Origin of the sequence: Pseudomonas cremoricolorata, assembly GCF_000759535.1 — a bacterium.
Taxonomy (GTDB): Bacteria; Pseudomonadota; Gammaproteobacteria; order Pseudomonadales; family Pseudomonadaceae; genus Aquipseudomonas; species Aquipseudomonas cremoricolorata_A.
In genome coordinates this window covers 4,401,338-4,632,023 of sequence record NZ_CP009455.1, presented here as the reverse complement: position 1 = coordinate 4,632,023, position 230,686 = coordinate 4,401,338, and the positions used below count along the sequence as shown (strand labels likewise).

Sequence of the window (230,686 nt, the reverse complement as noted above, 5' to 3'; positions counted from 1 at the left end):
TCCGGCTCGTCTGTCAGATCGAGGTCGCAGGGCAGCTCGAAATCTTCTTCGCTGGCCAGTTGACGGGCAATGTGCGCCTTCAGTGCGACCAGTGTGGCCTCGACCTCGGTGTGCTGGGCTTCGCTGGCGTAGTGCGGCTCTTCGGCGAACAGCGCGTCGATCCATTCGCGCTCGGGCACGTCTTCGGCGCTGATCGACAGCGCAGTCAGGTAGCCATGGGCGGCGACATAGTCCAGTGCTTCTTCGTGCAGCTCATCGGCATCGAGGAAGGCTTGCAGGCGGGTGAGTTGCTCGGCGAAGGACATTGGAAAGGCTACCTTGGGGGAATAAACGATGACCGAATTCTAGCACCATGCGCGCCGTTGCAGGCAAAGCAACACGTCTGTCACCGGCTGCCCTGCCCGGAGGGGTGCTGAGGTATAATCCGCCGTTTTTCATGCCTGCCGGCTGAATGTCGGCGCCAGGCAAAAGCCGCTTACGCATTCGCAGGTGTGCGCGGCGAGTTTATCGTTCAGCCTGTGGGCCGGACGGTACAGCGATCTATTGGAGTGGCAAATGCTCGAACAGGCTCAGCGCGTCCTCAAGGACGTCTTCGGTTACGACAGCTTCCGAGGTCGCCAGGCCGCGATCATCGAGTGCGTGGCCAATGGCGGCGATGCCCTGGTGTTGATGCCCACAGGCGGCGGCAAGTCGCTGTGCTTCCAGGTACCGGGCCTGCTGCGTCCGGGGCTGACGGTCGTGGTCTCGCCGCTGATCGCCTTGATGGATGACCAGGTCGCGACCCTCGACGAGCTGGGTGTGCCCGCCGCTGCGCTCAACTCCACCCTCAGCACCGAGCAGCAGCGCGAGCTGGCCGGGCGATTGCGCCGTGGTGAGCTGAAGATGCTCTACCTGGCCCCCGAGCGACTGGTGCAGCCGCGCATGCTGGATTTTCTGCGTGGACTCGACGTTTCCCTGTTCGCCATCGATGAGGCGCATTGCGTGTCGCAGTGGGGGCATGATTTCCGCCCCGAGTACCTGCAACTGGGCCAGCTCGCCGAACTGTTCCCGCACACGCCGCGCATCGCCCTGACCGCCACGGCCGACATGCGTACCCGCGAAGAGATCGTCCAGCGCCTGCACCTGCAAGGTGCCGAGCGCTTTCTCTCGAGCTTCGACCGGCCCAACATTTTCTATCGCATCGTGCCCAAGGAGTCGCCGCGCAAGCAGCTCATGGCGTTTCTCGGCGAGCGCCGCGGCAACGCCGGCATCGTCTATTGCCTGTCGCGCAAGAAGGTCGATGAAACCGCTGCCTACCTGTGCGAACAGGGCTTTCCGGCGCTGCCATACCATGCCGGCCTGCCCGCCGAGACCCGCGCCGCCAACCAGAAGCGCTTTCTCAACGAAGAAGGGCTGATCATGGTCGCCACCATTGCCTTCGGCATGGGCATCGACAAGCCCAACGTGCGCTTCGTCGCCCATCTCGACCTGCCCAAGTCGCTCGAAGCCTATTACCAGGAGACGGGCCGTGCCGGGCGTGATGGCCTGCCCGCCGACGCCTGGATGGCCTACGGCCTGCAGGACATGGTGATGCTCAAGCAGATGCTGCAGAACTCCGAGGGCGATGAGCGCCACAAGCGCGTCGAACAACACAAGCTCGATGCCATGCTGGCGCTGTGCGAAGAAACCCGTTGTCGGCGTCAGGCGCTGTTGGCCTATTTCGATGAAATCCTCGAGCAGCCCTGCGGCCATTGCGACAACTGCGTCGACAACGTGCAGACCTGGGACGCCACGGAGCCTGCGCGCCAGGCGCTGTCGGCGGTGTACCGCACCGGCCAGCGCTACGGCGTGGGTCACCTGATCGATGTGCTGCTGGGCAAGGACAACGAAAAAGTACGCAATTTCGGCCACGAGCGCCTGGCGGTGTTCGGTGTCGGCAAAGGCACCGATGAAGCCCAGTGGCGCTCGTTGTTCCGCCAGTTGGTGGCGCGCGGCCTGGTGGACATCGATCTGGAAGGCTATGGCGGCCTGCGTCTGTCCGACACTTGCCGACCCTTGCTGCGTGGCGAGGTGACCCTGCAACTGCGCCGCGACCTCAAGCCGCAGACGGTTGCCAAGACCTCCGGCGGTAGCCCGGCGAGCCAGCTGGTACGGGCCGATGAGCGCGAGCTGTGGGAGGCCTTGCGGGTGTTGCGGCGCAAGCTGGCTGAAGAGCACAGCGTGCCGCCGTATGTCATCTTCCCCGACTCCACGCTACTGGAAATGCTCCGCAGCCAGCCCACCAGCCTCAGCGAGATGGGCCAGGTCAGCGGTGTCGGTGCACGCAAACTCGAACGTTATGGCCAGGCCTTCCTGGAAGTGCTCAATGCCGGCGAGGCCAGCGCTGCCCCACAACCGGTAGCCGACCTGCGCCATGAGCTGATCAGTCTGGCCCGTGCCGGCATGACCCCGGCACAGATCGCCGGTCAATTGAACTGCAGCGAAAAAAATGTCTACAGCCTGCTTGCCGAAGCCCTGGGCCGCCAGGAGCTGAGCCTTGAGCAGGCGCTCGATCTACCGGAAGATCTGCTGATGGAAATCCAGGATGCCTTCCTCGATGGCGAAGGCGAACTACCACCGGTGACCACCATCGCGCCGTTGTTCGCCTCGCGGGTTCCGGAAGGGGTGCTGTATTGCGTGCGCGCTGCGTTGGCAGCCGAGTTCGAACTGTGAAACCTGGTACCTGCGGGCGATCAGCGCCCGCTATCGCCCGGGCGCGCTTGCCTGGCGGCGCTCGCCATGGTCTTCTTCCTGACAAAACGTTCTATGGATCTTCTTGCTTATGCCTTTGACCGACAACCAACATCGCTTCGGCATGCAACTGGCGCAGATGTCCCGCGGCTGGCGTGCCGAGCTGGATCGACGTCTGGCAGGGCTCAACCTGTCCCAGGCACGCTGGTTGGTACTGCTGCACCTGGCCCGCTTCGAGGCGCCCCCCACCCAGCGTGAGCTGGCGCAGAGCGTGGGCGTCGAAGGCCCGACCCTGGCGCGGCTGCTCGACAGCCTCGAAGCCCAGGGGTTGGTCAGTCGGCAGGCAGTGATGGAAGATCGACGAGCCAAGAAGATTCTGCTCTGCCCACCGGCCAAGCCACTGATCGAACAGATCGAAACCATCGCCAATGCGCTGCGTGCCGAGCTGTTCGAAGGCGTCGATGAGGCCGAGCTGGAAGTGTCCATGCGCGTTCATGCGAAGATTCTCGGCAACCTTGAACGTCCTTGAACACAGTGCTGCGTACACCATCTGAGCCTGGCCGAAGGGAGCGGTCAATGACCTCGAACAAACCGGAAATCGTCATCACCTACTGCACCCAGTGCCAATGGCTGCTACGCGCCGCCTGGCTGGCCCAGGAACTGCTCAGTACCTTCGGCGACTCGCTGGGCAAGGTCTCGCTGGAGCCGGGCACCGGCGGGGTGTTCGTGATTTGCTGTGACGGCGTGCAGCTGTGGGAGCGCAAGACCGACGGCGGTTTTCCGGAAGCCAAGGTGCTCAAGCAGCGGGTGCGTGATGTGATCGAGCCAGAGCGCGATCTGGGCCATAACGATCGCTGAGCGCTTGTGCCAGCGTCACCGACCGCTGGCAATCGGGTGGTCACAACGCTGTCACGGCTGAGTCATATCAACCTGCCAGTCTCCTGCAAAATCGCCGGAGCCTGTCATGACCCACGCCCAGTTCTGCCGCCCCTCGAACAAACAGCGGGTACGCACGTTGTGGATCTCCGACGTGCACCTGGGCACGCGTGACTGTCAGGCCGAACACCTGTCGCGCTTTCTCAAGGCCTATCATGCCGACCGCATCTACCTGGTCGGCGACATCATCGATGGCTGGAAGCTGCGCAGTGGCATCTACTGGCCGCAGGCGCACACCAACGTCATCCGCCGCTTGCTGACCATGAGCAAGCGTGGCACCGAGGTGATCTACGTCACCGGCAACCATGACGAGTTCCTGCGGCGTTATTCCAAGCTGATGCTCGGCAACATCCACTTGGTGGACGAGGCCGAGCATCTCACCGCCGACGGCCGGCGCCTGCTGGTGGTGCACGGCGACCAGTTCGATGTCATCACCCGCTGCCACCGTTGGCTGGCGTTTCTCGGCGACCGCGCCTACGAGATCAGCCTGGTGCTCAACCGCTGGCTCAACCATTGGCGGGCCCGCTATGGCTACGGCTATTGGTCGCTATCGGCGTATCTCAAGCACAAGGTCAAAGGGGCGGTGAACTTCATCAGCGACTTCGAGCAGGCCATCGCCCACGAATGCACCCGCCGCGGCTTCCAGGGTGTGGTCTGCGGGCATATCCACCATGCCGAAATCCGTCAGGTGGGGGAGGTGGAGTACCTCAACTGCGGCGACTGGGTGGAGTCGTGCACGGCCTTGATCGAGCACTGGGACGGGCAGATCGAGCTGTACCGGCTGGCCGACGCGCAGGAGGCGGCGCGTTCGGCACAGGCCCAGGCCAGTGTCAGCCCATCATGAGTTCACGTCGCCGCACGTGCTGCCCTGGCGCGTCCGACAGCCAGCCACCATACCCCCAGCGCCAGGGCGCCTAACAGCAGGCCGGCGAAGACGATGGCTTCCCAGCCGCGCCACTGGAACAGCTGTGAGCCCAGCCAGGAGCCTGCGGCGCCGCCGATGAAGTAGCAGGTGATATAACCGGCATTGAGCCGGGTGCGAGCCTCGGGGCGCAAGGCCAGCACGGCATTCTGGTTGCCGACGTGCACCAGTTGCACGGCCAGGTCGAGCAGCAGCACGCCGACGATCAGCGCAATCAGTGAGGCGTGGGCAAAGCCCAGTGGAATCCACGACAGCAACAGCACCACCAGGCCGACGGTGGTGCCAAGCCCGCCCTTGCCGCGGTCAGCCAGACGCCCGGCCCAGGTGGCCGACAGCGCCCCGGCGGCGCCTGCTAGGCCGAACAGGCCGATCACCGCGTCGGAGTACTGATAGGGCTCGCGGGCCAGAAGGAAGGCCAGCGGAGTCCAGAACAAAGCGAACATGCAGAATGCCAGCATGCCCAGCAGCGAGCGCAGACGCAGTACCGGTTCTTCGATGAACAGCCGGAACACCGAGCCGATCAGCGCCGGATAGCTCAGGCCGGCGTGGCTGTGATGACGGGGCAGGCAACGCAGCAAGGTCACCGCGATGATCGTCATCAACACGGCAGCGATGACGTAAATGGTGCGCCAGCCACCCAGTTCGGCGGCAAGGCCTGCTGCGGTGCGCGCCAGCAGAATGCCCAGCAATAACCCGCTCATCAGCGTGCCGACTGTGCGCCCGCGCTGCGCCGGGTCGCTCAAGGCTGCTGCCATTGGCACCAGAATCTGCGCCACCACCGAGAACAGTCCGGTCAGTGCGGTGCCGACGATCAGCCACGTGACGCTGGGCGCGCAGGCGCTGACCACCAGGCCCAGGGTGGCGATGGCGATCATGCTGACCACCAGCCGGCGCTGTTCGAGCAGGTCTCCTAGAGGCGCCAGCAGCAGCAACCCAGCGCCATAACTCAATTGCGCGGTAATGACGATGGTGCCGGCACTGGCCGTGCTCAGGCCGAACTGTTCGGCGATGCTGTGCAGCAGGGGCTGGGCGTAATAATTGCTCGCCACAGAAAGGCCGACGGCGATGGCCATCAGCAGAATCAGTGCGCGGCTGAGTGGAGTAGGGTGCATGGCGGGACTCTTGGCAGAGAAAAGGAAAATTGCACAGGATCAGGTGCGGGTCGGCGCATTCATTCGATGCTGATGATTGTCAGCGCCTGCCCGGCGACCGCGACTTCGTCGTCGACCTTCTTGCCCAGCAGTTGCTGGCCCAAAGGGGAGCGCGGGGTAATCACCGTGACCAACTGGCCGCCCTCGATGATGTTCAGTCCTGCCGCGTGGGGGCCGAGAAACAGCGTGCGCTGCTGACCTTGCGGGTCTTCCAGCACCAGCAGATTGCTCATTCGAATGCCGAAAGCAGGGTCGTAGTCACGCAACTGCAGTTGCTGGTAGGTGAGCAGCGACTGACGTATCTCTGCGGTCCGCCGCGCTTGGCCAGTGGCCAAGTACGACGCTTCCAGGCCCAAGGTGTCGTACTTGTTCTCGGCGATATTCTCTTCGGCGGTCGCCGTTTCGTAGGCGCTCTGCGCGGCGCGGCGCAGGGTTTCTGCGTCGTCGGCGAGGGTGTCGATGATGCGGGCCAGCAAGGTGGACTTGTACATGGTCAGTGACAGAATTCTCTTACGAGGGCCTGGCTCTTTTCAGTGGCGGCCGTGCGCTGCTGTTCCAGCCAGAACTGGCATTTCGGATCGTTGAGTTTACCCGCGCCAGGCGCCGACGGCTGATTGGGGGCGGCAGGCGGGGCCTGCAGGCGTTGCTGGTAGCGTTCGAACATCGCTTGTTGAGCGTCAGCCGGGGCTGCGGGCGCCGCCTGAGTGCTGACAGCTGCAGGGACTGTCGCGACGGCTAGCAGCGGCTGCGGCCAAAGCCAAGCGAGCAAGCCCAATGAGCAGGCCAAGGCGAGACCCCCCAGCCAGATACCCAGGGCCACGCACAGGGTCAGTCGGGCAGGGCTCAAAGGTGCAGTCGAGATGCGTTCGTGTGCCATGCTGGCCTCCTGCCTGACGGGAAAGTGACCGGCATTGTCGCACGCAGTGGCAGGAAATTTCAGCGTTGCGCTATCGCCACCCAGGCTTTGCCCGCAAAATCAGCGCTTTTTCATCAGGAGTCGCCGTGAAACCCACCTGGGACATCTTCTGCACCGTGGTCGACAACTACGGGGACATTGGTGTGACATGGCGCCTGGCCCGGCAACTGGCTGCCGAGCATGGGTTGGCGGTGCGGCTGTGGGTAGACGATCTGTCGGCATTCGCCCGTTTGTGTCCACAGGCCGATGTTCAGGCCGAGAGCCAGACAGTGCAGGGTGTGCAGGTGCGCCGCTGGGCCTCGCCCTGGCCGCCGCACGCTCCCGGCAGCGTGGTGATCGGCGCGTTTGGCTGCGCCTTGCCGGCACCCTTGGTCGAAGCCTTGGCCCAGCAGCCGCAGCCAGTGTTGTGGCTGAACCTGGAGTACCTCAGCGCCGAAGCGTGGGTCGACGGTTGCCACGGCCTGGCCTCGCCGCAGCCGAACGGGCTGCGCCGCTGGTTCTTTTTTCCAGGTTTCACCGCTGGCACCGGTGGCCTGCTGCGGGAAACCGACCTGCTGGCGCGGCGCAGCGCATTTCGGGCCGACCCGCTGAGGCGTCAGGCGTTTCTCGCCGAACTGGGTGTGCAGGTTCAGCCCAATGCCCGGCTGCTATCCCTGTTCGCCTACGAGAACACCCAGCTTGGCGCCTGGCTGCAGGCCATCGCCGAAGGTGAGCAGGCCTGGCAGGTGCTGGTGCCCGAGGGGCGCATCGTTGCAGATCTGTGCGCCTGGTTCGGCGACACGCAGCTGGTTGCCGGTGATGTTCGCCAACGCGGCGCACTCACTGTGCAGGTGTTGCCGTTCGTCAGCCAGCAAGACTACGACCGGCTGCTGTGGAGCTGTGATTTCAACGCCGTGCGCGGTGAGGATTCGTTCGTGCGCGGGCAGTGGGCGGCGGTACCGTTGCTGTGGCACATCTACGTGCAGGATGAAAACGCACACTGGGACAAGCTTGAGGCGTTTCTGGATCTCTACTGCCAGGGCCTGCCGATGGACGCTGAGGCGGCGTTGCGGGAGCTGTGGCGGGCCTGGAACATGGATCGCGACATGGCCTCGGCATGGATCGGGCTGCAACGCCACTGGGCTGAACTGCAGGCGCATGCGACGCAATGGTGCGCGCGGCAGGCAGCACGACCCGACCTTGCCACGGCGCTGGTGCAGTTTTACCGAAATTGGATATGATACGCGGCCTCGATTTTTACAAATCCCCCCAGATTCGGAAATTGCGTAATGAAAACTGGTAAAGAACTGAAACCCGGCACCGTCCTGCGGATCGACAACGACCCGTGGCTGGTTCAGAAAGCTGAGTTCACCAAGTCGGGTCGCAACAGCGCGATCATGAAGACCAAGCTGAAAAACCTGCTGACCGGTTACAAGACTGAGACCGTCTACGGTGCCGACGACAAGCTGGACGACGTGATCCTTGATCGCAAGGAAGCCACTCTGTCGTTCATCAGCGGTGACTCCTACACCTTCATGGACACCACCGACTACACCATGTACGAGCTGAACGCCGAGGACATCGAAGCTGTTCTGCCGTACATCGAAGAAGGCATGACCGACGTTTGCGAAGCCGTGTTCTTCGAAGAGCGTCTGGTATCGGTAGAGCTGCCGACCACCATCAGCCGTAAAGTCGTCTACACCGAGAACGCCGCACGTGGCGATACCTCGGGCAAGGTCATGAAGCCGGCCAAGCTGCAGAACGGTACCGAGATCTCGGTTGCCGACTTCATCGAGATCGACGAAATGATCGACATCGACACCCGTGATGGCAGCTTCAAGGGCCGCTCCAAGAAGTAGTCCTTCTTGCGACCCTCAAAGCCCGGTTCGGGTCTAGTGTCGTTCAATCGAGCGTGAGATCACGTTGATCGGGACTGCTTCGCAGTCCTTCGCGGCGAAAGCCGCTCCTACAGGTTTTGCCTATCGTGTAGGGGCGGTTTCAGCCGCGAAGGCCCGCCTGGTGGCCCTGATTCCATGAATGAACAACACCAGGCTCAGGCCGGGTTTTTTTGTGTCCGCCATTTATAGATTTTTCTGCAGGCTGGCACGAATCTCCACCAGCTCCGCCTGCAATGCCCGCAGCCGCTCCGCCGTGCGACCACTGGCCTCAGTGATCGACTGCGGCATGTGCTGGGCTTTGTCGCGCAACGTTTTGCCACGGCTGGTCAACTCCACGATCACCACCCGCTCATCGTCGCGGCTGCGTGTGCGCTTGAGCAGCCCTTCGCTTTCCAGGCGCTTGAGCAGTGGCGTCAGTGAGCCGGGATCGGTCAGCAGGCGATGGCTGATTTCGCCAACGGTGAGCTCGTCCTGCTCCCACAGCACCAGCATGGCCAGGTACTGCGGGTAGGTCAGCCCGAGCTTCTGCAACAGTGGCTTGTAGACCTTGGTCATCATCAATGAGGTCGAGTGCAGGGCGAAGCACACCTGGTTATCCAGCAGCAACTCATCTCGGGGGGCTTTGATATCGGCGTTCATGCAGGTCCTTGAAATCGAGATGTCGGAAATACCCAGCAGGCTCGAGGCGGCTGGTGGCCATCGCAGCTCGTTACGCAGGGCCAGATACACGCCGGCACCGCTCTAGAACGGCTCTAGCAATTTCGAGCAGCGAAGGTGCGCGAGAGTTCGTTTCAAATTCATGTCGACCGTGCCTGCGACCTGCGCCGTGAAGGACTCGCGTGATTGTTCTACCGCAGCCGAGTCGCCATGCCGCTAATCGCTTCGCTGATCCAAGCGGCGGATATCCACGTTTTGCACGCCAGTATTTGTTGCCAAACGTTTCCCCAGCACGTCGTGCTGTTAGCATGCGCGCTTATCCGAAGAAGCAGGTCGTGTGATGTTCGAGTGGTTGATGTACGTGATATTGGGCGCGGGACTGGGAACCGTGGGTGGCTTGTTCGGTATTGGCGGTGGCTTGATCGCCATTCCGGCGCTGGGGGTGTTGTTCGGGCTCGATCAGCAGATGGCCCAAGGCACGGCGCTGGTCATGGTGGTGCCGAACGTGCTGTTGGCTCTGTGGCGCTACCACCAGCGCAACCGCATCGAGCTGCGCCACGCCCTGCCGCTGGCCGTGTGCAGCTTCGTTTTCGCCTGGCTCGGCTCGATCTGGGCGGTGGGTCTGGACGCCCAGTCCATGCGCCTGGGCTTCATCGGTTTTCTGCTGGTACTGGCGGTGTGGAATGTCGCGCGCCTGTTCATGCGCAGCGCTACCCCGAGCCCGCAACTGCGTTATGGCTGGCCCTGGCTGGCGGCGCTGGGCAGTTTTTCCGGCGCCATGGGCGGTCTGCTCGGTGTCGGCGGAGCGGTGGTTGCCACGCCCATCCTCACCAGCGTGTTCGGTACCACCCAAGTGGTGGCCCAGGGCCTGTCGCTGTCGCTGGCGGCGCCCAGCACCTTCGTGACCTTGGTCACCTATGCGGTGCATGGCAACGTGATCTGGTCGGTGGCCATTCCCATGGCGATCGGCGGGCTGTTGAGCATCAGTTGGGGGGTGAAGCTGGCCCACGCGATGCCGGAAAAACTGCTGCGCGGGCTGTTCTGCGGCTTTCTGCTGGTGTGCGCGGTGATGCTGGCGCTCGAGGTTTGAGGCCGCTGCCTCGCGGGCAGCGGCGGGTACGCTCGGCTAGCGGCGCACATCCTTGAGGGTCTGGGCGATGAGGAAGGCCAGCTCCAGCGACTGATCGGCATTGAGTCGCGGGTCGCAATGGGTGTGGTAGCGATCTGACAGACCATCCTCGGTAATCGGCCGTGCGCCACCGATGCATTCGGTGACGTTCTGTCCGGTCATCTCGATATGGATGCCGCCCGCGTAGCTGCCTTCGGCCTGGTGCACCTGGAAGAACTGCTTCACTTCGTCGAGGATCTGCGCGAAATCGCGGGTCTTGTAGCCGCTGCTGGCCTTGATGGTGTTGCCGTGCATCGGGTCGGAACTCCACAGCACCTTGCGCCCCTCCTGCTCGACGCTGCGGATCAGCCGCGGCAGGTGTTCACCGACCTTGCCTGCGCCCATGCGCACGATCAGGTTGAGCCGTCCTGGGTCGTTGCTCGGGTTGAGCGTATCGATCAGGCAGATCAGCTCGTCGGTTTGCATGCTGGGACCTACCTTGACCCCGATAGGGTTATGCACGCCGCGCAGAAACTCCACGTGGGCGCCATCGAGTTGGCGGGTGCGGTCGCCGATCCACAGCATGTGCGCCGAACAATCGTAGTGATCACCGGTGAGGCTGTCCTGGCGCACGAAGGCCTGCTCGTAGTTGAGCAAGAGCGCTTCATGGGCGGTGAAGAAACTGGTTTCGCGCAGTTGCGGGGCGCTGTCCAGGCCACAGGCGCGCATGAACGCCAGGGTCTCATCGATGCGATCGGCCAGCTGGTGATACTTGTTGGCTAGCGCCGAGTTGGCGATGAAGTCGAGGTTCCACTTGTGCACCTGGTGCAGGTCGGCAAAGCCGCCCTGGGCGAACGCACGCAGCAAGTTGAGGCTGGCGGTGGACTGATGGTAGGCCTGCAACAGGCGCTCAGGATCGGGCACCCGACTGACGGGGTCGAAGCCGATGCCGTTGACGATATCGCCGCGGTAGGCGGGCAGGGTGACCTGGCCCAGGGTTTCGTCGTTGCTCGAGCGCGGCTTGGCGAACTGCCCGGCCATGCGCCCGACCTTGACCACCGGGCAGCCAGCGGCGAAGGTCATGACGATGGCCATCTGCAGCAGCACCTTGAAGGTGTCGCGAATCTTCGCGGCGCTGAACTCGGCGAAGCTTTCGGCGCAATCGCCGCCCTGCAGCAGGAATGCGCGGCCCTCGGTGACCTCGGCGAACTGCCTGCGCAGCTCGCGCGCTTCGCCTGCGAATACCAGGGGCGGGTAGCTCGCCAAGCTCTGCTCGACCCGTGCCAGATGGGCGGCGTCAGGGTAGATCGGTTGCTGCTGGATCGGCAAGGCGCGCCAGCTGTCGGGGCTCCAGGGTTGGCTCATGTACAGGCTCGGTCGGGTGGCTGAAGGTCAGGCTGCCATCCTATCAGCTGCCTGCGCGCTTGTTGCACTGCCGGCATTGGCGGACAATGCCGGCTTTTGCCGGGGCGAACAGGAGCGAGCATGACCACCGAGCGTGAGGAACGGCTGCTGGCCCGGGTCGAAGACGCCTTTGGCGTCATCAGCGTGTACGAAGTCGATGACTACCGCTTTCTCGAATTCGGCGATGCTATCGAGCAGAGCTGCACCTTCACCGCCGACCCCGCCTGGCTGGAGTACGACTACACCCGCGCCATGCTGGTCGGCGCCTTGTGCCATACGCAGCCGGAAACTGCGCTGTTTCTGGGGCTTGGCGCCGGCACCCTGACCCAGGCTTGCCTGAAGTTCCTGCCGCTGGAGGACGTCGAGGTCATCGAGCTGCGCCCTGATGTGCCGCGCCTGGCCATGGAGTACCTGGGGTTGGACGATGATCCGCGTCTCTACGTGCGCATTGGCGATGCCATGCAGTTGTTGCCCAGCGCCGAGAAGACCGACCTGCTGTTCGTCGACCTGTATACCGATCACGGCCCAGGTGTCGCGCACCTGGCCTGGCGGTTTCTGGAGGACTGCCAGAAGCAGCTCAACCCTGATGGCTGGCTGGTCATCAATCAGTGGGCGGGGGATGACGGCAAGCCGCTGGGGGCAGCGCTGCTGCGAGGCCTGTACCACCGGCACTACTGGGAGCTGCCGGTCAATGAGGGCAACGTCATCGTGCTGGTGCCGGCCGATCTGCAGCAGACCCTCGATCTTGACGCGTTGCAGGCTCGCGCTGAAGCCCTGGCGCCGCGGTTGGGCTACAGCCTGCAAGGGCTGGTACGGGCGATTCGCCCAGCCTCCTGAACGGCGAAAGGCACCTGTGCGGGGAAACGATTCAGCCCGGTCGCCTGCTGGACTTTGCTGGTGAAAATTTTCCTCACGTCATTGCACCAATTCGTATATAGTACGCGCCGGTCTTTTAGCGGACCGCAAAATCAGGCGGTGCAAATCCTCCGAGTCCAGCTTCGGCTGTACGTCCGCTAGGCGGACCCTCTCACACGTTCCTTTTTCAATCGTCTTCGCAAATCCCCGCCGCCAAAGCTGCCTGGGTGACCTTCTGGTCTTTCAAGGCAATGTGCAGCTTTGGAGCATGGGTCTTTGCGGATGCACTCTAGAGGCAGACCCATGACCCAGGAAACCGGCGGATTCGCCGCTCTCGATCTCAATCCGAATATCGTTGCTGCCGTAGTCGCTACCGGCTACGAAGAGCCTTCGGCCATTCAGCAACAATCGATCCCGATCATCCTCGCCGGTCACGACATGATCGGCCAGGCGCAGACTGGCACCGGCAAGACCGCTGCCTTCGCCCTGCCGGTGCTCAACGGCATTGATGTGAGCAAGCGCGAACCGCAAGCCCTGATCCTTGCGCCAACCCGTGAGTTGGCGCTGCAAGTAGCCACGGCCTTCGAAACCTACGCCAAGCAGATGCCAGGCGTGAACGTGGTGGCCGTGTATGGTGGCGCCCCGATGGGCCCACAGCTCAAAGCCATCCGCAATGGCGCACAGATCGTCGTCGCCACTCCGGGCCGTCTGTGCGACCACCTGCGCCGCGACGAAAAAGTCCTGTCCACGGTCAAGTACCTGGTGCTGGACGAAGCCGACGAGATGCTCAAGCTCGGCTTCATGGATGACCTGGAAGTCATCTTCGACGCCATTCCCGAAACCCGTCAGACCGTGCTGTTCTCGGCCACCCTGCCGTCGTCGATCCGTTCGATCGCCGAGCGTCACCTGCGTGACCCCAAGCACGTCAAGATCCAGAGCAAGACCCAGACCGTCACCGCCATCGATCAGGCTCACCTGATGGTCCACGCCGACCAGAAGATCCCGGCCGTGCTGCGTCTGCTGGAAGTCGAAGAGTTCGATGCGCTGATCGCCTTCGTGCGTACCAAGCAAGCCACCCTGGACCTGGCCGCCGCCCTGGAAGCCAAAGGCTACAAGGCCGCTGCGCTGAACGGCGACATCGCCCAGAACCAGCGTGAGCGCGTCATCGAGTCGCTCAAGGATGGCCGCCTGGACATCGTCGTCGCCACCGACGTCGCGGCCCGTGGTCTGGACGTGCCACGTATCACCCACGTGTTCAACGTCGACATGCCGTACGACCCTGAGTCCTACGTGCACCGTATCGGTCGTACTGGCCGTGCCGGTCGCGATGGTCGTGCACTGTTGCTGGTAACGCCGCGCGAGCGTCGCATGCTGCAACTGATCGAGCGTGTCACCGGGCAGAAGGTTGCCGAAGCCCGCTTGCCAGGCCCTCAGGCCGTTCTCGATGCACGCATCAAGAAGCTCACCGCCAGCCTGGCGCCGCTGGTTGCCGAGTCGGAGGCCAGCCATGGCGAACTGCTCGACCGCCTGACCGCCGACCTCGGCTGCTCGCCACGTGCCTTGGCCTCGGCCCTGTTGCGCAAGGCCACCAACGGTCAGGCGCTGAACCTGGTGTCGGTTGAGCGTGAGCAACCACTGGTGCCCAACGGTGCTCCGCGTGAGCGTACCGAACGCAGCGGCGAACGCGGCGGTGAGCGTGAGCGTCGTGCACCGATGCCGCTGGGCGAAGGTCGTGTACGTTGCCGGACCGCGCTGGGCGCGCGTGACGGTATCGCGGCCAAGAACCTGCTGGGGGCGATCCTCAACGAGGGCGGCCTGGCCCGTGACGCCATCGGCCGCATCCAGGTGCGCGACAGCTTCAGCCTGGTCGAGCTGCCGGAGGAAGGCCTGGAGCGTCTGCTGACCAAGCTCAAGGACACCCGTGTCGCTGGCAAGCAGCTCAAACTGCGCCGTTATCGCGAAGATTGATCCTGGCGCGCTGAAGAAAATCCCCGGCTGATGTCGGGGATTTTTTTTGCCTGGCGTTTACCACTGCGCTCAGCCAAAACGGTAGATGTCCATGCCCAGCGCGCCGAGAGTGAAGCCGTGGTGCACCTGGGCAAACTCGCCGCCCGCCGCCAGGGCGAAGAACAACGGCAGCAGGTGCTCGTCGCTGGGGTGGTTGCGCACGGCGTAGGGCGCGTGCTGACGGTAGTCGAGCAGGGCCTGCTGATCGCCTTGCTGCAAGCGCTCTACCACCCAGTCGCGAAAGGCTTTGGCCCACGGCTCGATGACCTCGGGCCCGGCCTGCCAATTCAACTCGCCGAGGTTGTGGGTGATGCTGCCCGAGCCAATCAGCAGTACGCCCTCTGCGCGCAGTTCGGCGAGTGCCGCGCCGATGCGCAACTGCTGGGCCGGGCCCAGGTGGCTTGGCAGCGACAGCTGGATCAGCGGGATGTCGGCCTGCGGGTACATCAGTGACAGCGGCACCCAGGCGCCGTGGTCGAAAGGCCGACGCTCATCGAGTTCGGCGGGCAAACCGGCCTGGCACAGGCGCACGGCGATCTGTTGCGCCAGAGCGGGATTGCCGGGCGCGGGGTACTCGACCCGATACAATGCCGGCCCAAATCCGGAAAAGTCGTGCCAGGTGCGCGGCTGGACGCCGCTGGTGAGCAAGAGGTCGCGGCTTTCCCAGTGAGCAGACACCAGCACGATGGCGCGTGGGCGTGGCAATGCCTCTGCCAGCGTAGCCAGCGCGGGTCCGCTCGCACCGGGTTGCAAGGCAAGCATGGGTGAGCCATGGGAGATGAACAGGCTGGGCAGCATGACGGCGGCTCCTGGAGTTAACATGATGGGCATGTTCGATCACGTACCGATCGGAATCCAATATAAGTTTTGCGCCTCAATCATCGAAAAAACTGGAGGAATCATGGAGCCTGCATTCTGGCACCAGCGTTGGGCAGCGCAGCAGATCGGCTTCCACCAGCCGCAGGTGAACGGCTACCTGCAACGCCATTGGCCGAGCCTTGGGCTACAGGCCGGGGCGCGCGTGCTGGTGCCACTGTGTGGCAAGAGTCTCGACCTGCTCTGGCTGCTGCGGCAGGGGTATCGCGTGCTGGGCATCGAGCTGTCGCGCGAGGCCGTGGCGGCGCTGTTCAGCGAGCATGGGCTGACCCCGCAGATCACCCGGGAGGGTGAGTTCGAGGTCTGGCACGACGGCGCCCTGCAGGTATGGTGTGGCGATTTCTTCGCCCTGACCGCTTCGCAGGTGCAGGACTGCTCGGCGCTGTATGACCGTGCCGCACTCATCGCCCTGCCGCGGGCCATGCGTGAGCGTTACCTGGCTCAACTGAGCGAGCTGCTGCCGTCGCCGTGCCAGGGCCTGTTGGTCACTTTGGAATACGATCAGGCGTTGATCGACGGGCCGCCCTTCAGCGTTGGCGCAGAAGAAGTGCAGCGTGGGCTGAAGGATTGGCAGGTCAGCGAAGTCGAGCGCTGCGACATCCGCCAGGACAGCCCGCGTTTCGTTGCGGCGGGGGTCAGCAGCCTGCGCGAGCGGGTGTATCGGCTGAGCCGGTAAGGGGGCTTGAACGCAACAGGGCGACCGAAGTCGCCCTGTTGTGTGTCTGCTGCTCGATCAACCGCGGCGGCGCAGGGCGTCGATACGGTCTTCCAGCGGCGGGTGGCTCATCAGCAGGCCGGCCAGGCCGTCTTTCAGGCCGCCGTTGATGGCGAACGCCTTGAGGGTGTCGGGCATGTGCACCGGCATGCCTTGCTCCGAGCGCAAGCGCTGCAGGGCATTGATCATGGCGCCGGTGCCGGCCAGGTGCGCGCCGGCTTCGTCGGCGCGGTACTCGCGGCGACGCGAGAACCACATGACGATCATGCTGGCGAGAATGCCCAACACCAGTTCGGCGACGATGGTCGCCACGTAATAGGCGATGCCGCGGCCTTCTTCGTTCTTGAAGATCACCCGATCGACGAAGTTGCCGATGATGCGGGCGAAGAACATCACGAAGGTGTTCACCACGCCCTGGACCAGCGCCAGGGTAACCATGTCGCCGTTGGCGACGTGGCCGATCTCGTGGGCCAGCACCGCCTTGACTTCATCGGGCGAGAAACGCTCGAGCAGGCCTTGGGAGACGGCCACCAGGGCGTCGTTGCGGTTCCAGCCGGTGGCGAAGGCGTTGGCTTCATAGGCCGGGAAGATACCGACCTCGGGCATTTTGATACCGGCTTCGCGGGCCAGTTCTTCGACGGTCTGCAACAGCCACTGCTCGTGACGAGTGCGTGGCTGGGTGATGATCTGGGTGCCGGTGCTCATCTTCGCCATCCACTTGGATATGAACAGCGATACGAGGGAGCCGGCAAACCCGAACACAGCGCAGAAAATCAGCAGGCTGCCCAGGTCGAGATCGACCCCATTGGCGGCCATGAACCCGTTGAAGCCGAACAGGCTAAGGGTAATGCTTGCAACCAGCACCACCGCGAGGTTGGTGGCTACAAACAGCAAGATGCGCATCATGGTTGTGACGATCTCCTGACGGATGAAAGAGTGGCGTTCTGCGGGGGTATATAAGGGGGAGGGCGGCGGGATTCAACCGACGGACTATTTCAAACTGTGTAGGCGGAGTATGCCAGAGGAAATCATCCGGCTCGTGGGATAGAGCGTTGCAGGATGTAAGAAGTGTTACCGAGTGTCGTAGGTGCATGGAGCCGGCGTTCCCACGAGCAGATCAACTGCCGTGGGAACGCACCTGCCAGCAGACTTACTGCGAATACCCGCGCAGGAAATTGCCGATGCGGCCGATCGCCTGTTCCAGATCGTCCACCCGCGGCAGGGTCACCACGCGGAAGTGATCCGGCCATGGCCAGTTGAAGGCGGTGCCTTGCACGATCAGCAGCTTTTCCGACAGCAGCAGGTCGAGGGCGAAGCGCTCGTCGTTGTAAATCGGGCAGACCTTAGGGTCGATGCGCGGGAAGGCGTACAGCGCGCCCATCGGTTTCACGCAGCTGACCCCGGGGATGTCGTTGAGCAGCTCATAGGCGCGATTGCGCTGTTCGAGCAGGCGGCCCGGGGGCAGGATCAGGTCGTTGATGCTCTGGTAGCCGCCCAGCGCCGTCTGGATCGCGTGCTGCGCCGGCACGTTGGCGCACAGGCGCATGTTGGCGAGCATGTCGATGCCTTCGATGTAGCTCTGCGCGTTGTGCTTGGGACCGGAAATGATCAGCCAGCCGGAACGGAACCCGGCGATGCGGTACGACTTCGACAGGCCGTTGAAGGTCAGGCACAGCAGGTCGGGGGCTAGCGCTGCGGTGCTGATGTGCACGGCTTCGTCGTAGAGGATCTTGTCGTAGATCTCGTCGGAGAACACCACCAGGTTGTACTGCCGGGCCAGCTCCAGCATGCCCAGCAACAGCTCACGGGAATACACAGCGCCCGTAGGGTTGTTGGGGTTGATGATCACCAGCGCCTTGGTGTCGGGGGTGATCTTGGCCTTGATGTCGTCCAGGTCAGGGAACCAATCGGCCTGCTCGTCGCACAAATAGTGCACGGGTTTGCCGCCAGCCAGGCTGACTGCCGCGGTCCACAGCGGGTAGTCGGGGGCCGGAATCAGCACCTCATCGCCATTGTTGAGCAGTGCCTGCATGGACATGACGATCAGCTCGGACACGCCGTTGCCCAGGTAGATGTCCTCGATGCCGACACCGTCGATCTGCTTCTGCTGGCAGTACTGCATGACGGCCTTGCGTGCGCTGAACAGGCCTTTGGAGTCGCTGTAGCCCTGGGCGGTGGGCAGGTTGCGGATGACATCCTGAAGGATTTCGTCCGGCGCCTCGAAGCCAAACGGCGCCGGGTTGCCGATGTTCAGCTTGAGGATGCGATGACCTTCCTCTTCCAGGCGCTTGGCGTGCTTGAGCACTGGGCCGCGAATGTCGTAGCAGACATTGGCGAGCTTGTTCGATTTGCTGAACTGCATGATGTGATCCCGGTTGAGAAGTCGCTGCGCGCCACGCTCGAGGATTGGAGAAGGACGGGGCGCATGCCAGACTGGCTGGCAAGATAAGCCCACTAATATACGTGTCACCGGCGCCAGAAAGAAAGCCGGCGCACGGTGAAATTCGCCTGCCGAGGTTACCTATGGAAAAGTTTGAAAAATCCCTGGAACAGTGGCGTGAGATGCTCGATCCGGCGCAGTACCAGGTGTGTCGACTCAAGGGCACCGAACGGCCCTTCACCGGCAAGTACAACGGTGAAACCCGCCCCGGTGTCTATCGCTGCATCTGCTGCGACCTGCCGCTGTTCGACGCTGCCACCAAGTTCGACGCCGGCTGTGGCTGGCCGAGCTTCAGCGCGCCGATCGATGACGCAGCGATGATCGAAATCCGCGACACCTCCCACGGCATGATCCGTACCGAGGTCACCTGCGCCCGCTGCGATGCGCACTTGGGGCATGTCTTCCCGGATGGCCCGGCGCCCACCGGATTGCGCTACTGCATCAACTCGGTGTGCCTGAACTTCGAGCCTGCGCAGGCCCGCCATGACTGACCCGCTGCTGGAGATTTCTTGCCTGACCCTGGGCGGCGAGCACAAGCGCCTGGCGGATTTTGCCGGCAAGGCGTTGCTGGTGGTGAACACCGCGAGCCAGTGCGGCTTTACCCCGCAGTACAAGGGCCTGGAGCAACTGTGGCAGCAGTACCGTGGCCAAGGTCTGGTGGTGCTTGGCTTCCCGTGCAATCAGTTCGGCAAGCAGGAGCCGGGCGATACGCTTGAAATCGCGCAGTTCTGCGAGCGCAATTTCGGCGTCAGTTTCCCGCTGTTTCGCAAAGTCGAGGTCAACGGTGAGCTGACCCACGCGTTGTTCCGCGAGCTGAAAAAACGCGCGCCGGGCCTGCTGGGCAGCGAGCGCATCAAGTGGAACTTCACCAAGTTCCTGGTCGATCCGCAGAGCGGTCAGATCACCCGCTACGCCCCGGCGACCAAGCCGCAGGCACTGCAAGCGGACATCGAAAGGTTGCTCAATCGCTGATTGGCAACCAGCGTTCCAGTAGCGCCAGCAACTGCTCGCGGCGAAACGGCTTGGCCAGGTAATCGTCCATGCCTGCGGCGCGGCAGCGCTCGCGCTCTTCGGGCATGGCGTTGGCGGTCAGGGCAATGATCGGCAAGCCAGGCCAGTTGCCGCGCTGACGGATGGTTCGCGCCGCCTGGTAGCCATCCATCACTGGCATGTTGCAGTCCATCAGCACCAGGTCGAAGGCCTCTCGTTGCAACAGCTCCAGTGCTTCCAGGCCATTGGCGGCCACTTCCACGGGGTAGCCGAGCTTGCTCAACATACCGCGTGCCACCAGTTGGTTGACCGGGTTGTCCTCCACCAGCAGGATTCGCCCGTGGTGCAAGGGCAACGCTTCGCGGGGCGGTACTGACCCAGGCTCGCGACCGGCGCCCTGCAAGACACGCTGCAGGGTTTCATGCAGCTTGTGCCTGGACAGCGGACGCGCCAACTGCTGCAGCGGCGCCAGGGCGGTGGACTGCTCGATGGATACGAAGCGGCCGTACGCCGTTACCAGCACGATGACCGCCGAGCACAGCGGGCGCAGCGTCTCGACGGTGGGCAGGTCGTCGGTGATCAGCACATGCAGCGTGCTGACATCGAGCTGCTCGACGCTGTCGTGTCGTTGATAGGCCAGGCCCCAGGCCGGCAGCAGTGTCTGCAACAACTCGCTCAGGCCGCTGCCGGCCCGGCTGATGGCATCGACCCGCCCCCGCAGTGCGGGCATCGCCGGCGCGGGCCCGTGCGCCAGCAGCGGCAGGTCGGTGCTGAACTGGCTGCCGAAGCCCACCTGAGAACGTACGCGCAATTGCCCTTGCATGGCGGTGCACAGGTTGCGCGTCAGCGCCAAGCCCAGGCCGGTACCGCCATATTGCCGGGTGATGCCGGCCCCGGCCTGGGTGAAAGGCTGGAAGATTCGCGCCTGGGCGTCCTCGGCGATCCCGATACCGGTGTCGCGCACCACCACGCGCACGCCACCGACGATGGGCACGACACTCACATCGACTCGGCCAAAGCGGGTGAACTTGAGCGCATTGGACAGCAGATTGCTGACGATCTGCCGCACCCGGGTCGGATCACCCAGCACCAGCGCTGGCAGGTCAGGGGCGATCAGGCAGGTCAGCTCGACACTCGCCGCGGCATTCTGCGACAGCAAGCTGGCGGTGTCCTCCACCAGGCCACCGAGGTCGAAAGCGATCCGTTCCAGTTGCAATTGCCCGGCATCGAACTTGGACAGATCGAGAATATCGTTGAGCAGCGCCACCAGCACCTTGCCCGAATCATGGGCAATCGACAGCTGCTGGCGCTGCTCGGTGGCCAGGGGCGTGTCCAGGGTCAGGGCGATCATGCCCAGCAGGCCATTGAGCGGCGTGCGGATCTCGTGGCTCATGTTGGCCAGGAACGCCGAGCGTGCCTGGGCCATGTCCAAGGCCTGGGCGCGAGCGATCTGCAGCTCGTGGTTGGACTGACTGAGACGATCGTTGCTGGCCTTGAGCGCCTCGGTGCGCGCCGAGATCACATCTTCCAGTTCATTGAGGTATTGGGTCAGGCGGTTTTCGGCGTGGCGACGCTGTTGGATTTCGGTGGCCATGCTGACGAATTGCTGGTTGGCCACCTTCACCAGTACGCCGATTTCGTCGCGCTCATGGCCGGGCGGGCAGTCCACGCGGTTTTGCCGGCCGCTGCTCAGGGCGCTGATGACGGTCACCAGCGGTTTGGTCAGCATCAGGTAGAACAGCGTCAGCAGAATGCCGGTGAGCACCAGGGTACGGGCGAAGCCACTGAGCAGAGTAAGCCCGGCACGCTCCAGAAAGCGGCTGGTGAAGGCATAGGTGTCGACGTCCAGGTACAACGTGCCCAGGTAGTCATCGGGCATCTGCGCGAGGAACAGGCGATCCTGGAACTGGCGCTGCTCACCGAACAGAAAGTCCGACAGCGGCCGGTAACCACTCTGCATGGGCGTGCGTTGGCTGTCGGCGAGCACCGTGCCATTGTTATCGACCAGCCGCGCGCGGATGATCGCCGGCGCGCGCAGCAGCCCGCCGGTCAGTTCCTCGCCCAGCTCGGCGTCGATGTTGTAGGCGATGCGCGAAGCGGTGTCGTGGCTGATTTGCAGCAGTGTTTGCAGTTCACGGTTGATGGCCGCGTCTTCGCTGGCATAATCGACGCCGATCTGCACCAGGCTGAGCAGGGTGCCCAGCACGAAGCCCACCAGCACGGTGAGCCGGGCCTGTTTGTAGGAGAGGCGGTTGGTGAACTTGATATCCATAGGCCCCGAGCAGGTGGATGGGGTTGCGCCTGTGACTGCGATGGTAGCCGCAATGCGGCTCGCGTGGGTCAACCAACGCTACGCTATGCGCGCCCAGCCGCACTGTGCCACGAACGTCTGCCGCGCGTGCCGTTGCGTCGTCTAACACCATAGGAGCCATCATGGACCCCCGCCTGACCGCCTTTCTCGAACGTGCCGATTCGCTACTGACCCGCCTCGAACCGTTGCTGCCAGCCCTGCGCCCCGCGCTCGACTGGCATACCACACTGGCCGCACGCTGGCAGCGCGACGGTCGCAGCGGCTATTTGCAGCCGTTGCAGGTGAGCCTGGACATGCGCCTGTCCGACCTGATCGGCGTCGACAAACAGTGCCAGCAACTGGGCCGCAACACCGAACAGTTCATCGCCGGTCTGCCGGCCAACCATGCGTTGCTGTGGGGCTCGCGTGGCACTGGCAAGTCGTCGCTGGTGCGCGCCTTGCTCGCCGAGCACGCTGCAGCGGGCCTGCGCCTGATCGAGATCGAGCGCGACCACCTGGCCGACCTGCCAAGAGTGGTCGAGCTGCTGCACAGCTTGCCGCAGCGCTTCGTGCTGTTTTGCGACGACCTTTCCTTCGAGGCCGGCGAGGGCGATTACCGGGTGCTGAAAAGTGTGCTAGATGGCTCGCTGGAGCAGGCCCCGGACAACGTACTGTTGTACGCCACTTCCAACCGCCGCCATCTGGTGCCGGAACAACTGAGCGACAACGAAAACTGGAAGCGGGTCGACGGTGAGCTGCACCCCAGCGAGGCGGTGGAAGACAAGATCGCGCTGTCTGACCGCTTCGGCCTGTGGCTGTCGTTCTATCCGTTCACCCAGGAGCATTACCTGGAGGTGGTCGAGCACTGGATCAGCCAGCTGGCGACCCAGGCCGGCCTTTCCTGGCAGCGCGATGACGCGCTGGATATTCTCGCCGTGCGCTGGGCCACCGGGCGCGGCAACCGTAATGGCCGATGTGCCTACCAGTTCGCCCGCTACTGGGTCGGGCTGCAATTGTTGGAGCAGAATCAATGATCGACTTGAATGCCAGCGGCGCCGGCCTCGATGGCTATGATTTGCTGGCCGCGCAGGTGCAGGCGCTGTTTGCCGATGAACGTGACTTCATCGCCAATGCCGCGCAGTTTTCCGCGTTTCTCTATCACCAGCTCGAGGACCTGAACTGGGCCGGGTTCTACCTGAACCGCAACGAAGAGCTGGTGCTCGGGCCGTTCCAGGGCCAGGTGGCGTGTGTGCGCATTCCCTTCGACCGCGGTGTCTGTGGCGCTGCTGCAGCCACCCGGCAGACGCAGCGGGTCGAGGACGTCCACGCATTTCCCGGGCACATCGCCTGCGACAGCGCGTCGAACAGTGAACTGGTGATCCCGTTGCTCAAGGATGGCCGCCTGGTTGGCGTGCTGGACCTGGACAGCCCGCGCATCGGCCGCTTCAGCGAGGCCGATCAGGCCGGTTTGGAGCGTCTGGCCAGTCTTTTCCTGGCATTGACCGACTGTTGAAAGCACAAGGCCCGGTCGCTGCCGACCGGGCCTTGGTGAATCAGTCATACATCGCTTTTTTCTTCCAGGTTTCTTCGTCGTCGGTCTTCAGACCTTCGGTGAGCTGATTTTCCTCGTCCGCTGCCGGCTCCATCTGGTCCAGTACCTGGGCGTCGGCCCGCGCCAGCAGTTTTTCCAGGTACACGCGCTGCTCTTCATAGAGTTTCGGTTCGGCCTGCTTGCGCAGGTACTGCACACCGCGCTCGAATGCCAGGCGTGCCTGGCCGGGCTGTTGCTGCTGCAGGGCGCGCTGGCCGAGGTTGTTGAAGAACTCGATGTGCAGCAGCACCAGGATGTGGCGGATTTCCTTGGCCCAGTGCTTGCCCTCGATATTCTGCAAAAAACCCTCGGCGGTGGCGCGCACCACTTGGTTGTGCAGCACTTCGAGCACGAAGCGCACGTCCTTGGCCTTGGTTTCGGTGAGGATCGGGGCAGGGGGGTTGTTGATCGGTATGTCTTCGCCCTTGTCGATCAGCGCCTGCAGTTCCTTGATGCGCGCCTGCCACTGGGCGTTGTTGCGCTCCACGGCGAGCAGTCGCTGATTGAGGTTCAGTTCCAGCCGGGTGAGCAGGAGTTTGAGCGGCGTGCTCATCAGTTGGCCGGGGAACGTTTCGTTGATGTCTTCGCAGCGGCGCAGGCGGTCGCCCAGCTCGACCTTGGCCCGGGTGCGCTCGACCTTGGTGTTTTCGACCACGTTGTTGAGGTAGCCGATGACAATCAGCAGGGCGATCCCGGCGACGATGAGCAGGGTGATCAGAAGTGGGGTCACCGCGAATGCCTCTATATAGGAGAAGAGCCATGGGCCAGGTATGGCGCAATGGCATGAGCTTGCCGAGCCGTCGTCAGAAAAGCAACGCCAGTGTTTCGACTGCCGGCCGCTCGGCCTGACGGCGAGCGGGAAGTCATTGATTTAAATAAATTTCTACAAAGGTGTTGACGACTTACATAGGCGTCCCTAGAATGCGCGCCACTTGCAGCGTAAAGCACACAGCGAAACGCTTCAGGTAGTGAAAGCAGCATGAAAATGCTTGCAGCGTGTCCCCTTCGTCTAGTGGCCTAGGACACCGCCCTTTCACGGCGGTAACAGGGGTTCGAGTCCCCTAGGGGACGCCATTGCGGGAATAGCTCAGTTGGTAGAGCACGACCTTGCCAAGGTCGGGGTCGCGAGTTCGAGTCTCGTTTCCCGCTCCAGTTTCTCCGGCAACGCTTCGCGGCGGGGCAGGAAAAGAAAATCCAGGTTGAATCGCGAGGTTCAGGTCTGGTGCACTGAAAGTCTTGTACTGAACAGTGTCGTGTGTCCCCTTCGTCTAGTGGCCTAGGACACCGCCCTTTCACGGCGGTAACAGGGGTTCGAGTCCCCTAGGGGACGCCATTTGCGGGAATAGCTCAGTTGGTAGAGCACGACCTTGCCAAGGTCGGGGTCGCGAGTTCGAGTCTCGTTTCCCGCTCCAGTTTAAAAAACTGTGGCGTCTATGCGGTGCAGTGGTGGTGAAGGTCGTCAAGGCGCTTCACGCCAACAGCGGTAAAGCTTCACATTGCGGGAATAGCTCAGTTGGTAGAGCACGACCTTGCCAAGGTCGGGGTCGCGAGTTCGAGTCTCGTTTCCCGCTCCAGATAGCAGCACGTAAAAGGGACCTCCGGGTCCCTTTTTGCGTTGTGGGCATTTCTACTGTCGAGCACTTGGGGCGAGCCGCCCGGCACTTGGAGGCCGGGCAGACATGGCCTTCAGCGGTAAGTGACAGTGAACTTCAAAGCGCCTTCAGCCACGCCAGGGGTGACTTTTGCATCGGTTTGATAGTAGCGGGCACGAAAATCCAGGCGCGTCGTGCCTAATTCAATGGACGTCACCCGTTCATGGGAAAGCAACGGAATCGGCGTGCCATCACTGCGCAATATCTGAATGCCCAGACCGCTGGCAGTAGAACTGCTGCTGAGGCTGAACAGGCCTTGACTGGCGTCGATAGGGGTCGAGCCGTTCACGCCCCCTTCGAGATAGACATGTACGTTCGCTCGAGTGGCACCCGGGGTGCTGTCGTCTGCGCAATCGCTCAGGGTGATATGGAAGGGCACGTCGGCTGTCGTTGCACCGACATGGGTAAACTCGTCGGTCTTGTGATCGCCAAGTTGTACCGGGTCGGCGCTCACGGGATTACCCAGCACGGAGCACTGGGCGCGATTGATCGTCGCCGAGATCGAGTAATCCATGGCCTTGCCCACGGTGTGGTAGATACCGTGGAACATTTCCCCCTGGACGCGCTGCGGGCCGGCAGCGATCTCGCCGATCTTGACGAACGATAACTCGCCGAACATATGCTCCAACGGCATACCGATGGCGGTATTTTGCGTCATCACGCCCGTATAAGGAATGGCCGTGCCGTCGTCCGGTGTGAAGTTGTTGGTCGCAGTGCCTTCATAGGGGTAGCCCAGGTTTATGTACACACCTACCCCTGGTACATTGGTCTGCAGTATCCGGCCATCGACCGGCTTGCCATCGATCGGAGGGATGTAGCCGGCGAATATCGGGGCGCTGTTAGGCAGTCGTGCGGTGACTGGATCGGTGGCGCTGTAAAAGCAGGTCAGTTCCGAGCCTTCCACGTTCGCGGAGTACAGCGAGGCTTTGCCGAAAACCGTACCTACCGGGGCGTTACGCGCTACCCAGAACGAGCCCATGTCGCGCTGGAAGGTCATGTAGGTGGGTTTGCCGGGCCACCACCTGCATTCGGCCTGTACCACAGTCGAGGCCAAGAGCAGCATCAGCAGAGAAATCAGGTTAGCAGTGGGTCGTACACGGCGGCGACACAAGCGGGTCATGGGCGGGGGCCTTCAGAATCAGTGGTAGAAGTTGACAGGTCATCGTGCGCGCGCTCTGGCGAGCATTCGAATGTCTGAATGCGATACCCGCTGTCTTCAGGCATCAAGCTGGGGTCGAGGGTGACGTGGCAGGTCTGCGAGCCAGCCACCCCCCATCGCACTTGCAGCCGCTGAAGACCTGGCTGGCTGCTGGCCAGCAGGGTTTGCCCAGCCTGGCCGACCACGCCCAGAATTTGCTCGTGTTCATCGCTGACTTGCGCGCCGAAGGGCAATGGCCGGCCATCGGGTTGAAGCAGGGTCAGGACCATGCGCAACACATGCCGTGTATCGAAGCGGCTCATCACCACGGCGCCTCGGCGTGGCACCAACTGCTGACTGGTATTGTCGATGACGATCTCGGGCGACAGGTCGTCGGTGTCGAGTGCCACTGGATTGATCCGATAAGGACGCAGGTGTGGAATCAGCAGGAAACCTTCAGCGTCGCTACGCGACGAAGTCGCATTCTGTAACCCGATGCCCTCGACATCGGGAACGTGCAGCAGCGCCATGGTTTCCCCCAGATAATTGCCGAACGTGACGCCTTGGGCATGCAGCACCATTGCACCGCTGGTATTGAGCGACAGGTTCCGGTAGCCGCTGCCTGCGCTATAGCCGACGCCATAGTTGGCTTGGCCACTCTGGAAGGCCAGCGATACCGCGGCGGATTTGCGTTGGCTGGCGTCGTTGGCCAGTGAGGTCTGATAGCTCAGGCGATTGTCCAGAGCCGCACCTTGCAAGCTGGCACGTTCGCTGTACTGGCCGTTGGTACGCTGTACATCGAAGGCGGCCCGGTGTGGGCGGCCGAACTCCAGCGGAAAGCTCAGACTCAAGCCAAGCAGGCGGTTGTCGGTGTAGCGGCTGCTGAGGGACTGAGAGGCGAACAGGTTGACGCCCACCTCGCCGATTCGGGTGCTGTATTGCAACTGGTACTGACGGCGCTGGTAGCCGCTGGTCCAGTAGTCTTCCTGGGACAGGGTCAGGCTCAGCGAACTGCTCTGGGCGAACGTCTGGTATGCCGACACTTCCAGCCGACTGCGGCGGTTGCCCGGATAGCGCGTATCGAAATGGCGTTGCTGAATGGCTTCCTGAAAATCCCGATAGCCTTGCGTAGAGTAGCGGTAGCCGGCGAAACGCAGGTTGGTACCGCTCTGGAAACTTTTGCTGTAGCGCACGGCGTAGCTATGCCCCTGGACCTGTCCGAGCGCGCCACCCAAATCACTGCTAGCGCGGGTCACGTCGATCGATAGTGCGCCGAATTCACCGAAGTCACGGGCGACTCCCGCCACACCCGCGCGATAGTAGTCACTCGACAGCACACCGCCATACAGCGTGCTGTTCCAGACGCCACCTCGGGCCAACGTCCCTTGCCAGAATGCCGGGCTGTCGAGCTCCTCGGCACCGTTGTAGCGGCCAGCGGTCGCGCTGTAGCGCCACACGCCGTCGCGCAGCAGGCTGCCCAATGAGGAGTAGGGTTGCGTGAAGCGGCTGACCTGGCCGTCGCTTTCAGTGATGACGACTTCGAGTTCGCCATGCCCAGAGCCGACACTGAGGTCATCCAGGGCATAGGGGCCGGGTGCCACGTAGGTTGAGTAGATCGGATAACCATTGCGTAGCACTTCGATCTTGGCGCGGGTCTGAGCCACGCCGCGGATCACCGGAGCGTACTGCTGCTGGGCATCGGAAAGCATGTCCTGATCCGAGGCCAGACGCACGCCGGAAAAAGCGAAGCCACGAAACATCTCGCTGCCGGTGAAGGTTTCACCCACGGTGAGGTTGGCGCGCAGTCCGGGCAGATCACGCTGGGCGTAGGTGTCGTTGCGGGTCCATTGGCGCTCGCCGAGCGGATTCTCGCGATAAGTCTGATTGCTACGCAAACGCCAACCCCCGAGGTTCAGCCCGGTATTGAGGTAAAGGTCCTGGCTGCGTTCGCTGCGGCCATCGCTTCTGCGACTGTGCTGGGTCGAGGCCTGGTAGTTGACAAACGCGGCATTGATGCCTGAGTCCCACCGGTGCTCGGGCACGCTGCCACGGCGATCCTGGCTCAGGGCGATCTGCGGTATCGACAGCGAAAGACGCAGTTGCGCAGAGTCGAAGTCGACGTGCGCCTGTGGAACCCGCTCAGCCAGGTCGACGCAGCTTTCATCATTGGGCAGTGGCGCTTCCAGGGCTTGCTCACGTAGATCGAGGCTACGCAGCAGTTCGCCGGTCAGGCAGGCCTGCAGGGCATCACCGCCGGGGGCCAGGTGAAACACGATGGATTGCTCTTCGATGGGCGTGTGGTTGACCCATACCGCGACCCGGTAGCGCCCCGGTTGCAATGGCGTGTGGGGCGCCAGCGCCTGTAGTGCCAGGACACCGGCATCCGCTGCCTGACCAGGTGGCTGACGCATGAAACCGGCTTCGAACTGCGGTTTCGCGGTTTCGGCCAGTGCCGGGCTGGAGACGGTCAAGAGCAAATAACCGCTGAGCAACGGCGGCAGGAGAGCGAAGCGCGCACACAACGGCGGGGGCCTGAGAGGGTCGAGCTGGAGCATTGGCAGTGTCCTGAGCTGCACTGTCGATCGACCGCGCGGGCAGGATCGGCAACGCATGGCTGGAGCCTGATGGGCATTGACGCACGCGGCGGCGAGAGCCAGCGGAAACGTCGGATTCAAGGCCGCTAGGGTAGGGGCCTGAGGGGACGGAGAATGTAGGAAGAGTCTGTAGTGCGGGGTGTCGGAATCGACAGGGTGGAGATTGCAAGAAAGCCCGCTGCTGGGCAGCGGGCGGTGATGATTCGAGGTCTAGGAGGGGTGGACTAGAGTCGTCTGAAGTCGCCTGTGAGGTCCTTGAAAGCTTTCCCTCCTGGGCCCACCAGAGTTAAGTTTATTAGCCCGTGGCTCGGAGGCGTCGGAGTGCCGGATGCACTCGGTTGCGAGATTGTTTGGGGTGGGACTGGCGCAGAAGATGAATTCCCTCCCAAGGCGGACGCTGACCCGGCCGAGACATCCGACATGGAACCGTTCAAGCTCGAAGAGGCACTGTGAATCGAGGCTTCAACCTCCCGGAAGACCTGAGAGCCGCGTGGGCTGGATCCTGCGGAAACTGACGGTGACCTGGACGATGCCGGAGAGACTTGAGGAGTCATGGCGATAGAAGTGCGGGGGCTGCTGACGACCGATGCCGCTCGACTGACTGCCGGGCTCTGTGGAAAGCGAACGCTCGTTGTGGCTCCCATCAGGTTCTTTAGATTGGTGGCGATCTGGGCATTGGAAAGCACGTTGGATTTCGCTATCTGCGCCGCCTTGACAGCCGCCTTGACAGCCGCCTTGCTCGCCGACGCGCCCGAGTACGCCAAAAAACCGCCGGCGAACGACAGGACGTAGCTAATGCCGCTCATGGTGTTGGAAAGCTCGATGTTGTCCTGTCCAACCATGACCGCTATCGCGCCAGTGACGGCCGAAGCGCCCAGGGCGACCACGCCTACCACACCCTTGATATAGGCCGCCGTCAAGCCGATGGTAGCCGGTGCCGCCCATGGCATCGTCACTGCCGCAGCCACGAACATCGCGACGCCTATGCCCACGCTTATCCAGGCACTCCAGGGTGTCTTGGGCTTTTCGGGCTGATCGATCAGCTCCGGCGGGTCGCGGTCGTAGACGCCTTCCGCTCGGTGGCCGGTCGGGTCATGCCAGTTGACAGGGTTGCCCAGGGCATAGGCATAAGGGTTGATGCCCGCGTCTTCAGGGTTCATCGAATCGGGGCTATGGAAGCGCATCAGCGCGGGGTTGTAGGCGCGGTAGCCGCTGCCCAGCAGGTACCAGCCGATGGCCTCTTCGCGCGCTTCGCCGTTGAACGCCAGCAGGCCATGCAATCCATCGTCCTCGGCGCGCTCGCCGTAGGCGCTGTACTGGGCATCGCGAACGCCTTGGCGGTCGCATTCGCCGATCACGCTGCCGGACGGGTCCGTCAGCAGCAGTTGCGTGGCGGCGGCATTGCCCGCTCGCTGGATGCCAAGTGGTCTGCCAGCCCCGTACAAGTAGTGGGTCAGCACGTCACCCTCTCGGGTGCAGTCCAGGCGGTGGCCCAGATAGCGTCGGTGAACCTGACGGCCCCCTGCATGCACAGCACCCACCAGTTGATCATGACCGTCGTACCGATACTCGGCGAGCGCTGCGCCGTCGGCTTCGGTGACACGTTGCAAGCGTCCGAAGCTGTCGTACTCCAGCGCCCGACCCTGGTCATCGGTGAGCAGGTTGCCGTAGTCGTCGTAGTTGAACGTCTGTTCGGCAGGGTAATCCTCGAGTAGGCGATGAGTCACCTTCAACAGTTGGAAACTGCCATCGGTGGCGTAGGTAAAGTCGGCCCTGTCGGAGTTGCCGTCGGCAAAGCGGGTCTGGCAGCGTGTGATGTTGTTCTGGTCGTCGAAACGGAACAGTTGGTTGCTGATCGCACGGCCTTTGGCGTTGCAGGGCAGCAACTCGCCCTGACAGTCGTGTTCCACCAAGCGATCGAGTTCATCGTAGGTGAAGGTCTCCATGCGCAACCGCTTGCCGTCACGCTGCAGCGTTCGGGTGTGCAGGGTGTCGTTGTCATGCCAGGTGAAGTCGAGCACTTGTCGGTGCTGGCCGTCGACACTGAGCGTGCGTTGCACTTCACGTCCCAGCGCGTCGTACAGCTGCGTACACAGCGCCTCGCGGCCGCCGTCGGTGTCGGTAGTGCAGGTGGTATGCAACAGGCCGTCATCGTTGTAGGTCAACACACTGCGTAACGCGCCCTGGCTGATGGCCGTGACCCGTCCAATACTGTCGTAGGCGTATTCGCAGGCAATCGGGCTGTCCGAGTACTTGCGGTAGTACATGCGCCCTTGCAGTGAGTGACGGTACTCGGTGCTGTGCTGCTCGGTGCCATCCACCTCCCAGGTTTCGCTGGCCAGATACCCCTGATCGGTATAGCCATAGGCACGCGCACCGTTGCTGTTGCCGGCGCTGACGATGACGCCGGTGTCCGCAGCGAAGTCGAAATTGGACTCTAGGTCTGCACTGACCACCTCGCCGTCGACGAAACTTGCCTTGACCTGGGTCGGTAGCGGAGTGAGTCGAGGTTCGTAGGTATATTTCAGCACACGCTTGCGCGCGGCTTTGCCTGGCTGAGCGCTGTTGCTGGAGGTGCGGGTATCGACCAGCAACGTTCCGCCTTTGTAGCGATATTCCTCTACCCGCGGACCAACTTTGACCTTGAGCAGGCGATCGAGTCCGTCAAAAACGCGCTCGCTCAGCGTTTCGCAACGCTCGCTGCCGCGGCTGCGCACCGCTAGCCGTGTCGTCAGTTCATTGAGACTGTGCGGCGCGAATGTGCGCAGCACCTCGGTGCCGTCCGGGCGCAGCGTCGCCGTCATCCGGCCCCACAGGTCATAGGTGTAGGTGTTGACCCGCGCCACGGCCTTGCTATCTATCGTTGCGAAGGTAAAGGTGGTTTTGATGCAACGGCCCAGACCGTCGTACTCGAAATCCGTGCGACCGACCTGATGCGAGTCATTGCCGGCCTGCTCCATCAAGCGGTACTGATAGGCAGGCTTGTTCAGGGCGTTGAGCTGAGTCACCTGCACGTTCTGGCGAATGTCAGGGGCTGTTGTAGCGGCCTGCTGCTGGCCTGCAGTTGCTGGACTGACGGTCCACTGCGTGATCAGATCACCGCCGTCGCCGAAGGGAGACGTTTCGGTCACCGACTTGACCAAATCCGGCCCGATCACCTCGCAGCGGTTGCCCCAGCCATCGTAGGCATAGCGAGTGACCAGGGTCACATCAGCCTGGGGCGCTGGACTGGTTGCGTCAGACTCTGCGCGATAGTCGTAGGCAGTTTCGCTGACCAGGCGTCCAATGCTGTCGTACTGGTATTCGGCGGTCGTCCTCGAGCACCCTGAGCAATCCTGTCGCTCCTCTCGGATCACGCGGTTGAGGCCATCGTATATGACGCGACTGATGACGTTCTTGACGTCAGTGACCTGCTCGCAGGCATAGGTACGGCCGTTTTCCGTGAGCGTCGGGTAGGCATAGACACGGCTGGCCCTGTAGTGTGCATCGTCGGGCGAGCTGGTCTGCTCGAGCAAGCGATTGAGTGCGTCATAACGACTACGGGTGACCACCCCATTGAGGTCTTCGGTTTGCACCACCTGACCGCTGTGGATCGAGTGGATTTCGACCATCGTGGCCTCGGCGGTACCGCCTGCACCGCTGAATGTCTGCCGGGTTCGCAGCCATGTCGGTGCGCCCTCGGGGTCATCGGTCAAGTCGTAGCGAAAGCGCGTGGTAGACGTCTGGCCGTGGATGCTGACCTGCTGGCAGTCAGGGCGGCCGTGAAGGCGCGGGGTGTCAGGTTTGTCGAGGTAGGCATGCACCGACCTGCGCATGAGCGTTTCTGCCTCGGCCTCCGATTCGCCTGGCTGGCGCCCGTCCGAGACAGCGTTGCCTGCAGTCACCTCGCAGGTGTCTTCCTGCTTGATCGCCAGCCAGCCACCGGGCAGCGCCCTGGCAGTGCTCTGCGCCAGCGCGGTTTGCAGCGCATAGCGGTACCGCGTGCGTTTGATCGGGGCGCCAGGCAAGTGAGCCGCCGGGTACTCGGTGAGGCTCTTGAGGTTGCGCAGAAAACCTTCGGGGTCTGCCGGGCAGCCATCGCCTCCTTCCTTGGGGTAATACTCGCGTACCAGGCGTATGCCGCTGGCCTGAGTTTCCACCAGCAGGTTGCCCGCCGTGTCGTAGGTCATCTGCAAGGTTTCATCGCGACGCTTGCTCGAGTCGCCGGACAGGGTTTTGCTCTTGGTTATTCGTTTAGGTAACTGGAAGTAGCTCGGCTGGTCATCGAAGGCCGTATTCGGCACTTCGTGATACTCGGTGGTGACGGTTTCGATGCAGCCTTGTTGGGTGGTGAGGCTCTCGGTCAACAGATGGAAGCGGTTATAGGTGCACTTGACCGTGCGCAGCACCTGGTCTTGCAGGTAATGGCTGACTGTCGAGTCGTAGTTGTAGCTGCTGCCGGTGAACTTGTAGAGATTGTCGCGCCCATCGTCTGTCCATTGGACACCTGTGCCGTAACCCAGAAAGTTGTTCTGGCTGTAGGCATAGGTCGATTTCATGTGGGTGGCAGGGTCCAGCGGGTCGGGCTGACGTAAATGCTCGATGACGTAGGGCAGAGTCCTGGCGACGCCGGGAAAGCGATGGCCGTGTTCGTTGTAAGTCAGCGTCTCGATCCCGCCAATCGGATTGGCCAGGCGTGTGACATAGCGCAGATTGCCGAACCGGGCGTAGCTGAAATGCCAACTGGGCTTTTCGTCGCTTGGGAGCTCGAGCCTGCGCAATTCCTGATTGTCCAGCTCGAAGATGAACCGCTTGGCCACGGATGTGCCAGGATCGAGGTCCAGCATGACTCGGGCATTACTGCTGTAGTCGATGTTCAGCAGGGTGCGGTGGGTGTCGTCGATGATCGTGGACAGGCGTGGCTGACTATCGACCGTGGTGTACTCTAAGTTGATGCCGTGACCCGAGGGCGCCATTACCCTCACTGGCATGGCCACTTCGCGCTGTGGGCCCTGGGGTTCGAGAATCTCGATCAAGCCGGCTTTATGCGCAATCCGCCAGCGTGGTCTGTCACCCTCGCCGATGTTGCTGAACTGGAAGCTTTCCAGTTTGCGTTCGGCAATCGCGGCCGCCTGTCCCGGACCATTGTCCGCTACCCGAAATCGTTCACCCGTGTGCAGGGAAAGCATGCCGCTGGAGAGCGAAAAGTGGCTAAGTTGCAATGCCCAGCCAATACCGAAACCGCTGTTGCTCTCATCCATGGGATTGAACATCAGCTGTAAGGGTAGTTCTGGGCCGCAGAGCATATTGGCTGTCATCTGAGGTAGTTCAATGCCAACGGAAAACTGCCCCGTACGTTGATCGACGCTACCGCTGATGAAACCCAGGAAGTTAAGAGCGTTGGAATGCAGAGACATGATGATGTTCCTCGGGCGTTCGATTGAAATGGGAGGGCTTCAGCGGGTACCGCCACGGGGAGAAACGTTGACCGTGACCACGTCGAGTGAATCCGCCTGCGCCGATCCCTGTTTATCGATCACCTCCAGGCCCAACCCCTCTTTGATAAAATCTTCCTTGGCATAACTGTTGACGAAATAATGAACGTCGTAACTATTTAACTTCGCCGGTTGATGAGTCGTCTTTAGCGTCATTGACCAGCCGCCTTTGCCGGTCAATACGACCGTTGCCGCTGAGGGCAGATCGTCCATTTGAATCTTTCGCGGCTTGTCGAGTTTGTTCCCGCCACTGCCGACGGTGAGCGTGTAGGTCTTTCCCCAGCCGTCGGTTGGAATATTGAGCGACACGAACTTGCCGTCGGGATTGCTAATGATGATGCTGCCTGATTGCTGTGGCGTTGCTGAATGAGTCATTGAGTAGGCCTCGCGCAGTGCGCTCGTTAAACGCGTGAAGTGCAGACATGTCAGGAGATCGACGTGCCTGTCGACTTGCCGTTGACTGACAGATGTGCAGTGTCACCGAGGCTAGGGCAAGCGGTGCTGTGGCGCACCTGGCAGATATATCAGGTGGGCCGCTGGCCGCGATTTACCTCGTGGTCGTACGTGCAAGGGCAGCGACCTGACAATTCTGCCAGTTGTCTGCGGTTCCACCAGCCGCCTATAACTTGAAGTCATGACGCAGCGGGTGCGCCGTTGTGAATGCACCATGGGCCTGCAACTTGCATAGGGGCGTAGCCAGCGTGTGTCGAACTTCGAGGATGCAAGAATGAACGAACTATCAAAGGTCGATTATGAGAAACCTCTCATTCCCGACCTGAATGATGCGGCAGAAGTCGATCTGGAAAAGTTGGGAAGCTCGCCGTTAACCGCGGTTATCAAGTTCACCGGCATGCAACCGGGGAACCTGGTCCGCCCACGCTGGGTCGGCGCGTCGCCTGAAGGCGTGGTGTTCGATGATATTGGTGCCGAGTTACCGATCGTGCCGGCCGATCTGGCCGATGGCAAACGCATCGAAATTACCAATACTGCCGTTCGCAGCGCGGCCGGTGGTTGGGCATTCTTTTCCTACACCGTGAACGGTCAAGTCGAGTCGCTGCGCAGGTTTTGCTTCATCGGTGTTCGTCCGCGGCCGCCGAGTGAGGCATTGTCGGTGATTCACGCGCTACCCTCGCACGACTTGGTTCTGCGGCGCAGTGACTTCCCTGATGTCGGGGTGACGCTGGTCGTTGCGCCCTATCAAGCCATGCAAATCGGCGACACCATCACCGTCAAACTAGTGGGTTACGATGAGGACGGGGTCGAGGATGACGACCGAATCGACGTGATCGTGGTTAGCAAAGCTCACATGCAAGGGCAGTCGCTGTCGGTCGATGTGCCCAAGTATTGGTTCAGCTACCTTGAGGGGGGCTATGTCCGCGCCGGCTACCGTATCAAGTTCGCGGACGGGGTGGAGCTCGACGCGCCAGAGCAGCGTTTCGAGGTCGACTCCAGCGCAACGCTTCCTCCGTACCTGCCCAAGCCGACGATCGTGGGTCATGCCGAAGGAACCCCGCTCGATCCCGCCAAGTTCCGCGACGGCCTGACGATTCAGGTACCGACTTACCCGGACATTACAGTGTCTGATCGCATCCTGGTGCGTTGGCGCAGCGCTGCCAGCGACACGATCCTGCCGCTGCGCGTCGATCCCAGCACCCTGGTGGCGGGGCCGGTGTTGTTCAGGCTGCCCGCCGAGGTGCTCACGTTGAGCAGCGGCACCAGCGCTCGGCTGTCTTACCTGTATGGACGTGAAAACGCCAGCTTGAGTGCCGAAGCGCTACAGGTCGATGTGGTCATGCCACGTACTTTGCGTGTGCCGGATGTCGGCGGCGCGCAGCCGGATTCGACCCCCGCCTGGGGCACTCTGACTGCATTGAACGCAGTCGATGGGGTCTACATCAGTGTGCCTGCGGATACGCTAGCGCCTGGCGAAAGCCTCGAGGTGCATTGGGCGGGCAAGCCGCCACACGGTCATTACATAGCCAGAACACCGGTCAGACCGGATAACCCGCTGCGTTTCTTCATACCCGCACAGTATGTGGCGGCCAATCTAGGCCGTGGTGACCGGGATGAAAGCAAGCGCTTCGATGTGTTCTATCGATTGACTGCGCGTGGCGACCATGTCGATTCGCCGTCCTACAGGCTGCGCATCAAACCTTTCGCCAGCAGCGCGTATCCGCAGATCACCTGTTTGCAGGCGAGCGGTTCTGTATTGTCCCTCGCCAGAGTGCCAGCCACAGGCGCCGATCTGACACTGGGTACCTGGTACCTGGCAGCACCGGGTCAATTGTTGACGGTGTCTGTGTCCGGCGTGAGTGCCGAGGGACCTCTGGAGGCCGTTATCTGCGACCGTGTGGAGGTGACGGCAGAACAAGTCAGTACTGGGGTGAAGGCCACATTATCGAAACACGTGCTCGAGCAATTGAGCATTGGCACTTCTTTCACCCTGCGCGCCAGTGTGAGTTATGACGGCGGTGATTACTTTACTCCAATGCGCAGCAGCACGTTGACGCTGTCTCGCTGAAAAGACGCGTATCTAAACAGCTTTCGTCGGACCGTCCATGAGCGTGCCACGCAGTGGCCTGCGTGTACGGTGGTCAATGACGGCGAAGCCAATGCAATAATTACCGGAGTGTTTGTCCATGGCCAGACCAACGTTTACGCAATACCTGACATACATGAAACAGCAACCGCGAACTTATGGTTGGGGTGCTTTGTTAGTGTACGACCGCTATAAAACCAACCGTCTGTTGGCGCAGGAATACATTGCACGTTTCCAGGAAGGCGACTGGATCAAACCTGTCAATGTGCGCAAGGAAACTGAAACCGGCAGTTGGACCGATGTGTCCGAGCTCACCAGCGGTTCACCGCTCTTGTCGTTCATCAATTCCAACATTGGCGGGTCGGCGGCCAAATTGAGCATTCCCATGCTTGGCGGCAAGATCAAGACCTTGCGTCAGCGGCCTGGTAGTTCTCAGGTCGAGTTGACCGGCCTGTCGACCCTGGACCCGCTGACCGCGCCGCGTCTGGACATGAATATCAAGCTGACCGCCGAAAGCAGTGGCCCGATCAGCGGGGAGGGGCGGGTGGCCCTGGATTTGAGCAATGGTTCGGGCTACAGCTTCGTCGTGTCTCCCTGGAAGGACTTGAACGACAAGGTCGGCGATGCCATCCGCAGCGAATTCGAGAAACGCCCCCCCGCAGAACGTGTCTGGGTGCTCAACACGCTAAAACCTGTGGAAGGTGAGTTCAAGCCCACCTCGTTCACCGTGCGCACCCACTCCCTGGCCCGGGCCGGTGTGACCTTGGCCAGCGAGGATCCAGCGGAACTGGAAGAGGGCGCGGTGCTGGTAGGCGTTGCCTTCAACGGCGAAAACGGCGGCGGATTCCCGACCGCCGACAAAGACTTGCCCTATTTGCTTCCTGAAACCGCGTCGAGCAGCCCCGAGGCATACTCGGCAAACATCATCATCAAGCATGAACACTGGGTCAAGAACCTGCTGGTCAAGATGATCAAGTCCATTCCGGAGTTCGCCGGGCTCACCCCGGAGTACGAACAACAAGGCGGGTTCGTGGTCCAGGCGAACTTTGGTCATCTGGCGCAAACCTTCGACGAAGTCCATCGCACGGGCGAGGGTTATTTCCACTGGGGTAAATTGCTTGGCACCAGCCTGATAGCGGACCCGGCGCTGAGTTGGGCGCATTTCAGATTTGCCGACGACACCATAGCCTTCGAGTGGCGGTGCACGGTGCCGGCCACTGTCGAGTGTGAATTCGAGTGGAGTGGACTGGGCATCAAAGGCACGCGCAGTTATCGCAGCGCTTTCGTGCTGAAGAAAGCCTACACGCTCGCTGTGGGACCGACGGGCAGTGTAGTGCTGCAGGCGGGCGCCAGCCAGCTGGAGCACTCCTTGAGCAATGACGACACCACGGACGTTCGGCACATCTTCCAGAATTTCTACACCGATCAGGTGTTGCCGGTTCTTGAAACGAAGATACAGGGCAAATTCGACAGTTTCACCGGAGCCATCGAAAAGACCGGACCTTCCATCGATGTGCTGCGCCTCAATGGTTTGCTGTTCCGCAGCGATAACGCCGTGACTCCTGACAGTGTGCGCTCACCTGGCGACCTGTCGCTGTTGGGCACCTTGGCACCAAAAGTGACCGCTTTCGCCATCGAACCGCTCAATCCGACGATTGCCGCTTCCAGCCGTCAGGCGTTCGAGCTCAAGCCTGCGCCCACGGGCACGCCGACCTGGGCCGTCGAGCATCTGCCGGGGGGGCAGGGTGAGAAGGGGAGTATCGAGGATGGCCTCTACACTCCACCGACCAGCGCGCAAATATCAAGCACTTCACTGCGCGTCCTGATCAGTGCAAAGGTGGGCGACAAGGTCGCCTACAACCTGGTCACAGTCGTGCCCAGGAGTGTCGCGGTGTTCCCATTCCTGCAAACAGTGAATTTCGCCACTGTTCCGAGCAATCCGCCCCGGCACGTGCTGGTAGGCGGCGCGTTGGATGCGGCGCTGCAATGGCGCACCACTGACGGCTTCAAGGGCAAGATCCGCCCAGCCGAGCCTTATGGCCGGGATGCGGATCTCAGTATTCCCCAGGACATGGACGTGCGTATCTATGAAGCGCCGCCGCATTCCCCAGGCGCTCCAGGTACGGCGAGCATGCTGATCCAGAGAGATCGCGTGGAAGTGACCGGTCATGGCGCCACTGCCGGGATCGACCTGCTCGTGCCTTGGCACAGTCCCACCGCGACGATCAAGGTGGTGAAGCAGGGTGCAGGACTCAAGCTCAGCCTGTGGGTAGCCTCCTGGACCGGCGGAGAAGTCGAGGTGCCTGTGGCCAATACATTGTGGTTCACGATCGTCGGCAGTAAAGCCGTGGATCCTGGCACTGGCGTTTACCCCACAGGCGACACCGGCGACTACATCGTCCTGGCGGCTGTCGATAAAATGTCCAGCGTTCTGACCTGGAGTTATATCAGCCTGCCGCTGCCCTACGACCTGAACTACGAACAGTTGCTCGAGCATGTGCAACTTCGTTCCACAGTGAGGTACTGAGCATGGTCACCCATTCCAAACAAGACCTTATCAACCAGTTGGCCAAAGGCGACGCCCTGCACGGCTGGGGTGCGATCATCGCGCTGGGGCGTGACGCGCTCAATCGACGCCTGCTCACGCGCTACGTCGAAGGGTTCGCCGCACATACGTTCATTCCACCCATCAGTGGTGAAGGGTTCCTGGATGCCAACCTAAGCGAAAGGTTTGTATTCGATCAGTTGCTGCTCGGCCCGTTGCAGTTGTCGTTCAAGCACGCCTCAGGCAGTACCAGGGAAGTGACCGTCAGTCTGGAACTGATCGCAGGCCGTTGCAGCTCCATTGCGCAGTGGCCAGGCGAGCCAAAGCGGCTCAGGAGAAGCCATAGCCTGCATCAGGGTATGGGCTATCGATTGGAAGTGACACTGCCCCTCACGCTGCAAACGGTGTCGTTCGCCAACCAGACTCAAGTGGTGCTTGATCTGCAGCAGGCGTCCGCTGCCCGCTGCACCTTGGGCAGCACCGAAGTCGCGCAACGGAAAATGGGCGAATTCCTGCTGGATCAGGTGCGAACGCAGTGGGGGCGTGATCCTTTGGTGCCATTGCTGAGCTGTTCGCACGAAGGTTCCGATCCGTTGTCGATCGCGCACTACTCGATACAGGTACAAAAGGCCCCGACCGATATCGGCAATGGTGGCGCTCGCGAAGATGACGGTGCGCTGTTGATTCTCGCGCAACTGCGAGGCTCGCCTGCTGCCGGCGTGGCGCCCCAGGCCTTGCCTTACCTGCTGCCTGACAAAGACGATGGCAGTGGCTATCACGACGCGGCATTGCTGCTTGGCAGAAGGCGTTCGAGCTTGGTCGAAGGGCTCGACGCCGGGATCCTTGACCACGTGATTCTGCCTGGGGCCTATCAGATTGCGCCTACCGAGCGGCACTGTCCTCACGACCTGATTCTGTTCGCCGACGTGGTCCCCAGCGAGGCCACCGCTGAGCTGCAGCCGGCGTTGAAGGGGCTGAGTGCGGGGCAGTCACTGAACTTGCAGAGTACCCTGCACGCGGTCGGGCAGTGGTCGGCACGCAATGTGACCTACCCACTCGCCCACGGCCAGATGGGCCAAGGGCGCTACACCGCTTCGGCACTGCAGGACTTTACCGGCGACCAGCAGGTGGTGGTGATCAGCGCGGAGTCGACCGAGGCTGGCACGCGCAAGGTCCGCTCGGCCGTGGTAGTGGAGTCGGTCGAAGGCGTGGCGATATCGCCGAAGGTCATTCTATGGAACAGAGGCGAGGCGCCGGTGCGGCTTACTGCCTCGTCGGCCGAGGGAGTGGCTTGGTCGTTGCAAGGAGACCGCTTTGGCGAACTGCAACGAGATCCTGATGATCCGCAGTCAGCGCTGTTCACACCCAGTGTCAGGGACGCGGCTGCGCCGTTCGAGCTTCAGCGCATCAAGGTCAGCAAAGGTTCCGAGAGTGGCTATGCGACAGTGGTCATCCTCAACTACAGCTCACCGTTGTCAGTCGAGCCGTTTCATGTGCCGCGCATCGGTGCGTCGGGCACGCAGACCTTCAGCCTCTCTGAGTACCCCGGCCAGGCAACCTGGCAACTGGTCGGTACAGGCCACATCGACGCCAACACGGGTGTGTATACCGCGCCGAGTAGCGATCCCGGTGATGTCACCGTGGTCATTGGCGTACACGACCGCTTTGCGGGGATTGCGGTCATCGAGCATCAGATCAACCCGCCCGCTCAAATCGCTGCTGCGCAAGAGCGCTGGAAAGAGCTGAACCTGTTCGACGTCAAGCGCAACAATGCCAATCGCAACCGGGTTCTGGCCAACGGCTTGCAACAGGTGGGGATTGATATCGTCTTGGAAACCAAAGAATTCGAAGGCGCGGAGGGTTCGGTGTGGGACCCGGTCAGCGACCTTGAGCTTTCTACGCTGGTGTTGCTGTACGAAGACGGTACGCCAGTTCCAGTGCTGCCGATGGGCGTAGAGGGTCTGGACCCGGACTTGCCTGCCAACCGCGACAGTTGGGCAGTCAGCAAGCAACGCAATCGCTATGACTACCTGCCCACCGGTTCTGGCGCTCCGCCGTTCGAGTCCAGTGTGGCACCTGCCGACGCCAGGCGTACGGTGACCTTCTATGTCAGCTCGACCGAGGCGGAGGTCAGGCGCTTCAAGGCCAAGTTTCAGGACCAGCGAAACGGTTGGCATTACTCGGACATAAAGGATCAGGAGCGCGGGGTGCTTGAGCTCGAAGGCGTGCCAACGCCGGAGGTCGATCTGGGCAACTACGTGTTGCGGGCAAAACGAGTCGAGAGCCTTAAAGGTTTCGATCATACCAATGGGGATACCTTCAACTATTGGCACTCGACTACGGATTACTGGACCCTGTACGGAGGGCAGGGCGGGTTTGCCGGAATCGAGTGGGACAACTCGGCGATGATTCGCTGGGAAAGCGAAAACAAGAACGAAACCTACTGTAGCTATACCGGCTATGCCTTCAAACCGCGCCGCCATCCCGATGCAGCACCCGCCTCGCGCGAGATGCAGTATGGCGCTTCGCTGGAATTGCTGTTGCTCGAAGATCGCGTCAAATCGAATGGGCTGGATCGACGTTTCAAGGGGCAGGAGAGTGTCGCCGCAGGCACCGTGCTACTGAGTCTTGAACGCACCTCGAACCTGAGCCATTGGCAATATCAGGATGGCGATGGCGATAACTATCGACTGGAACTCGATAAAGCCTTGTCGTTCACCCTGATCGATACGTATGGCTCCCGACACCGGCTCAAGGTCACCTTCGGCAATGTCCCCGACAGCCGAAATTCGCTGACCCTCAATCTCCAGTAAACCCTCCGGCGCTCGCCCCATACGCACCGGGGCGCAGCGCTGCCTGACAAGCGTGAGTGATACCATGGCAACCACTTCCTACTTGCATTCCAATGCCTTCAACTTTCTCAGCTTCGTCGCCGGCGGGGTCGACCCGCGAACCGGGCAGTACACCCTGGCCATCGAGTTGCCAGAGTTGCCCGCCAACCAGTTGAATGGTCCTGAACTGCCGCTGCGTCTGGGCTTCAATCCCTTGAACGTACAAGATTCGGGATTCGGCATCGGCTGGAGCCTGAACCTGACCCAGTTCGTGCCGTCCAGTGGCATGCTCGCTCTGCACACAGGCGAACAGTTCAGGGTCTCCGACAATGGCCCCGGCCACGCGGCGGTCATTCCTGAGCGCAAGATCGAAAGTTTCAAGTTCGAAAACGTCAGCGACGAGCAAGCCCTGTGTTATCGCATCGCGCACAAATCCGGCCTGGTCGAGCTGCTTCAGCCTCAGGCCCCGGACTACAAGGTGGCGCTGCCCGTGCGGGTATTGGCCCCCTCGGGGCATGGCATTCGCCTGACCTACGAGGTCGTCAAGGGCGTTGCGTGCCTGGCTACCATGGTTGAGGAAAGTACGCCGGCGCGTACCTTGCTGCATATCGACTACAGCAGCAACGCCAGAGCGCTGATTCACCTGAATCCGAACTCGGCAGCGTCCGCTAGCTACTCCCTGGAGCGCGATGGCGATGCTCTTTCGGCAGTCATTCTGCCCAGCCAGGATCGGGCACGCTGGACTTTCACCTACCGCCCCATCGGTGCGCTGCGTTGCCTGCAAACCGTCGAGACGCCGGTGGGTGCGGTCGAGCGCATCGAGTACGAGGAGCAAGGTCATAAACTGCCGGGCGGCCAGGGCAGGTCTGTGCCTTACGTCAAGCGTCATCGACTCGAGCCTGGCCAGGGCATGCCAGTGCAAGACACCCGCTATAGCTTCAGCTCGAACAATTTCCTCGGTTACGGAACGGGCATCAGTTGGCAGGACAATGGCCTGGACAACCTCTATGCATTCACCGGCACAAGCTATGTTTACAGCTCGACCGAAACCCAGTATCGCGACGAACAGCCGGCACGGACCATCGAGCGCAGCTTCAACCGCTTCCACCTGACCACCTCCGAGGTCACCCGCGAAGAGGGTTGCATCCTGAGCAACACGACGACCTACCATGAGGTCCCCAACCTTGCGTTCAAAGATCAGCCTGAGCATTTCCAGCTACCACATCTGGCCAACACCGCCTGGACCCAATCGGGCACTGGCCTGCGCCGCGACGAGCAAGTCAGCACCGACTACGACCGCCATGGCAACCTCGTGGCGCAGGTAGAGCCAAGCGGTGTCAAGGAGGTGTTGAGCTACTATCCAAAAGAGCCCAGCGAGGGGTGTCCGGCCGATCCCGAGGGGTTCGTTCGTCAGTTGAAGTCTCGCAGTCTGATGCCGTCGAGCGAGGGCGAGGGGGACACTGAAGCACTACGCACCGACTATACCTACGAGGCGCTGCCTGGTCTGGATGGCGGGCGTGGCACGCTGCTGCTTAGCAGCCAATCGCTGATCCGGGTCAGCGACGACCTGTGCTTGACGCACACCCAGACCCAGTACGCGAATGAGGTGAGCGATCCGCTGCGCTATGGCCGTAGCCTGTCCGAAGCGCGCACCATTGGCGGCTTGCGCACCCTCAGCGAATATGCGTATGACCTTGTCCAGGTCGAGGGGCGTACCGCGGTCGAGACACGCATGACGGTCTCTGGGTTCGACCACGATACCGCGCAGGCTGACGGCACTCAGCGTCATGCGCAGAAGACCACTACCCTGCAAGCGTGCGTACTGACAGGCCTGCCACTGCTCAACCATGACGATAATGAAGTGCAGATCGCCTATGCCTACGACGAGCTGCGACGGGTCATCCGCGAAACCGTTTCCCCTAACGATGAGCGCTACACGGCTACGCGTCACTACAGTTATCATCTGTCGACTGATGGCAGCCAGGCCGTGCAGGTCGAACAAGACGTCAAGGGCGTCACCAGCTGGACCTACGTCGATGGGCTCAATCGCGTGGTCCGTCGCACCCGTCAGGACCCTGACTACGGCTTGTCGGCGCAGGCCCGACAGGCACAACGCCTTGTCTATACCGCAGCGTACGACGCCCTGGGTCGACTGACCGAAGAAACCGAACATGACTGGCTGGCGCTGAGTGAATTGCCATTGCGCCGCGCCTTCGAGTACGACGGTTGGGGGCAGCAGTATTGCGAGATCGGCGCCGATGGCGTTCGTAGCTATACGCAAAACGATCCGATCGGCACCGTCGACTCCAACGGCCCCATCCTTACCCAATGGCGTAGTTCGGCAGATGGTCAACTGCGAACCGGGAAAACCGTCACCTGGCTCAACCGTTTCGACAAGCCCAGCCAGGTCGAGCGCTTCAGTTGGGACGACAACGTCCCACGTATCAGCTTGCACCAGTATTTTTACGATGGTTTCGGCCGTACGGCGCGGGAAGTCGACGGGCGCGGGGCGCAAACCTCGTTCACCTACGACGAATTCGACCGCTTGAGCGATCACACGCTCGCCGATGCCGCCGTCGTTCACCGCGACTATGCCCCCCATAGCCCGGATGATCTTCCTGTATTGATCAAGGTGGTCGACAAAGGCGTCCATAGCGTCCTGGGCGAGCAGGGATTCGATGGCTTGGACCGTATGGTCACGTCGATCACAGGGGGGCGTGAGCGTACCTACCTCTATGCTCAAGGTCAGCGCCAACCGCAGCAGGTCATCACCCCGCGCGGCAACACGATCAAGTACGTCTATCTCCCGCAATTGGGCGAGGAGCCGCTGCAGCGTGCACTGATCGATTCAGGTGTAGAGGCCGAGTATGAATACGATCCGCAAAACGCTCGACTGCTTCGCTGTGTCGAGCAGGATGAGGTTCTGGAGCGGGAATACTTCAGTACTGGCCAGCTTCGCAAAGAAATGCGTGGGCAAGGCGACACCGACTACACCATGCATTACCTGCACAGCTTGCAAGGGCGTTTGCTGAGTTATACCGATGTGTTAGGCAGCATTCAGTCTTACCACTACAACCCCTTGGGACAACTGGTGCAAACCGCGCTGGGTACTGTGGCGAGCACCTTCGAGTACGATGAGCTGGGCCGCACCCGGCGCATCTTCACCGAGACCTGTGATGATGACGGCAGCCGCCGCAGCCTGGAAACGACCTTGGAATATGACGAGTTCGAGCGCGAAACGCTTCGTCGTTTCGACTTCACAGACTGCGTCCAGACACTGAACCAGACCTACGACGCGGTCGATGCGATGGAGACCAAGACGCTCTGCGAAGGTGATCGGCTGCTGCGCAAGGAGACTTACAGTTACGATAAACGCGGTCGACTGGTCGATTACCGCTGCGAAGGCGAAGACGATTACCGGCCCGTCGATCCGTTCGGCAAGCCGATACAGGGCCAGCGTTTTACCTTGGATGCTCTGGACAACATCACTCGCGTGCGCACGCTATTCGATGGTGGCACAGTCGACGCCCGTTATCAGTTCGAGAATGCCGATGATCCGGCGCAACTCACTGGGATCATCATCAACGGCCTGGAGGCACAACCGCGCGTTGTGGCACTCAAGTATGACGCCGACGGCAACATGACCTGTGACGATCAGGGGCGGGTGCTCGAATACGATGCCCTTGGTCGTCTGGTTCGTGTCGATGATAGCTCCGAGGCGCGGGGCGCGACCTATGGCTACGACCCCCTGGACCGTCTGGCCACGCAAGTGGGCCTCGATCTGTCAGCAGACATGCACAGCAGATCCGTCAACCCCTGAAGTTCCGCTCGCTATTCGGACGTGAAGGCCTGTGCGTGCGCAGGCCTTCCGGGCCTTGCATTGCGAAGCGATGATCGCGCTGTCGACCTGATAAAAATGCCAGTTGTGACGATCGTCTGCCAACGGTTCAATGCGTCAAGCCCCGACTTCGCTCCGTAATCAATAGCGTTCCCCCTGGACGTAACCATTACGCAAGGATCAGGACATGAACAAGAGTATGCAAGCGACCGTCAGCGCCGAACAGGCGCGGCGCAATCAGCGGTTGACCCGTGCGCAGCGCAGCGCAGGTAGGGCTGTCGATGCTCCGAGCATCGGTAACGATTTACTCGCTGACCAATCAGACAACACCGTCAAGAGTGCGGTATTGCGCGACGACGACAAGGCGCTGGTCATTCATATTCCGGGCTGGTCGTTCGCGCCACCGGGCATGACCGATGAGCTGACGATCTTTCATACGCCCGCCAGTGGCGTTCAAGAAGTGCTGTTCACCAATACTTACGATCGAGACGATGCAGGTTCGTTTCCGCTGGCCTATACCGTTGATAAAGACAGCATAAAGTCTTGGGGTGAGGGCGCACACGCGTTTCACTACACCGTGGTGACCTACAACGGCTCCGAGAACGATTCACTACACCTGAGACTGATATTCGACCGCATCGCGCCCTACGGTGCCAACTCGCCACCACGTAACTTTCCGGTCAAGTTTCCAGACGTGGCTGATGTGACCGATGCGAACAAGAATGCGGTCACGGTTGTCTTGCCGGATTACCCTGACAAGGCTGCGGGCGATCAGGTTGCCTGGTATTGGCTCGAAAGCCTTCCGGAAGACTTGACCGGCCTGACCCCGGCAGGGGTTACCGCAGTAGGGACATTGCCGCAGAACCTGGCGGTGCCGGCGAGTGTCATCGACAGTGGCGGTGACGGTGGACTGACGGCGTTTTATGTCCTGATTGATAAGGCGGGCAACAGCAGCCTTCCTTCGCTGCCTACGGCAGTCGGCGTTGCGCTTGGAGCGCTGCCGGCCAACCTGCAAGACCCGCAAGTGCCCCTGGCCAGCGATGGTTTGATCGATCAGGCGGATGCCTGGGCGGGTGTGACGGTCGAGATTCCGGCTTTCGATCATTGGAAGTCCACCGACCAGATTCAGGTGACGTGGGGCTCACACGTGCTGGAGTGGCGCGAGATCGGAAGCAACGCCAAGTTTCCCCTGGTCTTCGATCTGGCGCCAAGTTTGTTGTGGGAGCAGTACGGCACCGCGAGCACCGGCAATGTCACCACTACGGTGCACTACAAGGTGCGCCGCGGAACGGTGGCGCAAGGCACCAAGACGATCGACATTGAAGTCAATCTTGAGCGGCTGGGTCCGGTAGGACCTAACCCTGATCCGGAATGGCCCGATCCGGTGAACCCGCGGCTGGCATTGGCCGAGGTCTACGGCAAGTCCACCCCGACCCTTAAAAATGAATTGACCGATGCTGACGAGAATGAGCCTGCAACGCTGAAAGTCACTGTCGACGCTGCGCTCAAGGAAGGGGATACCCTCTCGTTTCATTGGGCCGATACGCCTGTCAGTGAAGCGGACTACGTCGTCAAGAGCGGCGATTTGGGTAACGAGATCGAGCGGGAGATTCCCTGGTCCTACATCGCGGTTGGCAATGGTAACTTCAAGGTTCATTACACCGTCGCTCGTGCCGGCAATCCCAACTCGGTGCATTCGCCGAGCACGGATGTCACGGTCGACGCGAACGTGCTGAGGCCTGAAGCTGCCGAGTTTCTCGGGGCCAACACCAGCGCTCCAGTGGGCTGGCTGACCTGCAGGGCGCTGTATGCCGACCCGGTTGGTCCAGGCGACCCGGCGATCAGGGTCCAGGTTCCGGATCTGACGGAATATGGCGTCGCGGCGGGTGCCGATCTGACGATGGAATGGAGCGCGGTGCACGGCTTCGCGGGTGAAACCGCCATTCCCAACGCGAGCTTCTCCGATTCGATCAAGCTCGATGCCACGACCGTCAAGGGCTTTGTCTGGCGAGTGCCCTACACCGACCATGTGCTGCCGATCTACTCCTTCCATCCGACCGACCACGACGGTCGAGGAAGGGTCACCTACCGCTTCGACCTCAATGGCAAGACCATCGTATCGAAACAGCTCGAGGCCATCGTTTCCATGCACGATGCCAGCGGCAGTTGTCCTTTGCGGCCGTAAGGAAAACGAGATCGTTCCGTCGGGGCTCAGGCGCAGCTTGAGGAAGTGGGGATTTTTCCTACATGAAGCTGCCTTTAATGTTTGTAAGCTCCCCCGCGACTGGCTAGCCGGTCATGATTTCCACATGGCATGACCGAGGTAGCCATCTATGCCCTTGACCCGATTCGTTCTACTCAATCCGTTGGCACAATGCCTGTTCGTCGGACCTGCGCTGCTCGTCACGTGCTGTCAGGCGTATGGCCTCACTACCGTCGAGGGCAGCAAGACCATCACTGCGGCCACGTCCACGGACAGCTATAGAGTCACTTCAGGTTCGACGCTGACGGCCAATGGCGCTACCACGCTACAGATCCAAGTGGGTGCTACGGGCCGCCTGGGTACTCAGAAGGCGTCCATCAGCGCGACAGGTACGGATGCCATCAGGCTGTCTGCAGGAGCCGAGGCCACGCTTGGCGGCGACACGCGTGTCACCAGTGATCGTTATGGAATTCGCTTGAGCCGTACCGTTGCAGTCGGCTCGCGAGCGGTAATCAATGACAGCCACGTCGAAGGCCGATCCGGGGGAGCGCTGGTGTCCGGCGCGTCCAGCCTGACGCTGCGCAACAGTGAGCTCATTGGCTCGGGCACCGCGGCGTCGGCCGTTCTGTTCGGCAATGCCCGTCTGGAGGCAGAGGGCAGTAAACTGACCGGCGCCAGCGAGGGTCTGCACCTGTTCGCCGATAGTGAGTTCGCAGAGTCTGCCAAGGTGAACTTGCTTGGCTCGCAGGTCGAAGGCAAGAATGGCTCGGCCATCCTGGTGGGCAACTCGCTGATTGGTCCGGCTCAAGCGCAAATCCTGGTTGGGGCCGGTTCGACCTTAATTGGCAGCAACGGCGTACTGCTCGAAGTAGTAGGCAACTCCAGCGCCCTGATGACGGTGGATAACAGTGCGCTGTCCGGTGACGTACGCGCCGAGGCTGGGTCCACTGCGAATCTGGTTCTGGATAACCGTGCCAGTCTCGTCGGTCGCCTCGACAACGTCGCGGGCCTGACGTTGACCAACGATTCGCAGTGGACCATGGTCGAGGACAGCCAACTCGGTAGCCTGGCGATCAACGGCAGCTCCATCCGATTTGGCGAGCCTGGTCAGTATCAACGCCTGACTGTCGGCACGTTGGCAGGCGCGGGCACGTTCATCATGGACGCCGACTTCAGCACCGGGCAGACCGATTTTCTCGACGTGACCGGGACTGCCACCGGGAATCATGCGTTATTGGTCGGCAGCAGTGGGGCCGATCCAGTCGCTGAAAGCCAGTTGCAGGTGGTCCGTGTTGGGGCAGGTGATGCCCAGTTCTCTTTGCTGAACGGTCCAGTCGATCTGGGCGCGTTTTCCTATGAACTGGTGCAGCGTGGCAATGGCTGGTTCCTCGACGGCTTGAGCAAGGTGATCAGTCCAGGCACAGCCTCGGTCCTCGCGTTGTTCAACACCGCGCCCACCGTGTGGTATGGCGAATTGACGTCATTGCGCGGACGGATGGGCGAAGTTCGTCGCGATCAGGGCAAGGCAGGTGCCTGGGCCAGGGCATATGGCAACAAATACAACGTCTCCGATGCCGCTGGCAGTCCTTACCAGCAGGTGCAACAAGGATTTTCACTGGGAGCGGATGCGCCATTGCCCGCAGGCGATGGGCAATGGCTGCTGGGGGTGATGGCCGGACACAGTTCGTCGGAGCTCGACCTGATTCGCGGTGCTACCGCGCAGGTCAAGAGTTCCTATATAGGACTGTACGGCACTTGGCTGGATGCGCAGACCGGTTATTACTTCGACAGTACGATCAAGTTCAACCATTTCGACAACAGTGCCAAGGTATCGCTCAGCGATGGTCAGCGGACCAAGAGCGAGTACAGCAACCTCGGCGTGGGCGTCTCGCTGGAGCTGGGCCGCCACATCCAGCTCGATGATGGCTATTTCCTAGAGCCGTTCACACAGTGGTCGGCAGTGACGATCGGTGGCAAGGACTACCATCTGGACAACGGCTTGCAGGCCAAAGGCGACGATACTCATTCAGTGCTGGGCAAGGTAGGCGCCACGCTGGGACGCACGCTCGACCTTGGCGGCGGGCGGTTCGTCCAGCCGTACGTGCGCCTTGCTTATGCCCACGAATTCGTCACAGACAACGAGATCCAGGTCAACGAGAATCGGTTCGACAACGATTTGTCCGGCTCTCGCGGTGAGGTTGGGGCCGGTATCGCAGTGGGGTTGTCCGAGCGGTTGCAACTGCACGCTGATTTCGACTACGCCAACGGAGACAAGATCGAGCAGCCGTGGGGGGCAAACCTTGGCCTGCAGTACCGCTGGTAGCGGTTGGAACAAACAAGTGCGTGCCTGCCTCGACTCGCTTGGGCAGTGGCAGCAGCCCCACCTCCACGCCATGCTGAAGCCGCTTGGACCTCCAGGCCTCGACTGCACGGCCAGGTGCGGTGATGAGCTTGAGCCATGGCCGATCCTGCGGCTTGCCTGAGCGAATGGCATCTCAGCCTGCGCCCATCGTCGGCTCAGGCTGACCTGCGATGGCTGCCAAAGGACCCTGACGGGTGTACAGGTCAGGCGAATCAATACGTCAAGGCCAATGCCTGATGCTGCCCATTCAGCAGTGCAGAAGCGGGCTCAGTGCAGCGCCGGATTGTCGGCTTCTGCATGTTCTTGATTGACTGGCGTCGGCCCAACGCTTTTGCTTTTTCGATAGCGCTTGTGCCTGGAGGGTGGATAATCATGAGCAAAGCGTCGAGCAATCATGCGACAAGCACGCTGGCGCTCGCGCCGGCAATTTCTGGCGACGCACTACCGGATATTCCCGGTGGGAGTGTCAATCTCCTGCCCGTGACCGCGCTGTCCCAGCCCTTGCGCTTGAGCGTGCTGCCCTGGCTCAACTCGCGTCCTACACCCGATACGCCCGAACGGCTCACGCTGTACTGGAACGATCAGCCAGTGGGCGAGAAGAGCTGGGATGACACCATTCGACCCGCCGATCTCTACATTGATGTTCCTGTAAGCTATCTCGTCGATGGCCAGGCCACCGTGACCTACGAGGTGCAAATCTACAACGGTGTGGTGACTGCGTCGCAGCCATTGCTTTTGACTGTTGATCGGATCGCACCGACACTGGGTGGGGACGAGGGCGAGCTGCAGTTCGACACTCATGAGGTAACGGAACGTTACCTGGAGCAACATGACGACATCCTGCTGGGCGCGGTACCGGCTTACGCGCAGGCCTCGGCGGGCGATAAGCTGATTTATTACTGGGACACGCGTCCGTTCGCCAATCAGAAGGCCGGTGAGCGCGAGCTGACCATCCACGATATTGGCAAGCCGCTGTTAATCGCCTTCGAAGGTGAGTTGATCCGCGAACGCGAAGACGGTGAGCGCTATGTGCATTACCAGATCCGCGATCGCGCCGGAAACCTGAGCCCACGTTCAAGGCCTGCCGTACTCAGCATTGCGGCGCTACCGGCCCCACGGATCCTGCCCGGACTGGATGTCGCACAGGCAGCCGGAGCAGGCGGTCGGCTCACGTTGAACCTGGATGACTTTTCCCCGCCATTGCTCGTCCAGGTGCCAGCCTGCGTGGTCATCTATCCTGAAGAGACCCTCACGGTGGAGTGGGGCATTCCCGGAAGTGCCGATTACTATTGCACGCGCACCGAGCATCCGAATGGTGAGCGCCATTACGAAATTCCCCTGGACAAAGTCCTGGCGCAAAGCAAGCGGACAATTCGCCTGGGCTACACCTTGGTCGAGGACGGGCGTACCAGCGTTTCCACCCCAATCGAGCTGACTGTCAAGGCGTTGTCCCGAGGCTTGCCCCAGCCCAGCCTGACGGGTGCCAGCGCAACCGGCTTCAGCCTGGCGACGGCACCTGCGAACGTGCCGATCACCCTAGGTACCTGGCCGTTCATACAGGCCGGGCAGCGAGTTTCCATCAGCGTCACGGGTGTGCTTGCGAATGGGGCTGAAGCGCCGTCCTATCACGTTCTTGTGGCCCATGCAGTGACCGAGCGGCAGGCTGAACATGGAATCGGCGTGGGCAATGAGGCCACCGTATCCAAGACGTTCCTGGCCGGCCTGAAGCGTCTCGAGCGCTTTACCACGGTCGCACAAGTCAGTTTCGATGACGGCGCCACATGGGTCAGATTCCCTGTCTTGAACCTGACCTTGCGCGACTGATCTGGGTCGATAGATCACTGCCGGGCTACGGGACTGGTGAGCTCGGCCGAGGTACCGCTGTAATCATTGATCGTGGTGAATCTGACCTCGAGGTCGTCCGCAGCGCTGAAGCTGCGCAGGGGGTACGACTGCCTGCCCAGTGGTGGCGCCATGTTGTTGGCGTTGACGCTTTCACTGGTACTGGCGCTGCTGACGACGACATTGTTGAAGGTGTAGTGGTACGGCGTAGGGTTATCCACCACAAGATGCGCTTTGCCCTCCACCATTTGCACCGACCAGGTCAGATCCTTGAGTCCGTCCTGGGGTGTCTTGCCGAGCATGCTTGGACGGTAGAACAGCTTGATACGCGTTCGCAGGGCAATGGTCAGGGCATTTTGTGCATCGCCAGGCTGGGTCTGCGGAATTTCCTGCAGATTGAAGTAGAACAGTGATTCGCGGTCTTGTGGCAAGTCATTGGGCAGGGCATTGATCTGCACACTCTGTTCTTTGCCTGGATCGATTCGGAACAGGCTGGGGGAGGCGACCAGCGCGACCGGAGTGGTTTGATCGTCCGCCTCGGTATTGACCCACGCCTGAGCCGCGAAGGTCCTGTCCGATGGGTTGGCGATGATCACCGACGCGCTGCGTTTGGCGCTGTCGTGAATGATTCGAGTGTGACTGATCGTCAGCGCGGCGTGAGCGCTCGACACACTGCCGAGCAGCAGCAAGCCGCAGGCGAGGCTGGTGAAAATGGGGGGCATGGAGCGCATGGGAGTCGACCGAAGCGATGGGTGAATCGACACCAGGCGCACGTATGCACCTGGTGATGCGGTTATGGCAGGGATACCACGAAGCTGACCTCAGCCTCCGCCAGGCCGTCGCCAACGGATGCTTGATACGACTCGTAGGCCGCGTAGAACCTCAGGTCGGTGGGGCGATTGTCATAGAGATCGTAGTCTTTGGATGCGGTGCCTGGGGTGATCTTGGCGCGCAGCTCGTCTTTGATCGACATGCCCAGCCCGGACGCACCCCCCTGACGGATCGCGTAGAGGTCAGTGCCGACCGAACCATGCAATGGCGTGAAGGTGATGCTGGCTTTGCTGTTGGGTGGAATGATGCACGTCGTATCAGGAGTGACGCGCAGGGCGAAGCTGACTTCCGGGGTGGAGACGCCCACTTTGGAGAAGTATTTGGTGGTGAAATTACCGAGCGTCACTCGCGGAATGACACTCCCACCAGGATTGACCACTTCGATCGGGCATGTGCCGCCAGCGTATACAGTCCCGTAGAAGTTGATTTGACCAGATTCGTCCGCTGCAAATGCGGTGCTGCTCGCCAATCCCAGAGCGAGTGTGAGTACAGTCCATTTCATGAGGAATTTCCTTCGTGTTGGTTCGCGCACGCCCGGTTGGATTGATCGCTCCGGAAGGCCAGGCAATGCGGGTTAGGGAGCGGCGAACACAGTAGCGAAGGGGAGGCTGAGTGTTATGTAGGAATAGTCAGTAGGACCCAGGGGATCTTTGGATGGCAAGGGGGTTATGGCGTGGTGTAACGACTTAGGTTTAGTACGAAAAACTGTGATACATGGTGATACAGCGTTGAAAACAGCCGGGGGCGCCTAGCCGGGGGCGTCCAGCCCGGATCGCCAGCCCGGTCGAAATGCTCACGTACTACAGTGCGCTCCGCTTTTTCGCCTGTTTTAGCGAGGCCGCCGTCGGCCTTGCCTGACCGTCGTCTCAGTACTGTTTATACAGACCCGAGCAGCGCTTTCTCTTGTTGCCAGTCAAAAGGTTCCCCTTGTTGCTCGGCCTCATGGCGGCGCTCTTCGAGTTGTTGGTAGAGATTCAACTCTTCATCGGGCATGAAGTGCAGGCAGTCGCCACCGAAGAACCACAGCAGGTCGCGCGGCACCAGATGAGCAATTTGCGGATAGCGTAGGAATATCTGGCAAATCAGTTCCTGGCCCAGGTATTGCGAATGCAGCGGGTCGCCTGGCAAGAGCGCCAACAGCTCGTCGAAGCGTTCGAGAAACAGCTGGTGGCTCTCCTCGGGTATAGACTGCGCATCGTCGAGGGCGACGAGAATAGTGCGCAGGTGTTGCAGCAATTGCATGTGGTATTCGAGGTTGGGAGTGAGCATCGACATAGACTCTGCTGCGAGAAAACCCTCGAGTATACGTAGGTAAATGGGGGGCGTGAAGGTCGCCATTGTCAACTGGCTGTTCTGTCAGTTGTCGCCCAGCGCCATGCCTGATTTGCTTGGAGCTCCTTTCTCGAGGATCAGCCCATGCCAAAACATAACGCTGAGCACGAATCGGCAAGTCCAACGACGGCTTCAGAGCTGCCAATCATCTATGTGACAATCACGCGCGATAGGCTCGACCGTGCGTGGGCTCAGTATGCTTCGCAACACGCCCTGGAGGTTACCGAGCGGGTTCACTATTACCGAACCGCCGAGAGTGGTACCTGGCAAGCGGGCTCTATAGCCGTCGGTGTCAGCATGATGGAATACGGCCAGCATGAAGTGACGCTGCGCAAGCGGATCCTTCAGGACAGCCTTTTCACCCTGAAGAGAGACTTCGGTCATGGCGGGCGACAAATTCAGGAGATGCGCGACACTTGGCCGCCTTCCGATACTCGTCTGTCGATCAAAGTGCCACTGGCTGACAGCTGTTTGCGTTACCAGTTGAATGAAGCCACTCAGCGCAACGAGCCGCCTGCGCTAAAACTACATTGGGCAGGTCGGCCAACTTACGAACGTTCGGACGGAAACTACAGCTGGTCCGCACTCATCGAGTATTACAACCGTAGCAAATGCTCCGTGCTTTATCCGATGGCTCCCTCTGCGAGTCCTTTGCTTCATCAGTTGCAAGGTGACTTCGTGGATCGCGCGGGGGAACTTGACATTCATTTCAACCTGCTCGATTCCCTTCCGCACGCCATCAGCGCCGATATGCCGCCGGCCACTACCGCCAGCGATCAGATCGTTATCTCATTCTTGGCACTGGTTTTTCCCGAAGTTGTTTTACCCGGTATGCCGCCTTTGCAACGACATTGGGTTGGGCAACTTTTCGTACCGCCATCGACGGCGAGTTACTCACACGGCGCGTTCTGGCCGGTTACCGGATACTTCGTCGCTGGTTATGACTCCATCGCGTCGCGGCACCGCCCGATCGATAGCAAGATCGAGCAGCTTCCATTGACCATCACTCCTGCCTTCCGGGTGGTCAGTGCCGGTGCCCAGAGGCAGGCGCTGGCCTTCGAGCCGGCTGGAGTCGTGGCTCAGTGCACGTTGGCGGCTGGAGCTGTGGGAGTGCTTGAGAACGTATCAGGGCAATGGTTCTATCAGCCAGCGCATGCCTCGGTCTCGGCAGCCATGCTTGAGGTGAACAACAAGACCAATGTCCCTGCAGTGATCCGCTCGTCAAAGGCGTTTCCACTCGCCGTGGACGTCGTCACTGCCAGGAGCGGTTCCCGAACTGCGAATTCTTCATTTCTGACGATCTATACGCAGCCTACGCATTACTTCAAGGCCCATGTGCAGGCTGGCAAGATACGCCTGACGCTGTGGTACACCAGTTTCGCAGGCCAGGCGGCCCAAGTTCCTGCCGAAAAGGTTAAGTGGGCGGTGAAATTCGGCAATGGCAGCGTAGATGCAGGCGGTGTGTTTACCGCTGCTGCCAGTCAGCCAACGCCTTACACCGTGGTGATGGCTGAGGATCCCGACGCCAACTACCTGTACTGGGCATACCTGGTAATGGCGGTGCCTGCTTTAGAGCCTGAAAGGATGGCGGAGTACATCAACTCATGAAGGGCGGGCCGCAGCCGCGCCCCTCTGCAATTTTCAGGTCAGCGCACCTGCCCAGGGGAATGGGCAATGGCCTGTTTGTCGAACGCATCGACGTCGATGACAATCCTGCGTGCCGCCTCCGTCTGTTTCAAGCGCTGGCCCTCACTCGCTGAGAGTGCGCCACTGTCCACTGCCGCATCGATCAGTGCCTGGCCGGGTAGCACCTTGACAGTGCCGTCCCTGACGGCTTGACGCAGCGACTTGTGCACAGATGCATTCTGATCCAGCAGATCACTGGCCCGCTGCAACGCTGCCACCGGATCCCCCTCGGCCTGCGGTCTGTAGCAACCGGCAAGGAGTTCTTCCAAGGCGGGATCACCTTTGCTGCGGCCGATCAACGCAGCCACTTCGGCATCCAGCTCATCGCTCGGTCCGGTGTGGCGACGGCCGAAGGGGAACACCAGCACGCGCAGCGCGCCGCCGACGAAGCGATTGGGGAAGTTGTCGAGCAACTGGTCCAGCGCATACTCGGCCTTGCCCAGGCTTTCTTCCATAGCCCAGCGCAGCAACGGCTGCATGTGCTCGGGTGAGCCGAGGTCGTGATAGCGCTTGAGCGCAGATGAAGACAGATACAGGTAGCTCAGCACATCGCCTAGGCGCGCGCTGAGACGCTCGCGGCGTTTCAGCGAGCCGCCCAGCAGCATCATCGACAGGTCGGCGAGCATGGCGAAGGCCGCAGCTTGGCGGTCGAGCGCGCGGAAGTAGCCCTGGCTCAGCGCATCGCCCGGCGCTCGCTCGAAGCGGCCCAGACCAAGGCTCAGGACCAGACTGCTGGCGGCATTACGGATGGCGAAGCCAACGTGCTGCATCAGCAGGGGATCGAATTCCTTGAGCGCCTGCTCGTGGTCCTCACGGCTGGCCAGCGCCATTTCTTTCAACACATAGGGATGGCAACGGATCGCGCCCTGACCGAAGATCATCAGGTTTCGCGACAGAATGTTCGCCCCTTCGACCGTGATGAAGATCGGCGCCCCCTGCCAGTTGCGACCCAGGTAGTTGTTCGGGCCCATGATGATGCCCTTGCCGCCGTGCACGTCCATGGCGTGCTGGATGCACTCGCGGCCCCGTTCGGTGAGGTGATACTTGAGAATGGCCGACAGCACCGAGGGCTTTTCGCCAAGGTCCACCGCCTTGGCGGTCAGCAGACGCGCGCTGTCCATCAGCCAGGCGTTGCCGCCGATGCGCGCCAGCGATTCCTGAATCCCTTCGAATGCGGCCAAAGGCACATTGAACTGTTCGCGGATGTTGGCGTACTGGCCAGTGACCAGGCTGGTGTACTTGGCCGCGCCGGTGCCCACGGCCGGCAGAGAAATGGAGCGGCCCACCGACAGACAGTTCATCAGCATCATCCAGCCCTTGCCGAGCATCTCCTGGCCGCCGATGAGGAAATCCAATGGCACGAACACGTCCTTGCCGCTGTTCGGGCCATTCATGAATGCGGCGCCCAGCGGCAAGTGGCGCTTGCCGATTTCCACGCCAGGAGTATCGGTGGGAATCAGCGCCAGGGTGATGCCCAGTTCTTCCTGATCGCCCAGAAGGTGCTCAGGGTCGTAGGCCTTGAACGCCAAGCCGAGCAGGGTGGCCACCGGACCCAGTGTGATGTAACGCTTTTCCCAAGTCAGGCGCAGGCCGATGACTTCTTCGCCCTGCCACTGGCCTTTGCAGATGATACCGGTGTCGGTCATGGCGCCGGCGTCGGAACCGGCGTGCGGGCCGGTGAGGGCGAAGCAGGGGATGTCTTCGCCGCGGGCCAGGCGCGGCAGGTAGTGGTTGCGCTGCGCTTCGGTGCCGTAGTGCAGCAGCAGTTCGGCCGGGCCGAGCGAGTTGGGCACCATCACCGTGGAGGCCAGGTCACCGCTGCGAGTCGCGAGCTTCATGGCCACTTGCGAGTGGGCGTAGGCCGAGAACCCTTTGCCGCCGAATTCCTTGGGAATGATCAGGGCGAAGAAGCCGTTTTCCTTGATGTGCTGCCAGGCTTGCGGTGGCAGGTCCATGTCCTGGCCGATCTGCCAGTCGCTGACCATGGCACAGAGCGCTTCGGTCGGGCCATCGATGAACGCCTGTTCTTCTGCCGTGAGGGTTGGGGCAGGGTAGGCGAGCAGGGTGTTCCAGTCGGGGCGACCGCTGAACAACTGACCATCCCACCATACGGTACCGGCGTCGATGGCTTCGCGTTCGGTCTGCGACATCGGCGGAAGCGTGCGCTGCACCCACTTGAAGGTCGGCGCGCTGACCGTCTTACGGCGCCAGTCCGGCAGCAGCAACAGTGCACCCACCGCGGCGATCAGCACCCACAGCAGCACTAGCAGCCACCCGGGCGCGGTGCTGAAGATGCCCATCAGCACGGTATACCCGGCCACTGCGGCCAGTACCTGCAGAGGCGACAACCGCCGATGCACGAGATAGGCGGTGCCGAGCACCAGTACAACCAGCCACAACAGCAACATACGTCTTTCCTCCGTGGAACCAGGGCGTAGAGCCGAAACCACAGAGCTTAGCCCGCTTGTGGTGGACGACCGTCATCTGTGCAGTGACAGGTTGTGTATCAGGGAGTTCGGTCCCAATCGTTGCCTCAGGTGTCCCGTACCTGCCAGCGGCCGAGCCTGACGATGGGGTACACTTCCAGCCTGCCCATTGAAAGGACGTCGGCATGTTGAAGATCTGGGGTCGTAAAAATTCGAGCAACGTACGCAAGGCCTTGTGGATTGCCCATGAGCTGGGCCTGACGTTCCAGTCCATCGATGCAGGCGGTGCGTTCGGTGTGGTCGATGATCCCCATTACCGCGACAAAAATCCCAATGGCCTGGTGCCGATGCTCGAAGACGGTGACCTGACGCTATGGGAGTCCAACGTCATCGTGCGCTACCTCTGTGCGCAGTATGGTGGCGAGCAAGGCTGGTATAGCGACAGTCCTGCGCAAAGGGCGCTGGCCGAGAAATGGATGGACTGGACCACCTCCAGCCTGGCCGGTGCGTTCAAGCCGCTGTTCTGGGGCCTGCTGCGCACCGCGCCAGAGCTGCGTGACTGGACGGCGATCGACGCCGCGCGTGAGCAATGCGCCCGCCTTCTGACGATCGCCGATCAGGCCCTGGCCCGGCAGCCATACCTCTCCGGTGCCCACATCGGTATGGGCGATATCCCACTGGGATGTTTCGCCTACGCCTGGTTCGGCCTGCCCATCGAACGGCCATCGATGCCGCATCTCGAAGCCTGGTACCAGCGCCTGCAAGCACGTGCGGCCTACCGCACGGCGGTGATGACCGAGCTGACCTGATCGAACACCTCGGCCAGTTCGATAGTCACTATCGATACGCGTGACTGTACTTGCGCGACATGGCGCAGCACCATGCTCGCACTCACGGCGCCGGCCAATTGCCCGGCGCCTTCTTTCTTTCCTGATTTGGTATCGGCCTGCTATGAGTTCTGCCCTGTCCATCCGACAGCTGACCAAGACCTACGGCAACGGCTTCCAGGCCCTAAAGGGCATTGATCTGGACGTTGCCGAAGGCGATTTTTTCGCATTGCTTGGCCCTAACGGCGCTGGCAAATCCACTACCATCGGTATCCTGTCGACGCTGGTCAACAAGACCAGTGGCTCCGTGAACGTATTCGGGCATGACCTGGATCGTGAACCGGCGGCGCTCAAGCGCAATCTGGGCGTGGTGCCGCAGGAGTTCAACTTCAACCAGTTCGAGAAGACCTTCGACATCGTCGTGACCCAGGCTGGTTACTACGGCATCAAGCCGGCGCTGGCCAAGGAACGTGCCGAGCAGTACCTCACTCAACTGGGACTGTGGGATAAACGCGATGTGCCGTCTCGCTCGCTCTCCGGCGGCATGAAGCGCCGCCTGATGATCGCCCGTGCGCTGATTCACGAACCGCGTCTGGTGATTCTCGACGAGCCTACTGCAGGCGTGGACATCGAACTGCGCCGCTCCATGTGGACGTTCCTCACCGAGCTGAACCAGAAAGGCGTGACCATCATCCTCACCACGCACTATCTGGAAGAGGCCGAGCAGCTGTGCCGCAACATCGGCATCATCGACCACGGCACCATCGTCGAGAACACCAGCATGCGCCAGCTGCTGGGCAAGCTGCATGTCGAAACGTTCCTGCTCGACCTCAAGCAGGACCTGCCTGCGGCCCCAACGCTACACGGCTACCCCTGCCGGTTGGTCACCCCGCACACCCTGGAAGTGCAGGTCGAGAAGGACATTGGCATCACTGCGTTGTTCGGCCAGCTGGCACTGCAGAACATCGAAGTGCAGAGCCTGCGCAACAAGACCAATCGGCTGGAGGAACTGTTCGTGTCACTGGTGGAAAAGAACCTGTCGAAGGTGGCCGTATGAGCGTGGAACTGAGCACCAACTGGGTCGCCCTCAATACCATCGTATATCGCGAGATACGCCGTTTTCTGCGTATCTGGCCGCAGACCTTGCTGCCGCCGGCGATCACCATGGTCTTGTACTTCGTCATCTTCGGGAACCTGATCGGCCGGCAGATCGGCGACATGGGCGGCTTCACGTACATGGAGTACATCGTGCCTGGGTTGATCATGATGTCGGTGATCACCAACGCCTATGGCAACGTGGTGTCGAGCTTCTTCGGCGCCAAGTTCCAGCGCTCGATCGAAGAACTGATGGTTTCGCCGGTATCGCCGCACACCATCCTCATCGGTTATGTACTGGGCGGTGTGCTGCGTGGGCTGGCAGTGGGCATCATCGTTACTTTGCTGTCGTTCTTCTTCACCCATCTGCAGGTGCATCACCTGGGCGTGACGATCGTCGTGGTGCTACTGACAGCGACCATCTTTTCGCTGCTGGGCTTCGTCAACGCTGTGTTCGCGCGTAATTTCGACGACATTTCGATCATTCCGACCTTCGTGCTGACGCCCCTGACCTACCTGGGCGGCGTGTTCTACTCGATCAAGCTGCTGCCGCCGTTCTGGCAGACCGTGTCGCTGGCCAACCCGGTCCTGCACATGGTCAACTCGTTCCGCTACGGCATCCTCGGCGTTTCCGACATCCAGATCGGCACGGCCATCACCTTCATGCTGCTGGCCACCGTGGTGCTCTACGTGCTGTGCATCCGCTTGCTGGTGGGCGGCCGCGGCATGCGTGCGTGATGCTGTGCCCTTGCGCCGGCGCCATTGCCGGCCCACCCACCAGCGCCAATACAGCAGCGTGGTGCAGTAGCCCAGCAGGCCCAGCACCACGGCGCATACCAGGGAGCCGAGCAGGAAGGGCTGCCACAGGGTCGCGAGCTGACTGCTGACCCAGTCGACGGTGATTTCATCGGGCAGGGTGCGGGGTGGCACGTCCAGCAACCAGGTGCCGGTCATGTAGGTGACGAAGAACACCGGCGGCATGGTCAGTGGGTTGGTCAGCCAGACCAGGCTCACCGCAATGGGCAGGTTGCCGCGTAGCGGTATCGCCAGTGCCGCAGCCAGCAGCATTTGCAGCGGCATGGGTATCAGCGCCGCGAACAGTCCGACACCCATGGCACGCGATACCGAATGACGGTTGAGGTGCCAGAGGTTGGGATCGTGCAGCAGGCGACCGAAGAACCGTAAGCTCTTGTGTTCGCGAATGCTGGTCGGATCTGGCATGTAGCGCTTGAACAGACGACGCGGCATGGGGGCTCCCGGCAGGCAAGTGGCCCAGTATGCCGACATCCTGCAATGTCCTCGTTCAGAGTTTGTGACAATTGATAAGCAGGCAGTTCATCCCCATGGGCTATTGCTGAAGGGCTTTGTCTAGGAGCTCGACGCGATGCGCACATGGATGATGGCGCTGGCCGCAGGTCTGTTGAGCCTGCGTTTTCTACCCGTTTTGCCTGCAAGTGGCGCGCTAGCCGCCTTGCTGCTGGTCGCCGCCATTTGCCTGTGGCGCCGGCACGCCGTGGTTGCCTGCGTGTTGCTCGGGTTCTGCTGGGCTTGTTGGTCAGCCCAGCAGGCGCTGGTCGACCGTTTGTCGGCAGACCTCGATGGGCGCACCCTGTGGCTCGAAGCAACGGTGATCGGCTTGCCTGCACACACCCCCAACGGCGTGCGCTTCGAGGTCGAGCAGGCGCAGTCTCGTCGTGCAGCGTTGCCCGCGCGGCTGCAACTGAGCTGGTTCAGTGGCCCGCCCGTGGCCGCTGGCGAGCGCTGGCGCCTGGCGGTTTCGCTCAAGCGTCCACAGGGCCTGCTCAACCCCCATGGCGCGGATCGCGAGGCCACTCTGCTGGCCAGGCGCATCGGCGCTTCCGGCACGGTCAAAGCCGGTGAACGTCTGAGCGCTCAGTCGAGCAGTTGGCGCAACGCGTTGCGCCAGCGTCTGCTCGGTGTCGATGCGCTGGGGCAGCAGGCATTGCTCAGCGCCCTGGTGCTCGGGGACGGCAGTGGCATCAGTGCCGAGCAATGGCAGGTGGTGCGCGATACCGGCGCCGTGCATCTGCTGGTGATCTCCGGTCAGCATATCGGCCTGCTCGCAGGGCTGGTATACGGGCTGGTAGCGATGCTGGCGCGCCTGGGCCTGTGGCCAGTGCGCCTGCCGTGGCTGACCTGGGCCTGCGTTCTGTCGCTCAGCGCAGCGCTGGGCTACGGCTGGCTGGCCGGATTTCAGGTGCCGGTGCAGCGCGCCTGTCTGATGCTTGCCGTGGTGCTGGTCTGGCGCCTGCACTTTCGACAATTGCCGGCCAGCGTTCCGTTGCTGCTGGCGCTCAACGGTGTGCTGTTGTTCGAGCCGCTGGCCAGCTTGTTGCCAGGGTTCTGGCTGTCGTTCGGCGCTGTCGCCACGCTGATTTACTGCTTTGCCGGGCGCCTGGGTGGCTGGCGACCCTGGCAGGCCTGGACGCGTGCGCAGTGGGTGATTGCCGTAGGCCTGCTGCCGCTGTTGCTGGCATTGGGGCTGCCGGTCAGCCTGAGCGCACCGTTGGCCAATCTGTTGGCCGTGCCTTGGGTGAGCCTGGTGGTGTTGCCGCTGACGCTGCTCGGCACCGCCTTGATCTGGCTGCCGGGTGTCGGCGAAGGGCTGCTATGGCTGGCAGGCGGCGCATTGTGGGGCTTGTTCGAAACGCTTGCCCTGATCGCCCAGTGGCGTCCGGCCTGGCTGCCGGCAGCGTTGCCATGGAGTAACTGGCTGCTTGTCGCCCTCGCCGCATGGCTGATCCTGCTGCCCCGTGGGCTGCCCCTGCGTGTTCCCGGCGCGCTGATGCTGCTGGCACTGTGGCCACGCCTGGACTCGGTAGCGCACGGAGAAGCCGAGGTGCTGCAACTGGACGTCGGCCAAGGGCTGGCAGTGCTTGTGCGCACCCGACATCACTCCCTGCTGTATGACGCCGGGCCGTCGTTCGGCGAAGTCGATCTGGGTGAGCAGGTCGTGTTGCCGACCTTGCGCAAGTTGGGCGTCGACAAGCTCGACCTGCTGCTGATCAGCCACGCCCACGCCGACCACGCCGGCGGTGCCCTGGCGATCCGGCGCGTGCTGCCGGTGGCGCGAGTGGTGAGCGGCGAACCGACAGCGGTGGCGCCCGCCCTGGGGGCGCAGCCTTGCGTGAGCGATGAAGCCTGGGAGTGGGACGGTGTGCACTTTTCCTTATGGCAGTGGGCCGGGGCCGACAGCAGTAACGAGCGCTCTTGCGTACTGCGGGTCGAAGCGGCAGGCGAGCGCTTGCTGCTGGCCGGAGACATCGAACGTGGCGCCGAGCAGGCTTGGTTGGCGCGGCCGGAAGCTGCGCAGGTCGACTGGCTGCAGGCCCCCCACCATGGCAGTCGAAGCTCTTCCACTGGCGCGTTCCTGCGTGTGTTGTCACCCCGCGGCGTATTGATTTCCCGTGGCCGTGGCAACAGCTTCGGTCATCCCCATGCGCAGGTGCTGGCGCGCTATCGCCACTTGGGCATGGCCATTCACGATACAGCGCTGGAGGGGGCGCTACGGCTGCGCTTGGGACGGCACGGGCAGGTCAGCGGGCAACGCCAGCAACGGCGCTTCTGGCGCGAGCCTGTGGCTGGCAGTGCAGCGTCGCCCTGATTCGAACGTGCTTCGGTCACGCCGTTGCCGCGACTTCCGGCAGGCCAGCGGCGCGCCGACCTATGGTAAAGTGGCGGCCTTTTTTCAGGGGGTGCCTAACGTGTGGGAATTGGTCAAGTCGGGCGGTTGGATGATGCTGCCGATCATTCTGAGTTCCATCGCTGCCATGGCGATCGTCGTGGAGCGGTTGTGGACCTTGCGCGCCAGCCGTGTCACGCCCCCCCACCTGCTCGGTCAGGTGTGGATGTGGATCAAGGACAAGCAACTGACCAGCGACAAGCTCAAGGCGCTGCGGGCTGACTCGCCGCTGGGGGAAATTCTCGCGGCGGGGCTGGCCAACTCCCGGCACGGCCGGGAAATCATGAAAGAATGCATCGAGGAAGCGGCGTCGCGGGTGATCCATGAACTGGAGCGCTACGTCAGCACCCTCGGCACCATCGCTGCCATGGCTCCGCTGCTGGGGCTGCTGGGCACGGTGCTGGGCATGATCGACATCTTCAGCGCCTTCATGGGCTCGCAGATGACCGCCAACGCCTCCGTACTCGCCGGCGGTATCTCCAAGGCGCTGGTCACCACCGCCGCAGGCCTGATGGTGGGTATTCCGGCGGTGTTCTTCCACCGTTTCCTGCTGCGCCGCATCGATGAGCTGGTGGTGGGCATGGAGCAGGAAGCGATCAAGCTGGTGGAAGTGCTGCAGGGTGATCGCGAAGTGGAAATCAGCGGAGCCAAAGCGTGAAGTTCCGGCGCAATCGCCAGCGCGAGAATGTCGACATCAACCTGGCCTCGCTGATCGACGTGGTCTTCGTGCTGCTGCTGTTCTTCGTCGTCACCACCACGTTCACCCGCGAGAACCAGCTGCGTGTCGAATTGCCCGAGTCGGTAAGCGCCACTGCGGCGCCGGCGGGGCAGGAGCGTCTGGTGGAAATCACCATCAGCGCCGAGGGTGTGTATTCGGTCAACAACAACCTGCTGCCCAAGAGCGATCTTGCCACCCTGACCGAGGCCGTGCAGCGTGCCTCTGGCGGTGATAACACGTTGCCGCTGCTGATCAGTGCTGACGGCAAGACCCCGCATCAGGCCGTGGTGACTGCGATGGACGCAGCCGGCAAGCTGGGCTTCAGCCAGCTGCGCATGACCACGGTCGAGGCGGCGCAGGAGGCGCCTTGATGGCCTTCTCCGACCGCATTTTGCACGCCTGGTACGCCGGGCATCCGGCCCTTGCGCTGCTGCGGCCGCTCGAGGCGTTGTATCGCCGTGTGGTCAACGCCAGGCGTGACGCCTTCGTGTCCGGCGCGCGGCCTGGTTACCGTGCCCCGGTGCCAGTGATCGTGGTCGGCAATATCACCGTCGGCGGCACGGGCAAGACGCCGATGATTCTCTGGCTGATCGAACACTGCCGCCGGCGCGGCTTGCGCGTGGGTGTGGTCAGCCGCGGCTATGGCGCCAAGCCGCCGTCCCTGCCTTGGCGGGTGGAGGCCGGGCAGGGTGCCGAGCAGGCGGGCGACGAGCCATTGCTGATCGTGCGTCGCACCGGCGCGCCACTGGTGATCGACCCCGACCGCTCCAGGGCCGTGCAGGCGTTGCTCGCTGCGCAACCGCTCGACCTGATCCTCTGCGACGACGGCCTGCAGCACTACCGCCTGGCGCGGGACCTGGAGCTGGTGCTGATCGATGCCGCGCGGGGCCTGGGCAACGGCCGTTGTCTGCCGGCCGGACCTCTGCGTGAACCAGCCGAGCGTCTGGCCGAAGTCGATGCCGTACTGTGCAACGGCGCCAGCACGGACTCTGCGACCGGTTTCGCCTTCCAGCTCATGCCCAGCGCCCTGGTCAACCTGCGCAGCGGTGAGCGCCGGGCGCTCGATCATTTTCCACCTGGCCAGGCGCTGCACGCCGTGGCGGGTATCGGCAATCCTCAGCGTTTCTTCAATACCTTGCAGGCGCTAGACTGGCAGCCACTGCCGCATCCTTTCGCCGATCATGCCCAGTTCAGCCGCGAGGCGCTCAGTTTCAGCCCCTCGCTGCCGTTGGTCATGACCGAAAAGGATGCGGTCAAATGCCAGGCCTTCGCCGCCGATGACTGGTGGTATCTGGCGGTCGAGGCGCAGCCCAGTGCGGCCTTCACCGCCTGGTTCGATGACCAATTGCAACGCCTGCTGTGAATCCTTTTTCTTTTCCGGCCAACGCCTCCCAGGACCCTTTCATGGACACCAAACTGCTCGACATTCTGGCTTGCCCGATCACCAAGAGCCCCCTCAAGCTCAGCACCGACAAGACCGAGCTGATCAGCAAGAGCGCGGGCCTCGCCTACCCGATTCGCGACGGCATTCCGGTGATGCTGGAAAGCGAAGCACGCACCCTGACCGACGAGGAGCGCCTGGACAAATGAGCCTTGATTTCACTGTCGTCATTCCTGCTCGCCTGCGTTCCACCCGCCTGCCAGGCAAGCCGCTGCTGCTGATCGCCGGCAAGCCCATGGTTCAGCACGTCTGGGAACAGGCGCGCAAAAGCGCGGCGGCACGCGTGGTGATCGCCACCGACGATCAGGGCATCCTCGATGCCTGCCTGGCGTTTGGCGCCGAGGCCGTGATGACCCGCGTCGATCACGAGTCAGGCACCGATCGCCTGGCCGAAGTGGCCGCACTGCTGGGCCTGGCAGATGACGCCATCGTGGTCAACGTGCAAGGCGACGAGCCGCTGATTCCGCCGGTGATCATCGATCAGGTGGCGACCAACCTGGCCGCCCACCCGGAAGCGGGTATCGCCACCCTGGCTGAAGCCATCGATGAGCCGCATAGCGTGTTCAATCCCAATGCGGTCAAAGTCGTCAGCGACAAGAACGGCCTGGCGCTGAGCTTCAGCCGTGCGCCGCTGCCCTGGGCGCGTGATGCGTTCGCCAAAGACCGCGAGCATCTGCCCGAAGGTGTGCCGTATCGCCGCCACATCGGCATGTACGCCTATCGTGTGGGCTTCTTGCAGGACTTCGTGACCTGGGGGCCATGCTGGTTGGAGCAGGCCGAATCCCTGGAGCAACTGCGCGCCTTGTGGCATGGCGTGCGCATCCACGTGGCCGATGCCTTGGAAGCGCCGGCGGTGGGCGTCGATACCCAGGAAGACCTCGAGCGCGTTCGGCGCCTGCTGGAGCACTGATGCGCATTCTGTTCGTCTGCCTGGGCAACATCTGCCGTTCGCCCACCGCCGAAGGCGTCATGCGCCAGCAGCTGGAGCGCGCGGGGTTGGCCAGGCGGGTCGAGGTGGCCTCGGCCGGCACCGGCGACTGGCATGTCGGCAACGCGCCTGACAGTCGCACCAGTCGCGCCGCGCTGGCCCGTGGCTACGACCTGTCGCGCCAGCGCGCGCAGCAGGTCAAGGCAGAGGATTTCGCCGAGTACGATCTGATCCTGGCGATGGATTCGAGCAACCTGCGTGATCTGCAAGCCTTGCGACCGGCCAACGCCAGCGCTGAGCTCGATCTGTTCCTGCGCCGCTATGGCGTCGCAGTCGAGGACGTTCCTGATCCGTACTATGGCGGCGCTGACGGCTTCGAGCAGGTTCTCGATCTGATCGAGGCGGCCTGCGCGAGCCTGCTCGACGAAATCAAGGGGCGGTCATGACTGCGGCCTGGCAGGAGCAAGCGTCGCTCAAGGCGCTCAACACCTTTGGCATCGATGTCGCCGCACGCTATCTGGTGCGCGCCAGTAGCGACGATGGCATTCGCCAGGCCCTGGCGGCAGCAGCGCAGCGCGACCTGCCGGTGCTGGTGCTGGGCGGCGGCAGCAACCTGTTGCTGACCCGTGATGTCGATGCGCTGGTCCTGCAAATCGCCAGCCGCGGCCGGCGTGTGCTGGGTGATGTCGATCAGCGCGTGGTGGTCGAAGCCGAGGCGGGAGAGCCTTGGCATCCTTTCGTGCTGTGGAGCATCGCCCAAGGCCTGTGCGGCCTTGAGAACCTCAGCCTGATACCCGGCACCGTCGGCGCCGCACCGATGCAGAACATCGGCGCCTATGGGGTGGAAATAAAGGATGTGTTCGCCGGACTTAGCGCGCTTGATCGACAGACTGGAGAGGTGCGCGAGTTCAGCCTTGAAGAGTGCGCCTTCGCCTACCGTGACAGTGTGTTCAAGGCCAGTCCCGGTCGCTGGTTGATTCTGCGGGTGCGCTTCGCGCTGAGCCGTACGCTCGATCCGCACCTCGACTACGGGCCAGTGCGCCAGCGGCTGCTTGAGCGCGGTATCCAACAGCCGACGGCCCAGGCCATCAGCGACGCCATCTGCAGCATCCGCCGCGAGAAGCTGCCTGATCCGGCAGTGCTGGGCAACGCTGGCAGCTTCTTCAAGAACCCTGTGGTGTCCGCCGAGTGCGCCGAGCGCTTGCGCGTCGCTTATCCAGGTCTGGTGGCCTATCCGCAGGGCCCTGCAGAGGTCAAGCTCGCCGCTGGTTGGCTGATCGAGCAGGCAGGCTGGAAAGGCTATCGCGAGGGCGATGCCGGTGTTCACCAGCAGCAGGCCTTGGTGCTGGTCAACCATGGTCACGCTACAGGTGCCCAGTTGCATGCCCTGGCCCGCAAGATTCAGGCCGATATCCGTGCTCGCTTTGGCGTCGAGTTGGAGATGGAGCCGAATCTCTACTGACACCCTGGTCTGGGTCGAGCGGCCATTGGACAGCGTGTCTAGTCCTGAAATAGGTTTACACCTATTCAGGTAGGCCGACAGGCCTCAAACGCTCGATGCACCGCATCGGGCGTTTTGTTTTTCAGGGCCATATGGGGCCGTTCTGTGTTGTAGATCTGCACTGCCTCATCAACCATCTGCCTCGCCTGCTCAAGATCTTCAGGGCTGCTCACCAGCAGCTCCATTTTGAGGATTCCGTTGATTCGCTCGGCCAGCGCGTTCTGGTAGCAGTCATACCCATCAGTCATGGAGCACTGAACATCGTGCTGCTGGTGCAGTGACTGGTACAGCGCCGAGCAATATTGGATGCCTCGATCCGAATGATGGACTAACCCCTGGCGACGACGTCGCTTTCGTAACGCCAGCTTAAAGGCTTGCGCCACTGACTCGGCATGCAGAGTTTCGTGGACGTGATGACCAACAATTTTCCTGGAGTACGCATCCGTTACCAGGCTCAGGTACATCGGGCCGTTACGTGCGGGCAGATACGTAATGTCAGCAACCCAGACGTGCTCCGGCCTTGTCGGAACGACTTGGCTTGGACCGGGCTTGAGTAAGTTGGGGTGGCGATAGAAGCGATGAAGGCTCTGTGTTGTCTTGTGGAATGCCCGTTTGGGCATCACCAGCAAACGGCGCTCTCGCAAGACCTGGAACAGCCTATCTCGGCCAACCTGGAATCGTTTGTCAGGCTGGCAATGCAGCAGATAGTGCAGCTTGCGTGTACCCAGCCGAGGCTGGCGCATTCGGATGTGCTGAACGAACTCAACCACCTGATCTGCCTGGCGCTCTTTGCCATCAGCAGCTCGGTTGCGCTTGTAGTAGGCCTGTCGACTAATGCCTAGAAACTGACAAGCCCTGGCAATGCTCAGTCCTGCGACTTGACCTTGCGATAGGACTTGCCGGATCGCTTTTTTACGACCGAGACACCATAGTCATTCTTCAGCACATCAACGACCGTTTCAAAGAACTAGGCCTTTTGGCTCATCAGCTCAAGCTGCTGCTCAAGCTCTTTGATCCGCTGCTCTGGAGTGAGCGTTTTGGGGTCAGACATCGCGCAGCTCCTCTCGGCCCGGATCGACGCCCCTTGGCTCCAATCCTGCCGACCATGCTTACGCAACCATACCAGAACCGTCGACCGCCCCTGGATGCCGTACCGCACCTGGGCCTGCTTGTAGGTCAGTTCGCCTTTTTCAATCTGATCAACCACCGTCAATTTAAAAGACAGTGAGTAATCACGTTGTGTGCGCTTTACACCTTGCTCCATCTGACTCTCCGGAAATTCGGGATGGGAGGTGTAAACCTTATTCAGGACGGGACAGCGCCCAACAAAAAGCCCCGCCAGTTCGCACTGGCGGGGCTTTTTGTTCAGGCGGTCAGATCAACCGTGATGCGGTTTGTCTGCATCGATCGATTGGTCAGCCTGAGCCTGAGCAGCGGCAGCAGCTGCAGCGGCTTCCGCCTCGCGCTTGCGGCGACGCACTTCACGTGGGTCGTTCGGCGCACGGCCATTGGACAGCATCACTGTGGCAGGCTCGGCGGCAGGTGCCTGCTCGACCACCGACTCAACGGCGGCGGGCGCTTGCTCGGCACTTTCAGTGACTGCCTCGGCAGGGACTGCGACCGCCGACTCGCGTGCCGCTACCGCTTGCTCAGCGGCCACTGCAGGTGCTGGCTCGCTCACTGCCTGGGCCTGAACTGCCTCGACTGCCTCGGTAGCTGGGACTGGCTGTTCTGCCGCGACCGCTGGCTCGATCTCACCGCCTTCGGCTGCCGGAGCTGCTTCTACCGCTTCGCGGGTGCGTTGCGGCGCATGCTCGACCACCGGAACGGCATCGGCGACAACCTCGGCTGCCGGCTCGTGCTGCACTTGCTCGACCACAGGGGCGATGGACGCGGCTTCAGCCTGTTGGGATGCTTCTCCAGCCTGGGGCGCTTCGACGGTCTGCTCGACGGTTTCGGTAGCGCGCTCGGCTTGCTGTTGCGCCTGGGCTTCGGCGTCGGCGCTGACCTGGCTGCTGGCGACCGCCGCGGTGACCGCCAGGCCGGCAGCCAGTTCGGCGCCCAGCGGCGAGGCCTGGTGCTGCTGCGCCGGCTGCTCGGAAGAGGCTGCTGCTTGGGTTTCGCCTTCCTCTTCGCCTTCGATCAGCTCGCCATTGGCATTGCGCTGACGCTCACGGCGGTTGCTGCGGCGACGCTGCCCACGGGAGCGACGGCGCGGACGCTCGTCGTCACCGTTGTCCTGATCGGCCTGGGACTCATCAGCGGCCTCGGTAGAGGCTTGCTCGTCACTGGCCTCGGCAGCCTGCTCGACAGCGCGCGGCTGACGCTCTTCACGCTGGGCACGTTGCTGACGCTCTTCGCGAGGCGCACGCTCTTCCTGCTTGGCAGGCGCTTCGGTGACGGCTGCTACTTCGACCTGGGCAGCGTCGTTTTGTACGACTTCAGTCGACAACACTTCAGTTGGCACGACTTCGCTCACGGCGACGACGGCTTCCTGAGGTGCACGCTCTTCGCGAGGTGCGCGTTCTTCGCGGCTGGCACGGCCTTCACGCGGTGCACGCTCTTCGCGAGGAGTGCGTTCTTCACGACCTTCGCGCGGGGTGCGTTCTTCGCGCGGGGCGCGCTCGTTACGCGGTGCACGCTCTTCGCGAGGTGCACGTTCTTCACGTGGCGCACGCTCTTCGCGGCTGGCTGCGGCGGCAGGTGCGGCGTCCAGTGGCTCGCGCAGTTCGCGCACGGGGCGATCTTCACGGTTGCCACGGCGATCTTCGCGGGGTTGGCGGGCTGCACGCTCTTCACGCGGTGCGCGTTCTTCACGTGGTGCACGTTCTTCGCGGGATGCGCGCTCTTCACGTGGCTGGCGCTCTTCACGGGCGGGTCGCTCGCTGCGCTCTTCACGCGGCTTGCGCTCTTCGTCGCGGCGGTTGCCGCGATTGCGGCTCTGTTGACGGCCGTTGCGACGTTCTTCGTTACGCTGTGCACGCTCGTTGGTGGCCGGTTTTTCCGGGCTGGCGACCGGTGCCGGCGCAGGTTCTTCCTTGGCGGCGAACAGGCTGACCAGCGACTTCACCAGGCCTTTGAACAGGCTTGGCTCTGGCGCCACGTGGGCCACAGGGGCGGGGGCGGCTGGCTGTTCTTCCGGAGTGCTCGGTACCGGCGCACTGGTACGTGGCGGAGCGGTCTTGACCGCAGCTTCCTGCCGCACCAGGGTGCGCGTGGCGGCTTGCGGCTGAACTTCTTCGGTCTCGCTGGTGGCGATCTCGTAACTGGACTGGTTGCTCAGCACTTCCGGGTTGTCATCGCGCAGGCGCTGGACTTCGAAGTGCGGCGTTTCCAGGTGATCGTTCGGCAGGATGATGATGCGGGCTCGGGTGCGCAGTTCGATCTTGGTGATCGAGTTGCGCTTTTCGTTGAGCAGGAAAGCTGCGACCGGAATCGGCACCTGGGCGCGTACTTCGGCGGTGCGGTCTTTCAGGGCTTCTTCTTCGATCAGGCGCAGAATGGCCAGCGACAGCGACTCGACGTCACGGATGATGCCGGTGCCCGAGCAGCGTGGGCAGACGATGCCGCTGCTTTCGCCCAGCGAAGGGCGCAGGCGCTGACGGGACATTTCCAGCAGGCCGAAGCGCGAGATGCGTCCGACCTGAACGCGAGCACGGTCGGCTTCAAGGGCCTCACGGACACGCTCTTCCACAGCGCGTTGATTCTTCGCCGGGCTCATGTCGATGAAGTCGATGACGATCAGGCCGCCGATGTCACGCAGGCGCAACTGACGGGCGATCTCTTCGGCTGCTTCCAGGTTGGTCTGCAGCGCGGTTTCTTCGATGTCGCTGCCTTTGGTGGCCCGTGCCGAGTTGATGTCGATGGACACCAGGGCTTCGGTCGGGTCGATGACGATGGAGCCGCCGGAGGGGAGTTCGACCACGCGCTGGAAGGCGGTCTCGATCTGGCTTTCGATCTGGAAGCGGTTGAACAGCGGTACGCTGTCTTCGTACAGCTTCACCTTGCTGGCGTACTGTGGCATGACCTGACGGATGAAGGTCAGGGCTTCTTCCTGGGCCTCGATGCTGTCGATCAGCACTTCGCCAATGTCCTGACGCAGGTAGTCACGGATCGCGCGGATGATCACGTTGCTTTCCTGATAGATCAGGAACGGCGCGTTGCGGTCGAGGGAGGCTTCCTTGATGGCGGTCCACAGCTGCAGCAGGTAGTCGAGGTCCCACTGCATTTCTTCGCTGCTGCGGCCCAGGCCTGCAGTGCGCACGATCAGACCCATGTCGGCGGGAACGGTCAGGCCGTTGAGGGCCTCACGCAGCTCGTTGCGCTCTTCGCCTTCGATACGGCGGGAGATGCCGCCGGCACGTGGGTTGTTGGGCATCAGCACCAGGTAACGACCGGCCAGGCTGATGAAGGTGGTCAGGGCGGCACCCTTGTTGCCACGTTCTTCTTTCTCGACCTGAACGATGACTTCCTGGCCTTCGCTCAGGACTTCCTTGATGTTGACGCGGCCTTCGGGGGTCTTCTTGAAGTACTCGCGGGAAATTTCCTTGAGGGGCAGGAAGCCGTGGCGTTCCGAGCCGAAGTCGACGAAGGCGGCTTCGAGGCTGGGCTCGATGCGGGTGATACGGCCTTTGTAGATATTGGCCTTTTTCTGCTCGCGGGCGCCGGACTCGATGTCCAGGTCGTAGAGACGCTGGCCATCTACCAGAGCTACACGCAACTCTTCGGGTTGAGTTGCGTTGATCAGCATTCTTTTCATGTTGTACCGTCGGTTTCCGGGCTGCCGGAAACGGCGTTCGGCACACACGACTTTCCATGGTCGGTGCCAAGGTGCGACAAGGGTAGCGAGCTACCCCCGTGTCCAGCGATATTCGGCACCAGCCGGTTGCCCAGCCTGCCGTGATCGCGACGACGCGTCCTGATTGCTGTGGTGCCACTTGGCCTGGGTTCAACCCTACAGGCCGGGGCGTGGGCGATAAGTGCTCGCGTGTCGATCAGGCTCCGTCGAAGCCAGGCCCGAAACACAGGGCAGGCCTGCGAATTCGCGTTGTGTTGCCTGGTTCCAACTCGCCGGATCGTTGCTGGGCGACGTCTCGAACAAACCCTGTGCACTCAGTCAGGAGGAGGAATCAACCGTCGGCCGTGGACGCCAGTAGGCTTTGGAAGAAAAGTGCCTGCGCGACGATCATGCTGCGTTGAAAACAGGCTCGGAATGCTCATTTGCAATCAGCAAACTCCGCTTCCTCGCCTGTTTTCGCCTTGCCTGATCGTCGCTCGACGACTTTCCGTACAAACCCTGGGCATCTGCTACACAGTCCGGCGGCTATGCATCTCCACCCTGCACGTATCCCTGAAAGTTCGGGTGCTGCCGCGCGCTGAATCCGCAACGGGTTGCATTTTTCGCCAGCTCCGGTTCGAGAGCTGACGCCATTTCATGTCCAAGGCAGGTATTTCCGAAGCGCTCGCCGGGCGTTGCAGGAAGGCGACGCGGCGGGCAGAGGGGATAGGTCGAAAAAAATCGGGAAGCAGGCATGACACCACGCTTGTCGTTATTTTCGGGCTTCTCTACTCAGCGCTGGCGGCGATTCCAGGCAGTTCATGTAGCTGGCGAACACCCCGTAGGACGGCCTCGCGTCCTCGAGAATTGCGTAAAGTCAGGGGCTTGCATCGAGCCATATGCCGCTGACCTACCGCTTTTGGCGGCGTTCGCGACTATAGCAGCAATGATTAAGTGCTTCAATTGCATCAAAAATTGTTATCATCGCGGCATGACAACCAATACCCCCCCGACTTCCGGCGTCCAGCTGATTGAAGTTCCGCCGGAGCTTGCCGGCCAGCGCATCGACAATTTCCTCATCACTGCATTGAAGGGCGTGCCCAAGACGCTGGTGTATCGCATCCTGCGCAAAGGTGAAGTGCGCGTCAACAAGGGGCGCATCAAGCCCGAGTACAAGCTGCAGGCCGGTGACATCGTTCGCGTGCCTCCGGTACGCCTGCCCGAGCGCGATGCGCCGGCACCCGTGGCGCAAGGCCTGTTGCAGCGGCTGGAAGCGGCGATCGTGCATGAGGACAAGGCGCTGATCGTCATGAACAAGCCTGCGGGTATCGCCGTGCATGGCGGCAGTGGCCTGAGCTTCGGGGTCATCGAGGCGCTGCGTCAGTTGCGTCCCGATGCCAAGGAGCTGGAGCTGGTGCATCGCCTTGACCGTGACACTTCGGGGCTGCTGATGATCGCCAAGAAACGCAGCATGCTCCGTCATCTGCACGCGGCGTTGCGCGGCGATGGCGTCGACAAGCGCTATATGGCCCTGGTGCGCGGCCACTGGCCAACCTCGAAGAAACAGATCAATGCGCCGTTGCTCAAGAGCAACCTGCGCTCGGGTGAGCGCATGGTCGAGGTCAATGACGAAGGCAAGGAGGCACTGACGCTGTTCCGCGTGCTGCGCCGCTTTGGTGAATTCGCCACTATCGTCGAGGCGCGACCGATCACCGGGCGGACCCATCAGATTCGTGTGCATGCACTGCACGCCGGGCACATGATCGCCGGTGACAGCAAGTACGGCGATGAAGATTTCTCGCGAGAAATCCGCGATCTGGGCGGCAAGCGCCTGTTTCTGCATGCCTATGCGCTGACGGTGCCGTTGCCTGATGGCGGCGAACTGAAGCTGGAAGCACCGGTGGATGAGGTCTGGGCTGCCACGGTGGAGCGATTGAGTGCGACGTGATTACGAGCTGCTCATCTTCGATTGGGATGGCACCCTGGCCGATTCCATAGGCCGCATCGTCCAGGCCATGGCTGAGGCGGCTGACCGCGCTGGCCAGCCGCGCAGTGCCGATGAGGCCGTCAAAGGCATTATCGGCCTTGCCTTGAGCGAGGCCATCGCCACGCTGTATCCGCATCTGGATGCTGCAGCGGTCGACGCCTTCCGTCAGCACTATGCCCAGGTCTACGTCGAGCTCGATCGCCAACCCTCGCCGCTGTTCGACGGGGTAGTGGAGTCGCTTGAGGCTTTTCGTGCACAGGGCTACCGTATGGCGGTTGCCACCGGCAAGGCTCGTCGCGGTCTCGACAGGGTGCTCAAGGCCAATGGCTGGGAGCATTATTTCGACATCACTCGCGCTGCCGACGAAACCCGTGGCAAACCGCATCCGCTGATGCTCGAGGAAATTCTCGCCCATTGCGGCATGTCGCCCGGCCAGGCGCTGATGGTCGGCGACTCGGCGTTCGACCTGCAGATGGCCAGCAATGCCGGCATGCATTCGGTAGCGGTGGGCTATGGCGCCATGTCGCTCCAGGCGCTGGCGCAGTTCGGTCCGCAGGTATGCATCAGTCATTTTTCTCAATTGCGCGACTGGCTGGCTGGTCGTGCGCCGGTTCCACTCCAAGGTAGGTGAGCATGGCGGAACAATGGGACGCTCCCAAAAGGGAAGATGAAGAAGACCGCAAGAGCTGGAAGCTGCTGGAGAAAACCCTGCTGGCAGGCGTTCAGGAGCAGCGCCGCGCTCGGCGCTGGGGGATTTTCTTCAAGCTGCTGACCTTCGTGTACCTGTTCGGCCTGCTGTTGCTGTTCTCGCCCCTGATGGACATGGACACCTCCGCGGCGCGCAGCACCAATCACACGGCGCTGGTGGAGCTGCGCGGGGTGATTGCCGATCAGGAGTCGGCCAGTGCCGACAATCTGGTCAAGAGCCTGCGCGAAGCGTTCAAGGATCCGAAAACCAAGGCGGTGGTACTGCGTATCAACAGTCCGGGCGGCAGTCCGGTGCAGTCTGGTTATGTCTATGACGAAATTCGTCGCCTGCGTGGCGAATACCCAGACATCAAACTGTATGCAGTGATCGCCGACCTGGGGGCGTCCGGGGCTTACTACATTGCCAGTGCGGCCGATGAAATCTATGCCGACAAAGCCAGTCTGGTGGGCTCGATTGGCGTGACCGCGGCGGGTTACGGCTTCGTTGGCGCGATGGAAAAACTGGGTGTCGAGCGGCGTCTGTATACCGCGGGCGAGCACAAGACCTTCCTCGATCCGTTCTCGCCGCAGAAGCCGGACGAGACGGCCTTCTGGCAGGGCGTGCTCAACACCACCCATCAGCAGTTCATCGCCATGGTCAAGCAGGGCCGGGGCGAGCGCTTGAAAGACAAAGAGCACCCCGAACTGTTCAGTGGTCTTGTGTGGTCGGGCGAGCAGGCCAAGGCGCTGGGTCTGGTCGATGGTTTGGGCAGTGCCAGCTATGTGGCGCGTGACGTCGTCGGGGAAAAGAACCTGGTCGACTTCACGGTGCAGGAATCGCCGTTCGATCGCTTTTCCAAGCGCATCGGTGCCAGCATGGCCGAGCGCCTGGCGTTGTGGATGGGCTTGCAGGGGCCCGCGCTGCGCTGAGTCCGCCGCTCAGGCGAAGCGGGGCGAGCCGAGTGATCGGCTCGCCCCGCTGTGCATTCAGGGCACGCTCACGTGTTCGTGCAGCAGCATGTCCACCAGGCGGATGAGCGGCAGGCCGATAAGGCTGGTGGCGTCGCTGCCGGAGGTGCTCTGGAACAGGCTGATGCCCAGGCCTTCGGCCTTGAAGCTGCCTGCGCAGTCCAGCGGTCGCTCTGCCTGGATGTAGCGTTCGATGCAGGCTCGATCCAGAGCCCTGAAGTTGACGGTAAACGGCACGCAGTCGACCTGGCACTGTCCTGTGTGGGTGTTGAGCAGTGCCAGTCCGGTGAGGAAGGTCACCGATTTGCCGCTTGCGGCCAGCAGTTGTTCGCAGGCGCGTTCGGGCGTATGGGGTTTGCCCAGCACCTGTTCATCCAGTACCGCCACTTGGTCGGAACCGATGATCAGATGTTCGGGGTGGGCAGTTGCCAGCGCCTGGGCTTTCGCTTGGGCCAGGCGCTTGACCAGCGCCTCTGGCGGCTCGTGCTCAAGGCGTTTTTCGTCGATATCGGGACTGCTCCAGGCGAACGGCAGCCGCAGGCGTTGCAGCAGTTCGCGACGGTAGGGCGAGCTGGAGGCGAGTAATAAAGGAAGCATCATGGACTCCGGGCAGTTCGGCGCAACCTTAACATACGTAACGGCGCCTAATTTCCTTTGACAGGGGCAGGGTGCATCCCTAGAATGCTGCGCCTATGTTGAATGACCCGATTCCACCTCACGTTGACCCGCGCAAATTGGCCGACCGTGGCGTAACCCTCCAGGGTTCGCTGCAGCTCGCTGATTTGGAAAGACTCTGCGACCCGCTTTCCGATAATGTCGGTACGGTGCAGGCGAAGTTCGATTTTGAACGAGATGAACAGCACGCCGTGGTCATCCACACGGAGCTGGACGTCGAGGTCAAGATGGTTTGCCAGCGTTGTCTTGAGCTGGTCACCCTGCCGATCCACAGCGAATGTACCTACGCCGTGGTGAAGGAGGGTGCGAATACCCAGTCGTTGCCGAAAGGCTATGACGTGCTGGAACTGGGCGAAGATCCTTTGGATCTGCAGGCGCTGATCGAAGAAGAGCTATTGCTCGCTCTGCCTATCGTGCCTGCTCATCATCCGGAAGAATGCCAGCAGCCGGCGGGCGCAGATGAGCCCGAGCCGAGCAAGGACGAGGTATCGCGGTCCAACCCGTTCAGTGTTTTGGCGCAGTTAAAGCGTGACCCAAACGTTTAGGAGTTAATCAATTATGGCTGTTCAGCAGAACAAAAAATCCCGCTCTGCCCGTGACATGCGCCGTTCGCACGACGCCCTGTCGGAAAACGCGCTGTCGGTAGAGAAGAGCACTGGTGAAGTTCACCTGCGTCACCACGTTTCGCCAGAAGGCGTATACCGTGGCCGCAAAGTGGTCGACAAGGGCGCTGACGAGTAATCCTTGTCCGCTCAGATCATCGCGATCGATACGATGGGTGGGGACTTCGGTCCCCGTCTCATTGTTCAGGCCAGCATCGCCTGTCTTAAAGCTACTCCCTCGCTTCACCTCATTCTTGTTGGACAACCCTCACTTCTCGAAGAACTTGTCAGCGGCCTCTCTGCTGTCGAGCGCACACGGCTGTCCATCGCTGCAGCCAGCGAAGCGATCGGTATGGACGAGCGACCTGCGCAGGCGTTGCGCAGCAAGCCCGATTCCTCCATGCGCGTGGCGCTGGAGCTGGTCCGTGACGGCAAGGCCCAGGCCTGCGTCAGTGGCGGCAATACCGGCGCGCTGATGGCGTTGTCGCGATTCGTGCTCAAGACCCTGCCGGGCATCGACCGGCCGGCCATGGTGGCGGCTATTCCGACCCACTGCGGTTTCTGTCAGCTGCTCGACCTTGGTGCCAATGTCGATTGCACGGCCGAACAGCTGTACCAGTTCGCCGTCATGGGCGCGGTCGCCGCTCAGACGCTGGGCATCGCTCGGCCAAGAATCGCACTGCTCAATGTCGGTACCGAGCAAATCAAGGGTAATCAGCAGGTCAGGCAGGCCGCATCGCTGCTGAGCGAGGCGCGAGGGTTGAACTACGTCGGTTTCGTCGAAGGCGATGGCTTGTACCGAAGCGAGGCTGACGTAGTGGTGTGCGACGGCTTCGTCGGCAATGCCGTGCTCAAGTCGAGCGAAGGTCTGGCCAGCATGATCGGCGAGCGTCTGCAGGCATTGTTCCGTTCGGGGTTGCTGGCCCGCCTTGCTGGCGTGCTGGCATTGCCCCTGCTCAGGCGTCTGCGCGCCGAACTGGCACCTGCACGACACAACGGCGCCAGCTTTCTCGGGCTTCAGGGCATCGTCATCAAGAGCCATGGTTCGGCGGGCATGCAAGGGTTTCAGAGTGCCATTGAGCGCGCGCTCAGCGAAATCCGGCATAACGTGCCTGAGCGCCTGCGTGGTCAGCTCGAGGATCTACTGCCGCGTTCTCCGGAACCCCCGGGCGGTTGAATGTGACCGGTGGGTCGGGGTTTTCATCCAAGTTTTCAGACTGCGCGTCGGGCCAGGTTCCGGCGCACCTCATCGATGACACGATCATAAGGGCTTGTTCCATGTCTGCATCCCTCGCATTCGTCTTTCCCGGGCAAGGCTCCCAGTCGCTAGGCATGCTCGCCGAGCTGGGCGCCGAGCAGCCGCTCATCATTGAAACGTTCAAGGAGGCGTCGGCTGCCCTGGGGTATGATCTCTGGGCGTTGGTCCAGGAAGGTCCGCTCGAGCAGCTCAACCAGACCGACAAGACGCAACCGGCGATTCTCACTGCTTCGATCGCGCTCTGGCGTCTATGGCTGGCGCAGGGCGGGGCTCGTCCTGCCTTCGTCGCAGGCCACAGCCTGGGTGAGTACAGTGCGCTGGTGGCCGCGGGCAGCCTGACGCTCGCCGAGGCCGTGCGCCTGGTCGAGCGGCGCGGGCAGTTGATGCAGGATGCCGTGCCTGCCGGACAGGGCGGCATGGCGGCAATTCTTGGGCTCGATGACGCCAAAGTCGTGGAAATCTGCGCCGAAGCGGCTCAAGGTCAGATCGTCAGTGCGGTCAACTTCAACTCGCCGGGGCAGGTGGTCATTGCCGGTGACAAGGCGGCTGTCGATCGCGCCACCGAGTTGTGCAAGGCTGCCGGTGCCAAGCGCGCCATGCCCCTGGCGGTCAGCGTGCCGTCCCACTGTGCACTGATGAAGCCTGCTGCCGAACGCTTCGCAGAAGCCGTGCAGGGCATCGACTGGAAGGCTCCGGCCATTCCTGTCGTGCAGAATGTCAGCGCTGGTGTTGCAACCGATCTGGAGGCGCTCAAGCAAGACCTGCTGGCCCAGCTATACCAGCCGGTTCGCTGGGTCGAATGCGTCCAGGCGCTGGCCGCACAAGGTGCGGCGAACCTGGTGGAGTGTGGGCCGGGCAAGGTTTTGGCCGGCCTGAACAAGCGCTGCGCCGACGGCGTGACCACCTACAACCTCAACACCCCTGACGCCGTTGCCGCAACCCGCGCGGCACTGGCCTGATTTAGGAGAAACTTGCATGAGCCTGCAAGGTAAAGTTGCACTCGTCACCGGCGCCAGCCGTGGTATTGGCCAGGCCATCGCGCTTGAGCTGGGCCGCCAAGGCGCGACCGTCATCGGTACCGCCACCTCCGACTCTGGCGCGCAGCGTATCGCCGAAACCCTCAAGGAGCACGGCATCAGCGGTACTGGCATGGCCCTCAATGTCACCAGCGACGAGTCGGTCACGGCCGTTCTGGCAGCCATTGGCGAGCAGTTTGGCGCCCCGACCATTCTGGTCAACAACGCCGGCATCACCCGCGACAACCTCATGTTGCGGATGAAAGACGACGAGTGGTTCGATGTGATCGATACCAACCTCAACAGCCTGTACCGTCTGTCCAAGGGCGTTCTGCGCGGCATGACCAAGGCCCGCTGGGGCCGTATCATCAGCATCGGCTCGGTCGTCGGTGCAATGGGCAACGTCGGCCAGGTCAACTACGCCTCTGCCAAGGCGGGCCTTGAAGGCTTCAGCCGTGCCCTGGCGCGTGAAGTCGGTTCGCGTAGTATCACGGTCAATTCGGTAGCGCCGGGCTTCATCGATACCGACATGACCCGTGAGCTGCCCGAGGCGCAACGTGAGAGTCTGCAGTCGCAGATTCCTTTGGGACGTCTGGGTCAGGCTGACGAAATCGCCAAGGTGGTGGGGTTCCTCGCCTCTGAAGGCGCAGCCTACGTCACCGGTGCGACCATTCCGGTGAACGGCGGTATGTACATGTAACCTGCTGGCAAATGTGACGGACTGCTTCAAAAAACAGTCATACTGCGAGCCTAAAATCCCTTATAAAGCTGCAACCAGATTCCAGGTAACTGAGCGGTGATTCACCTGAAAACGCTTTACGCTTGAAAAGCGGGCGTCTTTCTATAAAATTACCCACCGGTCAGCTGCCTGACATATGTCCATTAGGAGTGAAAACTAGGTATGAGCACCATCGAAGAACGCGTCAAGAAAATCGTCGCCGAGCAACTGGGCGTCAAAGAAGAGGATGTGACCAACGATAAGTCCTTCGTCGATGACCTGGGTGCCGATTCGCTTGACACCGTTGAGCTGGTGATGGCTCTGGAAGAGGAATTCGAAACCGAGATTCCGGACGAAGAAGCCGAGAAGATCACTACCGTTCAAGCTGCAATCGACTACGTCAATAACCACAAGGCTTAAGACGCAAGTAGTCGACGCTTCTTGTCGGGAAAAACCGCACTGCCGTCACTGGCGTGCGGTTTTTTCTTTGCAAGAGCCGTAGTCATTTGAAAAGGAGAGTACTGTGTCGCGTAGACGCGTCGTGGTCACCGGTATGGGGATGCTGTCGCCCCTGGGTACTGACGTACCTAGCACTTGGCAGGGTATTCTGGCTGGACGCAGCGGTATCGGTCCGATCGAACATACCGACTTGACCGCCTACTCCACCCGCTTTGGCGGCTCGGTGAAAGGTTTTGAAGTCGAGCAGTACCTGTCGGCGAAGGAAGCACGCAAACTCGATCTGTTCATCCAGTATGGCCTGGCGGCGGGTTTCCAGGCGGTACGCAATGCCGGCTTGGACATCAGTGATGACAACCGCGAGCGCATCGGTGTGGTCATGGGCTCGGGCATCGGCGGCCTGACCAACATCGAAGACACCAGCCGCACCTTGCATGCACAGGGGCCTCGGCGGATCTCGCCGTTCTTCGTGCCGGGTTCGATCATCAACATGATTTCCGGTTTCCTGTCGATCCATCTGGGGCTGCAGGGACCCAATTACGCTATTTCCACCGCCTGTACCACCGGTACCCATTGCATTGGCATGGCTGCACGCAACATCGCCTACGGTGAAGCCGACGTGATGATTGCCGGCGGTGCCGAAATGGCCGCCTGCGGCCTTGGCATGGGTGGTTTTGGCGCCTCGCGTGCCTTGTCGACACGCAACGATGAGCCTGCCCGAGCCAGCCGTCCCTGGGACAAGGGCCGCGATGGCTTCGTCCTGTCCGATGGGGCGGGGGCTCTGGTTCTCGAAGAGCTCGGGCATGCCCAGGCGCGAGGCGCCACCATCTATGCCGAGCTGGTCGGCTTCGGCATGAGCGGCGACGCCTACCACATGACCTCGCCGCCCGAGACTGGCGAAGGCGCCGCCCGCTGCATGGCCAACGCCCTGCGCGATGCGGGCATCGCCCCCGAGCAGGTCAGCTACATCAACGCCCACGGCACCTCTACCCCAGCAGGCGACATCGCCGAAGTGGCAGCCATCAAGCAGGTGTTTGGCGAGCACGCCTACAAGCTCGCGGTCAGCTCGACCAAGTCGATGACTGGGCATCTGCTGGGCGCAGCCGGTGCGGTAGAGGCGATCTTCAGTGTTCTGGCGATCAACAGCCAGATGGCGCCGCCGACCATCAACCTGGACGAGCCTGACGAAGGTTGCGATCTGGACTTCGTGCCGCATCAGGCGCGCAGCATGCCGATCGATGTCGTGCTGTCCAACTCCTTCGGCTTCGGCGGTACCAACGGATCGCTGGTGTTCCGCCGGTTCCAGGGTTGATGCATACCTGGGTGGATGGCCACCGGGCTTCTGTGCTGAATGTACAGAATCGCGGCTTGGCCTACGGCGATGGTCTGTTCGAGACCATCGCCGTGCGAGGCGGCCGGCCGAGCCTGCTCGACGGCCATCTCGCCCGCCTGGCCCACGGCTGCGAGCGTCTTCTGCTCGAGGTCGACTCGGCGCTGCTGCGCGACGAAGTCGAACGCTACGCCACTGAGCTGGGCGAAGGCGTGGTCAAGCTCATTCTCACCCGCGGCGACAGTCAGCGCGGTTATGCGTTTTCTCCCGCTTCGCCAGCGCGGCGTATTCTCCAGTCCGGTCCGTTGCCGGCGTACCCTGCAGGAAACGCCGAACAGGGTATCCGCCTCTTCAGCTGCCAGACGCGCCTGTCGGAACAACCCCGCCTGGCTGGGCTCAAACATCTCAATCGCCTCGAACAAGTGCTGGCGCGCGCCGAATGGCATGACGTCGAACACGCCGAAGGATTGATGCGCGATATGCATGGCAGAGTCATTGAAGGCGTCTACAGCAACCTGTTTCTGGTGTGCAGCGGTCAGTTGTCTACCGCCGACCTCAGCCGATGTGGCGTGGCGGGCGTGATGCGTGCTGCGCTGATCGAGCAGGCCGATCGGCTGCACATTCCGGTGCATATCGGCGACCTTTCCCACGATGACCTGGCCAAGGCCGATGAAGTGTTCGTTTGCAATAGCGTGTACGGCATCTGGCCGGTACGTGGCTGTGGCGAGCTGAACTGGTCGCCAGGCCCGCTCACCCGTACACTGCAGGCCGTTGCCCGCGCGCTACTGGATACCTGATTCGTGAGACGTAAATTCCTCCTGCTGCTTGAGATTGCCCTGGTCCTGGCGGGCCTGACGTTCGGCTGGGCGGCCTGGAAGGTCCATTCCGTGGTCGATCAGCCAATTCAGCTCAGCGCCGAGCGTATGCTCGAAGTGCCGAGCGGCACCACGCCCAACCGCATGTTTTACCGAATGCAGCAGGACGGACTGCTCGATGACCCGCTGTGGTTGCGTCTGTACTGGCGCTTCAATATGGCGGGCACGCCCTTGCACACCGGCGAGTATCGCCTGACCCCCGGCATGACCATGGGTGAACTGTTCGACGCCTGGCGCCGTGGTGACGTGGTGCAGTACACCCTCACCTTGGTGGAGGGCTGGAATTTCCGCCAGGTGCGCGCTGCGCTGGCCAGACATGACACGTTGCAGCACACCCTCGATGGCTTGAGCGATGCTGAAGTCATGGACAAGCTGGGTCATTCAGGTGTGTTCCCTGAGGGCCGGTTCTTCCCTGACACCTACCGTTTCGTGCGCGGCATGACCGACGTCGAGCTACTGCAGCAGGCTTACATGCGCCTCGACGATGTGCTGGCTCAGGAATGGGCGGCACGTGCGACCGATCTACCGTATCGAGACCCCTACCAGGCGCTTATCATGGCGTCGCTGGTCGAGAAGGAAACCGGTATTCCACAGGAGCGCGGGCAGATCGCCGGCGTGTTCATTCGCCGCCTGCGCCTGGGCATGATGCTGCAGACCGATCCTACGGTCATCTACGGGATGGGCGAGCGATACAACGGGCGCATCACCCGCGCCGACTTGCGTGAACCGACCCCCTACAATACCTACACCATGGTGGGCCTGCCGCCTACGCCGATTGCCATGGTCGGCCGGGAGGCCATTCATGCAGCCCTTAACCCCTCGGCAGGCACGAGTCTGTATTTCGTTGCCCGCGGCGATGGCAGTCATGTGTTTTCCGATGATCTGAACGATCACAATTCGGCGGTGCGCGAGTATCAGCTCAAGCGCCGCGCCGACTACCGTTCCAGCCCAGCGCCGGGCGGCAAGGCTGCACCAGGCGTACCAAGCCCGGCATCCGAGCCAGCTCAGGAAGCGTCACAGAACAAAGAGGATGACGCGCCGGCAGGGATCGGGCCCGACGCATCCACGCCAGAGCCCGCCGAGAAGCCGGCTCGCGCGCAGCAGAGCGACGCGGCGCAATAGTCTCACGCCAGGCGGCGGGGAGCGGCGGCAGGTCAGGCCTGACGTTCGATCTGCTGGCGCCAGGCGTGTTGTACCGCCCGTTGCAGGGTTGCCAGTGAGTCGTTGTTTTCAATGACCACGTCGCCCTCGGCGCGCTCGATTCCGAGCTCCGAGGAGTGGGCGTGCACCCTGACCGCATCATCACGGACGATGTGCCAGATCACCCCGCCATGGGCCCTCCAAAATGCCGCTTCGTTCTCGTAGCGGATGTCCTTGATGACGAACACCGATTTGCCGGCGGCATCGGTCAGGCGACGGGTACCTTCATGGACCGGGTTGCGGGCGCGTTTAGTCGCGTAGTCGGGTATATCACGTTCGACGCAGGCGGTCAGAACGTCGAACATCTCGTGTGGCGTTTTTCCCCAGTAAGGATCGCGCTCGGACCTGCCCGCCAGGCTCCAGGTCTGCCCATGACTGAGGCCCCAGAAGGCCTGCACGGCCAGCCACAGCGCTGCCTGCGGGGAAGCCAGTTGCTCGGTGCTTGCGCAGCGGTAAGGGGGGGCAGGGTGGTTGAGCTGTCGATCCGCTCGCAGCAGCCAGTGGTCTGGATTATCATGCCGCATCCATTCCGTGCCCGCGCGCTGGAACATCTGCCGTGGAGAAGTGCCCCACAGGTCGATCGGCAGTTCTTTGTACGGGTCTTGCCAGGCTTGCTCGTCGTTCAGGCCAAACAGTGCCTGGCACCCGAGCTTCAGCGGGTCGGCCAGGGCATAGGCGGCCACTTGAGGATACTCGAGCAGCATGCAGGCGACGGTGTCCTTGCCGCTTCTGGCGATCGCGGCGAGACCGATGATGGTAGGCATAGTCAGGCTCAAAGCTGCGATTTTCTTGGCATAACGAATGAATGTAAAGGGTAGGTGAGTGGAAGGAGTGCGTAACAGCCTGGTGTCGAGTGCGGTGCGCAGCCATTGGGGGCAGGGTAATGGTTGAGGCCTATCCATGGCAGACTGCCCTGTGGCAGCAGTTGGCCGGACGTTCCCAGCATGCCCATGCCTACTTGCTGCACGGCCCCAGGGGTATCGGCAAGAGGTCCCTGGCCGAGCGTCTGATGGCGCGCCTGCTGTGCCAGCGACCGCAAGGCGCCGACGCCTGCCAGCAGTGCAAGTCGTGCCTGTTGCTCAAGGCCGGGAGCCATCCGGATCACTTCCTTCTCGAGCCTGAAGAGGCGGACAAGCCGATCAAGGTCGACCAGGTGCGCGAACTGGTGACGTTCGTGGTACAGACGGCCCAGCAAGGCGGGCGCAAGGTGGTGCTCATCGAGCCTGTCGAAGCCATGAACGTCAATGCCTCCAACGCGCTGCTCAAGAGCTTGGAGGAACCCTCCGGTGATACGGTGCTGCTGTTGGTCAGTCATCAGCCCAGCCGCTTGCTGGCGACCATCAAGAGCCGCTGCCAGCAGATCGCCTGCCCGCAACCCACGGTCGCACAGAGCCAGACATGGCTGGCCGAAGCACTGGTCGCCTGCGACGCCGAGCAGCGCGACGTATTGTTGACGCTGGCCAGTGGTTCGCCACTGGCGGCCCTGGCCCTGCATGAAGACAACGTACTCGATCAACGCGCTCTGGTTGTCGAAGGGGTGAAGAAGCTGCTCAAGCAGCAGCAATCGCCCAGCCAGTTGGCCGACGCCTGGAACGCCATTTCCCTGCTGCGCCTGTTCGACTGGTTTTTCGAATGGACGCACCTGATCCTGCGTTATCAGCTGACCCAGGACGAATCAGGGCTGGGCCTTGCCGATATGCGCAAAGTGGTCCAGTACCTGGGGCAGAAAAGCCCCCAGGCCGGCGTTCTGCAGGCCCAGAATTGGGTGCTGGAGCAGCGTCAGAAGGTAATGGCCAAGGCCAACCTCAACCGCGCATTGCTGCTTGAAGCATTGCTGGCGCAGTGGGCACAGTTGCCCGGCTCGCGCTGATTTTCCATTGATTACGATGTAAGGCTTCTCATGCTCGTAGATTCCCATTGCCACCTCGACCGACTCGATCTCAGCGCTCATCAGGGGTCACTCGACGCTGCGCTGCAGGCAGCGCGCGGACGCGGCGTCGGTCACTTTTTGTGCATCGGCGTCAGCGCCGATAACGCCTCGGCAGTCAAGGCGCTGAGCGAGCGCTACGCCGATGTCGACTGTTCCGTGGGCATCCATCCGCTCGACCTTGCGCCGGACCAGACGCCTGCGCTTGACTGGTTGCTTGGCGAGCTGGCGCATCCGCATGCGGTGGCGATCGGGGAAACAGGCCTGGATTATCACTACGAGCCGGAAGCGGCCCAGTTGCAACAGGCTTCCTTCCGCCTGCACCTTGAGGCCTCTCGGCAGACCGGCAAGCCGGTGATCGTACACACACGGTCGGCGCAGGCGGACACCCTGGCATTGTTGCGCGAAGCCAACCTGCCACAGGCCGGTGTGCTGCACTGTTTCACCGAAGAGTGGGACATGGCCAGGGCTGCGCTCGATCTGGGCTATTACATTTCACTCTCGGGCATCGTCACGTTCCGCAATGCCGAGGCACTGCGCGAGGTGGCGCGGCGCGTGCCGGCTGATCGCCTGCTGGTAGAAACCGATTCTCCTTATCTGGCGCCCGTTCCGCACCGTGGCAAACCCAACTTGCCTGAGTATGTGCGGGAAGTGGCAGAGTTCATCGCCTCGATACGCAGCGAAAGCTACGAGAACCTGGCCCGTCAGACTACGGAGAATTTCAAGCGCCTGTTCCCATTGGCTCGGGTGGCCTGACAGGGTCGTGGGCAGCAGGTAAAAAAAACCCGGGTTCTGGGGGAGGGAATCCGGGTCAAGACCATTAGGAGTCAAACAAGGGCGGTTGGTCCTTTGCGCCCCTGTCGACGTGCCGCCAGGGGGAGGGCAGCGCGCCAACACTTCCAGTATTGGCCAGGATTGGCACACTGCCAGTGCTGTCTGATCATTTTTTGCTCAGCGGCCGCTTGTGCTGCCGAACGGTCGTCGTTGCTGCTGGTCGCCGAGAACGGGTCGCCAGTGGTGGCTGTCGCAGGCTGGTCGTCGAAACATCCATATGCTCGATGTTCCGTGCATTTTGCCGCCATTTGGGCATAATAATGCGCTTCGATCGTCAGCCAGTCCTTCCCATGCAGAAAGAACCCCGCAAGGTCCGTGAATTTCGTCGTCGCGAACAGGAAATTCTTGATACCTCTCTCAAATTGTTCCTCGAGCAAGGTGAAGACAGCGTCACCGTCGAGATGATCGCTGATGCCGTGGGCATCGGCAAAGGCACCATCTACAAGCATTTCAAGTCCAAAGCCGAAATCTACCTGCGGCTGATGCTCGACTACGAGCGCGATCTGAATACGCTGCTGCATTCCGACGATGTCGATCGCGACCAGGAAGCCCTCTCGCGCGCCTATTTCGAGTTCCGCATGCGCGATCCACAGCGCTATCGCCTGTTCGACCGTCTCGAAGAAAAGGTGGTCAAGGGCAATCAGGTGCCCGAGCTGGTCGAAGAGCTGCACCGTATCCGCGCCTCCAACTTCGAGCGCCTGACCTTGCTCATCAAGGGCCGTATCAGCGAAGGCAAGCTTGAAGACGTACCGCCGTATTTCCACTACTGCGCAGCCTGGGCCCTGGTGCATGGGGCGGTCGCGCTCTATCACTCGCCGTTCTGGAGCAATGTGCTCGAGGATCAGGAAGGGTTCTTCCAATTCCTGATGGACATCGGTGTGCGCATGGGCAACAAGCGCAAGCGAGATTCGGAGCCGACTCACTGATAGTCAGGTCTGAGCGAACTGGCGCAAAAGCTGCATCTGGCGCCTGATCGCCGGTTTTTCGTCACCGGCATTAGGAGGAAGGATGCGCAGCCTGGGTTTGCTGCTCGCGTTGATGACGCTGAGTGGTTGCATGAACGTGAGCGACATGGGCGAGGGCGTGCGCTATCACATGAGCGACGCTGGCCTGCTCGACCATAGCGATACGCGGCGGACCCTGTCGGTGCGCTTGCAGCCCGACTCGTTCATCCTGATTGGCCAGGGCGCCTTCGTCCCGCCCGGGAAGGGTCCCGTACCGCGGCAGAACGTGGTGGCCGAAGAAGCGTTCAAGGCCTTCATCGAGTACTTCCCCCTGGTTCGGCGTGCCCAGGCTCCGCTGGGACTTGAAGAAGCACTCGCCGAGGCGCGTTCTCTGGGGGCGCACTACGTGCTGTACACCCGCTACGCGCGAACCGACGACCGCATCGGTAACGGCGACCAATGGTACGACGAGCAGGCCGTCGATCGCCTGGGTTGGGATACGGGCGTGGTGCAGATGATGCTGATCGAGACCAGCACCCGTTACCTGATCGATACCGTGCGCATACGCAGTCGCGGTGGGCTGCTGACCCTGCACGACACCACGCCCGCCGATTTGCTCGCAGCACCCATGCGCGAGTACGCTCGAAGCCTGGTGGGTATGAGTCGCTGAGGGTGGATATGACGGGTTCAGGCAAGGCCGACGATTTGCTGGCGCACCTTCCCGGCGGTAAGGGATTGCCTCCGGTTCACCTGTGGAACCCGGCGTTCTGTGGTGATATCGACATGCGCATCGCGCGTGATGGCACCTGGTACTACCTGGGCAGCCCGATCGGTCGCAAACCTATGGTCAAGCTGTTCTCGTCCATCCTGCGGCGCGACGGCGATGACTACTTCCTAGTGACGCCGGTGGAAAAGGTCGGCATTGAGGTGGACGACGCGCCGTTCGTGGCCGTGCTGCTGCAAGCGGAAGGCGAGGGCGAGCACCAACGCCTGCGCTTCACGTCCAACGTCGGGGACGACATCGAGGCAGGTCCCCAGCACCCGCTATGGGTCGAGATCGATCCCCTGACCGAGACCCCGTCGCCTTACCTGAGCGTGCGCAGCAATCTCCACGCGCTGATCAATCGCAGCGTGTTCTACCAACTGGTCGAGCTGGCTGTATCGCGGGTTGTCGAAGGGCGTGAGCAGTTGGGCGTGTGGAGCCACGGGGAGTTCTATCCCATCGATGGCAGCAGCCCGCCGCCAGCACGGGACTGACCCGCGCTGAATGCAAAAGCCCCCAGTGCTGACGCATCTGGGGGCTTTCATGTTTGGCTCCGCGACCTGGACTCGAACCAGGGACCCAATGATTAACAGTCATTTGCTCTACCGACTGAGCTATCGCGGAATCTGCGCGTATCTTACTGATTCGAAAGGGGAAGTCAAGCTTCCCCAGGTATCGATCAGAGCACCTCGACGATGGCCTTGGTCACCACGTGGATGTTGGCCTGATTGAGCGCCGCCACGCAGATTCGGCCGGTGTCCAGGGCGTAGATACCGAACTGGTCTTTCAGGCGGGCCACTTGCTCGGCGCTCAGGCCGGAGTAGGAGAACATCCCGCGTTGGCGACCAACGAAGCTGAAGTCGCGTTGGGCGCCGTATTCAGCCAGCAGCTCGACCATCTGTTTGCGCATGCTGTGAATACGTGTGCGCATTTCGCCCAGTTCGCTCTCCCACTGCTGCCGCAGTTCGGCACTGTTGAGCACTGCAGCAACGATGCTGGCACCATGGGTCGGGGGGTTGGAGTAGGTGGTGCGGATGACGCGCTTGACCTGCGACAGCACGCGGGTGGCTTCATCCTTGGAGGCGGTGACGATCGACAGCGCGCCCACGCGCTCGCCGTAGAGCGAGAACGATTTGGAGAACGAACTGGAAACGAAGAAGTCCAGGCCTGAGTCGGCGAACAGGCGCACCGCGAAGGCGTCTTCGTCGATGCCGTCACCGAAGCCCTGGTAAGCCATGTCCAGGAACGGAACGTGGCCTTTGGCCTTGATCACCTGCAGAACAGTGTTCCAGTCGTCCAGGCTCAGGTCGACACCGGTGGGGTTGTGGCAGCAGGCGTGCAGCACGATGATCGAACCGGCAGGCAGTCGCTCGAGGTCTTCGAGCATACCGGCGCGGTTCACGTCGTGGCTGGCGGCGTCGTAGTAGCGGTAGTTCTGTACCGGGAAACCGGCGGTTTCGAACAGTGCGCGGTGGTTTTCCCAGCTGGGATCGCTGATCGCCACCACCGCCTCGGGGCTGAGGCGCTTGAGGAAATCGGCACCGATTTTAAGTGCGCCTGTGCCACCCACGGCCTGGACGGTCACCACGCGGCCTGCGGCGAGCAGGGGGGACTGAGCGCCGAACAGCAGTTTCTGCACGGCCTGGTCGTAGCTGGCGATACCGTCGATGGGCAGATAGCCGCGGGAGGCATGCTGGGCCGCGCGCTGGGTTTCGGCCTCGATCACTGCGCGCAGCAGCGGGATTCGGCCTTCCTCATTGGAATAGACGCCGACGCCCAGGTTGACCTTGTCGGTTCGAGGGTCTGCATTGAAGGCTTCGTTGAGGCCCAGGATGGGGTCGCGGGGTGCCAGCTCGACAGCGGAAAACAGGCTCATTTTACCTTGGCTCTGATTGACGAATGAGAGAACACGCACCCTTCAGCCCACATGCACTGAAGCGGTGCAAACGGGGAGTCAGTATAGTGATAGCGCCTGCTCACTGCGACAGTCTGGCGCAGGTTTTTGCGCGCTGTGGCGCACTTTTTTCCAACCATCGGTCGATTGCGCCGGTCCACTGCCTGAGGGCAGGCCGCAGCGATCAGCGAAGGGGTCGCAGGACTGTCCGATCAGGTATAGACTACTGGCTAAATTTACAGGTATGCGAGGTCGTTCATGTCCGAGTTCCAACTCGTTACCCGCTTCGAACCTGCTGGCGATCAGCCCGAGGCCATCCGTCAGATGGTCGAAGGTATCGAAGCGGGTCTCGCTCACCAGACGCTGCTTGGGGTAACCGGTTCGGGCAAGACCTTCAGCATCGCCAACGTCATCGCCCAGGTGAAGCGTCCGACCCTGGTACTGGCGCCGAACAAGACGCTCGCGGCGCAGCTGTACGGCGAGTTCAAAGCGTTCTTTCCCAACAACGCCGTGGAATATTTCGTTTCCTACTACGACTACTACCAGCCCGAAGCCTATGTACCGTCTTCCGATACCTTCATCGAGAAAGACGCGTCGATCAATGACCATATCGAGCAGATGCGCCTGTCGGCTACCAAGGCCCTGCTCGAGCGTCGCGATGCGATCATCGTCACCACGGTGTCGTGCATCTACGGCCTGGGCAGTCCCGAGACCTACCTGAAGATGGTCCTGCACGTCGACCGTGGCGACAAGCTCGATCAGCGTGCATTGCTGCGTCGACTGGCCGACCTGCAGTACACCCGCAACGAGATCGACTTTGCCCGGGCCACGTTCCGGGTGCGCGGCGATGTCATCGATATCTTCCCCGCCGAATCGGACCTCGAAGCGATTCGCATCGAGCTGTTCGACGATGAGGTGGAAAATATCGCGGCCTTCGACCCCCTGACCGGCGAAGTCATTCGCAAGCTGCCGCGCTTCACGTTCTATCCCAAGAGCCACTACGTCACGCCGCGCGGCACGCTGCTCGAAGCGGTGGAGGGGATCAAGGTCGAACTCAAGGACCGCCTCGATTACCTGCACAAGCAGAACAAGCTGGTCGAAGCCCAGCGCCTCGAACAGCGCACCCGTTTCGACCTGGAAATGATGCTCGAGCTGGGTTATTGCAACGGCATCGAAAACTACTCGCGCTATCTGTCCGGACGTCCTTCCGGCGCGGCACCGCCGACGCTGTACGACTATTTGCCGGGCGATGCCTTGCTGGTCATCGACGAGTCACATGTCAGCGTCCCGCAGGTAGGGGCAATGTACAAAGGTGACCGGTCACGCAAGGAAACCCTGGTCGAATACGGCTTCCGCCTGCCGTCGGCACTGGACAACCGGCCGATGCGGTTCGACGAGTGGGAATCGATCAGTCCGCAGACCATTTTCGTTTCGGCAACGCCCGGGCCCTACGAGAAAGAACATGCGGGGCGTGTGATCGAGCAGGTCGTGCGGCCTACCGGCCTGGTCGACCCGCCCGTCGAGGTGCGTCCGGCGCTTACCCAGGTCGACGACCTGCTCTCGGAAATCCGCAAACGTGTCGCTATTGGCGAGCGGGTGCTGGCCACCACGCTGACTAAGCGCATGTCCGAAGACCTCACCGATTACCTGGCTGACCACGACGTCAAGGTTCGCTACCTGCACTCGGACATCGATACCGTGGAGCGGGTGGAGATCATCCGTGACTTGCGCCTGGGCACCTTCGATGTGCTGGTCGGCATCAACCTGCTGCGTGAAGGCCTGGACATGCCGGAGGTGTCCCTGGTAGCGATCCTCGACGCCGACAAGGAAGGCTTCCTGCGCTCCGATCGTTCGCTGATCCAGACCATCGGCCGGGCTGCGCGCAACCTCAATGGTCAGGCTATCCTCTACGCCGACCAGATCACCGGCTCGATGCAGCGCGCCATCGACGAGACCGAGCGCCGCCGGGAAAAGCAGATCGCCTTCAACGAGGCCCATGGCATCGTACCCAAGGGGGTGGTCAAGGACATCACCGATATCCTCGAAGGCGCTACTGTGCCGGGTGCGCGCAGCAAGAAGCGCAAGGGCATGGCCAAGGCGGCGGAGGAGAGCGCTCGTGCCGAAGCCGAACTCAAGACGCCGGCCGATATCACCAAACGCATCAAGCAGCTCGAAGAGAAAATGTTCCAGGCCGCCCGTGACCTGGAGTTCGAAACAGCAGCGCAACTGCGCGATGAAGTGGGCAAGCTGCGTGATCGCCTGATCACCAGCTGAGTTCGCACCCGGTTGCCGCGTCCCGCCGCCCTCACGCGGCGGGCGCGCCATTGCTGGAGCAGGATGCCCGCTCCCTGCTACCATCGCGCCTTTGTTTCATTGCCATCCGAGACCCTTCATGACCACCGTTCGTACGCGCATCGCGCCGTCGCCCACTGGCGACCCCCATGTCGGCACTGCCTACATCGCCTTGTTCAACTACTGCTTCGCCAAGCAGCATGGCGGTGAATTCATTCTGCGCATCGAGGACACCGATCAACTGCGCTCGACCCGCGAGTCCGAGCAGCAGATTTTCGACGCCTTGCGCTGGCTGGGCATCGAGTGGAATGAAGGCCCGGACGTCGGTGGCCCACACGGTCCGTACCGGCAAAGCGAGCGCGGCGATATCTATGCGCGCTACGCCAAGCAGTTGGTCGAGGCCGGTCACGCGTTCTATTGCTTCTGCACCAGTGATGAACTCGAGCAGATGCGCGCCGAGCAGATGGCCCGTGGCGAAACGCCACGCTACGACGGCCGTGCGCTGCAGCTGAGCGAGGCTGAAGTGCAGCAGCGCCTGGCAGCGGGCGAGCAACACGTGATCCGCATGAAAGTGCCCAGCGAAGGCGTATGCATCGTGCCGGACATGTTGCGCGGGGATGTCGAGATCCCGTGGGATCGCATGGACATGCAGGTGCTGATGAAGGCTGATGGCCTGCCGACCTACTTCCTGGCCAACGTGGTCGATGACCACCTGATGGGCATCACCCACGTGCTGCGCGGCGAAGAGTGGCTGCCTTCGGCGCCCAAGCTTATCAAACTGTACGAGTATTTCGGTTGGGAACAGCCCAAGCTGTGCTACATGCCTCTATTGCGCAATCCGGACAAGAGCAAGCTGTCCAAGCGCAAGAACCCGACCTCGGTGACGTTCTACGAGCGCATGGGCTTCATGCCTGAAGCGATGCTCAACTACCTCGGGCGCATGGGCTGGTCGATGCCCGATGAGCGTGAAAAATTCTCGTTGGCTGAAATGGTCGAGCACTTCGATCTGTCGCGTGTATCGCTGGGTGGGCCGATCTTCGATATCGAGAAGCTGTCCTGGCTCAATGGTCAGTGGTTGCGCGAGCTGCCGGTCGAGCAGTTTGCAGCGCGCCTGCAGCAGTGGGCGTTCAACAGCGACTACATGATGCAGATCGCGCCGCATGTTCAGGGGCGTGTGGAGACCTTCAGCCAAGTCGTACCGCTGGGTGGTTTCTTCTTCGAGGGTGGTATCAAGCTCGATGCGGCCCTGTTGCAGAGCAAGAAGCTGAGCGCCGATCAAGTGCGTCAGGTCATCCAGCTCATCCTGTGGAAGCTCGAAGGGCTGCGCCAGTGGGAAAAAGAGCGCATCACCGGCTGCATCCAGGCGGTGGTCGATGCGCTCTCGCTCAAGCTGCGTGACGCCATGCCGCTGATGTTCGCCGCCATCACCGGGCAGTCCAGTTCGGTGTCGGTGCTCGATGCGATGGAGATTCTCGGCCCGGACCTGACCCGATATCGTCTGCGTCAGGCACTCGACCTGCTGGGCGGGGTGTCGAAGAAAGAAAACAAAGAGTGGGAAAAGCTTTTGGCGACTATTGATTGACTCAAGGAACAACTGTGCGGCCTGTGAGCAAGGCGAGCCTGCGCGGCCTTGTTCCGGGTATCTTGGGGGACGGGGGTAAGTGATTGTTATCTGTGAAAATTTTTTTGAGTTTTTTCAAAAATTAGTTTGACAGCATCGCAATCCAATCTTAATATGCGCCCCGTCCACAGCGATCAGCCAAGATGAAGCGCCAGGCACCCAGCCAGCGGTTCGGTAGATTGCGACATTGTGGGGCTATAGCTCAGCTGGGAGAGCGCCTGCATGGCATGCAGGAGGTCAGCGGTTCGATCCCGCTTAGCTCCACCACATTCCGCTTGATGGCCAAGGCCAGCAAGCAAGACCGGGTCCAGCAACCAGGTCTTGAAGGTAGAAGGTTCGTCCCCTTCGTCTAGTGGCCTAGGACACCGCCCTTTCACGGCGGTAACAGGGGTTCGAGTCCCCTAGGGGACGCCAGTTTTGCACAAGCGATGAATTCATTCCTCGTTGGGCCGAGAGGCTAGAAATCCGGGGCTATAGCTCAGCTGGGAGAGCGCCTGCATGGCATGCAGGAGGTCAGCGGTTCGATCCCGCTTAGCTCCACCAATTCTGCCAGGATGCGTCGAGGCGCATCTGTACGAAGGTTACATGTCCCCTTCGTCTAGTGGCCTAGGACACCGCCCTTTCACGGCGGTAACAGGGGTTCGAGTCCCCTAGGGGACGCCACTTTTACCTGCGTTTTGCAGGACTTAAAGAGGCTCATTCGCATATTGAATGGGCCTTTTGTTTTCGGGGCTATAGCTCAGCTGGGAGAGCGCCTGCATGGCATGCAGGAGGTCAGCGGTTCGATCCCGCTTAGCTCCACCATTTCTGCCAGGATGCGTCATGCGCATCTACGCGAAGGTTACATGTCCCCTTCGTCTAGTGGCCTAGGACACCGCCCTTTCACGGCGGTAACAGGGGTTCGAGTCCCCTAGGGGACGCCATTTTTACTCGCGTTTTGCGAGACTTCAAAGGCTCATTCGAATATTGAATGGGCCTTTTGTTTTTTCAGTCAGCCTCATCCTTTCTCTGCATACTCCCTTCGGGCGGCAAAGCGCTCACGCTTTGGGTACACTGGCGCGCTTCACGTGACAACGGAGCGGTTATGACCTGGGATCTGCCAACACCTTTTGTCATTGACCTGCGGGTCGGTGCTCAAGATATCGATGGATTAGGCCATGCCAACAACGCAGCCTATGTCACCTGGCTCGAGCGCAGTGCCTGGCGGCACTCCCAGCGGCTTGGCCTGGATCTGGCTGAGTATCGGCGCCTGGATCGGGCCATGGCAGTGGTGCGACATGAAATCGACTACCTGGCAGCAGGCTATGAAGACGACGAGTTGCAGTTGGCGACCTGGATCGTCGAATGGGATCAGCGTTTGCGCATGACCCGACATTTCCAGCTCAAGCGCCCCAGTGACGGACTGACCTTGCTGCGCGCGCGCACCACGTTCGCCTGCATCGAGCTGTCCACCGGTAGACCCAGGCGCATGCCCGGAGAATTCCTCGAGGGCTACGGGCCCGCTGTGATCCAGGCTTGAGTGACACCCACCCCTACACGATTTTCCGCTTATTTCAGCTGAGAGCTATTCATGCACATTGCCCTGGCCCCCATGGAGGGGCTGGTAGACAACATTCTGCGCGACGTACTCACCCGTGTGGGCGGCATCGACTGGTGTGTCACCGAATTCATCCGCGTCAACGACCGCCTGCTGCCGGCGTCCTCCTTTCACAAGCTGGCGCCGGAGCTGCGCCAGGGCGCGCGCACTGCGGCGGGCGTGGCGATGCGAGTGCAACTGCTCGGCTCCGATCCGGTGTGCCTGGCCGAGAACGCTGCCCTGGCCTGCGAGTTGGGCGCGCCGGCGATCGACCTGAACTTTGGCTGCCCGGCCAAGACGGTCAACAAGTCCCGCGGGGGTGCGGTGCTGCTCAAGGAGCCGGAATTGCTGCACGCGATCATGGCCGAGGTACGTCGGGCAGTGCCGGCAGGGATTCCTGTCACGGCGAAGATGCGCCTGGGTTTCGAGACGCCGGATGGCGCGCTGGACTGCGCCAGGGCGCTGGTGGACGGCGGCGCCGAGCAATTGGTGGTGCATGCCCGCACCAAGCTGCAGGGCTACAAACCTCCGGCGCACTGGGAATGGGTGGCGCGGGTGCAGGATGTGGTCAGGGTGCCGGTGTTCGCTAACGGGGAAATCTGGACGGTTGAAGACTGGCAGCGCTGCCGTGAGGTCAGTGGCGTCAAGGACTTCATGTTGGGTCGGGGCCTGGTGTCGCGCCCTGATCTGGGCCTGCAGATTGCAGCTGAGCGCGACGGCCATGCCTACCAGCCGCTCGATTGGCAGGCGCTGATGCCGCTACTGCGCGAGTTCTGGCGTCAGGCCCAGGCCAAGCTGTCGCCGCGCTATGCGCCCGGGCGGCTCAAGCAGTGGCTGGCCATGCTGACCCGTAGTTACCCGGAAGCGGTCGCACTGTTCGGTGACGTTCGTCGCACCGACGACTGTCAGCTGATCAGTCAAATGCTCGGCGTGGCCGCGTCGCCCAACAGTTGTGTGGCCTGACGAACGCCGGCTGCGAAATTTTTTTCAATCAGACTTGAAAGCGATCAGCCCGGCCCTATCTCTTTGAGTACGCGATGCCGAATTCGGGTCGCGCAGTGACTTACTTGCTGAATCTCAGGAGTTTATGACTATGACCACCGCATTTTCCCTCGCACCGCTGTTCCGCCACTCGGTAGGCTTCGACCGCTTCAACGACTTGTTCGAATCGGCCGCCCGCAATGAGTCTGGCAGCAGCTACCCGCCCTATAACGTCGAGAAGCATGGCGATGACCACTACCGCATCGTGGTAGCGGCCGCCGGTTTCGTCGAGCAAGACCTCGACCTGCAAGTCGAGAAGGGTGTCCTGACCGTGACCGGCAGCAAGCGCGACAACGGCGCTGGCGAGGTCACCTTCCTGCACCAGGGCATCGCTCAGCGCGCCTTCAAGCTGTCGTTCCGCCTGGCGGACCACATCGAGGTCAAGGCTGCAGGGCTGGCCAACGGGCTGCTCAGCATCGAGCTGCTGCGTCTGGTGCCAGAAGAAGCCAAGGCCAAGCGCATCCCGATCAACGGTGACAGCAACGTGCTGAACTGAATCAGGGCAATGGGGTAAGAAGAGGGCACCTGCGGGTGCCCTTTTTCATGGCCGCGGATTGGCCTTTTGCGCGCTCAACAATTGCCGAAAGGCATCCAGGGGCAGGGGGCGGCTGTACAGGTAGCCTTGGTAGTCATGACAGCCCAACTGTTCGAGGAAGCTCAGTTGCTCCTGCAACTCGACGCCCTCGGCAATCACCGCCAACTTCAGGCTGCGCGCCATGGCGACGATGGCGCGGACGATCTCGGCATCGTTGGTGTCTTCGAGTGCATCGCGCACGAACGTCTGGTCGATCTTCAGTGCATCCACCGGCAGGCGCTTGAGGTAAGTCAGCGAGCTATAGCCGGTACCGAAATCATCCATGGCGAAGCTGACCCCATGGTCTTTGAGCTCGCGCATCTTGGCGATGGTGTCTTCCAGGTTCTGGATCACCATGCCTTCGGTGATCTCCAGCGTGAGCATCTGCCGCGCTAGACCGTGCTCGTCGACGCTACGCAGTACCCGTTCGACGAAATCGTTCTGGCGAAACTGGCGTGGACTGATGTTCACGCACAAGCTGAAGCTGTCCGGCTCGACCAGGCCGTCGACCAGCAATTGCGCGCAACTGCTGCAGGCGTCGTCGAGAATCCAGCTACCGACCTCGATGATCAGCCCGCTTTCCTCAAGCACCTGGATGAACTGCGCAGGCGGTTGCTGGCCCAGTTGCGGGTGATGCCAGCGCAATAGCACTTCGGCGCCGATGATGCGGCTGTCGCGGGCATCGACCTGGGGTTGAAAGTGCAGCTCCAGCTCCCCGCGGGCGAGCGCCATGCGCAGGTCGTTCTCCATCCGCAAGCGCTCGCTGGCGGCCGTCTGCATGCTGCTGTGAAACATCTGGGTAACGTTGCGTCCCGAATCCTTGGCGCGATACAGCGCGATGTCGGCGCGTTTGAGCAGGTCTGCCGGGGTCGCGCCATGGTCGGGAATCAGCGCCATACCGATACTCGGGGTCACTTGCAGGCGCTGACCATCGAGCGACATGGGTTGTGCCAGCAGCTCGCGCAAGGTATCGGCCACCTCGCCGACCTGGGCCTCCACGGCCTCGCGGCTGCCTTCCAGGCCGCCGAGCAGCACCACGAATTCGTCGCCGCCCAGGCGCGCCACGGTATCTTCCAGGCGCACACTGGCTTCAAGCCGCGCGGTGACGATCTTGAGCACTGTGTCACCTACCGGATGGCCCAGCGAATCGTTGATGTGCTTAAAGTGATCGAGGTCGAGGAACAGCAGCGCACCGCGCAGGTTCTGCTGCCTGATCAGGCCTATCTGCCGGCTCAGGCGGTCCATCAGCAAGGCGCGATTGGGCAGGTTGGTCAGAGGGTCGTGGTAAGCCAGGTGGCGAATCTGCGCCTGGGCATCACGCAGCAGGCTGACGTCCCGTGCGGTGACCAGTAGGCAATCGGTGTCATTGAGGTTGATCGGTTCCACCGAAACTTCCACCGTCAGCAGGTCGCCGCGCTTGTTGCGCCCGAGCATTTCACGGTGATGGACCCGGCCACGCTCGCGGATTTCGTCGATCAGCGAAAGGCGTTGAGTGGGTTCGGCCCAGATGCCCAGTTCATTGGCGGTGCGCCCGACCACCTCGCTTGCGCTGTAACCGGTGAGGCGGCAGAAGCCGTCGTTGACTTCGACATAGCGCCCGCTTTCGCACTCGGTGATGGTGATGGCATCGGGGCTTGAGTGAAACGCCTTGGCGAATTTCTCCTCGCTGGCCTTGAGCGCCGCCTCGGCACGCTGCTGGTGGGTGATGTCGCGCAAGGTGGTGACGCTGCATGGCTGGTTGTCGACGCGAATCAAGCGGCTGGAGACTACGCAGGTCAGCGGCGCGCCGCCACGGTGATTGACGACCACGGCCACGTTGTTCAGGCCCTGGTCGCGCAGCACCCGCTCGATGTGTCCGGCCCGGCTCACCGATTCGCCCCACAGGCCGATCTGTTCGGCGGTTCGGCCGATGACCTGGTCCACCGGCCAGCCGAAGGTCTGGGTGAAGGCGGCGTTGATCTCGATGAACTGGCCGGTGTCCTGACGCATGACGCAGATCGGGTCGGGACTGACCTGAAACAGGCTGGCGAACTTTTCCTCCGACGCGCTCAGGCGTTGCTCACGCTCGACCTGATCGGTGATATCCAACAGCGTGCCGGCCATGCGCAATGGGTTGCCGTGTTCGTCGCGGTACAACCGGGCACGGCTCTCGATGTAGCGCGACCCGCCGTTGTCCAGCTGCACCCGGTAGGTGATCTGGTAGTTCCCCGCCGGGCCTTGGCGCAGGCTGCGGTAAGCCTGGCGCATGACTTCGCGGTCCTGCCTGGGCACGCCTTCGAAGAAGGCCTCGAACGATTCGTGGAAGGGTTCAGGGGCAAGGCCGTGCAATTGCGCGGCTCGGGCCGAGCCATAGAGCATGCCGCTGGGAATGTGCCAGTCCCAGGTGCCCAGTTGCGCCGAGTCGAGGGCGAGGTCGAGGCGTTCCTGACTGTCCTTCAACGCTTGCTCGGCGCGCTTGCGCTCGGTGGTGTCGACGAAGGTGCTGATCAGATAGGTAATGCCTTCCAGGTCGATGCTCTGGGTCGACAGGATGCCATCGTGCACCTTGCCGTCGCTGGCACGGAACCGTGCCTCCATGGTCAGCGGGCTACCGTTGTTGCGTGTGGCGTCGAGCACCTGCTGGCGCTGCTCGGGAATGACCCACAGACCCAGCTCCAGGGTGCTCTTGCCGATGACATCGGCCACCGGCCAGCCCAGGGTGTCGGCAAAGTGCTGGTTGACCTCGAAGATCATGCCGTCGTGACGGCGGGTCAGCAGAATGATGTTGGGGCTGAGGTGGAAGAGGGTGGCGAAGCGCTTTTCGGAGTAGATCAGCGCCGCTTCGCGCTCGCGCTGGCGCGTGACTTCGCGCACGACACCGATCATCTGCCGGCGACCATCCTCATGCCGGGTCAGGCTACCGTTGATTTCCAGCCAGTGCAGGCTGCCATCGGGCCAGCGAATGCGATGGCGCATGGCCTGCTGCACTGGCTCGCCATTGACCACCGCCTGAAACGCCTGGCGCGTACGCTGGCGATCTTCTTCGGGCAGCAGGTCAAGATAGTCGACGTCATTGGGCAGTGGGCGCTGCGGATCGAAACCGAACAATGCCTGGGTGCCGCGTGACCAGCTCACCTGACCACTGTCGATGTCCCAAAGCCAGGCGCCCAGGCGCGCGCCATTGAGTGCAGCCAGCAGCTGCGGCGCATTCTGCCAGGCACGCTCCGACTCCTTGGGATCGACCGCAGGGATGCGCGGCAGGCGCGGGAAGCGATGAGTGGGCGTGGACATCGGAACAGACCTTTGGCAGATGAAGCGTCCTTGCGCCGAAGGCAGCGCGAGCAGCGGTCAGACCGTGCTGGCGTGGCTGTTCAGCAGCGCCATGAAGGCCTTGGCGGCATTCGACAGGGTTCGCTCGGTGTGCAGAATGTAGCCTAGCTGGCGTGACAACTGAATGCCCGACAGGGCGATGGGCGCGACCTGCTCATCGAGCATCGTGCGCGGCAGTACGCTCCAGGCAAGCCCAATGGAAACCATCATCTTGATGGTCTCCAGGTAATTGGTGCTCATGGCGATGTTGGGCGTCAGGCCCTGGCTTTCGAACAGGCGCTGGACGATGTGATGAGTGAAGGTATTGCCCCCTGGAAACACCGCTGGATGGCCAGCCACTTCGGCCAGGGTCACGCCGCCGGTACGGGCCAGCGGATGCTCGGGGGCGGCGACGAAATCCAGGGCGTCGTCCCACACCGGCACCGCTTCGATCAGGTGCTGAGGTTCTGGCGCGAGCGTGATGACGGCGATCTCCGCGCGGCCATGGAGAATCTCGTCGTAGGCCGCTTCCGAATCCATGAACTGAATATCCAGGGCAACCTTGGGATACTGACGCGTGAACGTGCGCAGCAATGGGGGCAGGCGGTGCAGGCCGATATGGTGGCTGGTGGCGAGGGTCAGCCGACCACTGACCTCACCGTTCAAATTGGTGAGCGCGCGGCGGGTATCATCGAGCACGTTGAGGATCTGATAGGCCCGCGGCAGCAGCGCGCGACCGGCTTCGGTGAGTGTCACTTCGCGGCCCAGGCGATCGAACAGGCGCACGTCCAACTGCTGTTCGAGTCCGGCGATACGTTTGCTGATGGCCGGCTGGGTCAGGTGCAGGCGTTCGCCAGCCCCGGAAAAGCTGCCGCTCTCGGCAATGGCGATGAAGGCAGTGAGATTGGCGAGGTCCACGGCTCGAATTCCTGATGGTTATGCAAAGCATGAAAAATATGAATTTGAGTTATTGAATCTAACCCCATAGCATTCGCCCATACAAGCCAAGTGGTCTTTGGCATAGAAAGACGCTGATGAGGAACCGTCCGATGGCTGGCAAAACGCTGTACGACAAACTCTGGGATGCTCATGAGGTCAAGCGCCGTGACGATGGTTCGTCGCTGATCTACATCGACCGTCACATCATCCATGAAGTGACTTCGCCGCAGGCGTTCGAAGGGCTGCGTCTGGCCCGTCGCCAGCCGTGGCGCATCGACGCCAACATCGCCACGCCCGACCACAACGTGCCGACCACGCCCGAGCGCAAGGGCGGGATCGAAGCCATCGCTGACCAGGTGTCGCGCCTGCAGGTGCAGACCCTCGACGAGAACTGCGATGAATACGGCATCGTCGAATTCAAGATGAACGACCAGCGCCAGGGTATCGTGCATGTCATCAGCCCCGAGCAAGGCGCGACCCTGCCGGGCATGACCGTGGTCTGCGGCGATTCGCACACCTCGACCCACGGCGCCTTCGGGGCGTTGGCCCATGGCATCGGCACCTCCGAAGTCGAGCACGTGCTGGCCACCCAGTGCCTGGTGGCGAAAAAGATGAAAAACATGTTGGTGCGCGTCGAGGGTCAGTTGCCCGCCGGCGTTACCGCCAAGGACATCGTGCTCGCGGTCATCGGCCAGATCGGCACCGCAGGGGGCAATGGCCACGCCATGGAATTCGCTGGCAGCGCGATTCGCGAGCTGTCGATGGAAGGGCGCATGACCATCTGCAACATGTCCATCGAAGCCGGCGCCCGTGTCGGTCTGGTGGCGGTGGACGACATCACCGTCGCCTACGTCGAGGGCCGCCCCTACGCGCCCAAGGGCGAACAGTGGCCACAGGCCGTGCAGGCCTGGAAGCAGTTGGTATCGGATCAAGATGCCGTGTTCGACACCGTGGTCGAGCTGGACGCCGCGCAGATCAAGCCACAGGTCAGCTGGGGCACTTCGCCGGAAATGGTCCTGGCCGTCGATCAGCGCGTGCCTGATCCTGCCGCCGAGCCTGATCTGGTCAAGCGTGGTTCCATCGAGCGGGCCTTGCGCTACATGGGCCTGACCGCCAACCAGGCGATCACCGACATCAAGCTCGACCGCGTGTTCATCGGCTCGTGCACCAATTCGCGCATCGAAGACCTGCGCGCAGCTGCGCAGATCGCCAAGGGCCGCAAGGTCGCCGCCAACGTCAAGCAGGCGCTGGTGGTGCCAGGGTCGGGTCTGGTCAAGGCCCAGGCCGAACGCGAGGGGTTGGACAAGATTTTCCTCGAAGCCGGCTTCGAGTGGCGTGAACCGGGCTGCTCGATGTGCCTGGCGATGAACCCGGACCGCCTGGAAAGTGGCGAGCATTGCGCTTCCACCTCCAACCGTAACTTTGAAGGTCGCCAGGGCGCTGGCGGGCGTACTCATCTGGTCAGCCCGGCGATGGCCGCCGCCGCTGCCGTGACCGGCCACTTCATCGATGTCCGCGAGTTGATCCAAGGGAGCGCAGCATGAAAGCCTTTACCCAGCACACTGGCCTGGTCGCGCCGCTTGACCGTGCCAACGTCGACACCGACCAGATCATTCCCAAGCAGTTTCTCAAGTCGATCAAGCGCACCGGCTTTGGCCCCAACCTGTTCGACGAGTGGCGTTACCTCGATGTCGGCCAGCCTTACCAGGACAACAGCAAGCGCCCGTTGAACACCGAATTCGTGCTCAACCACGAGCGTTACCAGGGCGCCAGCGTGTTGCTGGCGCGGGAGAACTTCGGCTGCGGTTCGAGCCGTGAGCACGCGCCGTGGGCACTGGACGAATATGGTTTTCGCAGCGTTATCGCACCGAGCTTTGCCGACATCTTCTACAACAACAGCTTCAAGAACGGCCTGCTGCCGATCATTCTCAGCGATGAAGAAGTCGATGAGCTGTTCCAGCAGGTCGAAGCCAACCCAGGTTATCAGTTGGTCGTCGACTTGCAGGCGCAAGCGGTGACCCGCCCGGATGGCAAGGTGCTGCATTTCGAGATCGATGCCTTCCGCAAGCATTGCCTGCTCAACGGCCTGGACGACATCGGCCTGACCCTGCAGGACAGCGACTCGATCAAGTCCTTCGAGGACCGTCATCGCGCCAGCCAGCCCTGGCTGTTCCGTGATGCCTGAGTGAAAGCGTGAGCGCTACGCGGATCGACCCGCTTGAAACAAGGGCGGGCAGGTCCGTGGGGCAGGAAATGTATCGAGCATCTATAGGAACCACCGATGACCCACAGCACCCACAGCGATGTCGTTCAGCGCCAGTTCGGCGAGCAGGCCAATGCCTACTTGAGCAGTGCCGTCCACGCCCAGGGCAGTGAATTCGCCCTGCTCCAGGCCGAACTGGCCGGGCGCGGCGATGCGCGGCTGCTGGATCTGGGCTGCGGGGCGGGTCATGTGAGCTTCCAGGTGGCGCCTCTGGTGGGTCAGGTTGTGGCTTACGACCTGTCGCAATCGATGCTCGATGTGGTGGCCAGTGCTGCCCGTGAACGGGGGCTGAACAATATCGTTACCGAGCGCGGCGGCGCCGAGCGGCTGCCGTTCGACGACGGCGCCTTCGATTTCGTCTTCAGCCGCTACTCGGCCCATCACTGGAGCGACCTGGGCCTGGCCCTGCGCGAGGTGCGCCGGGTGCTCAAGCCGGGCGGTGTGGCGGCGTTCGTCGATGTCATGTCGCCGGGCACGCCATTGCTCGACACTTACCTGCAAAGCGTCGAGCTGCTGCGCGATACCAGCCATGTACGCGACTACAGCGCCGCCGAATGGCTGCGTCAGGTCAGCGACGCCGGCCTGCATGTGCGCTGTCATAGCCGCCAGCGCCTGCGTCTTGAGTTCGCTAGCTGGGTCGAGCGCATGCGTACCCCCGAGCCGCTTCGCGTTGCGGTGCGGCAGGTGCAGCAGGCAATGGGCGAAGAAGTGCGGCAGTATTACCAGATCGCCGAAGACGGCTCGTTCAGTACCGATGTGCTGGTGCTGTTCGCCGAACGATGAGAATGACCCGGTGCGCCCAACGCAGGGGCACCGTTCGACTGTATAGAGGAAAGCATGAGCAAGCAGATTCTGATTCTCCCAGGTGATGGCATCGGTCCGGAAATCATGGCCGAGGCAGTCAAGGTGCTGGAAGTGGCTAACGACAAGTTCCAGCTCAACTTCACCCTGGAGCACGACGTGATCGGCGGCGCTGCCATCGACAAGCACGGCGTACCACTGGCCGATGAAACCCTGGAGCGTGCGCGCAAGGCCGACGCCGTGCTGCTGGGCGCAGTAGGTGGGCCGAAATGGGACAAGATCGAGCGCGACATTCGCCCTGAGCGCGGCTTGCTGAAGATTCGTGCGCAACTGGGTCTGTTCGCCAACCTGCGTCCGGCGATCCTCTATCCGCAACTGGCCGCCGCTTCCTCGCTCAAACCCGAAATCGTTTCCGGCCTGGATATCCTCATCGTCCGTGAGCTCACCGGCGGCATCTACTTCGGCGCTCCACGCGGGCAGCGCGAGCTGGAGGGCGGCGAGCGTCAGGCGTACGACACCCTGCCGTACAGCGAAAGCGAAATCCGCCGCATCGCCCGTGTCGGCTTCGACATGGCCAAGGTGCGTGGCAAGAAGCTCTGCTCGGTAGACAAGGCCAACGTGCTGGCCTCCAGTCAGTTGTGGCGCGAAGTGGTCGAAGACGTGGCCAAGGACTACCCGGAGGTGGAACTCAGCCATATGTACGTCGACAACGCTGCCATGCAACTGGTGCGTGCGCCCAAGCAATTCGACGTGATGGTCACCGACAACATGTTCGGCGACATCCTGTCCGACGAGGCCTCGATGCTCACCGGCTCCATCGGCATGCTGCCGTCGGCATCGCTGGATGCCGACAACAAGGGCATGTACGAGCCGTGCCATGGTTCGGCGCCAGATATCGCCGGGCAGGGCATCGCCAACCCGCTGGCGACCATTCTCTCGGTGTCGATGATGCTGCGTTACAGCTTCAACCAGAGCGCCGCTGCCGATGCCATCGAACAGGCCGTGAGCAGCGTGCTCGACCAGGGTCTGCGTACCGGCGACATCTTCTCCGAAGGCAGCCGCAAGGTCGGTACCCAGGAAATGGGCGACGCAGTAGTCGCGGCCCTGCGGAATCTGTAATCTCTCTGCCCCCGCCACCCTTTTCCCAGTCGGTGGCGGCCCACTTTTAGCAAAGGTGTAGTTGCGATGAAACGTGTAGGTCTGATCGGTTGGCGTGGAATGGTCGGTTCCGTGCTCATGCAGCGGATGCTGGAAGAACAGGACTTCGACCTGATCGAGCCCGTGTTCTTCACCACGTCCAACGTGGGTGGCCAGGGTCCGCAAATCGGCAAGGAAACCGCGCCGCTGAAAGATGCCTACAGCATTGATGAGCTCAAGACCCTTGACGTCATCCTGACGTGCCAGGGCGGCGACTACACCAACGAAGTCTTCCCCAAGCTGCGCGAAGCCGGCTGGCAGGGCTACTGGATCGATGCCGCCTCGTCGCTGCGCATGAAAGACGACGCAGTGATCGTGCTCGACCCGGTCAACCGCCGGGTGATCGATCAGCAGCTCGACGCCGGTACCAAGAACTACATCGGCGGCAACTGCACCGTCAGCCTGATGCTGATGGGCCTGGGCGGGTTGTTCGAGGCTGGCCTGGTCGAATGGATGACCGCCATGACTTACCAAGCGGCCTCGGGCGCCGGTGCGCAGAACATGCGTGAACTGATCCGCCAGATGGGCGCCACCCATGCGGCGGTCGCCGACGATCTGGCCAACCCCGCCAGCGCGATTCTCGACATCGACCGCAAGGTTGCCGAGGCCATGCGCAGCGAGGCCTATCCGACCGAGAACTTCGGTGTTCCATTGGCCGGCAGCCTGATCCCGTGGATCGACAAGGAATTGCCGAACGGCCAGAGCCGTGAGGAATGGAAGGCCCAGGCCGAGACCAACAAGATCCTCGGTCGCTTCAAAAGCCCGATCCCGGTCGATGGCATCTGCGTTCGCATCGGTGCCATGCGCTGCCACAGTCAGGCGCTGACCATCAAGCTGAACAAGGACGTGCCGCTGGCCGACATCGAAGGCATGATCAGCCAGCACAACCCCTGGGTGAAACTGGTACCCAACCAGCGCGAGCTGAGCATGCAGGAACTGTCGCCGACCCAGGTCACCGGCACCCTGAACGTTCCGGTCGGCCGTCTGCGCAAGCTGAACATGGGCTCGCACTACCTGGGCGCCTTCACCGTTGGCGACCAGCTGCTGTGGGGCGCTGCCGAGCCGCTGCGGCGCATGCTGCGTATCCTGCTCGAGCGCTGATCGACAAGGCTCTGGCGCAGCAACACCTGAAAACCCGTTCTGAGCCCTGCCAGAACGGGTTTTTTCATTATCACGGCAGGGCGCTGCGTTGGCCTCGCCCTCGCAATGGGCGTACAGTGCCGCTCCCGTTCCACCTGAGGCAGAGCTCCCCATGAATCCGTCCTTCAACGTTGCCGTCGTCGGCGCCACCGGCAGTGTCGGTGAAACCCTGGTGCAAATCCTCGAAGAGCTGGCGTTCCCGGTGGCCACGCTGCACCTGCTGGCAAGCATGGAGTCGGCGGGCAGCAGTGTGATGTTCGCGGGCAGGAAGGTCCGTGTGCGCGAGGTCGACAGCTTCGATTTCGGTCAGGTCCGCCTGGCCTTCTTCGCTGCGGGTGCCGCGGTCAGTCGCAGCTTTGCGGACAAGGCGCGGCAGGCTGGCTGCGCGGTGATCGATCTGTCCGGTGCCTTGCCCGACGCGCTGGCGCTGGTGCCGGAGGCGAACGCCCAGGCTTTGCATGGCCTGGCCCAGCCAGCCTGGGTGTGCAGCCCAAGTGCAGCGGCGGTGGCCCTGGCGGTGACCCTCGCGCCGCTGCGTCAGCACCTGGAGATCGAACGAATTCATGTCACCGCGTGCCTGGCAGTTTCGGCACAGGGCCGTGAAGCGGTCAATGAGTTGGCCCGCCAGACTGCCGAGCTGCTCAATGCGCGTCCGCTGGAGCCGCGCTTCTTCGACCGGCAGATGGCCTTCAACCTGCTGGCGCGGGTCGGCGAGGAGGATGCGCAGGGGCACAGTGTGCTGGAGCGGCGCCTGGTCAGCGAGCTGCGGGTGCTGCTCGGCCTGCCCGACGTGAAGATCGCGGTCACCTGCATTCAAGTCCCGGTGTTTTTCGGCGATAGCTACAGTGTCAGCGTTCAGACTCGCCGGCCAGTCGATCTGGCGGTGGTGCAAGGCGCGCTGGATAGCGCTCCCAGCATCGAGCGGGTGGAAGCGGATGATTATCCGACGCCAGTAGGCGACGCAGTGGGGCAGGACGTGGTCTATGTTGGACGTGTACGCCTCGGTATCGATGAGCCTGAGCAGCTCAACCTGTGGATGACCACCGACAATGTGCGCAAAGGTGCGGCGCTCAACGCCGTGCAGGTCGCGCAATTGTTGATTAAAGACATGGTGTAAAAGATACTGAGCGGCACTTTTGTCCTGAAATCGAAGGGTTTTCAGGACGATTCTTACAAGGAAGGGGTCATGCTTCGAATTCGCAAACGAGTACTCGCCATCGCGATAGCGTCGGTGTTGTCGTCTGGCATGGCCAACGCCCTGGTGCTGGGCGAACTGACTGTCAACTCCGCGCAGAACCAGCCGCTGGATGCCGAGATCGAACTGCTCGATGTGCGCGACCTGACTGCCGAGCAAGTGGCGCCGAGCCTGGCGCCGGCTGAGGAGTTCAGCAAGGCCGGCGCTGCGTATCCGGCCTACCTGCAAGACCTGACCTTCACCCCGGTCATCATTCCTAACGGTCGTAGCCTGTTGCGGGTGACCTCCAGTCGTCCCGTCTCGGCGCCGCTGGTGCGTGTGCTGGTGCAGGTGATGTGGCCGCAAGGGCGTCTGTTGCGTGACTACAGCCTGCGTCTGGATCGCCCTGAGGCGCAGCAGGCCAGCGCCGGCAATACCGTTGCCCCTGCGCAGAGCGCGGGCAACTACACCACCAAGCGCCGCGATACGTTGTGGCAGATCGCCGCGCGCAACAGCAACGGTGGTTCCATCCAGCAAACCATGCTGGCGATCCAGGCACTCAATCCCGATGCGTTCATTGGCAACAACATCAACCTGCTCAAGGCCGGACAGGTGTTGCGTCTGCCAGATCAAGCCCAGGTGCAGAGCATTCCCCAGGGCGAGGCGGTCGCTGAGGTCGCTGAGCAGTACGCCGCCTGGCGCGAGGGCCGTCGCCTCGGTCCGCGCGCCCGGCAGCTCGATGCCACGCGCCGCGGCGAGGCCCAGGCTGCGCCCGAACGCATTGCCCAGGGCGATAACCTGCGCCTGGTGGCGCCGCAGACCCAAGCGGACGCGGCCAGTGGCAACGGTGTCAGTGATCAGTTGGCGGTGGCCCAGGAGAGCCTGGATACCACGCGCCGCGATAATGAAGAACTCAAAAGCCGCATGGGCGATCTGCAAAGCCAGCTGGACAAACTGGAAAAGCTGATCGCCCTGAAGAACGACCAACTCGCGCGCCTGCAGGCCCAGGGCGATACGCCCGCCTCGGCAGCGCCAGCTGACGTGACTGAACCAGCGCCGGCAGTAGCTACTGCGCCGCCCGCGGTCGCCGATCCGGCGCCAATCGCCCCGGTGGTCGAGCCGGCACCGGCGGTGGTCGATACCGAGCCAGGCGCCGATCAGCCAGAGCAAACCCAGGACGCCACCACCCCAGCCCAAGGCACGCTCGACAGCCTGCTGGGCAACCCCGTGCTGCTTGGCTTGATCGCCGGTTCGTTGTTTTTGGTATTGCTGCTGCTGATATTGCTGCTGTTGCGCAAACGCAAAGCCGAGCAAGAGGCTGAACGGCACATGCGCATGGCGCGTGAGCTGGAAGAGGAGGGGCCGCGCGACCCGGACTTCGACATGCCACTGGACAGTGACGACACACTGCTCACCCCGCCGGTGACGCTGTCGCCCGCGGTAGTGGCCGCGTCGGCGGCGGCTGCCTCGGCCGCGGCGTCCATCGCCGCGCACAACGCCTCGGTGGCGGCCGCCGATCCGGTGGACACGGCACTGGTACAGGCCCAGCAGTCGATTGACGCAGGCCGCCTCAATCAGGCAGCCCAAGGCCTCGAACCGCTGGTGGCCGCCCATCCGCAGCGCGCTGACGCGCGCCTGAAGTTGATGGAAGTGTATGCCCGTCAGGGTGACCAGGACGCTTTCGCCGAGCAGGAACGGCTGCTCGCTGACACCCCGCAGAATCAAGAGGCGGTCGCGGTGCTCAAGGCCCGTTATCCTGCCATGCTGGCGCTCGCCACTGGTCTGGGTGCCGCAGCCTTGGCTGCGGAAATGGATGAGCAATACGTCCAGGGCCTGATGCAAGACAAGGTGCAGCCCGCCCCGGCGCCTGTCGCCGAGCCGATCGCCGCGCCCTCCAACGAGCCTGCGCTTGGCAGTGCTGGCGGCGATGATGCGTTCGACCTGAGCCTCGACGACGGGCTGGCCAGCGCCGCACCTGAGGCGGCCATCGAAGCGCCGTCCGGGTTCGGCCCGGCACTGACCGAGCGCGATGCGATCGATCTCGATCAGCCTGCCGATGACGACTTCGAAACCTTGCTCGCCCAGGCGCAGCTCGAGGCCCTCGAACCGCCGGCTCCTGCGGCGTCGGCCAGGGAAGAGGCCGCTGCGGTCGACGATTTCGCCGAGTTTGATCTGGACGTACCCGACACTTCGACTGCGCAACCTGCTGCCGAGGTGGCCGCGAACGAGCCGCCGTTGGCCGACGACTTCGATCTTTCCCTGTCGCTAGACGACGACTCACCCGCCGCCCGCCAGTTCGCCTCGGAGCTCGACGACGTCAACTCCGAGCTCGACAAGCTGTCGCAGAGCTTGGCTACGCCTGCGCTGGACACGTCGCCAGCGGGCGCGCCGGCCGAGCCTGATCCGGTCGATGATCTGGACTTCGACTTCTTCTCCGGCACCGACGAGGTGACCACCAAGCTCGATCTGGCCCGTGCCTATGTCGACATGGGGGATCACCAGGGCGCGCGCGATATTCTCGACGAAGTGGTCAAGGACGGCGACCAGGCCCAGCGTCAGGAGGCTAAAGAGCTGCTTGGGCGCCTGGTCTGAGTCGTGCGCAAGGCTGCTACTCCTGCCGCAGACGCTGGCGGCAGGTGTCCAATCGAACGGCAGGGATTTCCCTGCAGGGCGGCCTTGATATAATCGCGCCTTTGTCCGATCCGCAGGTCCGCCCGTTTTGACTACCACCGCCAATGATCCCGCCGAATCCGCCGCCGACGGCTTCACCCGCATCGCCCTGGGCGTCGAATACAAAGGCGCGCGTTATCGTGGCTGGCAGCGCCAGGCCAGTGGCGTGCCCAGCGTGCAGCAAGCGCTCGAGCAAGCCCTGTCGATCGTCGCCGACGAGCCAATCACGGTCGTTTGTGCCGGGCGCACCGACGCCGGCGTACATGGCTGCGGGCAGGTGGTGCATTTCGACACCCGTGCGCTGCGCGATCAGCGTGCCTGGACAATGGGCACCAATTACAACCTGCCCCATGACATCAGCGTGAGCTGGGCGCAGCAGATGCCTGCGCATTTCCATGCGCGGTTCAAGGCGGTTGCCCGGCGCTATCGCTACGTGATCTACAACGACCCGATTCGCCCGGCGCACCTGGCCGAGGAAGTGACCTGGAACCATCGGCCGCTGGATGTCCAGCGCATGGGCGAAGCCGCCCAGTACCTGCTCGGCACCCATGATTTCAGTGCGTTTCGCGCCAGTCAGTGTCAGGCTAAATCGCCTATCAAGCACATTCATCATCTGCGCGTGACCCGTCACGGGCGCATGATCGTGCTGGATGTGCGAGCGACGGCGTTTCTGCATCACATGGTGCGCAACATCGCCGGTGTGCTGATGACCATTGGCGCCGGCGAGCGCCCTGTGCAGTGGGCCCGCGAAGTGCTCGAGGGGCGTGATCGCCGCCAGGGCGGGGTGACGGCGCATCCTTACGGATTGTATCTGGTCCGCGTGGAGTACCCGGAAACGTATTCGCTGCCCGAGCGATACCTAGGCCCACACTTTCTGACAGGCTACGAAACATTGATCGACTGACGCTGCTGGCAGCATTTGCTACCATCCCGCCCTTCATTCGCCAGCAAGGTTCGCCGCGCATGACCCACGTTCGCAGCAAAATCTGCGGAATCACCCGAATCGAAGACGCCTTGGCCGCTGCCGAGGCGGGCGCCGATGCGATTGGCCTGGTGTTCTATGCCAAGAGCCCGCGCGCCGTCGACATCCATCAGGCCCGTGCAATCATTGCCGCGCTGCCACCGTTCGTCACTACCGTCGGCCTGTTCGTCAACGCCTCGCGCTGTGAGCTCGGCGAGATCCTCGATGCCGTGCCCCTCGATCTGCTGCAGTTCCATGGCGATGAAACCGCCGCGCAGTGCGAAGGCCACGGCCGACCCTGGATCAAGGCGCTGCGGGTGCGTCCGGGCGATGACCTGGAAGCGGCCTGCCAGCGATATTGCGCGGCCTCGGGTATCCTGCTCGATACCTACGTCGCCGGCGTGCCCGGTGGTACTGGCCAGGCCTTCGACTGGTCGCTGGTTCCGGCCACGCTGAGCAAGCCGATCATCCTCGCCGGTGGCCTGGCTGCCGACAATGTCGGCGCTGCCATCGCACAGGTGCGGCCCTATGCGGTCGATGTCAGCGGTGGTGTCGAAGGCAGCAAGGGCATCAAGGATGCCGAGAAGATCCAGGCATTCATGCGCGCGGTGAAACAGGCCTGAGCCGCGATGTGACGGCTGGGGCCGGGCTATCGTCCATAGTTTTCGCGGCGCCAGAGGCGTCGCTGGTCACTGAGCGGTGCTGCATCGGCAACCTGACAGGGCGCACGGCATCGGTGATGCCATTGATTACAGAGGTCGCTGCGGCATTCGTAGCGGCTCGAAACGAAGAATTGTGAGCTCAAAGCCGGGGGCGAGCAGGCAAGGCCTGATCCCGACCGGCCAATACTGGAGAAAAAGAGCATGAGCAACTGGTTGGTAGACAAACTGATCCCATCGATCATGCGTTCCGAGGTGAAGAAGAGCTCGGTGCCTGAAGGGCTGTGGCACAAATGCCCGGCTTGTGAGGCCGTGCTGTACCGCCCTGAGCTGGAAAAGACCCTCGACGTCTGCCCCAAGTGCAATCACCACATGCGTATCGGCGCCCGCGCCCGCATCGATATTTTCCTCGATGATGAAGGCCGTGCCGAACTGGGCGCCGAGCTCGAGCCGGTCGACCGTCTCAAGTTCCGCGATGGCAAGAAGTACAAGGATCGCCTGGTTGGCGCGCAGAAGCAGACCGGTGAGCACGATGCCCTGATTTCCATGAGCGGCACCCTTATGGGCCTGCCGGTGGTCGTCAGCGCCTTCGAGTTTTCCTTCATGGGCGGCTCGATGGGTGCCGTGGTGGGTGAACGTTTCGTCCGCGCTGCCAATTACGCCCTGGAAAACCGTTGCCCGATGATCTGCTTCTCGGCCTCCGGCGGTGCGCGCATGCAGGAAGCGCTGATCTCGCTGATGCAGATGGCCAAGACCTCGGCCGCCCTGGCGCGCCTGCGCGAGGAGGGTATTCCGTTCATTTCCGTGCTGACCGATCCTGTATACGGCGGCGTGTCGGCCTCCCTGGCCATGCTCGGTGACGTCATCGTTGGCGAACCCAAGGCACTGATCGGCTTTGCAGGTCCCCGCGTCATCGAGCAGACCGTGCGTGAAAAACTGCCTGAAGGTTTCCAGCGCTCCGAGTTCCTGCTCGAGCATGGCGCCATCGACCTGATCATTTCGCGTCAGGAACTGCGTCCGCGCCTGGCGCGCCTGCTGGCGCAAATGACCGGCCAGGAAACTCCGGCAGAGGCGCAGGAAGTGGCTGCTGTCGCGTGATGAAACCGCAGACTCTCGGCCAATGGCTCGCCTACCTCGAACAGTTGCACCCCGCCGCCATCGATATGGGGCTGGAGCGTTGTCAGCAGGTGCTGGCACGCCTCGACCTGGGTACGCTGGCGCCACGGGTGGTGACGGTGACTGGCACCAACGGCAAAGGCTCGACCTGCGCCTTGGTCGCTTCGCTGCTGCAGAGCCAGGGGCTGCGTGTCGGGGTGTACAGCTCGCCGCATCTGCTGCGCTACAACGAGCGCGTGCGGGTCGATGGCGTAGAAGTCAGCGATGAGCAACTGTGCGAAGCCTTCGCGGCGCTGGAGGCTGCTCGCGGCGAGATTTCCCTGACCTATTTCGAAATGGGCACCCTGGCCGCCTTCTGGCTGTTCAGCCGTGCGTCGCTGGATGCGCTGGTTCTGGAGGTGGGGTTGGGAGGGCGGCTCGATGCGGTCAATCTGGTCGATGCTGATCTGGCATTGGTCACCAGCATCGGTGTCGACCACATCGAGTACCTGGGTGATACCCGCGAGTCGGTGGCCTTCGAAAAAGCCGGGATTTTCCGTGCGGGCAAACCTGCGCTGTGCGGCGATCTCGATCCGCCGTTGCCGCTGCTGGAAAAAGCCGCCGAGCTGGGCTGCCCGTTGTCGCTGCGTGGCCGGGATTTCGATCTGGCCGTGACCGATCGGCACTGGCACTGGCGAGGCACCGGCGTCGATGGCCGTCCAGTGGAGCTGCGCGACTTGCCGTTGCTCGATCTGCCGATGGAGAACGCCGCTCTGGCGCTGCAGGCCTTCCTGCTGATGGATCTGCCATGGCAGCCGGCTCGGGTGCAGCAGGCGTTGCTCGACACGCGCATGGTCGGACGTCTCGACCGACGTACCCTTGGCTGGTGTGGCAAGCAGGTCGAGTTGCTGCTCGATGTCGGTCACAACCCCCACGCTGCGCACTATCTGGCGGTCAGGTTGGCTCAGCGTGGTCGCGCCGGCAGACGCCTGGCGGTGTTCGGCCTGCTGTCGGACAAAGACCTCGAAGGCGTGGTCGCGCCCCTGGCTGGGCTGGTCGATACGTGGGCCGTTGCGCCGCTGCAAACCCCGCGCAGTCGTCCGGCTGCGGATCTTGTCGAAACCCTGACGAACCTTGGCGCTGCGGTGAAGTCTTACCCCAGCGTCGATGCTGCCTTGGAAGGGCAGTGCACGTTGGCCGATGCCGGAGATCAGATCCTGTTGTTCGGATCGTTCTTCTGCGTTGCCGAGGCGCTTGAATGGCTCGAGCGTCAGGTTCCGGAGGGTGGGGCAGATGGCATTGTTGGATAAAGGGGTCAAGCAGCGGATGGTCGGGGCGCTGGTGCTGGTGGCGCTGGCGGTCATCTTCCTGCCCATGTTGTTCACCCGTCAGGACGAACTGCGCGAAGTGCGGGTGGAGGCGCCAGCCGCGCCACACGCTGCAGCGCAGCCGGACGTTCAGGTAGAGCCGGTTGCGGTCCCCGAGCCACAGGCATTGCCTGATGAGCCGGTGCAGGCTCCCGTGGTGGTCAATGAATCCACGGCGCCTGTCACTACGCCGAGTCAGCCGATCACGCCTTCGCCACAGGTGCAGAAACAGGCTCCCAAGCCTGAGCAGCCGCAGGCACAAGCGCAGCCTCAGCCGCAAGCTCAGCCGGCACAGCAAGCGACTCCCGCCGCGCAGGCGCCTGCCAGCAAAACTGCCGCCACTTCCAAGGTCGACGGCAACGGCCTGCCGGTGAGCTGGTCGATCCAGCTGGCCAGTCTGTCCAGCCGGGCCGGTGCCGACAAGTTGCAGAACACCCTGCGCAGCAAGGGCTACAACGCCTATATCCGCAGTGCCGACGGGCTCAATCGGGTCTACGTGGGGCCGGTGATCGAACGCGCCGAGGCCGACCGTCTGCGTGATGTCATCAATCGCCAGCACCAGCTCAAGGGCTTTGTGGTGCGATTCCAGCCGGAGCGGGGCTGAAGTTCACCCTGCTCAGGTGTCCGTGCTGCGTGGCGGACACCTGACTTTCCGCTTACTCCCAGCCCATCGCTCTGGTAAAATCCGCCGCCTCGAACCTCAGCAGGCAGCAATGTGGCATTTTCCTGGGTTGACTGGGCGATCATCGCGATCATCGCCGTTTCCTCACTGATCAGTCTCAAACGCGGCTTCGTCAAGGAAGCCCTGTCGTTGCTCATCTGGATCGTGGCCGGTGCCGTGGCCTGGATGTTCGGCGGTTCGCTGGCTCAGTACCTGGACGGTTATATCCAGACGCCCTCGGCGCGGGTCATCGCGGGGTGTACCATTCTTTTCGTCGCCACCTTGCTGGTGGGGGCGATGCTCAATTTCCTGATCGGCGAGCTGATCCGTGTCACCGGGTTGTCCGGTACCGATCGATTCCTCGGCATGGCGTTCGGCGCCGCGCGCGGGGCATTACTGGTGGTCGTGGCCGTGGGGCTGCTCAGCCTGGGTCCGGTGCAGCAAGACCCCTGGTGGCAGGAATCGCGCCTGATCCCGCGGTTTCTGCTGATCGCGGACTGGTCGAAGAACCTGATCCTGGGGTTCACCGGTCAGTGGATGTCCAGTGGGGTCGGCGCGTCAGCTGACCTTCCATTCAAGGAACAGATGCTCGGGCCTCTCAAGCCCTGAGCGCGTTTCAGTCAAGTTTTATCAAAGTAGGGGTTGCGTCGCATGTGTGGCATCACCGGTATTGTCGGTAAGTCGAACGTCAATCAGGCGCTGTATGACGCGCTAACGGTCCTCCAGCACCGCGGCCAGGATGCTGCCGGTATCGTGACCAGCCATGACGGCCGGTTGTTCCTGCGCAAGGATAATGGCCTGGTGCGCGATGTCTTCCAGCAGCGCCACATGCAGCGCCTGGTCGGCCATATGGGCATCGGCCACGTACGCTACCCGACGGCGGGCAGTTCGACCTCGGCCGAGGCGCAACCGTTCTACGTCAACTCGCCGTACGGCATCACCCTCGCGCACAACGGCAACCTGACCAACGTCGAGCAGCTGGCCAAGGAGATCTACGAGTCCGACCTGCGCCACGTCAACACCAGCTCCGACTCCGAGGTGCTGCTCAACGTGTTCGCCCACGAACTGGCCGTGCGCGGCAAGCTGCAGCCTACCGAAGAAGACGTCTTCGCCGCGGTTTCCCACGTGCACAGCCGCTGCGTCGGTGGCTATGCGGTGGTGGCGATGATCACCGGTTACGGCATCGTTGGCTTCCGCGACCCGAACGGCATTCGTCCAGTGGTGTTCGGTCAGCGTCATACCGACGACGGCGTCGAGTACATGATCGCCTCCGAAAGCGTCGCCCTCGACGTGCTCGGCTTCACCCTGATTCGCGACCTGGCCCCCGGCGAGGCGGTGTACATCACCGAAGAAGGCCAGCTCTACACCCATCAGTGCGCGACCAGCGCAAAACTCAAGCCGTGTATCTTCGAGCACGTCTACCTGGCCCGTCCCGACTCGATCATGGACGGCGTCTCGGTGTACAAGGCGCGCCTGCGCATGGGCGAGAAGCTGGCCGACAAGATTCGCCGCGAGCGCCCTGAACACGACATCGATGTGGTCATCCCGATTCCGGACACCAGCCGCACCGCAGCGCTGGAGCTGGCCAACCACCTGGGCGTCAAGTTCCGCGAAGGCTTCGTCAAGAACCGTTACATCGGCCGCACCTTCATCATGCCGGGGCAGGCTGCACGCAAGAAGTCGGTGCGCCAGAAGCTCAACGCTATCGAGCTGGAGTTTCGCGGCAAGAACGTGATGCTGGTGGACGACTCCATCGTCCGCGGCACCACCTGCAAGCAGATCATCCAGATGGCCCGTGAAGCCGGTGCCAAGAATGTCTATTTCTGCTCGGCGGCCCCCGCCGTGCGCTACCCCAACGTCTACGGCATCGACATGCCGAGTGTCCATGAACTGATCGCGCACAACCGTACCACCGACCAGGTGGCCGAGTTGATTGGTGCCGACTGGCTGGTCTACCAGGACCTGCCCGACCTGATCGAAGCCGTCGGTGGTGGCAAGATCAAGATCGAGCAGTTCGACTGCGCAGTGTTCGATGGGGAGTACGTCACTGGCGACATCGACGAGGCTTACCTGGAGCGTATCGAGCAGTCTCGCAATGACCTGGCCAAGGTCAAGAACCAGGCCGTCAGCGCGATCATCGATCTCTACAACAACTGATTTGGGAGCGATGGCATGACCGATCAATGGGACGCCGGGCGGCTGGACAGTGACCTGCAGGGGGTCGGCTTCGACACCCTGGCAGTGCGCGCCGGTCAGCACCGCACCCCGGAAGCCGAGCACAGCGAAGCGCTGTTCCTGACTTCCAGCTACGTGTTCCGCACCGCAGCCGATGCTGCGGCGCGTTTTGCTGGTGAAACCCCTGGCAACGTCTACTCGCGCTATACCAACCCCTCGGTGCGCGCGTTCGAGGAGCGCCTGGCGGCGATGGAGGGTGCCGAGCAGGCAGTCGGCACCTCGACCGGCATGGCCGCGATTCTGGCGATCGTCATGTCGCTGTGCAGCTCGGGCGATCACGTGCTGGTCTCGCAAAGCGTGTTCGGCTCGACCATCAGCCTGTTCGAGAAGTACTTCAAGCGCTTCGGAATCCAGGTCGATTACGTGCCACTGGCCGATCTCGATGGTTGGCGGGCGGCGATCAAGGACAACACCCGCCTGTTGCTCGTCGAGTCGCCGTCCAACCCCCTGGCCGAGGTGGTGGATATTCCGGCGCTGGCCGACATCGCCCACGCTCGCAATACCCTGCTGGTGGTCGACAACTGCTTCAGCACGCCAGCCCTGCAGCAGCCGCTGAAGCTGGGCGCGGACATCGTCTTCCATTCGGCCACCAAGTTCATCGACGGCCAGGGCCGCTGCATGGGTGGCGTGGTTGCCGGGCGCAGCGAGCACATGAAGGAAGTGGTCGGGTTTCTGCGCACCGCCGGGCCGACCTTGAGCCCGTTCAATGCCTGGATCTTCACCAAGGGTCTGGAGACGCTCAAGCTGCGCATGCGCGCCCACTGCGAAAGTGCTCAGGCGCTGGCGCAATGGCTGGAGCAGCAGGAGGGCATCGAGCGGGTGCACTACGCCGGCTTGCCGAGCCATCCGCAGCACGAACTGGCCAAGCGGCAGATGAGCGGCTTCGGGGCAGTGGTCAGCTTTGAGGTCAAGGGCGGCAAGGAAGGGGCCTGGCGCTTCATCGATGCGACCCGGACCCTTTCCATCACCACCAACCTGGGCGACAGCAAGACCACCATCGCCCATCCGGCCACCACCTCCCACGGTCGCCTGTCGCCCCAGGAGCGTGAAGCGGCGGGTATCCGCGACAACCTGATCCGCGTTGCCGTGGGTCTGGAAGACGTGGCTGACCTGCAGGCCGACCTCGCGCGTGGGTTGGCAGCACTGTGATCGAAGCGGCAGATGCCGAGCCCGGCCATAACGGCCGGGTGGCGCTGGTCACGGGTGCCGCCCGTGGCATCGGGCTGGGTATAGCCGCCTGGCTGATCTGCGAAGGCTGGCAGGTGGTGCTCACCGACATCGACCGCAAGCGTGGCTCACGCGCTGCCAAGACCTTGGGCGACCATGCCTGGTTCATCCTCATGGACGTGGCTGATGAGGCTCAGGTGCGTGCTGCGGTGTCGGAGGTGCTCGGCCAGTTCGGTCGACTTGACGCGTTGGTGTGCAATGCCGGCGTGTCCGACCCGCACAACCCTGCGCTGGAAAGTCTGCCACTGAGCACATGGAACCGCACCCTGGCCGTCAATCTCACAGGCCCGATGTTGCTGGCCAAGCACTGCGCTCCTTACCTGCGTGCCCATGGCGGGGCCATCGTCAACCTCGCCTCGACCCGTGCGCATCAGTCCGAACCAGACACCGAGGCGTACGTGGCGAGCAAGGGCGGGCTGGTGGCCCTGACGCACGCCCTGGCCATCAGCCTGGGGCCGGAGATTCGCGTCAATGCGGTGAGCCCGGGCTGGATCGATGCGCGCGACCCGTCGCAGCGGCGCGCCGAGCCGCTGAGCGCCGATGAGCACGCCCAGCATCCGACCGGCAGGGTAGGGACGGTAGAAGATGTCGCGGCCATGGTCGCATGGTTGCTATCTTGTCAGGCAGGCTTCGTTACGGGTCAGGAATTCGTGGTCGATGGCGGCATGACGCGCAAGATGATCTATCGCTGATCGACGGTGGCCGTGGCGGTCGCCAACGGTGCATTCGGCAATCATGGCTTTTTTAAAAAAAATTCAATGCCGGTATTGACTTAGCTTCGTTACCTGCGTAAATTTCGCGGCCTCAGAGAGCGACACGCTACACAGCGGGTGATTAGCTCAGCCGGGAGAGCATCTGCCTTACAAGCAGAGGGTCGGCGGTTCGATCCCGTCATCACCCACCACTTTCTGAGATGTTCCTGAATCTGCCGTCACCTTCGGGTGGTCGTCAGTAGAGAGGGGCACATGCGCAGCGGTAGTTCAGTCGGTTAGAATACCGGCCTGTCACGCCGGGGGTCGCGGGTTCGAGTCCCGTCCGCTGCGCCACTTTTTCTCCAGATGGGTAGCGATACCGGTCTGAGGCAACCAGGTGAAGCCTGTTGCCAGATCCCAGTTTCAAGCGGGCGAAAGCCTGTACGATACGCAGCGGTAGTTCAGTCGGTTAGAATACCGGCCTGTCACGCCGGGGGTCGCGGGTTCGAGTCCCGTCCGCTGCGCCATCTTCGCCTCGAGTTCCCTAGAACGACTCGAAGCAAACCGAAAATCTTTGGTTGTCGATTTTCGGTGCCGCCTCAAACGCCTTGCGTGATCGGTGGAAAAACAGTTTCAAACAGGCGCAAGCCTAAGCGATACGCAGCGGTAGTTCAGTCGGTTAGAATACCGGCCTGTCACGCCGGGGGTCGCGGGTTCGAGTCCCGTCCGCTGCGCCATCTTCGCCTCAAGGTCCCTAGAACACCTTGAAGCACATTGAAAGCGACCTTAGGGTCGCTTTTTTTGTGTGCGCGATTCACGTGCAGAGCGTTTTGCTTCCCCGAGCTCCTGCGCTGACCAGCGGTTCCTGTCACCTTGCGATGTGATGCACAATGGGCGTCGTTCGTTTTCTTCGGTAATGGCAATGTCTAGATCAACCGTATCGGCTGCGCTTGTGGTCGTTATGGCGCTGGCCGGTGTATCGGCTTGCGCGACGAAAAAAACCGCCGTGTACGAGCATGAAAACTTCGACGACTCGGGCACCTATTCGCGCAGCTTTCCGGTCAGTGAGGCAGGGGCGTGCGAGGCGGCCCGGCGGGCGCTGCTGAGCCAGGGCTATATCATCACCGGCAGCGACGCCAACCAGGTGGCCGGCAACAAGAGCTTCCAGCAAAACAGCGAAAATCACCTGCAGATCAGCTTCAATGTGACGTGCGCACCGGACAGCGGTGACGAGCAACGTTCGACCATGTTCGCCAACGCCCTGCAAGATCGCTACACCCTGAAAAAATCCAACACCTCGGCCAGTTTGGGTGTCGGGGTTCTGGGTTCCGTGTCGATGCCGATCGGCTCGAGCGATGACTCTATGGTCAAGGTGGCGAGCGAGACCGTGACCGCTGCGCAGTTCTACGACCGCTATTTCGCACTGGTGGAAAGCTACCTGCCCAAGGCCAGGTCTGATGCGCAGCGCAAGGCTGTGGAGCCGGCTGCTGCTGCCGAGGCCAGCACGCCTGTTGCGCCGGCACCTGCCCTGGGCCTGCCTGAGCCCGCGTCCAATCCGCCTGCTGCTGCGCTGCAGCCGGGTGCACCAGCCAGCGCTGTCGAGCCCCCGCCAGTCGCTGGCAGCGCGTCGCAAGCCGCCGAGCCGCCAGAGAGTGGCCAAGGTTCGCAGCCTGTGACGCCGCCGGCCGAGGCGGCACCGATCCAGGTGCAGCCGACGCCTGTTCCACAACCCGTGTCCCAGAGCGTCGACGCGGACGGCGAGCGTTCATCCGCCGTTACAGATCAGACGGAATAATTTCCCCTGGCTCTGCTACGTTTACTGGGTGTCATCAAGGGTTCATCAGCGGCTTTTAGCTTGGCTGAACCACTCCACCCAGTGAGCGACAGGAAGACAGGCCAATGGACGACTATCAGGAAGAATTGCTCGAAACCCAGGCCCATGACCTGGACACTGTAGAACCCGCAGAAGACGCGACCGAGCTCTAGCCCAACTGTTGTCGCTGACGTCGAAACGCCCCCGGTGTTCCGCCTGTCCAGCGCTTGAACGCGCGTTGGAAGGCTTCGGCCGAGGCAAATCCCAGCAGGTAGGCGATTTCGCCGAAGCTCAGGGCCGTGTCGCGAATGTAGGTCTCCGCCAGATCGCGGCGAGTGTCGTTGAGCAGCTCGCGGAACCCTGTACCTTCTTCGGCTAGTAGTCGACGCAGTGTCCAACTGGGCAGTTGCAACTGATGCGCGACGTTTTCCAAGTCTGGTTCGCGTCCGCCACTGAGCTGCGGCCCCAGCAAATGCGTGATGCGCTCGCGCAGGCTGCGCACCCGAGTGCGTTGCGCCAGCTCCGTTTCGCACAGCTGCAGCAGCTGTTGCCAGGTGCTGGGACAATGCTGGGGGTTGGCCCGCTGCAGCGCTGCATGGGCAAAACGCAGCTGATTGCTGGCTGCGCCGAACTGCACGGGGTGGCTGCACAGCGGCTGGTAAGCGTCGGCGTGGGAGGGCGCTTCGAACTCCACTTGCAGGCGATCGGCTACCAATCGCTCGCCTGCGACGCTCGACAGCTGGTTGAGCCAGCCACTGAGCAGCGAATCGACTACGAAACGGTTGTAATCGTTGTAGGGGCTGATTGAGTAGAAGCGCAGCCAGCCCCCTTCGGCGTCTTCTTCAAAGCTGCAACGGCCTCGGTAATTGCTGGCATACAAGGGTTCGAAGCGGATCAGCGTGTAGGCTGCGTCCCTCACAGTCGGCGCCTGCGCGGCAGTGATCCCCGCCAGGCCGGCCTGGGCCAGGTGGCTGCAACGGCCCATGCGTAGCCCAAGCGCCGGGTCGCCGGATAATTCGATGGCGGCGTGGCCCAGGTGCATGTAGCGGGGAATGGACAACCTGGCGCCAGGCTCGGCCAGGCGCTCGGCATCCAGGCCATAGCGATGCAGTAGAGCGGTGGGGTCATGACCGAGCTGGCGCAGCGCTTCGTCGAGCGGCTGCACGAACCCTACCGAGAGATCGCCCAGGCGCGAGCGTGGCCGCTCACCCACGTTCACAGCCACAAGTTCAACAGGCGCGCACCCGCGCTAGGGGTACCGCTCAGGTGCTGTCCGGCGACGTTGATGAAGCCTTGACCTCCCGCGGCTTGCTCCCAGAACTGCCCGCGCATGAACACGCTGATGCTCACGCCCTCGGCACTGGCCGATTGGGTGAGAAGATGCCAGGCCTGCTGTTCGCTCAGCTCGCCGCGGCGCACCGGCAGTGCCTCGGCGGCAGGCTGGTGGCGGTTGCCGCGCCACGGCTGCTGCCAGCCCTCTCGGCCAGGCACGAACGCCGGGTTGACGATCAACTGCACGGATCGTTCGGCCGGTTGCGGATAGTTCTCGGGGTACCAACTGTCGCTGCCGATCAGCACGGCCAGGCGCCCCGCGGGAGTGTCCAGCACTTGCGCCGGAGCTGACCTGGCCGACGAGACGAAGCGCCGCAGGCCGCTGTCAGGATAACGCTGCATCTGCGGCTGGCCGAGCACGCGGCCGTCGCTGGCAAACACCACGCTGCTGTTGAACAACGCACCGTCCCCGACCTGCAGCAGGCCCTGGCTGACATAAGGCGCCGGCAGGATGATCGAGCCGGCCACCAGGGTGATACCGAACTGCTTCGCCAAGCCCCCGAACAGCTGCTGGTAGTCGCTTGCCATCTGCTCGGCCTTCATGCGCAGGTGGGCGTCGGCACGGCGATCTTCGCCACGGGCTCGCAGCAGCGCCAGGCCATAGCGCAGCGGGTTGCTCAGCTCCAGCCATTGCCACGCCTCACGGCGATGGGTGACTTGGTACAGCTGGCTTTTTTCCCCACGGGCCCAGAGCCAGGTGCCGATATGCTCGGGCAGCACCACCACAGTCTTGTCATTCAGCAAACCTTGCGCGTCGGCCTGTTGGAGATAAGCCGACAGCTTGCGTTGCAGTCGGGTCAGGTTCTGGTAATCGCTGGGAAACAGCAGCGGCTCCACGCCGAGCAGGTTGCCGCGCTCGCCGGGTGTGCCGTGGTTGATCGCCAGTTCGATGCGCAGGTCCGACAGGTAATGGCCTTCCGGACGTTGCAGCGTCCAGAAACCATAGGCGCCGAGCGCGGCAAGCAGGACCAGCGCCAAGGCGCCGGAAAGCAGTTTTTGCATGGACATGGATCTATGGGATTTCATCGGTCACAAGGGTACGAGCAAATGATCGTGGAACAAAGCGCCTTCGCGTGCTGAGCCGGGGTTGGCGCAAAGGCAAGTCTGCGTTCAAAGGGTATGACCCGCTGCACGATACGGTTACTCAATTGTCAGTTTCGATCATTGAGCTGAAAAGCGATGCTGGGTACTGTCGACGGCAATCCAATCAAGAGGCCCACCCCTTCGAGGCCTCGTTTGCCGTGATAACGCCTGAATCCGGAGTCGGCCGATGACTGCCACACCTTATCCGCACCTGCTTGCACCGCTCGATCTGGGCTTCACCACGTTGCGCAACCGCAGCCTGATGGGCTCGATGCACACCGGCCTGGAAGAACGCCCGGGCGGTTTCGAGCGCATGGCCGCCTACTTTGCCGAGCGTGCCCGCGGCGGTGTGGGGCTGATGGTCACTGGTGGCATCGCGCCGAACGAGGAGGGCGCGGTGTATGCCGGCGCCGCCAAGCTCAGCACGCCGGCCGAGGCCGAACGGCACCGGATGGTCACCCAGGCCGTGCATGGGGCCGGCGGCAAGATCTGCCTGCAGATTCTGCACGCCGGTCGCTATGGCTACAGCCCCAAACAGGTCGCGCCCAGTGCCTTGCAAGCCCCGATCAACCCCTTCAAGCCCCATGCGCTGGATGAAGCGGGCATCGAAAAGCAGATCGCCGATTTCGTTCGCTGCGCAGTGCTGGCCCAGAGCGCCGGCTATGACGGCGTCGAGGTGATGGGCTCGGAAGGCTACTTCATCAATCAGTTTCTCGCCGCCTGCACCAATACTCGCAGCGATCGTTGGGGCGGCAGCTTCGACAACCGCATGCGCCTGGCAGTGGAGATCGTGCGTCAGATCCGCGAAGCGGTCGGGCCGGCGTTCATCATCATCTTCCGCCTGTCGATGCTCGACCTGGTTGCCGGAGGCAGCGACTGGTCAGAAATCGTGCAACTGGCCAAGGCCATCGAGCAGGCCGGCGCTACCCTGATCAACACCGGCATCGGCTGGCACGAGGCACGTATCCCCACCATCGCCACCAAGGTGCCGCGCGCGGCGTTCACCAAAGTCACTGCCAAGCTGCGCGGTGAGGTGAGCATTCCCTTGATCACCACCAACCGCATCAACACCCCCGAGGTGGCTGAAGCGGTGTTGGCGGCGGGCGATGCCGACATGGTGTCGATGGCCCGGCCGTTCCTTGCCGACCCTGAATTCGTCAACAAGGCCGCAGCCGGCCAGGCGCAGTCGATCAACACCTGCATCGGTTGCAACCAGGCCTGCCTCGATCACACCTTCGCCGGCAAACTCACCAGTTGCCTGGTCAACCCGCGCGCGTGCCATGAAACCGAACTCAACTACCTGCCCGCAGCCACGATCAAGCGCATCGCGGTGGTCGGCGCCGGGCCTGCCGGCCTGGCGGCAGCGACGGTAGCCGCGCAGCGCGGGCATCAGGTGACCTTGTTCGATGCCAGCAGCGAAATCGGCGGCCAGTTCAATGTCGCCAAGCGCATTCCCGGCAAGGAAGAATTCTTCGAAACCCTGCGCTATTTCGCTGACCGTTTGCAGCGCACCGGCGTGCAGGTACGCCTCGATACCCGTGTCGATGCTCAGGCGCTGATCGCTGAAGGCTTCGACGAAATCCTCCTGGCCACGGGCATCAGCCCACGTGTTCCGGCGATTCCCGGCATCGACCATGGCAAAGTGCTCAGTTACCTGGATGTGCTGTTGCAGCGCCGCCCGGTGGGCCAGCGGGTGGCGGTGATCGGCGCCGGTGGCATCGGCTTCGATGTCAGCGAGTACCTGGTGCATCAGGGCGCGGCCACCAGTCTCGATCGTGAGGCGTTCTGGCGTGAATGGGGCATCGACCCGAGCTTGCAGGCCCGCGGTGGCGTCGCCGGGGTGCAGGCACAGCCCGAGCCGCCGGCGCGTGAGGTGTACCTGCTGCAACGCAAGGCTTCGAAGGTAGGCGAGGGCCTGGGCAAGACCACCGGCTGGATTCACCGCGCCGGGCTCAAACAGCGCAATGTGCAGATGATCAGCGGCGTCGAATACCTGGGCATCGACGATGCCGGCCTGCATGTGCGCATCGGCGGTGGCGAACCACAGCTGCTGGCGGTGGACAACGTGGTGCTGTGCGCCGGCCAGGAACCGTTGCGTGAACTGCAGGACGCGCTGCTCGCTGCGGATCAGTCGGTCCACCTGATCGGCGGCGCCGATGTGGCTGCCGAGCTGGATGCCAAGCGCGCCATCGACCAAGGCTCGCGGCTGGCCGCGCAGCTGTAGCGCGCTGCAGTACTCGGCCCCTGAGCGCCAGGCCGGGTACACTGACGCGATGAACACTGACTTTACCGATTTGCCCCGTGCGCCCCTGCAACTCCTCAAGCTGCCCTGGCTGGAACAGGCTGGGGTGCAGGCGGCCATGCTGCGCCTTGACCTGATCGACCCTCTGATCAGTGGCAACAAGTGGTTCAAGCTGCGCCACCACTTGCTCGCCGCGAGGGCCAGTGGCGCCCCGGGGTTGATCAGCCTGGGCGGCAACCACTCCAATCACCTGCATGCACTGGCCGCTGCCGGGCGCCGCTTTGGTTTCGCCACGGCCGGCTTGCTGCGCGGACATGCCCAGCAAACGCCGACCGTGCTCGACCTTCAGCGCTTGGGCATGCAGCTGCACTGGCTTGGGTACGGTGGTTACCGCGCCCGGCACCAAGCCGATTTCTGGTTGCCCTGGCAGTCCCAGTACCCTGGTTGGCATTGCATTGCTGAAGGTGGCGGCGGGATTGACGGCGCCCTGGGCTGCGCGGCCATCGTCGAACAGGCGCGGGCACAGTTACCTGCGTTGGGCTGGGACGATTACGACGCCTGGTGGCTGGCGGTGGGCACCGGCACCACGCTGGCCGGTCTGGTGCTGGCCGAGGCCGGCGCGCATGGGGTGCATGGCGCTCTGGCGGTGCCGAGTGATTACGGCGTGCAGGAAAACGTTCGGGCGCTTGTCGGTGAGCACGGCTACCACCTGCATGACGCCTGTCGCGGCGGCTTCGCCTGCATCGACGACACGCTGCTGCGCTTCATCGACGACACCGAGCAGTCCACGGGCATCCCTCTGGAGGCGCTCTACACGGGCAAGCTGTTGATGGCCCTGCGCGAGCGGGTGAGTGGCGGGCATATAGCTCGCGGCACCCGCCTGATCGTCGTGCACAGCGGCGGCCTGCAAGGCCGGCGCGGTTACTTGTAGGGCAGCATGCGCACCAGCGTGTTATCGCGGCGCACCCAATGGTGATACAGCCCTGCCAGCGCATGCAGGCCGATCAGCCAGTAGCCCCAGCGCCCGACCTGCACGTGCCAGCCCTTGATGAACTTAGCCAGGTCAGGATTCGGGTCGATCAGCGCGGGTAACTCCAGGCCGTAGAACGGAATTGGCTTGCCCGCTGCGCTGAGGATCAGCCAGCCGGCCAGCGGCATGCCCAGCAGCAGTAGGTACAGCAGCAGGTGCATCAGGTGGGCCAGGCCAATCTGCCAGGCCGGTGGCTTGGGCACGATGGGGGGCGCCTTGTGGCGCAGACGCGCCGCCAGGCGCACCCAGACCACCGCGAACACGGTCAGGCCGAGCATGAAGTGCAGGGCCTTCATCAGGTCGCGTTCGGCGCTGTCACGGGGGAACAGGCCGCGTAGCTCGATCAGGGCATAGACGGCGGCCAGTAGCGCCAGCGTCAGCCAGTGCAGGCCAATGGTCAGCCGGGCGTAACGCGCCGGCGGGTGGGCGGAGATCATGGGGGTTCCTCATGGGGCAGTTCACGGTGGGGGTCGCGCTCTTGCTGGCGCGTGACAAGGGGCAACCGGCTTAGTCTAGGTCCGGCCAGCGGTCGGCGACCAGAAATACCCGCTCCACTTCCTGCCAGATACCCGCCGACGAGGGTTCCAGCCTCACCAGCAGCCGCGCTGGCGACTGCTCGTCGAGGCCGGCACGCCAGTGTTGGAACTGCGCGCTCGACCACAGCGCTTCTTCAGCGATCGCCGCTGGCGCCAGCCAGTGCTGGCGCTCGAGCATCTGCCAGCGACCCGGCCCGCGCTCCAGCGCAAAGCGCGGCCAGTCGCGGTGGCGCAGCCAGTGCCCGCGCAGGTGCTCGGCACCCGCACCGGCGGGGCTGCTGCAGGCGTTGGCCCAGGGATAGAACAGGTAGCCCCCCAGCCATAACTGCGACTGCACCTGCCCGATACCCAGCGCGTGCAACGCCGACTGAGCTTCGGCGCGCGCCGCCATGGGCAGTTGATGCGTCGCCAGGTGGCTGAGCTTGCTGCCCAGGCGATCATGGCAACCCGGTCCAAGCCACTGCCCAGGGTCGGTCGCAGCGGCCTGTTCAGGCCCCAGGTACAGCTTGATCGCCAGCTCCAGGTGATGCACGCCGGCGTTATCGCGCAGCAGCACATCCAGCTCGCCCAACGTACGCCCGGCGTCGCGGATCGGCAGGTTGCGCGCCAGCAGTTCGATGCCCGGCGCCTGTTCCAAGGCAAAGTGCCAGAGCCGCTCGTAGTACAGGCCCAGGCGTCCGCTGCGGCGCTGCGCCAGCCACTGATCGAGTGGCTGGCTATGGTGGTCGAGCCGCTCCAGCCAGTCGCGCAGGCGCTGGGGGTGGTCGGCCCAGGCACTGCCGGCCAGCGGGTGGCGCTGGGCAGCGCCCGGTTCGCTCATCAACGGCGGCGACACCAGCGCCCAGGCCAGGTCGCGCACGGCGCCGTGGCGCAAGGTGCGCGGCAGGGAATGCAGGTCGGGGAAGGGGTTCATGCTGCGAGCATAGCTGGTTTGCTGCCAGGCGGCAGTTTCGCCCATAATTCGCCCACAGTGCCGCAAAGGCCGTTCGCAATCCGCCGTAGCCCAGCAGGAGCCCCATGGAGCAATTTCGCAATATCGGTATCATCGGCCGCCTCGGCAGTACCCAGGTGCTCGACACGATCCGCCGACTGAAAAAATTCCTCCTGGAGCGGCATCTGCACGTGATCCTCGAGGACACCATTGCCGAAGTGCTGCCAGGCCATGGCTTGCAGACCTCCAGTCGCAAGCTGCTGGGTGAAGTCTGCGACCTGGTGATCGTGGTCGGCGGCGATGGCAGCCTGCTCGGTGCGGCGCGGGCGCTGGCGCGGCATCACACGCCGGTGCTGGGGATCAACCGTGGCAACCTGGGCTTTCTCACCGACATCCGCCCCGACGAGCTGGAAACCAAGGTGGCCGAGGTGCTCGACGGCCATTACCTGGTGGAAAACCGCTTCCTGCTACAAGCCGAGGTACGCCATCATCACGAAACCGTCGGCCAGGGCGACGCGCTCAACGACGTCGTGCTGCACCCCGGCAAGTCGACGCGGATGATCGAATTCGAAATCTACATCGACGGCCAGTTCGTCTGCAGCCAGAAGGCCGACGGCCTGATCGTCTCCACCCCGACTGGCTCGACCGCCTACGCACTGTCCGCCGGCGGGCCGATCATGCATCCCAAGCTCGACGCCATCGTCATCGTGCCGATGTACCCGCACACGCTCTCGGGCAGACCCATCGTGGTCGATGGCAACAGCGAGCTGAAGATCGTCGTGTCCAAAGACCTGCAGATCTACCCGCAGGTGTCCTGTGACGGCCAGAATCATTTCACCTGCGCCCCCGGCGATACCCTCACGGTGAGCAAGAAAGCGCAGAAGCTGCGCCTGATTCATCCACTGGGGCACAACTACTACGAGGTCTGCCGCACCAAGCTCGGTTGGGGCAGTCGCCTGGGAGGTAGAGACGACTGATGCTCGATCCGGCGCGAAGTTTCGACATCATCGGCGACGTCCACGGTTGTGCGCAGACCCTGGAACGCCTGCTCGACACCCTCGGTTACCACCGCTTGGGTGGTGTCTGGCGTCACCCGCGGCGCCAGGTGTTGTTTCTTGGCGACATCATCGACCGCGGCCCGCGCATCCGCGAGGCCCTGCACCTGGTGCACGACATGGTCGAGGCCGGCCAGGCGCTGTGCATCATGGGTAACCATGAATACAACGCGCTGGGCTGGGTCACGCCGGCGCTACCGGGCAGCGACAAGACGTTCGTCCGCGAACATACCCCGCGCCATGCCCGGCTGATCGCCGAAACCCTCGAGCAGTTCGCCCACCACCCCGGTGACTGGCACGACTTCACCCAGTGGTTCTACCGCCTGCCGTTGTTCCTCGATGCCGATCGCTTCCGTCTGGTCCACGCGTGTTGGGATCCGAACCTGATCGGCCAGTTGCGCCGGCAGTACCCCGACGGGCGCATCGACCCGCATTTCATCCAGGCCTCTGCGGTATCGGGCAGCTTTGCCTCCAGCGTCTGCAATCGCCTGCTGCGCGGCACCGACATGCGCCTGCCCGGCGGCATGACCCTGACCGGCGGCGACGGCCTGACCCGCGCCTTCTTCCGCACCAAGTTCTGGGAAGACGACCCGCAAACCTACGGTGACATCGTGTTCCAGCCCGACGCCTTGCCCGAATCGGTGGCGCGCACACCCCTCGAGCCGAGCCAGAAAACCGCCTTGCTGCGCTATGCCGAAGACGAGCCGTTGCTGTTCGTCGGCCATTACTGGCGCAGCGGGCCGCCCGGGCCGCTGCGGCCGAACCTGGCCTGCCTCGACTACAGCGCCGTGCTGTACGGCAAGCTGGTGGCCTACCGCCTTGACCAGGAAACTCGCATCGACCCGAACAAGTTCGTCTGGGTCGATGTGCAGCGCGCGCAGGCCGCCCCATGAGCATCGTTCAGGTCATGCGCCTGCCGCTTGCCCACGACCTCAGCGGCTTTGTGCAGATGCTGCAGCGCCTGGGCGTGCCGCATCGGGTCAGTGAAGAGGGTGATGTGCAAGTGCTGTGGGCGCCGCAGGGACTGGCCGATGAGCTGCGCGAGTTGTATCGGCGTTATCCGCAAGGCGACCCGAACCTGCAACTGCAGGGTGTGGAACAGGACGCGCCGGCGTCGCGTCAGCCGAGTGCGCCCTCGCTGCTCGACCAGGCGCGGGCCTGCAAGGTCACCTTTGCGGTCATTGTGCTGAGCGTAGTGGTCGCAGCCATCACCAGCCTGGGCGACAACCTGGCCACGGTGGGCTGGTTCACTTTCCTCGAAGTGCGCGTGCAGGGCGACTACCTGCACTTCACCTCATTGGCCCAGGGCCTGGCCGACGGGCAGTGGTGGCGGCTGTGGTCGCCGATGTTGCTGCACTTTGGCGTGCTGCACCTGGCGATGAACAGCCTGTGGTACTGGGAGCTGGGGCGGCGCATCGAACTGCGCCAAGGGCCGTGGATGCTGCTGGGCCTGACCCTGCTGTTCGCCCTGGTGTCGAACCTCGCGCAGCATTTCACCAGCGGGCCGAGCCTGTTCGGCGGGTTGTCTGGCGTGCTCTATGGCCTGCTCGGGCACGTGTGGCTGTACCAGCGGCTGGCGCCGAATGCGCAGTTCGCTCTGCCGCGTGGTGTGCTGGTGATGATGCTGGTGTGGTTGCTGGTGTGCCTGAGCGGGGTGGTCGGCCAGCTGGGCCTGGGGCAGATCGCCAACGCAGCGCATGTCGGCGGGTTGCTCATCGGTTGCCTGACGGGCCTCTTGGGTGGCGCATTGGCGCGGCGTAAACTATCGGCTTGATTCTGGAGACGCTATGTCCACTTTTGAACAAATGATCGAAAACATCACCCCCGACATTTACCAGAGCCTGAAGACGGCGGTAGAGCTGGGCCGCTGGTCCGATGGGCGCAAGCTCACCACCGAGCAGAAAGAGCTGTCGCTGCAGGCGGTGATCGCCTGGGAGATGAAAAACCTGCCCGAAGACCAGCGCACCGGCTACATGGGCCCGCAGGAATGCGCGTCCAAGTCGGCGCCGATCCCCAACATCCTGTTCAAGTCGGACTCGGTCCATTGATCGAACTCGCTCGTGGCTCATTGAGCAAGATGTCCGTACGCCTGGAAGCACCCGTGGTGCAATACAGCTTTCGCCTGGACGACACGCTGGTGCCGGTCAATCCGCTGATCGGCCAGTCGCTGCGCCTGGAATACCTCGGTGCCATCCATTGCAGCCATTGCGGCAAACGCACCAAGACCAGCTTCAGCCAAGGTTACTGCTACCCGTGCATGACCAAACTGGCCCAGTGCGACCTGTGCATCATGGCCCCGGAGCGCTGCCACTACCACGCAGGCACCTGCCGCGAGCCGTCCTGGGGCGAGCAGTTCTGCATGACCGACCATATCGTGTACCTGGCCAATTCCTCCGGCATCAAGGTCGGCATCACCCGCGCCACGCAACTGCCCACCCGCTGGCTCGACCAGGGCGCCATTCAGGCGCTGCCGATTCTGCGGGTCGCCACCCGCCAGCAGTCGGGCCTGGTCGAAGACCTGCTGCGCAGCCAGGTGGCCGACCGTACCAATTGGCGCGCGCTGCTCAAGGGCGAGGCGCAAATGCTCGACCTGCCGGCTGTGCGTGAACAGATTTTCGATGCCTGCGCCGACGGCCTGCGTGAGCTGCAAGGGCGCTTCGGCCTGCAGGCGATCCAGCCTCTGGCCGATGCCGAGGTGGTGCAGATGCGCTATCCGGTTCAGGCCTACCCGAAGAAGATCGTCAGCTTCAACCTCGACAAGAATCCTGTGGTCGAAGGCACGCTGCTGGGCATCAAGGGCCAGTACCTGATCTTCGACACCGGCGTGATCAATGTTCGCAAGTACACCGCCTATCAACTGGCCGTGCTTCAGTAAAAGGATTGCCCCATGCGCACCGAACAACCGCAAGCGATCTACCTCAAGGACTACCAGGCGCCTGAGTACCTGATCGACGAGACGCACCTGACCTTCGAGCTGTTCGAGGACCACACCCTGGTGCATGCGCAACTGGTCATGCGCCGCAACCCGGCGCGCGGTACCGGGCTGCCGGCGCTGGTGCTCGATGGTCAGCAACTGGAGCTGCTCAGCGTGCAGCTTGATGACCAGACCCTGAGCAGCGCCGACTACCAGTGCGATGACAACAGCCTGACCCTGCACCCGCGTGGCGAGCAGTTCACCGTCGACACCAGCGTGCGCATTCACCCGGAAAGCAATACCGCGCTGGAAGGGCTGTACAAGTCTGGCAGCATGTTCTGCACCCAGTGCGAGGCCGAGGGTTTTCGCAAGATCACCTATTACCTCGACCGCCCGGATGTGATGAGCACCTTCACCACCACGGTGATCGCCGAGCAGCATCGCTACCCGGTGCTGCTGTCCAACGGCAACCCGGTCGGCAGCGGCCCTGGCGAAGACGGCCGGCACTGGGCGACCTGGGAAGACCCGTTCAAGAAGCCGGCCTACCTGTTCGCCCTGGTGGCCGGCGACTTGTGGTGCGTGGAAGACGTGTTCACCCGCCAGTCCGGGCGTGACGTGACCCTGCGTATCTATGTCGAGCCCGAGAACATCGACAAGTGCCAGCACGCCATGGTCAGCCTGAAGAAGTCCATGCGCTGGGATGAAGAAGTGTATGGCCGCGAGTACGACCTGGACATCTTCATGATCGTCGCGGTCAACGACTTCAACATGGGCGCCATGGAAAACAAGGGCCTGAACATCTTCAACTCCAGTTGCGTGCTGGCCCGCGCCGAGACCGCCACCGACGCTGCGCATCAGCGCGTCGAAGCAGTGGTGGCGCACGAGTACTTCCACAACTGGTCGGGCAACCGCGTGACCTGCCGCGACTGGTTCCAGCTGTCGCTCAAGGAAGGCTTCACCGTGTTCCGCGACGCCGAGTTCAGCGCCGACATGAACTCGCGCACGGTCAAGCGCATCGAGGATGTCGCCTACCTGCGCACCCACCAGTTCGCTGAAGACGCCGGCCCCATGGCCCACCCAGTGCGCCCGGACAGCTTCATCGAGATTTCCAACTTCTACACCCTCACCGTGTACGAAAAGGGCTCGGAAGTGGTGCGCATGGTCCGCACCTTGTTGGGCGCCGAGGGCTTCCGTAAAGGCAGCGACCTGTACTTCGAGCGCCATGACGGCCAGGCGGTGACCTGCGACGACTTCATCCAGGCCATGGAAGACGCCAACGGTGTCGACCTGACCCAGTTCAAGCGCTGGTACGTGCAGGCCGGCACCCCGCGCCTGGCGGTCAGCGAGGCCTGGGATGCAGCGGCGGGTCGCTACAGCCTGACCTTCCGCCAGAGCTACCCGCAAACCCCCGATGGCCGCGACAAGCTGCCGTTCGTGATTCCGGTCGAGCTGGGCCTGCTGGATGCCGAAGGCCAAGACCTGCCGTTGCAGCTTGCTGACGAAACCACCGCGCACGGCACCAGCCGCGTGCTGGCGGTGACCGAGGCCGAGCAGACCTTCGTGTTCCAGGGCCTTACAGCCAAGCCATTGCCATCGCTGCTGCGCGGTTTCAGCGCGCCGGTCAAGCTGAGCTTCCCCTACGATCGCGACCAGCTGATGTTCCTCATGCAGCACGACAGCGACGGTTTCAACCGCTGGGAAGCGGGGCAGCAGTTGTCGGTGCAGGTGTTGCAGGAACTGATCGCCCAGCATCAACGTGGCGAGGCGTTCAACCTCGATCCGCGCCTGATCCAGGCCCTGGGCACGGTCCTGGCTGACGAAACCCTCGACCCTGCCATGGTCGCCGAAATGCTCTCGCTGCCGGGCGAGGCCTACCTCACGGAAATCAGCCAGGTGGCCGACGTCGATGCCATCCACGCTGCCCGCGAGTTCGCCCGCACGCAGATCGCCGAGCAACTGCAGCCACGCCTGTGGGCGCGCTACCAGGCCAACCGTGCGCAATCGCGCGAAACCGCCTATGTGGCCTCGGCCGAGCACTTCGCCCGGCGCAGCCTGCAGAACATCGCCTTGTCGTATTTGATGCTGACCGGCAACCCGGACGTGCTCGCTGCCACGCTAGAGCAATTCGAACACTGCGACAACATGACCGAGCGCCTGACCGCCCTGGCGGTGTTGGTCAACTCGCCGTTCACTGCCGAGCGGGCCAAGGCGCTGGAGGCCTTCGCCGAGCACTTCAAGGACAACCCGCTGGTGATGGACCAGTGGTTCAGCGTTCAGGCCGGCAGCACCCAGCCTGGTGGTCTGGCGCGGGTCAAGGCGCTGATGCAGCACCCGGCCTTCACCCTGAAGAACCCGAACAAGGTGCGCGCGCTGATCGGCGCCTTCGCCGGGCAGAACCTGGTCAACTTCCACGCCGCCGACGGTTCGGGGTATCGCTTCCTGGCCGACCTGGTCATCGAACTCAACGCCCTCAACCCACAGATCGCCTCGCGCCAGCTGGCGCCGCTGACCCGCTGGCGCAAGTACGACGACGCCCGCCAGGCGTTGATGAAGGGCGAGCTGGAGCGGATTCTGGCGTCCGGGTCGCTGTCGAGCGATGTGTATGAAGTGGTGAGCAAGAGCCTGGCGTGATCGGCTGCGGGTGGGTTTGTCCGGGAGTGGCTTGGTCGCAGGATGTTCGCGGCTAAAGCCGCTCCTACAGGTCCTCGGTTTACCCGCGAATGGCCGTTCAGCCTACTCGCAGGCTACGGCCATCTTTCCCAGTGCGACCCGCTAGGCTTGCCTTACCCAAACCGCCGCCACACAGGAAACGCCCATGCCCACCAGCCCCGCTGAAACCCGACCTCTTCTACACGCCGCCTGCCACTGCGGCGGCGTGCGCTTCACGGTGAGACTGACCGACGGGCTGAACACCGCCCGGCGCTGCAACTGTTCGTACTGCCGCATGCGCGGTGCGGTGGCGGTGTCGGCGGATCTGGCCGATGTTCAGGTGACGCAGGGCGAAGCGCTGCTGACGCTGTACCAGTTCAACACCGCTGAGGCCAAGCACTACTTCTGCTCGACCTGTGGCATCTACACCTTCCATCAACGGCGCTCTTCACCCGATCAGTACGGCATCAATGTGGCGTGCATCGAGGGCATGAGCCCGTTCGACTTCGCTGAAGTGCCGGTCACCGAGGGCAGGGCGCATCCGCGTGATCGTGCCGACGGCAAGACGCGCATCGCCGGCTGGCTGCGCTACCAGGCCAACGGCCATTCAGAGTGAGGTATTAAGCTCGGAAATCAGCGTCTCGCGGTACTTCAACGCTTGCACCGAGGCTTCGCCCAGCAGGCTGGCGACAGCGCTGAGCAAGCCTTGGGCGAGCAGGGTGAAGGCGCACATGCTGTTGCTGAAGAACAGGCTGTGGTTGGGTACGTAGAAGCTGTGCCGGGCGGTCTTGGCCAGGGGGGAGCTGGCCGAGTCGGTCAATGCCACTACTTCAATGCCATGCCGAGCCGCCACGTCGGCGGTCACCAGCACGCTTGGGGTGTAGGGGAAGCAGCTGGCAACCACCAGCACGTCGCCTGCCTCCATCTGCGCCAAGGCATCGGCAACGCCCTGGCGGCTGGAATCGAGAATGCTCACATCCGGACGCAGCATGCCCAGGCCGTAGGCCATGAACAAGGCCAGCGAGTTGAACTGGCGCATGCCATGCACGCGAACCCGCTTGGCCTGGCTCAGGCGCACCACCACCTCATCGAACACCGCCACGTCGATCTGCTCGATCATGCTGGCGATATTGGCGCTTTCCTGGCGACCAAGCCGAGCCAGTTGGCTCAGCGGGCCGTAGTCATCGCCGCCGATCACCAGCCGCGAGGCCTGGTCGCTGTAGAAGCTCTGGCCCTCGGTCAGTTCCCGGCGAAACACGTCCTGCAGCTTGCTGAAACCGCTGTAGCCCAGGCGCCGGGCCAGGCGTGACAAGGTCGAGGCATTGACCCCGAGTCGCTCGGCCAGCTCGGTGATGGACGACACGGCGGCGCGCTGGGGCGACTCGATCAGCGCGGTGAGCGCGCGGGTCGAGCTGTTGCCCAAGGCGATATCGACCTCTCGTTGCTCGATGGCGGTCAGCAACTGTTTGAGGCCGGCGACGGTCTCGGGCAAGTGTTCGCGGGGAAGAGACATCAGGCAATCCATTAACGGTCTACGGAAATCACACCCTCTAGATCAGCGTGATGGGTCTCGCGCTGGGTGTAGACCGCCCATTCTACAGCGCCTGCCTTGAGCTGGAAGAGCGCCGTGGCCAGGGTGTTTTCATCGTCCGGGTCATCGGCTGCGCAGCGGTAGATCGGCAGCGGCTCGGCCAGCTCGTCACGCAGCATGGCCAGCGCCTGGGCGCCATCGAGTTCACCTGAGCGGCTACCCAGCAACGCCTGCAAACGCTGCTGACGCGCGTAAGAGCTGCCGGTGATGCGTTGCGCCAGCGCGGTCAGCTGGGCATGCACGATGTGGTTGGCATGCCCCTGACGTTGCCCGACGTCCACCACCGCAATGCCAGCCGAGGTCGCCTCGACACTCACCAGCCGCGCCGAACCGGCCTGGCCGAAGGCATGGTGGAAGGCCCCGGCGCGGGGCGTGCACGAGACTGCCGCAATGGCCTCTTCCACGCTGCGCGCATCCAGCGAGGCGCGGCCAAGGATCATCCTTGGCAGGCCAATGGGAATCTCGCTCGGACGCAGGTTGTTGACCGTCGCCACCACGCCGCAGGCGTTGACCGCGAAGGTGTGCCCGGGGATCGAACCGGGGTAGGCGAAGCTGGTGAACGCCACGCCTTCATCCGGTGTGACCTGCACGATGGCGCAATCACCGCGCAGTTGCGGCAGGCCATCTTCGTTGTGCGCGATCAGGGCGCCGTCTGCGGTCTGCCCGTACACCGTGGTGCAGCCGTCGACACTGGGCAGCCCCGGGTAATCACCGCGGCAGTTCCACATGAACACCTCGGCCAACGGCAGCTCAAGGCCTGCGGCGAGGCCTTCGAGTTCCTGCCAGTAGCGTGGGTAGCGGCTGCGCACCAAGGCCTGCATCTGCTGCGCCTTGTCGCTGTCGGCAAGCCCGGCCAGGTGCTGCCACAGCGCCAGCGGGCGCAGTTTGTCGTGCACCGCCGCGTGGCCGAATTCGCCCAGGCGCTGGCCGATCTCGAACGCCGAGCCGGCGATGTGAAGTTGAGCGAGCATCGCAAGGCTCCCTAGGACACGTGCTGGAGAAATTCCCGCAGGCGCGGGCTGGGTGGGTTGGCGATCAGCGCTTCGGGCTTGCCGTCTTCGGCAATGCGGCCCTTGTCGATGAAGATCAGGCGGCTGGCAACCTTGCGTGCGAAGTCCACCTCGTGGGTGACGATGACCATGGTCATGCCTTCTTCGGCCAGGGCTTTCATCACCGTCAGCACCTCATGGCGCAGTTCCGGGTCGAGCGCCGAGGTCGGCTCGTCGAACAGCATCATCTTGGGCTTGACCGCCAGCGCCCGGGCGATCGCCACGCGCTGCTGCTGACCCCCGGAGAGCTGCGACGGGTAATGGTCGGCGCGCTCGGCCAGACCGACCTTGGCCAGCAGCTCGCGGCCCAGTTTGTGCGCCTCAGCCTTGCTCGCCCCGCGTACGCGGATCGGGCCGAAAGCGACGTTTTCCAGGGCGGTCATCTGCGGGAACAGGTGAAACTGCTGGAACACCATGCCCGCTTCCTGGCGAATCAGGCGCTCGTCGACCTTGGGGTCGTTGACCATCAGGCCGTCGACCACCAATTGCCCCTCGGTGATTTCCTCGAGCTTGTTGATGCAGCGCAGCAGGGTCGATTTGCCCGACCCCGATGGCCCGATGATCACCACCACTTCACCGCTGGCGATGTTCAGGTCGATGTTGTGCAGCACCTGGGTGCTCCCGAAGTGCTTGGAAACGTTCTTGAATTCGATCACAGGATTTTCAACCTCGCTTCCATACGGCGCAGGATGTAGCTGAGCACCAGGGTGATGACCAGATAGATCACGGCGACGGCGGTCCACACTTCCATCGCGCGGAAATTGCCGGCGATCACTTCCTGGCCCTGGCGGGTCAGCTCAGCGACGCCGATGACGATGAACAGCGAGGTGTCCTTGATGCTGACGATCCACTGGTTGCCCAGCGCCGGAATCATGCGCCGGAAGGCCAGTGGGGTGATCACGTAGCGCAGCGTGTCGCGGCGTGACAGGCCCAGGGCCAGGCCCGCCTCACGGAAGCCGTTGTTGATCGACAGCACCGCCCCGCGGGTGATTTCGCCGATGTAGGCACCGGAGTTGATCATGATGGTGAACACCGCAGCGCCGAACGGGTCGATGCGGATCGGCACCATCAGCGGCAGGGCGAAGTAGATGAACATCACCTGCACCATGATCGGGGTGCCGCGGATCAGTTCGATGAATACCAGGGCGATCCGGCTGCTGATGAATCCGCCGTAAGCGCGGGCAAAGCCCGCGATTACGCCGATGACGGCGCCGCCGATCAGGCCGAGGATGGAAATCCACAGCGTGAGCTTGGCGCCGTCGAGCAGAACCGGAAGCGCATCCCAGATGGCGCTCCATTGAAATTGCATAGACATGGCTCTCAGGAAACAGGAAATGGCTTACTGCGGTTGGGTGCCGAACCACTTCTCGTAGATCTGCGCGTAGGTGCCGTTCTCGCGCAGCTTCTTCAGCGCCGCGTTGACCGGCTCACGCAGTTCGCTGCCCTTGGGGAAGCCAATGCCATATTGCTGGGCCATCATCTGCGAGCCCACGGCCTTCACCTTACCTTCGCCCGCAGTCTTGATGTAATAGAGCACGTTCGGGGTGTCGTGCATGGCGGCGTCTACGCGGCCGGTGCGCAGTTCGAGGTAGGCGTTGTCGATGTTGGGGAACTGGCGCAGGTCCTTGGCCTTGAGATTGGCCTTGGCATAATCTGCCGCCGAGGTGCCGCTTTTCACCGCCAGGCTCTTGCCGGCGATGTCGGCCTCGCCCTTGATGCTGTCGTTGTCGCTCTGGACCATCAGCAGAAAGCCGCTATCGTAATACCCGTCGGAGAAATCGATGGCCTGCTTGCGTTCTTCCTTGATGGTGATGCCGGCCAGGGCTGCGTCGACGTTGCGCGTCTGCAGGGCCGGGATGATGCCGTTGAAGTCCATTGGCTTGAGCGTGTAGCTGACCCCCAGCTCCTTGGCAATCGCCGCCCACAGGTCGATGTCGAAGCCCACGTATTCGTTGCCCTGCTTGAACTCGAACGGTACGAAGGCCGTGTCGGTGGCGATCACCAGCTCTTTGCCAGCGGCCATCGAGGTGCTGGAAATGGCCAGCGCAATGGCTGCAAGCGATACCTTGAGAAGTCTTTTCATCGTCTTTCCTCTGTAGTGGGAAGCTCTCGGGTACGCGGGCGGCCCGAGAGAAGGCGGCAGTAGCAAGCGATGGGGGCAGGCCCCTGATTGTTATAGGTGGCGGGTCCGTGCCGGACGTACGTGGCATGCACGTAGGAAGAACGAGGCGTCATGCATCGCAATGCAAATATCCGTTGCTTATGGTTTTGATGCAAGTAATATTTGCACGACACCTGGAGGGTCCCATGAGCCACGTATTGCACCGCAGCCTAACCCAAACCTATCCCACCGCCGTCGCCGGCGACGGTCCTTACCTGATCGACAGCAACGGCCGTCGCTACCTCGATGCCAGCGGCGGTGCGGCCGTGTCGTGCCTGGGCCACAGCGACCCTGAGGTGATCGAGGCGATCCGTCAGCAGGTTGGCCAACTGGCCTATGCGCACACCTCGTTCTTCACCACCGAGGTGATGGAAGAGCTGGCCGATTTTCTCGTCGCCCGCGCCCCGGCCGGGCTCGATTCGGTGTATTTCGTTTCGGGTGGGTCGGAAGCGGTCGAGACTGCATTGAAGCTTGCGCGCCAGTACTTCGTGGAAATCGGCCAGCCAAGCCGCAGCCACGTCATCGCCCGGCGCCAGAGCTACCACGGCAACACCCTGGGCGCGCTGGCTGCCGGTGGCAACCAATGGCGCCGCCAGCAGTTCCAGCCGTTGCTGATCGATGTCAGCCACGTCAGCCCTTGCTACGCCTACCGCGACCAGCGCGCCGATGAAACCAGCGAGCAGTACGCCACTCGTCTGGCCGATGAGCTGGACGCCGAAATCCAGCGTCTGGGTGCCGACAAGGTCATGGCCTTCATCGCAGAACCGGTGGTGGGCGCGACCCTGGGCGCGGTGCCGGCGGTGGCGGGCTACTTCAAGAAGATTCGCGAGGTCTGCGACCGCCACGGCGTGCTGCTGATTCTCGATGAGGTCATGTGCGGCATGGGGCGAACCGGTTCGCTGTTCGCCGCCGAGCAGGAAGGCATCAGCGCCGACCTGATCACCATCGCCAAAGGCCTGGGCGCCGGTTACCAGCCGATTGGCGCGACCCTGCTCAGTGGCAAGATTCGCGATGCCATCGCCAAGGGTTCGGGCTATTTCCAGCACGGCCACACCTACATCGGCCACGCCACGGCCTGCGCCGCCGCGCTGGCGGTGCAGAAAAGCATCGAGGCACGGGGCTTGCTGAACCAGGTGCAGGTGCAAGGTGAGGCCTTGCAGGCGCGCCTGCAGCAGGTGTTGGGCGAGCACGCGCATGTGGGCGATATCCGCGGGCGCGGGCTGTTCCGCGGTATCGAGCTGGTCCAGGATCGCCAGAGCAAAGCGCCGTTCGATCCCGCCCTCAAACTGCACGCGCGGATCAAGCAGGCGGCCATGGCCCAGGGCCTGATGTGCTACCCCATGGGCGGCACCCTCGATGGCCGCCGCGGCGACCATATCCTGCTGGCGCCGCCCTACATCATCGACGCCAGCCATGTCGACGAGATCGCCGAGAAGCTGGTCAAGGCCATCGACACCACCCTCAACGCACTCTGACGGAGCCAGCATGGACATTCGATCACGTCTGACCCCGTTGCAGCCCGGGCGCATGAGCGCCGACCAGCAGCGCGTGCTCGACGACATTCTGCAAGGCCCGCGCGGCAACCTCGACGGCCCGTTTCTGGCGTGGGTACACAGCCCGGCGCTGGCCGATCACGCCCAGCGCCTGGGCGCCTTCTGCCGCTATGGCACGGCGCTGGAGCTACGCCTGAGCGAACTGGCGATCCTCACCACCGCGGCGTGGTGGCGCTCCCAGGCCGAGTGGCAGATTCACGAGCCCATCGCCCGCAGCGCAGGGCTTGCCGACAGCGTCATCGACGCGCTCAGGCAGCAGCGCACCCCGGTGTTCGAACGCAGCGATGAACAGTGCGTGTACGACATCGGCAAGACGCTGTACGACACCCGCCGCATCGACGATGCGCTGTACCAGCGCGGCGTGGAATTGTTCGGCGAACCGGCCATGGTCGAGCTGATCGGCGTGTTCGGCTACTACGCCCTGGTGGCGATGACCCTGAACGTGTTCGAGGTCAGGCGCGATACCGGCACCGAGCTGCCGTTCGCCGAGTAGGGCAGGCGTTGCCTCGGTCGCCCTGTTGTGGGCGGCCAGGTCTACCCAGCTATTCCCCACGCGGTAACAAAATATAACCAGCAGCGCGTTGTATTCCTTTTGCCATCATCGCTAGGATGGCCCATCGCTACTGCAGGGCATTCTTCTGCGCCAATGCAGGCCCTGCAGGCGGTTTTCTCCAGCGACCCGGCGAAGAACAACAACAGGGGAACAGCATGAGCCAGTGGGCAAGGATGCGTGGCAGGCCGTGGGCGTGGGGGTGGTCGATGGCGGCGCTGTTGGTGCTGACCAGCGCCATGTGCCCGGATCGAGCGCAGGCCGCTGATGATGGGCAATCGGCCATTGCCTCCGAGCGCGCCGCCCATAGCCTGCTGATCGACGCCGCCCAGGCTGGAAAGCGTCTGGTGGTGGTCGGGGACCGCGGGCATATCCTTTATTCCGATGACCAAGGCGGCGCCTGGACCCAGGCCCAGGTGCCCAGCCGTCAGTTGCTCACGGCGGTGTATTTCGTCGACGCCGAGCACGGCTGGGCGGTCGGCCACGATGCCCAGGTGCTGGCCAGCGACGACGGCGGCGCCACTTGGCGCAAGCAGTTCGAAGACCTTGCGCGCGAGGCGCCGCTGCTCGATGTGCTGTTTCTCGATACCCGCCATGGGTTTGCCGTCGGTGCCTATGGCGCGCTGCTGGAAACCCGCGACGGCGGCCAGCAGTGGCACGACGTCGGCGACCGGCTGGACAACCCCGAGCAACTGCACCTCAACGCGATCGCCCAGGTAAAGGACCGTGGTCTGTTCATCGTCGGCGAGCAGGGCAGCCTGTATCGCTCCAGCGACGACGGGCAGAGCTGGGCGTCGGTGCCTGGGCCGTACGAGGGTTCGCTGTTCGGGGTGCTCGGCACTGCCAGCCCGGCAACCCTCCTGGCCTTCGGCCTGCGCGGCAACCTGTTGCGATCCACAGACTTCGGCGACACCTGGCAGCGCATCACCTTGAGCACTGAACGTGGGCCTTTCGCTGCGGGCCTGTCGGGCGCAGCGCTGCTCGACGATGGCCGCGTGGTGGTGGTCGGCAATGCCGGCAGCGTGCTGCTGAGCGATGACGACGGCGAGACGTTCACGGTGAACAGCCGCCGCGACCGCATCGCCCTGGCCGGTGTCGCCGGGCTTGCCGACCAGCGGCTGCTGCTGGTCGGGCAGGGCGGTATTCACCTGGCCGACGCCAAGGGTCAGGACCTGGAGGTGCAACCATGAGCCGCCAGACGCCCCGCGCCATGCCCGATGAGCAACAGGCTACCGCGCTTGAGCGGCTGATCTTCAACCATCGCCCGGTGGTGATCGGGCTGTGTCTGCTGGTCAGCCTGGTGCTGTTCTGGCAGGCCACGCTGATTCGCCCCTCCACCAGTTTCGAGAAGATGATCCCGCTGCAGCACCCGTTCATCGAACGCATGCTCGAACACCGCAACGATCTGGCCAACCTCGGCAATACCGTGCGCATCGCCGTGGCGGTGAAAGAGGGCGACATCTTCGACCCCGCCTACATGGAGACCCTGCGCCAGATTCACGACGAGGTGTTCTACATTCCAGGCGTCGAACGCAGTGGCCTCAAATCGCTGTGGAGCCCGAGCGTGCGCTGGACCGAGGTCACCGAAGCGGGCTTTGCCGGTGGCGAGGTGATTCCCACCCCCTATGACGGCTCGCCCGCCAGCCTCGATGCCCTGCGCGACAACGTGCTCAAGTCCGGGCAGATCGGCCGCCTGGTGGCCAATGATTTTCGCTCCAGCATCGTCGATGTGCCATTGCAGGAAAGCTACCCCGACCCGCTCGACCCCTCGCGCCAGCTCAAGCTCGACTACCAGCAGTTCTCGCACCAGCTCGAAGAGAAGATCCGCGACAAGTACCAGGCGCAGAACCCCAACGTCGAGATTCATATCGTCGGCTTTGCCAAGAAGGTCGGTGACCTGATCGACGGGTTGCTGATGGTGGCGCTGTTCTTCGGTGTGGCGTTGCTGATCACCTGGGCGTTGCTGTTGTGGTTCACCGGGTGTCTGCGCAGCACCGTGGCGGTGCTGGTGACCACATTGGTGGCGGTGGTCTGGCAACTGGGGCTGATGCATGCGGTCGGTTTTGGGCTCGATCCTTACTCGATGCTGGTGCCGTTTCTGATCTTCGCCATCGGCATTTCCCACGGCGTGCAGAAGATCAACGGCATCGCCTTGCAGTCCAGCGACGCCGACAACGCGCTGACCGCCGCGCGGCGCACCTTCCGCCAGCTGTTCATCCCCGGCATGATCGCCATCCTCGCCGATGCGGTGGGCTTCATCACCTTGCTGATCATCGACATCGGGGTGATCCGCGAGCTGGCCATCGGCGCCTCGATCGGCGTGGCAGTGATCGTCTTCACCAACCTGATTCTGTTACCGGTGGCGATTTCCTATGTCGGCATCAGCCAGAAGGCGGTGGCGCGCAGCAAGGCCGATGCGCACCGTGAACACCCGTTCTGGCGCCTGCTGTCGAACCTTGCCAGCGCGCGGGTGGCGCCGTTGTCGCTGGGCCTGGCGCTGCTGGCCTTCGCCGGTGGCCTCTGGTACAGCCAGAACCTGAAGATCGGCGACCTCGATCAGGGGGCACCGGAGCTGCGCCCGGATTCGCGCTACAACCAGGACAACCGCTTCATCATCGAGCACTACTCGACCAGCTCCGACGTGCTGGTGATCATGGTCAAGACCGCCGCCGAGCAGTGCTCGGTGCACAGCACCCTGGCGCCGATCGACGAGTTGATGTGGACGCTGCAGAACACCCAGGGGGTGCAGTCGGCGATTTCCCTGGTGACGGTCTCCAAACAGGTCATCAAGGGCATGAACGAGGGCAGCCTGAAGTGGGAGACGCTGTCGCGTAACGCCGATGTGCTGAACAACTCCATCGCCCGCGCCGACGGCCTGTACAACGCCGACTGCTCCTTGGCGCCGGTGCTGGTGTTTCTCAACGACCACAAGGCCGAAACCCTGCAGCGGGTCACCGCCGCCGCCCGCGCCTTTGCCGCCAGCCATGACCGCGACGGCCTGCAGTTCCTCCTGGCTGCTGGCAACGCCGGTATCGAGGCAGCCACCAACGAGGTCATCGCGTCTGCCGAGCTGCGCATCCTGCTGCTGGTCTACCTGTGCGTGGCGGTCATGTGCCTGATCACCTTCCGCTCGTTCGCCGCCACCTTGTGCATCGTGCTGCCGCTGGTGCTGACCTCGGTGCTGGGCAATGCGCTGATGGCGTTCATGGGTATCGGCGTGAAGGTCGCCACCTTGCCGGTGGTCGCCCTGGGTGTGGGCATTGGCGTCGACTATGGCATCTACATCTACAGCCGTCTGGAGCGATTCCTGCGCGCCGGGCTGTCGTTGCAGGAGGCCTATTACCAGACCTTGCGCTCGACCGGCAAGGCCGTGCTGTTCACCGGCCTGTGCCTGGCGATCGGGGTTTGCACGTGGATGTTCTCGGCCATCAAGTTCCAGGCCGACATGGGCCTGATGCTGACCTTCATGCTGCTGTGGAACATGGTCGGCGCGTTGTGGTTGTTGCCAGCGCTGGCGCGTTTTCTGATCAGGCCCGAGCGCCTGGCGGGCCAGCCTGGCGGCGGTCTGCTGGGCCATTGAGCGGGTATACTGGCGGTCATTTTTCCTCAGGTATTCCCATGACCCTTCTCGACGCCCTGCACACCTGCGACATGCTGCTGATCGACGGCCTGCATTGTTTTGATTTCACCCTCGATGACGCCGGCCTGCGCGCCGAATGCATGGATGGCCGGCAGCTGCGCCGCTGGCAGTTCAGCGCCGAGCAGTTGGCCGCCGCGCAAGGCCAGGGGGACGAATGGCGGGTGAGTGCTGTCGAAGCCGAGCACCTGCTGTTCTGCATGAGTGCCCTGCGCGCCCCGGAAGATGAGGAAGACGACGATGAACCGCACCTGCAAGCACCTGCTAAGGATTAGCCTGATGAGCCTGGCCGTGCCCGTCCACGCCGCCACCTTGCTGGTCGGCAGCTACACCGACGGCGCCAGCCATGGCATTTACCGCTATCACTTCGATGCCAGCACCGGGCAGATCGAGTCCAGCCCGTTGCAAGTGGTGCACGCGGCCAATCCGTCGTGGCTGGCGCTGTCGCCTGACCAGCGTGTGCTGTATGCCGTCAATGAAGACCGCAAAGGCACGGTGAGCAGCTTTGCCGTCGAGGCCGACGGCGCCCTGACCGCCCAGGGCAAGGTCAGCAGCCAGGGCGGCGAGCCGACCCATGCCAGCCTCAGTCACGACCAGCGCTACCTGTTCGTCGCCAACTACGGCGCCGAAAAGCCAGGCGGCAGCCTGGTGGCGCTGCCGGTGAGCCGCAGCGGTACGCTACAGGCACCGACCCAGCAAGTGCGCCATGCGCCGAGCCAGGTCGATGCCGAGCGCCAGGGTGAAGCGCACATGCACTCGATGGTCGTCGCCCCTGATGGCCAACACGTGTACGCCACCGACCTGGGCGCCGACCGCGTGTTCATCTACCGCTACGACGGCGCCAGCGCCGAGCGACCGCTCAAGCCGGCGAGCACCGCCGAGCTGGTGCTGCCACCGGGCAGCGGGCCGCGTCACTTGGAGTTCGACAGCCGTGGCCGTTTTGCCTATCTGACCTTGGAAATGAGCGCGCAGGTGGCGGTGCTCTCGGTGCAGCAAGATGGCCGCCTGGCGCTGGTCCAGCAACTGCCGCTGACCGAGCGCCACGACGCGGCGTTCAAGTCGGCGAGCGGCCTGCACCTGTCGGCTGACGGGCGCTTTCTGTACGTCAGCAACCGCGGCAAGGCCAATGAGATCGTGGTGTACCGGGTCGATCCCGACGACGGCCGCCTGACCCTGGTGCAGCGCCGCGCCAGCGAAGGCGACCACCCCCGCGAATTCGCCCTCGACCCTGACGGGCATTTCCTGCTGGTGGCCAACCAGCACAGCGACGAGATCGTCGTCCTGCGCCGCGACCCGCGCGAAGGCACCCTCGGCGAAGTGGTTCAGCGCCTGCCCCAGCCAGCACCTTCGGCGTTGGTGTTCGCCAAATCCCCATAACCTCCTACAGGCGGGTGAACTGCGCCGTTCACCCGCTGACCTCCACCTCACTCAAGCCATTGCCCTGCCGGTGCACTTTGATTTGCACCGGGATGCGCTCGTGCATGTCCTGCACGTGGGAAATCACCGCCACTTTGCGGCCCTGGGCTTGCAGGCCGTCGAGGGCGTCCATGGCCAGTTGCAGGGATTCAGGGTCGAGGCTGCCGAAGCCTTCGTCGATGAACAGCGATTCGATGCGCAAGGTGCTCGAGGCCATCGACGCCAGGCCCAGGGCCAGAGCCAGCGAGACCAGGAAGGTTTCGCCGCCGGACAGCGAATGCACCGAGCGCAGTTCGTCGCCCATTTCCGTATCCATCACCAGCAGCCCCAAGGCGCTGCCGCCGCGTTTGAGGCGGTAGCGCCGGGCCAGCTGGCGCAGTTGTGCGTTGGCATGGTGCAGCAACAGGTCGAGGTTGTAGCCCTGGGCGATCTTGCGGAACACATCGCCTGAGGCCGAGCCGATCAGCGCGTTCAGGCGCGCCCAGCGTTGCCATTGCTGCTGGGCCTGCTCGATGTCAGCGGCAAGCGCCGCGCTGGCCTGCTGGCGACGCTGGTCGTCGGCCTGCTGGGCGCGCAGCTCGGCGCAGCGTTGCTCGAGTTGGCCCAGCTTCGCCTGAACATCCTCCAGCGCTTGCTGCAGCGCCTCGGCGGGCAGGGGCTCGGTGGCCGACTGCTGATGGTTGTGCACCCACTCGTCACGCTCTTGCACCCGCACGGCGGCCTGTTGCAGCGCGCTGTCGGCGGCAAGCAGGCGCTGACGCAGGGCGCCCAGCTGGGTTTCGTCGACCGCCAGCAGACGCTCCAGGGTGGCGTCATCGAAACTGGCATGCTCGGCACGCCACTGGTCGATGGCCTCCTGCAACTGTTGCTGCTCGACGGTCAGTTCCGCTTCGCGGGCCTGGTTGGCCTTGAGTTCGGTCGCCAGTTGCAGGGCTTGGTTCTGCGCCTGCTGCAAGGCCTGGGCGGTTTCGCTTTCGCCTTGGCGGGCCTGTTCCAGCTCCCGTTGCAGGTGCCGCTGCCAGGCTTCGGCGCTGGGGTGGCTGCCGAGCAGTTCGCCGAGCAATGCGCGGGCTTGCTGGTAATGGGCGTCGAGGCGTTCGAGTTCAGTGTGGCGCTGTTGCTGTTGGGCGCTCTGGTGCTGCTGCTGATCGAGCAGGCGCTGCAACTGCTGTTCGCGCTGTTGCTGGGCCTGCTGCAATTCGTGGCGCTGGTCGAGCTGCTGCAGGCGTTCGGCGAGCAGGCGGTCGAGTGTCAGAAAAGCCTCGGCCGGCGCTTCGCGCAGGGCCTTGAGGTGGGCCTCGGGCAGCAGCTCGGCAAAGTCGGCCAAGGCTTGCTCCAGGCGCTGCTGATCGGCCTGGAGCGCACTGCGCTGCTGCTCCAGGCGTTGTTGCGCGTGCTGCTGGGCCTGCTGGGCAGCGTGTAGCTGTGCAGTCTGCTGGGCGACATCGTGCTGCAGGCGGGTGAGGGTGGCCTGGCGTTGTTCGTCGTGGCTGATCTCTTGCTCGAGGCGCCGCGCCTGCGCCGCAAGCCAGGCCGCGCGGGCCGACTCGGCCTGGGCGTCGAGGCCGGGCCACAGGGCATGGTCGCGCAACTGCTGATCGAGTGGCTGCCACTGCTCGCTCAGTTGCGCCTGCTGCTGCTGCGCATCCTTGTACTGGGCGTTGGCCACGCCCAGCTCGGTGCGCAGGGTGGTGAGGCGTTCGCCGAGCTGGCGCACCTGGACCTTGGCGCTGTCTTCTTCGTGCTGATCGTGCTGGCCGAGGCTGGCGAGCAGCGCCTGGGCATCGTGGAAGGGGTGTTCGAGGCTGCCGCAGACGCTGCATGGCTCACCGTCACGCAGTTGCTCGCGCAGGGCTTCGACGCTCTTGTCGCGTGCCAGGCGCTGGCGTTCGAGCACCTGCTGGATCACCGCCAGCGCCTGTTCGGCAGCGGTGAACTCAGCTTTGGCGGCAGTACCGGCGGCGATCAACTGCTGACGCTGTTCCAGGGCCTGCTGCTGACGCTCGGCGAGTGCCTGCAGATTCTGTTGCAGCTCCTGCTCGCGGCTGTAGAGGCGAGTGAACTCGTCGACGCTGCGCTGTTGCTTGCGGTTGTCCTGAAGCATGCCGCTTAGCAGCTGCAACTGTTCGGCCACCGCCTGCGGCTCGACCTTGGCCTCGCGGTAGAGCAGTTCCAGGTCCTGCTGCTGGGCGTGGGCCTGGGCACTGGCCTGGCTCAGTTGTGCCTGCAAGGCGGGCAGTTCTTCAGTGCCTTGCTCAAGCCGATTGCCGATTTGCAGCAACTGTTGCAGCTGCCCACGGTAGGCCTGCCAGGCCTCGCCGAGACTCGCCAACTCGGCGCTGCCGGCCAACGCCTGCTCGACCTGCTGCAATGCGTGCTGGTCTCGCTGCTGCGCTTGCTGCACCTGCTGTTGCTGTTGCTGCAAGGCCGCGCTGCCGCGCTCGGCCTCGGCAGCAGCAGTGCGCGCGGTCTCCAGCTCACCGTGCAGGCGGGCCAGGGTTTCCTCGGCAGAGAACGCCTGGCGCAGACGCGGTGCGGCCTCATCCAAGGCGTGCTGGCGCTGGCTCAGGTGCTCGCGGGCGCCGTGCAGGGCGTGTTCGAGTTCGCCACTGCGCGCCTGCACGCCAGCCTGCTGCTGGCGTTGCGCAAGCAGCGCCTCGCCCAGCGGCTGCAATTGCGCGAGCAACTGGCGCTGGCGCTGGAACTGGTGGCGCTGCGGCGCCAGACGATCCAGACGCTGCACGTCATGACGTTGTTCGCTCAGTGATTCGGTATGCTGCTGCGCCTCGACCAGCGCTTGCCGGGCGTTGTGTTGTTGCTGCTGCAAGCGCTGCAGTTCGGCGGCCCAGGCGCGTTGCTGTTCCAGTTCGCGTTGGCGCTGTTGCTCGGCCTTGAGCTGCTGCTGGGCCTGGTCGAGGGTGGCATCGAGCTCGACGCGGGCTTCGCTGGCCATCGGCAGCAGGTGACTGGCGCGCTCCTGCAAGGCGCGGTGGGCCTCGCCAGCCTCCCGCGCCCTGGCGAAGGCGCCTTGCCCGAGGCGGGTATAGATCGAGGTGTTGGTGAGTTTTTCCAGCAGCTCGCTGCGGTCGCGGTCGTTGGCCTTGAGGAAGGCGCTGAACTCGCTTTGGGCCAGCATCACTGCGCGGGTGAACTGCTCGAAGTTCAGGCCCAGGCGGGTTTCGATCAGCTCTTTGTATTCCTGCTTGCCACTGCCCAGCAGTTGCTCGGCGTCGAGGTCGCACAGGCTCTGGCGGCTGGCCTGCAACTTGCCGCCGGCCTTGTCGCGGGCGCGGTTGGCTTCCCAGCGAGCGCGGTAGCGGTGCCCGTCGATGCCGATGAAATCCACTTCGGCAAAGCCACTGCCACTGCCGCGGCGCAGCAGGTTGCGTGGATCGGCGGTGGGAATGTCGCCGTCGGCATCCGGCACCTTGGCTTCGCGGGCGATGGCGTTGAGCCGCGGCACGCTGCCGAACAGTGCCAGGCACAGGGCGTCGAGCAGGGTGCTCTTGCCGGCGCCGGTGGGTCCGGTGATGGCGAACAGCCCGGCGCTGAGCAGCGGCTCGGCGGTGAAGTCGATGTCCACCGGGCCTGCCAGCGAGGCCAGGTTCTTCAGGCGAATGGCAAGAATCTTCATGGCTGGGCCTCGTGCTGGTGGGCGTCCTGCAACAGTTCGGCGAAGTCGGCCAGGGTCTGTTCGTCGACCTCACTGCCGTAGGCCTGCTGCCAGGCGCGGCTGAACAAGTCCTGGGGGGTGATCTGGCTGAGTTCGACGAAGCCCTCGGTCTCGTCATCCGCAGCCGCAGCGCCGCTGTACTCAGCGCTGATGCGCACCAGGCGCACGGCTTTGTCGCTCAAGGCGCTGTCGACCTGGTGACGCAGATCAGGCTGCGGTTCGTCGAGGCGCACGCGCACTTCCAGCCACGGCTGGTGGTTGGGGTCTTGCAGCAAATCCGGCCCCGGCAGCTCGGCCAGTTGCGCCAATACCTCATCCAGCGGCGCCGGGCCGATGCGCAGCAGTGCCACTGCCCGCGGTACCAGGCGCGGCTCGACGCTCACCAGCTGCGCGCCTTGCAGCTCGACTTCCAGCACCTGATGCGGGTAATTGATTTCAGCGAACGACAGCGGCAGCGGCGAGCCGCTGTAGCGGATGCGCTCTTCACGGTTGACCTTCTGCGGCTTGTGCAGATGGCCCAGGGCGACATAGGCGATGCTGGGGTCGAACAGCCGCGCCGGCAGCGCCTCGGCATTGCCGATGATCAGGCTGCGCTCGGAATCTTCCGAGACCGCGCCGCCGGCCATGTGCGCGTGACTGATGGCCACCAGCGCCTGATCCTTGCCACGCTTGCGCAGCGCCGCGGCGGTCAGTTGCTCGTGTACCGTGGCGATGCCCTTGAGGTAGTCGTCACCCAGGTGCGGCCCGGTCACTTCCGCCGGGCGCAGGAACGGCAAGGCCAGGCACCAGGCGCAGACCTTGCCGCGCGCGTTGGTCAGCGGAATCAGCAGCCGCTCGGCATCGAGCTGGCCTTCGTCGAGCCAGTGCACCCGGCCCAGGGCATGGGTGCGCAGGCGCCGCATCAGCGCTGCGGGCAGCTCCACCCGCGAGCCGGAATCGTGGTTGCCGGCGATCATCACGATGTCCAGCTTGGGCTGTTGCTCGTGGGCGCGGACGATGAAGTCGTACAAGCGCTCCTGGGCCTTGACCGGCGGGTTGACGGTGTCGAACAGGTCGCCGGCGATCAGCAGCGCATCGGGTTGACGCAACTGCAACTGGCCGAGCAGCCATTCGAGGAAACAGGCGTGTTCGAAGTCGCGATCCTGGCCGTGCAGGCTCTGGCCCAGGTGCCAGTCGGAGGTGTGAAACAGACGCATGGATGACCTGTGTGGTGAAGTCGGGCCAGCAGCGGGCCGGAAGGGGAGGAGGGCGGTGCGCGTGGCGGCTATGGTAACTCATTGGCAGCGTTTGCCGGGCATGTGCGAAGGTGTCCGATGGGCGTTGGCTATCCCGAATTGGCAGCCTTTTCAGTGCCTGGCGGCGGGGCGTGAACCCGCCTGGGGCACGGTTTTCCTGGCTGCCAATTTGGGCTAACGCCTGCGCCTGCAGGGGCCTAGGATCGAAAACGTCAGCACCCACTACAACAAAGTTCTCGGCCATGCGCCGGTATGACGATCGGCGTTGACTCAACCTATAGCGACTGCCTCATACAATAAGGTCAAGATCATGAGCGTATCCGAGAGTTCGCCAGCAGCTTCAACCGAGCTGCGGCGCGGCGCCCTGAGCGTCGGTTTCATCATCTTCTTCGTCATCTCGGCCGCCAGCCCCCTGAGCGTGCTGGCCGGCGGCTTCCCCATCGGCATCATGCTCGGCAACGGCGCCGGCACACCGGCGTTGCTGCTGCTGGCCCTGGCCGTGCTGCTGACCTTCGCCGTGGGCTACACCACCATGGCCCGCCACGTGACCAACGCCGGCGGCTTCTACGCCTTCTCGTCACGGGGCCTGGGCGGCATGGCCGGCGGTGCTTCCGGGGTGCTGGCGATGCTGGCCTACAACATCCTGCAAGTGGGCTTGTACGGCATGTTCGGTGGTGTGGTGTCAGGCACCATGTCCAGCGTGTTCGCCATCGACCTGCCGTGGTGGGCCTATTCGCTGATGGCCATGGCCAGCATCGCCGTGCTGGGCTACCGCAACATCGACCTCTCGGCGCGGGTGCTGTCGTTCATCGTGGTGGCCGAATACCTGGCGATTCTGGTGCTGGACATCGCCATTCTGCGCAGCGGCGGCGACAGCGGGGTCAACTTCGACGCGTTCAAGTCCGAGCATGTGTTCAGCGGCACGCCGTCGATCGGCCTGCTGTTCTGCTTCGCCGCCTTCATCGGCTTCGAGGCCACCACCATTTATGGCGAGGAAGCGAAGAACCCGTCGCGGGCCATTCCCATCGCCACCTATGTCTCGGTGCTGCTGATCGGCTGCTTCTATGCGCTGTCGATCTGGTCGATGGTGGTGGGCGTGGGCGCCGACAAGATCGTCTCGGTGCTGCAAGGGCTGGCGGATCCGACCACCTTCATCTATGGGCTGTCCGATCACTTCGTCGGCCCGCAGCTGACCCAGGTCATCCGCGTGCTGTTCATCGTCAGCATCTATGCCGGCCTGCTGGCCTTCCACAACTCGGCGGCGCGCTACTTCTACGCCATCGGCCGCGACGGCCTGCTGCCACGGGCGCTGGGTTCGACCCACCGCATCCACCAGAGCCCGCACCGCGGCTCGGCCTTGCAAAGCCTGATCGCGGCGGTGGTGGTGCTGATCTTCGCGGCCATGGAAGCCGACCCGATCCTGCAACTGTTCGCCTGGTTCTCGAGCCTGGCCACGCTGTGCCTGATCCTGCTGATGGCGATCACCTCGGCCGCCGTGCTGATGTACCTCAAGCGCAATCCGCAGCTCAAGCTCGGCGTGCTGCGCCGGGTGGTGTTCCCGGTGTTCTCGTGCCTGGCGCTGAGTTTCGTGCTGATCATCGCGGTGGTGCACTTCGAGGTGCTGACCGGTTCGAGCAAGGCGCTGTCCTACGCGCTGTGCTCGCTGATTCCGGCAGCGTTGATCGTCGGTCTGGTGCTGGCGGGAAGGTTGCGCCGCCGGTCCCCGACCTGCTTCGAGGCACTGGGCAGTCACAAGCTCTGAAGTGAGCTGGGGGGCGTTGCGCCTAGCGGCGCCCTTCGAGTGCCATGCGCACGGCAAGGCCGATGAGCACCGTGCCCATCAACCAGCGCTGGACGATCTGCCACAACGGCCGGCTGACGAAGAACGCCGCGATGCTGCCGGCCATGACGGCGATCAGCGCATTGACGCTGACACTGATGACGATCTGCGTGAAACCCAGCACCAGCGACTGCGCCAGCACGCTGGCATGCTCGCCGGGGCTGATGAACTGCGGCAACAGCGACATGTACATGACCGCGATCTTCGGGTTCAGCAGGTTGGTGACAAACCCCATCATGAACAGTTTGCGCGGGCTGTCCTTGGGCAGGTCCTGCACTGCGAAGGCCGAGCGCGCCCCAGGCTTGAGCGCCTGCCAGGCCAGGTACAGCAGGTACAGCGCACCGCCCAGGCGCAGCGCGTCATAGGCGTGCGGCACCGCCAGCAGCAAGGCGGTGATGCCCAGCGCCGCGCAGGCCATGTACACCACGAACCCCAGCGCAACGCCACCGAGGGAAATCAGGCCGGCTGCGCGGCCCTGGCAGATCGAGCGGGAGATCAGATAAATCATGTTCGGGCCGGGCGTCAGCACCATGCCGAGCGAGATCAGCGCGTAGGCCAGCCAGTTGGACAATTCGGGCATGCAACGACTCCTCAGCGCCTGCCCGGCCGCGCCCCGCGACCGAGCCCCAGGCGCGGTGAACACAAGGGGATGGTGGCGCCGAGTGTGGCGTCTGGCGCAGGCCTGCGTTAGTCACAGATCGAGGAGAAAAACGGCATACAGCACCGCGTTGTCACGCGCTGCGGGCGGGCACCGAGCGCTGTGCATGGATGTTCTGGGCAATGCGCTGGGCGGTGTCGATCAGCCGGTCGCGTACCGCGTCCTGGCGCAGCAGGCGAAAGTCATGGCTGCTGCCCACCGCCGAGATGCTGCCCAGCACGTCCTTGTGCTCGACGCTGACGATCGGCGCGGCGATACCGGTGAGGCCCGTGTTGAGTTCCTCGTGGGTGATGCAGTAGCCGTCGCGGCGAATCTTCTTCGCGGCGCGGGCGAACTCCGACCACGGGCGCTGGCTGTAGGGGTGACCGGGGTCGTTGGCGATGTGCTGCTCGAACAGCTGCTGCAGGCGTTTGCCCTTCTGCGCGGCGACCAGCACCTTCGATTGCGCGCCGCGAAACAGCGGTAGCGGGTGGCCGCGACCGAAGGCGAAGGTCGCTGTGTCGTAGGCCTCGGTGATGTAGGTGTTGATGATGTGGCCGTCGTAGAAAACGCTGGCGAACACCGCAAGGCCGGTGTCGCGGGCCAGCTCGTTCATCAGCGCGCGGCCGGCGCTGAGGATCGGATCGTACTGACGCATCATCCAGTCCAGCTCGATGATCCGCGGCCCCAGCCCATAACTGCCAGCACCGACCCGGGTGAGCAGGCCGGCCTCGCACAGCTCCCTCACGTAGCGATACACCGTGGCCCGCGACAGGCCCATGCGCTCGACGATGGTGTCCGGGTCGATCTGCAGTTGCTGCGCACCGAACAGGTCCAGCACGCCCAGCGTCTTGCTCAAGCTGCCCATGGCAGGTTCCCCATTGGTGCGAATCGGTGAAAGGACGGGTCATTTGGCATTGTGATTGGCTGAGACTATATCGCTAATAATCCAGCTTCAAAAGCCCCTTAAAATCTCATAAGTCTCATATTTTGAGTAAAAAACTAAAAAAGGCTTGTTAGAAGCTTTGAGAAATGGAATAAATCCGGAAAAACAACGCCAGCCTGCGAGGCCCGACCCATGAATGGTGCTGAACTCATCCTCAAAGCCGCCGCCGCCAGCGGCGTCGAGTACTGCTTTGCCAACCCGGGAACCACTGAAATCCCGCTGGTGGCGGCCATCGCCAAGAGCCCGGCGCTGAGCCTCAAGCCGGTGCTGTCGCTGTTCGAAGGCGTGTGCACTGGCGCAGCCGATGGCTACGGGCGCATCGCCGGCAAGCCGGCCATGACCCTCACGCACTTGGGCCCAGGCTTTGCCAACGGCATCGCCAACCTGCACAACGCCCGCCGTGCCAACACGCCGATCGTCAATGTCATCGGCGACCACGCCTCCTGGCACGTCAACTACGACCCACCGCTGGCCAGCGATATCGAGGCGCTGGCCGGTGCGGTTTCAGGTTGGGTGCGCACCTCCAAGCATGCCGAGCGTGTCGGCGAAGACCTGCAAAGCGCCGTGCAGGCGGCCTGGCAGCCCCGTGGACAGATCGCCAGCCTGATTCTGCCGATGGACCTGCAAGCCGCTGAGGTGAGCGCCAACGCTGGCGACTTCGCCCCGCTGCAGGCACCGGTGCGGCGCTTTGCCGGCGACAAGGTCGAGCAGGTGGCGAGTGAGCTGGCCGCAGGCAAGCGCCTGGTGTTCATCGTCGGTGACGTGGGCCTGAGCGCCGAAGGCCTGCAAGCGGCCGGGCGCCTGGCCAACCTGCCGGCGGTGCGTATGTTCGCCGAGACCTTCCCACGGGTCAGTCACCGCGGTGGCGGCCTGCCGGACCTGGATCGGCTGCCGTACTTCCCCGAAGTCGCCATCGAAATTCTCGAGCAGTACGACCTGGTGGTGTGCGCCGGTGTGCCCGAGCCGATCAGCTACTTCGGCTACGAAGGCATCCCCTCACGCCTGGCCGAACGCTCGCGCCTGCTGTCGCTGGCCGAGGTCGGCGACGATGTGGTGGGCGCGCTCTCGGCGCTGGCCGATGCGCTCAATGCACCGGCCTTCACGCCGGTCGAACAAGGCATCGACCTGCCGCCCGGCAAAGACGCGCTGAGCCCCCAGTCGATCGGCCGCGTGCTGTCGGCGGCGCTGCCCCACGACTGCATCGTCTCCATCGAAGGCGGCACCTGCGGCTACCCGTTCTTCACCGCCTCGGCGCGGGCCGCCCGCCACCGGGTGCTGACCAACACCGGCGGTGCCATCGGCCAGGGCATTCCCGCAGGCTTCGGCGCCGCCCTGGCCGAGCCTGGCAACACGGTGTTCTGCCTGCAATCGGACGGCAGCGCGCAGTACACCATCCAGACCCTGTGGAGCATCGCCCGCGAACAACTGCCGGTGGTGATCCTGATCGCCGCCAACCACCGCTACGCCATTTTGCAGAACGAGCTGCGCCGCTACGGGGTGACCGAGTTCGGCCCACAGGCCCTGGCGCTGACCGAACTGGATCGCCCACGCGTCGACTGGAAAGCCCTGGCCAAAGGCTACGGCGTGCCAGCCAGCAGCGTGCGCAGCAATGCCGAACTGCATGTGGCACTGGCTCAGGCCATTGCCTCGAAAGCCCCTTGCCTGATCGAAATGGAGCTGTGAACCATGAGTGAGATCGCGCTACTGCCCGCTGTTGAAACCTTTCTCGCCAAGCCCCAGCGCCTGTTCATCGGCGGCAGCTGGCAGGACGCTACCCATGGCCGGCGCTTTGCCGTGGAAAACCCGGCCACGGCCACGGTGTTCAACGAGGTCGCCGAGGGCGATGAAGCTGACGTCGATGCTGCCGTCGCCGCCGCCCGCGCCGCCTTCGAAGGGCCGTGGCGGGGCGAGTCGCCGGCGCGGCGCAGCGTGCTGCTGTACCGCCTGGCCGAGCTGATCGAGGCGCACAACGAAGAGCTGGCGCAACTGATCACCCTGGAAAACGGCAAGCCCATCGGCAATGCCCGAGGCGAAGCGGCCAGCGCTGCCAACATCGTGCGTTACTTCGCCGGCTGGCCGACCAAGATCGAAGGCAGCACGCTGCCGGTGTCGCCGGCCAGCGGCGCACCGATGCTCAACTACACCCTGCGTGAACCAGTGGGGGTGTGCGCGCTGATCGTGCCGTGGAACTTCCCGCTGAACATGTGTGTGTGGAAGCTCGGCCCGGTGCTGGCCACCGGCTGCACCGCCGTGCTCAAGCCCGCCGAGCAGACTCCGCTGGTGGCCGTGCGCCTGGTGCAGTTGATCGAGCAGGCCGGCTTTCCGGCGGGCGTGGTCAACCTGGTCACCGGCCTTGGCCTGCGCACTGGCGCGCCGCTGGCGGCGCATGCTGACGTCGACAAGATCGCCTTCACAGGCTCCACCCAGGTCGGTCGGCTGATCGCCCAGGCCGCCACCGGCAACATGAAGAAGGTCTCGCTGGAGCTGGGCGGCAAGTCGCCGAACATCATCCTGCCCGACGCCGACATCGTGCGTGCGGCCAAGGGCGCCGCCGACGGCATCTTCTACAACCAGGGCCAGGTGTGCACCGCCGCATCGCGGCTGTACGTGCACGAATCGGTGCTCGACCAGGTGCTTGAAGAGCTGCGTCGGCATGCCCGCAGCCACGTCATCGGCGCTGGCCTGAACAGCACCACCACCCTCGGCCCGCTGGTTTCCGAACGGCAACTGGCGACGGTCAACGGCTACCTCGAACGCGGCGTCGCGGAAGGCGCCGAGCTGATCGCCGGCGGCAAGCGCCCTGACCATCTTGAACAGGGCCACTTCGTCGAACCGACCGTGTTCCTCGACCGCGCCGAGCGCGCCTGTGTGGCCCGCGAGGAAATCTTCGGCCCGGTGCTGACGGTGATGAGCTGGTCGGACGTCGATGAGCTCGCGGTGCGCGCCAACGACTCGCCGTATGGTCTTGCCGCCGGTCTGTGGACCCGCGACCTGCGTTCGGCGCACCGCCTGGCGGCGCAGCTCAAGGCCGGTTCGGTGTGGATCAACTGCTGGAACGTGGTCGATCCGGCCTCGCCCTTCGGTGGCTACAAACAGTCCGGCTGGGGCCGGGAAATGGGCAAGCACGTGATCGACGCCTACACCGAGACCAAAAGCGTCTACGTCGACCTGGCCTGATCACACGACAACCGCTGAGCAAACGACAACAAGAGGAACGATCATGGATCTGCAACTACAAGACCGCGTCGCCATCGTCACCGGCGGCGGCATGGGCATCGGCAAGGAAGTGGCACGCTTTCTGTCCCAGGAAGGCTGCAAGGTGGTGATCTGCGCCCGGCGCATGGAATACCTGCGCCCGGCCGCCGATGAAATCAGCAGCGAAACCGGCAATGAAGTGCTGCCGCTGTTCTGCGACACCAACGACATGAACGCCGTGGATGAGATGGTCAAACAGGCCCACGCGCATTTCGGTCGCATCGACATCCTGGTCAATGGCGCCGCCGCGCCGTCGGGCGTGGTGCGCAACGACATCGAGTTCGCCGGCGATGATGAGCTGCTGGCCGACATGAACACCAAGGTGATCGGCTACTTCCGCTGCGCCAAGGCGGTGACCCCGCACATGAAGGCCCAGGGCTTTGGCCGCATCATCAACATCGGCGGCCTCACCGGGCGCAGCAGCAAGGTGCTGTCGGGCATGCGCAACCTGGCCATCGCGCACATGACCAAGACCCTTTCCGACCAGCTCGGCCCGTCGGGCATCACCGTCAACCTGATTCACCCAGGCGTGGTCGACACCCCACACATCCACGAGCTGTACGAGCGCGAAGGGGTCAAGCAGAACAAGACCGCGCAGCAGGTCGAACAGGCCTACATCGACGCAACGCCGATCCGCCGCACCTTGCAGCCGATCGAAATGGGCTGGCTGATCGGTTTCCTGGCCTCGCCGAAAGCCGGCGCCGTGACCGGCGAATCGATCGGCATCGACGGCGGCCTGACCCGCGGCATCTTCATCTGAGGAGGCACTCATGAGCACTGGAACCCTGTTGGTGGCCACCGTTGGCCAAGCCGTGATCCGCAGCGCCGACGATGGCAAGACCTGGCATCGCCTGGGCCTGGGCCAGGATCTGGAATTCGACGCCATCACCCGCTCGCTGAGCGTGGCGCCGTCTGCACCGGAAGTGATCTACGCCGGCACCGATGTCGGCCTGTGCGTCAGCCATGACGTTGGCGGCAAGTGGACCCGCGTCGATTCGCCATTCAATGGCGAAACGGTGTGGAAGGTGGCGGTCGACCCGCAAGACCCGCAGCGCATCTTCGTCGGCACCGGGGCGCCGTCGCGCGCGGTGCTGTGGCGCACCACCGATGCCGGCGCCAGCTGGTACCGCGTGCCGGTGGAAATCCCCGAGTTCTGCGATGGCGTCAGCAAGCCGCGCCTGCTGGCCTTCGCCTACGACCCGACCGACCGCCAGCAGGTCTGGTTCGGTCTGGAAGAGGGCGGGCTGTTCCACAGCCGCGACGGCGGCGACACCTTCACCCGCATCGACGACCGCCTGCTGTGGGACTACAACTCCGACATCCACAACATCGTCGTGCTGCCCAACCATGGCCAGAAAGTCATCGTCGTGGTCTGCGTCAACGCGGTGTACCGCAGCCTCGACGAGGGTGCGACCTGGACCGGCATCATCGGTGCCGAAGCCTTTGGCCTGTACTACGTACGCGTGCTCAATGCGCCACAGGGCAGTGAAGACACGCTGTACCTGAGCATTTCCGATGGCACCCCTGGCACCACCAGCAAGGTGCTGGTGTCGCGCGACGCCGCGCAAAGCTGGGAAGTGCTGCCGCTCTCGCAACAGCCCAACTCCTGCGTGTGGGCGATTGCCTTCAACCCGGCCAACCCCCAACAGATGCTTGCCGGCACCAAGTACGGCCACCTGTTCACCTCGGAAAACGGCGGCCTGGGCTGGCAAAAGCAATGGCGCGAGTTCAGCGAAATCGCCGACGTGCTGTGGACTCCGGCGGTGGCGCAGATCAAGGCCGGACACAAATCCGTCGTTACCCACAAGTGAGGGCCAGGCCATGCAGATCGATATTTTGCGCACGCACATTTCACTGTTCGTGACCGACCCGGACGCCTCCGCGCTGTGGTACGCCGACGTGCTTGGCATGCATGAAAGCGCCCGCGGCGAGGCCTGGGTGATGATGGCCTTCGGCAGCAAGCACCACGACATCGCGCTGATCAAGGCCGAGCCCGGCGCCCATCAGGGCGGCCTGGGCCTGCAGCATTACGGGCTGGAGGTGGCCGGCGACATGACCACCCTGCGCGAGCTGTACGGCATGTTGCTGAGCAAGGGCGTGGAGATCGTCAAGATCACCGACCACGAGATCGGCAACGGCCTGTACTTCCATGACCCGGACGGCAACCGCCTGGAATTCTTCTTCGAAACCGAACACGACGACGCGGTGGCCAAGGCGCGCTTCAAGGCCGCCGGGGCGCCGAGCCGCAACTTCACTGTCGACCCACTCTGAGCAGGAGCCTACCGATGAAAGCCAAGAATTTCGCCGACTATCACATTCGCAAGTGGTACAGCTTCACCGAAGAAACCCTGGCCAATGAAAGCGGCCAGCTGGCCGATGGCGAGCCGCTGTACAAGTACGTCATCGCCGCGGCGATCGACAACCCGTACGCCGGGCGCTTCAGCGAAAACCTCGACGAGCTGATCGGCGCTTCGCCGCAACTGGGCGAGGAGTTTGGTCGGCGCATCCAGGAACTGGCCGCCGGGCGCACGGTGATCAGCTACGGCAAGGCCTGCCTGGTCGGTGCCAACGGCGAGTACGAGCACGGCAATGCCTTCCTCACCAACCCGGCCGCCGATCCGATCCGCGTGGCGTTGGGCGGCGGCAAGTCGTGGGTGCCCTCGACCGGCAAGCGTGGCGCGCCGGGGGTGACCATCGACATTCCGCTGGCGCACAAGGATGCCCTGTACGTGCGCTCGCACTACGACACGGTGTCGGCCTCCTTCGGCGACGGTCCGGCGGCCGATGAAGTGATCATCATCTGGGCGTTCGCCACCCGTGGCCGACTGCACGCTCGCCTGGGCGGCCTGAGCGCCGATGCGATCCAGGGCGACAACGGCCTGACCTGATCCACCGACTCGGCATGGAGTAGCGCAATGCCTGCCAAAAGCCTGTTCCTGCATAACCGCACGTTGCTCTCGCTGCATGTCCTGCAGTGGGGCCGTGCCGATGCCACCCCGGTGATCCTCCTGCACGGTTTGCGCGCTTATGCGCAGACCTGGGAGTCGCTGGCCCATGCCCTGGGCGATGACTACTGCGTCTACGCCCTCGACCAGCGCGGACGCGGCCTGAGCAGTTGGGCCGCAGCGCGCACCTACTGCACCGACTATTACGTGCAAGACCTCGAAGACCTGGTCGAGCACCTGCAGCTCGAGCGCTTCCTGCTGGTGGGCCATTCGCTCGGCGGGGCCAACGCCCTGGAGTACGCACGGCGGCATCCAGGCAAGCTGCTCGGGCTGGTGATCGAGGACATCGGCCCCGGCTCCTCGAGCGTCGGCGACGGTGCCGCGCGCATTCGCCGCGAGATGCAGCAGACGCCCAACCTGTTCAGCGACTGGGCCAGTGCCGAGGCGTTCTGGCGTAGTTCGCGTCCGGGGCTGTCGGCCCAGGCGCTGGCCTCGCGCCTGGAACATTCGATGAAGCAAACGGCCGATGGCATCACCTGGCGTCACGACCAGCAGGGCATCGCCGAGGCGCGCCTGAGCATCACCCCGACCGACCTGTGGCCGGCGGTGCGCGCCCTGGACTGCCCGACGCTGTTCATCCGCGGCGGCCGCTCGGACTTCCTCCCGGCGGCGACCTTGGCCGAGATGCAGGCGGCCAACGCCTGCGTGCAGGCGGTCGAGATACCCGACGCCAGCCATTACGTGCACGATGACCAGAGCGCTGCGTTCAACGCGGCGGTCAGCGACTTTTTCAACCGGCTGCGTGCCTAGACGCTGGAGCGACCGTGCGTGCCAGCGCCTGACCAACCCCAACAGCAACGTATAAGAAACGGGTGAACGATCATGAAACGCGAGACGACTCAGGTAGTCATCGTCGGCGGTGGACCCAACGGCGTCACCGCTGCCCATTACATGGGCCAGAACGGCATCGACTGCGTGGTACTGGAACTGGCCGAAGGCATCCTGCCGTACCCGCGTGCGGTGGGCATGGACGATGAAGCCTTGCGCGTGCTGCAAGGTATCGGCGTGGCCGATATCGCCGTGCGCGACATGATCTGCGACGTGCCGCTGCGCTACTACAACGCCCGCGGCGTGTGCTTTGCCGAGGTCAAGCCGACGGTGGCCGAGTACGGCTGGCCCATGCGCAACATCTTCATGCAGCAGTTGCTCGAAGGCACCCTGCGTGAAGAGCTGGTGCGCCATCGCAGCGTCGAGCTGCGCCAGGGCCATGAAATGCTCGACCTGAGCCAGGATGAGCAAGGCGTGACCTTGCAGGTCAAGGGCGCTGACGGTGAACCTTACGAGCTGCATGCGCAGTTCGTCATCGGCGCCGACGGTGGCCGCTCGTGCGTGCGCAAGAAGCTTGGTATCGAGCTGCTGGGCATGACCCATCCGCGCAAGTGGGTGGTGGTCGATGTCACCAACGATTCGCTCGACGCCCCCTACACCGCACTGCACGCCGACCCCGAGCGGCCGTTCGTGTGCATCTACCTGCCGTACCGCCAGCGGCGCTGGGAATTCATGCTCAAGGAGGGCGAGGACGAGGCGAAGATGTGCGAAGAGGCGACCATTCGCGGCCTGATTCGCAACCACATCGGCGATGCCGTGGATGAACTGGAAATCGTCCGTATCCGCGCCTACACGCACAACTCGCGGGTCGCCGCACGCTTCGTCGAGGGCCGCGTGGCGCTGGTCGGCGATGCCGCGCACATCTCCCCGCCGTGGGCCGGGCAGGGGCTCAATTCCGGCTTGCGCGACGTCGCCAACCTGGCCTGGAAGCTGGTGGCCGTGCTGCAAGGCCGCGCCTCGCCGAAGATCATCGCCAGCTACGACACCGAGCGCCGCGGCCATGCCACCGACCTGATCGGCCTGGCCGACAACATGGGCGCGGTGCTCGGCCTGACCAACCCGCTGATGGCCGGGGTGCGCGACTGGCTGTTCCAGGCGGTGAACACCGTCGACAACCTGCGTTCGCACCTGCTCGAGTTCAAGTTCAAGCCCAAGGCGACCATCATCAAGGGCCTGGTGTTCCACGAGCGCGAAGAGCTGCGCGAGGGCGACCTGGTCGGCCAGTTGTTCGTGCAGCCCAACGTCGAGGACTGCGAGGGCCAGCGCCGGCGCCTGGACGAGGTGATGGGCAGCTCGTACGCGGTGCTCGGCTACCGGGTCAACCCGGCGGCGCCGCTCAGCGAGGCGACCAAGGCTTACTGGGCCACCTGGAATACTCGCTTCATTCAGGTCAACCGCTCGCGCAGCGGCGGGCGCAACCAACCGCTGCGCGCCGACGGCGTGATCAGTGTGGAAGACGTCGATAACCGCCTGGGCAACTGGTTCTCCAAGGTCCGCGACTGCGTGGTCGTCGTGCGCCCCGACCGCTTCGTCGCCGCCATCACCACCCCCGAGCGGTTGGAAAGCGTGCTGGCCAAACTGCAGGGGCAATTGTCATGAGCCTGTTGGTGGATCTGCCGCAGCACCTGTTGCGCGCCAGCGATCAGGCCCAGGCATTGCCGCCGAGTCAGGGCGAGGGGCTGAATGTCAGCGCCGGCTACGCCTTGCAACGCCAGGGTGTGCAACAGCGCGAAGCGCGCGGTGAGCGGGTCAGCGGCTGGAAGGTGGCATTTGCCGGTGAGGCCGCGCAGCGGCGCTTTGGCCTCAGCGAGCCAGCCTACGGCGCGTTGACCGACGCCATGCAGGTGGCGCCCGGCGAGGCGGTGGCGCTGAGCCGGCTGATCCGACCGAAGCTGGAAATCGAAGTGGCGTTGACCTTGGGCTGCGACCTGGCGCCAGGCTTTCATAGCGACCAGGCACTGCTCGACGCCATCGCCGACATCGCCCCGGCCTTCGAGATCGCCGACTGCCGCTGGCAGGGCTGGTCGTTCGCAGCCGGTGCGTTTCTCGCCGATAACGCCGCTGCCGGGCTGTACTGCCTGGGCGAGGGCGTTCGCTACCAGCCCGAGCAGCATCGCCAGCTCGACTTTTGCCTGAGCCTCGATGGCCGGGTGCTCGGTGAAGGCCGCAGCAGCCTCAGCGCAGATTCGCCGCACGAGAACCTCTGCTGGCTGATTCGCCGGGTGCTGGCTGACCGGCAGCGCCTGCGGGCTGGGCAGGTGATTCTCTCGGGTGCGCTGCTGCCACCGATCGATGTGCAGGCCGGTGAGTATCGTCTGGACATGCTCGGCACCGCCCTGGCCCTGCGCTTTACCGCGGCCGACACGGCTGTCTGAAACAGCTGTGCTCGATCCTGCGCCAGCCCTTGCGGCTGGCGCAGTCATTGCTGCGCTCATTGCATGTCGGTGGCCTGCACCCACAGCACCGCATCCTGGGACAGCGCCTTGCCCTGGTAGGTCTTCTTCGCACCGATGTCCAGTGCGGCAATGCCCCACCAGCCGGCGCGCGGCAGGCCCACGGTGACGATGCCCAGGTCGTCGGCGTAGGTGCTCTGCACGTTGAACGAGGCCTGTGGCGCCTTGACCTGGGGCGTCTTGGCAAAGCCATTGGCGTTGAACTCGACGGGGTGGTTCAGGTACTCGATTTCCACCTTGGCGAACGGCACCGGCTTGCCGTCGGCCAGCACCCGTGCGCGGAACACGCCGCCGGTCCAGTTCGCGTAGGGCTTGCTCAGCGGCTGGATTTCCACGGGCAGGTCCTGGGGTTCGGACCAGTTGCCCGGCACCCCGCCGACATTGATCACCAGCTTGGTGAACTGCTGGATGTACAAGCCTTCCTCGGCTTCAAGGTACGGCTCGGGTTCGAGCACGAAGGTGTGATCACCCAGGCTGCGCACCAGCTCGCGGGGCAGTGAGGCGCGGTAGGCCGTCGCCGCGTTGTCCGGGCTGTGCCATTGCACCGGGCGCAGGTAGCTGCGCAGGTCGGTTTTCTCGCCGCGGGCGCTGATGTGGTTGAACGCCAGCGGGCTGCCCATGGCCATGGTCGGGCCACCGCTGAACGGGTGGGTGAACACCATCGCCAGTTCCAGCGGGTGCGCCCGTGGCAGGGCGGTGTCGTCGACGTACAGCACCTGGAAATGCGCCTGGGCGGCGCCGCTCAGGCTCAGGGCAGTGGCGGCGGCCAGGGCGTGCAGGGGGCGTTGATAGGTCATGGGCGTGCTCATTGGGTGATGTCGAAGGACTGCAGCGTGGCGTCATGGCCGTCGCCGCCGAGGAAGGTCACGGCGTAGTCGCCGCTCGGCGCCTGGAAGCGGTAGCTGCCATCGGCCGCCACCGGGCCTTCGAGCAGCACTTTGCCGCGGCTGTCGCGGACCTGAATGGTGCGTCCGGCGGCCGAGCTGCCGTCGGTGAAACCGGCTTCGCATTTCACCCCGCCGGCGCCCTCCAGATAGCAGTCGAAGGCCGGGCCGTGGGCGAAGGCAGCCGGTGCCGTGAGCAGTGCGGCGGCCAGCAACAGGTGAGCGGTGGTGTTCATCGGGTGTGTGTCTCCAGGGTCGTGGTCGCCACTGCGCCGGGTGCGGTCGCGGGCTCGGGCTTGGCGTCGAAGGCCTTGAGCAAGGCCTCGAGATTGCTGCGCAGCAGGGCGTCGTAACGCACCGATGGGTCAGCCAGCAGGCCGGGGTTGCCGCTGTCGAGAATCACCAGGCGCGCACCGCCAGCGGTGATGGCGGCGGCGATGTCGTCAGCCGGAGGCCACTTGTGCACCACCACGCGAATGTCACGCTCACGCAGGTAGGCGCTCAGCGCGGCGCGGTCGGCGGCGCTCCAGTCCAGGTCCTGACGGGCGAACACGCCCTCCACGTACACGCCAAATTCATCGAACAGGTAGCTGAACTCGGTGGCCAGCGACAGCACCCGCACATCGTTTAGCGCCAGCATGCGCGCGCCGTACTCGGCCTTGAGCTGGCGCAAGCCGCTTTCCAACTGGCTGAGGTTGGCGGTGATGCGCGGCGCATCGGGCGGTGACAGCCGCGCCAGGTCGGCGGCGATCAGCGCGGCCATGCGCATGGCGTTGACCGGACCAAGCCAGACGAACGGCGACAGCGGCTGCTCGGCCGTGCTGGGCGCGGCCCAAGGCACGTCGTTGGCTGGCACGTGCACCACCGCCACGGCGGGCATGTGCGCATCCCATGAGCGCGAGGCGTCGATCTCGACGGTGCGCAGCTGTTGCCGGCGCGCTGCCGCGTACAGCGGGTCGGCTGGCCACAGGCGGCTCAAGGTGACCACCGCATCGGCGCGCTGCAACGGCGCCGGGTCCAGGCGCGCCAGGGCGCTGCCCAGGCTTTCCATCGGCACCGCCTGCTGCTGCGGCACACGCACGACATCGATCTGCGTGCCTTCACTGAGCTGCGCAGTCAGCGCCTGCAGCGCGGGCAGGGCGACCAGCACCTGCTGACGCTTGCCCTCGGCCATGGCGGCCAGCGGCGTGCTCAACAGCATGGCCAGCAGCAGCGTGAAGAGTGTCTGGGATGGACGACGGGTTCGGCTCATGCGCTGGCTCCCCTGAAGCGCGGTGAGGTCGCGCGGATGACGGTGGTGGCGAGGAACACCAGCGCCGCGACCAGCACGATCGCGCCACCGGTGGGCACCGGGATGTGAAACTGCATGGGCAGCAGAATGCCGACCACGCACGAGAAGGTGGCGATCAGCACGGCGAGGGCGACCATCGCCGGCAGCGAGCGGGTGACGTTGCGCGCCGCGGAGGCAGGAATCAGCAGCAGCGCCTCGACCAGCACCGCGCCGATGATCTTCAGGCAGGCCACCGTGACCAGGGTCACCAGCACCACGAACAGGTACTCGACCGTGCGAATGGAAATGCCGCGGGCATGCGCCAGGCTCGGGTTGAGGCTGGCCAGCAGCATGCTGTTGTACAGCGGCAGGCCGATCAACGCGCAGGCGAGCATGACCGCCAGCAGCACGTTCATATCGGTGTGGTCGACCGCCAGGATCGAGCCGAACAACACGCTTTCCATTACGTGGGTGTTGATCTTCGCCGAGACGAACAGCAGCAGCGAGGCGCCGACCGCCAACGAAATCGACAGGAACACGCCGATCAGCGTGTCGTTGGCCAACTGCGTGCGCTGCTGGGTGTACTTCAGGGTCAGGGCGAACAACAGGCAGAAGCCGAACATCGACAGGTACGGCGAGGTGTACGACTCGCCGACCAGCACGCCGATGGCAACCCCGGTCATCGCCGCATTGCCGACCGACTGGCTGAAGAAGGCCATGCGCTTGATCATCACCATCGAGCCGAGCACCCCGAGCAGCGGGCCGATCAACACCGCGCACAGCAGCGCGTTGATGACGAAGGTGTATTCGAAGGGCTGCGGCAGCACGCCACTGGCGGCAAGCGCTTGCAGCTGTTCGCGGATGAAATCGTAGAAGGCGTTCATCGGGCAGCTCCAGGCAGGTCGTCGAGCAGGCTGGCCGGGCCGTGGGCCAGCACGCGCTGGTTGATCAGCGTCACCGACTGGGCGATACGCCGGACCTGCTGCAGATCGTGGTTGACCCACAGCACGGTGACGCCGCTGGCGTGCAGTTCGCCGACCAGCGCCTCGAGCAGACGCACGCCGCTTTCGTCGATGCCGGCGCTGGGCTCATCGAGCAGCAGCAGGCGCGGCGCCGGGCTCAGCGCCTGGGCCAGCAGCACGCGCTGGCGCTGACCGCCGGAGAGACTGCCGAACGCCTGCGCGCCCAGCTCACCCACCCCGGTGCGTTGCAGCGCCTGCGCGTAGACGGCCCGTTGCCGCCGACCGGCGCCGAAGAAGGCCGGGCGGCGCTGGCCGAGCAGGGCCATGACGTCGTTCACCGTCATCGGCACGTTGCGGTCGAAGTCCAGCGATTGCGGCACGTAGCCCAGCGGTGTCGCTGCGCCTTCGAGGTGAATCTGCCCGCTATGCGGCATTTGCCCGAGCAGGCTGCGCAGCAGCGAGGTCTTGCCGCCGCCGTTGGGGCCGACCAGGCAATGCAGCGCGCCAGGTTCGATACGAAAGCTCACCTGCTCGAGCACCGTCTGCCCGCCCAGGCGCAGCGATACGTCATCGAATACCACGGCCGGGCCGCGTACCGCGCTGGCCTGGTTCATGGCTGGGTGTACTCCACGGCGGCGGCCAGGGTTTCCAGGTTCTCGCGCATGGCGTTCTCGTATTCATCGGCGCTGTAGGCCGAGCCTGTGATGTGCGACAGGGCGAACACTTTCACCCCGGTGGCGTCTTCGATCGGCTTGGCCAGGTCGAGGGAGAAGTTCTTCTCGGCGAACAGCACGCGCACGTTGGCTTTCTTGATGGTGTCGACGGTGTTGGCCAGTTGCCGGGCGGTCGGCGCCACGCCGTGACGCGGCTCGATCACCGCCGTGACGAACAGGCCGAATTCCTGCAACAGGTAGTCGTAGCCGGCGTGGGTGGTGGCGCAGCGAAACTGCGACAGGTCGAGGGCGGCGAAGCGGCGCATGTACTGCGCCCGCATGGCGCGGATACGCCCGGCGTAGGCCAGCGCGTTGTGCCGGTAGACACTGGCGTTGCGCGGGTCCAGTTCGCTCAGGCGCCGGGTGATTTCGAACACCTGCTGGATCGCTGCGGTGGTGGAGACGAAGGTATGCGGGTTGACCACCTTGAGCCCGTCCTGATCGCCGCCAATGGGGATCAGCGCCACGGCGGCATTGGCCTGGATCAGCGGCAGGGTGTCCTGACGGCCGGCGGCCTTGACGATCTCCCGCGCCCATTCATCGTGGCCGATGCCGTTGACGACCAGGGCGTCGAGCTTCATGGCTCGGGTGATGTCGTCGGGTTGCGGCTGGTAGTTGTGCGGGTTGGCCTCGGCCGGAATCAGCGGCACCACGTCGGCGCGGTCGCCGACGATGTTGGCCACGAAGCTGTAGTAGGGGTGCAGGGTGACTCCGATCTGCAGGCGTTTGCCGGCGCCGGGTTCATCTGCGGCCAGGGCGATCAGCGGCAGCAGCATCAGCAGCGCCAGCCAGCGGTACAGGCGTGCGCGGTAGAGGGCTTGGGCATTCATGGCGGGGTTCCTTGTACGCGTTCAAGTTCACGGCTGCCGTCGTAGGGAATGACCTGACGCCAGCCTTCGCCGACCAGTGACTCGGCCTTGACGATGGCCGGGTAGGGCGCATTGGGGTTGGAATGAATCCAGATCGTTGCCTGGTTGGCCCACATCACCCCGGCATGGGCATGGCCGATGACCAGCAGGTAGGCGCTTTGTCCAGGCGCATGGCCGCCGCTGCCGTAGTACACGGTGGCGCCCTGGCCCTGGGTGGCCTGGGACACCTCGCTGGCGGGCGCAGCATCTTCGGCGTGGCTGGCCTCGGGGTTCTGGTGGCCCAGGTGGGTGCCTGGCAAGACCAGTTGCCAGTGCACCTCGCCGTTGCTGCGCCAGAAGCCGTCGCGGTAGAACGGCGGCAACAGCATCTTCTGGGCGCGTTCCAGGCTGATCCACTCGCCGGTGTCGTCGTTGTTCCAGATGATCTCTTCGCCAGCCGGCAGCAGCGCGCTGTGAATCGCCTGATCGACCGGCCCCAGGCCGTCGAAGGAACGCACCTGCCAGCTCAGCGGCGTCGGCGGGCCGCTGCGCTCGGGACGCCACAGCAGGTAACCGGTGACGCTGAGTAGCACTGCCAGGGTGACCATCAGCAGCATCAGCGTTTCGCCGCGCCCCGAGCGGGGTCGTATGCGGGTGCGCGCAGGCTGGATTGGCGTATTCATCAGACGAAGGCGATCCAGCGCCCGAGGAAGATCACCCCGGCCCACAGGGCTATCGAACCCAGGCCTGCCAGGCGCGCCGGGCGTGGCGGCGGCAGGGTGGTGTCCCACTCGCTGATGCGGCGGAACGCGCCAAGGTGAAACACCGCCATGTTCAGCCCGGCCAGTGCCAGCAGCGCCAGCTTGCCGAGGAACATCGGGTTCTGCGCGTAGGTGCTGGCGTTGGCGATGAACATCAGCGAGCCAGTCAGCACACAGACTACGAACGCCACCCAGGTGAATGGCAGCAGCTCGGCAATCAACCGCTGCGCGCTGTGGCGATGCGCGGTCAGGCCCAGCAGGCGCAGGTCGACCACGCTGATGGTGCCGAACACCAGGGCGATACCGATCACATGCACCGACTCCAGGGCCGGGAAGGCGTTGGCCGATTCGCGAAGGGTGGTGGCGAGTGCGGTGGACTCGAGGCTTTGCAGCACGGCTTGTAGGTCCATGGAAAGTACCCGGTTGAGGTCAAAGGAAAGCGGCTCAGATCGCGTAGGCGATCCAGCGGCCGCAGAAGATCACCACGCACCACAGGCCTATCGACAGCCACGCCAGGGGCGCCAGGCCGGGGCGCTCGACGTCGCTGCCAGGCCCCTGGCGGCTGCGCAGAAAGGGCCGGCGCACCTGCCAGGCGAGCAGGAAAGCCACGATCACCAGGGCCATCTTCAGCCAGAACACGCTGTTGACCAGCACCCGGTCTGGCTCGCCGATGGCCATCACCAGCCCGGTGGCGAGCAGCACCAGCAGCGCACCGCGCATCCACGGGTAATAGCGGCGGATCACCTGCGCCGTGGGCAGGTCGCGGGCGAACAGGCCGGCCAGGCGCAGATCGGAAAGCACCGCGCTGGCGAAGATCACGGCGATGGCGATGATGTGCAGGCTCTGTACGCTGGGCACCACCCACAGCAGGTCACGGATGGCGCTGCTGACAGGCGTGGCATACAGCCACTCGACGATCGGTAGGGAAGACATGGGCGTTCTCTCGCAGCGAACGGGGTTTAGAAATCTTCAGGTGCCGCGGTCGGGCGCAGGCCCGCGGCATCTTCGGGCAGCAGGTAGCCTTGCTCGACCGAGGCGCGCTTGGCGTTGTCGAAGGCCTGTTGGTACTGGCTGAAACTGCCGTAGCGCTGGCGCAGACGCTGCGCCGAGTACGGCACCTTGGTGTCGTAGATCAGCCCGCAGCCGCTTTCCTGGTCGGTCAGGTAGGTGGCGCTGGGCACCTGCACCCAGGGCGGGCGCACACCGCCTTGCATGTTGCCGGTGGCCGGGTCGCGCACCACCGTCTTGCCGTTACGCAGCACTCGCGGCGCCTTGGGCATCGGCGTGCCCTCGCGGACCCAGCGGTCCATGCCGTCGAGCAGCGCCGCGACCACCAGTTGCACCGGCTCGTCAGACAGCGTGCGGCACTGCGGGTCGTCGCCCTTGCCGATGTCGGCGGCGACCTGTTCGGTGTGCTCGGTGCCCAGGTCGGCCAGACGCAGGTGCGGCATGCCGGTCACCTCGAAGTAGCGCAGCCTGGGTTGGTCGCTGTCGGCGGGCAGGGCGATGCCTTCGAGCACGTCGTGCATCAGTTCCGACTGGCTGTAGACGGTGACGAAGGGCACGTCGCCGGGCATTTGCCGTGGCACTCGAAGCACCTCGCCGCCGACTTCGCCGTAGGCCATGCGCCCGGTCATGTAGGCGTCGATTAGCGGCCTGCCGTCGGGCATGCGCCACTGTTGGTGACGGCCCTGGTCGAGGTAGTCCATCCACACCTGCGCGGTCACTGCCCAACTGTCGACATACACCCGCTCGACCTTGAGGCCGGCCAGCGGGCCGTGGGCCTCGTCGCTCTTGAGCAGCAGCGCCAGTTGCGCGCCGATGCCCTGGGATTGCGGCACGAAAGGGTCGGGGCCATCGCCACGCTGGAACCGCTGCGGGTCGTAGTAGCTGGCCAGCGGCGCATAGCGGGCGTAGTCGAAGCGGCGCATGAAGTCGAAGTTGACGATGCGCCCGTACTGGGCGATCTGCGCGGCGGTGTCTTCGGGCGTGGCGGCGATGAACTTGGGGTCGACCTCGGGCTTGTTGATGTTCAGGGTGTAGCCGACGTAGGCATAACCGCGGCGCAGCAGGTAGTCACGGGTCAGGATCCAGCCGGCGGCGCGCTCACCGAACCAGCTGAACGGCTCGATCACCACGGTGCCGTTGAAGCGCGCCGGGTCGGCCGGTTTGCGCACCAGTATCCGCGTGGTGTACGGCGCCTCGAGCAGGCTCTTGCCGGCCGCGGTAATGGCCGGGGCGGTGCCTTGCAGGTAGTACTCTTCTTCGACATAGCCGTAGTGCGCAAGATCGCTGTACTCGGTGCCCTGGCGCTTGGCCGAGGACAGCGGCAACTGGCCGGAGGGCGGCACCGCGCTGACGCTGGGCATGCGCGGTACTTCAGCGAGGGCAGGGCTGCTCAGCAGCAGCGCGAGCAGGGCGCCAGGCAGCAGGCGCGTGCGGGCACAGGGCATCAGGGGTGGCATCGGCAACCTCCTTGAACGGGTCGATGGGCGATAGCGTCAGTCGCGCTTGAGGTGGGTCTTGCCGTCGCTGTCGACTTCAAGCTGGTTGTTCTCGCAGACGTATTCGTGAATGCGGTAGTCCGAGCGCTTGTAGTCGAAGGTGAAGCGATAAGGCCCGGTGAGCACCTGCGGGTCGTCGATCTGCACCTGGTTTTCCAGCAGGTCGGGGCTTTTGAGGCGCAGGCGCTCGGTGATGGTCATCTCACTGCCGTGGGGCACGTCGTAGAACATCACATCGTCGGTGCGCACGCCGCGGGTCTGCACCACCAGGGTGTCGCCTTCCCAGTGCCCGCGCGAATAGCCCTGGTAACTGGGGTCCAGGTCCTTGAGCGGCGGCATCGGCTCGTTGAGGACGATGCGCCGCACCTGCTGCAGGTATTCGCCTAGCACGATCACTTGCTTGTCGTCGTGAATGATCTCGATGGGAAACAGCGCCGCCATCATCACCGGCATACCTTCGGGCAGGCAGCGCGAGCTGGTGGTGACCAGCGGCGTTCCGGCTTCGTTGGCGGCGGCCTGGCGCTTTTTCAGCGCGGCGTAGTCGCGGGCATAGGCCGGCTTGAGCGGCATCGGGCCGCCGGGGTGTACCGGATCGTCGGGATCTTCGCCGAACCAGTCGTCCGGGGTGCGCTCCCAGGTGCCGCTGATGTCGGCGCGCGGGCTTGCTTTTGCCGCGTCGGGCGCTGCACCGCTGAGGGTGCTGACGGTGCTGAGGATCAGGCCCAGGGCCGTGCAGGCCAGGGCATTGCGGTGGGTCGATTTCATTGCCAGCGTCTCCAGCCAGGGGGGATGTTCACGCGCAGGAACGAGCAGGTTCAGCCGCCACCCGACAGCGTCACCTCAGCGGTCTTGATTTCCACCAGCAGCCCGCCCGGGTCACCGTTCTTCAGCGGCTTGAAGGTCAGCTCGGCGGCATCGCCGGCCTTGATCGAGCTGGCTTTCCAACCGGCGCGGCTCATGGCGTTGACGCTGCCGGTCTCGATTTTCAGCTGCTGTTCGGGCGGGCCAGGCACATCGAAATAGATCGAGATATGCGGGTTGCTCCACACGAAACGGGCGACCACGCCTTTGACGGTGATGGTCTTGGTCTGGTCGAAGATGGCGAAGGAATGGTGCGCCGTGGCAATGGCCGGCAGCGCGATGCAGGTCACCAGGGCCAGCAGGCCCAGGCCCTTGCGCAGGGATGACATCGGTTTCATGGCGAGCGCCTCGGTTCTTATACGTTCTTATGGGTCCAGCCTACGGCCAGCCCGGCCCCTGGCCGTATCCGAAAACGGCAACTGCTGCCGCTGGGCATGACCCCGCCGTGCAAATACCTGCATGTGCTGATTTGGGTTAACGCTCGCCCGTCCCAAGTCGAACACTCGGCGCTCGCCTAACAACAATAAGAACAGGAGAGACGTCATGCGCACTTCCCGCCGCCCGTCGTTATTGCCGTTGCTCGCACTCTGTGCGCTGGCGCCGCCGACCCAGGCCTACGAGCTGTACAACGAAGATGACGGCGCCACGGTGCTCAACGCAGAACTTGGCGCAGGCTTTGGCTGGTACAGCGCCTCGCGCAATTACCGCGGTAACCCGGAGCAGTACCCGGGACGCATGCACTGGCAGGAGGGCTATGCCAAGTACGGTTTGACCGGCAGCACCGACAAGCTCGGGGCCGGCTCGGTTTATGGCGGCTTGAGCATGCTCAGCTCGGGCACCTGGGGTGACGGCGACATCGGCGCCATCACCGCCGGCACCGAGCGCACCAGTGCCCTGGAAGATGCCTTTCTCGGTTGGCGTTCAGGCGATGCGATCCCCTGGCTGGGGCAGGACGGCGTGGACTTTTCCTTTGGCCGGCAACTGGTCACGGTGGACGGCTTTCTGATCACCGACGACGGCTTCAACACCGGCAAGGCCTTCAGCCCCATCCCGGGTGTCAGCGACGGGCGCTTCGACCGCGGCGGTGCGTTCTACCTCGGCCAGCGCCTGGCCTTTGGCAATACGGCGGTGCTCAAGCTGGGCGGCACTGAAGGCTTGCATGGCAGCCTCATCTGGCTGAAATCGGACAACCCCGGGCAGTCGAAGACCGAAATGGCCGTGGCCACGGTCGACTACAGCACACCGATCGGCTCGCTCGGCTCGACCTACGTGCGCGGGCTGGATGTCGACGAACGTTACGTGTTCGGCGACCGTGGCGAGCGCAAGGGCATGAACATCTACAGCATTCGCGGCCAGGGTAATGCCGGCATCGAGAACGCCGATTTCGCCTTCGAAGTGGCGCGTCAGGAAAAACGCTCCGGCTCGCAGCGCGGCATGTTCTTCGATGCCGGCTACACCTTCGTCGATACGCCCTGGCAGCCCACCGTGAGCTACCGCTATTCACGCTACTCCGAAGGCTGGGACTTCTTTTTCCAGGGCGGCTACCGCGGCCGGTATCAGGGCGAGGTGGCAGTCAACTATGGCGGCTCGGTGACGGCCAACATGGAAATCAACGACGTGCTGCTGCAACTCAAACCCACCGAGCGCCTGACCCTCAACGCCATGGCCTTCGATTTCAAGCAGATGTCACGCCGTGATGAGCTGGACTTCAGCGCCCGCGAGATCGACCTGTTCCTCGACTGGCAAGTGACCGACCACGTCACCCTGTCGCCCCTGGTGGGCTTCTACAAGCCCGACAAATGGCAAGGCAACGGCGGCGTGCAGAGTGGCAGTGCCGCTACCAACGTGTATTTGCAGTTCATTGTCTGGTTGTCGTTCTAACGGTCGGCCACCACCGTCAGCCTTTGTTGAGCGGGCTCACACACGCGTACCGTCATTCGACACCTGCGACCGTCAGATCATGAGGATGCCTGCCGGTCGCTGGCGTGGGTGGTGATGCGCGGCCCCATACACTGGTTGATCGAACTCGAGGATGCGTCCCTGACACCCCTGATGCGTCGTTTCGAATCGCGTTCGAGTGGGCTGCTGCACCGGGCAGGGTTGCGGGGGTATCCGATCTGGCAGGCCGGCTACCACGACCCTGCGCTGCGTCGAGAGGAGAACGTGCTGAGCGTTGCCAGATAGACCGTGACCAACGCTGTTCGGGCGGGGCGGGTGAGGACAGTCGGCGAGTATTCGCATTGGCACACGGCATGGATTTGAAGCACGGCTACGGCGATCCCACTGGCGTTGCATAGGCCATGGCAGCGACTGGCCGGCAGTGCGCTCAGCGCATCGGCGAACCTTGCGCGAAGGCCGGCAAAGCCGGCCCCGTCGATGTCCCGCGTTCCCCTCACAGCATCCGGCGCAAGACATCCTTGCTCGGATCACGGTCCAGGAAACGGTGCTTGAGCGCCCCGGCGACGTGCAGGGCGATCAGCGCCAGCAGGGTGTAGGCCAGCACCTTGTGCAGCCACTGGAACACCACGAACCAGTCATCGTTCTTGGGCAGCAGTTCCGGCAGGTCGACGCCGAAGAAGAACACCCCGTCACTCATGGTGAAGGTGCTCGACATCGAGTAGCCCATCAGCGGCACCACCACCAGCAGCACGTACATGGCCCGTTGCACCAGGCTCGACAAGGTCCGCTCGAAGGGCGCCAGGGTCTGCAAGGGGCGGGGGATGTGCGGTGTGCGCAGGCGCACGGCGATCTGGGTCAGCACCAGCAGGAAGGCCAGCACGCCGAATGACTTGTGCCAGGGGTAGTAGAGCTCGAACTTGCTGGGTATCTCGTCGTCCATGCCGGTCATGTGCCAGCCGGCCCAGAGCAGGCCTAGAATCAGCACCGCGCGGGTCCAGTGCAATACCCGCAGGGCGGTCGGGTAACGGTCGAGTGCCGTTTGTTGGTAGGCGGTCATCACGGTTTCTCCACGCTTGGCGCAACCTGCGCAATGAACCGACGCCCCGACGCAGGTTGCTCGCCGGGGCGCCGGCGCAGGTCAGCTCGGCAGCAGCACCGTGATGACCTTTTCTTCGGTGTAGGCCAGCGCGCCGCTGAACCCGCCTTCACGACCGATGCCGCTGGTCTTGACCCCACCCCACGGCAGGTTGGCATCCAGCGGGCTCCAGCAGTTGATGCCCACCGCACCGGCCTTGATCGCTGCGGCCACGCGGTGCGCACGCACCAGATTGCCGGTCCACACCGTGGCGGCCAGACCATACGCAGAGTCGTTGGCCAGGGCAATCGCTTCGGCTTCGGTGTCGAACACGATCAGCGTGCCCACCGGGCCGAAGATTTCCTCCTGGGCGATGGCCATGTCATTGCGTGCGTTGGTGAAGATCGTCGGGCGTACGAACCATCCCCGCTCCGGCGTCGAGACGCCACCGGCTGCCAGTGTGGCGCCCTGGTCGATGCCCAGCTGAATGTAGCGGTTGACCCGCTCGAACTGCGTCTTCTTGGCCACCGGGCCCATCTGCACGCCATCCTCGCGTGGGTCGCCGACCTGCACCGCCTGCGCCGCCTCGGCCAGCGCGGCGCCGAAGCGTTCGGCCAGGTTGCGCTGCACCAGGATACGCGAGCCGGCCGCGCAGACCTGGCCCTGGTTGGCGAACAGCCCCAGGGCGCAGCCGCGCACGGCGTCTTCGAAGCTGGCATCGTCGAAGACGATCTGCGGGCTCTTGCCGCCCAGCTCCAGCGCCACCTGCTTGAACAGCACGCCGGCGGTGCGCTGAATCTCGCGGCCAGCCTCGGGGCTGCCGGTGAAGCTGATCTTGGCCACCTGCGGGTGTTCGCACAGGGCCTTGCCGACTTCCGCGCCGTAGCCGGTGACGACATTGATCACACCGTCGGGAAAGCCCGCTTCCTGGGCCAGTGCGGCCAGGTGCAAGGCTGACTGCGGGGTTTCCTCCGATGGCTTGATGACCACCGTGCAGCCCGCTGCGAGCAGCGCCGCCAGCTTCCACACGGTGATCATCAAGGGCGAGTTCCACGGCACGATCGCGCCGACCACGCCCACCGGCTCACGCACCGTGTACGACAAGGTCTTGCTGCCGAAGTAGCCGCCGGTGGGGATGGTGCGGCCTTCCAGCTGGTTGGCCCAGCCTGCGGCTGCGCGCAGGTTGGCGATGGCGTTGGGCAAGTCCATGCGCCGTGGCTCCATCGGCGACCGGCCGATGGCGTTGGCGTCCATGTCGGCCAACTGCTCGCTGTCGCGTTCCACCAGGTCGGCCAGCTTGGTCAGCAGGCGCCCACGCTGGGCGCCGTCGAGCTGGCTCCAGGCGCCGCCCTCGAGCTGGGCATGGGCGGCAGCGACGGCGCGCTCGACGTCTGCGGCGGTGCCGCGTGCTGAGCTTGCGTAGACCTGTTCGGTGACCGGGTCGATGAGCTCGATGCGCGCACCGCTGCCCTCGACCGACTTGCCTGCGATGAAGTGATTCAGATGCTGAGTCATGGGTATGTCCCTTGGGAAATGGGCAGGCTCACGCCTCGAGCGAGGCCAGCGCGTCGCCGAAGATGTCCAGGGCCTTGAAGAACAGCGACCGCGAGATGGTCAGCGACGGCATGATGCGCATCACGTTGCTGTAGCGCCCGCAGGGAATCATCAGCACGCCGTGGTTCATCAGGTAGCCCATCAGTTGGCCAATCTTCTCGCCGGCCAACGGCTGTTTGGTGACAGGGTCTTCGACCAGCTCGATGCCGATCATCAGGCCGCGCCCGCGCACCTCGCCAACCAACCGGCTGTTGAAGCCCCGAATGCGTTCCTGCGCCTCCAGGCCCAGGGCGTGAGCACGGTTGAGCAGGTCCAGCTCAGGGTCTTGAAGAATGCTGATATTGGTCAGCGCCACCACCGAAGACAGTGAGTTGGCGGCGAAGGTGTTGGGCATCGAGCCGTCCGGAATCTGCGCCGCCAGGTCCGAGCGCATCATCAGGCCGGCCATGGGCAGGTCGCTGCCGATGCCTTTGCCGAAGGTGAGCATGTCGGGCTTGACCTCGGAATGCTCCACTGCCCACATCTTGCCAGTGCGGCCGGCACCGGCCTGCACTTCATCAACGATCAGCAGCGCGCCGCTGCGGTCGCAGGCCTTGCGCAGCAGTTGCAGGAATTCTGGCGACGGCGGCACGTAGCCGCCTTCACCCTGGACCGGCTCGACGATCACCGCAGCGACGTCATCGGCGGCGGTGTAGGGCGTGTTGAGCAGGTAGTCGACGTACTCGCCGGCGATCTGCTCGGCGCTTTTGTGGGTGGTGTCGAAGGGGAAACGGTAGGCGTAGGGGTAGGGCGCGTGAATCACCCCGCCCATCTGCGCGCCATAGCCTTTGCGGTAGGCAGTGCCGGTGGTCAGCGCGCCGGAGGCATGCCAGACGCCATGGTAGCCGCCATGGAACGCGATGATCTGGTGCCGGCCGGTGATGCGCTTGGCGAACTTGACCGCCGCTTCCAGGGCGTCGCTACCGCTTTGCGTGAAGAAGGTGATGCAGTCGCCGCGCAGCCCCGGCGGGGCGATTTCCGACAGCTTGGCGGCCAGTTCGGTACGCCGCGTGCTGTTGATTTCCAGGGCGTGCATGAGCACTTCGGACTGCTCGCGGATGGCCTGCACCACCTGCGGGTGGCAGCGGCCCACGCTGCTCACGCCAACGCCGGCAGAGAGGTCGATGAAGGTGTTGCCGTCCGGGTCCTTGAAGGTGGCGCCGAACGCGCGGTCCATGGCGATCGGCATGCGTCCGCCACCGCGCGCCATCGACTCGGTACTGGCCGACAGCGCCAGCGCTTCACGGGTGTTGGGGCCAGGCAGTTCGCTCGAGACGATGCGCGGGGCATCGGCGAAGTGCAGGGCTTCGAGTTGGGCTTCGTTCATGGGGTGTTCTCCGGGGTGAATTCTTCGAGTGTCATCGATGATCCATGGCGCCCCAGACCCTGCGGTATCCCGAATCGGCACATCCTGCGTCTGAACCGCGCCTGTGGGCTACCGGGCGTCATAAAACGCTTGCAGGCCTTAAGCGGTATGCCAGTATCGAAAAAGACGGCGATCCCAAAAACAATAAAAGTGCTGGAGGCTTGCAATCCCATGCGACATCAGACGATCAGCCATTTTCACGACATTCACGTGCATGCTGCCACGGTTCAGCAGTGGCACCAGGACTACAGCCAGCTGACCGCAGGCTCGGCCGAATGCTCGCTGATGCAACTGACCACCGCCGGCTGCCACGTGTTTCTCGAACAGATCAACCAGCGCGTGGTGCAGAACGGCGTCGCGCCGCGCGGCAAGATGTGTTTCGCCTTGCCACTGAATGTGCCCGGCTCGATCCGCATGCAGGGGCGCGACGTCGACGAGAGCAGCCTGTTCTTCCTCCACGGTGGCGAAGAGTTCATGTTTCACATGCCCCAAGGCATGCAACTGCTGTCGATCACCTTCGACCGCGCGCTGTTCGAGCAGGCGTTGGAACAGACCATGGCGACCACCGAGCTGCAGCAACTGCTGCGCCAGCCGGTGATTCGCGTTTCCCCGCAGCGCTTCGCGCAGACCCGCCGACGCCTGCTGGCGCTGTTCGCCGATACCCTGGCCCAGGATGAACTCGATGCCCTGCCTGAGCGTGAGTCGGCACTGGAGCAGACCATGCTCAGCGAAGTGCTGAACCTGATGATCGACCCGGCCTGTGACAAACAGCAGCGCAGCCCCAGCTCGACGCGCAGTTTCATCGTCGAGAAATGCCACCGCATGGCCCTTGCCCAGTTGCTCGAATCACCCAGTGTCATGGACCTGTGTGAGCGCCTGCAGGTCAGCCGCCGGACGCTGCAGAACAGCTTCCGCGCGGTGGCCGAAACCACACCGCTCAATTACCTGCGCTCGGTACGCCTGAACGGCGTGCGCCGCACCCTGATGTCGACCTGCGCTGCTGAGTTGTCCATCGGCGATGCGGCGGCCAATTGGGGCTTCTACCACCTCAGCCACTTCGCCGCCGAATACGCCGAGCTGTTCGCCGAGCTGCCTTCGCGTACCACCCGCGCCGCGATCCCCGCGCGCTGCTGTGCCTGAGCGCGTTCGCCAGCACGCGTCGGGTGCCGATTCAGGCTACGGGTCACCGTGGCCTGACGGCTAGGCTAGGGTCGCGCTCATCGTGTCCATCGCCTCGCCCGGCGCACACTCGACGCCTGAAGGGCAGGTTGCGTATGGGCAGGTGTTGCGCCAGCACAGGGGATCATGCAATGGACACCACGCAGAGGTTGCAGGAGCCAGCGCAGCTTGCTGCGTACGGCGAGAAAATTGTCAACAGCGGTGTGCTGGGCAAGTCGCGGCGGATGATTCGCCTGTTCGAGTTCCTCCTCGAACGCTCGATCAGCGGCACGGCCACCAAGGAAATCGAGATCGCCCAGGTGGTGTTCGGGCGTACCACCGACGTCGACCTGACCGCCGACGCCACGGTGCGCGTACACATTCACCGGCTGCGCAAGAAACTCGCTGGCGTGCCGGTCGATGAGCACGGCCAGCGGCTGATGCTACCGCGTGGCGACTACCGCCTGGTGCTTGCCAGCGGCGATACACCGAGCACTGATGAGCTGCCGCTGCCGCAGCATTGGCGCCGTTGGCGTTTTGCTGCCGGCGCCGCTTTGCTGCTGGCCCTGAACGGGGCCGGCTGGGCCTTGTGGGGCGGGCAGGGGCCGCAGGACACGCGCACTCAGAGCCGCTTGTGGCAGGGCGTGGCCAGCGGCTCGGCGCCGGTGCTGGTGGTCTCGGGGGATTTCTACGTGTTCGGTGAACAGAACGCGTCCGGCGCCATCACGCGCATGGTTGCCGACGAGTCGATCACCTCCAGCGCCGCACTCGAGCACTACAAGCAGCGCATGCCCAACCTCAGCCAGCGCTACGTCGACATGAATACCTACCACCTGCCCAGCGGCCTGGCTTCGGCGCTGGTGGCCGTGGCGCCGGTGGCCAGCGCCACCCGGCCACGCCAGCCGAACCTGGTCAGCAACGTCACCACCTCACGCTTTACCAACGAAATGCTCAGCAACCACGACATCGTCTATGTCGGGCTGCTCGACAGCCTGGGCGATCTCAAGGAGCCGTTCTTCGACCTGTCGGGGTTCACCCTCACCGCTAACGGCGCGGCGCTGATCGACAAGGCCAGCGGCGAGCGCTTCGAATCGGACTGGGACGAGCCGTCCACCGAGCGCATCATGCGCCACGACTACGCCTACCTGGCGCGCTTTCCCGGGCCTGCAGGCAATCACATCGTGGTGGTCGCCGGGATCATGGACCCGGCGCTGGTGGAAGCGGCCAAGCTCGCTTCGAGCGCGGTGGAGTTGGGCCGCTTGCAAGCGGCAGTGGGCGACAGCGCTGCGTTCGAGGCGCTGTATGAAGTGCGCACTTTCGGCCCGTCCAACGTCGCCGCCGAACGACTCATCGCTCGCCCGCTGGAGGTCGGCACGCTGTGGCGCAGTCGCAAGGCTGGGGTGGCGCAGGTGGTTGCAGCACCTGGAGCTGCGACGAAATAAGGGTGCCCCGCCGAATCGAACTGCGATTCGGCGGGGCGGGTGCGGGGCCTCGGCGGACGGCATTCGCCCAGGCCCCGAACTTCAGGGGAGCTCGATGAACAGCTGCGCCTTGTCGCGGCGCACCTTCTTCATGCCCACCAACCAATCGTTGTCGCTGTCACGGTGACCGAGGGCCAGCAGCACGGCGCTGTGCAGGCCCTGCTCGGGCAGTTGCAGCAGCTCGTCGACCGCCTGATTGTCGAAGCCTTCCATGGGCGATGCGTCGATGCGCGCTTCTGCCGCTGCCAGCAGGCCGAAGCCTAGGGCGATGTAGCACTGTTTGGCGGCGTGGGCGGTCTGTTGTGCTTGGCTCATGGCCCCGAACGAGTCGAGCAGTGACAGCCGGTAGTCGTCGGTGACGCTGCCGGGCAATTGGCGGATGTCGTTGCTGAACTGGAAAAAGCCGTTGATGCGTTCGGCGGTGTAGGCATCCCAGGCCGCGAACACCAGCAGGTGCGAGGCCTGGGTGATCTGCGCCTGGTCGTAGCACAGCGGTCGCAGGCGCGCGCGCAGAGCCGGGTCGCGGATGACGAACACCGTGTAGGGCTGCAGGCCGGAGCTGCTGGGGGCCAGGCGAATGGCTTCGAGGATGAACTCGAGCTGGTCCTGGGCGATGGTTTCGGCGGTGTAGCTTTTGGTTGCGTAGCGCCAGTGGAGCGAATCTAGCAGTGCCATGGGAGTGTCCTTGGGTCGAAAAAGAGCAGCAGCGGCGTGGGTGTGTGCGCCGCGCTGTCGGTCAGGCCCGGCGCGCTCGCTGAGCGTCGCCTGTGGCCTGGATGCAAAGCGCTGTCACGTATCGGTGCCTAGAGGTTGGAGCTTTCGCCTTCCTTCACATGGCGCCACAGCGTCTTGAATGGGTCGAAGTAAAAGCCGCGCAGGGTCCGGTGCGGGTTGTTGTCGCCGTACTCTTCGTCGTTGCAGCCCCAGCGCCAGGTTTCACCTTTTTTCGGCAGGTACAGGGTGCCGAACATCCAGTCCCACAGGGTCAGGATCACCGCGTTGTTCTTGTCCCAGTGGTGCGGCTCCATGCTGTGGTGCAGGTTGTGCATCACCGGCGCCAGCACGATGCGGTTCATCCAGCCGTAGGAAATCGGCATGTGTACGTGGGAGAACACGTCGATGACGAAGAAGGCGATGTAGGCGGTGGTGGTGATGGCGGCGATGGTGCCGGGCTGAATCTGGCTGCCGGTGGCATACAGCACCAGCCCGGTGAAGGCGCCGCCGACCACGGCCGGGATGATGTTCAGGCCGAAGAACTCGATCGGGTGCTGGCGGAACAGTGTCCACGGCGTGAGGGTTTCGGCGGTGTGGTGTGGCTTGTGCAGGTGCCACAGGATGGGTGTGGTATGGCACCAGCGGTGCACCCAGTAGCCGACGAAGTCGACACTCAGGAAATACACCAGAAACTGCACCGCGACCAGCGCCCAGGTCGAGGTGATCAGCGGGGCGCGGGCACCATATTCAGCGCTGACATAGGCCCCAACGTTATCGGCGATGGCCAGGCCGTTGATGGCCATGATCCCCACCAGGGGAAAGCCCAGCGCCAGCAGGATGATGCCGTTCCACATGTCCACCCGTGAGGAGGCGTGGTCGTACTGTTCGGTTGGGAAGGCGGCCTGTTTCAGCGAACGCAGCGTGAGCGGCGTCTCGAATTTCTGCGCCACGATGAACATCACCGCCAACACCGTGACGAACAGCGGCAGGCCGAAGGCCCATAGACTGAAGATTTCGAGTGTGGGTTCGTAGAACGCGACAATCGATTCCCAGAGTGACTGGAGTGTCATCGTAAGTACCTCGCCATTGCTTGTCATTGTTGTTGTGTCGAAGCCCTTGGGGCTTGAGCTCTTCATGGGTGGTCGTGCCCTGTGCGGCGCGCCGGTCGATCGACACACTGCGCTGGGCTGGGGCAATGATGCTCAGGGCCAAAGCCGTTCGAGAAGTTGGCAAACGGTTAACGAACGGTGTTGAAACGCCGCTTCTGTAACGTTTCAACCACAATGAACATCAATGAAATCAGGCTGATAGACGGCTGCAGGGTTGGCTGTGTGGGCTGCGACAAGGGCAAGGGCGAGCGCCAGGGGCACACGTTTCGTGTGCGCTGGCAACGCGCTGAACGTGGGTTCGATGGGGCAGCGGCGGTGGGTGACCGGGTGCAAGCGGTGCTGGGAGTGCGTTGAACACCCGTTCATGCAGTGAAGGCGGACAGTAACCGAGGCACGACGGGCTGGCAGAGCGTGAACGATCGATGGGCTGCGCGCGGGGCCGGCCCTTATTTCGGATACAGCGGCGGTAAGCCCGCACTTTCAGCCGCCGGTAACTGCATCGCTTCGAGCGCTGGAATGTCACCGATCGCCCGCCACAGTTCGGTGCCCTGCCAGTACTGCCCGGTTTCGCTGTACAGCGCACCGTTGAGGCTGTCGAGCGCTTCGGAAAGCGGCACGAAGCGGGCGGCCATGTCAGCGAGGGTTTCCGGCTGCTGCCGGGCCCAGGCGTCGAGCGCCTGGCGCGTGCCGTGCGGGTCATTGGCCTGGCAGGCGCGCTTGAGGTCATCGAGCAAGGTGCGCGGGCTGGGGCCGGCCTGGGCCACGCGCAGTACCGCGGGGCGCGAGCGGGCGCGCCACCACAGCGCGAAGCCTGCGACCGTGCTGGCGCCAAGCAGCACGGTTGCCAGTTGCCAGGGCCACAGCACGCCGGTGCCGGCACGCGGATCGCTGCCGGGGCTGTCGCCGTCCAGGGCCGGGTTGTCCTGCACCAGCAGGCTGCGGGCGGGCAGGCTGCTGTGTTCGAGGTGATCTTCGCGGGTGTTCCACCAGGTTACATCGACGGTGGGCAGGTCGATGGCGCCGCTGCGGGTGGGCACCAGCGCTTCGCGTTCTTCGCGGCTGGCGGTCATGCCGCGCTCGCTGAGCTGGTTGCCCAGCACCGGCTGATCGGGGTAGCGGCGCAGGCCGTCGACCTCGGTGGCCGGCAGCGGTGGCAACTGGTTGCTCGACAGCCCTTCGGCGCGCAGCACCACGTTTCGCGTCAGCGAGTCGCCGATCTGCGTGGGTTGCTGCGTAGGGTCGGGGCTCCAGCGCTCTTCGATGCTGACGCTGCGCGCCGGCAGCCACGGCACGTCCTTGGGGTAGTTGGCAGGTATCGGCTTGACGGTCAGCGCCAGGGCGCTGGAACTGGCTTGCACCGCGCGCCCGCCGTGGCCGCTGGTAGCGGCGTTGCCACCATCGTCGACAGCGGTGGCGTCGAAGGTCAGCGGCGCCACCTGCAGCAGCCCGCTGTGTTGCGGGTACACGGCATAGCGGGTTTCGATCACGCCATGGCGTACGCCATTGATGTCTTTCTCATAGGTGCGCGACTCGCCCAGGGCCTCGACCCTGGCGTCGTCGGCCTGCACGGTGCTCAGATGGCTGTCGTCGTACAGCGGCACCGAGTGGTAGACGCGCACGGTCAGCACGGCCTGGGCCTGCACGTACACTTCGCTGGCGTCCAGGGTGGTTTCGACGAACACCTGGGCGGCGTTGCCGGGGCGGCTGGCATCGGCCTGCAGCACTTGCAGCTCGATGGCCTGGCTGTGCGACTGGCCCAGTTGCAAGGCCGGGATCACCAGGCTGCCGCTGCGCCGTGGCAGCAGGGTGATGATCCAGCGGGTGCTGGCGCGGGTTTCGCCGTCGAGGGTGTGCAGGCTGTTGAGCTGGCGCGTGCCGCGTACATCGAAGTCGGCTTCCAGGCTCGACAGGTCGGGCTTGCCGAACTGGGTCACGTCCTGGCTTTCGAGAATCAGCTCAAGGGTTTCGCCCGCTTCCACGCGGGTGCGGTCGACACTGGCTTGCAGGGTCGGCTCGGCCTGGGCCAGTGCGGTCCAGAGCAGGCTCAGCAGGCACACGGCCAAGGGCTTCATCGTGAGGATTCCTGATGCAATTGCTGTTCGTACCAGAATTTGCGCCGTAGCAACTGCGCAGGGTTGTCGGGAATATCACGCAGCCACTGCTCCAGTGCCTGACGCTGCTCGGCATCCAAGGGCGTGGCTGCTGGGCGCTGAGCTGAGCTTGCGCCATCGTCGGCGCCGGCCGCGTTGCCCGCACCTTCGCCCGGGGTTGCGGCCTGATTGGCCTGTTGATCGTTGCCAGGGCGCGCTTGATCGCCTGCCTGGCCGGGCAGCGGGGTGCCACTGGAGGCGCTGTTGCCTTCACTTTCGGCACCCGGCGCGCCCTGACTGTCGCTGCCCGACGCCTGGGCCTGGCCGCCGGCCTGGCGCTGTTCGATCACGTGCCTGAGCAGCGCCTGATTGGCCAGGGCCGGCTGCAGGTCGGGCTGGCGCTCCAGGGCCTGGTCATAGGCGTCCAGCGCCGCGTCGAGTTCGCCGGCGCGGGCCAGGGCATTGCCGCGATTGTAGTGGCCCTCGGCGCTATCGTCCTGGGCAAAGGCCGCGGCGGCGCCGGCGAAGTCGCCCGCCTGGTACAGCGCAACGCCGCGCCATTGGGCGCTGACGAAGCGCTGTGCGGCCTCGGCGGGCTGTTGCTGTTCCAGCAGGCGCTGACCTTGCTGGTCCGGGCGCAGCCACAGGTCGTCCCAGCTCAGCGCATAGCTCGGTTGCGGCAGCGCCAGCAGCAGCGGCAGGCACAGTAGCCAGCCACGCCGGCCAGCACAGGCGGCCAGCAGCAACAGCGGCAGCAGCAACCAGTAGCCTTGGTCTGACCATCGGTCGAGCTGCACGGTCTGACCATCGCTGCGCAGTGCCTGGGGCGGATCGAACAGGCCCAGGCCGCGCAAGTCCAGGTCATCGATGCGGGCGTGGCGATAGCGTCCGCCGTTGTCGTTGATGAAGCGCTTGAGTGCGGCACCGTCGAGCCGTGGCAGCACAATTGCGCCTTGTTCATCCTTGAGGTACTCGCCGTTGCTCTGGCGCACCGGCGCACCCGCGGCGCTCCCGATACCGAGCATCAGCAGGCTCGGGCCGTGGCGGCCGAGGGCCTGGCGGATGCCGGCTTGCTCCTGCTCACTGAGCGAGGAGCCGATCAGCAACAGGCGACCCTGGCCTAGATGGCTCTGTGCTAGTAGGGCGAGGGCTTTGCGCACTGCCAGATCGGCGCGCTGGCCGGGCTGGGGCATGATCGAGGGGTCGAGGGCTTCGAGCAGATTGCGCGTGGTGCCAAGATCGTCCGACAGCGGCACCAGCGTGTGCGCACTGCCGGCATAGACGATCAGTGCGGTCTGGCTGTCGCGGCGTTGTTCGAGCAGGTCGCTGACCTTGCGCCGGGCCTGTTCCAGGCGGTTCGGCGGGCTGTCTTCGGCCAGCATCTGCGGGGTCAGTTCCAGCACGATCACCAGCGGATCGGCCGGACGCTGATGGGGCTGTTCGAGCCGCTCCCAGCTTGGCCCGAGCAGGGCCAGCACGGCCAGCAGCCAGGCGCTGCCCAAGAGGATCCACGGCCACTTGCTGGCCCCGCCCTTGCCACCGCCGAGCAGCGCCGCGTGAAACTGCGGCGGCAGGATCATCTGCCAGCGGCCGGCGCGCTGGCGCCTGCGCCACAATCTCAGCAGCAGCCAGGCCAGCAGCGGCAGGGCCAGCAGCCACAGCGGGCGCAGGCTGTGGGGCAACAGTTCGCTCATCGCCGACTCCTCAGGCGCAGGCGCTTGAGGCGCTGGCGCCACTGCGGATGCGGTTGCAGAAAGCGCGGCCGGCGCAACTGGCGTTGCAACAGGTTGTCGGGCCACAGCGTGGCGCACACCAGCAGCACGCTGAGCAGCAAGGCCAGGGCCAGCGGCCAGGCATACAGCGCCTGGGCGGCGCGGGCCTGGGTCGGTTGTTGCGCCACAGGCTCCAGTTCGTCGAGGGTCTGGCCGATGGCGGCCAGTTCGGCACCGTCGTGGGCGCGGAAGTAGCTGCCGTGGGTCAGCCCGGCGATCTCGCGCAGCGACGCTTCGTCCAGGTCCAGGCTGGGGTTGAGGCCGAGCAGGCCAGGCGTGCCACTGGCCTCGGGGTTGGCACCGATGCCGATGGTGTAGATGCGCACGTTTTCCTGGGCGGCCAGGCGCGCGGCGGTGAGCGGCGGAATCTGCCCGCCATTGTTGGCGCCGTCGGTGATCAGGATCAGCACGTGGCTCTGCGCCGGACGCTCGCGCAGGCGCTTGACGGCAAGGCCGATGGCGTCGCCGATGGCGGTGTTCTTGCCGGCGATGCCGATCAGCGCTTCATCGAGGAAGGTGCGTACGGTGCGGCGGTCGAAGGTCAGCGGCGCTTGCAGGTAGGCCTCGCTGCCGAACAGGATCAGCCCGACGCGGTCGCCCTTGCGCGCTTGCAGGAAGTCGCCGAGCAGCGCCTTGACCAGGTCCAGGCGGCTGACGTCTTCGCCTTGCCACTGCATGTCGGGGTAGTCCATCGACCCGGACACATCCACGGCCACCAGCAGGTCGCGCCCACTGGCTGCCACCTGCACCGGCTCGCCCAACCACTGCGGACGTGCTGCGGCCAACAGCAGCAGCGCCCAGATCAGCACCAGCGGCGCCTGCTGGCGCCAGCTCGGCAAGTGCAGGCGTGCGCGGCGTCCGGCCAGGCTTTCCAGCTCGCGCAGGAAACCCACCTTGAGCACCGGCTCGCCGCTGTCGGCAGGCGGCAGCAGCGCGCGCAGCAGCCAGGGCAGCGGCGTCAGCAGCAATAGCCACGGCCAGGCCAGCTCAAACATGTTTGCGAATCCAGGTTTCGACCGCCTGGCTGAGGCCGGCGATGGCTTTGTCGTCGAGCTTGCACTCAGGCTTGTAGGCGCCCTCTACCAGCACCATCCAGCGCGTCAGGCCCGCTGCCGGGCAGCGGTTGTCGAGAAACGCCAGCCATTGCCGACCGTTGAGGGTATGGCTGTGGGCACCGGGGTAATGACTGCGGCACAAGCGCTTGAGCAAGGCATTGAGCTGTTGCAGCCAGGCACCGGCCGGGGCACCGTCGTAGGGGCGCGGTAGCCGCGCCAGTTCCGCCAGGGCTTCACTGCGTGCCGGGTCCAGGCCCGGTTCTGGCGCAGCCGGCGCCGGGCGTCTGGGGCGCCAGTGGCGCAGCCGCCACAGGCCCCAGCTCAGGATCACTAGCGCGCCCAGGAGCAACCACCAGCCTGGCGCCGGCGGCCAGCTGCCGATGGCCTGCGGCGCCAGCAGCGGTTGCAGCTCGTCGAGGGGGTTCATCGCACGATCCCTGGGCGCTGTTCACTCAGGTGCTCGCGCAACTGCTCGATCAGCTCGCGCTGGGTATTGAGCGGCATCAGCACCACACGCAGCTTCTGCGCCAGCACTTCCCAGCGCTCGATGCGCGCTTCGGCCTGCTGGTGATAGGCCTGGCGCAGGCCCAGGTCGAGGGTGTCGAGTTCGAGTTGTTCATCGCCTTGTGCGAAGCGCAGCAGGCCAGCGGCGGGCAGGGCGTGGTCGAGCGGGTCGGCCACCGGCAACAGCAGCAGGTCGCAATGGCGTGAGAGCATCGACAGGTGCTGCTCGGCCTGGGCGCTCAACGCCCGCTCGTCGCAGATGATGATCGCCAGGCTGCCGGGGCGCAGCACTTCGCGCGCGCGGCGCAGAGCCAGGCCCAGACTGTCGGTGCCCGAGGCGCTGTCGCTGTGCAGCGCCTGGTTGATCCTGGCCAGGCGGTTGAGCAGTTGCAGCAGGCTCTGCTTGCTGCGCCGCGGCTTGATTTCATGGGGCTCGCTGGCGCCGAACACCAGCCCGCCGATGCGGTCATTGTGTTCCAGCGCCGCCCAGCCGAACAACGCGGCAGCCTGGGCGGCGAGCACCGACTTGAACATCAGCCCCGAGCCGAAGAACAGCCGCTGGCTTTGTTCGATGAGAATGAAGATTGGCCGCTCGCGCTCCTCGTGGAACAGCTTGGTGTGCGGCTCCTGGGTGCGCGCGGTGACGCGCCAGTCGATGTTGCGCACGTCATCACCGGCCTGGTAGACCCGCACCTGGTCGAAATCCACCCCGCGCCCACGCAACTTGGAATGGTGCAGCCCCACCAACGGGCCACGCTGGCCGGGGCGAGCGAACAGCTGGATTTCCCGCACCCGATGGCGCATGTCGATCAGCTCGGCCAGACCGATGCGGATGCCGGGTTCGAGGGAGTGGGTGGCGGGCATGGCGTCAGGCGACGGCGACGACGTCGAGGATGCGCTGGACGACGCGGTCCTGGTCGACCCCGGCCGCCTCGGCCTCGAACGACAGAATGATACGGTGGCGCAACACATCGAACAGCACCGCCTGAATGTCCTCGGGGCTGACGAAGTCGCGGCCAGCCAGCCAGGCGTGGGCCCGCGCACAGCGGTCCAGGGCGATCGATCCGCGTGGGCTGGCGCCGTAGGCGATCCAGTCGGCCAGTTCGGCGTCGAACTTGCCAGGGCTGCGGGTGGCGATCACCAGCTGCACCAGGTATTCCTCCACCGCATCGGCCATGTACAGGCCGAGAATCTCTTTGCGTGCCGCGAAGATCGCCTGCTGACTGACCTGGCGTACGGGCTTGGTCTCACCGCCCAGCGCTTCGCCGCGGGCCTGCTGCAGAATGCGCCGCTCGACGGAGGCATCGGGAAAGCCGATTTTCACGTGCATCAGGAAGCGGTCGAGCTGCGCCTCGGGTAGCGGGTAGGTGCCTTCCTGCTCGATGGGGTTCTGCGTGGCCATGACCAGAAACAGCGGCGACAGGTCGTAGGTGCTTCGCCCGACGCTGACCTGACGCTCGGCCATGGCCTCGAGCAGGGCCGACTGTACCTTGGCCGGGGCGCGGTTGATTTCGTCGGCCAGCACCAGGTTGTGGAAGATCGGCCCCTGCTGGAACACGAAGCTGCCGGTTTCCGGGCGGTAGATTTCCGTGCCGGTGATGTCGGCCGGGAGCAGGTCGGGGGTGAACTGAATTCGATGGAATTGCGCTTCGACGCCTTCGGCCAGTTCCTTGATGGCGCGGGTCTTGGCCAGGCCAGGGGCACCTTCGACGAGCATGTGGCCGTCAGCTAGCAGCACGATCAGCAGGCGATCGACCAGCTTTTCCTGACCCAGAATCTGGGAAGAAAGGAAGGTGCGTAACGCGATCAGGGCGTCGCGGTGTTCCATCGGAGGTGGTTCCTGGGGAAACGCCGGGGGTTGCATGTGCAGCCGCCCTGGCAGGGGCTGCTACTTTAATCCATCCGCGGGGGTGCCGACCAATCGGCGCAGGGCTATTTTCGTGTGATTCGCAACCAAAGTGGCGAAACCCCCTGCAATAACAACGGAATTGTCCGATCGTCCGCTCTGACTCATCGGCGTTTGCTGCACTGCCATTCTTGAGCGGGCACACGTCATGACGCATTCCAGCAGCACCAACATCCTGCGCATCGGGCTGTTTTTCGATGGCACAGGCAACAATCTGACCAATGCTTTGGCAGGCACTGGCGGGGTATCAGCGCGAGCGCCAAGCGGCAGCTATGCCAACGCGCCCAGCAACATCGCCCTGTTGTACGGCCTGTATCCTGATGCTGCGGACCTGCATCCGGGCGTCCATTGTCTGAGCCTGTACGTCGAGGGTATCGGCACCCGCCAGGGCGCACCGGACTCGATGCTCAGCCAGGCCACGGGGCTGGGCGCTACAGGTGTCGAGGCCCGTGTCGAACAGGCCATGCAGTGGTTGCGCGAGCAGGTAGCGCGCTGGCGCCAGCAACACCCGCAGCCGCCACTGCAGGGCGTGGAGGTCGATCTGTTCGGTTTCAGCCGCGGCGCTGCGGCTGCGCGGCACTGCGCCAACCGACTGGTTGCGGGGGAGGTGGGCAGCGACTTGGCCGTGACCCTGAACTTCATCGGCCTGTTCGACACGGTGGCGGCAATTTTCGACCCAATGGCCCACCCATCGCCCGGCATGCAGTTCGGCACGCTGCGCCTGGGCCTGGCTGATGGCATCGCCCGAAAGGTCGTGCAACTGGCCGCTGCCGACGAGTTTCGCCAGCATTTTGCGCTGGTCGCCAGCGGCAACGATTGCCTGTTGCCAGGGGCGCATTCCGATATCGGTGGCGGCTATCCGGCGCAGGTGCGCGAACAGGTGCTGTTGTGCAAGCCGTTCAGCTGCCGGGTGCCGGCCAGCAACCGGCCCGAGGCCACCGCAGCCTACGCCCAAGCGGCCCAATGGCTGGATGAACACAGCCCGCGTGCGGCGGGGCAACTGCAACTGCACACCTGGGAAGTGCTCGATGAGGATCACCGCGCACGGCGCGAGGCGCCGTACAAGCGGGTGTTCGCAACCGTAAGCCAGACCCGCGAGGTGCCGGGGCAGTTGTCGCAGGTGTACCTGAGCATCATGCGTGAGCTGGCGGTGCAGCACGGCGTGCCGCTCGCACCACTGCCCGGCGAGTGGCTGGCGCAGCTACCTTCGCAGTTGCAGCCGATCAGCCAGGCCCTGCACGCCTACGCCCTGGGCCACAGCGCCGAGCTGCACCTCACTGCCGGGCAGCGTGAAGTGTTGCAGCGCTACATTCACACCTCGGCGCACTGGAACCCGGCGGCAGAGCTGCGCGACGCCAGCCCCGACGTGCTGTTCGTCAATCGCCCCACCGCCGATGGCGTGCGCCTGGTGCATGCCAACCCACTGGGTTAGCAGGCGGGCGCTTACACCTCGCTGATCAGCTCGCCGGTGCCGTCGAGCAGGTTGCGCAGGGTCAGCAGCACCTCGGGCAGGTCGCTGGCCGGGGTAGCGTGGGTGATGTGCAGCTGTGCGTCGCCCTTGAGCGCATCACGGTCCCCGGGCGCCACCTCGATGACCAAGTGGGTAGCGCCCAAGGTGACTTTCAGGCCATCGAGGGTCGAAGGCTCGTCGTCCAGGGTCAGATCGACGGTGTCTTCATCCGGGTAGCGGGTCAGCAGGAACATCTGCCCCTTGTCGCTGATGCAGCACAAGGTGGCCATGTCGTCTTCTTCATCGTCGCAGGGCGTGGCGAGAAATTGGGTCGTGTTCAGTTGCATGTTTGGCTCTTTCGTACGAATGAAGGGAATTTTGCCAGCCGGGAAATGCCCAACCGTGCGGCATATTGCCTCACCTTGACCGAATATGTCGCAGCGCTGCAAGCCGCAAGCCTGTGCCAGTCGTTAAGCTGCGCAGTCGATGGACACCCGTAAAGGCCCAGCGCCGCGACGCAGGCGCTTTTGCAGATGCCCATCACACGCTGACCGTGCCCGGCACGGCCAACGCCCGGTTTTTGTCCGTCCCGCTGCACGGGTTGGCTATGGTTGATCCGTACGGGGCGCACGCGCGCACAGTGTTCCCACGATTAAGAGCCCACGCGGAGTACCACAGATGGCGTTTTTCACCGCAGCCAGCAAGGCCGATTTCCAGCAGCAACTGCGATCGGCCCTGGCGCAGCACATCAGCGAACAAGCCCTGCCACAAGTGGCGCTGTTCGCTGACCAGTTCTTCGGCATCATCTCTCTGGACGAACTTACCCAACGCCGCCTTTCCGACCTGGTCGGCTGCACCCTCTCGGCCTGGCGCATCGTCGAGCGCTTCGACCCCGAACACCCGCAAGTGCGGGTGTACAACCCCGATTACGAACGCAACGGCTGGCAGTCGACCCACAGCGTGGTCGAGGTGCTGCACCACGACCTGCCGTTTCTGGTCGACTCGGTGCGCACCGAGCTGAACCGCCGTGGCTACAGCATCCACACCCTGCAGACCACCGTGCTCAGCGTGCGCCGTGGCGCCAAGGGCGAGCTGCTCGAACTGCTGCCCAAGGGCAGCCAGGGCGAGGGCGTGCAGCATGAATCGCTGATGTACCTGGAGATCGACCGCTGCGCCAATGCCAACGAGTTGAGCGTACTGGCCCGCGAGATCGAGCAAGTGCTGGCCGAAGTGCGCGTGGCGGTGGCCGATTTCGAGCCGATGAAAGCGCGCCTGCGTGAAGTCGTGGCGCTGGTCGAGCAAAGCCCCTACGCCCCGGCGCAGAACGAAAAGGCCGAAGTCGCCGCCTTCCTCGAATGGCTGCTGGACAACCACTTCACCTTCCTCGGCTATGAAGAGTTCACCGTCACCGGTGACAGCGAAGGTGGGCGCATCAACTACGACGAGCAGTCCTTCCTCGGCCTGCCGTCGCTGCTGCGCGTGGGCCTGAGCGAGCAAGAGCTGCGCATCGAAGACTACGCCGCCGCCTACCTCAACGAGCCGTTGCTGCTGTCGTTCGCCAAGGCCGCGCTGCCCAGCCGCGTGCACCGCCCGGCGTATCCGGACTACGTGTCGATTCGCCAGCTCGACGCCGACGGCAAGGTCATCAAGGAATGCCGCTTCATGGGCCTGTACACCTCCTCGGTGTATGGCGAGAACGTGCATGCCATTCCCTACCTGCGGGTCAAGGTGGCCGAGATCGAACGTCGCTCCGGCTTCGACGCCAAGGCGCACCTGGGCAAGGAACTGACCCAGGTGCTGGAAGTGCTGCCGCGTGACGATCTGTTCCAGACGCCGATCGACGAGCTGTTCAACACCGTCATGTCGATCGTGCAGATCCAGGAACGCAACAAGATTCGCGTGTTCCTGCGCAAAGACCCGTACGGGCGCTTCTGCTACTGCCTGGCCTACGTGCCGCGGGAAATCTACTCCACCGAAGTGCGGCAGAAGATCCAGCAGGTGCTGATGGAGCGCCTCAAGGCCAGCGACTGCGAGTTCTGGACGTTCTTCTCCGAATCGGTACTGGCCCGCGTGCAGCTGATTCTGCGCGTCGATCCGAAGAACCGTATCGACATCGACCCGCAGCAGCTGGAAAAGGAAGTGATCCAGGCCTGCCGTTCGTGGAACGACGACTACTCGGCGCTGGTGGTGGAGAACTTCGGCGAAGCCCAGGGCACCAACATCCTCGCCGACTTCCCCAAAGGCTTCCCGGCCGGTTACCGCGAGCGCTTCGCCCCGCATTCGGCGGTGGTCGACCTGCAGCACGTGGTGGCGCTGAACGACAAACGTCCGCTGGCGATGAGCTTCTACCAGCCGCTGACGCAGATCGGCGAGCGCACCCTGCATTGCAAGCTGTACCACGCCGACACGCCGCTGGCGCTGTCGGACGTGCTGCCGATTCTGGAGAACCTCGGCCTGCGCGTGCTGGGTGAATTCCCGTACCGTCTGCGTCACACCAACGGCCGCGAGTTCTGGATTCATGATTTTGCCTTCACCTACAGCGAAGGCCTGGACCTGGACATCCAGCAGCTCAACGACGTGCTGCAGGACGCCTTCATCCATATCGTGGGCGGCGATGCCGAGAACGATGCCTTCAACCGCCTGGTGCTGACCGCCGGCCTGCCGTGGCGCGACGTGGCGCTGCTGCGGGCCTACGCTCGTTACCTCAAGCAGATTCGCCTGGGCTTCGACCTGGGTTATATCGCCGCGACCCTGAACAACCACACCGACATCGCCCGCGAGCTGACGCGCCTGTTCAAGACCCGTTTCTACCTGGCGCGCAAGCTCACCCAGGATGATCTGGACAACAAGCAGCAGCGTCTGGAACAGGCGATTCTCAGCGCTCTGGATGAGGTGCAGGTACTCAACGAAGACCGCATCCTGCGCCGCTACCTCGACCTGATCAAAGCCACCCTGCGCACCAACTTCTACCAGCCTGACGCCGATGGCCAGGCCAAGTCGTACTTCAGCTTCAAGTTCAACCCCAAACTGATCCCCGAGCTGCCCAAGCCGGTGCCGAAGTTTGAAATCTTCGTCTACTCGCCGCGCGTCGAGGGCGTGCACCTGCGCTTTGGCAACGTAGCCCGTGGTGGCCTGCGCTGGTCCGACCGCGAGGAAGACTTCCGTACCGAGGTGCTGGGCCTGGTCAAGGCGCAGCAGGTGAAGAACTCGGTGATCGTGCCGGTCGGTGCCAAAGGTGGCTTCCTGCCACGCCGTCTGCCACTGGGCGGCAGCCGTGACGACATCGCCGCCGAGGGTATCGCCTGCTACCGCATCTTCATCAGCGGCCTGCTCGACATCACCGACAACCTCAAGGACGGTGGTGTGGTGCCTCCGGCCAACGTGGTGCGTCACGATGAGGATGACCCGTACCTGGTGGTGGCGGCCGACAAAGGCACCGCGACCTTCTCCGACATCGCCAACGGTATCGCCATCGACTACGGCTTCTGGCTCGGCGATGCGTTCGCCTCGGGTGGTTCGGCCGGTTACGACCACAAGAAGATGGGCATCACCGCCCGTGGCGCCTGGGTCGGTGTGCAGCGGCACTTCCGCGAGCGCGGCATCAACGTGCAGGAAGACCCGATCACCGTCATCGGCGTGGGCGACATGGCTGGCGACGTGTTCGGCAACGGCCTGCTGATGTCCGACAAGCTGCAACTGGTGGCCGCGTTCAACCACCTGCACATCTTCATCGACCCCAACCCCGAGACGGCCAACAGCTTTGCCGAGCGCAAACGCCTGTTCGAGCTGCCGCGTTCGGCCTGGAGCGACTACGACACCAGCATCATGTCCGAAGGCGGCGGGATCTTCCCGCGAAGTGCCAAGAGCATCGCCATCAGCCCGCAGATGAAAGAACGCTTCGCCATTACCGCAGACCGCCTGACGCCGACCGAGCTGCTTAATGCCTTGCTCAAGGCGCCGGTCGACCTGCTGTGGAACGGCGGTATCGGCACGTATGTGAAAGCCAGCAGCGAGAGCCATGCTGACGTCGGCGACAAGGCCAACGACGCCCTGCGGGTCAACGGCAACGAGCTGCGCTGCAAGGTGGTGGGCGAGGGCGGCAACCTCGGCATGACCCAGCTGGGCCGGGTCGAGTACGGCCTCAATGGCGGCGCCACCAACACCGACTTCATCGACAACGCCGGTGGCGTCGACTGCTCCGACCACGAGGTCAACATCAAGATCCTGCTCAACGAAGTGGTGCAGGGTGGCGACATGACCGAGAAGCAGCGCAACCAGCTGCTGGGCAGCATGACCGAGGAAGTCGGCCACCTGGTGCTGGGCAACAACTACAAGCAGACCCAGGCGCTGTCGCTGGCCGCCCGCCGCGCCCGCGAGCGGATCGCCGAATACAAGCGCCTGATGGCTGATCTGGAGTCGCGCGGCAAGCTGGATCGCGCCATCGAGTTCCTGCCGTCCGAGGAACAACTGGCCGAGCGTCTGGCCGCAGGCCAGGGCCTGACCCGCGCCGAGCTGTCGGTGCTGATTTCCTACAGCAAGATCGACCTCAAGGAGCAACTGCTCAAGTCCCAGGTACCGGATGACGACTACCTGACCCGTGACATGGAAACCGCGTTCCCACCTTCGCTGGTGAGCAAGTTCGCCGAGTCGATGCGCCGCCACCGCCTCAAACGCGAAATCGTCAGCACGCAGATCGCCAACGATCTGGTCAACAACATGGGCATCACCTTCGTTCAGCGCCTGAAGGAATCCACCGGCATGAGCGCGGCCAACGTGGCCGGTGCCTATGTCATCGTGCGCGACATCTTCCACCTGCCGCACTGGTTCCGCCAGATCGAGGCGCTCGACTACCAGGTGCCGGCAGACATCCAGCTGACCCTGATGGACGAGCTGATGCGCCTGGGCCGTCGTGCCACCCGTTGGTTCCTGCGCAGCCGCCGCAACGAGCAGGACGCCGGACGCGACATCGCCCACTTCGGGCCGAAGATCGCTCAACTGGGGCTCAAACTCGACGAACTGCTGGAAGGCCCGACCCGCGAACGCTGGCAGGTGCGCTACCAGAGCTTCGTCGAAGCCGGTGTGCCGGAGCTGCTGGCGCGCATGGTGGCCGGCACCACGCACCTGTACACCCTGCTGCCGATCATCGAGGCCTCGGACGTCACCGGCCACGATCCTGCCCAGGTCGCCAAGGCGTTCTTCGCAGTCGGCAGCGCCCTGGACCTGACCTGGTACTTGCAGGAAATCAGCAACCTGCCGGTGGAAAACAACTGGCAGGCACTGGCCCGCGAAGCCTTCCGCGACGACATCGACCTGCAGCAGCGCGCGATCACCATCTCGGTGCTGCAAATGGCCAACGCCCCGCAGGACATGGACGCCCGCGTGGCGCTGTGGATCGAGCAGCATCGCGTCATGGCCGAACGCTGGCGCGCGATGCTCGACGACCTGCGCAACGCCACCGGTCACGACTATGCGATGTACGCGGTGGCCAACCGCGAGCTGGTCGACCTGGCGCTGAGCGGGCAGGCAGTGGTGGTGCCGTCCTGAGCGCTGGGTGAAGTGAGAGGTGGCCGGCAGTGATGCCGGCCACCCTCAATGCACTGGGGTCGCTACGCGACCCTTCGCGGTTTACCCGCGAAGGGCTGCAAAGCGGCCCTTTCTCTTGCGTGCCCCACACAGTCGCGAGGCTGTTGGCGAGCGCAAAAAGGACAGGAGGCGCAACTGTTACAGGCCCCCCACGCCCCCTGTTCAGTGCATCAGTGCGCCGACTGAGCGATCAACTGCCGCAACACGTAATGCAGAATCCCCCCCGCCTTGAAGTACTCCACCTCATTCAGCGTATCGATCCGGCACAAGACTTCCAGCTCTTCGCTGTTGCCATCCTCCCGGGTGATGCGCAGGGTCAATGGCATGGCCGGGCGGATCTGTGCGTCGGTCAGGCCGAGGATGTCGATGCGCTCGTGGCCGGTCAGGCCTAGGCTCTTGCGGTCGGCGCCAGCGCGGAACTGCAAGGGCAGCACGCCCATGCCCACCAGGTTGGAGCGGTGAATGCGCTCGAAGCTCTCGGCCAGCACCGCTTTCACACCGAGCAGGTTGGTGCCCTTGGCGGCCCAGTCGCGGCTGGAGCCGGTGCCGTACTCCTGGCCGGCGATCACCACCAGTGGGGTGCCGGCCTGCTGGTAGCGCATGGCGGCATCGTAGATCGACAGCCGCTCGCCGCTGGGGACGTGGATGGTGTTGCCGCCTTCTTCGCCGCCGAGCATTTCGTTGCGGATACGGATGTTGGCGAAGGTGCCGCGCATCATCACTTCGTGGTTGCCCCGGCGCGAGCCGTAGGAGTTGAAGTCTCGCGGCTCGACGCCTTTTTCCCGCAGGTAGCGGCCTGCCGGGCTGTCGGCCTTGATATTGCCGGCCGGGGAGATGTGGTCGGTGGTCACCGAGTCGCCGAGCAGCGCGAGAATGTTGGCGCCGTGAATGTCTTTGATCGTTGGCAGCGGCCCGCCAATGTCGTCGAAGAACGGTGGGTGCTGGATGTAGGTGGAGTCGTCCTGCCACACGTAGGTCGCCGCCTTGGGTACTTCGATGGCTTGCCACTGCGCGTCGCCCTTGAACACTTCGGCGTACTCCTTGTGGAACATCTCGGTGCTGACCTTGGCCACGGCATCGGCGACCTCTTGCTGGCTCGGCCAGATGTCCTTGAGGTACACCGGCTGGCCGTGCTTGTCGGTGCCCAGGGCATCGCGTGACAGGTCCGTGCGCACGCTGCCGGCCAGGGCGTAGGCCACCACCAAGGGTGGCGAGGCCAGCCAGTTGGTCTTGACCAGCGGGTGCACACGCCCTTCGAAGTTGCGGTTGCCGGAAAGCACCGAGGCGACGGTCAGGTCACTGCTGGTGATGGCCGACTCAATGTCTTCGTTGAGCGGGCCGGAGTTGCCGATGCAGGTGGTGCAGCCATAGCCGACCAGGTCGAAGCCCAGTTGGTCGAGGTAGGGTGTCAGGCCTGCGGCAGCGAAGTACTCGGTGACCACCTTGGAGCCTGGGGCCAGCGAGCTCTTCACCCAGGGCTTACGTTGCAGGCCACGCTCGACGGCGTTCTTCGCCAGCAGGCCGGCGGCCATCATCACGCTGGGGTTGGAGGTGTTGGTGCACGAAGTGATCGCGGCGATCACCACCGCGCCGTCACGCAGGGCAGGCGAGGCGCTGTCGTCTTCATCGGGGTAAGTGCCAGCCTGGTCAGCGTTACCCACCGCAACGCCACCGCCGCCTTCACTTTCCAGGCGGCCGACTTCCTTGCCGGCGGCTTTGGGTTGCAGCTCCATGAAGCCGTCGAAGGTCTTGCTGACGTCTTCCAGGGCCACACGGTCTTGCGGGCGCTTTGGCCCGGCCAGGCTGGCGCCGACCTCGTTCATGTCCAGGGCCAGGCTGTCGCTGAACAGCGGCTCCTGGCCGGGCTCGCGCCACAGGCCCTGAGCCTTGCAGTATTGCTCGACCAACTGCACGGTGGCATCCGGGCGGCCCGACAGGCGCAGGTAATCCAGGGTCACCTCATCGACCGGGAAGAAACCGCAGGTGGCGCCGTATTCCGGGGCCATGTTGGCCAGGGTGGCGCGGTCGGCAAGCGGCAGTTGCGCCAGGCCGTCGCCATAGAATTCGACGAACTTACCCACCACGCCTTTCTTGCGCAGCATCTGCGTCACGGTCAACACCAGGTCGGTGGCGGTGATGCCTTCGCGCAGCTTGCCGGTGAGCTTGAAGCCGATCACTTCGGGAATCAGCATCGACACCGGCTGGCCGAGCATGGCCGCCTCCGCCTCGATACCGCCCACGCCCCAGCCCAGTACGCCCAGGCCATTGATCATGGTGGTGTGCGAGTCGGTGCCGACCAGGGTGTCGGGGAAGGCATAGGTGCGGCCGTCTTCTTCGCGGGTCCACACCGTCCGGCCCAGGTATTCCAGGTTGACCTGGTGGCAGATGCCGGTGCCTGGCGGCACGACGCTGAAGTTGTCGAACGCGTCCTGGCCCCAGCGCAGGAAGGCGTAGCGCTCGCCATTGCGCTGCATCTCGATGTCAACGTTCTGCTCGAAGGCCTCAAGGCTTGCGTAGTGATCGACCATCACCGAGTGGTCGATGACCAGGTCGACCGGCGACAGCGGGTTGATGCGCTGCGGGTCGCCACCGGCCTTGGCCATGGCGGCGCGCATGGCGGCCAGGTCGACCACTGCCGGCACCCCGGTGAAGTCCTGCATCAGCACGCGCGCGGGGCGGTACTGGATCTCGCGGTCCGAACGGCGTTCCTGCAACCACTGCACCAGGGCCTTGATGTCGTCGGCGCTGACGGTTTCGTTGTCTTCCCAGCGCAGCAGGTTTTCCAGCAGCACTTTCAGCGACATGGGCAGCTTTTGCAGGTCGCCGAGCTGGCGCGCGGCGTCGGGCAGGCTGTAGTAGTGGTAGGTCTTACCTGCGACGTCGAGGGTCTTCAGGGTCTTCAGGCTATCGAGCGAGGGCATTGCCAACTCCTTCTGCGCCGGTGCCCGGCAATCATGCGAAGGTTGCCGGTGTCACCTCGGTATGACGGCCCGCACGGTACGGGCCTGGCTGAAACGTAAGGCCAGGGCTCGCCCGGCCGACTCTCTTCTGGACCGGCGGGGCGTGTCGCTGGTTCCGATCTTCCTTTATCATTCGCCGCCTTGCCGGCGCTACCTTGCGCTGGCGCAAGGTTGGCGCGCACTGCGCCAGCGCCGTGGAGTGAGACATGAGTACCCTGTTGATGCATTGCCGGCCCGGCTTCGAGGGCGAGGTTTGCGCTGAACTCAGCGAGCACGCTGCACGCCTGGGCGTGGCCGGTTATGCCAAGGCCAAGCCGCACAGCGCCTGCGCCGAATTCGTCTGCAGCGAAGACGGCGGCAGTGAGCGACTGATGGCCGAGCTGCGTTTCAGCGAGTTGATCTTCCCGCGCCAGTGGGCCCGTGGTGAGTTCGTCGAGCTGCCGGAAACCGATCGCATCAGCGTGCTGCTGGCGCACCTGGCCGAGCTGCCGGTGTTCGGCAGCCTGTGGCTGGAGGTGCTCGACAGCAACGACGGCAAGGAACTGTCGACCTTCTGCCGCAAGTTTGAAGGGCCGCTGCGCAAGGCCCTGGAGAAGGCCGGGCGACTGGTCGATGACGCCGCCAGGCCACGCCTGTTGCTGACCTTCATCAGTGGTCGTCGGGTGTTCGTCGGCCTGGCCGACCAGGACAACTCGGCGCTGTGGCCAATGGGCATTCCGCGCTTGAAATTCCCCCGCGAAGCGCCCAGCCGCTCGACCCTCAAGCTGGAAGAAGCCTGGCATCAGTTCATTCCTCGCGAGCAGTGGCCGGCGCGCCTGGGCGACGACATGACCGGGGTCGATCTGGGCGCTTCGCCCGGTGGCTGGACCTACCAATTGGTCAAGCGCGGCATGCTGGTCACCGCCATCGACAACGGCCCGATGGCCGAAAGCCTGATGGACACCGGCCTGGTGCAGCACCTGATGGCCGATGGCTTTACCTGGAAGCCCAGGCAGCGGGTCGACTGGATGGTCTGCGACATCGTCGAGAAGCCAGCGCGCAGTACTGCGCTGATCGAGACCTGGCTGGGCGAAGGGCTGTGCCGCGAGGCCATCGTCAACCTCAAGCTGCCGATGAAACAGCGCTACCCGGAGGTGCGCCGCCTGCTCGAACGCATGCAGGCGACCTTCAAGGCGCGCCAGGTACGCGTGTCGATTGCCTGCAAGCAGCTCTACCACGACCGCGAGGAGGTCACCTGCCACCTGCGCCGGCTTGACCTTAGCGCACGCTGACCCCCATTGATCTGCCACGGAGCCTGACATGACTGACCTCACCCCGGACGCGGTGCTCGACGCCAGCGGCCTGAACTGCCCGGAGCCGGTGATGATGCTGCACCAGCACGTGCGCGACCTGGCCGCCGGCGGCCTGCTCAAGGTGATCGCCACCGATCCCTCGACCCGCCGCGACATCCCCAAGTTCTGCGTGTTTCTTGGCCATGATCTGGTCGAGCAGCAGGAGCAGGCGGGCACCTACCTGTACTGGATCCGCAAGAACGCCGGTTGACCCGGCTGGAAGCCTTACCGCCGAGCGCCTACACTGCGCACCCCGATAAGGAGTGCGCCATGCTGATAGTTGCCGATGAAAACATCCCCCTGCTCGATGCCTTTTTCGCAGGGCTCGGCGAAATCCGCCGCTATCCGGGGCGCGCCATCGATGCGGCCTGCGTCAAGGATGCCGACGTGCTGCTGGTGCGCTCGGTGACTCGCGTCGACCGGCAACTGCTCGAAGGCAGCCGCGTGCGCTTCGTCGGCACCTGCACCATCGGCACCGACCACCTGCAACTCGACTACCTCGCCGAAGCCGGCATCCACTGGCGCAGCGCTCCGGGCTGCAACGCCCGCGGTGTGGTCGATTATGTGCTCGGCAGCCTGCTGACGCTTGCCGAGCTGGAAGGCGTAGCGCTATCGCAGCGTGTGTATGGGGTGGTGGGCGCCGGTGAAGTGGGGGGGCGTCTGGTGCGCGTGCTGCACGGCCTGGGCTGGCGCGTGCTGGTGTGCGACCCGGTGCGCGAGGCGCAGGAAGGCGGCGACTTCGTCAGCCTGGAAACCATTCTTGCCCAATGCGATGTGATCAGCCTGCACACCCCCTTGCAGCGCGATGGCGAGCACCCCACCTGGCACCTGCTCGGCGCGGCGGAACTGGCGCAGTTGCGCCCCGGCAGCTGGCTGATCAATGCGGCCCGCGGGCCGATCGTCGACAACCAGGCGCTGCGCGCGTTGCTTGCTGAGCGCGATGATGTACACGCGGTGCTCGATGTCTGGGAAGGCGAGCCTGAAGTGAACCTGCAACTGGCCGACCTGTGCACCCTGGCGACCCCGCACATCGCCGGCTACAGCCTCGATGGCCGCCAGCGCGGCACGGCGCAGATCTACCAGGCGTTGTGCCAATGGCGCGGCATCGCGCCCACTGTACGCCTGGCCGATCTGCTGCCGCCGGTAGCGCTGGCCAAGCTTGAGTTCGCCGCCAGCGCCGAGCTGGACTGGGCCTTGGCCACGCTGTGCCGCGTGGTGTACGACCCACGCCGCGATGACGCCGATTTTCGCCGTAGCCTGAGCAGCGACACCGCTGCGCAGCGCGCCGCCTTCGACCGCCTGCGCAAACACTATCCGCCACGCCGGGAAATCGAAGGCTTGCACGTGCGTGTGCAGGGCGAGGCGCCGCAGTTGGCGCAGATGGTCAGTGCGTTGGGCGCGGTGTTGGTCTGAGGGCGCGGTCACGTTGCAGGAGGTTGATGGTAGACCGGCCCTTCGCGGGCGGTCCGCCGCTGCGGTTTACCCGCGAAGGGCCGGATGAAACTTACGCCCCAACGCCTGCCGTCACGCTCTTGCGGCTCTGCTCCAGAGCCTGGCAGGCCTGCTGAATCATCTGCTCGGTGATCGGCACTTCACGGCCCTGGGCATCGATGATCGAGCCGCAGGGCTGCTGGGGAGCCTGGGTATGGGGTTTTTGCGGGTCGTGGCTGTGCTCAGTGCTCATGTCCTGTCTCCTCTTCAGGTGCTGGCTCACGGTAATCCGAAGGCATGACGTCGGTGTGTCGGCTTCGGGTCAGATTGACGACGACAGTGCACCAGAGATGCTGGCCGATGGCTAGTCGCCGATTAGACCGAATGGGCATAGCGCCATCACTGGCCATTACCCCTGTGCATCGTCACCAGACTGTGCGACGTCGCCGCGGCTGCTCGAGTTCCGTCAAACCGCTCGGCGTCAACGACAGAGGTTTGCCCCTGCCACAGTGGTAGGCTGCACGTCCTTTGCCCCGGATCGACCCACGCCATGTCACAGACTGCTTCCGCACTCCCTCCGCGCGCCCTGGGTCTGGCCTGGCGCTTCATTCGCCCGTATCGGCGTCAGGTGTTGCTGGCGCTGCTGGCACTGGTGCTCACCGCGCTGGTCACGCTGTCGATGGGCCAGGGCGTGCGGCTGCTGGTCGATCACGGTTTCATGACCGGCTCGGCCGAGCAGCTCAACCGCACCTTGGGCCTGTTCCTGCTGCTGGTGCTGGCCCTGGCGCTCGGCACCTTCAGCCGCTTTTATCTGGTGTCGTGGATCGGCGAGCGGTGCGTCGCCGACATCCGCCGCGCGGTGTTCGATCATCTGCTGACCCTGCACCCAGGCTTTTTCGAAGACAACCGCAGCTCGGAAATCCAGTCGCGGCTGACCGCCGACACCACCTTGCTGCAGTCGGTGATCGGCTCGTCGCTGTCGATGTTCCTGCGCAATGCCTTGATGGTGGTGGGCGGCGTGGTGCTGCTGTTCATCACCAACGTCAAGCTCACCAGCATCGTGGTGCTGGCCCTGCCGCTGGTGCTGGCGCCGATCCTGCTGATGGGCCGGCGTGCGCGCAGTCTGTCGCGGCAAAGCCAGGACCGCATCGCCGATGTCGGCAGCTATGTGGCCGAGACCCTGGGCCAGATCAAGACCGTGCAGGCCTACAATCACCAGCCGCGCGACCGCGCGTTGTTCGCAGACACCGTGGAAGCAGCGTTCGAGGTGGCGCGCCTGCGCATCCGCCAACGCGCCTGGCTGATCACCCTGGTGATCGTGCTGGTGTTGGGCGCAGTGGGGGTGATGCTGTGGGTCGGCGGCATGGACGTGATTGCCGGACGCATGTCGGCCGGCGATCTGGCCGCGTTCGTGTTCTACAGCCTGATCGTCGGCAGCGCGGTGGGCACCCTCAGTGAAGTGCTCGGTGAATTGCAGCGAGCGGCAGGCGCGGCGCAGCGTATCGCTGAACTGCTGGCAGCGCGCCCGGCCATCGTCGCCCCAGCGCTGCCCGCCGAGCTGCCCAGGGCGGTTGGCCTGATCGAGCTGCAAGGGCTGCATTTCGCCTACCCGTCGCGGCCGCAGCAGGCGGCCATCGACGGGCTCGACCTACGGATAGAGCCGGGTCAGACCCTGGCCCTGGTCGGCCCCTCGGGGGCGGGTAAGTCGACGCTGTTCGACCTGTTGCTGCGTTTCTATGACCCGCAACAAGGACGCATCCTGCTCGACGGCCAGCCCATCGCACACCTCGACCCGGCAACCCTACGCAGCCAGTTCGCCCTGGTGGCGCAGCAACCTGCGCTGTTTCGCGGCACCGTCGAGGCCAATCTGCGCTATGGCCGTCCCGAGGCCAGCTTCGAACAGGTCGAGGCCGCAGCGCGCAGTGCCCACGCCCATGAGTTCATCGAGCGCCTGCCGCTGGGGTATCAGACCTTGATAGGCGAGGGCGGCGCGGGGCTGTCGGGCGGACAGCGTCAACGCCTGGCGATTGCCCGCGCCTTGCTGGTAGATGCGCCGATTCTGCTGCTCGACGAGGCCACCAGTGCTCTGGATGCGCAGAGCGAATACCTGGTGCAGCAGGCGCTGCCGACCTTGATGGCTGGGCGCACCACCCTGGTGATCGCCCATCGCCTGGCCACGGTGCAGCATGCCGAGCGTATTGCCGTAATGGATCAAGGGCGGGTGGTGGCGGTGGGTACGCATGCGCAACTGATCGAAACCAGCCCGCTGTATGCGCGGTTGGCGGCCTTGCAGTTCGGCGCTCGGGAGTTGTGAGCGGGCAACAAAAAACCCGCACTGGGCGGGTTTTTTGTGAGGATTTGGTCGGAGAGACAGGATTCGAACCTGCGGCCTTCTCGTCCCGAACGAGACGCGCTACCTGGCTGCGCTACACTCCGATGAAGGAAATCCTACTGTATCGCCTTTTGGCACGCAAGCCCTTGTTGTAAATAAGGTTGTTGTGCGAAAAGGCGTCGGATCAGAGCTCCTTGACGGTGCGGATCTGATCCTTGTTCAGGCGAGTGCGCTTGCCGTCGAGCTGCTCGAATTCGTAGAAGCCGGAGTCTTCATCGTACTTGGGCGTGTCGACCGCCTGAATCTCGCGGCCATCGTTCAGGGTGATGACGCTTGGCGATGCGCAGCCGGCAAGGGCGCCCATGCCCAGGGCAAGCAGGAAGGCGGGAAGGGTCCGCTTGATCATCGTGTTTCTCCACATCGAGGGTGCTAGGTGTCCGTCAGACGCATGAGGTCTACGCAAGTTCCTTGCACAGTGCAGCACAGTCGCGAGGTTCTTTCCAGGTCAATGGTTCGTGGGGCCCGCTGTGATATAACCACGGCAACATTTCCTCTGTGATGGACCCCCATGAAAGCCAAGGCAGATACCCCTTTCGTGCCGCTGAACATCGCCGTGCTGACGGTCAGCGACACCCGCACCCTGGACACCGATACTTCCGGCCAGACCTTCGTCGACCGTCTCACCTCCGCCGGCCATAACCTGGCTGCGCGGGTGCTGCTCAAGGACGACCTGTACAAGATTCGCGCCCAGGTCGCCACCTGGATCGCCGAGGACACCGTACAGGTGGTGCTGATCACCGGCGGCACCGGTTTCACTGGCCGCGACAGCACTCCTGAGGCGGTTGCCTGCCTGCTGGACAAACAGGTCGACGGCTTCGGCGAGCTGTTCCGACAGATTTCCGTACCCGATATCGGCACCTCGACCGTGCAATCGCGCGCTCTGGCGGGGCTGGCCAATGGCACCCTGGTGTGTTGCCTGCCTGGCTCGACCAATGCGGTGCGTACAGGTTGGGACGGCATCCTCGCCGAGCAGCTCGACGCCCGTCACCGTCCGTGCAATTTCGTCCCGCACCTCAAGCAGGCTGCGCCGTGTGAAAGCCGTGGCTGAGGCGAGCCAGAGCCGGCCATTGATGCCGGTCGAACAAGCCCTTGCGCAGTTGCTGAGCCTGGCCGATGCCAAGCCGATCCGCGAAGTCGAGCAGGTGGCCCTGGCCGACGCCGATGGCCGGGTGCTGGCCCAAGACCTGGTGTCGAGCATCGACCTGCCGCCATGGCCCAACAGCGCCATGGACGGCTATGCGTTACGTCTCGCCGACTGGCAGGGCGAGCCGCTGGCGGTCAGCCAGCGTATTTTCGCAGGCCACGCCCCCGAACCGCTACAGCCTGGGACGTGCGCGCGCATTTTCACCGGCGCGCCGCTGCCGGCGGGTGCCGACTGCGTCGAGATGCAGGAGAACGTCGAGGTGCTGGCCGACGGCAAGGTGCGCTTTCTGGAAAGCCTTACGCCTGAGCAGAACGTGCGTCCGCAAGGTCAGGAGGCGCGGATTGGCGATCAGGTGCTGGCCGCTGGCGCACGGCTTGGCCCAATCGAACTGGGTCTGGTCGCGACCCTCGGTCATGGTCACGTGCCAGTCATTCGGCGCGCGCGGGTCGCTGTGCTGTCCACTGGCGATGAACTGGTCGAGCCCGGCCAGCCGCTGGCCGCGGGGCAGATCTACAACAGCAACCGACGATTGCTGGTGAGTTGGTTGCAGCGCATGGGTTGTGAGGTCACCGATGCCGGCATTCTGGCCGATGACCTGGAGCTGACTCGCCAGTGCCTGGCACGTCTGGGTGATGTCGACTTGATCCTCTCCACCGGTGGGGTGTCGGTGGGCGAGGCGGACTATCTGGGCATGGCCTTGCGCGAGGCCGGCGAGCTGTCACTGTGGAAACTGGCCATCAAGCCCGGCAAGCCGCTGACCTTTGGGCATTTTCGCGGCGTGCCGGTGATCGGCCTGCCGGGCAATCCGGCCTCGACCCTGGTCACCTTCGGCTTGTTGGCCCGGCCCTACCTGCTGCGCCGCCTGGGGGTGAGCAGGCTTGAGCCGCTGCGCGTGCAGATGCCTGCGGCGTTCGCTTGGAACAAGGTCGGCAGCCGCCGCGAATACCTGCGTGCGCGCATCGAACAGGGCCGGGTGCAGATCTACAAGAACCAGAGCTCCGGCGTGCTGCGCAGCGCGGCCTGGGCAGATGGTCTGGTCGAGGTGCTTGAAGGCACCACGCCGCAGCCCGGCGATGCGGTGAGTTTCATTCCCTTCAGCGAGCTGCTCGATTGAGGGCCGGGGCGGCCGCTTGACCATCCCTTGCAGGTAGGCCGCCACAGCTTTTTTCGCCGTAACCTCCTTCGCCATGCAGCAAATCGCCCTTGCGCAGTGTCGAGATTGCCGTAGTACTCACCAACGGAGAAGCGCAATGCAGCAGCGCAAGGCAATGCTGATTTTGCATGGCAAACAGGCCATGAACGACGATGTGCGCAGCGCCGTGGCCCACTGCCGCAAGCGTGGCTGGACCTTGGATGTACGCCTGACCTGGGAAGGCGGCGATGCCGCGAGGCTGGTCGACGAGGCTTTGCAGGCAGGCTACGGCACGCTGATTGCCGGCGGTGGTGACGGCACCTTGCGCGATATCGCCGAGGCCATGGGCAAGGCGGCCACGCAAGCCAGCCTGGTGCTGCTGCCGTTGGGCACTGCCAACGACTTCGCCCGCGCCGCCGGCGTGCCGCTGGATCCGTCCCAGGCCCTGGCACTGCTCGACCAGCCCGCGCGGCCCATCGACCTGGGCAAGGTCGGTGAGCAGTGGTTCCTCAACATGGCCACCGGAGGCTTCGGCAGCCAAGTGACGGCCAATACCTCGGAAGACTTGAAGAAAGTGCTCGGCGGCGCGGCGTACCTGTTCACCGGGTTGAGCCGCTTCAGTGAGTTGCAGGCCGCCTCTGTGGAACTGCACGGCCCTGATTTCCACTGGCAGGGCGACCTGCTGGCGCTGGGCATCGGCAATGGGCGCCAGGCTGGCGGCGGCCATGAATTGTGCCCCGAGGCCCTGGCCGATGACGGCCTGCTGGAGGTGAGCATCCTGCCGGCGCCCCAGGACATGGTCGGCGCCTTGCGTGAACTGCTCGGCGGTGGCGGCTTGTATGTGCGTGCACGGCTGCCGTGGGTCGAGATCAAGAGCGCCAAGGGCCTGGACGTCAACCTCGACGGCGAACCGCTGCAGGGCGACAACCTGCGTTTCGAGGCGCAGCCTGGGGCGATCAACGTGCACCTGCCGGCCAACTCGCCGCTGCTCAGTCGTCGAGGTTGATGATCTTCTCGCGCACCGCGTACAGCACCAGGCCTGCGACATCGAAGATATGCAGGCGCTTCATGATCTGGGCGCGGTGAGTTTCTACGGTCTTGATCGATAGGCCCAGACCCGTGGCGATTTCCCGGGTCGACTTGCCGCGCACGATCAGCCGCAGAATCTCCAGTTGCCGGGCGGTGAGGCTGCGCCGCTCGCTGAGGTCCGGGCTGCGCTGCAAGGCTTGGTTGATCACCGTGTGGGCGATGGCCGGGCTGAGGTAGCGTTCGTTGTTGCGCAGGGCCAGTAACGCCTGTTCCAGCTCGCTGGCGCTGGTGTCCTTGAGCAGGTAGCCGTGGGCGCCGGCGTGCAGGGCGCGCATGATGGTCTGCGGATCGGTGTGCATCGACAGAATCAGCACCTTGCACGGGGCGCCGGCGTCGCGCAGTTGCGCCATGGCGTCCAGGCCACTGGTCGAGCGCATCGACAGATCCAGCAGGACGATATCGGCGGCCACCTGTTCGACCAATGCCAGCAGCTGGTGGCCGTCTTCGGCTTCGCCGACCACCTGGTAGCCAGGCAGGTCCGCGATCAACGCGCGGACCCCGGCGCGAATCAGCGAGTGGTCGTCGACCAGCAGCAGTCTACAGGCCATTGCTGACGGGTGTCCTGGCGCGTGGGTGGGTGCGCGGTGGCCACGGCAGCCGAGCTTCTATCCGCGTGCCTTGCCCCGGCTGGCTGGAGAGGCTGAAAGTGCCTTGCAGGGCCTGCGCACGCTCCTGCATGCCTGCCAACCCACGCTGCCCAAGCAGCTGCGGATCGGCGCCAGGGTCGAAGCCGACGCCGTCGTCTTCGATGCGCAGCAGCAGGCCTTCTTCGCTGCGCCGCAGCTCGATGTGCAGGTTGTTGGCATGGGCGTGGCGCAGCAGGTTGGTCACCGCTTCCTGGGTGATGCGAAAGGCCGCCATGCTGATGGCCGTCGGCACGCCGTCCAGGCGCTGCGGGCAATGCAGGGTCCAGCGCACCGGGCTTGCCTGCAGGGTTCGCAGCAGGTGCGCGCGCAGGCTCGCCTCCAGGCCCAGGCTGAGCAGTTGCCGCGGGTTGAGCAGGCAGGTGACGTCGCGCACGTGGGTGAGGGTTTGTTCCAGGGTGCCGCGCAGGGTCAGGGCATGCGGTTTGAGTTCGCCGGGCAGGCGCCGCCGCAGCCAATCGAGCTGCAAGGTGGCGGCGGTGAGCAACTGGCCGATATCGTCATGCAGCTCGCGACTCAGATGCTGACGCTCGCCTTCCTGGACCATCAGCATGCGCTGCGCCAGCTCCTCGGGCAGCAGGCTGATCGCGCGGCGTCGTTGCTGCAACAGCCCGAGCACCGCCAGCAGCGCCAGACCCTGCAACAGCAACACCTCGCCAGGCAAGGCCTGCGCACGTTCCCAGTAGTACAGGTTGGCTGCCAATGACGCCGTGCACAAAAGGCCAGTGACCCGGCGTAACAAAGCGCTGCGCTGACACGGGCGGGAACGGGGCTTGGCACATGACGGCATAGTCAGAGAGATCGCTAATGAGGACGGGACGTTCGGCGGATGGCATCGGCAGCGCGCCGCAATGCAGTATGGGTGGGGTCAGGAATAATTGATTGGGCGCATGTTATCACTTCGGGTTGGTTTGGTCGCGGCGCCCCCGAAGTGGCGCCGCGCCCAGTATTTACGGGGCACCGGCAGGATTCGACCAAGGCCAATTGCCAGTATTTATGCAGCGTTCAAGTTGCAGCGTAACAACGATAGTTAAGAGGGGTTAGTTGTCGCGTTTAATCACCTCTGCGCCTGGCAAGTTGCAACTTAGTCTGGCTGGGAGTGCCCCCCGCCCTGCGTGCAGGGCGTGCCGCAGTCGGCGCTGGCGATCAGGCGTTGCTGCGCATCCAGCGCGCCGGCCAGGTCGTGGAGCAGGCGCAGTTGTTCCTGTTCGTCGAGGTCGATGCGGCCGGTCGAGGGGTCGAGCAATTCCAGCTGCCAGGCCAGCAGGTCAAGGCAGGCCTGGGTGCGCAGCAACAGTACTTCGCTCAGGCGCGGCGCCTGACACGCCAACGACAGCAGGTAGCGCAGTGGCTCGGCATAGCGGGTGAGTTCGTCGACCCCGGCCAGCGCTGCGCGTCTTGCCAGCGCGCTGAGCGCCTGTTGCAGGCAATGGCAGGCATCGGCATCGTCGTCGATCAGCTGCAGGTGCGCCATGCAGTCTTCGGCAGTGGCCAGCAGACGCCGGGCATCGGCAAGAAACGGCCGCAGGGTGGCGGTGTCGGACGGGCGCTGATCCATGCTCAATGGCCCGGACCACGCGCGGCGGCTGCCGCGCCTTCGAACACTAGTGGCAACAAAGCCTGACTCCTTCCATGCAGTGCGAAGGGCATCACATTAATGGGTAATGGATAGCGCGAATATCAGGTTCGACCCGGTATGGGGTAAGGGTTTCCCCGATGGTCAAGGCGGCGAGCCGCCTGGGCCGGGGCTTGCGTTGGCATGGATGAAGGGTGCGGCCAGTCCTTGCAGTGCTATTGAAGTGATATCATTGCCGTTACCCAGGCTGCGCGTTCCCATCAAGTTAACGCGCATGACGCCGATACAGGGCCAATGACATTTTTCACCTCAGGGGCAGGGCAATGGCGGGCATTCTCGACACGGTAGATCAACGCACGCAACTGGTGGGCGAGAACCGCCTGGAAATTCTCATGTTCCGCCTGGCCGGCCGGCAGTTGTTCGCGATCAACGTGTTCAAGGTTCAGGAAGTGCTGCAACTGCCCAAACTGACCCTCATGCCGCAGCGCCACGCATTCGTCTGTGGCGTGGTCAACCTGCGTGGGCAGACCCTGCCGGTTATCGACCTGTCCCAGGCCATTGGCATGCGCCCGCTGCAGCCAGGCCCGGACAGCACGATCATCGTCACCGAGTACAACCGCTCGGTGCAGGCGTTCCTGGTCGGTGGCGTCGAGCGCATCGTCAACCTCAACTGGGAATCGATCATGCCGCCGCCGACCAGCGCCGGACGTCAGCACTACCTGACCGCCATCACTAAGGTCGACGAGCAGTTGGTCGAGGTAATCGATGTCGAGAAGGTGTTGGCCGAGATCGTGCCGTACAACGCCAAGGTCTCGCGCGAGAAGCTCGACGATCCGTTGCTGGCCAAGGCCCGTGGCCGCGAAATTCTGCTGGTGGACGACTCCAGTGTGGCCCTGGCGCAGTTGCGCGACACCCTGACCCAGCTCGACGTCAAACTGCACGTCGCCAGCGACGGCCTCAAGGCCTTGCGCATGCTCAAGGCCTGGGCCGATGCCGGTGAGGACATCTGCGAGAAGCTGCTGATGGTCTTCACCGATGCCGAAATGCCAGAAATGGACGGCTACCGCCTGACCACCGAAATCCGCAACGATCCGCGCCTGCGTGGCCTGTATGTGGTGCTGCACACCTCGCTGTCGGGCAGCTTCAACGAATCGATGGTGAAGAAGGTCGGTTGCGACAACTTCCTCTCCAAGTTCCAGCCCGATCGCCTGGTCGAGGTGGTGCGCCATCGCCTGTCGCTGGATGTCGCCGAGGCCTGAGCGGTATAAGCTGAGCGTTTGCTGAGCCAGGAGGCGGTAGCCCCATGCTGTTGAGTGCGTTGTATCGGTATCCGTTGAAGTCAGGTCAGGCCCAGACACTGGCCGAGTCCTCGGTCGACGCCTTGGGCCTGACCGGCGATCGCCGCTGGATGGTGGTGCGCGCCGACAACGGCCAGTTCCTCACCCAGCGTGCCTGGCCGCAGATGACCCAGATCGGCGCGTTGCATCTGCCAGATGGCAGCCTGCGGCTCGAAGCGCCAGGCTTCGCTTCGCTGAACGTACCCGTGCCGGCGGCGGACGATGCGCTGCGCGGGGTGACGATCTGGCGCGACACCTTGCAGGTGCCCGATGCCGGTGATGCCGCTGCCGACTGGCTCAGCGCACTGCTCGGCAAACCCCTGCGCCTGGTGCACTGCCCGGCGCACAGGGCGCGCTATCTGCCCAATGGCTATGGCCTGAACAGCGACCGTGCGACGTTCCCCGATGGCTTCCCCTTGCTGTTGATCGGCCAAGGCTCGCTGGATGAACTCAATCGCCGCATCGGTCGGCCTATGGAGATGCTGCGCTTTCGCCCCAACCTGGTGGTCGAGGGCGCCGAGCCCTTCGCCGAAGACCGCTGGCGGCGCATCCGCATCGGCGACATCACCTTGCGTCTGCTCAAGCCCAGCGTGCGCTGCATCCTCACCACACTCGACCCCGCCACCGGCCAGCGCAGCCCCGACAAGGAGCCGCTGCTGACCCTCAAGACCTTCCGCAGCCGCGACGGCGATGTGGTGTTCGGACAGAACCTGGCCGCCGATGGTGAAGGCGTGCTCAAGGTGGGTATGTCGGTCGAGGTGCTGGAGTAAGCGCTAGAGAAACGCGAACTTGGCGATGAAAATCACGCACAGCACCCACAGGCTCGCGGAAATCTCCCGGTGCCGGCCGGTGCCCGCCTTGAGCGCCACGTAGCTGATGAAGCCCAGCGCGATGCCGTCGGCCACCGAGAAGGTCAGCGGCATCATGATCAGCGTGACGATCGCCGGGATGCAGTCGGTGGCCTCGTCCCAGTTGATGTGCGCCATGCTGCCCATCATCAGCATCGCCACGTAGATCAGCGCGCCGGCCGTGGCGTAGGCGGGAATCATCCCGGCCAGCGGGGCGAAGAACATCGCCGCGACGAACAGCAGCCCGACCACCACCGCCGTCAGCCCCGTGCGTCCACCGGCAGCGACCCCGGCGGCGCTTTCCACGTAGCTGGTCACCGGCGGCACCCCGACCGCGGCGCCGAACACGCTGGATGCGCTGTCGGCCTTGAGCGCGCGGGAAAGGTGTTCGATGCGTCCATCGGCCTTGACCAGGTTGGCCCGTTGCGCCACGCCCATGAGCGTGCCGGCGGTGTCGAACATATGCACGAAGAGAAACGCCAGCACCACGCTGATCATGCTGACGTTGAACACCCCGGCCAGGTCCATGGCCAGCCAGGTCGGCGCCAGGCTCGGTGGCAGCGAGAACACCCCGCCGTACTGCACCAGGCCCAAGCCCCAGCCAATCAGCGTGACGCTGACGATGCTGATGAGAATCGCGCCGAACACCCGGTGATAGCTGAGGATGGCGATCAGCAGGAAGCACAGCGCGGCCAGCAGCGGCGCCGGTTCGTGCAGTGAGCCGAGCTTGATCAAGGTGGCCGGGCTGGCGACGATGATGCCGGCGGTCTTCAGCCCGATCACCCCGAGAAACAGCCCGACCCCGGCGCCCATGGCGTGGCGCAGGCTCAGTGGGATGCTGTTGAGCAGCCATTCGCGCACCCGCGACAGGGTCAGGATCATGAACAGCACCCCGGAAATGAACACCGCGCCCAAGGCGGTCTGCCAGCTGTAGCCCATGGTGCCGACCACGGTGTAGGTGAAGAAGGCGTTCAGGCCCATGCCTGGCGCCAGGCCCACTGGCCAGTTGGCGTACAGGCCCATCAGTAGGCAGCCTAACGCTGCCGCGATGCAGGTGGCGACGAACGCCGCCCCATGGTCGATGCCCGCATCGGCCATGATGTTGGGGTTGACGAAGATGATGTAGGCCATGGTGATGAAGGTGGTCATGCCGGCGATCAGTTCGGTTTTGACCGTGGTGCCATGGCGCTGCAGGTTGAACAGTCGTTCCAGCCAGCCGCTGGCAGGTGCAGGGGTGCGGTCGACGGCGGGCGCTTCGGGTTTTTGGCGTTCCACAGCGAGTACTCCTCGAATCGTTCTTGTTGTTCGGAGCGCAGTCACGCCTGGTGCAAGGCGGCCTGTGAGTGGGGCGCGACGGCCTGTCTATTTGTTGACCGTGAGGTCAGGAAGTCGCTCGCTGGATTATGCGTTTGTGTACAAAGAATGCAAATAATGTTTTCTTTTCTGTGTTCAACGGTTGCCGTACAACTGCTGAACAAGCCATTGGCGCACTGCAGAAACGCCAGAGCCTGTGTACAATGAGCGCATACTTTCGCCCATCATCACCATCCGGTCCTGCCAGGCCCTCCTGCGGCGTCACAAGCGCCAGGAATGCGCCGGCCGATCCTCTTCACCGAGAGCCCATGAACGAACAGCTGCAACCTCTGAAAAAACCTGTGCGCGCCAACAAGGTCGGTCGCAGTGGTACCCAGGACGACATCGTCTACGCGCATATCTTCGAGGCCATCCTCGAGCAGCGCCTGGCGCCGGGCACCAAGCTCAGCGAAGAAGCGCTGGGCGAGATTTTCGGGGTCAGCCGCACCATCATCCGCCGCGCGCTCTCGCGTCTTGCCCATGAAAGCGTGGTGCTGCTGCGGCCCAACCGCGGCGCGGTGGTGGCCAGCCCTACTGTGGAAGAGGCGCGCCAGGTGTTCTTCTCGCGGCGCATGGTCGAGCGCGCCATCACCGAACTGGCGGTGCAGCACGCCACCGCCGAACAGCTCAGCGAACTGCGCCAGATGGTGCGTGAGGAACGCGACAGTTTTTCGCGGGGTGATCGCGGCGCGGGCATTCGCCTGTCAGGCGAGTTTCACCTCAAGCTGGCCGAGGCGGCCGGCAATGCGCCGCTGGTGAGCTTCCAGCGCAGCCTGGTGTCGCAGACCTCGCTGATCATCGCTCAGTACGAAAGCGGCAACCGCTCGCACTGCTCGTACGACGAGCACATGCAACTGATCGACGCCATCGAGGCCGGTGATGCGCAGCAGGCAGTGAGCCTGATGATGCATCACATGGATCACATCGACAGCAAGCTCAACCTCGACGAAGAAAGCGCCTCCGACGACCTCCACGCCGTGTTTTCCCACCTGCTGAAAAAGCCCAAGCCGACGGCTGCCGGGTAGTCGTGCAGGCGCGACTTCGGTCGCGATGGGCCGCTAAGCGACCCCAATCGCTGCCGCCCGCTCCTGCACGCTCGACGCCACCGATCGCCTCAACGCCGATGCACCGAGCGCCCGGCTGCGAAGGTTTCGCGCACGGTACGGTCGTCGCCCAAGGTAGCAAGTACGAACAGGGTTTCCTCGATGCTGGTGGACTGCTGCAGGCGGTAGTCGAGCAGCGGGGTGGCCTTGTAGTCGAGGACCACGAAGTCGGCGTCGTTGCCGGGGCGCAGGCTACCGATGCGGTCGTCCAGGCGCAGGGCGCGAGCGCCGCCCAGGGTGGCCAGGTACAGCGACTTGAACGGGTGCAGCGGCGCGCCCTGTAGCTGCATGACCTTGTAGGCCTCGTTCAAGGTGTTGAGCAGGGAAAAACTGGTGCCGGCGCCTACGTCGGTGCCCAGCCCGACATTGACCTTGAAGCGCTCGGCCTGGGGCAGGTTGAACAGCCCGCTGCCCAGGAACAGGTTCGAAGTCGGGCAGAACGCCACCGCTGAGCCGGTCTCGGCCAGGCGCTGGCATTCCTGGTCGCACAAGTGCACGCCATGGGCGAACACCGAGCGCTCACCGAGCAGCTCGAAGTCGTCATACACATCCAGATAGCCGCTGCGCTCAGGGAACAGCTGCTTGACCCAGTCGATTTCCTTGAGGTTTTCCGACAGGTGCGTGTGCAGGTAGACGCCTGGGTGCTCCTTGAGCAGTCGGCCGGCCGCAGCCAGTTGTTCGGGGGTGCTGGTGGGCGCGAAGCGCGGCGTCACCGCGTAGTGCAGGCGGCCCTTGCCATGCCAGCGTTCGATCAGCGCCTTGCTGTCCCGGTAGCCCGATTCGGCCGTGTCGGTGAGGTAGTCCGGGGCGTTGCGGTCCATCATCACCTTGCCGGCGATCAGGCGCAGATCGAGGCGCTCGGCCTGCTCGAACAGGGCGTTGACCGATTCAGGGTGCACGCTGCCGAACACCAGCGCGGTGGTGGTGCCGTTGCGCAGCAGTTCATCGATGAACAGTTTGGCGACCTGGTCGGCATGGGCCTTGTCGGCGAACTGCCGCTCGCAGGGGAAGGTGTAGGTATTGAGCCAGTCCAGCAGTTGCTCGCCGTAGGAGCCGATCATGCCGGTCTGCGGGAAATGGATGTGGGTGTCAATGAAGCCTGGGGTGATCAGCGCATCCTGGTAGTGCACCACCTCGATGTCGGCGGCCAGCGTCGGCAACAGCTCGCTGGCATGGCCCACGGCGTTGATGCGGCCCTGGTCGATGACCAACAGGCCATCTTCGAAATACTCATGGGAAGCCTGCACGCCGACCTCGGCAGGGTCGGCGATGCTGTGCAGGATGGCGGCGCGGTAGGCTTTGCGGGTAACGGTCATGTCAGGCTCGTCAAAGGGGCGTGGCTGCGCCGTGAAGGCGGCAGCAACTGGGCAATGGGGCCAGCGTTGCAGGCAGCGTCGTGCTGACCGAAACGGGCGTTGTAGGTGGCAATGATTTCCGCGGCGATGGACACGGCGATCTCGATCGGCAGCTTGCCCTTGACCTCGGCCAGGCCCATCGGGCAGCGCATGCGCGCCAGCTGCGGGTCGGCAAAGCCGCGCTGGCGCAGGCGATGCTCGAACTTGACCCGTTTGCTGCGCGAGCCGATCAGACCGAACCAGGTGAAATCATTGCGCTTGAGAATCGCTGCGGTCAGCTCCAGGTCCAGCGCGTGGTTGTGGGTCATGACGATGCAGTAGCACCCCGCCGGCAGCGTGGCGACCTCGTCGAGTGGGTCGTCGCTGACGATGTGCTGCACACCGTCAGGCATCTGCGCGGGGAATTCTTCAGCTCGCGAATCGATCCAGCGCACCCGGCACGGCAACGCGGCGAGCAAGGGTACCAGAGCGCGGCCGACATGGCCTGCGCCGAACACGGCAATCTGTGCCTGCACGCTGATCATCGGCTCGAACAACAGCACCGTGGCACCGCCGCAGCACTGGCCGAGGCTGGCGCCGAGGCTGAAGCGCTCCAGGTGTGGCGCACTGCGGCCCTCGGCCAGCAGCTGCCGGGCGATATGCAGGGCCTTGTATTCCAGATGGCCGCCGCCGATGGTGTCGAACAGCGCGCTGGCACTGACCACCATCTTCGAGCCGGCATTGCGCGGGGTCGAGCCGCGCTCTTCGATGATGGTCACCAGCACGCACGGCTCACCACGGCGCTGGTGGTCGGCGAGGGCGTTTATCCAGGTGTGCATGGGCTCGTTCCTCCTGAAGGCGCATGGCCGGCCAAATGAGCCATCAACTGTTGACCGGGGTGTGCGGCGCCGCGACGGCCGTTGGCGCCGGGCAGGTATCCGTCGCTGCCAGGGCCTGGCGCATCTGCTCGCAGCCCCACAGCACCCGTTCCGGGGTGGCGGGTGCGTCGATCTGCGGTTGCAGGCGATAATCGGCCAGACTCGCCACGGCGTCCTTGAGCGCGCACCAGGCGGCGATACCGAGCATGAACGGTGGCTCGCCCACGGCCTTGGAATGGAACACCGTGTCTTCCGGGTTCTTGCGTTTTTCCACCAGCTTGACGCGCAAATCTTGCGGCATGTCTGCCACGGCGGGAATCTTGTAGCTGGCCGGGCCGTTGGTCACCAGCTTGCCCTTGGCGTTCCACACCAGCTCTTCGCAGGTCAGCCAGCCCACCCCCTGGATGAAACCGCCCTCGACCTGGCCGATGTCGATGGCCGGGTTCAACGAGTCGCCGACGTCATGCAGCAGGTCGGCGCGCAGCAGCTTGTATTCCCCGGTCAGGGTGTCGATCAGCACTTCCACGCACGCGGCGCCGAAGGCGTAGTAGTAGAACGGCCGGCCGCGCGCCTGGCTGCGGTCGTAGAAGATTTTCGGCGTGCGGTAGAAGCCGGTGCTCGACAGCGACACCTGGGCGAAGTACGCCAGTTGAACCAGTTGCTCGAAGCTCAGCAGTTGCTCACGTGCGCGGATGTGGCCGTTGCGGAACTCGATGTCTTCTTCGCTGACCTGAAAATGCCGGGCGGCGAACTCCACCAGGCGTTGCTTGAGGATCTGCGCGGCGTTCTGCGCAGCCTTGCCGTTGAGGTCGGCGCCGCTGGAGGCCGCGGTGGGGGAGGTGTTGGGGACTTTATCGGTGTTGGTGGCGGTGATCTGGATACGGCTGATGTCGACCTGGAACACCTCGGCCACCACCTGCGCCACCTTGGTGTTCAGGCCCTGGCCCATCTCGGTGCCGCCGTGGTTGAGGTGGATGCTGCCGTCGGTATAGATGTGAATCAGCGCGCCGGCCTGGTTGAGGAAGGTGGCGGTGAAGGAGATCCCGAACTTCACCGGTGTCAGCGCCAAGCCTTTTTTCAGCACCGGGCTGGCGGCGTTGAAGCGGGCGATGGCGGCGCGGCGCTCAATGTAGTCGCTACTGGCTTCAAGTTCCGCGGTGATTTCTTCGAGCAGGTTGTGCTCGACGGTCTGGTAGTAGTGGGTGACGTTGCGCTCGTGCTGGCCGTAGTAGTTGGCCTTGCGCACGGCCAGTGGGTCGAGCCCCAGGTGGCGGGCGATGTGGTCCATCACCTGTTCGATGGCGACCATCCCCTGCGGGCCGCCAAAACCGCGGTAGGCGGTGTTGGAGGCGGTGTTGGTCTTGCAGCGGTGACCGTTGATGGTGGCATCGCCCAAGTAGTAGGCGTTGTCGGCGTGGAACATGGCGCGGTCGACGATCGAACCCGAAAGGTCCGGTGAATAGCCGCAGTTGCCGGCCAGTTCCAGGTGAATGCCGTGCAGGCGGCCATCATCTTCGAAGCCGACGTCGTACTCCACGTAGAACGGGTGGCGCTTGCCGGTCATGCTCATGTCTTCGACCCGCGGCAGGCGCATCTTGGTCGGCTGGCCGGTGAGGTGGGCGATCACCGCGCACAGGCATGCGGGGCTGGCCGCCTGGGTTTCCTTGCCGCCGAAGCCCCCGCCCATGCGGCGCATGTCGATGACCACGCGATTCATGGCGATGCCGAGCACCTCGGCCACCAGTTTCTGCACCTCGGTGGGGTTCTGCGTCGAGCAGTAGACGATCATCCCGCCATCTTCACTGGGCATCACCGACGACACCTGGGTCTCGAGGTAGAAATGCTCCTGGCCGCCGATGTGCAGGCTGCCTTGCAGGCGATGCGGCGCGCTGGCAAGGGCTGCGGCCGCATCGCCACGCTGATGGGTGTGGCTGTCGAGCACGAAGTGTTTTTCGTGCAGCGCCTGCACCACATCCAGCACTGGCTCGAGGTCTTCATACTCGATGATCGCGGCCATGGCGGCCCGGCGAGCGGTGTCCAGGTCGCAGGCGGCGACGGCCAGCACCGGTTGGCCGACATATTCCACGGTGTCGATGGCCAGCAGCGGATCGCCGGCCACCACCGGGCCGATGTCCTTCAAACCAGGAATGTCTTGATGGGTGATGACGATGCGCACACCCTCGATGGCCAGGCACGGCGCGGTATCGATGCGCAGAATGCGTGCATGGGCGCGGTCGGAGGTGCGCGCATAGACGTGCAACTGGTTGGGGAATTCCAGGCGGTCGTCGATGTAGATCGCTTCGCCGCTGACATGCTTGTCGGCGCTGTCATGCTTGACGCTGCGGCCGACGCCGGTGCGCAGGTCCTGGCGGAACAGTTCGGCCATTTCGGCCTGGCTCTTGACGTGATGGTCAGACATAAGCGGTCACCCGGGTGGCGATGTGCGGCGATTGCAGCTCGATGAAGCACTTGCGCAGCAGGTTCTGTGCGGTCAGCAGGCGGTAGGCCTGGCTGGCGCGAAAATCCGACAGCGGGGTGAAGTCGTCGGCCAGGGCCTGGCAGGCGCGCTCGATGCTGGCCTGGGTCCAGGGTTGGCCGCGCAGCGCCGCTTCACAGGCACGCGCGCGCTTGGGAATCGCTGCCATGCCGCCGAAGGCCAGGCGCAGGTCTTCGACGATGCCCTGGTGCAGTTTCAGATTGAAGGCGCCGCAGACCGCCGAAATGTCATCGTCCAGGCGTTTGGAGACCTTATAGGCGCGGAACGTCCAGGCGTCGCTGGCGCACGGCACGATGATCTGCTCGATGAATTCGCCAGGTTCGCGGGCCGTTACCCGGTAGTCGATGAAGTAGTCCTCAAGGGCCAGGCGGCGCTGGCGTTGACCTTGGCGCAGGAGCAACTCGCTGCCCAGTGCAATCAACAGCGGCGGGGAGTCGCCGATGGGCGAGGCGTTGCCAATGTTGCCACCCAGGGTGCCCTGGTTGCGGATCTGCAGTGAGGCGAAGCGTTGCAGCAAGGCGCCGAAGTCCGGGTAATGCGCGGCGAGCGCCGTATGGCAGTCGCTCAGTGCAGTGGCGGCGCCGATGTACAGGTAGCCGTCGCGCTGCTCGATGCCGCTGAGTTCGGCCACCCCACCCAGGTAGATCATCACTGGCAGTGTCTTGTGCATCTGCGTGACTTCCAGCGCCAGGTCGGTGCCGCCTGCCAGCAGTCGGGCATCGGGCAGGGCGCTGTACTGCTCGGCCAGGTCGTTGAGCGTGGTCGGCAGCAGGCAGCGTTTATCGGCACTGGCCAGCTCGGCGCTGCCTTGCGGGGCGATGGCCTTGAGCTGGGCGATGGTCTGTTGCTGGCGGGCGTCGAACTGGTCGGAATTGGCTCCGCTGCAGCACTGCGCCGCAGCGTCGAGGATGGGTCGGTAGCCGGTGCAGCGGCACAGGTTGCCGGCCAGGGCCTGGTGCGCCTGGTGCGTGTCGGCAGCATCGCTGTTCTTTTGCAGGGCGAACAGCGACATGACGAAGCCAGGGGTGCAAAAGCCGCACTGCGAGCCGTGGCAGTCGGCCATGGCCTGCTGCACGCTGTGCAGTTGGCCCTGGTGCTTGAGGTCTTCGACGCTGATCAACTGCTTGCCGTGCAGCGCGGCGACGAAGGTCAGGCAACTGTTGAGGCTGCGGTAGCGCAGGCGCTGGCCGTCGCCGTCGTCGATCAGTTCGCCGACCACCACCGTGCAGGCGCCGCAGTCGCCGCTGGCGCAGCCTTCCTTGGTGCCGGTCTTGCCCAGGTGCTGGCGCAGGTAGTTGAGCACGGTCATGTTCGGGTCCAGTGCCTGCTCGCTGCGCAGCGTCTGGTTGACGAGAAACTGGATCACGGAGGTGGCCTCGCTGTGGGTTTTTGTTGTTGTAGGGCCGACTCTATGCAGGGCTGATTGGGTGGTCAATATTTTTCTGACCTTAAAGTCAGGAAATCAGCCGCAAGGTCGTCCCACGCGTTCATTCATCAATGCTGCAAGCATAGTTCGCGCCCAATCCCGCGTCTGACCGCAAAGTCACACAAAGCGCCTTGCCCCGCTGCGCCACGCCGGGGCAAGTGCGCTACAATCGCGCCTTTGCCCGCTCACCGCTTCCCAAGGACACCCATGACGTTCAAGGCGCCGGACAGTCTCTCCGAGCAGATCGCCCATCACCTGGCCGAGCGCATCATTCGCGGCGAACTCGCCCCTGGCGAGCGTATTCAGGAGCAGAAGGTCACCCAGGCGCTGAACGTCAGCCGCGGTTCGGTTCGCGAAGCATTGCTGATTCTCGAACGCCGCCATCTGGTGACCATCCTGGCCAGGCGCGGCGCTCACGTGACGCGCCTGGACGAGCGCAGCGTGCGCAGCCTGTGCACCTTGATGGGCGAGTTGTACATCCTGCTGGGCAATGAAGTGGCACGCAAATGGGCCACCGAGGCCGACCTGCTGCCGTTTCTGGCCATCCAGCAGCGCCTGCAACAGGCCCACGACCGCCAGGACATCAAGACCTTCGTCGCCGAAAGCTTCGCGGTGATGCGCGCCGCCTATCCGTTCGCCGACAACCCGTACCTGCGGGAAACTGTCGAGAACCTGCAACCGGCCATGAGCCGCGCCTATTACCTGGCCCTCGACCAGCGCAAGGCCAGCATGATCGACTACCTGGAACTGTTCGCACGCCTGCTCGAAGCGGTGCTGGCGCGTGACCTGCCGCGCATCCGCGAGGTGCTCACCGCCTACTGCCAGCGCAGCTGCGAACTGGTCCTGGCGGCGCTGGCGAAGGGTTGATCGATGCGTCTGAAATGTATCCGCCTGGCCGGGTTCAAGTCCTTCGTCGACCCCACCACCGTCAACTTCCCGAGCAACATGGCTGCCGTGGTCGGGCCCAATGGCTGCGGCAAGTCGAACATCATCGACGCCGTGCGCTGGGTGATGGGCGAAAGTTCGGCAAAGAACCTGCGTGGCGAGTCGATGACCGACGTGATCTTCAACGGCTCGACCAGCCGCAAGCCGGTCAGCCAGGCCAGTATCGAGCTGGTGTTCGACAACAGCGACAACACCCTGGTCGGTGAGTACGCCGCCTACGCGGAAATCTCCATCCGCCGCAAGGTCACCCGCGAGGCGCAGAACACTTACTACCTCAACGGCACCAAGTGCCGTCGCCGCGACATCACCGACATCTTCCTCGGCACCGGCCTTGGCCCGCGCAGCTATTCGATCATCGAGCAGGGCATGATCTCCAAGCTGATCGAAGCCAAGCCCGAAGAACTGCGCAACTTCATCGAAGAAGCGGCGGGTATCTCCAAGTACAAGGAGCGCCGCCGCGAAACCGAAAGCCGCATCCGCCGCACCCAGGAAAACCTCGCCCGCCTGACCGACCTGCGCGAAGAGCTCGAGCGCCAGCTCGAACGCCTGCATCGCCAGGCCCAGGCGGCCGAGAAATACCGCGAATACAAAGAACAGGAACGCCAGCTCAAGGCGCGCCTGGCAGCGCTGCGCTGGCGCGACCTCGATCAGCGCGTGGGTCAGCGTGAAGCGGTGATCGCCGACCAGGAAATCGCCTTCGAGGCCCTGGTGGCCGAGCAGCGCAACGCCGATGCCGGTATCGAGCGCTTGCGCGATGGCCATCACGAGCTGTCGGAACGTTTCAATCAGGTGCAGGCGCGTTTCTATTCCGTGGCCGGTGACATCGCCCGGGTCGAACAGAGCATCCAGCACGGCCAGCAACGTCTGCGCCAGTTGCAGGATGACCTGCGCGAAGCCGAGCGCAGCCGCCAGGAAACCGAGTCGCATCTGGGCCACGACCAGACTCTGCTGGCGACCCTGGGTGAAGAGCTGGAGATGCTCGAACCCGAGCAGGCCATGAGCCTGGAAGCCGCTGAAGAGGCCGCCGCCGAGCTCGAGGAGGCCGAACTGGGCATGCAGGGCTGGCAAGAGCAGTGGGACACCTTCAACACCCGCTCTGCCGAGCCGCGGCGTCAGGCCGAGGTCCAGCAGGCCCGCCTGCAGCAACTGGAAACCGGCCTTGAGCGCCTGCTCGAACGCCAGCGCAAGCTTGCAGACGAGCGTGACCAGCTTAGTGCTGATCCAGAAGACGCGCTCATTCTGGACATGACCGAGCAAGTGGCCAGCGGCGAGATGCTGCTCGAAGAGCTGCAAATGGCCGAGCAGCAGGTGGTCGAACGCCTCGACAGCCTGCGCGAGCAGGTGCGCCAGGGCACCGCCGAGCAGCAGACCCGCCAGGGTGAATTGCAACGCCTGGGCGGGCGCCTGGCCTCGCTTGAAGCGTTGCAGCAGGCAGCCCTGGAGCCCAGCGCCGGGGCCAGTGACTGGTTGCGCCAGCATGGCCTGCACGCGGCGCCACGCCTCGCTGAAGGGCTGCGCGTGGAAGCCGGTTGGGAGCTGGCGGTCGAAACCGTGCTCGGCGCCGACCTGCACGCGGTGCTGGTGGATGATTTTGCCGGGCTCGACCCAAGCCTGCTGGAAAGCGGTGAGCTATGCCTGCTGCTCGCCACCAGCGGGTCAGCCGCCACCCCCGGCAGCCTTCTGGACAAGGTCAGCGGGCGCACCGATCTGGCGCCGTGGCTGGCCCAGGTCAGGCCGGTGGACACCCTTGAGCAGGCCCTGGCGCTGCGCAGCACCTTGGCCAGTGGACAGAGCCTGATCAGCCGTGATGGCTATTGGGTTGGCAAGCATTACCTGCGGGTCAGCCGCGGCGCCGATGCCCAGGGCGGCATGCTGGCGCGGGCGCAGGAAATCGAACAGCTCGATGCCGAGCGCCAGCAGCACAGCAGCGCGCTGGAGCAGGCTGAGCAGCAACTGGCTGGCCTGGATGAGCAACTGCGCGAACACGAAGCCCAGCGCGAGCAGCTGCGCCGCCGCGGCCAGGATGAAAACCGCCAACTGGGCGAACTCAAGGCGCGCCTGTCGGCCAGTTGCGCCCGCGCCGAGCAACTCGAGCTGCGCCGCCAGCGCCTGCAGCACGAACTGAGCGAGCTGGAGCAACAGCGTGAACTGGAGCTCGAAGCCCTCGGCGAAGCGCGCCTGCTGTTGCAAGAAGCGTTGGAGGTCATGGCCGACGACACCGAACAGCGCGAGCAGTTGCTGGCGCGCCGCGACGGCCTGCGCGAGCGCCTCGACCGCATCCGTCAGGAGGCTCGCCAGCACAAGGATCACGCCCATCAGCTGGCGGTGCGCCTCGGCTCGCTGCGCGCGCAACACGAGTCCACCCGCCAGGCGCTCGAGCGCCTGACCCAGCAATCGCAGCGGCTGATCGAGCGTCAGGAACAACTGAGCCTGAACCTGGAGGAGGGTGCCGCGCCGCTGGAAGAGCTGAGCATGCGTCTGGAAGAGCTGCTCGAACGGCGCATGGGCGTGGACGAGGAAATGCGTCAGGCACGCCTGCACATGGAAGACGCCGACCGCGAACTGCGTGAGGTGGAAAAACGCCGTACCCAGGCCGAGCAACAGGCGCAACTGCTGCGCGGCCAGCTCGAGCAATTGCGTCTGGAAAGCCAAGGCCTGGATGTACGACGCAAGACCCTGCAGGAACAGTTGCTCGCCGATGGCTACGACCTGCACGGCGTGCTTGCCACCCTCGAAGACGACGCCACCGAAGCACTCACCGAGCAGGCCATCGAGCAGATCGAAGGGCGCATCCAGCGTCTGGGTGCGATCAACCTGGCGGCCATCGAGGAATACCAGCAGCAGTCCGAGCGCAAGCGCTACCTCGATGCCCAGGACGCTGACCTGGTCGAAGCCCTGGACACGCTGGAAAACGTCATTCGCAAGATCGACAAGGAAACGCGCAATCGCTTCAAGGATACCTTTGATCAGATAAATGCAGGTTTGCAGGCGCTTTTTCCAAAAGTTTTCGGTGGTGGCAGCGCTTATCTGGAACTGACGGGCGAAGATTTACTCGATACAGGGGTGACGATCATGGCCCGTCCGCCCGGCAAGAAAAACAGCACCATTCATTTGCTGTCGGGCGGGGAGAAAGCCTTGACCGCACTGGCCTTGGTATTTGCCATCTTCAAGCTCAATCCGGCGCCGTTCTGCATGCTCGACGAGGTCGATGCACCGCTCGACGACGCCAACGTGGGACGCTATGCCAGGCTGGTCAAGGAAATGAGCGAAACCGTGCAATTCATCTACATCACCCACAACAAGATCGCCATGGAAATGGCCGACCAGTTGATGGGCGTCACCATGCATGAACCGGGCTGTTCCAGGCTGGTCGCCGTGGATGTGGAGGCGGCGATGGCAATGGTCGACGGCTAATGTGGGGAAAATGGAGCCTGTCCTGTAGGGGAATTTCCTGACAAGGCCGACAGACGGTGTAAAGTTTGCCAAGGTCGTGCTAGTTTTATGTCACTCGTTTTACACGCAGTAAAAGCCTTGGCAGAACATAGGCTTGCCGCTACGTGTTAAAGGGCTTTTGAACCCTTTGTTTTTCAGCACATTTTTTACAGAGGCACGGGAATTACATGGAAATCGGTCTGCGCGAGTGGCTGATCCTGATCGGCATCATTGTCATTGCCGGCATTCTTTTCGACGGTTGGCGGCGCATGCGCGGCGGCAAAGGCCGTTTGAAATTCCGTCTGGACCGCAACTATTCCAACGTCCAGGACGATGAGGGCAGCGCTGAAGTGCTCGGCCCGCCGCGGGTGCTCGACACCCACAAGGAACCTGAACTGGACGAAACCGACCTGCCGTCGATGAGCGCCTCGGGACGCGACCGTGACATCAAGCCGGCCAAGCCGGCCAAGCGCGCCAAACGCGCCGAGCCGCAATCGAGCGATGCGCCGCTGGCCGCCGAGCCGCGCGAAGCGCGCGAGCCGGAACTGTTCGCCGCCACCGATGATGATTTCAATGACGCGCACACCGCAAGCAACGGCTTCGCTGCGGCGGCCAGCCCGGCCAAGGATCTGCCCCCGGTGGATGAAGTGCTGGTGATCAGCGTCATTTCCCGCGACCCAGGTGGTTTCAAAGGCCCAGCGCTGTTGCAGAACATCCTCGAAAGTGGCCTGCGCTTCGGCGACATGGACATCTTCCACCGCCACGAGAGCATGGCCGGTCACGGTGAAGTGCTGTTCTCCATGGCCAATGCGGTCAAGCCGGGTATTTTCGATCTGGACGACATCGACCATTTCAGCACCCGTGCCGTGAGCTTCTTCCTCGGCTTGCCCGGTCCTCGTCATCCTAAACAGGCGTTCGACGTGATGGTCGCCGCTGCCCGCAAGCTGGCCCACGAGCTGGATGGCGAACTGAAAGATGACCAGCGCAGCGTGCTCACCGCGCAAACAATCGAGCACTACCGTCAGCGCATCGTCGAATTCGAACGCCGCGCCCTGACCCAGAAACGCTGATGCACCCACCGAGCAGATCGTCCCTCGATCTGCTCGCGATGATCGAACCTGAGAGCAGCCCCCTGGCTGCTCTTTTGCTTTGCAGAGAACACCGAAGATGACCGCCGAAGAACGTATTTCCAAGCTGCGCACCGATCTGGATAAGCACAACTACAGCTACTACGTGCTCGACGAGCCGAGCGTGCCCGACGCCGAATACGACCGTCTGTTCAACGAACTGAAGGCGCTCGAGGCCGAGCATCCGCACTTGGTTACCCCGGATTCGCCGACCCAGCGGGTCGGCGGCGCGGCCTTGGCGGCGTTTCAGCAGATCCGCCACGAGGTGCCCATGCTCAGTCTGGGCAACGCCTTCGAAGAGGCCGACCTGCGTGAGTTCGGTCGCCGCGTCACCGAAGGCCTCGACCTGCCCAGCGCCGACCTGCTCGGCGAGGGCGCATCAGTGGATTACAGCTGTGAG

The 230,686-nt window shown here is 63.7% G+C and carries 189 protein-coding genes, 17 tRNA genes and 4 pseudogenes (2 of these 210 cut by a window edge); 133 read left to right on the top strand and 77 right to left on the bottom strand.

The features are described from left to right. Window positions 1-305, bottom strand: the 5' portion of a protein-coding gene (locus LK03_RS20875) for a UPF0149 family protein (RefSeq protein ID WP_038414430.1). 283 nt of this gene lie to the left of the window's left edge; the window shows 305 of its 588 coding nt (coding positions 1-305); it begins with the start codon at window positions 303-305; the stop codon falls past the left edge of the window. Window positions 306-555: 250 nt separating this feature from the next. On the opposite strand from LK03_RS20875, the gene recQ reads away from it, so the two are divergent. From recQ to LK03_RS20855, 4 genes are all read left to right on the top strand, one after another. Next, window positions 556-2,691, top strand: coding sequence for a DNA helicase RecQ (gene recQ, locus LK03_RS20870; protein ID WP_038414428.1), 2,136 nt, complete (start codon window positions 556-558; stop codon window positions 2,689-2,691). A 109-nt stretch (window positions 2,692-2,800) separates the two neighbouring features. Further along, complete coding sequence (locus LK03_RS20865; protein ID WP_028694891.1) at window positions 2,801-3,238, top strand: MarR family transcriptional regulator; 438 nt, start codon at window positions 2,801-2,803, stop codon at window positions 3,236-3,238. A 47-nt stretch (window positions 3,239-3,285) separates the two neighbouring features. After that, the gene (locus LK03_RS20860) at window positions 3,286-3,567 is read left to right on the top strand and encodes a SelT/SelW/SelH family protein (RefSeq protein WP_038414426.1); all 282 of its coding nucleotides are present in this window, start codon (window positions 3,286-3,288) and stop codon (window positions 3,565-3,567) included. Between the two features lie 106 nt (window positions 3,568-3,673). Next, entirely contained in the window at window positions 3,674-4,489 is an 816-nt protein-coding gene (locus LK03_RS20855) for a UDP-2,3-diacylglucosamine diphosphatase (protein ID WP_038414422.1), read from the top strand. 2 nt (window positions 4,490-4,491) lie between these two features. On the opposite strand, the gene LK03_RS20850 is transcribed toward LK03_RS20855, so the two are convergent. From LK03_RS20850 to LK03_RS20840, 3 genes are read right to left on the bottom strand one after another with little or no spacing between them, the layout of a single operon-like run. Beyond that, on the bottom strand, window positions 4,492-5,679 hold the full coding sequence (locus LK03_RS20850; protein ID WP_038414421.1) for an MFS transporter: 1,188 nt from the start codon (window positions 5,677-5,679) through the stop codon (window positions 4,492-4,494). A 59-nt stretch (window positions 5,680-5,738) separates the two neighbouring features. After that, entirely contained in the window at window positions 5,739-6,209 is a 471-nt protein-coding gene (locus LK03_RS20845) for a GreA/GreB family elongation factor (protein ID WP_038414420.1), read from the bottom strand. A gap of 2 nt (window positions 6,210-6,211) precedes the next feature. After that, window positions 6,212-6,595 carry a hypothetical protein gene (locus LK03_RS20840; RefSeq protein ID WP_038414419.1) on the bottom strand — a complete coding sequence of 128 codons (384 nt, stop codon included), beginning with the start codon at window positions 6,593-6,595 and terminating at the stop codon, window positions 6,212-6,214. A gap of 125 nt (window positions 6,596-6,720) precedes the next feature. On the opposite strand from LK03_RS20840, the gene earP reads away from it, so the two are divergent. Together earP and efp are read left to right on the top strand one after the other, a co-directional pair. Then, window positions 6,721-7,854, top strand: a complete 1,134-nt coding sequence (gene earP / locus LK03_RS20835) for an elongation factor P maturation arginine rhamnosyltransferase EarP (RefSeq protein ID WP_038414418.1) — start codon at window positions 6,721-6,723, stop codon at window positions 7,852-7,854. A 48-nt stretch (window positions 7,855-7,902) separates the two neighbouring features. Continuing rightward, the gene (efp, locus tag LK03_RS20830; RefSeq protein ID WP_038414417.1) at window positions 7,903-8,472 is read left to right on the top strand and encodes an elongation factor P; all 570 of its coding nucleotides are present in this window, start codon (window positions 7,903-7,905) and stop codon (window positions 8,470-8,472) included. A gap of 222 nt (window positions 8,473-8,694) precedes the next feature. Here efp and LK03_RS20825 read toward each other — a convergent pair whose 3' ends face one another. Beyond that, window positions 8,695-9,150 carry a MarR family winged helix-turn-helix transcriptional regulator gene (locus tag LK03_RS20825; RefSeq protein ID WP_038414415.1) on the bottom strand — a complete coding sequence of 152 codons (456 nt, stop codon included), beginning with the start codon at window positions 9,148-9,150 and terminating at the stop codon, window positions 8,695-8,697. A gap of 358 nt (window positions 9,151-9,508) precedes the next feature. Between LK03_RS20825 and LK03_RS20820 the strand changes: the two genes are divergently transcribed. Continuing rightward, window positions 9,509-10,258, top strand: coding sequence for a sulfite exporter TauE/SafE family protein (locus tag LK03_RS20820; RefSeq protein WP_038414414.1), 750 nt, complete (start codon window positions 9,509-9,511; stop codon window positions 10,256-10,258). Window positions 10,259-10,294: 36 nt separating this feature from the next. Here LK03_RS20820 and LK03_RS20815 read toward each other — a convergent pair whose 3' ends face one another. Then, window positions 10,295-11,641, bottom strand: a complete 1,347-nt coding sequence (locus LK03_RS20815) for a class II 3-deoxy-7-phosphoheptulonate synthase (RefSeq protein ID WP_038414413.1) — start codon at window positions 11,639-11,641, stop codon at window positions 10,295-10,297. 120 nt (window positions 11,642-11,761) lie between these two features. Between LK03_RS20815 and LK03_RS20810 the strand changes: the two genes are divergently transcribed. Together LK03_RS20810 and LK03_RS20805 are read left to right on the top strand one after the other, a co-directional pair. Then, the gene (locus LK03_RS20810) at window positions 11,762-12,517 is read left to right on the top strand and encodes a spermidine synthase (protein ID WP_038414412.1); all 756 of its coding nucleotides are present in this window, start codon (window positions 11,762-11,764) and stop codon (window positions 12,515-12,517) included. A 286-nt stretch (window positions 12,518-12,803) separates the two neighbouring features. Further along, window positions 12,804-14,503: pseudogene (locus tag LK03_RS20805) on the top strand (DEAD/DEAH box helicase). A gap of 69 nt (window positions 14,504-14,572) precedes the next feature. Here the strand turns inward: LK03_RS20805 and LK03_RS20800 are convergent. Next, window positions 14,573-15,340 (bottom strand): DODA-type extradiol aromatic ring-opening family dioxygenase, encoded by a 768-nt coding sequence (locus LK03_RS20800; RefSeq protein WP_038414410.1) that lies wholly within the window; start codon window positions 15,338-15,340, stop codon window positions 14,573-14,575. A 103-nt stretch (window positions 15,341-15,443) separates the two neighbouring features. Here LK03_RS20800 and LK03_RS20795 point away from each other — a divergent pair, with 103 nt between their 5' ends. Beyond that, a complete protein-coding gene (locus LK03_RS20795) occupies window positions 15,444-16,094 on the top strand; it encodes a thiopurine S-methyltransferase (RefSeq protein ID WP_038414407.1) in 651 nt (216 codons plus the stop codon). Window positions 16,095-16,151: 57 nt separating this feature from the next. Here LK03_RS20795 and htpX read toward each other — a convergent pair whose 3' ends face one another. Together htpX and LK03_RS20785 are read right to left on the bottom strand one after the other, a co-directional pair. Continuing rightward, entirely contained in the window at window positions 16,152-17,039 is an 888-nt protein-coding gene (gene htpX / locus LK03_RS20790; protein WP_038414406.1) for a protease HtpX, read from the bottom strand. Between the two features lie 244 nt (window positions 17,040-17,283). Beyond that, window positions 17,284-18,495, bottom strand: a complete 1,212-nt coding sequence (locus tag LK03_RS20785) for a pyridoxal phosphate-dependent aminotransferase (RefSeq protein ID WP_038414405.1) — start codon at window positions 18,493-18,495, stop codon at window positions 17,284-17,286. 161 nt (window positions 18,496-18,656) lie between these two features. Between LK03_RS20785 and msrB the strand changes: the two genes are divergently transcribed. Together msrB and LK03_RS20775 are read left to right on the top strand one after the other, a co-directional pair. Next, the gene (gene msrB, locus LK03_RS20780) at window positions 18,657-19,064 is read left to right on the top strand and encodes a peptide-methionine (R)-S-oxide reductase MsrB (protein WP_038414404.1); all 408 of its coding nucleotides are present in this window, start codon (window positions 18,657-18,659) and stop codon (window positions 19,062-19,064) included. Beyond that, window positions 19,057-19,545: a glutathione peroxidase gene (locus LK03_RS20775; RefSeq protein WP_038414403.1), complete on the top strand. Its 489-nt coding sequence runs from the start codon at window positions 19,057-19,059 to the stop codon at window positions 19,543-19,545. The genes msrB and LK03_RS20775 overlap by 8 nt, the downstream gene beginning before the upstream one ends. Here LK03_RS20775 and LK03_RS20770 read toward each other — a convergent pair. Then, complete coding sequence (locus LK03_RS20770; protein WP_049870586.1) at window positions 19,535-21,835, bottom strand: response regulator; 2,301 nt, start codon at window positions 21,833-21,835, stop codon at window positions 19,535-19,537. The genes LK03_RS20775 and LK03_RS20770 overlap by 11 nt on opposite strands. 161 nt (window positions 21,836-21,996) lie before the next feature. Between LK03_RS20770 and LK03_RS20765 the strand changes: the two genes are divergently transcribed. Both LK03_RS20765 and LK03_RS20760 read left to right on the top strand, forming a co-directional pair. Continuing rightward, the gene (locus LK03_RS20765; RefSeq protein ID WP_038414402.1) at window positions 21,997-22,887 is read left to right on the top strand and encodes an ATP-binding protein; all 891 of its coding nucleotides are present in this window, start codon (window positions 21,997-21,999) and stop codon (window positions 22,885-22,887) included. Then, window positions 22,884-23,366 carry a GAF domain-containing protein gene (locus LK03_RS20760; protein WP_038414400.1) on the top strand — a complete coding sequence of 161 codons (483 nt, stop codon included), beginning with the start codon at window positions 22,884-22,886 and terminating at the stop codon, window positions 23,364-23,366. Before LK03_RS20765 ends, LK03_RS20760 begins: the two co-directional genes overlap by 4 nt. A 40-nt stretch (window positions 23,367-23,406) precedes the next feature. On the opposite strand, the gene LK03_RS20755 is transcribed toward LK03_RS20760, so the two are convergent. Then, complete coding sequence (locus LK03_RS20755; protein ID WP_038414398.1) at window positions 23,407-24,174, bottom strand: hypothetical protein; 768 nt, start codon at window positions 24,172-24,174, stop codon at window positions 23,407-23,409. A gap of 268 nt (window positions 24,175-24,442) precedes the next feature. Between LK03_RS20755 and LK03_RS20750 the strand changes: the two genes are divergently transcribed. The 5 genes from LK03_RS20750 (at window position 24,443) to LK03_RS20730 (ending at window position 25,018) form a co-directional block, all read left to right on the top strand. Further along, a tRNA-Glu gene (locus LK03_RS20750) sits at window positions 24,443-24,518 on the top strand. Window positions 24,519-24,520: 2 nt separating this feature from the next. Then, window positions 24,521-24,596: transfer RNA gene (locus LK03_RS20745), tRNA-Gly, on the top strand. A 105-nt stretch (window positions 24,597-24,701) separates the two neighbouring features. Continuing rightward, window positions 24,702-24,777: transfer RNA gene (locus tag LK03_RS20740), tRNA-Glu, on the top strand. A gap of 3 nt (window positions 24,778-24,780) precedes the next feature. Beyond that, window positions 24,781-24,856, top strand: a tRNA-Gly gene (locus LK03_RS20735). Window positions 24,857-24,942: 86 nt separating this feature from the next. After that, window positions 24,943-25,018 (top strand) — tRNA-Gly (locus tag LK03_RS20730). Window positions 25,019-25,130: 112 nt separating this feature from the next. On the opposite strand, the gene LK03_RS20725 is transcribed toward LK03_RS20730, so the two are convergent. The 4 genes from LK03_RS20725 to LK03_RS20710 all read right to left on the bottom strand — a co-directional run bounded on the left by LK03_RS20725 (window position 25,131) and on the right by LK03_RS20710 (window position 34,677). Further along, the gene (locus LK03_RS20725; RefSeq protein ID WP_038414397.1) at window positions 25,131-26,216 is read right to left on the bottom strand and encodes a fimbrial protein; all 1,086 of its coding nucleotides are present in this window, start codon (window positions 26,214-26,216) and stop codon (window positions 25,131-25,133) included. Next, window positions 26,213-28,789 (bottom strand): fimbria/pilus outer membrane usher protein, encoded by a 2,577-nt coding sequence (locus tag LK03_RS20720; protein ID WP_049870585.1) that lies wholly within the window; start codon window positions 28,787-28,789, stop codon window positions 26,213-26,215. Before LK03_RS20720 ends, LK03_RS20725 begins: the two co-directional genes overlap by 4 nt. 263 nt (window positions 28,790-29,052) lie before the next feature. After that, the gene (locus LK03_RS20715; protein ID WP_167334509.1) at window positions 29,053-34,068 is read right to left on the bottom strand and encodes an RHS repeat domain-containing protein; all 5,016 of its coding nucleotides are present in this window, start codon (window positions 34,066-34,068) and stop codon (window positions 29,053-29,055) included. 195 nt (window positions 34,069-34,263) lie between these two features. Then, on the bottom strand, window positions 34,264-34,677 hold the full coding sequence (locus LK03_RS20710) for a hypothetical protein (protein ID WP_038414396.1): 414 nt from the start codon (window positions 34,675-34,677) through the stop codon (window positions 34,264-34,266). 352 nt (window positions 34,678-35,029) lie between these two features. Here LK03_RS20710 and LK03_RS20705 point away from each other — a divergent pair, with 352 nt between their 5' ends. The 7 genes from LK03_RS20705 to LK03_RS20675 all read left to right on the top strand — a co-directional run bounded on the left by LK03_RS20705 (window position 35,030) and on the right by LK03_RS20675 (window position 52,444). Beyond that, window positions 35,030-36,823, top strand: coding sequence for a hypothetical protein (locus LK03_RS20705; RefSeq protein WP_038414395.1), 1,794 nt, complete (start codon window positions 35,030-35,032; stop codon window positions 36,821-36,823). 118 nt (window positions 36,824-36,941) lie between these two features. Continuing rightward, entirely contained in the window at window positions 36,942-39,368 is a 2,427-nt protein-coding gene (locus LK03_RS20700) for a hypothetical protein (protein WP_038414394.1), read from the top strand. A gap of 2 nt (window positions 39,369-39,370) precedes the next feature. Further along, the gene (locus LK03_RS20695) at window positions 39,371-42,199 is read left to right on the top strand and encodes a hypothetical protein (RefSeq protein WP_038414393.1); all 2,829 of its coding nucleotides are present in this window, start codon (window positions 39,371-39,373) and stop codon (window positions 42,197-42,199) included. Window positions 42,200-42,263: 64 nt separating this feature from the next. After that, entirely contained in the window at window positions 42,264-46,037 is a 3,774-nt protein-coding gene (locus LK03_RS20690; protein ID WP_049870582.1) for an RHS repeat protein, read from the top strand. 205 nt (window positions 46,038-46,242) lie between these two features. Further along, window positions 46,243-48,240: a hypothetical protein gene (locus LK03_RS20685; protein ID WP_038414391.1), complete on the top strand. Its 1,998-nt coding sequence runs from the start codon at window positions 46,243-46,245 to the stop codon at window positions 48,238-48,240. A gap of 148 nt (window positions 48,241-48,388) precedes the next feature. Then, window positions 48,389-50,581, top strand: coding sequence for an autotransporter outer membrane beta-barrel domain-containing protein (locus tag LK03_RS20680; protein WP_049870581.1), 2,193 nt, complete (start codon window positions 48,389-48,391; stop codon window positions 50,579-50,581). A 411-nt stretch (window positions 50,582-50,992) separates the two neighbouring features. Continuing rightward, entirely contained in the window at window positions 50,993-52,444 is a 1,452-nt protein-coding gene (locus LK03_RS20675) for a hypothetical protein (RefSeq protein ID WP_240478633.1), read from the top strand. A 14-nt stretch (window positions 52,445-52,458) separates the two neighbouring features. Here LK03_RS20675 and LK03_RS20670 read toward each other — a convergent pair whose 3' ends face one another. The 3 genes from LK03_RS20670 to LK03_RS20660 form a co-directional block, all read right to left on the bottom strand. Further along, complete coding sequence (locus tag LK03_RS20670) at window positions 52,459-53,184, bottom strand: fimbrial biogenesis chaperone (RefSeq protein ID WP_081951684.1); 726 nt, start codon at window positions 53,182-53,184, stop codon at window positions 52,459-52,461. A 71-nt stretch (window positions 53,185-53,255) separates the two neighbouring features. Beyond that, window positions 53,256-53,795: a fimbrial protein gene (locus tag LK03_RS20665; RefSeq protein WP_038414390.1), complete on the bottom strand. Its 540-nt coding sequence runs from the start codon at window positions 53,793-53,795 to the stop codon at window positions 53,256-53,258. Between the two features lie 374 nt (window positions 53,796-54,169). Further along, entirely contained in the window at window positions 54,170-54,562 is a 393-nt protein-coding gene (locus LK03_RS20660; RefSeq protein ID WP_038414864.1) for a PA2817 family protein, read from the bottom strand. A 147-nt stretch (window positions 54,563-54,709) separates the two neighbouring features. Between LK03_RS20660 and LK03_RS21650 the strand changes: the two genes are divergently transcribed. After that, window positions 54,710-56,233, top strand: a complete 1,524-nt coding sequence (locus LK03_RS21650; protein ID WP_049870580.1) for a hypothetical protein — start codon at window positions 54,710-54,712, stop codon at window positions 56,231-56,233. Between the two features lie 38 nt (window positions 56,234-56,271). On the opposite strand, the gene LK03_RS20650 is transcribed toward LK03_RS21650, so the two are convergent. After that, complete coding sequence (locus LK03_RS20650; protein WP_038414389.1) at window positions 56,272-58,719, bottom strand: acyl-CoA dehydrogenase; 2,448 nt, start codon at window positions 58,717-58,719, stop codon at window positions 56,272-56,274. Window positions 58,720-58,922: 203 nt separating this feature from the next. Between LK03_RS20650 and LK03_RS20645 the strand changes: the two genes are divergently transcribed. The 3 genes from LK03_RS20645 (at window position 58,923) to LK03_RS20635 (ending at window position 61,397) form a co-directional block, all read left to right on the top strand. Then, complete coding sequence (locus LK03_RS20645) at window positions 58,923-59,546, top strand: glutathione S-transferase (protein WP_038414388.1); 624 nt, start codon at window positions 58,923-58,925, stop codon at window positions 59,544-59,546. 142 nt (window positions 59,547-59,688) lie between these two features. Then, window positions 59,689-60,621: an ABC transporter ATP-binding protein gene (locus LK03_RS20640; RefSeq protein ID WP_038414387.1), complete on the top strand. Its 933-nt coding sequence runs from the start codon at window positions 59,689-59,691 to the stop codon at window positions 60,619-60,621. Beyond that, the gene (locus LK03_RS20635) at window positions 60,618-61,397 is read left to right on the top strand and encodes an ABC transporter permease (protein WP_038414386.1); all 780 of its coding nucleotides are present in this window, start codon (window positions 60,618-60,620) and stop codon (window positions 61,395-61,397) included. The genes LK03_RS20640 and LK03_RS20635 overlap by 4 nt, the downstream gene beginning before the upstream one ends. A 9-nt stretch (window positions 61,398-61,406) precedes the next feature. On the opposite strand, the pseudogene LK03_RS22095 reads toward LK03_RS20635, so the two are convergent. After that, a pseudogene (locus LK03_RS22095) lies at window positions 61,407-61,907 on the bottom strand (DUF2062 domain-containing protein); the annotation flags it as partial. Between the two features lie 136 nt (window positions 61,908-62,043). On the opposite strand from LK03_RS22095, the gene LK03_RS20630 reads away from it, so the two are divergent. The 8 genes from LK03_RS20630 (at window position 62,044) to murB (ending at window position 68,911) form a co-directional block, all read left to right on the top strand. Continuing rightward, window positions 62,044-64,284 (top strand): DNA internalization-related competence protein ComEC/Rec2, encoded by a 2,241-nt coding sequence (locus LK03_RS20630; protein ID WP_038414385.1) that lies wholly within the window; start codon window positions 62,044-62,046, stop codon window positions 64,282-64,284. 100 nt (window positions 64,285-64,384) lie between these two features. Continuing rightward, window positions 64,385-65,020, top strand: coding sequence for a MotA/TolQ/ExbB proton channel family protein (locus LK03_RS20625; RefSeq protein WP_038414862.1), 636 nt, complete (start codon window positions 64,385-64,387; stop codon window positions 65,018-65,020). Beyond that, the gene (locus tag LK03_RS20620) at window positions 65,017-65,451 is read left to right on the top strand and encodes an ExbD/TolR family protein (RefSeq protein ID WP_038414384.1); all 435 of its coding nucleotides are present in this window, start codon (window positions 65,017-65,019) and stop codon (window positions 65,449-65,451) included. Before LK03_RS20625 ends, LK03_RS20620 begins: the two co-directional genes overlap by 4 nt. Continuing rightward, a complete protein-coding gene (gene lpxK / locus LK03_RS20615; RefSeq protein ID WP_038414382.1) occupies window positions 65,451-66,443 on the top strand; it encodes a tetraacyldisaccharide 4'-kinase in 993 nt (330 codons plus the stop codon). The genes LK03_RS20620 and lpxK overlap by 1 nt, the downstream gene beginning before the upstream one ends. Window positions 66,444-66,484: 41 nt before the next feature. Next, window positions 66,485-66,670: a Trm112 family protein gene (locus LK03_RS20610; RefSeq protein WP_038414380.1), complete on the top strand. Its 186-nt coding sequence runs from the start codon at window positions 66,485-66,487 to the stop codon at window positions 66,668-66,670. Then, a complete protein-coding gene (kdsB, locus tag LK03_RS20605) occupies window positions 66,667-67,431 on the top strand; it encodes a 3-deoxy-manno-octulosonate cytidylyltransferase (RefSeq protein WP_038414379.1) in 765 nt (254 codons plus the stop codon). The genes LK03_RS20610 and kdsB overlap by 4 nt, the downstream gene beginning before the upstream one ends. Beyond that, window positions 67,431-67,895 (top strand): low molecular weight protein-tyrosine-phosphatase, encoded by a 465-nt coding sequence (locus tag LK03_RS20600; RefSeq protein ID WP_038414378.1) that lies wholly within the window; start codon window positions 67,431-67,433, stop codon window positions 67,893-67,895. Before kdsB ends, LK03_RS20600 begins: the two co-directional genes overlap by 1 nt. Beyond that, complete coding sequence (murB, locus tag LK03_RS20595; protein WP_038414374.1) at window positions 67,892-68,911, top strand: UDP-N-acetylmuramate dehydrogenase; 1,020 nt, start codon at window positions 67,892-67,894, stop codon at window positions 68,909-68,911. Before LK03_RS20600 ends, murB begins: the two co-directional genes overlap by 4 nt. 65 nt (window positions 68,912-68,976) lie before the next feature. On the opposite strand, the pseudogene LK03_RS22090 reads toward murB, so the two are convergent. Continuing rightward, a pseudogene (locus tag LK03_RS22090) lies at window positions 68,977-70,214 on the bottom strand (IS3 family transposase). Window positions 70,215-70,328: 114 nt separating this feature from the next. Beyond that, complete coding sequence (gene rne / locus LK03_RS20580) at window positions 70,329-73,709, bottom strand: ribonuclease E (protein ID WP_038414372.1); 3,381 nt, start codon at window positions 73,707-73,709, stop codon at window positions 70,329-70,331. A 1,009-nt stretch (window positions 73,710-74,718) separates the two neighbouring features. Here rne and rluC point away from each other — a divergent pair. The 3 genes from rluC to LK03_RS20565 are packed head-to-tail and all read left to right on the top strand — an operon-like array spanning window position 74,719 to window position 77,331. Further along, entirely contained in the window at window positions 74,719-75,675 is a 957-nt protein-coding gene (gene rluC / locus LK03_RS20575) for a 23S rRNA pseudouridine(955/2504/2580) synthase RluC (RefSeq protein WP_038414371.1), read from the top strand. Then, window positions 75,665-76,345, top strand: coding sequence for an HAD family hydrolase (locus LK03_RS20570; protein WP_038414370.1), 681 nt, complete (start codon window positions 75,665-75,667; stop codon window positions 76,343-76,345). Before rluC ends, LK03_RS20570 begins: the two co-directional genes overlap by 11 nt. A 2-nt stretch (window positions 76,346-76,347) precedes the next feature. Next, window positions 76,348-77,331 (top strand): S49 family peptidase, encoded by a 984-nt coding sequence (locus LK03_RS20565; protein ID WP_038414369.1) that lies wholly within the window; start codon window positions 76,348-76,350, stop codon window positions 77,329-77,331. 57 nt (window positions 77,332-77,388) lie between these two features. On the opposite strand, the gene LK03_RS20560 is transcribed toward LK03_RS20565, so the two are convergent. After that, window positions 77,389-77,967 carry a Maf family protein gene (locus LK03_RS20560; RefSeq protein WP_038414367.1) on the bottom strand — a complete coding sequence of 193 codons (579 nt, stop codon included), beginning with the start codon at window positions 77,965-77,967 and terminating at the stop codon, window positions 77,389-77,391. 95 nt (window positions 77,968-78,062) lie between these two features. Here LK03_RS20560 and LK03_RS20555 point away from each other — a divergent pair, with 95 nt between their 5' ends. The 9 genes from LK03_RS20555 (at window position 78,063) to mltG (ending at window position 85,422) form a co-directional block, all read left to right on the top strand. After that, the gene (locus LK03_RS20555) at window positions 78,063-78,590 is read left to right on the top strand and encodes a YceD family protein (protein WP_028694942.1); all 528 of its coding nucleotides are present in this window, start codon (window positions 78,063-78,065) and stop codon (window positions 78,588-78,590) included. A gap of 13 nt (window positions 78,591-78,603) precedes the next feature. Next, window positions 78,604-78,786: a 50S ribosomal protein L32 gene (gene rpmF, locus LK03_RS20550; protein WP_028633625.1), complete on the top strand. Its 183-nt coding sequence runs from the start codon at window positions 78,604-78,606 to the stop codon at window positions 78,784-78,786. A gap of 3 nt (window positions 78,787-78,789) precedes the next feature. Continuing rightward, complete coding sequence (plsX, locus tag LK03_RS20545; protein WP_081951653.1) at window positions 78,790-79,824, top strand: phosphate acyltransferase PlsX; 1,035 nt, start codon at window positions 78,790-78,792, stop codon at window positions 79,822-79,824. A gap of 101 nt (window positions 79,825-79,925) precedes the next feature. After that, window positions 79,926-80,864 carry an ACP S-malonyltransferase gene (gene fabD, locus LK03_RS20540; protein WP_038414366.1) on the top strand — a complete coding sequence of 313 codons (939 nt, stop codon included), beginning with the start codon at window positions 79,926-79,928 and terminating at the stop codon, window positions 80,862-80,864. 16 nt (window positions 80,865-80,880) lie between these two features. Further along, window positions 80,881-81,621, top strand: a complete 741-nt coding sequence (gene fabG / locus LK03_RS20535) for a 3-oxoacyl-ACP reductase FabG (protein WP_038414365.1) — start codon at window positions 80,881-80,883, stop codon at window positions 81,619-81,621. A gap of 201 nt (window positions 81,622-81,822) precedes the next feature. Beyond that, window positions 81,823-82,059, top strand: a complete 237-nt coding sequence (acpP, locus tag LK03_RS20530; protein WP_038414364.1) for an acyl carrier protein — start codon at window positions 81,823-81,825, stop codon at window positions 82,057-82,059. A 103-nt stretch (window positions 82,060-82,162) separates the two neighbouring features. Next, a complete protein-coding gene (gene fabF, locus LK03_RS20525; protein ID WP_038414363.1) occupies window positions 82,163-83,407 on the top strand; it encodes a beta-ketoacyl-ACP synthase II in 1,245 nt (414 codons plus the stop codon). Next, the gene (pabC, locus tag LK03_RS20520) at window positions 83,407-84,222 is read left to right on the top strand and encodes an aminodeoxychorismate lyase (RefSeq protein WP_038414362.1); all 816 of its coding nucleotides are present in this window, start codon (window positions 83,407-83,409) and stop codon (window positions 84,220-84,222) included. Before fabF ends, pabC begins: the two co-directional genes overlap by 1 nt. Before the next feature lie 3 nt (window positions 84,223-84,225). Beyond that, on the top strand, window positions 84,226-85,422 hold the full coding sequence (mltG, locus tag LK03_RS20515) for an endolytic transglycosylase MltG (RefSeq protein ID WP_038414361.1): 1,197 nt from the start codon (window positions 84,226-84,228) through the stop codon (window positions 85,420-85,422). Window positions 85,423-85,454: 32 nt separating this feature from the next. Here the strand turns inward: mltG and LK03_RS20510 are convergent, their stop codons facing one another. Further along, window positions 85,455-86,264 carry a deoxynucleotide monophosphate kinase gene (locus LK03_RS20510; protein WP_240478632.1) on the bottom strand — a complete coding sequence of 270 codons (810 nt, stop codon included), beginning with the start codon at window positions 86,262-86,264 and terminating at the stop codon, window positions 85,455-85,457. A gap of 119 nt (window positions 86,265-86,383) precedes the next feature. Here LK03_RS20510 and LK03_RS20505 point away from each other — a divergent pair, with 119 nt between their 5' ends. From LK03_RS20505 to LK03_RS20485, 5 genes are all read left to right on the top strand, one after another. Beyond that, window positions 86,384-87,370, top strand: coding sequence for a DNA polymerase III subunit delta' (locus LK03_RS20505; RefSeq protein ID WP_038414360.1), 987 nt, complete (start codon window positions 86,384-86,386; stop codon window positions 87,368-87,370). A 30-nt stretch (window positions 87,371-87,400) separates the two neighbouring features. Then, a complete protein-coding gene (locus LK03_RS20500) occupies window positions 87,401-88,183 on the top strand; it encodes a TatD family hydrolase (RefSeq protein WP_038414359.1) in 783 nt (260 codons plus the stop codon). Window positions 88,184-88,551: 368 nt separating this feature from the next. Beyond that, window positions 88,552-89,187, top strand: a complete 636-nt coding sequence (locus tag LK03_RS20495) for a TetR/AcrR family transcriptional regulator (RefSeq protein ID WP_038414358.1) — start codon at window positions 88,552-88,554, stop codon at window positions 89,185-89,187. 82 nt (window positions 89,188-89,269) lie between these two features. Further along, complete coding sequence (locus LK03_RS20490; RefSeq protein ID WP_038414357.1) at window positions 89,270-89,875, top strand: DUF4823 domain-containing protein; 606 nt, start codon at window positions 89,270-89,272, stop codon at window positions 89,873-89,875. A gap of 8 nt (window positions 89,876-89,883) precedes the next feature. Beyond that, window positions 89,884-90,462 (top strand): DUF1285 domain-containing protein, encoded by a 579-nt coding sequence (locus LK03_RS20485; protein ID WP_038414356.1) that lies wholly within the window; start codon window positions 89,884-89,886, stop codon window positions 90,460-90,462. A 54-nt stretch (window positions 90,463-90,516) separates the two neighbouring features. On the opposite strand, the gene LK03_RS20480 is transcribed toward LK03_RS20485, so the two are convergent. Together LK03_RS20480 and LK03_RS20475 are read right to left on the bottom strand one after the other, a co-directional pair. Next, window positions 90,517-90,592 (bottom strand) — tRNA-Asn (locus LK03_RS20480). A gap of 55 nt (window positions 90,593-90,647) precedes the next feature. Further along, window positions 90,648-91,844 carry an amino acid aminotransferase gene (locus tag LK03_RS20475; RefSeq protein WP_038414355.1) on the bottom strand — a complete coding sequence of 399 codons (1,197 nt, stop codon included), beginning with the start codon at window positions 91,842-91,844 and terminating at the stop codon, window positions 90,648-90,650. 276 nt (window positions 91,845-92,120) lie between these two features. On the opposite strand from LK03_RS20475, the gene uvrB reads away from it, so the two are divergent. From uvrB to LK03_RS20420, 11 genes are all read left to right on the top strand, one after another. After that, window positions 92,121-94,136, top strand: a complete 2,016-nt coding sequence (gene uvrB, locus LK03_RS20470) for an excinuclease ABC subunit UvrB (protein ID WP_038414354.1) — start codon at window positions 92,121-92,123, stop codon at window positions 94,134-94,136. A 118-nt stretch (window positions 94,137-94,254) separates the two neighbouring features. Next, window positions 94,255-95,736, top strand: a complete 1,482-nt coding sequence (gene gltX / locus LK03_RS20465) for a glutamate--tRNA ligase (protein WP_038414353.1) — start codon at window positions 94,255-94,257, stop codon at window positions 95,734-95,736. A gap of 230 nt (window positions 95,737-95,966) precedes the next feature. Continuing rightward, window positions 95,967-96,042: transfer RNA gene (locus tag LK03_RS20460), tRNA-Ala, on the top strand. Between the two features lie 71 nt (window positions 96,043-96,113). Then, window positions 96,114-96,189, top strand: a tRNA-Glu gene (locus LK03_RS20455). Between the two features lie 53 nt (window positions 96,190-96,242). Next, window positions 96,243-96,318 (top strand) — tRNA-Ala (locus LK03_RS20450). A 44-nt stretch (window positions 96,319-96,362) separates the two neighbouring features. Continuing rightward, a tRNA-Glu gene (locus tag LK03_RS20445) sits at window positions 96,363-96,438 on the top strand. Window positions 96,439-96,503: 65 nt separating this feature from the next. Continuing rightward, a tRNA-Ala gene (locus LK03_RS20440) sits at window positions 96,504-96,579 on the top strand. A gap of 43 nt (window positions 96,580-96,622) precedes the next feature. Then, window positions 96,623-96,698 (top strand) — tRNA-Glu (locus LK03_RS20435). A gap of 161 nt (window positions 96,699-96,859) precedes the next feature. Continuing rightward, on the top strand, window positions 96,860-97,294 hold the full coding sequence (locus tag LK03_RS20430; RefSeq protein WP_038414352.1) for an acyl-CoA thioesterase: 435 nt from the start codon (window positions 96,860-96,862) through the stop codon (window positions 97,292-97,294). 51 nt (window positions 97,295-97,345) lie between these two features. Continuing rightward, complete coding sequence (locus LK03_RS20425; protein WP_038414351.1) at window positions 97,346-98,314, top strand: tRNA dihydrouridine synthase; 969 nt, start codon at window positions 97,346-97,348, stop codon at window positions 98,312-98,314. Window positions 98,315-98,444: 130 nt separating this feature from the next. After that, complete coding sequence (locus tag LK03_RS20420) at window positions 98,445-98,888, top strand: Hsp20 family protein (protein ID WP_038414350.1); 444 nt, start codon at window positions 98,445-98,447, stop codon at window positions 98,886-98,888. A gap of 45 nt (window positions 98,889-98,933) precedes the next feature. Here LK03_RS20420 and LK03_RS20415 read toward each other — a convergent pair whose 3' ends face one another. After that, the gene (locus LK03_RS20415; RefSeq protein WP_038414349.1) at window positions 98,934-102,236 is read right to left on the bottom strand and encodes a bifunctional diguanylate cyclase/phosphodiesterase; all 3,303 of its coding nucleotides are present in this window, start codon (window positions 102,234-102,236) and stop codon (window positions 98,934-98,936) included. Window positions 102,237-102,293: 57 nt separating this feature from the next. Continuing rightward, the gene (locus tag LK03_RS20410) at window positions 102,294-103,172 is read right to left on the bottom strand and encodes a LysR family transcriptional regulator (protein ID WP_038414348.1); all 879 of its coding nucleotides are present in this window, start codon (window positions 103,170-103,172) and stop codon (window positions 102,294-102,296) included. A 131-nt stretch (window positions 103,173-103,303) separates the two neighbouring features. Here LK03_RS20410 and leuC point away from each other — a divergent pair, with 131 nt between their 5' ends. The 21 genes from leuC (at window position 103,304) to LK03_RS20305 (ending at window position 123,130) form a co-directional block, all read left to right on the top strand. Beyond that, window positions 103,304-104,737, top strand: a complete 1,434-nt coding sequence (gene leuC / locus LK03_RS20405) for a 3-isopropylmalate dehydratase large subunit (RefSeq protein ID WP_038414347.1) — start codon at window positions 103,304-103,306, stop codon at window positions 104,735-104,737. Beyond that, on the top strand, window positions 104,734-105,378 hold the full coding sequence (gene leuD, locus LK03_RS20400) for a 3-isopropylmalate dehydratase small subunit (RefSeq protein WP_038414346.1): 645 nt from the start codon (window positions 104,734-104,736) through the stop codon (window positions 105,376-105,378). Before leuC ends, leuD begins: the two co-directional genes overlap by 4 nt. Window positions 105,379-105,474: 96 nt before the next feature. Then, entirely contained in the window at window positions 105,475-106,239 is a 765-nt protein-coding gene (locus LK03_RS20395; protein ID WP_038414345.1) for a class I SAM-dependent methyltransferase, read from the top strand. Between the two features lie 54 nt (window positions 106,240-106,293). Beyond that, window positions 106,294-107,376, top strand: a complete 1,083-nt coding sequence (gene leuB, locus LK03_RS20390; protein WP_038414344.1) for a 3-isopropylmalate dehydrogenase — start codon at window positions 106,294-106,296, stop codon at window positions 107,374-107,376. 66 nt (window positions 107,377-107,442) lie between these two features. Further along, the gene (gene asd / locus LK03_RS20385; protein WP_038414343.1) at window positions 107,443-108,555 is read left to right on the top strand and encodes an aspartate-semialdehyde dehydrogenase; all 1,113 of its coding nucleotides are present in this window, start codon (window positions 107,443-107,445) and stop codon (window positions 108,553-108,555) included. A 151-nt stretch (window positions 108,556-108,706) separates the two neighbouring features. After that, window positions 108,707-109,711 carry an aspartate-semialdehyde dehydrogenase gene (locus tag LK03_RS20380; RefSeq protein WP_038414342.1) on the top strand — a complete coding sequence of 335 codons (1,005 nt, stop codon included), beginning with the start codon at window positions 108,707-108,709 and terminating at the stop codon, window positions 109,709-109,711. A 69-nt stretch (window positions 109,712-109,780) separates the two neighbouring features. Next, window positions 109,781-112,360, top strand: coding sequence for a FimV/HubP family polar landmark protein (locus LK03_RS20375; protein ID WP_038414341.1), 2,580 nt, complete (start codon window positions 109,781-109,783; stop codon window positions 112,358-112,360). A gap of 127 nt (window positions 112,361-112,487) precedes the next feature. Further along, window positions 112,488-113,342 (top strand): tRNA pseudouridine(38-40) synthase TruA, encoded by an 855-nt coding sequence (gene truA / locus LK03_RS20370; RefSeq protein WP_038414340.1) that lies wholly within the window; start codon window positions 112,488-112,490, stop codon window positions 113,340-113,342. Between the two features lie 59 nt (window positions 113,343-113,401). Continuing rightward, the gene (locus LK03_RS20365; RefSeq protein WP_038414339.1) at window positions 113,402-114,022 is read left to right on the top strand and encodes a phosphoribosylanthranilate isomerase; all 621 of its coding nucleotides are present in this window, start codon (window positions 113,402-113,404) and stop codon (window positions 114,020-114,022) included. A gap of 240 nt (window positions 114,023-114,262) precedes the next feature. Then, entirely contained in the window at window positions 114,263-115,156 is an 894-nt protein-coding gene (gene accD / locus LK03_RS20360) for an acetyl-CoA carboxylase, carboxyltransferase subunit beta (protein WP_038414338.1), read from the top strand. Next, entirely contained in the window at window positions 115,156-116,463 is a 1,308-nt protein-coding gene (gene folC / locus LK03_RS20355) for a bifunctional tetrahydrofolate synthase/dihydrofolate synthase (protein ID WP_038414337.1), read from the top strand. Before accD ends, folC begins: the two co-directional genes overlap by 1 nt. Continuing rightward, window positions 116,447-117,124, top strand: a complete 678-nt coding sequence (locus LK03_RS20350) for an SPOR domain-containing protein (protein ID WP_038414336.1) — start codon at window positions 116,447-116,449, stop codon at window positions 117,122-117,124. The genes folC and LK03_RS20350 overlap by 17 nt, the downstream gene beginning before the upstream one ends. 111 nt (window positions 117,125-117,235) lie before the next feature. Further along, complete coding sequence (locus LK03_RS20345) at window positions 117,236-117,790, top strand: CvpA family protein (protein WP_038414335.1); 555 nt, start codon at window positions 117,236-117,238, stop codon at window positions 117,788-117,790. 42 nt (window positions 117,791-117,832) lie between these two features. Then, a complete protein-coding gene (purF, locus tag LK03_RS20340) occupies window positions 117,833-119,338 on the top strand; it encodes an amidophosphoribosyltransferase (RefSeq protein ID WP_038414334.1) in 1,506 nt (501 codons plus the stop codon). Between the two features lie 15 nt (window positions 119,339-119,353). Further along, on the top strand, window positions 119,354-120,565 hold the full coding sequence (locus LK03_RS20335) for an O-succinylhomoserine sulfhydrylase (protein ID WP_038414333.1): 1,212 nt from the start codon (window positions 119,354-119,356) through the stop codon (window positions 120,563-120,565). Then, on the top strand, window positions 120,565-121,335 hold the full coding sequence (locus LK03_RS20330; RefSeq protein ID WP_430962089.1) for an SDR family oxidoreductase: 771 nt from the start codon (window positions 120,565-120,567) through the stop codon (window positions 121,333-121,335). Before LK03_RS20335 ends, LK03_RS20330 begins: the two co-directional genes overlap by 1 nt. 136 nt (window positions 121,336-121,471) lie before the next feature. Continuing rightward, window positions 121,472-121,547 (top strand) — tRNA-Val (locus tag LK03_RS20325). A gap of 65 nt (window positions 121,548-121,612) precedes the next feature. Beyond that, window positions 121,613-121,689 (top strand) — tRNA-Asp (locus tag LK03_RS20320). Between the two features lie 96 nt (window positions 121,690-121,785). Continuing rightward, a tRNA-Asp gene (locus tag LK03_RS20315) sits at window positions 121,786-121,862 on the top strand. 133 nt (window positions 121,863-121,995) lie between these two features. Beyond that, window positions 121,996-122,072: transfer RNA gene (locus tag LK03_RS20310), tRNA-Asp, on the top strand. A gap of 185 nt (window positions 122,073-122,257) precedes the next feature. Further along, window positions 122,258-123,130 (top strand): DUF2242 domain-containing protein, encoded by an 873-nt coding sequence (locus tag LK03_RS20305; RefSeq protein WP_049870579.1) that lies wholly within the window; start codon window positions 122,258-122,260, stop codon window positions 123,128-123,130. Window positions 123,131-123,317: 187 nt separating this feature from the next. On the opposite strand, the gene LK03_RS20300 is transcribed toward LK03_RS20305, so the two are convergent. Together LK03_RS20300 and LK03_RS20295 are read right to left on the bottom strand one after the other, a co-directional pair. Next, on the bottom strand, window positions 123,318-124,367 hold the full coding sequence (locus tag LK03_RS20300; RefSeq protein WP_240478680.1) for an AraC family transcriptional regulator: 1,050 nt from the start codon (window positions 124,365-124,367) through the stop codon (window positions 123,318-123,320). Continuing rightward, complete coding sequence (locus LK03_RS20295) at window positions 124,364-125,482, bottom strand: nitrilase-related carbon-nitrogen hydrolase (RefSeq protein ID WP_038414331.1); 1,119 nt, start codon at window positions 125,480-125,482, stop codon at window positions 124,364-124,366. Before LK03_RS20295 ends, LK03_RS20300 begins: the two co-directional genes overlap by 4 nt. Before the next feature lie 268 nt (window positions 125,483-125,750). On the opposite strand from LK03_RS20295, the gene LK03_RS20290 reads away from it, so the two are divergent. Continuing rightward, on the top strand, window positions 125,751-127,787 hold the full coding sequence (locus tag LK03_RS20290; protein WP_038414330.1) for an NADPH-dependent 2,4-dienoyl-CoA reductase: 2,037 nt from the start codon (window positions 125,751-125,753) through the stop codon (window positions 127,785-127,787). Window positions 127,788-127,836: 49 nt separating this feature from the next. After that, entirely contained in the window at window positions 127,837-128,736 is a 900-nt protein-coding gene (locus tag LK03_RS20285) for a 1-aminocyclopropane-1-carboxylate deaminase/D-cysteine desulfhydrase (protein ID WP_038414857.1), read from the top strand. Here the strand turns inward: LK03_RS20285 and LK03_RS20280 are convergent. Both LK03_RS20280 and LK03_RS20275 read right to left on the bottom strand, forming a co-directional pair. Next, a complete protein-coding gene (locus tag LK03_RS20280; RefSeq protein ID WP_038414329.1) occupies window positions 128,727-129,272 on the bottom strand; it encodes a cytochrome b in 546 nt (181 codons plus the stop codon). The genes LK03_RS20285 and LK03_RS20280 overlap by 10 nt on opposite strands. Window positions 129,273-129,342: 70 nt before the next feature. After that, on the bottom strand, window positions 129,343-130,329 hold the full coding sequence (locus tag LK03_RS20275) for a DUF1853 family protein (protein WP_038414328.1): 987 nt from the start codon (window positions 130,327-130,329) through the stop codon (window positions 129,343-129,345). A gap of 59 nt (window positions 130,330-130,388) precedes the next feature. Here LK03_RS20275 and LK03_RS20270 point away from each other — a divergent pair, with 59 nt between their 5' ends. The 7 genes from LK03_RS20270 (at window position 130,389) to LK03_RS20240 (ending at window position 137,536) form a co-directional block, all read left to right on the top strand. Then, window positions 130,389-131,279, top strand: a complete 891-nt coding sequence (locus LK03_RS20270) for an NAD(+) kinase (protein ID WP_038414327.1) — start codon at window positions 130,389-130,391, stop codon at window positions 131,277-131,279. Next, the gene (locus LK03_RS20265) at window positions 131,279-132,250 is read left to right on the top strand and encodes a metallophosphoesterase (protein WP_038414326.1); all 972 of its coding nucleotides are present in this window, start codon (window positions 131,279-131,281) and stop codon (window positions 132,248-132,250) included. Before LK03_RS20270 ends, LK03_RS20265 begins: the two co-directional genes overlap by 1 nt. Further along, entirely contained in the window at window positions 132,247-133,131 is an 885-nt protein-coding gene (locus LK03_RS20260) for a rhomboid family intramembrane serine protease (protein ID WP_038414325.1), read from the top strand. Before LK03_RS20265 ends, LK03_RS20260 begins: the two co-directional genes overlap by 4 nt. 13 nt (window positions 133,132-133,144) lie before the next feature. Beyond that, a complete protein-coding gene (locus LK03_RS20255) occupies window positions 133,145-133,405 on the top strand; it encodes a YeaC family protein (protein ID WP_028696272.1) in 261 nt (86 codons plus the stop codon). After that, window positions 133,402-134,232: a DUF2797 domain-containing protein gene (locus tag LK03_RS20250; RefSeq protein ID WP_038414324.1), complete on the top strand. Its 831-nt coding sequence runs from the start codon at window positions 133,402-133,404 to the stop codon at window positions 134,230-134,232. The genes LK03_RS20255 and LK03_RS20250 overlap by 4 nt, the downstream gene beginning before the upstream one ends. Before the next feature lie 12 nt (window positions 134,233-134,244). Then, entirely contained in the window at window positions 134,245-136,902 is a 2,658-nt protein-coding gene (pepN, locus tag LK03_RS20245) for an aminopeptidase N (protein WP_038414323.1), read from the top strand. A 184-nt stretch (window positions 136,903-137,086) separates the two neighbouring features. Further along, entirely contained in the window at window positions 137,087-137,536 is a 450-nt protein-coding gene (locus tag LK03_RS20240) for a GFA family protein (RefSeq protein WP_038414322.1), read from the top strand. Here LK03_RS20240 and LK03_RS20235 read toward each other — a convergent pair. From LK03_RS20235 to glnH, 5 genes are read right to left on the bottom strand one after another with little or no spacing between them, the layout of a single operon-like run. Further along, window positions 137,528-138,433, bottom strand: a complete 906-nt coding sequence (locus LK03_RS20235; RefSeq protein ID WP_038414321.1) for a MurR/RpiR family transcriptional regulator — start codon at window positions 138,431-138,433, stop codon at window positions 137,528-137,530. The two genes, LK03_RS20240 and LK03_RS20235, sit on opposite strands and share 9 nt — an antisense overlap. Before the next feature lie 11 nt (window positions 138,434-138,444). Then, on the bottom strand, window positions 138,445-139,482 hold the full coding sequence (locus LK03_RS20230) for an acyl-CoA--6-aminopenicillanic acid acyl-transferase (RefSeq protein ID WP_038414320.1): 1,038 nt from the start codon (window positions 139,480-139,482) through the stop codon (window positions 138,445-138,447). Between the two features lie 11 nt (window positions 139,483-139,493). Then, entirely contained in the window at window positions 139,494-140,216 is a 723-nt protein-coding gene (gene glnQ, locus LK03_RS20225; protein WP_038414319.1) for a glutamine ABC transporter ATP-binding protein GlnQ, read from the bottom strand. Beyond that, window positions 140,213-140,869, bottom strand: a complete 657-nt coding sequence (gene glnP / locus LK03_RS20220; protein WP_038414318.1) for a glutamine ABC transporter permease GlnP — start codon at window positions 140,867-140,869, stop codon at window positions 140,213-140,215. Before glnP ends, glnQ begins: the two co-directional genes overlap by 4 nt. Before the next feature lie 30 nt (window positions 140,870-140,899). Then, window positions 140,900-141,643 carry a glutamine ABC transporter substrate-binding protein GlnH gene (glnH, locus tag LK03_RS20215; protein ID WP_028696280.1) on the bottom strand — a complete coding sequence of 248 codons (744 nt, stop codon included), beginning with the start codon at window positions 141,641-141,643 and terminating at the stop codon, window positions 140,900-140,902. A 224-nt stretch (window positions 141,644-141,867) separates the two neighbouring features. Between glnH and LK03_RS20210 the strand changes: the two genes are divergently transcribed. The 6 genes from LK03_RS20210 (at window position 141,868) to LK03_RS20185 (ending at window position 148,838) form a co-directional block, all read left to right on the top strand. Beyond that, window positions 141,868-143,196, top strand: coding sequence for an aspartate aminotransferase family protein (locus LK03_RS20210; RefSeq protein ID WP_038414317.1), 1,329 nt, complete (start codon window positions 141,868-141,870; stop codon window positions 143,194-143,196). Between the two features lie 10 nt (window positions 143,197-143,206). Next, window positions 143,207-143,767 (top strand): carboxymuconolactone decarboxylase family protein, encoded by a 561-nt coding sequence (locus LK03_RS20205; RefSeq protein ID WP_038414316.1) that lies wholly within the window; start codon window positions 143,207-143,209, stop codon window positions 143,765-143,767. 215 nt (window positions 143,768-143,982) lie between these two features. Continuing rightward, complete coding sequence (locus tag LK03_RS20200) at window positions 143,983-145,014, top strand: WD40/YVTN/BNR-like repeat-containing protein (RefSeq protein ID WP_038414315.1); 1,032 nt, start codon at window positions 143,983-143,985, stop codon at window positions 145,012-145,014. Next, a complete protein-coding gene (locus LK03_RS20195) occupies window positions 145,011-147,404 on the top strand; it encodes an efflux RND transporter permease subunit (protein WP_038414314.1) in 2,394 nt (797 codons plus the stop codon). Before LK03_RS20200 ends, LK03_RS20195 begins: the two co-directional genes overlap by 4 nt. Window positions 147,405-147,442: 38 nt before the next feature. Beyond that, window positions 147,443-147,736: a DUF5629 family protein gene (locus LK03_RS20190; RefSeq protein WP_038414313.1), complete on the top strand. Its 294-nt coding sequence runs from the start codon at window positions 147,443-147,445 to the stop codon at window positions 147,734-147,736. Next, window positions 147,702-148,838, top strand: a complete 1,137-nt coding sequence (locus LK03_RS20185; RefSeq protein ID WP_038414312.1) for a lactonase family protein — start codon at window positions 147,702-147,704, stop codon at window positions 148,836-148,838. The genes LK03_RS20190 and LK03_RS20185 overlap by 35 nt, the downstream gene beginning before the upstream one ends. A 28-nt stretch (window positions 148,839-148,866) precedes the next feature. On the opposite strand, the gene LK03_RS20180 is transcribed toward LK03_RS20185, so the two are convergent. Both LK03_RS20180 and LK03_RS20175 read right to left on the bottom strand, forming a co-directional pair. Continuing rightward, a complete protein-coding gene (locus tag LK03_RS20180; protein WP_038414311.1) occupies window positions 148,867-152,511 on the bottom strand; it encodes an AAA family ATPase in 3,645 nt (1,214 codons plus the stop codon). Continuing rightward, on the bottom strand, window positions 152,508-153,746 hold the full coding sequence (locus tag LK03_RS20175) for an exonuclease SbcCD subunit D C-terminal domain-containing protein (protein ID WP_038414310.1): 1,239 nt from the start codon (window positions 153,744-153,746) through the stop codon (window positions 152,508-152,510). The genes LK03_RS20180 and LK03_RS20175 overlap by 4 nt, the downstream gene beginning before the upstream one ends. Before the next feature lie 349 nt (window positions 153,747-154,095). On the opposite strand from LK03_RS20175, the gene LK03_RS20170 reads away from it, so the two are divergent. Continuing rightward, on the top strand, window positions 154,096-155,547 hold the full coding sequence (locus LK03_RS20170; protein ID WP_038414309.1) for an APC family permease: 1,452 nt from the start codon (window positions 154,096-154,098) through the stop codon (window positions 155,545-155,547). Between the two features lie 22 nt (window positions 155,548-155,569). Here LK03_RS20170 and LK03_RS20165 read toward each other — a convergent pair whose 3' ends face one another. Continuing rightward, window positions 155,570-156,205, bottom strand: coding sequence for a LysE family translocator (locus LK03_RS20165; protein ID WP_038414308.1), 636 nt, complete (start codon window positions 156,203-156,205; stop codon window positions 155,570-155,572). A gap of 151 nt (window positions 156,206-156,356) precedes the next feature. After that, the gene (locus tag LK03_RS20160) at window positions 156,357-157,130 is read right to left on the bottom strand and encodes an IclR family transcriptional regulator (protein ID WP_038414307.1); all 774 of its coding nucleotides are present in this window, start codon (window positions 157,128-157,130) and stop codon (window positions 156,357-156,359) included. A gap of 210 nt (window positions 157,131-157,340) precedes the next feature. On the opposite strand from LK03_RS20160, the gene LK03_RS20155 reads away from it, so the two are divergent. The 9 genes from LK03_RS20155 to LK03_RS20115 all read left to right on the top strand — a co-directional run bounded on the left by LK03_RS20155 (window position 157,341) and on the right by LK03_RS20115 (window position 166,671). Beyond that, window positions 157,341-158,891: an acetolactate synthase large subunit gene (locus LK03_RS20155; protein WP_038414306.1), complete on the top strand. Its 1,551-nt coding sequence runs from the start codon at window positions 157,341-157,343 to the stop codon at window positions 158,889-158,891. Window positions 158,892-158,894: 3 nt separating this feature from the next. Continuing rightward, the gene (locus LK03_RS20150; protein WP_038414305.1) at window positions 158,895-160,385 is read left to right on the top strand and encodes an aldehyde dehydrogenase family protein; all 1,491 of its coding nucleotides are present in this window, start codon (window positions 158,895-158,897) and stop codon (window positions 160,383-160,385) included. A 43-nt stretch (window positions 160,386-160,428) separates the two neighbouring features. After that, window positions 160,429-161,223 carry an SDR family NAD(P)-dependent oxidoreductase gene (locus LK03_RS20145; protein WP_038414304.1) on the top strand — a complete coding sequence of 265 codons (795 nt, stop codon included), beginning with the start codon at window positions 160,429-160,431 and terminating at the stop codon, window positions 161,221-161,223. Window positions 161,224-161,233: 10 nt separating this feature from the next. Next, the gene (locus LK03_RS20140) at window positions 161,234-162,274 is read left to right on the top strand and encodes a VPS10 domain-containing protein (protein ID WP_038414303.1); all 1,041 of its coding nucleotides are present in this window, start codon (window positions 161,234-161,236) and stop codon (window positions 162,272-162,274) included. Between the two features lie 10 nt (window positions 162,275-162,284). Next, window positions 162,285-162,734 carry a VOC family protein gene (locus LK03_RS20135; RefSeq protein ID WP_028696298.1) on the top strand — a complete coding sequence of 150 codons (450 nt, stop codon included), beginning with the start codon at window positions 162,285-162,287 and terminating at the stop codon, window positions 162,732-162,734. A 14-nt stretch (window positions 162,735-162,748) separates the two neighbouring features. Further along, window positions 162,749-163,351 (top strand): amino acid synthesis family protein, encoded by a 603-nt coding sequence (locus LK03_RS20130; RefSeq protein WP_038414302.1) that lies wholly within the window; start codon window positions 162,749-162,751, stop codon window positions 163,349-163,351. A gap of 27 nt (window positions 163,352-163,378) precedes the next feature. Then, window positions 163,379-164,218, top strand: a complete 840-nt coding sequence (locus LK03_RS20125; protein WP_038414301.1) for an alpha/beta fold hydrolase — start codon at window positions 163,379-163,381, stop codon at window positions 164,216-164,218. Between the two features lie 72 nt (window positions 164,219-164,290). Then, complete coding sequence (locus tag LK03_RS20120) at window positions 164,291-165,895, top strand: bifunctional 3-(3-hydroxy-phenyl)propionate/3-hydroxycinnamic acid hydroxylase (RefSeq protein ID WP_038414300.1); 1,605 nt, start codon at window positions 164,291-164,293, stop codon at window positions 165,893-165,895. After that, window positions 165,892-166,671: a 2-keto-4-pentenoate hydratase gene (locus tag LK03_RS20115; RefSeq protein WP_038414299.1), complete on the top strand. Its 780-nt coding sequence runs from the start codon at window positions 165,892-165,894 to the stop codon at window positions 166,669-166,671. Before LK03_RS20120 ends, LK03_RS20115 begins: the two co-directional genes overlap by 4 nt. A gap of 56 nt (window positions 166,672-166,727) precedes the next feature. Here the strand turns inward: LK03_RS20115 and LK03_RS20110 are convergent, their stop codons facing one another. Genes LK03_RS20110 through LK03_RS20055 form a run of 12 tightly spaced genes read right to left on the bottom strand, consistent with a single transcriptional unit; the run spans window position 166,728 to window position 175,890 of the window. Further along, window positions 166,728-167,546, bottom strand: a complete 819-nt coding sequence (locus tag LK03_RS20110; protein WP_038414298.1) for a DUF4198 domain-containing protein — start codon at window positions 167,544-167,546, stop codon at window positions 166,728-166,730. A gap of 8 nt (window positions 167,547-167,554) precedes the next feature. Continuing rightward, window positions 167,555-167,869, bottom strand: coding sequence for a hypothetical protein (locus LK03_RS20105; RefSeq protein WP_038414297.1), 315 nt, complete (start codon window positions 167,867-167,869; stop codon window positions 167,555-167,557). Beyond that, window positions 167,866-168,885 carry a metal ABC transporter solute-binding protein, Zn/Mn family gene (locus LK03_RS20100; protein WP_240478631.1) on the bottom strand — a complete coding sequence of 340 codons (1,020 nt, stop codon included), beginning with the start codon at window positions 168,883-168,885 and terminating at the stop codon, window positions 167,866-167,868. The genes LK03_RS20105 and LK03_RS20100 overlap by 4 nt, the downstream gene beginning before the upstream one ends. Next, window positions 168,882-169,787 carry a metal ABC transporter permease gene (locus tag LK03_RS20095; protein ID WP_038414296.1) on the bottom strand — a complete coding sequence of 302 codons (906 nt, stop codon included), beginning with the start codon at window positions 169,785-169,787 and terminating at the stop codon, window positions 168,882-168,884. The genes LK03_RS20100 and LK03_RS20095 overlap by 4 nt, the downstream gene beginning before the upstream one ends. Then, window positions 169,784-170,479: a metal ABC transporter ATP-binding protein gene (locus tag LK03_RS20090; RefSeq protein ID WP_049870577.1), complete on the bottom strand. Its 696-nt coding sequence runs from the start codon at window positions 170,477-170,479 to the stop codon at window positions 169,784-169,786. The genes LK03_RS20095 and LK03_RS20090 overlap by 4 nt, the downstream gene beginning before the upstream one ends. Beyond that, window positions 170,476-171,408, bottom strand: coding sequence for a metal ABC transporter solute-binding protein, Zn/Mn family (locus tag LK03_RS20085; RefSeq protein ID WP_038414295.1), 933 nt, complete (start codon window positions 171,406-171,408; stop codon window positions 170,476-170,478). The genes LK03_RS20090 and LK03_RS20085 overlap by 4 nt, the downstream gene beginning before the upstream one ends. Continuing rightward, entirely contained in the window at window positions 171,405-172,109 is a 705-nt protein-coding gene (locus tag LK03_RS20080; RefSeq protein ID WP_049870576.1) for a hypothetical protein, read from the bottom strand. Before LK03_RS20080 ends, LK03_RS20085 begins: the two co-directional genes overlap by 4 nt. Continuing rightward, window positions 172,109-172,597, bottom strand: coding sequence for a DUF6644 family protein (locus LK03_RS20075; RefSeq protein WP_038414294.1), 489 nt, complete (start codon window positions 172,595-172,597; stop codon window positions 172,109-172,111). The genes LK03_RS20080 and LK03_RS20075 overlap by 1 nt, the downstream gene beginning before the upstream one ends. Window positions 172,598-172,631: 34 nt before the next feature. Then, window positions 172,632-173,120 (bottom strand): DUF6644 family protein, encoded by a 489-nt coding sequence (locus tag LK03_RS20070; protein WP_038414293.1) that lies wholly within the window; start codon window positions 173,118-173,120, stop codon window positions 172,632-172,634. A gap of 26 nt (window positions 173,121-173,146) precedes the next feature. After that, complete coding sequence (locus LK03_RS20065) at window positions 173,147-174,652, bottom strand: alpha/beta hydrolase domain-containing protein (protein ID WP_081951652.1); 1,506 nt, start codon at window positions 174,650-174,652, stop codon at window positions 173,147-173,149. A gap of 36 nt (window positions 174,653-174,688) precedes the next feature. Beyond that, window positions 174,689-175,456 carry a hypothetical protein gene (locus tag LK03_RS20060; protein WP_038414292.1) on the bottom strand — a complete coding sequence of 256 codons (768 nt, stop codon included), beginning with the start codon at window positions 175,454-175,456 and terminating at the stop codon, window positions 174,689-174,691. Window positions 175,457-175,506: 50 nt separating this feature from the next. Next, entirely contained in the window at window positions 175,507-175,890 is a 384-nt protein-coding gene (locus tag LK03_RS20055) for a DUF6152 family protein (RefSeq protein WP_038414291.1), read from the bottom strand. A gap of 205 nt (window positions 175,891-176,095) precedes the next feature. Between LK03_RS20055 and LK03_RS20045 the strand changes: the two genes are divergently transcribed. Together LK03_RS20045 and LK03_RS22975 are read left to right on the top strand one after the other, a co-directional pair. After that, the gene (locus LK03_RS20045; protein ID WP_038414289.1) at window positions 176,096-177,433 is read left to right on the top strand and encodes a hypothetical protein; all 1,338 of its coding nucleotides are present in this window, start codon (window positions 176,096-176,098) and stop codon (window positions 177,431-177,433) included. After that, window positions 177,352-177,814: pseudogene (locus tag LK03_RS22975) on the top strand (REP-associated tyrosine transposase). The gene LK03_RS20045 and the pseudogene LK03_RS22975 overlap by 82 nt, the downstream one beginning before the upstream one ends. Window positions 177,815-177,944: 130 nt before the next feature. On the opposite strand, the gene LK03_RS20035 reads toward LK03_RS22975, so the two are convergent. From LK03_RS20035 to LK03_RS20025, 3 genes are all read right to left on the bottom strand, one after another. After that, the gene (locus tag LK03_RS20035; RefSeq protein ID WP_038414288.1) at window positions 177,945-178,508 is read right to left on the bottom strand and encodes a cytochrome b; all 564 of its coding nucleotides are present in this window, start codon (window positions 178,506-178,508) and stop codon (window positions 177,945-177,947) included. A gap of 81 nt (window positions 178,509-178,589) precedes the next feature. Further along, complete coding sequence (locus LK03_RS20030; protein WP_038414287.1) at window positions 178,590-180,041, bottom strand: aldehyde dehydrogenase family protein; 1,452 nt, start codon at window positions 180,039-180,041, stop codon at window positions 178,590-178,592. A gap of 28 nt (window positions 180,042-180,069) precedes the next feature. Continuing rightward, a complete protein-coding gene (locus tag LK03_RS20025; RefSeq protein WP_038414286.1) occupies window positions 180,070-181,446 on the bottom strand; it encodes an aspartate aminotransferase family protein in 1,377 nt (458 codons plus the stop codon). Between the two features lie 210 nt (window positions 181,447-181,656). Between LK03_RS20025 and LK03_RS20020 the strand changes: the two genes are divergently transcribed. Both LK03_RS20020 and LK03_RS20015 read left to right on the top strand, forming a co-directional pair. Further along, window positions 181,657-182,625 (top strand): helix-turn-helix domain-containing protein, encoded by a 969-nt coding sequence (locus tag LK03_RS20020; RefSeq protein ID WP_038414285.1) that lies wholly within the window; start codon window positions 181,657-181,659, stop codon window positions 182,623-182,625. Window positions 182,626-182,795: 170 nt separating this feature from the next. Next, window positions 182,796-184,085, top strand: coding sequence for a helix-turn-helix domain-containing protein (locus tag LK03_RS20015; RefSeq protein WP_049870575.1), 1,290 nt, complete (start codon window positions 182,796-182,798; stop codon window positions 184,083-184,085). Between the two features lie 81 nt (window positions 184,086-184,166). Here the strand turns inward: LK03_RS20015 and LK03_RS20010 are convergent, their stop codons facing one another. After that, window positions 184,167-184,799 carry an NAD(P)H-dependent oxidoreductase gene (locus LK03_RS20010; protein ID WP_038414284.1) on the bottom strand — a complete coding sequence of 211 codons (633 nt, stop codon included), beginning with the start codon at window positions 184,797-184,799 and terminating at the stop codon, window positions 184,167-184,169. 128 nt (window positions 184,800-184,927) lie between these two features. Then, window positions 184,928-185,908: a sterol desaturase family protein gene (locus LK03_RS20005; protein ID WP_049870574.1), complete on the bottom strand. Its 981-nt coding sequence runs from the start codon at window positions 185,906-185,908 to the stop codon at window positions 184,928-184,930. Window positions 185,909-186,121: 213 nt separating this feature from the next. On the opposite strand from LK03_RS20005, the gene LK03_RS22260 reads away from it, so the two are divergent. Then, complete coding sequence (locus tag LK03_RS22260) at window positions 186,122-186,301, top strand: hypothetical protein (RefSeq protein ID WP_156109553.1); 180 nt, start codon at window positions 186,122-186,124, stop codon at window positions 186,299-186,301. 92 nt (window positions 186,302-186,393) lie between these two features. On the opposite strand, the gene LK03_RS20000 is transcribed toward LK03_RS22260, so the two are convergent. Genes LK03_RS20000 through LK03_RS19975 form a run of 6 tightly spaced genes read right to left on the bottom strand, consistent with a single transcriptional unit; the run spans window position 186,394 to window position 193,196 of the window. After that, window positions 186,394-188,019 (bottom strand): BatD family protein, encoded by a 1,626-nt coding sequence (locus LK03_RS20000; RefSeq protein ID WP_038414283.1) that lies wholly within the window; start codon window positions 188,017-188,019, stop codon window positions 186,394-186,396. After that, on the bottom strand, window positions 188,016-189,731 hold the full coding sequence (locus LK03_RS19995; RefSeq protein WP_038414282.1) for a VWA domain-containing protein: 1,716 nt from the start codon (window positions 189,729-189,731) through the stop codon (window positions 188,016-188,018). The genes LK03_RS20000 and LK03_RS19995 overlap by 4 nt, the downstream gene beginning before the upstream one ends. Continuing rightward, on the bottom strand, window positions 189,728-190,804 hold the full coding sequence (locus LK03_RS19990; RefSeq protein WP_038414281.1) for a vWA domain-containing protein: 1,077 nt from the start codon (window positions 190,802-190,804) through the stop codon (window positions 189,728-189,730). The genes LK03_RS19995 and LK03_RS19990 overlap by 4 nt, the downstream gene beginning before the upstream one ends. Further along, on the bottom strand, window positions 190,797-191,291 hold the full coding sequence (locus tag LK03_RS19985; RefSeq protein ID WP_038414280.1) for a DUF4381 domain-containing protein: 495 nt from the start codon (window positions 191,289-191,291) through the stop codon (window positions 190,797-190,799). The genes LK03_RS19990 and LK03_RS19985 overlap by 8 nt, the downstream gene beginning before the upstream one ends. Beyond that, entirely contained in the window at window positions 191,288-192,232 is a 945-nt protein-coding gene (locus LK03_RS19980) for a DUF58 domain-containing protein (RefSeq protein WP_038414279.1), read from the bottom strand. Before LK03_RS19980 ends, LK03_RS19985 begins: the two co-directional genes overlap by 4 nt. Window positions 192,233-192,236: 4 nt before the next feature. Next, a complete protein-coding gene (locus LK03_RS19975; protein WP_038414278.1) occupies window positions 192,237-193,196 on the bottom strand; it encodes an AAA family ATPase in 960 nt (319 codons plus the stop codon). Between the two features lie 226 nt (window positions 193,197-193,422). Here LK03_RS19975 and LK03_RS19970 point away from each other — a divergent pair, with 226 nt between their 5' ends. Further along, window positions 193,423-194,706 (top strand): T6SS phospholipase effector Tle1-like catalytic domain-containing protein, encoded by a 1,284-nt coding sequence (locus tag LK03_RS19970; RefSeq protein WP_038414277.1) that lies wholly within the window; start codon window positions 193,423-193,425, stop codon window positions 194,704-194,706. 11 nt (window positions 194,707-194,717) lie between these two features. Here the strand turns inward: LK03_RS19970 and LK03_RS19965 are convergent, their stop codons facing one another. Then, window positions 194,718-195,071: a hypothetical protein gene (locus LK03_RS19965; RefSeq protein ID WP_038414276.1), complete on the bottom strand. Its 354-nt coding sequence runs from the start codon at window positions 195,069-195,071 to the stop codon at window positions 194,718-194,720. Between the two features lie 331 nt (window positions 195,072-195,402). On the opposite strand from LK03_RS19965, the gene LK03_RS19960 reads away from it, so the two are divergent. Further along, window positions 195,403-200,268 carry an NAD-glutamate dehydrogenase gene (locus LK03_RS19960; RefSeq protein WP_038414275.1) on the top strand — a complete coding sequence of 1,622 codons (4,866 nt, stop codon included), beginning with the start codon at window positions 195,403-195,405 and terminating at the stop codon, window positions 200,266-200,268. A 209-nt stretch (window positions 200,269-200,477) separates the two neighbouring features. Here LK03_RS19960 and acnA read toward each other — a convergent pair whose 3' ends face one another. Next, window positions 200,478-203,228 carry an aconitate hydratase AcnA gene (acnA, locus tag LK03_RS19955; RefSeq protein WP_038414274.1) on the bottom strand — a complete coding sequence of 917 codons (2,751 nt, stop codon included), beginning with the start codon at window positions 203,226-203,228 and terminating at the stop codon, window positions 200,478-200,480. Between the two features lie 245 nt (window positions 203,229-203,473). Here acnA and rlmM point away from each other — a divergent pair, with 245 nt between their 5' ends. The 3 genes from rlmM to pdxB are packed head-to-tail and all read left to right on the top strand — an operon-like array spanning window position 203,474 to window position 206,011. Then, the gene (gene rlmM / locus LK03_RS19950; protein ID WP_038414273.1) at window positions 203,474-204,538 is read left to right on the top strand and encodes a 23S rRNA (cytidine(2498)-2'-O)-methyltransferase RlmM; all 1,065 of its coding nucleotides are present in this window, start codon (window positions 203,474-203,476) and stop codon (window positions 204,536-204,538) included. 28 nt (window positions 204,539-204,566) lie between these two features. Then, window positions 204,567-204,809 carry a sulfurtransferase TusA gene (gene tusA, locus LK03_RS19945; RefSeq protein WP_038414272.1) on the top strand — a complete coding sequence of 81 codons (243 nt, stop codon included), beginning with the start codon at window positions 204,567-204,569 and terminating at the stop codon, window positions 204,807-204,809. 59 nt (window positions 204,810-204,868) lie between these two features. Beyond that, window positions 204,869-206,011 carry a 4-phosphoerythronate dehydrogenase PdxB gene (pdxB, locus tag LK03_RS19940; protein ID WP_038414271.1) on the top strand — a complete coding sequence of 381 codons (1,143 nt, stop codon included), beginning with the start codon at window positions 204,869-204,871 and terminating at the stop codon, window positions 206,009-206,011. Between the two features lie 91 nt (window positions 206,012-206,102). On the opposite strand, the gene LK03_RS19935 is transcribed toward pdxB, so the two are convergent. Beyond that, complete coding sequence (locus LK03_RS19935; RefSeq protein WP_038414270.1) at window positions 206,103-206,282, bottom strand: PA1571 family protein; 180 nt, start codon at window positions 206,280-206,282, stop codon at window positions 206,103-206,105. Between the two features lie 297 nt (window positions 206,283-206,579). Here LK03_RS19935 and LK03_RS19930 point away from each other — a divergent pair, with 297 nt between their 5' ends. Beyond that, on the top strand, window positions 206,580-208,343 hold the full coding sequence (locus LK03_RS19930; RefSeq protein ID WP_038414269.1) for an ABC transporter transmembrane domain-containing protein: 1,764 nt from the start codon (window positions 206,580-206,582) through the stop codon (window positions 208,341-208,343). 45 nt (window positions 208,344-208,388) lie between these two features. Here LK03_RS19930 and LK03_RS19925 read toward each other — a convergent pair. Then, a tRNA-Pro gene (locus LK03_RS19925) sits at window positions 208,389-208,465 on the bottom strand. A gap of 80 nt (window positions 208,466-208,545) precedes the next feature. Then, window positions 208,546-208,767: a YgdI/YgdR family lipoprotein gene (locus LK03_RS19920; protein ID WP_028693818.1), complete on the bottom strand. Its 222-nt coding sequence runs from the start codon at window positions 208,765-208,767 to the stop codon at window positions 208,546-208,548. 162 nt (window positions 208,768-208,929) lie between these two features. Here LK03_RS19920 and moaB point away from each other — a divergent pair, with 162 nt between their 5' ends. From moaB to yegS, 3 genes are all read left to right on the top strand, one after another. After that, window positions 208,930-209,469 carry a molybdenum cofactor biosynthesis protein B gene (gene moaB, locus LK03_RS19915; RefSeq protein WP_038414268.1) on the top strand — a complete coding sequence of 180 codons (540 nt, stop codon included), beginning with the start codon at window positions 208,930-208,932 and terminating at the stop codon, window positions 209,467-209,469. Next, window positions 209,453-210,679: a molybdopterin molybdotransferase MoeA gene (locus LK03_RS19910; RefSeq protein WP_240478630.1), complete on the top strand. Its 1,227-nt coding sequence runs from the start codon at window positions 209,453-209,455 to the stop codon at window positions 210,677-210,679. Before moaB ends, LK03_RS19910 begins: the two co-directional genes overlap by 17 nt. Before the next feature lie 136 nt (window positions 210,680-210,815). Continuing rightward, entirely contained in the window at window positions 210,816-211,703 is an 888-nt protein-coding gene (gene yegS, locus LK03_RS19905; protein WP_038414267.1) for a lipid kinase YegS, read from the top strand. Here yegS and LK03_RS19900 read toward each other — a convergent pair. The 3 genes from LK03_RS19900 to LK03_RS19890 form a co-directional block, all read right to left on the bottom strand. Further along, window positions 211,687-212,334 (bottom strand): response regulator, encoded by a 648-nt coding sequence (locus LK03_RS19900; protein ID WP_038414266.1) that lies wholly within the window; start codon window positions 212,332-212,334, stop codon window positions 211,687-211,689. The genes yegS and LK03_RS19900 overlap by 17 nt on opposite strands. After that, window positions 212,324-213,220 (bottom strand): sensor histidine kinase, encoded by an 897-nt coding sequence (locus LK03_RS19895; protein WP_038414265.1) that lies wholly within the window; start codon window positions 213,218-213,220, stop codon window positions 212,324-212,326. Before LK03_RS19895 ends, LK03_RS19900 begins: the two co-directional genes overlap by 11 nt. Window positions 213,221-213,514: 294 nt before the next feature. Then, a complete protein-coding gene (locus LK03_RS19890) occupies window positions 213,515-213,988 on the bottom strand; it encodes a hypothetical protein (protein WP_049870572.1) in 474 nt (157 codons plus the stop codon). A gap of 341 nt (window positions 213,989-214,329) precedes the next feature. Here LK03_RS19890 and LK03_RS19885 point away from each other — a divergent pair, with 341 nt between their 5' ends. Together LK03_RS19885 and LK03_RS19880 are read left to right on the top strand one after the other, a co-directional pair. Next, window positions 214,330-215,265, top strand: a complete 936-nt coding sequence (locus LK03_RS19885; RefSeq protein WP_028693812.1) for a chemotaxis protein CheV — start codon at window positions 214,330-214,332, stop codon at window positions 215,263-215,265. 44 nt (window positions 215,266-215,309) lie between these two features. After that, window positions 215,310-216,113, top strand: a complete 804-nt coding sequence (locus LK03_RS19880; protein ID WP_038414264.1) for an MOSC domain-containing protein — start codon at window positions 215,310-215,312, stop codon at window positions 216,111-216,113. A 3-nt stretch (window positions 216,114-216,116) separates the two neighbouring features. Here the strand turns inward: LK03_RS19880 and LK03_RS19875 are convergent, their stop codons facing one another. Continuing rightward, on the bottom strand, window positions 216,117-217,466 hold the full coding sequence (locus LK03_RS19875; protein ID WP_038414263.1) for an NCS2 family permease: 1,350 nt from the start codon (window positions 217,464-217,466) through the stop codon (window positions 216,117-216,119). A 347-nt stretch (window positions 217,467-217,813) separates the two neighbouring features. On the opposite strand from LK03_RS19875, the gene LK03_RS19870 reads away from it, so the two are divergent. Next, complete coding sequence (locus tag LK03_RS19870) at window positions 217,814-218,569, top strand: GntR family transcriptional regulator (RefSeq protein WP_038414262.1); 756 nt, start codon at window positions 217,814-217,816, stop codon at window positions 218,567-218,569. A gap of 89 nt (window positions 218,570-218,658) precedes the next feature. Here the strand turns inward: LK03_RS19870 and guaD are convergent, their stop codons facing one another. The 4 genes from guaD to xdhA are packed head-to-tail and all read right to left on the bottom strand — an operon-like array spanning window position 218,659 to window position 224,722. Beyond that, a complete protein-coding gene (gene guaD / locus LK03_RS19865) occupies window positions 218,659-219,963 on the bottom strand; it encodes a guanine deaminase (RefSeq protein WP_038414261.1) in 1,305 nt (434 codons plus the stop codon). Next, window positions 219,960-220,820, bottom strand: coding sequence for a xanthine dehydrogenase accessory protein XdhC (gene xdhC, locus LK03_RS19860; RefSeq protein ID WP_038414260.1), 861 nt, complete (start codon window positions 220,818-220,820; stop codon window positions 219,960-219,962). Before xdhC ends, guaD begins: the two co-directional genes overlap by 4 nt. A 43-nt stretch (window positions 220,821-220,863) precedes the next feature. After that, window positions 220,864-223,278, bottom strand: a complete 2,415-nt coding sequence (gene xdhB, locus LK03_RS19855) for a xanthine dehydrogenase molybdopterin binding subunit (protein ID WP_049870571.1) — start codon at window positions 223,276-223,278, stop codon at window positions 220,864-220,866. Next, a complete protein-coding gene (gene xdhA / locus LK03_RS19850; RefSeq protein WP_038414259.1) occupies window positions 223,271-224,722 on the bottom strand; it encodes a xanthine dehydrogenase small subunit in 1,452 nt (483 codons plus the stop codon). Before xdhA ends, xdhB begins: the two co-directional genes overlap by 8 nt. A 267-nt stretch (window positions 224,723-224,989) precedes the next feature. On the opposite strand from xdhA, the gene LK03_RS19845 reads away from it, so the two are divergent. From LK03_RS19845 to ligA, 4 genes are all read left to right on the top strand, one after another. Next, the gene (locus LK03_RS19845) at window positions 224,990-225,649 is read left to right on the top strand and encodes a GntR family transcriptional regulator (RefSeq protein WP_038414258.1); all 660 of its coding nucleotides are present in this window, start codon (window positions 224,990-224,992) and stop codon (window positions 225,647-225,649) included. Between the two features lie 3 nt (window positions 225,650-225,652). Beyond that, on the top strand, window positions 225,653-229,141 hold the full coding sequence (smc, locus tag LK03_RS19840; protein ID WP_038414257.1) for a chromosome segregation protein SMC: 3,489 nt from the start codon (window positions 225,653-225,655) through the stop codon (window positions 229,139-229,141). A gap of 206 nt (window positions 229,142-229,347) precedes the next feature. After that, complete coding sequence (gene zipA / locus LK03_RS19835) at window positions 229,348-230,229, top strand: cell division protein ZipA (RefSeq protein WP_038414256.1); 882 nt, start codon at window positions 229,348-229,350, stop codon at window positions 230,227-230,229. A gap of 97 nt (window positions 230,230-230,326) precedes the next feature. Beyond that, on the top strand, window positions 230,327-230,686 hold the 5' portion of the coding sequence (gene ligA, locus LK03_RS19830) for an NAD-dependent DNA ligase LigA (protein WP_038414255.1). It continues 1,995 nt past the right edge of the window; the window shows 360 of its 2,355 coding nt (coding positions 1-360); it begins with the start codon at window positions 230,327-230,329; its stop codon lies off the right edge, out of view.

Bases quoted from the DNA above. Each gene is read 5' to 3' on its own strand.
- recQ (WP_038414428.1), top strand. From the start codon at position 556: ATGCTCGAACAGGCTCAGCGCGTCCTCAAGGACGTCTTCGGTTACGAC.
- LK03_RS20865 (WP_028694891.1), top strand. From the start codon at position 2,801: ATGCCTTTGACCGACAACCAACATCGCTTCGGCATGCAACTGGCGCAG.
- LK03_RS20860 (WP_038414426.1), top strand. From the start codon at position 3,286: ATGACCTCGAACAAACCGGAAATCGTCATCACCTACTGCACCCAGTGC.
- LK03_RS20855 (WP_038414422.1), top strand. From the start codon at position 3,674: ATGACCCACGCCCAGTTCTGCCGCCCCTCGAACAAACAGCGGGTACGC.
- LK03_RS20850 (WP_038414421.1), bottom strand. From the start codon at position 5,679: ATGCACCCTACTCCACTCAGCCGCGCACTGATTCTGCTGATGGCCATC.
- LK03_RS20845 (WP_038414420.1), bottom strand. From the start codon at position 6,209: ATGTACAAGTCCACCTTGCTGGCCCGCATCATCGACACCCTCGCCGAC.
- LK03_RS20840 (WP_038414419.1), bottom strand. From the start codon at position 6,595: ATGGCACACGAACGCATCTCGACTGCACCTTTGAGCCCTGCCCGACTG.
- efp (WP_038414417.1), top strand. From the start codon at position 7,903: ATGAAAACTGGTAAAGAACTGAAACCCGGCACCGTCCTGCGGATCGAC.
- LK03_RS20825 (WP_038414415.1), bottom strand. From the start codon at position 9,150: ATGAACGCCGATATCAAAGCCCCCCGAGATGAGTTGCTGCTGGATAAC.
- LK03_RS20820 (WP_038414414.1), top strand. From the start codon at position 9,509: ATGTTCGAGTGGTTGATGTACGTGATATTGGGCGCGGGACTGGGAACC.
- LK03_RS20815 (WP_038414413.1), bottom strand. From the start codon at position 11,641: ATGAGCCAACCCTGGAGCCCCGACAGCTGGCGCGCCTTGCCGATCCAG.
- LK03_RS20810 (WP_038414412.1), top strand. From the start codon at position 11,762: ATGACCACCGAGCGTGAGGAACGGCTGCTGGCCCGGGTCGAAGACGCC.
- LK03_RS20800 (WP_038414410.1), bottom strand. From the start codon at position 15,340: ATGCTGCCCAGCCTGTTCATCTCCCATGGCTCACCCATGCTTGCCTTG.
- LK03_RS20795 (WP_038414407.1), top strand. From the start codon at position 15,444: ATGGAGCCTGCATTCTGGCACCAGCGTTGGGCAGCGCAGCAGATCGGC.
- htpX (WP_038414406.1), bottom strand. From the start codon at position 17,039: ATGATGCGCATCTTGCTGTTTGTAGCCACCAACCTCGCGGTGGTGCTG.
- LK03_RS20785 (WP_038414405.1), bottom strand. From the start codon at position 18,495: ATGCAGTTCAGCAAATCGAACAAGCTCGCCAATGTCTGCTACGACATT.
- msrB (WP_038414404.1), top strand. From the start codon at position 18,657: ATGGAAAAGTTTGAAAAATCCCTGGAACAGTGGCGTGAGATGCTCGAT.
- LK03_RS20775 (WP_038414403.1), top strand. From the start codon at position 19,057: ATGACTGACCCGCTGCTGGAGATTTCTTGCCTGACCCTGGGCGGCGAG.
- LK03_RS20770 (WP_049870586.1), bottom strand. From the start codon at position 21,835: ATGGATATCAAGTTCACCAACCGCCTCTCCTACAAACAGGCCCGGCTC.
- LK03_RS20765 (WP_038414402.1), top strand. From the start codon at position 21,997: ATGGACCCCCGCCTGACCGCCTTTCTCGAACGTGCCGATTCGCTACTG.
- LK03_RS20760 (WP_038414400.1), top strand. From the start codon at position 22,884: ATGATCGACTTGAATGCCAGCGGCGCCGGCCTCGATGGCTATGATTTG.
- LK03_RS20725 (WP_038414397.1), bottom strand. From the start codon at position 26,216: ATGACCCGCTTGTGTCGCCGCCGTGTACGACCCACTGCTAACCTGATT.
- LK03_RS20720 (WP_049870585.1), bottom strand. From the start codon at position 28,789: ATGCTCCAGCTCGACCCTCTCAGGCCCCCGCCGTTGTGTGCGCGCTTC.
- LK03_RS20715 (WP_167334509.1), bottom strand. From the start codon at position 34,068: ATGGATGAGAGCAACAGCGGTTTCGGTATTGGCTGGGCATTGCAACTT.
- LK03_RS20710 (WP_038414396.1), bottom strand. From the start codon at position 34,677: ATGACTCATTCAGCAACGCCACAGCAATCAGGCAGCATCATCATTAGC.
- LK03_RS20705 (WP_038414395.1), top strand. From the start codon at position 35,030: ATGAACGAACTATCAAAGGTCGATTATGAGAAACCTCTCATTCCCGAC.
- LK03_RS20700 (WP_038414394.1), top strand. From the start codon at position 36,942: ATGGCCAGACCAACGTTTACGCAATACCTGACATACATGAAACAGCAA.
- LK03_RS20695 (WP_038414393.1), top strand. From the start codon at position 39,371: ATGGTCACCCATTCCAAACAAGACCTTATCAACCAGTTGGCCAAAGGC.
- LK03_RS20690 (WP_049870582.1), top strand. From the start codon at position 42,264: ATGGCAACCACTTCCTACTTGCATTCCAATGCCTTCAACTTTCTCAGC.
- LK03_RS20685 (WP_038414391.1), top strand. From the start codon at position 46,243: ATGAACAAGAGTATGCAAGCGACCGTCAGCGCCGAACAGGCGCGGCGC.
- LK03_RS20680 (WP_049870581.1), top strand. From the start codon at position 48,389: ATGCCCTTGACCCGATTCGTTCTACTCAATCCGTTGGCACAATGCCTG.
- LK03_RS20675 (WP_240478633.1), top strand. From the start codon at position 50,993: ATGAGCAAAGCGTCGAGCAATCATGCGACAAGCACGCTGGCGCTCGCG.
- LK03_RS20670 (WP_081951684.1), bottom strand. From the start codon at position 53,184: ATGCCCCCCATTTTCACCAGCCTCGCCTGCGGCTTGCTGCTGCTCGGC.
- LK03_RS20665 (WP_038414390.1), bottom strand. From the start codon at position 53,795: ATGAAATGGACTGTACTCACACTCGCTCTGGGATTGGCGAGCAGCACC.
- LK03_RS20660 (WP_038414864.1), bottom strand. From the start codon at position 54,562: ATGCTCACTCCCAACCTCGAATACCACATGCAATTGCTGCAACACCTG.
- LK03_RS21650 (WP_049870580.1), top strand. From the start codon at position 54,710: ATGCCAAAACATAACGCTGAGCACGAATCGGCAAGTCCAACGACGGCT.
- LK03_RS20650 (WP_038414389.1), bottom strand. From the start codon at position 58,719: ATGTTGCTGTTGTGGCTGGTTGTACTGGTGCTCGGCACCGCCTATCTC.
- LK03_RS20645 (WP_038414388.1), top strand. From the start codon at position 58,923: ATGTTGAAGATCTGGGGTCGTAAAAATTCGAGCAACGTACGCAAGGCC.
- LK03_RS20640 (WP_038414387.1), top strand. From the start codon at position 59,689: ATGAGTTCTGCCCTGTCCATCCGACAGCTGACCAAGACCTACGGCAAC.
- LK03_RS20635 (WP_038414386.1), top strand. From the start codon at position 60,618: ATGAGCGTGGAACTGAGCACCAACTGGGTCGCCCTCAATACCATCGTA.
- LK03_RS20630 (WP_038414385.1), top strand. From the start codon at position 62,044: ATGCGCACATGGATGATGGCGCTGGCCGCAGGTCTGTTGAGCCTGCGT.
- lpxK (WP_038414382.1), top strand. From the start codon at position 65,451: ATGGCCTTCTCCGACCGCATTTTGCACGCCTGGTACGCCGGGCATCCG.
- LK03_RS20610 (WP_038414380.1), top strand. From the start codon at position 66,485: ATGGACACCAAACTGCTCGACATTCTGGCTTGCCCGATCACCAAGAGC.
- kdsB (WP_038414379.1), top strand. From the start codon at position 66,667: ATGAGCCTTGATTTCACTGTCGTCATTCCTGCTCGCCTGCGTTCCACC.
- LK03_RS20600 (WP_038414378.1), top strand. From the start codon at position 67,431: ATGCGCATTCTGTTCGTCTGCCTGGGCAACATCTGCCGTTCGCCCACC.
- murB (WP_038414374.1), top strand. From the start codon at position 67,892: ATGACTGCGGCCTGGCAGGAGCAAGCGTCGCTCAAGGCGCTCAACACC.
- rne (WP_038414372.1), bottom strand. From the start codon at position 73,709: ATGAAAAGAATGCTGATCAACGCAACTCAACCCGAAGAGTTGCGTGTA.
- rluC (WP_038414371.1), top strand. From the start codon at position 74,719: ATGACAACCAATACCCCCCCGACTTCCGGCGTCCAGCTGATTGAAGTT.
- LK03_RS20565 (WP_038414369.1), top strand. From the start codon at position 76,348: ATGGCGGAACAATGGGACGCTCCCAAAAGGGAAGATGAAGAAGACCGC.
- LK03_RS20560 (WP_038414367.1), bottom strand. From the start codon at position 77,967: ATGCTTCCTTTATTACTCGCCTCCAGCTCGCCCTACCGTCGCGAACTG.
- LK03_RS20555 (WP_028694942.1), top strand. From the start codon at position 78,063: ATGTTGAATGACCCGATTCCACCTCACGTTGACCCGCGCAAATTGGCC.
- rpmF (WP_028633625.1), top strand. From the start codon at position 78,604: ATGGCTGTTCAGCAGAACAAAAAATCCCGCTCTGCCCGTGACATGCGC.
- fabD (WP_038414366.1), top strand. From the start codon at position 79,926: ATGTCTGCATCCCTCGCATTCGTCTTTCCCGGGCAAGGCTCCCAGTCG.
- fabG (WP_038414365.1), top strand. From the start codon at position 80,881: ATGAGCCTGCAAGGTAAAGTTGCACTCGTCACCGGCGCCAGCCGTGGT.
- acpP (WP_038414364.1), top strand. From the start codon at position 81,823: ATGAGCACCATCGAAGAACGCGTCAAGAAAATCGTCGCCGAGCAACTG.
- pabC (WP_038414362.1), top strand. From the start codon at position 83,407: ATGCATACCTGGGTGGATGGCCACCGGGCTTCTGTGCTGAATGTACAG.
- LK03_RS20510 (WP_240478632.1), bottom strand. From the start codon at position 86,264: ATGCCTACCATCATCGGTCTCGCCGCGATCGCCAGAAGCGGCAAGGAC.
- LK03_RS20505 (WP_038414360.1), top strand. From the start codon at position 86,384: ATGGTTGAGGCCTATCCATGGCAGACTGCCCTGTGGCAGCAGTTGGCC.
- LK03_RS20500 (WP_038414359.1), top strand. From the start codon at position 87,401: ATGCTCGTAGATTCCCATTGCCACCTCGACCGACTCGATCTCAGCGCT.
- LK03_RS20495 (WP_038414358.1), top strand. From the start codon at position 88,552: ATGCAGAAAGAACCCCGCAAGGTCCGTGAATTTCGTCGTCGCGAACAG.
- LK03_RS20490 (WP_038414357.1), top strand. From the start codon at position 89,270: ATGCGCAGCCTGGGTTTGCTGCTCGCGTTGATGACGCTGAGTGGTTGC.
- LK03_RS20485 (WP_038414356.1), top strand. From the start codon at position 89,884: ATGACGGGTTCAGGCAAGGCCGACGATTTGCTGGCGCACCTTCCCGGC.
- LK03_RS20475 (WP_038414355.1), bottom strand. From the start codon at position 91,844: ATGAGCCTGTTTTCCGCTGTCGAGCTGGCACCCCGCGACCCCATCCTG.
- uvrB (WP_038414354.1), top strand. From the start codon at position 92,121: ATGTCCGAGTTCCAACTCGTTACCCGCTTCGAACCTGCTGGCGATCAG.
- gltX (WP_038414353.1), top strand. From the start codon at position 94,255: ATGACCACCGTTCGTACGCGCATCGCGCCGTCGCCCACTGGCGACCCC.
- LK03_RS20430 (WP_038414352.1), top strand. From the start codon at position 96,860: ATGACCTGGGATCTGCCAACACCTTTTGTCATTGACCTGCGGGTCGGT.
- LK03_RS20425 (WP_038414351.1), top strand. From the start codon at position 97,346: ATGCACATTGCCCTGGCCCCCATGGAGGGGCTGGTAGACAACATTCTG.
- LK03_RS20420 (WP_038414350.1), top strand. From the start codon at position 98,445: ATGACCACCGCATTTTCCCTCGCACCGCTGTTCCGCCACTCGGTAGGC.
- LK03_RS20415 (WP_038414349.1), bottom strand. From the start codon at position 102,236: ATGTCCACGCCCACTCATCGCTTCCCGCGCCTGCCGCGCATCCCTGCG.
- leuC (WP_038414347.1), top strand. From the start codon at position 103,304: ATGGCTGGCAAAACGCTGTACGACAAACTCTGGGATGCTCATGAGGTC.
- leuD (WP_038414346.1), top strand. From the start codon at position 104,734: ATGAAAGCCTTTACCCAGCACACTGGCCTGGTCGCGCCGCTTGACCGT.
- LK03_RS20395 (WP_038414345.1), top strand. From the start codon at position 105,475: ATGACCCACAGCACCCACAGCGATGTCGTTCAGCGCCAGTTCGGCGAG.
- leuB (WP_038414344.1), top strand. From the start codon at position 106,294: ATGAGCAAGCAGATTCTGATTCTCCCAGGTGATGGCATCGGTCCGGAA.
- asd (WP_038414343.1), top strand. From the start codon at position 107,443: ATGAAACGTGTAGGTCTGATCGGTTGGCGTGGAATGGTCGGTTCCGTG.
- LK03_RS20380 (WP_038414342.1), top strand. From the start codon at position 108,707: ATGAATCCGTCCTTCAACGTTGCCGTCGTCGGCGCCACCGGCAGTGTC.
- LK03_RS20375 (WP_038414341.1), top strand. From the start codon at position 109,781: ATGCTTCGAATTCGCAAACGAGTACTCGCCATCGCGATAGCGTCGGTG.
- LK03_RS20365 (WP_038414339.1), top strand. From the start codon at position 113,402: ATGACCCACGTTCGCAGCAAAATCTGCGGAATCACCCGAATCGAAGAC.
- accD (WP_038414338.1), top strand. From the start codon at position 114,263: ATGAGCAACTGGTTGGTAGACAAACTGATCCCATCGATCATGCGTTCC.
- folC (WP_038414337.1), top strand. From the start codon at position 115,156: ATGAAACCGCAGACTCTCGGCCAATGGCTCGCCTACCTCGAACAGTTG.
- LK03_RS20350 (WP_038414336.1), top strand. From the start codon at position 116,447: ATGGCATTGTTGGATAAAGGGGTCAAGCAGCGGATGGTCGGGGCGCTG.
- purF (WP_038414334.1), top strand. From the start codon at position 117,833: ATGTGTGGCATCACCGGTATTGTCGGTAAGTCGAACGTCAATCAGGCG.
- LK03_RS20335 (WP_038414333.1), top strand. From the start codon at position 119,354: ATGACCGATCAATGGGACGCCGGGCGGCTGGACAGTGACCTGCAGGGG.
- LK03_RS20305 (WP_049870579.1), top strand. From the start codon at position 122,258: ATGTCTAGATCAACCGTATCGGCTGCGCTTGTGGTCGTTATGGCGCTG.
- LK03_RS20295 (WP_038414331.1), bottom strand. From the start codon at position 125,482: ATGCAAAAACTGCTTTCCGGCGCCTTGGCGCTGGTCCTGCTTGCCGCG.
- LK03_RS20290 (WP_038414330.1), top strand. From the start codon at position 125,751: ATGACTGCCACACCTTATCCGCACCTGCTTGCACCGCTCGATCTGGGC.
- LK03_RS20285 (WP_038414857.1), top strand. From the start codon at position 127,837: ATGAACACTGACTTTACCGATTTGCCCCGTGCGCCCCTGCAACTCCTC.
- LK03_RS20280 (WP_038414329.1), bottom strand. From the start codon at position 129,272: ATGATCTCCGCCCACCCGCCGGCGCGTTACGCCCGGCTGACCATTGGC.
- LK03_RS20275 (WP_038414328.1), bottom strand. From the start codon at position 130,329: ATGGGCGAAACTGCCGCCTGGCAGCAAACCAGCTATGCTCGCAGCATG.
- LK03_RS20270 (WP_038414327.1), top strand. From the start codon at position 130,389: ATGGAGCAATTTCGCAATATCGGTATCATCGGCCGCCTCGGCAGTACC.
- LK03_RS20265 (WP_038414326.1), top strand. From the start codon at position 131,279: ATGCTCGATCCGGCGCGAAGTTTCGACATCATCGGCGACGTCCACGGT.
- LK03_RS20260 (WP_038414325.1), top strand. From the start codon at position 132,247: ATGAGCATCGTTCAGGTCATGCGCCTGCCGCTTGCCCACGACCTCAGC.
- LK03_RS20255 (WP_028696272.1), top strand. From the start codon at position 133,145: ATGTCCACTTTTGAACAAATGATCGAAAACATCACCCCCGACATTTAC.
- pepN (WP_038414323.1), top strand. From the start codon at position 134,245: ATGCGCACCGAACAACCGCAAGCGATCTACCTCAAGGACTACCAGGCG.
- LK03_RS20240 (WP_038414322.1), top strand. From the start codon at position 137,087: ATGCCCACCAGCCCCGCTGAAACCCGACCTCTTCTACACGCCGCCTGC.
- LK03_RS20235 (WP_038414321.1), bottom strand. From the start codon at position 138,433: ATGTCTCTTCCCCGCGAACACTTGCCCGAGACCGTCGCCGGCCTCAAA.
- LK03_RS20230 (WP_038414320.1), bottom strand. From the start codon at position 139,482: ATGCTCGCTCAACTTCACATCGCCGGCTCGGCGTTCGAGATCGGCCAG.
- glnP (WP_038414318.1), bottom strand. From the start codon at position 140,869: ATGCAATTTCAATGGAGCGCCATCTGGGATGCGCTTCCGGTTCTGCTC.
- glnH (WP_028696280.1), bottom strand. From the start codon at position 141,643: ATGAAAAGACTTCTCAAGGTATCGCTTGCAGCCATTGCGCTGGCCATT.
- LK03_RS20210 (WP_038414317.1), top strand. From the start codon at position 141,868: ATGAGCCACGTATTGCACCGCAGCCTAACCCAAACCTATCCCACCGCC.
- LK03_RS20205 (WP_038414316.1), top strand. From the start codon at position 143,207: ATGGACATTCGATCACGTCTGACCCCGTTGCAGCCCGGGCGCATGAGC.
- LK03_RS20200 (WP_038414315.1), top strand. From the start codon at position 143,983: ATGAGCCAGTGGGCAAGGATGCGTGGCAGGCCGTGGGCGTGGGGGTGG.
- LK03_RS20195 (WP_038414314.1), top strand. From the start codon at position 145,011: ATGAGCCGCCAGACGCCCCGCGCCATGCCCGATGAGCAACAGGCTACC.
- LK03_RS20190 (WP_038414313.1), top strand. From the start codon at position 147,443: ATGACCCTTCTCGACGCCCTGCACACCTGCGACATGCTGCTGATCGAC.
- LK03_RS20185 (WP_038414312.1), top strand. From the start codon at position 147,702: ATGAACCGCACCTGCAAGCACCTGCTAAGGATTAGCCTGATGAGCCTG.
- LK03_RS20180 (WP_038414311.1), bottom strand. From the start codon at position 152,511: ATGAAGATTCTTGCCATTCGCCTGAAGAACCTGGCCTCGCTGGCAGGC.
- LK03_RS20175 (WP_038414310.1), bottom strand. From the start codon at position 153,746: ATGCGTCTGTTTCACACCTCCGACTGGCACCTGGGCCAGAGCCTGCAC.
- LK03_RS20170 (WP_038414309.1), top strand. From the start codon at position 154,096: ATGAGCGTATCCGAGAGTTCGCCAGCAGCTTCAACCGAGCTGCGGCGC.
- LK03_RS20165 (WP_038414308.1), bottom strand. From the start codon at position 156,205: ATGCCCGAATTGTCCAACTGGCTGGCCTACGCGCTGATCTCGCTCGGC.
- LK03_RS20160 (WP_038414307.1), bottom strand. From the start codon at position 157,130: ATGGGCAGCTTGAGCAAGACGCTGGGCGTGCTGGACCTGTTCGGTGCG.
- LK03_RS20155 (WP_038414306.1), top strand. From the start codon at position 157,341: ATGAATGGTGCTGAACTCATCCTCAAAGCCGCCGCCGCCAGCGGCGTC.
- LK03_RS20150 (WP_038414305.1), top strand. From the start codon at position 158,895: ATGAGTGAGATCGCGCTACTGCCCGCTGTTGAAACCTTTCTCGCCAAG.
- LK03_RS20145 (WP_038414304.1), top strand. From the start codon at position 160,429: ATGGATCTGCAACTACAAGACCGCGTCGCCATCGTCACCGGCGGCGGC.
- LK03_RS20140 (WP_038414303.1), top strand. From the start codon at position 161,234: ATGAGCACTGGAACCCTGTTGGTGGCCACCGTTGGCCAAGCCGTGATC.
- LK03_RS20135 (WP_028696298.1), top strand. From the start codon at position 162,285: ATGCAGATCGATATTTTGCGCACGCACATTTCACTGTTCGTGACCGAC.
- LK03_RS20130 (WP_038414302.1), top strand. From the start codon at position 162,749: ATGAAAGCCAAGAATTTCGCCGACTATCACATTCGCAAGTGGTACAGC.
- LK03_RS20125 (WP_038414301.1), top strand. From the start codon at position 163,379: ATGCCTGCCAAAAGCCTGTTCCTGCATAACCGCACGTTGCTCTCGCTG.
- LK03_RS20120 (WP_038414300.1), top strand. From the start codon at position 164,291: ATGAAACGCGAGACGACTCAGGTAGTCATCGTCGGCGGTGGACCCAAC.
- LK03_RS20115 (WP_038414299.1), top strand. From the start codon at position 165,892: ATGAGCCTGTTGGTGGATCTGCCGCAGCACCTGTTGCGCGCCAGCGAT.
- LK03_RS20110 (WP_038414298.1), bottom strand. From the start codon at position 167,546: ATGACCTATCAACGCCCCCTGCACGCCCTGGCCGCCGCCACTGCCCTG.
- LK03_RS20105 (WP_038414297.1), bottom strand. From the start codon at position 167,869: ATGAACACCACCGCTCACCTGTTGCTGGCCGCCGCACTGCTCACGGCA.
- LK03_RS20100 (WP_240478631.1), bottom strand. From the start codon at position 168,885: ATGAGCCGAACCCGTCGTCCATCCCAGACACTCTTCACGCTGCTGCTG.
- LK03_RS20095 (WP_038414296.1), bottom strand. From the start codon at position 169,787: ATGAACGCCTTCTACGATTTCATCCGCGAACAGCTGCAAGCGCTTGCC.
- LK03_RS20090 (WP_049870577.1), bottom strand. From the start codon at position 170,479: ATGAACCAGGCCAGCGCGGTACGCGGCCCGGCCGTGGTATTCGATGAC.
- LK03_RS20085 (WP_038414295.1), bottom strand. From the start codon at position 171,408: ATGAATGCCCAAGCCCTCTACCGCGCACGCCTGTACCGCTGGCTGGCG.
- LK03_RS20080 (WP_049870576.1), bottom strand. From the start codon at position 172,109: ATGAATACGCCAATCCAGCCTGCGCGCACCCGCATACGACCCCGCTCG.
- LK03_RS20075 (WP_038414294.1), bottom strand. From the start codon at position 172,597: ATGGACCTACAAGCCGTGCTGCAAAGCCTCGAGTCCACCGCACTCGCC.
- LK03_RS20070 (WP_038414293.1), bottom strand. From the start codon at position 173,120: ATGTCTTCCCTACCGATCGTCGAGTGGCTGTATGCCACGCCTGTCAGC.
- LK03_RS20065 (WP_081951652.1), bottom strand. From the start codon at position 174,652: ATGCCACCCCTGATGCCCTGTGCCCGCACGCGCCTGCTGCCTGGCGCC.
- LK03_RS20060 (WP_038414292.1), bottom strand. From the start codon at position 175,456: ATGAAATCGACCCACCGCAATGCCCTGGCCTGCACGGCCCTGGGCCTG.
- LK03_RS20055 (WP_038414291.1), bottom strand. From the start codon at position 175,890: ATGAAACCGATGTCATCCCTGCGCAAGGGCCTGGGCCTGCTGGCCCTG.
- LK03_RS20045 (WP_038414289.1), top strand. From the start codon at position 176,096: ATGCGCACTTCCCGCCGCCCGTCGTTATTGCCGTTGCTCGCACTCTGT.
- LK03_RS20035 (WP_038414288.1), bottom strand. From the start codon at position 178,508: ATGACCGCCTACCAACAAACGGCACTCGACCGTTACCCGACCGCCCTG.
- LK03_RS20030 (WP_038414287.1), bottom strand. From the start codon at position 180,041: ATGACTCAGCATCTGAATCACTTCATCGCAGGCAAGTCGGTCGAGGGC.
- LK03_RS20025 (WP_038414286.1), bottom strand. From the start codon at position 181,446: ATGAACGAAGCCCAACTCGAAGCCCTGCACTTCGCCGATGCCCCGCGC.
- LK03_RS20020 (WP_038414285.1), top strand. From the start codon at position 181,657: ATGCGACATCAGACGATCAGCCATTTTCACGACATTCACGTGCATGCT.
- LK03_RS20015 (WP_049870575.1), top strand. From the start codon at position 182,796: ATGGACACCACGCAGAGGTTGCAGGAGCCAGCGCAGCTTGCTGCGTAC.
- LK03_RS20010 (WP_038414284.1), bottom strand. From the start codon at position 184,799: ATGGCACTGCTAGATTCGCTCCACTGGCGCTACGCAACCAAAAGCTAC.
- LK03_RS20005 (WP_049870574.1), bottom strand. From the start codon at position 185,908: ATGACACTCCAGTCACTCTGGGAATCGATTGTCGCGTTCTACGAACCC.
- LK03_RS22260 (WP_156109553.1), top strand. From the start codon at position 186,122: ATGAACATCAATGAAATCAGGCTGATAGACGGCTGCAGGGTTGGCTGT.
- LK03_RS20000 (WP_038414283.1), bottom strand. From the start codon at position 188,019: ATGAAGCCCTTGGCCGTGTGCCTGCTGAGCCTGCTCTGGACCGCACTG.
- LK03_RS19995 (WP_038414282.1), bottom strand. From the start codon at position 189,731: ATGAGCGAACTGTTGCCCCACAGCCTGCGCCCGCTGTGGCTGCTGGCC.
- LK03_RS19990 (WP_038414281.1), bottom strand. From the start codon at position 190,804: ATGTTTGAGCTGGCCTGGCCGTGGCTATTGCTGCTGACGCCGCTGCCC.
- LK03_RS19985 (WP_038414280.1), bottom strand. From the start codon at position 191,291: ATGAACCCCCTCGACGAGCTGCAACCGCTGCTGGCGCCGCAGGCCATC.
- LK03_RS19980 (WP_038414279.1), bottom strand. From the start codon at position 192,232: ATGCCCGCCACCCACTCCCTCGAACCCGGCATCCGCATCGGTCTGGCC.
- LK03_RS19975 (WP_038414278.1), bottom strand. From the start codon at position 193,196: ATGGAACACCGCGACGCCCTGATCGCGTTACGCACCTTCCTTTCTTCC.
- LK03_RS19970 (WP_038414277.1), top strand. From the start codon at position 193,423: ATGACGCATTCCAGCAGCACCAACATCCTGCGCATCGGGCTGTTTTTC.
- LK03_RS19965 (WP_038414276.1), bottom strand. From the start codon at position 195,071: ATGCAACTGAACACGACCCAATTTCTCGCCACGCCCTGCGACGATGAA.
- LK03_RS19960 (WP_038414275.1), top strand. From the start codon at position 195,403: ATGGCGTTTTTCACCGCAGCCAGCAAGGCCGATTTCCAGCAGCAACTG.
- acnA (WP_038414274.1), bottom strand. From the start codon at position 203,228: ATGCCCTCGCTCGATAGCCTGAAGACCCTGAAGACCCTCGACGTCGCA.
- rlmM (WP_038414273.1), top strand. From the start codon at position 203,474: ATGAGTACCCTGTTGATGCATTGCCGGCCCGGCTTCGAGGGCGAGGTT.
- tusA (WP_038414272.1), top strand. From the start codon at position 204,567: ATGACTGACCTCACCCCGGACGCGGTGCTCGACGCCAGCGGCCTGAAC.
- pdxB (WP_038414271.1), top strand. From the start codon at position 204,869: ATGCTGATAGTTGCCGATGAAAACATCCCCCTGCTCGATGCCTTTTTC.
- LK03_RS19935 (WP_038414270.1), bottom strand. From the start codon at position 206,282: ATGAGCACTGAGCACAGCCACGACCCGCAAAAACCCCATACCCAGGCT.
- LK03_RS19930 (WP_038414269.1), top strand. From the start codon at position 206,580: ATGTCACAGACTGCTTCCGCACTCCCTCCGCGCGCCCTGGGTCTGGCC.
- LK03_RS19920 (WP_028693818.1), bottom strand. From the start codon at position 208,767: ATGATCAAGCGGACCCTTCCCGCCTTCCTGCTTGCCCTGGGCATGGGC.
- moaB (WP_038414268.1), top strand. From the start codon at position 208,930: ATGAAAGCCAAGGCAGATACCCCTTTCGTGCCGCTGAACATCGCCGTG.
- yegS (WP_038414267.1), top strand. From the start codon at position 210,816: ATGCAGCAGCGCAAGGCAATGCTGATTTTGCATGGCAAACAGGCCATG.
- LK03_RS19900 (WP_038414266.1), bottom strand. From the start codon at position 212,334: ATGGCCTGTAGACTGCTGCTGGTCGACGACCACTCGCTGATTCGCGCC.
- LK03_RS19895 (WP_038414265.1), bottom strand. From the start codon at position 213,220: ATGCCGTCATGTGCCAAGCCCCGTTCCCGCCCGTGTCAGCGCAGCGCT.
- LK03_RS19890 (WP_049870572.1), bottom strand. From the start codon at position 213,988: ATGGATCAGCGCCCGTCCGACACCGCCACCCTGCGGCCGTTTCTTGCC.
- LK03_RS19885 (WP_028693812.1), top strand. From the start codon at position 214,330: ATGGCGGGCATTCTCGACACGGTAGATCAACGCACGCAACTGGTGGGC.
- LK03_RS19880 (WP_038414264.1), top strand. From the start codon at position 215,310: ATGCTGTTGAGTGCGTTGTATCGGTATCCGTTGAAGTCAGGTCAGGCC.
- LK03_RS19870 (WP_038414262.1), top strand. From the start codon at position 217,814: ATGAACGAACAGCTGCAACCTCTGAAAAAACCTGTGCGCGCCAACAAG.
- guaD (WP_038414261.1), bottom strand. From the start codon at position 219,963: ATGACCGTTACCCGCAAAGCCTACCGCGCCGCCATCCTGCACAGCATC.
- xdhC (WP_038414260.1), bottom strand. From the start codon at position 220,820: ATGCACACCTGGATAAACGCCCTCGCCGACCACCAGCGCCGTGGTGAG.
- xdhB (WP_049870571.1), bottom strand. From the start codon at position 223,278: ATGTCTGACCATCACGTCAAGAGCCAGGCCGAAATGGCCGAACTGTTC.
- LK03_RS19845 (WP_038414258.1), top strand. From the start codon at position 224,990: ATGACGTTCAAGGCGCCGGACAGTCTCTCCGAGCAGATCGCCCATCAC.
- smc (WP_038414257.1), top strand. From the start codon at position 225,653: ATGCGTCTGAAATGTATCCGCCTGGCCGGGTTCAAGTCCTTCGTCGAC.
- zipA (WP_038414256.1), top strand. From the start codon at position 229,348: ATGGAAATCGGTCTGCGCGAGTGGCTGATCCTGATCGGCATCATTGTC.